We start from the raw sequence: 198,486 nt of genomic DNA on the forward strand, positions 1-198,486 counted from the left end.
TCGGCTTGCCCGGCGATCCGCGGCAGGTTCGGCGCGCCAAAGGCTCCCGACGCGACGATCAGCTTTTGCGCGCGGATCGGCGTTCCTCCTTCGGGCCTCAACACAAATCCATCGGACTCGCGGGCGACCGACGATATTCGCGTTCCCAATTTCACGGGAAAGGCGAAATGGTCGCGATATTGTTGCAGGTAATCGACGACATCGTCGCGCGTCGGATAGGCAAAGGGCGCTCCCTGCATGCCAAACTCCGGCAATGACGAGTAGCGCACCGGCGAAAACAGCTCGAGGCTGTCGTAATAGTGGCGCCACGAACCGCCGACCGTCCATTCGGCATCAACGATCAGGAAGTCGGCGCCCGCGCGTTGCAAAAGACGCGCCGCCGCCAGCCCCGCCTGTCCGGCCCCGATCACCACAAACTGATGATCGGTCATGCGTTGGCTTCTTGGGCAAAGCCATGCCGCAACCGGTCGTCGCCGTCGGCAAATTCGGGGACATTCAGCCACAGCCGCAACAGGTGCCGCTTTTCCTCGGCGGAATCCCAATCCTCATAATCGGTGCGCGCATGCAGCACGACCGAGTTTTTCAGGAACTGCATGTCGCCCTCCTGAAAATTCATGTCCAGCGCAATGCCCGGTTCGAAGGGAAGCCATTCGAGCAGGTCGAGCAGGCTCTGCTCGCTGTCGTTCAGGGCGGCGATTTCGGGGAAATCCTCGGCTGCATTGCGGATATACCAGGTCAGCAGCATCATCCGGAAAATCCCGCCTTCGCGGCTGACGATCGGATAGCGGAAGGTCTTCGGACCGTCCGGCCCCAATTGCCCATGCGCGTGGTGGTGGAATTGCTGTTCCATCAGCGGAGCCAGTTCGGGGCGCCGCGCGACTACCTGACTATAGACCTCGACCGACGAACAGATGCGGCTGACACCGCCCGATTTTGCACCGCGCAGGCACAGCAGGCCGATGATGTCGGCACCGTCGGTGTGAAAGGCCAGCTCGGCCCGCGTCTTGTACAGTCGCACATTATGGTCTCTCGGCGGCGCACCCGTGTCGCGAATATCGACCAGCAATTCGCCCGCCGGATTCTGGGCGGTTGGCTGCCCCAGCTGCAACCCGATCAACCAATAGGCCGCAGCGGCGACTTGACGGCCAATGCTGCGGACTGGCAGTCCGCGGATCAGCACCATGCCATGCCCGCGGTCGATCCGGTCGCGCCAGTCGGTCAGCGCTGCATCCAACCCGGTCATCGGAAAATCGTCGCGCGCCAGCTCGCTGAGCGGGCAGCCTCGCTCGACTGCCGATTGCGCCGCGGTGACAATCGTGACGATTTCGGCGTCGCTCAACTGGTAAAGCCACTGCTCGGGCTGCGCCTGCAATGTCTCGCCGCGCCAGGGCGCTGGTGATTCAACCATTGATGTCATTGGGCAGTCCTTTCCTCGAATGCGGCGCAGATGACGACCGGGCAAATTTGCGTCGGATCTTTTGATTCGATATTCGTCGAAATATCGAATTGATTTATCGGGTCAACCTATATTTCGACTACAATCGAAACAACGGAAATGGACAGGCTCAAATTGCGGGCTAGCCTGATCAAACGACGCTGCTAGGTTTCCCGCCGCATGCGCCCCTTTCACCACCTCCTCGTCAACAATCTGATCGCCAACATCACCAATTTCACGGTATGGTTCGCGATCACCTTCTGGATTTTCCTCGAAACCCGGTCGGTGTTTGCGACGGGGATGATCGCGGGCATCTACCTGGTGCTCACCGGGGCGCTCGGCATCTGGTTCGGCAGCCTGGTCGATCATCACCGCAAGCGCAGCATGATGCTCGTCTCCAGCGTCGTGTCGCTGGCGATCTATGCCGCTGCGCTCGGCGCCTATGCGCTCGATCCCGGCATCCGCGTCGCCACGACCACCAGCGTCACCCTGTGGCTGTTCGTCCTGCTGACGATGCTGGGCGTGATTGTCGGCAATATCCGCATGATCGCGCTGCCGATTCTCGTCACCCTGCTGGTGCCAGCGGATCGGCGCGACAAGGCGAACGGGCTGGTCGGGATGGTCACCGGCATCGGCTTCCTCACCACTTCGGCGATCAGCGGCTTCCTCGTCGCGTGGGGCGGAATGTCGCGACGCTGGCCTTCGCTATCGCCTTCTCACTGCTCGCTGCACTCCACCTCCTTTTCGTTCCTGTCGACGAGCCGCGCGAAACGGACACGCATGATATGCCCCGACAGATCGACCTCGCCGGCACCTTCCGCGTGGTGCGCGCCATTCCGGGACTGTTCGCGCTGATCCTGTTCGCGGCGTTCAACAATCTGCTCGGCGGCGTCTTCATGGCGTTGATGGACGCTTACGGCCTGTCGTTGATGAAGGTCGAACAATGGGGGCTGCTCTGGGCCTTCGTTTCCTGCGCCTTCATCCTCAGCGGCGCGTTGATCGCGCGTACCGGCCTCGGTGCCAATCCGGTGCGGACGCTGCTCCTCGTCAACCTGATCGTCTGGGCCGTCGCGGCGCTGTTCACCGTCCAGTCGTCGGTCCTGTTGCTCACCATCGGCTGCTTCATCTGGCTGTTCCTCGGTCCCTATGCCGAGGCGGCCGAGCAGACCACGCTGCAAAAGGTCGTGCCGTTCGAGCGGCAGGGGCGCGTTTTTGGCTTTGCCCAGTCGGTCGAACAGGCCGCTTCGCCGCTCACCGCCTTCCTGATCGCCCCGCTGACCCAGTTCATCTTTGTGCCGCTGATGACCAGCGGTGCGGGCGCCGAGCTGATCGGCGATTGGTACGGCCGCGGCGCCGAACGCGGCATTGCGATCGTGTTCACGATAACTGGTGTGCTCGGCGTGCTGGCGACAATCGCTGCCTTCCGCTCGCAATCCTACCGGAAAATCTCGGGCGCCTATGCGACGGGTACGTCGCTGGATGAAAAGACAGCCCCGACATAGGGATGCCTGATTGCGTTTTCGGTTTCCTTCTGCAACCATTCCTGAAGAGAAGCGGAATGGAGAGGCAGACGATGGCGCTCAAATCGAACCGGCGAGAGCGGGCCGCATGACCATGCTCAACGGCATCCGCATCATTGATCTGACGACGGTGATCTTTGGCCCCTATGCCACGCAGATGCTCGCCGATCTTGGCGCCGAGGTGATCAAGGTCGAAACCCCCGGCCTTGGTGACATTTCGCGCTATCTGGGCAGCGGGGTTCCCGATCCCACGATGGGGTCGATCCACCTCACCGTGAACCGCGGCAAACGCTCGATAGCGCTCGATCTCAAGAAGCCCGACGACGCGGCAGTACTGCGCGACCTTGTCGCGACCGCCGACGTGTTTTTTCACAATGTCCGCGGCAAGGCGATGGCCAAGCTCGGGTTCGACTATGGGGGTTGCAAGGCGATCAAGAACGACATCATCTTTGTCCACGGCACCGGCTTCGGACAGGATGGCCCATATGCCGATTTGCAAGCCTATGACGACGTCATTCAGGCTGCGACGGGCACCACCAGCCTGCTCCCCCGCGTCGATGGCGACCCGCGCCCGCGCTATTTTCCCTCGCTGATCGCCGACAAGATCGCGGGCCAGTTCGGAGCGCAGGCGATCCTCGCGGCGCTGATCCACAAGCTGCGCACCGGCGAAGGGCAAGCGGTCGAGGTGCCGATGTTCGAATGTTTCGCCTCGTTCATGCTCACCGAACATCTGCGCGACGCGGCGCTCGACCCGCCGCTCGGCCCAGCGGGCTATCCGCGCCAGCTCGACCCGACGCGCCAGCCCTTCCCGACGAGCGACGGTTATCTGGCGATCGTCCCCTATACCGCCGAATCGACCGCGCGGTTGATGGCGCTGCTCGGCAGCGAGGGACTGACCCAAACCCCCGAATTCGAGGCGGCAAAGGCGAAGGGCCAGCATATGCCGATCGTTTACCGCGAGATCGCCCGCAAGACCCCGGCGAAAACCACCGCCGAATGGCTCGCGCTGTTCGCCGCCAACGACATTCCTGCAATGGCGGCGCGCGACCTGCAGGACGTCAAAGAGGATCCGCATTTCGTCGCGACCGGTTTCTTCCGCCACCGCACCCACCCCGACGTCGGCGCATTCCACGAAATGCAGCCGCCGGTGAAATATGGCGCCGCCCCCGCGCGCGACTTGGGTTTTGCACCAAAGGTCGATGGCGACGGCGCCGTAATCCGCGCCGAACTCGCAGAGAGGCATGGCTGAACATCGAAGATTGCATTGTTGGTCGCGCGGCCTAGCATGCCGCGCCAATATAGAGGGGGAATGAGATGCCTGAAAATCTACTGGCGCCAGGCGCGGTCCTCGCGTTGTGGACGCTAGTCATGCTCGGCTGGCTGGCGGTGAGCCGCGGCGCCGCTGTAAAGAAGGCTGGCATCGACATCAGCAAGGCGCAACCCGGTGGCCGCGGTGCGGACCTAGAGCCAGCCCTGCCGCCCAGCGCCAACTGGAAGTCGCACAATTACACCCATTTGCTCGAACAGCCGACGCTATTCTATGCCGTCATCGTCTTTCTGCATCTGTCTGGGGGCAGCACCGACCTGACGCGCGGTCTGGCATGGGCTTATGTTATTTTGCGGATCGTGCACAGCATATGGCAAGCCACCGTCAACCGGCTACCGGTTCGCTTCGCCATCTTCATGGCATCGACAGTCTGCTTGATCGTGCTCGCAGTGCTGGCGGTGATCGCCACTTTGGGTTGAGGGGGAAATATCATGGACACCAATGCAATTTTGGGGCCGGTCGCGACGCTCGCGCTCTGGTCGATGATCATCTGGGTGTGGATGTACGCAACGCGCATCCCGGCGATGCAACGCGCCAAGATCGACGCGAAAAATCTGGTCGGCACGACCGGCAGGGGACTCGACGAAGTCTTGCCGCCGGAAGTGCAGTGGAAGGCGCATAACTATAATCACCTGATGGAACAGCCGACGGTCTTTTACGCCGTCGCGCTCGCGCTCGCGGTGGGCGGTATGGGCGGCGGACTGAATGCCCAGCTCGCCTGGGCCTATGTGGCTCTGCGCATCGTTCACAGCCTGATCCAGGTGACGGTCAACCGCGTGCTGTGGCGCTTTGCGGTGTTCGCGCTCGCCAGCATCGCGCTGCTCGCGCTGTGCGTGCATGCGTTCATGGGGTTTGTGCTGTATTGAGTTAATATCGTCGCCCCCGCGAAGGCGGGGGCCGCCGTGGTTTTACGCTGCGTCGTGGGGAAAACCCTCCAGCGGCCCCCGCCTTCGCGGGGGCGACGACTATTTCCGGCTGAACCGCCCCGCCAGCTCGACATGCGTCGACCAGCGGAACTGGCCAACCGGCTGCACCCAATCGAGTGTATAACCGCCCTCGACCAGCAGCTTCGCGTCACGCGCGAAGCTTGCGGGATTGCAACTGACATAGGCGATCACCGGCGTATCCGACGCCGCCAATTGCACCACCTGCTCCTCGGCCCCCGCACGCGGCGGATCGAGGATCACCGCGCCAAAGCGATTCAGCTCGGCGGGGATCAACGGCCGTCGGAACAGGTCGCGATGCTCGGTCGCGACCAGCGCCCCGACGCGGTTCGCCGACGCTTTCAGCGCCGCAATCGCATCGCGCGCGCCTTCGGCGGCATAAACCTTGCGCCCTTTTTGCAGCGACAGCGCAAACGTCCCGACCCCCGCGAACAGATCGGCAATCGCCCCGGCATCACCGATCGCCTTTGCCACCGCATCGACCAGCGCCGCCTGCCCCGCGGTCGTCGGCTGCAGAAATGAAAACGCCGGAACTTCGACCGTGACATCGCCAAAGCAGACCGTCGGCGGTTCGGGCTGCCACAAGGTTTCCAGTCCATGCCCCTGATCGACGGCAAAGCGGGCCAGCTTATGCGTCCCCGCAAAATCTTGCAGCGCCATCGCGGCGTCGAGACCCTCGGCCTTGACGCCTTCCAGCACCACCTCGACCCCCTGGTCGAGCATCTGGAGCTTGACCTTCACCGGCCGCTTCTGCTGCGCAATTGTCGTCAGCAGCGCGCGCAGCGGTGCGATCAGCGCGAAGAGTTCGGGAAGCAGCAGTGGGCATTGCCGCATGTCGACGATCTGGTTGCTTTGCGCCGCGTTGAAACCGATCGCGACCTGCTTGCCGGTGCGCAGCGCGGTCAGCGCCGCCCGGCGGCGGCTTTGCGGCGGCGACAGCAGCGCGGGCAGGACTTCGTCGACCGGCACATCCTGTCCGGCCAGCGCGCCGACCACCCGGTCGCGCACAAAATCGGCGAGCGCCGGTTCGGCGACATGCTGCAACTCGCATCCGCCGCATTTGCCGAAATGCCGGCACGGCGGTTCGGCGCGATTTGGACCAGGGATGATGATGCCGTCGTCGCGCACCCGATCGCCCGGAACACCGCCAGCGACATGACGACCATCGCCGGTCACGCCATCGCCGCGCGCGGCAATGCGCTCGATCAGCGCAGTTTCGCTCATTTCATTCCCTAACCAGATCGTCGGCGACAAGGCCGCGGCCTATACGCGCGGCCTGCGCCATATGCCACCCCACCGCCGCGACCGCCGCATCGAACGCATCGCCGCCACGTGCCAGCATCGCCCCGCACGCGCCCGCCAGTACATCGCCGGTCCCAGCGGTCGCCAGCCAGGGACTGCCCGGCCAGGCCGCCACAACGCGGCCGTCGGGCGCGGCGACGATGGTATCGGCGCCCTTATAGACGACCACCGCCCCCGTGCGCACCGCCGCCGCCTTCGCGCGATCGATCTTGCTGCCGTATAATTCGGGAAAGGAGCGCACAAACTCGCCCTCATGCGGAGTCAGGATCGCACGGCATGGCGTTTCGCACAGGCGCGGCAAGGCCGCCGCAATAGCCGCCGCGTCGAGCACCAGCGGCTTGCCCGAATCAAGCGCGACCTCGACATCGAACAGCAATTCATCGCCGGCCGGAAAGCCCGGCCCGATCACGACCGCCCCGACGCGCGGATCGCTCAGCCGCTCGCCAAAGCGCGCATCGCTCTCGGTGATGATCGCGGACAGCGGCGCGCGTTCGCTGCCCTCCAGCACGACATACCCCGCCCCCGCGCGCAGCGCCGCCGCCGACGCCAGCCCCGCCGCCCCCGGCATCGGCCCGGCAAACACCAGCACCATTCCGCGGTTGAACTTGTGGGCGGTCGCCGCGGGTGTAGCTAGCTTCAATGACGGCAAGGTCCGCATCGCGCCACGCGAGCCAATCCCGATAGGCGCCAGCAACACGCGGCCGCAGGCAGGCGCTGTGGGCAGCAAAACATGCGCAGGTTTCAGCCCGCCGAGCGCCAATGTGACATCGGCAGCAAGTGGCGGCAACCAATCGGCGTTGCCGTCGCTCTCGACACCGCTCGGTACATCAACTGCCAGCACACGGCGTCCGGCGAAGCGCTTCAACAGCAGGGCCAGGTCGTCAGCCAGCGGCCGCGACAGGCCAACGCCGAACAGCGAGTCGACGATCAACGGCGAAGGCGCCAATGCGGCGTCGATTGCCTCGACTGGCCCACGCCACCCCGCGCGCGCCGCCTTGGCCAGATCCGTCGCAGGTTCCGCCAAAGCCGCCACCCGCACCGCTGCACCGCGCTCGGCCAGCAACCGCGCCGCGACATAGCCGTCGCCGCCGTTGTTGCCGGGTCCGCACAGGATCAGAATCGGCGATCCCGCCGCCATCCGCCACGCGGTGTCGGCGACCGCTGCCCCGGCAAGCTCCATCAATTCGGACAGCAGCGTGCCTCGCGCCGCGCAAGCAGCTTCGGCCTCGCGCATCGCGGCGCTGGTCAGGATCGGGGCGTCTGCGGGAACGGACATGGTGCTAGACTAGCACGCCAAACCAAAAAGTCGCGGGGGAAGCGCTCGCTCCCCTCACCCGTCATTGCGAGCGCAGCGAAGCAATCCAGAGCGGTTTACGCAACGCTGGATTGCTTCGCTGCGCTCGCAATGACGAAAATATTCAGGTCGCGCCACCCGTATTCGCCGGCAACCGATAGCGGTCGCTCCCAATTGCAACCTCGATCATGCCGTCACCGACAATCGTGACTTTCGCAGGTTCAGCCCCGTCCGCCGACACCACCCCGCGCCCATCGGTCGTGATCTGCAACCGACGATAGCCGACGTTGGGCCGCCCGACGACCAGCACCGTCCCGTCCACACCGCTCATCTCCTCGACGGTGCAGGTGCGGTCGAACAGCTTGGCGCCTTCCAGGGCGCATTCGATACGCCCGTTCGCCGCCGCGTCGCGCGACCCCCGCGCTTCGGCTTCGGCCAGATCGCCATTGTCGGGCGCGCCGCCGCATGCCGCCAGAAGCAGGAACCCAACAAAGGCCCCCAGTTTCCGCATTACTTGCCCTTCAATTGCGACAAGTCGCGCACGGCGCCTCTCGCCGCGCTCGTCGTCATCGCGGCATAGGCCTGCAGCGCGACCGAAACCTTGCGCGGGCGCGGCTTGGCGGGTTGCCAGGCGGCGTCGCCTTTCGCCTCCATCGCCGCCCGTCGCCGGGCGAGCTCGGCGTCCGGCACGGCAAGGTGGATCGTGCGATTGGGAATATCGATTTCGATCAAATCGCCATCTTCGACCAGCCCGATCAGGCCGCCCTCAGCGGCTTCGGGCGAGGCATGGCCAATCGACAGCCCCGACGTGCCGCCTGAGAAACGCCCGTCGGTGACCAGCGCACAAGCCGCGCCCAGCCCCTTCGATTTCAGATAGCTCGTCGGATACAGCATTTCCTGCATCCCCGGTCCGCCCTTCGGGCCCTCGTAGCGGATGACCACCACGTCTCCCGCGACGACCTGACCGGTCAGGATGCCCGCAACCGACGCATCCTGGCTTTCAAACACCTTCGCCGGCCCCGAAAATTTCAGGATCGATTCGTCGACCCCCGCGGTTTTCACGATGCAGCCATCGACCGCCAGATTGCCCGACAGCACCGCCAGCCCGCCGTCTTGGCTGAACGCATGCGACGCCGACCGGATCACGCCGTTCTCGCGGTCCAGATCGAGCGAGTCCCAGCGTCGCTCCTGACTGAACGCCACCTGCGTCGGCACCCCGCCCGGCGCCGCCATGAAGAATTTCTGCACCTCGGGATCATTCGTCCTCGAAATGTCCCATTTATTCAGCGCATCGCCCAGCGTCGCGCTGTGCACCGTCGGCAGATGCGCGTGGAGCAGGCCGGCACGTTCCAGTTGGCCGAGGATCGCCATGATCCCTCCCGCGCGGTGGACATCCTCCATATGGACGTCCGACTTGGCGGGCGCGACCTTTGACAGGCACGGCACCCGGCGCGACAGGCGGTCGATGTCGGTCATCGTGAAATCGACCCCGGCCTCGAACGCCGCCGCCAGCAAATGCAGCACGGTGTTCGTCGACCCGCCCATCGCAATATCAAGGCTCATCGCATTCTCGAACGCCTCGAACGTCGCGATATTGCGCGGCAGGACGCTGTCGTCATCTTCCTCATAATGCCGCTTGCACATCTCGACGACGATCCGCCCGGCGCGCAGGAACAATTCCTTGCGGTCGGCGTGGGTTGCGAGCTGCGAACCATTGCCCGGCAGCGACAGCCCGAGGGCTTCGGTCAGGCAGTTCATCGAGTTGGCGGTGAACATCCCCGAGCATGAACCGCAGGTCGGGCAGGCCGCCTGCTCGATCGCCAGCACCTCTTCATCGCTGTATTTCTCATCCGCCGCGGCGACCATCGCATCGACCAGATCGAGCGCCACCGTCTTGCCGTTCAGGACGACCTTACCGGCCTCCATCGGCCCGCCCGACACGAAGACGACGGGGATGTTGATGCGCAGCGCCGCCATCAACATCCCCGGGGTGATCTTGTCGCAGTTCGAGATGCACACCATCGCGTCGGCGCAATGCGCGTTGACCATATACTCCACGCTATCGGCGATCAGGTCGCGGCTGGGCAGCGAATAGAGCATGCCGTCATGCCCCATCGCGATCCCGTCATCGACCGCGATCGTATTGAATTCCTTGGCGACCCCGCCGACCGCCTCGATCTCGCGCGCGACCATCTGGCCCAGGTCTTTCAGATGGACATGGCCGGGGACGAACTGAGTGAAGCTGTTGACCACCGCGATGATCGGCTTGCCGAAATCGCCATCCTTCATCCCCGTCGCGCGCCACAGCCCGCGGGCGCCCGCCTGATTGCGGCCATGCGTGGTGGTGCGCGAACGATAAGAAGGCATTTTTCGATATCCTAGAAACATTATTACAAATTTTGGCGACTGAAAGCGCCTCTACACGCCTATCCCGCGATGTTCAACGCCACTTTCTGGCACATGCGCGCCAGCCGCGCCGCAAACAGCGCCTGCCCCGCCGCATCGCCAACCAGGTCCTGCCGCATCTCGATCCCGACATAGGGAATAGCATTGCCCTCGGCATGGCGGTTCATCGTCGCGTTGAGGAGCTTGCCCGAATAGGGCAGCTGATCGCCGACATTCAGCTCTTCGGCCTCCAGCGCCGCAATTGCCGTCGAAGCGAGCCGGTCGTCCTCATTGTACAGCACCCCCACATGCCAGGGCCGCTCCTGCTCGGGATGCGCCGCCAGTGACGGGGTAAAGCTGTGCAGCGACAGGATCATCGCCGGGCGATGCGCCGCAATCGTCGCAGCAATATGGTCGTGATAGGGCCGGAAGAACCGCGCCAGCCGCGCCTCGCGCGCCGCGTCGTCCAGCGCATTGCCCGGCACCGCATGCCCGTCGCTGGCGATCGGTAGCACCCCCGGCGCGTCCTCCTCGCGGTTGCAATCGACGACCAGCCGCGACACACCGCCCAAGATCGCTGCATCGACCGCGCCCTCCGCAACCAGCAGCGTAGCGACCTCGGCCACCCCTATATCAATCGCGATATGGTTGGTCAGCAGCGGGGAATCGATGCCAAGGTCGATGTCATCCGGGACATGGTTCGACGCATGATCGGCAATCAGCAGGATGCCGCCCGCGCGCGGAGTGCCAAGCTGGCGCCACGCCTCGCTCATCGCAGCGCACCCGCCAGCTGCCACCAGTGCGGATGACTCTGCGCCAGCGACTCCGCCGCCGCATCGCGCTCGGCCGCTGCATCGAACAAGGCAAAACAGGTCGCCCCGGATCCCGACATGCGCGCGAGCCAAGGCCGCAGCGCCCCGAGTTCGAGCAGCACATCGGCAATCGCCGTACACTGCGCGATCGCCGGACGCTGCAAGTCATTGCGCGCCGCCAGCAACTGCGCCCGCCCCGCCGGATCGCCGAACAATTCCCCGCGATCGATCCCGTCCCACGCCGCAAACACTGGCCCGGTCGCAACCGGCTGGCGCGGGTTGACCAGCAGCACCGGCGTCCCCGCCAGCTGCAATTCGGGAACCGGGCTCAATTCCTCGCCAACCCCGACCCCCAGACAGGTCGCGCTCGCGACGCACGCGGCAATATCGGCGCCGAGCGGGCTGATGACCCGCGCTAGCACCGCATCGCCCAGCTCGGGCAGGAAATGCGTCCGCACCAGCCGCGCCATCGCCGCCGCATCCGCCGACCCGCCACCGATCCCCGCCGCAACCGGCAACCGCTTGGTCAGCGTCATCGCCAGCGGCGGCACCCGGTCGGCGCCGTAGCGCGCGCGCAGCAGCGCCAGAACCTTCATCACCAGATTATCCGCGCCGTCGCTCAACCCCTCGGCAAATTCGCCGACGATGGTCAGCCGATCCGCATCCGCCACCTCGGCAACGATCCCGTCGCCGCCATCGACGAACGCGAACAGTGTCTCTATCTCGTGATAACCGTCACTCCGCCGCGCCCGCACATGCAGCGCCAGGTTGATCTTCGCCCACCCCGTCTCGATCATCGCCCTGCTCATGGCGCGGTCGTCGCCGCGGTCAGCCCGTCGCGCAGCTTTGCCGCCAGCCGCGTCGCCATCTCCGCCTCCGCCAGCAGTGCCGCCGCGCGCCATTTATATCGCGCCTCGAACCTGCGCCCCGCCTGCCAATAGGCATCGCCCAGATGCTCGACGATCACGGCGTTGGCCGGCTCGCCGCGCTGCGCCTTTTCGAGCAGTTCGACCGCATCGTCGGTGCGCCCGGTCAGGAAAAAGGCCCAGCCGAGCGAATCGGTGATGCTGGCATTCTGCGGCTCCTGCGCCCACGCCGTCTCGATCCGGGCCAGCGACTGCTTGACATCCTTGCGTCGTTCGAGCGCCGAATAGCCCGCGAAATTCAGCACCGCGGCATCGTTCGGACGCAGCGCTACCGCGCGTTCCATCAATGGCGCCGCGGCGTCCCATTCGTCTGCCCGCAACAACAACTCCGCGCGCGCGATCAGTAACGAGCCGCGCAGCATCTGGTCGCCCTCGTCCTCGCCCAGCGCCGCCTCCAGCCGTTTATAAGCGCGCGCGGCGGCTTTCGGATCCTCCGAGCGCCGCGCAATATCGGCCAGCCGCACCAGCAGGCTGCGCGGCGCATCACCCGCCGCTGCGGTTTCGGCCAGCTTCGTCGCCTCCGCCAAGTCGCCGCCATCGGCCAGCAATTCGGCGCGCCGCATCGCCAGCACTGGCGGCCAATCGGCGCGCCCGCCGTCGATCAACGCCGCCGCCGCATCGCGCTGGCCATTGCGGTCGAGTGTTTCGACCAGAGTCGCACGCACCGCCCAATCCGCATCGTTAAGCCAAAAGGCGGCGCGCGAGAACAGCAGCGGCAGTTTGGTGTTGCCGTTCGGCACCCGCGCCAGCCCGTCGGCAAGCAATCCCAGCCATTGCGCCACCCCGGCCCGCGGCGTCGTCACCGCCTGATCGGGCAGCAGCAGCATCGGATCCTCGCGCTGCTCCGCCGCCAGCGCGATCCGCCCGCGCAGCCGCTCGGCCGCATCATCCTGCCCCGCCTTGTCGAGCGTCGCCGCCAGCCGCAGCCCGACCAACTGGCTCGTACGGTCGGTCAAAACAATCGCGTCGGTCAGCGCCGCCGCCTCATCGGCGCGCTTGGTTGCCAGCTGCACCAGCGCCACCTGCAAGGTGAGCGCCGGTTCGGGCCGCGTCCGACCGCTGACGTCGAGCAAATGCCGTTCGGGCTGTTTTTCGCGCGCACCGACGTCGATCCACGCATTGACCGTCGGCAGGATCAGCCGCGCGATCGTGTCGGCGCCCGTCTTGTCGCCGCGGCCCGACATAAAATCGCGCGCCGCTTTCCAGTCCGACCGCCGCATCGCATCGACCATCAGCACGAGCTGCGCATCGAACCGGCGATCGCCCGCGGTCCAAAGCTGCAACGCCGCGGTGCGCGCCGCGGCGAGGTCGCCGGCTTCGATCGCCTGTTCCAATATCCGCCCGCGCACCCCGGGCAGGCCCGGCGCCAGGCTCGATACATCGGTCAGCGCCGCCAGCGCCGCAGCGGGCTCACCCCCCGCCTCAGCCAGCCGCGCCCGCACCAGCGCGTTCAGCGCCGCGCCGCCATCGTCGGCGGCCCGCACCGGCGCCGCCGCGGCGAGCCCACCAACGGCCAGAAACGCCCGCGCGAACTTACATATTCGGGTAATTGGGGCCTCCGCCGCCTTCGGGGGTAACCCAGTTGATATTCTGGGTCGGATCCTTGATGTCGCACGTCTTGCAATGGACGCAATTCTGCGCGTTGATCACGAATTTGGGATCGCCCGTTTCCTCGCCGACAATCTCGTAAACCCCCGCCGGACAATAGCGCTGCGCGGGCTCGTCATACAGCGGCAAGTTATAGGCCACCGGGATCGACGGGTCTTTGAGCTGCAAATGGACCGGCTGGTCCTCTTCATGATTGGTGTTCGACACAAACACCGAGGACAAGCGGTCGAACGTAAGCACCCCGTCGGGCTTGGGATAATCGGGCTTCGGCATCATGTCGGCGCGGTACAGGCTCTCATTGTCCGGATGATGCTTCATCGTGAACGGGACTTTGATCTTGAGCGTTTCCAGCCACATCGTGATCCCCGACAGGATCGTCCCGCCCAGATCGCCCCATTTTTCGACGAGCGGCAACACGTTGCGCACCACGCTCAGTTCTTTCTTGACCCAGCTGTCGTCATACGCCGCCTGATAGGCGTCGAGCGTGTCGCTGCCGCGCCCTGCGGCGACCGCGGCAAACGCCGCCTCGGCCGCCATCATCCCCGATTTCATTGCGGTGTGGGTGCCCTTGATCCGCGGCACGTTCAGGAAACCGGCGCTGTCACCGATCAGCGCGCCGCCCGGAAACGCCAGCTTCGGCACCGACTGATACCCACCATCGCTGATCGCACGCGCGCCATAGGAAACGCGCTTGCCGCCCTTCAAAATCTTCGCGATCTCGGGATGCGTTTTCCACTTCTGCATCTCCTGGAAAGGGGAGATGTGCGGATTGCGGTAATTGAGCCAGGTCACGAAACCCAGCGCAACCTGCCCGTTCGCCTGATGATAGAGGAACCCGCCGCCATTGGCATGTTCGTCGAGCGGCCAGCCCTGCGTGTGAATCACCCGGCCCGGCGCATGATTTTCGGGATCGATGTCCCACAATTCCTTGACGCCCAGCCCATAGACCTGCGGCTCGCAGTCGGCGTCGAGGGCGAATTGCGGTTTCAGCATCTTGGTCAGATGCCCGCGCACGCCTTCGCCAAAAAAGGTATATTTCGCGTGGAGCTCAAGGCCGGGCGCATAGTCTGCCTTGTGGCTGCCATCGCGCGCCACGCCCATGTCGCCGGTGGCGACGCCCTTGACCGAACCGTCGTCGTTATAGAGGATTTCGGCCGCCGGAAAGCCGGGGAAGATTTCGACCCCCAGTCCTTCGGCCTGCTCGGCCAGCCAGCGGCACAGATTCCCCAGACTGCCGGTGTACGTGCCCTTGTTGTGCATGAAACCGGGCGTGATGAAGTGCGGCACCCCGATCTTCTTGGTCTTGGTCAGCACCCAATGCTGGTTGTCGTTGACCGGAACCTCGGCCATCGGACAGCCCATGTCGCGCCATTCGGGCAGCAGTTCGTCGAGCGATTTGGGATCGATCACCGCGCCCGACAGGATATGCGCGCCGACCTCGGACCCTTTTTCCAAGATACAGACCGACAGCTCGCTGCCCGCGTCATTCGCCAATTGTTTGAGGCGGATCGCCGCCGAAAGTCCTGCCGGCCCAGCACCGACGATGACCACGTCATAGGGCATCGATTCCCGTTCGCTCACTTGGCTAACCCTTTCTGCCGTCCCGGCGCCGATCGTTCATCGTAAGCGGCGCTCATTCTGTCACGAAATGCGATGCCCGCCAATTGACGTGTCCGTCAACAGGCTGTTTGGATAAATCACATGGGTGGGTCACAATCAGCCTTGCTGGCGGAAAGCATAAGCGACTGGTGGTCGCTGGCGGGCGTCGATGCGCTGGTGGGCGAGGAACCGGCGGGCTGGCTCGTCCTTCCGCCGGCGAATGACGCTGCGTCACCGCGGCCCAAACCGACCATAGCCCCCGAACCCGAAGCGGCGCCCCTGCCCGCCATTTTGCAGCGTCAGGAATCGCCGCAACCTGTCGAAACTAAGGGACCGGTCGTCTTTCCCGATGCTTGGGACGGATTTCAGCACTGGCTCGCGACCAGCGACGATGTGCCGGGCAGTCAGTGGGACGCGCGCCGCATTTTGCCCGTCGGCCAGACCGAAGCGCCGCTGATGCTGCTCACTGCATGGCCCGAAATCGACGACCAGCGCGACGGCGCCTTGTTCACCGGTGCCGCGGGCCAGCTACTCGACGCCATGCTCCGCGCTATCGGGACGACGCGCGACGCTTGTTATGTTGCCAGCCTCGCGGTCACCCGCCCCGCGGGGGGCCGCTGCGACGGCGCCGAGGCCGCCGAGCTCGACCGGCTGCTCTGGCATCATCTGCGGCTCGCGAAGCCTGAGCGCCTTCTGCTGATCGGCAGCGACATCGTCCGGATGGCCGCAGCGAGCGAATTACCCGAAACCCGCGGAAAGTTACTCGATATTAACCAAGATGGCGGCAAGGTGGAGACGGTGGCTGTGGCGCATCCCGCGATGCTCCTGGCCCGGCCCGCGCAAAAGGCGGCGGCCTGGGACAGCCTGAAACTGCTCAACCGGGGACGTTGACAGATGAAGATGATGACCAGAAGTTTGATTTCCAGCGTTATTTTTTCAGCAGCCGTGGCGGCGACGCCCGCTTTGGCCGCCGATGCCAGCAGCCGCGACATTATCGCGGCCCCGCAAACGGTACCCGACATTTTGTCGTCGAAACAGAAACAGCTTTATACGCAGGTGCTCACCGCGATCCGCGGCCAGCGCTGGGCCGATGCCAAGGCATTGCTCGACGGGTCGGAGGGTGGCCCGCTCACCGATTTCCTGCGCGCCGAACTGCTCACTGCACCCAACAGCCCGCGCGCCGAAGTCGCCGACATCCTGCCGATCCTGTTGCGCTCGCCCTATCTGCCGCAGGCCGAACAACTCGGCCGCCTCGCCACCAAGCGCGGCGCAACCGACCTGCCGTCGCTCCCCTCACAAGCGCGCCTCGCCTGGGCCGGCAGCGCCCCGCGCCGTCTGGGCGCCGACGCGATCAGCAGCGACCCCGTGGCCGCCGCGCTGACCCGCACCATCCCCGATCGGATCAAGAATGACGACCCCGCGGGCGCCGAGGCTTTGCTCAACGCGGTCGCCGACCGGCTAACCTCCGAAGCCCGCGACGAATGGCGCCAAAAGGTCGCCTGGTCCTATTATATCGAAAATGACGATGCGAACGCATTGCGCCTCGCCGCTGAATGTTCGGGCGGGCGCAGCGCCTGGTCGACGCAGGGCGCGTGGGTTCAGGGGCTCGCCGCTTGGCGCACCCGTGACTATCCCACCGCACTCACCGCCTTCGATCGCGTATCGCGCGAAGCCCCCGACAGCGAACTGCGCGCCGCGGCCTATTATTGGGCCGCCCGCGCCGCCATCGCCGCCGGTCAACCCGCTGCCGTGCAATCGCGCCTGCGCGCCGCCGCCGCCAATGAAGAAACCTTTTACGGGATGCTCGCGGTCGAAACGCTTGGCGTCGCGACCAACAGCCAGCGCGAACTGGTCCGCGCCGATCGCTCCGCCTGGCGCGCGCTTGAAAACCTGCCCAACGTCCGTGCCGCGATGGCACTGTCGGAAATCGGCGAGGATAAATATGCCGATGCGGTCCTCCGCCATCAAGCGCGGATCGGCGATATGCGCCAGCACGAGCAGTTGCTTGCCATGGCGGGCGCGCTCAGCCTGCCTGAAACGCAGCTTTATCTCGCCCACAACACGCCGCAGGGCCGCAAACCCGCCGCGCACGCCCGCTATCCGCAGCCGAAATGGGAACCCAATGGCGGGTGGAAGGTCGACCCGGCGCTGGTCTTTGCCCACACCCTGCAGGAATCGCGGTTCCAGCGTGCCGTCGTCAGCCCCGCGGGTGCCAAGGGATTGATGCAGGTCCGGCCCGGCACCGCGCGCGACGTCGCGCGCTGGCGCGGCGACACGATCGACACCCGCGACCTTTCGATCCCCGCCGTCAACATGGACATGGGGCAAAGCTATCTGCAATATCTGGCGCGCGACGCCTCCACCGGCGGCCAGCTGCCCAAGGTGATCGCCGCCTATAACGCCGGCCCCGCCCCGATCGCGCGCTGGCAGTCCGAAATCCGCGACAATGGCGACCCGCTGCTCTATATGGAATCGATCCCCTATTGGGAAACGCGCGGCTATGTCGGAATCGTGCTTCGCAACTACTGGATGTACGAAGCGCAGCAGGGCAAACCCTCGGTCAGCCGCGCCGCGCTAGCGCAGGGCAAATGGCCGCGCTTCCCCGATAGCAAGGACCGCACCCGGCTGACATACGCCGGTGGCTTGGCCAATGCCGATTGACGAAAGCCTGACCTTCAAACCCGTCCGGATCGCGCTCCTGACGATTTCGGACAGCCGCAGCGCGGCCGAAGACCGCTCGGGCGACAAGCTGGAGGAATTGCTGACCGCCGCGGGTCACATCCTCGCCGCGCGCGCGATTATCAAGGACGAAACCGACCTTATCGTCTCGCGCCTCCACAACTGGATCGACGACCCCGACGTCGATGTCGTCATCACCACCGGCGGCACCGGCCTGACCGGCCGCGACGTGACGCCCGAAGCGCTGCACCGGCTCGACGGCAAGGATATTCCCGGCTTCGGCGAACTGTTCCGCTGGCTCAGCTACCAGACGATCGGCACCTCGACGATCCAATCACGCGCCTGTGCGGTGGTCGCGCGCGGCACCTATATTTTCGCGCTCCCGGGTTCGACCGGTGCGGTGACCGACGCGTGGGAAGGCATTTTGGCGACCCAGCTCGACAGCCGGCACAAGCCGTGCAATTTCGTGGATTTGATGCCGCGGTTGATGGAGTAACTCCCACTCCGTCATCCCGGCGAAGGCCGAGATCTCTCCCTATCGTCACCCATCACCGGTGAGATCCCGGCCTTCGCCGGGATGACGATGCAACAATGTTCTTTCTTTGTTCCTATTGCCGCGATATCCTCTCTCGGTGGAATCCACCAAACCTCTCCCCCCGATCTCCGGCCGCGGCGCTCCCGCCAACCCGCGCCCAACCCGCACCGGATCGCTCGACCGCGAACCCGACGGCGACTGGCTAGACGCCGCGGAGCTCATCGACGGCACCCCGCCGCCGCTGCGCACCACCGTCACCGTCGAACATCCCAAAACGATCATCGCGCGCAACACCTCCCCCGACATCGGCTTCGACCGTTCGATCAACCCCTATCGCGGCTGCGAGCATGGCTGCATCTATTGCTACGCGCGCCCGACCCACGCCTTTCACGACCTCTCCCCCGGGCTCGATTTCGAAAGCCGCCTGTTCGCCAAGCCCGATGCCGCAAAGCTGCTGCGCGCTGAGCTGGCGAAGCGCGGCTACATCCCCGCCCCGCTCGCGATCGGCACCAATACCGACGGTTACCAGCCGATCGAGCGCGACTGGGGCATAACCCGCTCGGTGATCGAGGTGCTCGCCGAAACGCGCCACCCGCTGCTGATCACCACCAAATCCGACCGGCTGCTCCGCGATATCGACCTGCTCGCCGATATGGCGCGCGACAATCTGATCGGCGTCGCGATCTCGGTCACGACGCTCGACCCCGCTCTCGCGCGCACCCTTGAACCGCGCGCCCCGCACCCCAAACGCCGTCTCGCCGCAATCCGCCAGCTGATCGACGCCGGGGTACCGACGCAGGTCAATATCTCCCCCATCATCCCTGCGATCACCGATCACGAGATCGAAGCGATCATGGCCGCCGCGGCGCAGGCCGGCGCGATCCGCGCTTCGTACATCCTCATGCGCCTGCCTTATGAGGTCGCGCCTTTGTTCCGCGCCTGGCTCGCCGCCCACTACCCCGACCGCGCCGACAAGGTGATGCACATGGTGCAGGACATCCGCGGCGGCCGCGACAATGACGCCGGGTTCTTCACGCGGATGAAGGGCAAAGGGGTGTGGGCGCAGTTGATCCGCACCCGCGTCAAGCGCGCGGCGCGCGAGCATGGCATGGATAGGCGGTTTCCGTCATTGCGCAGCGACCTGTTCAGGCCGCCCGAGCGCGACGGGCAGATGGAGTTGTTCTAGTCCCCGTCATTGCGAGCGAAGCGAAGCAATCCAGAGCGGTTTACGCGGGCTCTGGATTGCTTGGCTTCGCTCGCAATGACGAAGTGGTTTACACCCCCGCCAGCGACTTAAGCCTATAATCCTTATAATCATCCCGGATCTGCCGCTTCAAAATTTTCCCCGTCGCCGTATGCGGCAGCTCGTCGACGAACACGACCTCGTCGGGCAGCCACCATTTGGCGATCTTGTCCTGCAGATATTCGACGATGCTCGCCTCGCTCACCTCGGCGCCCGGTTTCTTCACGATCAGCAGGATCGGCCGCTCGTCCCACTTCGGGTGATAGACGCCCACGGCTGCCGCTTCCTGCACCCCCGGCGCACCCACCGCGGCATTTTCCAGTTCGATCGACGAAATCCATTCGCCGCCCGACTTGATCACATCCTTCGCCCGGTCAGTGATCTGCATGACGCCATCGGGATGGATCACCGATACGTCGCCCGTATCGAACCAGCCGTCGGCATCGGCCGCATCGGCATCGGCCTTGAAATAGCGCTGGATGATCCACGGCCCGCGGCATTGCAGCCGCCCGCTCGTCACCCCGTCGCGCGGCAGTTCCTTATCTTCGTCGTCGACGATGCGCAGCTCGACCCCGAACGGCGGGCAGCCCTGCCGCGCGACCACATCGACGCGCTCGTCAAAACTCATCTCGTCCCAGTTCCACGGCCGCTTGCCCATCGTCCCGATCGGGCTGGTTTCGGTCATCCCCCATGCGTGGCCGACATCGATTCCGGCGCGCATAAACCGTTCGATCATCGCGCGCGGGCACGCCGAGCCGCCGATGATCACGCGGTGCAGCTTGCCATAGTCGATCCCGGTCGCGTCCATATGCGCGAACATCGCGATCCACACCGTCGGCACCCCGGCGCTGTGCGTAACGCCCTCACTATGCATCAGATCGCACAGCACCGCGGCATCATTGGTCGCCGAAAAGACGAGCTTGGCGCCCACGGTCGCCGCGGCAAAGGGAATGCCCCAGCTGTTGGCATGAAACATCGGCACGATCGGCAGGATCACGCTGCGGTTCGACATGTCGAACACATCGGGCTGGATCTCGGTGATCGCGTGGATGACGTTCGAGCGATGCTCGTAGAGAACGCCCTTCGGGTTGCCCGTCGTACCGCTGGTGTAGCACAGCCCGACCGGATCGCGCTCGTCGAGATCGACCCACTCAAAGCTGCCATCCTCGGCGTCGATGAGGTCGCGGTACGACTTGTAATCCCCCTGCGCCGGCGCATCGAACAGGATGAAATGCTCGACCGTCGGCAATTGTCCGCGCAGCCGCTCGACGATAGGCAGGAACATCACGTCGAACAGCAGCACGCGATCCTCGGCATGGTTGATGATATAGACCAGCTGTTCGTCGAACAGCCGCGGGTTGACCGTGTGCAGCACCCCGCCGATCCCCGCGCTGCCGTACCAGCTGACCAGATGATGGCCATGGTTCATCGCCAGCGTCGCGATGCGGTCACCTTTCTTCATACCCAGCCGGGTCATCGCCGCGGCAAAGCGCCGCGCATCCTGCCCGACCTCGCCCCAGTTCGATCGCGTCAAACTGCCATCGGCCCAGCGCGATATGATTTCGCGCCCCGCATGTTCGCGCGCGGCATGGTCGATCAGGCTGGTGACCAGCAGCGGCTGGCTCTGCATTCCGGACATTCAAGCATTCCTCTCTCGTTTCCCCAAGGAATAAGGCGAGGACGGTCCATGTGGCAAGGGGCATCGAAAACTGGCGATCCTCCCTGTGGCGCAGCCATGGGGAGGGGGACCGCCGCGAAGCGGTGGTGGAGCGGCCGCGACGGTAGTGTGAAAGCCCCTCCGTCAGCGCTTCGCGCTGCCACCTCCCCATCGCTACGCGACAGGGAGGATCAACGGTGCCTATCCGCGCACCCGAAAATCGCGCGGCGTCACCAGCGACAGCGCGGTTTCGCTTATCCCGGCGACGGTTTCGAGCCGCCCCACGACATCGGGGCCAAGCGCGAAGCGGCGCCCCAGGCATATCCTGATCTCGCCGCCGGTGTCGGGATCGTCGGCCACGACGATCACCTTGCCGCGCGCATCGTCGCGCTTTTCCAGCAGTCGCGCCATGTCGGCGATCGCCTCGGGCAGTGCGACGCGGCACGTCAGCTCCAGCGCCGCGGTCGCCGCGATCTCGGCCAGCGGCTGCGCTCCGCGCACCGTCACGCGCGGCGTTTCTTCGCCTTCGAGCAGGTCGAGCTCGACCGACAGGATCGCACAGCCGCCATCGACCGCCAGCGTCTCGAGCAGCTTGCACGTCTGTTCGTCGAAACAGCTCGACTGGAATTGTCCGCTGCGATCGGACAGCGTCAAATTCAGGAACCGGTTGCCGCGCTGCGACACCCGCGCCTTGGCGTTTTCGACCATGCCCGCCATCATCATCGGAATGCGCGTTCCCGGCGTCATTTCGACCTGCGAGCAGATGTCGCCATAGGTCCGCGCGCCGCGCGCCGCGACGATCGCCTCATATTGTTCGACCGGGTGCGACGAGAAATAAAAGCCGAACGCCTCCTTCTCGCGCGTCATCCGCTCGGCGAGCGTCCATGGTTCGGCGGTCGGCAGTTGCAACACCGGCGCGACGTCAATGTCGCCGCCGAACAATCCGCCCTGCCCGGTCGACCGCTCGTGCGCCGAGCTGTTGGCGCAGGCGAGCAGGCTTTCGGCCCCGGCATAGGCGCGCGGGCGATTGGGCTCGATACTGTCGAACGCCCCCGCCCCCGCCAGCGCCTCGATCTGACGCCGGTTGAGCTGCTTGGGGTCGATCCGCGCCGCAAAATCGTCGAGGCTGACAAAATCGCCCTTCGCGCGCCGCTCGGCGACTAGTGCCTCCATCGCCTTCTCGCCGACCCCCTTCAGTGCACCCAGCGCGAACCGCACCGTCAGTTCGTCGCCGCTCTGCCCGACCGAAAAATCGGCCTCGCTTTCGTTGATCGACGGCGGCGCCACCGCGATGCCCGACCGGCGCATGTCATCGATAAAGATCGACAATTTGTCGGTCTGATGGCTGTCGAACGACATCGACGCGGCAAAAAATTCGTGCGGATAATGCGCCTTCAACCACGCCGTCTGGTACGACAGCAGGGCGTAAGCGGCCGCATGGCTCTTGTTGAAACCATAGCCCGCAAATTTGTCGATCAAGTCGAACAGCTCGTTCGCCGCCTTGGGCGCAATCTGGTTATGCTCGCCGCACCCTTTGACAAAGGTGTCGCGCTGCGCATCCATCTCCGCCTGCACCTTCTTGCCCATCGCGCGGCGCAGCAGGTCGGCGCCGCCCAGGCTGTAGCCGGCCAGGATCTGCGCCGCCTGCATCACCTGTTCCTGATAGACAAAGATGCCATAGGTTTCGGACAGGATCTCTTCGAGCAACGGATGCGGATAGGCAATCGGCTCGCGCCCGTTCTTGCGCGCGCCGAACAGCGGGATGTTGTCCATCGGTCCCGGACGGTAAAGCGCGACGAGCGCGATGATGTCGCCAAAATTGGTCGGCTTCACCGCCGACAGCGTGCGCCGCATCCCCTCGGATTCCAGCTGGAACACACCGACCGTCTCGCCGCGCTGGAGCAGCTCGTACACCGCCGGATCGTCCCAACTCAGCGTGTCGAGATCGACGTCGATGCCGCGCAGCGCCAGCAACCGCCGCGCTTCTTTCAGCACCGACAGCGTCTTCAAACCGAGAAAGTCGAACTTCACCAGTCCCGCGCTCTCGACATATTTCATGTCGAACTGCGTCACCGGCATGTCCGAACGCGGGTCGCGATAGAGCGGCACCAGCTGGTCGAGCGGGCGGTCGCCGATCACCACGCCGGCGGCGTGGGTCGAGCTGTGCCGCGGCAGCCCTTCCAGCTGGCGCGCCATGTCGAACAGGCGCCGCACCCCGTCGTCCTGCTTATACTCGGTCATCAGCTCGCTGACGCCGTTCAATGCGCGTTCAAGCGTCCACGGATCGGTCGGATGGTTCGGCACCAGCTTCGCCAGCCGATCGACCTGGCCATAGCTCATCTGGAGCACGCGGCCGGTGTCCTTGAGCACCGCGCGCGCTTTCAGCTTACCAAAGGTGATGATCTGCGCGACGGTGTCGCGGCCATATTTTTCCTGCACATAGCGAATGACTTCGCCGCGCCGCGTTTCGCAAAAATCGATGTCGAAGTCGGGCATCGACACGCGCTCGGGGTTGAGGAAGCGTTCGAACAGCAGGCCGAGTTTCAGCGGATCAAGATCGGTAATCGTCAGCGCCCAGGCGACGACGCTGCCCGCGCCCGACCCGCGACCCGGCCCCACCGGAATATCCTGCGCCTTCGCCCATTTGATGAAGTCGGCCACGATCAGGAAGTAGCCGGGGAACCCCATCTGGGTGATCACCCCGACCTCGAAATCGAGCCGGTCGATATAGGTTTGCCGCTCCTCGTCCGACAGCTCGGCATAAAGCGCCAGCCGCGCTTCGAGCCCGTCGCGGGCATCGCGCGCCAACTGCGCCGCCTCCGCCTCACGGTCACCGGCCAGGCTCGGCAGGATCGGGGCGCGGTTGGGCGCCATGAACGCGCAGCGCTGCGCGACGACCAAGCTGTTGCGCATTGCCTCGGGCAGGTCCGAAAATGCGTCCTCCATCGCCTCGGCGGGCTTGAGCCACGCCTCGGGGCTGCTCATCCGCCGGTCGGTGCTTTCGACATAAGCCGACTGCGCGATACAGAGCATCGCGTCGTGCGCGGGGTGGAATTGCGGTTCGACAAAGCTCGCCGGATTGGTCGCCACCAGCGGCAACGCGCGCGCATAGGCCAGATCGATCAGCGCCTTTTCGGCAGCGATCTCGGCGGCATCGTCGCGCCGCGACAATTCGATGTAGAGCCGCCCCGCAAACAGCGCCTCCAGCTGCTCGATATAATCATACGCCGCAACCGCCTGCTCGCCCGCCAGCAAGCGCGTCAGCGCGCCCTCGCCGCCCGCGGTCAGGCAGATCAGCCCGTCGGTCCGCCCCGCCATGTCGGCCAGCGTGACATGCGGGTCCATCTCGACGGGGCGGCCCAGATGGGCGTGCGACACCAGCGCACATAGATTGCCATATCCCGCCGCATCCTGCGCATAAAGCGCCAGCCAGTCGATCTGCGGCGCGCCATTCGCCAGCCGCTGCCCCGGCCGCGCGACACTGAGCAGCGCCCCGACGATCGGCTGCACCCCCGCCGCCTTGCACGCATCGCCAAACGCCATCGCGCCGTACAGCCCGTTGCGGTCGCAGATCGCGATCGCCGGAAACCCGCGCTCGCGGGCGGCTTTCGCGATCGCCTTCGGCTCGATCGCCCCTTCGAGCATCGTGTAACTGGAAAAGACGCGCAGGGGGACAAAGGGGCTGTAGGCCATGGCGGGGACGCTAACGTGACGGAGATGATTCGACCATCATCTCAATTCACAAAAACGTCATTGCGAGCGAAGCGAAGCAATCTCCAGCTATCGTGGCCAATGAACGATGGCTGGAGATTGCTTCGCTTCGCTCGCAATGACACGCTTGGGGACGTTACCCCAACAATGCCTCAATCTCTTTCCGCAGTTGCTCAGGCTTCGTCGTCGGCGCATGCCGCGAAACCACCTTGCCGTCGCGCCCGACCAGGAACTTGGTGAAATTCCACTTGATCCCGCTGCCCAGCAGCCCGGTCTGTTCCTTTTTCAGATGCTTGAATATCGGGTCGGCGCCGTCGCCATTGACCTCGATCTTCGCCATCACCGGAAAGCTGACGTCATAGGTCAGCGAACAGAAATTCTTGATCTCGTCGGCATCGCCCGGTTCCTGCGCCCCGAACTGGTTGCACGGAAAGGCCAGCACCTCGAACCCGCGATCCTTATACTCGCGGTACAGCTCCTCCAGCCCCTCATATTGCGGGGTAAAGCCGCATTTGGACGCCGTGTTGACGATCAGCAGCACCTTGCCGGCATAGGACGACAGATCGCCCATCGTTCCATCGGCCAGTCGAACGGGAAAGTCGGTGAGCTTGGTCATTTTTCTACTCCTTGTATCGCGCCAGTCGATCGTCGAGATTGGCACGAACGCCGGGCCATTCGGAAGCGATGATCGAATAGACCACCGAATCGCGGATATGGCCATCCGCCATCACCAGATGTCCGCGCAGGACGCCGTCGAGCTTGGCGCCAAGCCGCTCGATCGCGACGCGCGAACGATGGTTCAGCCAGTCGGTGCGCAACTGAACGACATGGCAGCCAAGCGTGTCGAAAGCATGGGCCAGCAGCATCCGCTTTGCTTCGGTGTTGAGGCCGGTGCGTTGGACATGCGGCGCATAGATTGTCCCGCCAATCTCCACCCGGCGATGGGCTTTGGCCATGCGCATGAAGCGCGTCGTGCCCGCAATGGCGCCTTCGCTGTCGAGTACCGCGAATGCCATGGTGCGATACGCGGCAGTTTCCGCCCAAATGCGCGCAAACCAGTCATCGTCGGGCGATGTGGGGACGCCGGTGGTGAATTGACCGGCTAGCGGAGTCAGCACCTTTACCAGTGCCGACGCGTCGTCGTGTTCCAGCGGGCGAAGCGTGACATGCTTGCCGCGCAGCGTCGGCGGGTCGGTCCACGCGCTCATGCCTACGTCTCGATCCGCCCATCGTGCAAGCGCAGCACACGGTCCATCCGCGCCGCCAGCCGTTCGTTGTGCGTCGCGACCAGCGCCGCCGAGCCATGGTCGCGCACCAGCGACACGAACTGGTCGAACACCCGGTCGGCGGTCGCCTCGTCCAGATTGCCGGTCGGCTCGTCCGCCAGCACCAGCATCGGCCGGTTCGCCAGTGCGCGCGCGACCGCGACGCGCTGCTGCTCGCCACCCGACAGCTTGCTCGGCTTATGCTGCAACCGCTCGCCCAGCCCCAGCCGCCCGAGCAGCTCCGCCGCGCGTTCCTCGGCGTCGGCCTGCGCCGTCCCGCGGATCAGCTGCGGCAGCACGACATTCTCTATCGCGTTGAAATCGGGCAGCAGATGGTGGAACTGATACACAAAGCCGATCTTCTCGCGCCGCGTCTTGGTCCGCTCGCCCTGGTCATATTGGGTGACATCGGCGCCATCGATCCGGATCGTCCCGTCGAACCCGCCTTCGAGCAGCCCGACCGCCTGCAACATGGTCGACTTGCCCGACCCCGACGGGCCGAGCAGCGCCACGATCTCGCCGCGCCTCAGATGCGCGTCGACCCCGCGCAACACGTCGATCGTCACATCGCCCTGCGTGAAACTGCGCTTGAGCGCGACCAGCTCGAGGATCATGTCACTCATAACGCAGCACCTGCACCGGATCGGTATTTGCCGCCTTGAACGCGGGATAGAGCGTCGCGAGGAAGCTGAACACCACCGCCATCAGCGCAATCCCGGCAATCTCGAACGGGTCGGGCTTCGACGGCAATTCGGTCAGGAAGCGGATCGACGGATCCCAGAGCGGCTGGCCGGTCAGAAACTCGACCCCGCGCAGCACGCCCTGGCGGAAATAGAGCAGCCCGAACCCGAGCGCCATGCCCATCAGCGTCCCGGCAATGCCGATCGACAGGCCGATCGCCATGAAGATGCGCAGCACCGCATCGCGCGGCGCCCCCATCGTACGCAGGATCGCCATGTCGCGCGTCTTGGCGCGCACCAGCATGATCAGTGACGACACGATGTTGAAGGCGGCGACCAGCACGATCAGCGACAGGATGACGAACATCGCAACCCGCTCGATCGAAAGCGCTTCGAACAGACTGCTGTTCATCTGCCGCCAGTCCGAAACCACCGCCTGCGCCGCGACCTTTTCTTTCAGCGGCGCCAATATCTCGCCGACCTTGTCGGGGTCGGTCACCTTGACCTCGATCATCCCGACCTGATCGCCGGTCAGCAGCAGCAATTGCGCATCCTCCATCGGCATCACGACGTACATTTTGTCGAAGTCATAGACCCCGATCTCGAACACCGCGGTCACCCGGTAACTGATCTCGCGCGGTACCGTTCCGAACGGCGTCGACCGTCCCGCAGGATTGATGATCGTCAGGTTCGATCCGACCGTCGCGCCGATATTGCGCGCCAGTTCGCTGCCGATCGCGATGTTGCCCGAATTGGCGGTCAGGGTGTCCAGATTGCCCTGCAGCACTTTGCCGCCCAGCGTCTGGTTACTCCTAATATCTGGGACGGTCATGCCGCGCACCAAAATGCCCTCGACCCGGCCGTTGAAGGTCGTGAGCAGGGGCTGTTCGATCAGCGGCGTCGCCGACACCACATCGGGGGTCGCCCGCGCCTGTTTCAGCACATCGCGCCAGTCGTCGAGCCGCCCGCCAAAGCCCTGCACCACCGCATGACCGTTGAGCCCGACAATCTTGTCGAACAGGTCGGCGCGCACCCCGTTCATCACGCTCATCACGATCACCAGCGCCGCCACGCCCAGCGTGACCGCAACAAAGCTGAACGCCGCAGCGACAAAGATGAACCCTTCGCCGCGCTGCGGAAGCATATAACGTTTGAAGATGGTGCGTTCGTATGGACGCAGGATCATGGAGCAATCGGCCTTTGCGGCGCATGTGGGATGACACGCATCCCGCCGCTTTACGCAGCACCGGCAACGCTGGCAATGGGCGCCCGCATGACGTCATCTTGCGAGCGAGTCGCAGAATATGTTGCCCATCAGCCACAGCGGCAGTCAAAAGTGCCGCCCAACGGCTTCCACAGGGTGACAAACGGGGCCCGTGCGCCTAGCCCAATGACTTCTGGATCAAGCGGCCCCAAGGCCCGGTTCCAGGGAGTGCAGGCCTTTCGCCGGGCTTGCAACAAAAGGGGATGGCGAGTGTTCGTCAACACGCGCCCGGGTCTTGCAAGAGGCCCGGGCGTTGTGATTCCGACCCTAAGCGTCTCTCCCGCGAAAGCGGGGGTCGTCGTCCGCCTTACTCTACATCGTTGTGTATACCGCGCGCGGCCCCCGCCTTCGCGGGGGCGACGGCTAATTTCACCCCTCGCTCTCGCTGATATCCTCCAGCATGGCGGTATCGAGCACCCTTACCCGCCCCTGCTCCAGCGAAATCACCCCCGATTCCTCCCAGCTTTTCAGCTGGCGGTTGATATGCTCGCGGCTCATCCCGGCAAAATTGCCCAGCTCGGTCTGGCTGAGTTCAACGCGGTGTGACGCCTCGACATCCTTGTGGATCAGGCGTTTCAGATAGCGCGCCAGCCGCGGCCCCGACGCATAGGCGCGGTCGCTTTCGATCGTCTGGTCGGCGGTGCGCAGCCGCCGCGCCAGCTGTTGCATCAGCGACCAGGCAAATTCGGGGTGGCTCGCGGCAAAATCCTTGAGCGCGTTGCGGCCCAGCTGCAAGGCGCTGCCCGCGCTCGTCGCGGTCACCGATGCGGTGCGTTCGCCGCCATCGAGCAGAGCGATCTCGCCCAGCACCGCGCCGGGTTCGGCATAGGCCAGCACGATCTCGCGCCCGCCGCCGGTCAGCATCGACACACGCGCCGTCCCTTGGGTCAGGATCAGCATCATGTCGCCCGGGTCGCCCTGGACCAGCAATTCCTTGCCCTTGACGAAATTGACCTGGACCGCGCGGCTGGTGATATCGGCCCAATCTTCGGCCGACAGGCCGGCAAAGATACTCTCGGGGCCTTGCAACTCGGCGAGTTTAGCGTGATCCATGCCCCTGATACCCCTTTATCCGAACGGTCAGACCAGCCGACTCTGCTTCACCGCCGCTTCGATAAAGCCCGCGAACAACGGGTGCGGGTCGAACGGCTTCGATTTGAGCTCAGGATGGAACTGGACCCCGATAAACCACGGATGGTCGGGCCGCTCAACGATTTCCGGCAACATGCCGTCGGGCGACATGCCCGAAAAGACCAGCCCGCCCTTTTCCAGCCGTTCGCGATAGGCGCCATTGACCTCGTAGCGATGGCGGTGGCGTTCGCTGATGTCATTGGCGCCATAGACGGCCGCGACATGGCTGTTCGGCGACAGCTTCGCGTCATAGGCGCCCAGCCGCATCGTGCCGCCCATGTCGGTGTTGGCACCACGCTTTTGCAGGCCTTCGGCGCTCATCCATTCGGTGATCAGGCCGACCACCGGCTCGCCGGTTTTGCCGAATTCGGTGCTCGACGCGTCGGCAATGCCGCTGGTGTTCCGCGCGCCTTCGATGCACGCCATTTGCATGCCCAGGCAGATTCCAAAAAAAGGGACGTTGCGCTCGCGCGCGAACTGGACGCTCGCGATCTTACCCTCGGACCCGCGCTCACCGAATCCGCCGGGGACAAGAATGCCGTGCATCGGTTCCAGATTGGCGGCCAGGTCACCGTCCTGTTCGAACATTTCGGCGTCGAGCCAGCGGATATTGACCTTGACCCGGTTCGCCATGCCGCCGTGGACGAGCGCTTCATTGAGCGACTTATAGGCATCGGGCAGCGACACATATTTGCCGACGACGCCGATCGTGACCTCGCCCTCTGGATGCTGCTTGCGGTCCATGATGTCGTACCAGCGCGACAAGTCGGGCGCGGGCGCGTCGTGGATGCCGAAATGCCGCAGCACCTCATTGTCCAGCCCCTCGCCATGATACTGCACCGGCACCGAATAGATGCTGTCGGCGTCGAGCGCCGGGATCACCGCCTCTTTGCGCACGTTGCAAAATTGCGCGATCTTCGCGCGCTCGCCATCGGGCAGCGGCCGTTCGCAGCGGCAGAGCAGGATTTCGGGCTGCACGCCCAGCGACGCGAGTTCACGAACACTATGCTGCGTCGGCTTGGTCTTCAGCTCACCCGCCGCGGCAATATACGGCACCAGCGTAACATGGACCGACAGCGTCTTGTCGCGCCCCTCTTCGTTGCGCAGCTGGCGGATCGCCTCGATGAACGGCAGCGATTCGATGTCGCCCACGGTGCCGCCGATTTCGCACAGCACGAAATCCAGGTCGTCGAGCTCGGCGCGCGCGAACGCCTTGATCGCATCGGTCACATGCGGGACGACCTGCACCGTCGCGCCCAGGTAATCGCCGCGGCGTTCCTTGGTGATGATCTGCTGATAGATGCGGCCCGAGGTGATATTGTCGCTCTGCCGCGCCGCGACGCCGGTGAAACGCTCGTAATGGCCAAGGTCGAGGTCGGTCTCGGCGCCGTCGTCGGTCACATAGACCTCGCCATGCTGGTACGGGGACATCGTCCCGGGATCGACGTTCAGATAGGGATCGAACTTGCGAATCCGGACGCGATAGCCGCGCGCTTGCAACAAAGCCGCGAGGCTAGCCGCCATCAAACCTTTGCCAAGCGAGGAGACCACGCCGCCGGTGATAAAAATGAACCGCGCCATGGGAGGAAAGACTTACTCAACGGGAGGGGGACGGCGCAAGCCGTCGAATCGCTTGCCGCGGAATTTATTTCCGCGGTGCGGGCTAAATCAAAAGCCGAAGCTGTCAGTTATTGCTTGGCGGGTGCCTGTGCGGGAGCCTGCGCCGGTGCCGGAGCGCTTTCCTGCGTCGCGGCCGCGGCCGCTGCGGCCAGCGGATCGTCGCTCACGGGAGCGGGAGCGGCCGTCGCGGGTGCAGAAGGTGCCGGCTGCGCCGGACCGGTCAGCGACGACGTCGGCGCCGCGCCGCTCGTCTGCGCCGATTTCGACAGCGAGGTGTCGATCGTCGAACCGCCGCGACCGACCGAGGCCATCGCCGCCAGGACGATCGACAGGCCGACGAACAGGCACGCGAGAATGGTCGTCGCGCGGGTCATGAAATCCGCCGCGCCGCGCGCCGACAACATCCCGCCGGGGCTGCCACCGACGCCCAAACCGCCACCTTCCGACTTCTGCATCAAAATGACGCCGATCATCGCCGCGGCAACGAGCGCCTGCAGGACGAGAATGAAGGTGAAAAGGCTGGACATCATATTTTCCTGAACTTGCACGCCCTCAAACGAACCGCGCTCGCGGCGCACATAGAGACGAAGCGGCTTGGCTTCAAGCATATCGTCGTCGCCCGACGATCCTCCCTGTGGCGCAGCGATGGGGAGGTGGCAGCNNGCGCGAAGCGCTGACGGAGGGGCCATGGCGCAACGCCGCAGCCCCTCCACCATCGCCTGCTGCGACGGTCCCCCTCCCCATGGCTTCGCCACAGGGAGGATCAGGCTATTCACCCCAGCGCCGCAGTCGCCGCCACAATCGGCACAAACTTCGCCGCGGTCAGGCTCGCCCCGCCGACCAGCGCACCATCGACATCGCCAGCCCCCAGCAGCTCGGCAGCATTGTCGCCATTTACCGAACCGCCATACAACAGCCGCATATCATCCGCCTTGCCGCCAAAGCGCGCCGTCAGCGCGCCGCGGATCGCACCGTGCATTGCCGCGACATCGGCTACCGTCGGCACCAGCCCGGTCCCGATCGCCCAGATCGGCTCATAGGCGATGGAAAGCCGCGTGGCGTCAAAATCATCGGGGACCGATTGGGCGACCTGCGCGAGCACATAATCGATCGCGCCGCCCGATTCGCGCACTTCGCGCGGCTCGCCGACGCACAGGATCACCGACAGTCCCGCCGCCAGCCCGGCCTCAGCCTTGGCGCGGATATCAGCGTCGCTTTCACCGCAGCCTTCGCGCCGCTCGCTATGCCCGACGATCACCAGCGTCGCCCCGGCGTCGGCCAGCATCAGTGCCGAAACCGATCCGGTAAAGGCGCCCGATGCGGCGCTGTGACAATCCTGCCCGCCGACGGCGGCGCCCGGTGCCGCGGCGACCATCCCACCGATCAGCGTGAACGGCGGGCATAACGCCACATCGACGCCGGGATGATCTTTGGCCGCCGCAAAAATCGCCTGCGCATCGGCAATCGCCGCCGATAGCCCGTTCATTTTCCAGTTGCCGACTACATATTTGCGCCGTGCCATTGCCGCGTCTCTCCCACCGTTCGAATGATCCAATGGCCCTAGCGGCGGGCGGGGCCGATAGGCAAGCGGTGTCGCGCCGCCACGAAAAGCCCGTTTCGCGCCTTGATGCCGTGCCGCCGCGCCTCTAAAGCATCGCCGAGCCGCGCATCCCCGCGCCCCGCCGAAAGACTGACCGCTTCATGATTACCGCAATTCGCCGCATGTTTTCCTCGACGCTCGGCAAGTTCCTCGCGCTCGGCTTTGTCGCCTTTATCGGCGTGGCTTTTGCGCTCAGCGACGTCACCGGCAATTCGACCTTTGGCGGCATCGGCGGCGCCAATGTCGCGAAAGTCGGCAGCGAAGAAATCGGCGTCGGCGAGCTGCGCGATCGCGTGCGTCTCGCCTATAATCAGGCGCGCCAGGACCAGCCGGGCATGACGATGGCGGCGTTTGTCGAATCGGGCGGCCTCGACCAGGTCCTCAATCAGATGATCGAAGGCATGGCTTTCGACCAGTTTGCGACCGAAATGGGCTTTGGCGTCAGCAAGCGGCTCATCGACGGCCGTATCGCCGACATCCCCGCCTTCGCCGGCGTGTCGGGCAGCTTCGACCAGACCGCGTTCGAAACCTTCCTGCGCCAGAACGGCATGACCGAAGCGCAGCTGCGCCGCGACCTGCGCCAGCAGCTGCTGATTGAACAGATCGCCGCCCCGATTGCCAGTATGCCGCGGCTCGCCCCCGGCATGGCGCAGCCCTATGCCGCGCTGCTGCTCGAACAGCGCCGCGGTCAGGCGACCTTCATTCCCGCCAGCGCCTTCGCGCCGACCGCCGACCCGGGCGACGCCGCGCTCAAAACCTACCTGATGCAGAACGCCGCCAAATTCACTGTGCCCGAACGCCGCGTGATCCAATATGCGCTGTTCGATGCCGCCAGCGTACCGGTTCCCGCAGTCACCGACGCCGAGATCGCCAAAGTCTACAAGGACAATGCCGCGCAATATGCCGCGAGCGAAACGCGCCGCTTTGCGCAGGTGATCGCGCCCGATCAGGCGACCGCCAACGCGCTCGCCGCCAAGGTGCGCAGCGGTACGTCGCTCGCCGCCGCGGCGCAGGCCGCGGGCCTTTCGGCCTCGACCACCGGCGACCTCACCCAATCGTCCTATGCCGCCACCAGCACCGCCGCCGCCGCCAAGACGGCGTTCGCCGCCAAACAGGGCGATTTGATCGGTCCGATCCAGACCGGCCTCGGCTGGAGCGTCGCGCGCGTCGAGGACGTCACCGCGCGTCCGGCGCGCAGCCTCGCCGACGCCAGCGCCGACATCCGCACCGAACTGGCCAAGAACAAGGCGAACGAGGCGATCGTCGATTATTACAATGCGATCCAGGACGCCGTGAACAGCGGCGCGTCGATCGACGAAATCGCCGCCGACCGCAAACTCACCCTCGCCACCACCCCGGCGCTGCTCCCCAGCGGCCGCGTTCCCGGCCAGCCCGCTTACACCCTGCCCCCCGAACTCGCCCCGCTGGTCAGTCAGGCGTTCCAGGGCGCTTCGGAAGGCGAAGGCCAGCTCGCCACGCTGGTCGAAAACCAGAAATTCGCCGTCTATGCGGTGAAATCGATCATCGCCGCCGCGCCGCCGCCCTTCGCGCAGATTCGCGCCGACCTGCTCACCGACTGGCGTTTCGCGCAGGGGCAAAAGGTCGCTCGTGACAAGGCGCGCGCGATCGTCAAGGCGGTCGAAGGCGGCCAGACGCTGGCCGCCGCGGTCACCGCCGCGGGGCCGAACATCGGCAGCGTCCAGACGATCGGCGGTCGCCGCGGTGAACTCGGCCAGAACGGCCAGCCGGTGCCGCCCGAACTCGCCCTGCTGTTCTCGATGGCCAAAAACAGCGTCAAGACGCTCGAAATCCCCGGCAATCGCGGCTGGATGGTGATCGCGCTCGCCGACGTCCAGCGCCCCGATCCCAAGTCGATCGAGCCCGCCCGCGTCGCCGCGATCGCGCAGCCGCTCGCGCCCGCCTTTGGCAACGAGCTGATCGAACAGCTCGCTGGCGAAGCCAAGCGCCGCGTCGGGGTAACGATCAACAAGGAACTGGTCGAGCAACTGCGCCAGGAACTCACCGGCACCGCGCCGGTCGCCGAATAACCGACCGGTGGCGCTGGAGGGAAAAGCCGCGGCGCTCGAAGCCCTGGCGGGTGGCCGCGGCGCGGTCGTCTGGCAGCGGCTGATCGCCGATATCGAAACCCCCGTGTCGGCGGCGCTCAAGCTGATCGAGCCGGGACGCGGCGACTGGGTACTTGAATCAGTCGAAAGTGGCGAAACGCGCGGGCGTTACAGCCTGCTCGGCCTCGATCCCGACCTGATGTTCGAAGTCACCGGCGACGCGGCGCGGATCAACCGCGACTGGCGCCATGACCGCGACGCCTTCGCACCGCTAGCTGCCCCCGCGCTGCAAGCGCTGCGCGATCTGGTCGCCGAATGCCGCTTCGACGTCCCCGACGGCTTGCCCAAGGCGCTCGCGACGCTCGTCGGCTTTTTCGCCTACGAAACCATCGGCCTCGTCGAGCGCATCCCACGCGCACCCGGCGCCGGGCTCGGCCTGCCCGACATGGTGTTCGTCCGCCCGACGACGATCCTCGTCTTCGACCGCCTCGCTGACGAACTGTTCCTCATCGCGCCGATCTGGCCCGACGCCGACGGCGCGCTCGACCGGATGATCGAGGCGGCACAGGACCGGCTCGACAGCGTCGCCGCGCGGCTGTCGACCGCCAGCGTGTCCGCTGATCGCGCCCTGACCGATGCGCTCCCCACCAACATCGCCGCCAACCCCGCCACCCCGCCCGCGCAATTCGCCGCGATGGTCGCCAAGGCGAAGGACTATATCGCCGCGGGCGACATTTTTCAGGTCGTGCTGTCGCAGCGTTTCTCAACTCCCTTCGACCTGCCCCCCTTCGACCTCTACCGCGCGCTCCGCCGCATCAATCCCTCGCCCTTCCTCTATTTCCTCGATCTGCCGGGCTTTGCGCTGATCGGCTCGTCGCCCGAGATATTGGTGCGCGTCCGCGATGGCGAGATCACGATCCGCCCGATCGCGGGAACTCGCCCGCGCGGCAAGACCAGCGCGGAGGACGTCGAGAACCGCGAAAGCCTGCTCGCCGATCCCAAGGAACGCGCCGAACATCTAATGCTGCTCGACCTCGGCCGCAACGATGTCGGCCGCGCCGCGGTCGGCGGCAGCGTCACCGTCACCGACAGCTATACGGTCGAATTCTACAGCCACGTCATGCACATCGTCTCGAACGTGATCGGCCGCATCGCCCCCGACAAGGACGCCATCGACGCGCTGTTCGCCGGCTTCCCCGCGGGGACCGTCAGCGGCGCCCCCAAGGTCCGCGCCTGCCAGATAATCGCCGAATTGGAAGCCGACGCGCGCGGGCCTTACGCGGGCGGCGTCGGCTATTTCGCGCCCGACGGCAACATGGACAGCTGCATCGTGCTGCGCACCGCGATCGTCAAGGACGGCGAGATGCATGTGCAGGCGGGCGCCGGCATCGTCGCCGACAGCGACCCCGCCTATGAACAGCGCGAGTGCGAGGCCAAGGCCGGCGCGCTCTTCGCCGCGGCGCGCGAAGCGGTGCGGTTGGCTGGAACGCCGGGATATGGGCAATAGCTTGACCTGATCGGGACGTACGCTAGCGTCCCGCGATGCACAAACTCCTCGCCCCGCTCGCCCTGCTGCTCGCCAGCGTTCCCGCCCACGCCCAAACCCCTGCGGGTGCCGTCGAGGGCGACGCGATCCTCAACGATTTCGCCTTCGCATCCGGCGAAAAGCTGCCCGAACTCAAAATGCACTACACCACGCTCGGCACCCCGCAGCGCGACAAAAACGGCCATGTCACCAACGCGGTGATGATCCTCCACGGCACCGGCGGCAGCGGCAAGCAATTCTTTCAGCCGCAATTTGCCAGCGAGCTGTTCGGCCCCGGCCAGCTGCTCGACACCGCGAAATATTACATCATCCTGCCCGACAATATCGGCCATGGCGCCTCATCGAAGCCCAGCGACGGGATGCGGATGAAATTCCCGAAATATGACTATGACGACATGGTCAGCGCCCAGCATCGGATGCTCACCGAAAAGCTCGGCGTGCACAAACTCAAGCTGATCCTCGGCACCTCGATGGGCTGCATGCACGCCTTTGTCTGGGGCACCACCCGCCCCGGCTTTGCCGAAAAGCTCGCCCCCTTCGCCTGCCTGCCGGTCGAGATCGCGGGCCAGAACCGCATGTGGCGCACCTTGACAATCGACGCGATCAAGGCCGATCCGCTGTGGCAGGGCGGCAATTACACCACCCCGCCCGCGGCAGGACTGCGCACCGCCGCATCGCTCAGCATGATCGCGGGCGCCAACCCCTATGCGCTCCAGGTCCAATATCCGACCCGCGAAGCAGCGGAGAAGTTCAAGGACGAAGCATTCGCGCGAATGTTCGGCCGCAACGATGCGAATGACACCATTTATCAGCTTGATAGCTCGCGCACTTACAACCCGTGGCCCGGTCTCGAAAAGATCAATGTCCCGACCCTATGGATCAACTCCGCCGACGACTTCATCAACCCGCCCGCCTACGGCATCACCGAAAAGGCCGGGGCGCGGATGAAAACGACGCGGTTCATCCTGATCCCCGCCAGTCCCGAAACCAAGGGCCACAGCACCCATACCTGGGCCAAATTCTGGAAAGACGATCTGGCAAAGCTGATGGCGGAGTAGCCACCCCTCGTTCGTCATCCCGGCGCAGGCCGGGATCTCTCCGGCGAAGTCGAACGCGACGGCGAGATCCCGGCCTGCGCCGGGATGACGAAGGTAAGTTTGCGCGCCGAAAAGCTTCTATCCCTTCCCCCGCCACCCCAAAATCGTTACGGCCCACCCCCATGATCCTCGTCATCGACAATTACGACAGCTTCACCTTCAACCTCGTTCATTACCTGATCGAGCTGGGCGCCGACGTCCGCGTCGAACGTAACGACGCGCTCACCGCTGCCGAAGCCCTCGCGACCGGTGCCGAAGCGATCCTCATCTCCCCCGGCCCCTGCACCCCCAATGAAGCCGGGATCAGCCTCGACCTCGTCGCCGCCTGCGCGGACGCCCAGCGGCCGCTGCTCGGCGTCTGCCTTGGCCATCAGGCGATCGGCCAGCATTTCGGAGGCACCGTCCAGCGCGGCCATCTGATGCACGGCAAGACCTCGCCGGTGTGCCACGATGGCAGCGGCCTCTACGCCGGCCTGCCCTCGCCGTTTCAGGCGACGCGCTATCACAGTCTCGAAGTCGTCGATATTCCGGACTGCCTGATCATCAACGCGACCAGCGACGACGGCGCCGTGATGGGCTTCCGCCACACCGAGCTGCCGATCCACGGGGTGCAATTCCACCCCGAAAGCATCGCGACCGAACATGGCCACGCGATGCTCGCCAATTTCATGGAGCTGGCCGGACTGCCCGTATTCGCGCGGCAAGCCGCATGAGCCGCTTCGGCCCGCTTCCCGATCCGGCGCATCTGCTGGATCATGACGAGGCCGCACAGGCCTTCGCCGACATCCTCGACGCGCGCACCAGCGAGGACGAGATCGCCGAATTCCTCACCGCCCTGTCCGATCGCGGCGAAACGATGGTCGAAATCGCCGCCGCGGCGCAGGCGCTGCGCGACCGGCTGATCCCCATCAATGCTCCCAAGGGCGCGATCGACGTGTGCGGCACCGGCGGCGACGGTCATCACACGCTCAACGTCTCGACCGCGGTCGCGATCGTAGTCGCGGCGTGCGAAGTCCCCGTCGCAAAGCACGGAAATCGCGCCGCTTCGTCGAAATCAGGCGCCGCCGACACCCTCGAAGTCCTCGGCCTCGACATGGAGCGCGCCGGGCGTCTCGCCGAAGCGACCCTCGCCGACCTCGGGATCTGCTTCCTGTTCGCCGCCAACCACCATCCGGCGATGAAGCGCATCCAGCCGATCCGCCAGAAGCTCGCCCGTCGCACGATCTTCAACCTGATGGGACCGCTCGCCAATCCGGCGCGCGTCACCCGCCAGCTCATCGGCATCGCGCGCCCCGGCTACGTCCCCGTTTATGCCGAGGCGCTGCACCGGCTCGGCACCGACCATTCGCGTGTCGTCTCGGGCGACGAAGGCATCGACGAACTCTCGCTCGCGGGCGGCAACGAAGTCGCGGTGGTCAATGCCGAAGGCGTATTCATGCAGCGCAGCCATGCTGCCGATGCCGGTCTGCCGTCCCACCCGATCGAGGCGATCCGCGGCGGTGACGCGGCGGACAATGCCAAGGCGCTGCGCGAAATGCTGCAAGGCGCACCCGGGGCATACCGCGACGCCGTGCTCTACAACGCCGCCGAAGCGCTCGTCATCGCGGGTGCGGTCGACACGCTGACCGATGGCGTCGAGGAAGCCGCCGAAGCGATCGACAAGGGGCTCGCCAACGCGCTGCTCAACTGCTGGATCGCGTATAAATGAACAAGCTGACCCAGATCCTCGCCACCAAGGCCGAAGAAGTGACCGCGCGCCGCGCGCTGCGCTCGCTCACCGACCTCGACGCCATCGACGCCGGCCCAGTGCGCGGCTTCCACGCGGCGTTGCAGGCCAAGATCGACGCGGGCGCCTTCGCCCTCATCGCAGAAATCAAGAAAGCCTCGCCCTCCAAGGGATTGATTCGGGACGATTTCAACTCCGCCGACCACGCCCGCGCCTATGCCGCGGGGGGCGCCGCCTGCCTCTCGGTACTGACCGACGCGCCTTATTTTCAGGGCCACGAAGATTATCTGGTCGCCGCGCGCGCCGCCTGCGCCCTGCCCGCGCTGCGCAAGGATTTCATGATCGACCCCTGGCAGGTCGCCGAAGCCCGCGCGATCGGCGCCGACGCCATCCTGATCATCGTTGCCGCGCTGGAGGACGGCACAATGCAGGACATCGAGGCCGCCGCGATTGAGCGCAGTATGGACGTCCTCGTCGAAGTCCATGACGAAGCCGAACTAGACCGCGCGCTGACCCGGCTGCATTCGCGCCTGATCGGCGTCAACAACCGCGACCTGCGCACCTTCGAAACCGACCTCGGCGTCACCGAACGCCTCGCCAAACTGGTTCCCGCGGGCACGCTGCTCGTCGGCGAAAGCGGCATTGCCACCCACGCCGACTGCCAGCGCCTTGCCGCCAGCGGCGTACGAACCTTCCTCGTCGGCGAAAGCCTGATGCGCCAGGATGACGTCACGGCGGCAACGAGGGCGTTGCTGGAGGGTTGAGTTTCGCTTTCCGGTAGATAGCGGACTGTCGGGGCACTGACGGCCTTTGGCAGTTTAGCTGCCCATTCATGATCGTTTTGATGGCCTGTCGCTCCGCTATCCTTGCTGAGCGAAGCGCCTAAGGTTGCTGCCCGGAACGTGGTGGATCGATTCCCTCTCGTTCGCGCGACCTTGGAAGCAACAGCAGGATCAGGCCAGCAACAGTCAGCAGGGCAAGCGTAAACACGCTCCCTTCCGGTCCTTCCCCGGCACCATTGAGCCAGGCCGGCCCGACAGGCACCAATTTCACGACCAGTGCGGGCAAACCGGTGTCCAAACCTGTAATTGGCACATCAAAGCCGGCGCCGGCAAACCAGTTCCAGCCGACGTGCCAGCCCATCACGCCCCAGATCGAATTCGAATACCGCACCCAGGCGCAGGCGAAAATCGCGAAGATGAAGGTCATGACCAACGCCGACACCGTTGCTCTGGGCGAAAGGTGAACAAAGGTGAAAGCGGCGGACGACAGTATGAAGGCGGCGGTCATGTTCCAACGCCGCATGACGGCCGAGAACAGCCAGCCGCGAAAAACGAACTCCTCTACGCTTGCTTGCACGACAAAGCCGGCGAGCAACAGGGCGATCCAGCCAAGCGCTGCAGGGGTGGCAAAGGCGGGGGCCAGATCAGCGACACGGTATCCGCCAGAATGGGCTATCGCCGTCACGATCGCGCCCATCATCCCTATCCCAACGGCCAGTCCGGTCAGGAACTTTTTGAGCCCCCCTTCGCCGCAAAGTCCGGCACTTGCGAGGCTTCTCTTTTCAACCCAGCGAACCCAGCCAGCGACCGCAAGCCCCAATGCGCTGAACGAAACTAGCATCAGGAAAAAGCCCAACGGCCCGCGCGGGGGGCCCATCGGCTCCGTAAAGCCGAGATATGCGAGCCCGAGATCGCCCGGCAACATACTGATGACAAGAATGAATATGCAGATAAAGGGCGCGGCGATACTCGGCGGTATCCAGCCCTTGGCCGGCTCGTCGGAAAAGATCATCTGTGTCATACTACCGCAGCTACCCGCTGGCAGCGGACGGCTATAGAACGATCGTGCGGAACAAGTCCGAACGAAGCCATTGCTTCGGCGTGAGGCCAACGGTCTTGCGAAATGTTCGGCCAAAATGGCTCTGATCGGCGAACCCGGCGCCATGCGCGGCATCGGCCAGCGTCGCGCCGTCGCGCAAGAGCTGTTTTGCAAGATCGACCCGTCGGTACTGCAGATAGCGATAGGGGCTGGTGCCGAGCACTGCCCGGAAGTCACGCGAAAGCTGCCACCGGTCAAAGCCAGTCACTTGCTCCAATTGATCGAGCCGTGCACCGAAAACGACGGCGGTTTCGAGAAATTCGCGCGCCCGCATCACAGCTGTTCGGTTGGCGATTCTCACCGTTTCCGCCCCGCCAGAAGCTTTGTTCATGGCATGGGCCAGATCGTAAAGCGCGTCTTCATAAGCACCGGGATCCGCGACGCCAGCGCAGTCGACGACCATGTTGAAGGCTGCCGCGATCAAGGCGGGATCCGTCGATACGCCATCAACGACAAACGGCAGCTCGGCGCCTCCAAGCACCGCCTGGAGATGCGTTGGCGGAACATAGGCTGCCCTATAGCTGAATCCCGCCTCATCGCTGCAATGTCCATCGTGCATTTCGTCAGGATGGAGGATTAGCACCTGCCCAGGGAGCGAATGTCGCATCGACCCGCGATAGTTGAACGCTTGCACCCCAGCCATCGTCAAAGCGACCGTGTAAGTATCGTGCCGATGCGGCGAAAACGCTGCCCCGACCAGCCGGTTTGCAACTCGCTCGATCAGTTCGAACGAGCCGTCCGAATGCCATCGGTCTGAAGAGTGCGCTGCAGAACTCATCGACAATATATCGGGCGTAAGCAGCAAGAAGGCAAATCTTGCGAATTCAAATAGGAACCTAAGATCGCTTGCGTGACTTTCGGGCCGAAACTGTCTTCCTCAGCAAAAATGGCCTCACGTGAACCTTGGAGGGTCAGTGGTCTTGGCCTCTTCGAGGTCTGCAAGCCACAACAAGTCTTCCGTCGGCATTTCACCTGAAAGGACGGCAGCTTTCACCGGCCTTGGCGTCGGCGACGAGCGACCGAAATCGCTTGTTTCCAGCCGTTACAACGCCTCTTCCAACTCCACACCCCCATCGCCCCTTGCCTTTCCCACCCGAGCTTGCTTCGCTCCTGCGATGACGCTCAAACCGACTCATCTCGACGACACCGGCGCCGCGCATATGGTCGATGTCGGCGCCAAGCCCGCAACCCAGCGCCGCGCCGTCGCCAGCGGCCGCATCACCATGTCCGCGGACGCGTTGGCAGCCATCCGCAGCGGCAACGCGCCCAAGGGCGACGTCCTTTCGACCGCGCGGATCGCCGGGATCATGGCCGCCAAGCGCACCGCTGACCTCATCCCGCTCTGCCATCCGCTCGCCCTCACCAAGGTCGGCGTCGATTTTGCGTGGGAAGACAATGGTATCGCGGTCACCGCGACCGCCGCGACCAATGGCCCGACCGGGGTCGAGATGGAGGCGCTCACCGCCGCCTCGGTCGCCCTCCTCACGCTTTACGACATGGCCAAGGCGCTCGACCGCGCGATGGTGATTGGCGACATCTGCCTGCGCGAAAAAAGCGGTGGCCGCTCGGGCGACTGGCGCGCCGAATGAGCGGCTTGCTGCCGGTCGAGGAGGCGCAGGCGCGGCTGCTGGCGCTGCGCGGCCCGCTGCTGCCCGAGAAAATATCTTTTTCCGAAGGCTTTGGCCGCTACACTTCGAATGACATCCTGGCCCGCCGCGACCAGCCCGCCGCGCCCTTATCGGCGATGGACGGCTATGCGATCCGCTTCGCCGACCTCCCCGGCCCGTGGGCCGTCATCGGTGAAAGCGCCGCAGGGGCCGCGCCGGGTCGCACTGTGAACGCAGGCGAAGCGATGCGCATCTTCACCGGCGCGATCGTCCCCGAAGGCGCCGACACCGTCATCGTCCAGGAGGATGTCGCCGCCGACGGCAGCACACTGACCCTGACCGGCGACGGCCCCGCCACACGCGGCAGCCATGTCCGCCCCCGCGCCAGCGATTTTGCCGTTGGCGATTGCCTGCTGCCCGCGAGCACCCGCCTCACCCCCGGCGCGATCGCCGCCGCGGCGATGAGCGGCGCGGAGCAACTCATGGTCGGTAGCCGCCCGCGCGTCGCGATCCTCACCACTGGCGACGAACTTGTGCAGGCGGGGCGCACTCTGACTGCAGGCCAGATCCCCGACAGCAACAGCCCAATGCTCTCCGCAATGCTCGCCGGCGAGCCCGCCGTTGTCAGCCTACCCCACCATGTCCGCGACGACCGCGCGATACTGGCCAAAGTTCTGAAGGATTTGGCGCGACGTCACGACGTCATCGTCACCGTCGGCGGCGCCTCCGTCGGCGACCACGACCATGTCCGCGGCGCGCTGCAGGACGCGGGCGGCCAGATCGATTTCTGGAAGATCGCGATGCGCCCGGGCAAGCCGCTGATCGCCGGAACGATCGGCGACGCCGTCCTGCTCGGCCTGCCCGGCAACCCGTCGTCGGCGTTCGTCACCGCGACATTGTTCCTGCTTCCACTTGTCCGCCACCTTGCGGGATCGCGCGATCCCTTGCCTGCCATCCATCAAGCTCGGCTTGCCAAGGCCTTGGACGGCGGCGGCGGTCGCCGCGATTATCTGCGCGCGCGCCTCGAAAGCGGCCGCTTGACCCCGCTCACCGGGCAGGACAGCGGCATGACGCTCCCGCTTGCCACCGCGAACGCGCTGCTGATCCGCGACATCGCCGCGCCGCCGCGCGATGCGGGCGCAATGGCGGACTATATCGTCATCGCTTGACAAGTCCCGCTCTGTTCCACTATCGTTCTCATTATGTCCGGTTCTGGTCCTGACGGAGAATGACAATGTTGACTGCCAAGCAGCATGAACTGCTTCACTTCATACAGCAAAAGCTCGACGCAAGCGGCATTTCGCCATCGTTCGAAGAGATGAAGGAAGCGCTGGGACTCAAGTCCAAGTCCGGAATTCACCGCCTTATCAGCGCCTTGGAAGAACGCGGCTTCCTCCGCCGCCTCCCCAACCGCGCCCGCGCCCTCGAAGTGATCAAGCTCCCCGAAGCGGCCAAATCGCCCGTGCGTGAGCGTAGCGACAATGTCGTCCCGCTCCGCAAGCCCGCCCCCGCGATGCGCCCGATCGCCGCCAACGACATCGTCGAAGTGCCGCTGCACGGCAAGATCGCCGCGGGCGTCCCGATCGAGGCGTTCGAGGATCACAATCACCTCTCCGTCCCCGCCGCGCTGCTCGGATCGGGCGAACATTATGCGCTCGAAGTGTCGGGCGACTCGATGGTCGAGGCGGGGATCTTCGACGGCGATTATGCGCTGATTCAGAAAGCCAGCACCGCGCGCGAGGGTGACATCGTCGTCGCGCTGGTCGACGGTCAGGACGCGACGCTCAAATATTTCCGCCGCGAAGGCCCGATGATCCGGCTCGATCCCGCTAACAGCGCCTACGAACCGCAACGCTACCCCGCCGACCGCGTCATCGTGCAAGGGCGGCTGTCGGGACTGCTTCGTCGTTACCACTAAGCTGCTGCGGCTGCCGCCACGGATGCGCGTCCCCGGCGCGCAGCGTGGTGACGGCCGCGGGCTGCTCGCCCAGATAGAGGGCCAGCCCGCCGGTTTCGAGCAAGCTGTCGCGATCGATCGTCAGCCAGCGCCCGACGCATTCCCGCGGTAGCCAGCGGTCACTGATGACGACATCGGCAGCCGCGCAGGCCGCCGCCCTATCGCTCCCCTCGATCCGGTCGCGCCCGCGCGACGCCAGGATGATGCGCCGGTCAGCCCCCTCGCCTTGGCTCCAGCGACAGAAATCGCGGTTGCATTCGACATGCTCAAGCTCGGCGAGCGCCGCCAGCGGCGTATCGATCCCCGCTGCTTCGGACAGTGTATCACGGACATACTCGCCCGCACGGTCGCGCAGCAACGCGTAGCCGCCATCGGGCAGCGCTGCGGCGATATGCTTGCCGTCGCCGGTCACCAATATGTCCGGCCGCGGCTGAACCAGCAGCGTCACCATGCCGATGGTGAGCGGGACCAGTCCCGCACGGCGCCACCGCGTTTGCCAGAGCAGAAACCACAGCCCGCCGAACACTGCGATCGCGAAGCCCCACGGCGGAAACACAGGCAGTGTTGCGACCGCGCCGGGTGCCGCCGCAACCCAATGCGCTAAACCAATGAGGGCGTTGATCGCCGCTTCGGCGACCCACCAGAACGGCGCGCCGAGGCCGATGCTGTCGAACAGCAGCGCAAAGGCTTCGGCGGGCATGATGACAAAGGTTGTCAGCGGGATAGCGATCACATTGGCGAGCGCGCCATAGAGGCCCGCCTTGTGAAAATGGAACAGCGCGATCGGTGCCAGCGCCGCCTCGACGACCAGCCCGGTCAGGACCAGCCCGCCGATGCCGCGGCCGAACCGGAAAACCCATGGCTCTTCGCGCCGGGCGACGAAGGCGCGCATCCAGCGGCTTTCGTGGAGCGCCACGATCGCGGTAACCGCGGCAAAGCTGAGCTGAAAGCTCGGCCCCGCCAACGCCTCCGGCCGCCATAGCATGACCAGCAACGCCCCTGCCGCAACCAGCCGCAACGTCAGCGCCTCGCGCCCCATCAGAAACGCGATCAGCACCAACAACGAGGCGATGAACGACCGCAAAGTCGGCACCTCGGCACCCGCAAGCAGCGTGTAGCCACCGCCCACCAACGCCGCGGCGGCGGCCGCGAGCGGCAGTACCCATCCACGCAGCGCCAGCCGCCGACTGAGCGCCAGCAGCCGCATCGCGATGAGCATCGTGAACCCCACCACGGCGGTGACATGCAGCCCGCTGATCGACAGCAAATGCGCCAGCCCGCTGCGCCGCATGGCTTCGTCATCGGCTTCGCTGATCGCCCCGCGGTCGCCGGTGACCAGCGCCGCCGCGACCCCGCCCGCCGATCCATCGATTTGGCCGTGAATATACCGCGTCAGGCGCGCGCGAAGCGGCGGTTGCCCTCGCCCCACTCCCGGCGCCCGGCTGATGTCACCAATCACTGTCCCGACGGCACCCAGCCGGTCGAACCATGCGCGCTGGGCAAAATCATAACCGCCCGGCAGGCTGGCGGTCGGTGGTGGCATCAACCGCGCGCGCAGGCCGATCCGTTCGCCCGGTAGCACGCCCGCAGCCTGATCCTCGCTCGCCGTCACGCGCAACCGCGGCGGCAGGTCGGCACGCGCGTGGGGCCGGACGATCAAGCGCACCTGCCCCCGCGCGGGCTGCGCATCAACGCGCTCGACCTCCGCCGAGAAGCTCGTGGTCACCGGCGCCGCCAGGACCGGTGCCTCGACCCACAGCGCGCGGCCCCAGATGAGCAGCATTCCCGCTGCGACGACGCCGCAACCGATGACAATCGAGCGCCCAAACCGCCGCTGCCAGCCTACCAGCAGCCCCGCCAACGCCACCGCGCTCAGTGCCAGCAGCGCACCGATCCAGTGCATCGCGGTCGGCAGCGCCAGCCACAGAGCAATCCCCGCGCCCAACGCCACCGGAAGCCACAGCGCAATCCGCTCGCGCTCCTCCTCCAACCGCGCCTCGATCCCATCGCCCAGCGCCCGCCAGCGACTTCCCCAGCGCGCGGCAATGGGCGTTTGAAGCTGCCTTGTCGCCATGCTAGGGGCTCCCCGATCGCCGCCGCGATGTGCGGCAAATTGTGTGAAAGAGGCCTTGGTGGCAACCGATATTGAAACCGATATGACCGCGAAAACCCCGGAAGCAACCGGCGCTGATGTCGTAACCCGTTTTGCCCCTTCACCGACCGGTTTCCTGCACATCGGCGGCGCGCGCACCGCGTTGTTCAACTGGCTGTTCGCGCGCCATCATGGCGGCAAATTCCTGCTGCGGATCGAAGATACCGACCGCGCGCGATCGACCGACGCGGCGATCGACGCGATCATCGACGGGATGCAGTGGCTTGATCTCGACTGGGATGGCGAGACGGTATTCCAGTTCGCCCGCGCCGACCGCCACGCCGCGGTCGCCGCCGAGCTGCTGGCCAAGGGTGAGGCCTATCGCTGTTACCTCAGCCAGGACGAACTCGCGGCGATGCGCGCCGAAGCGCAGGAAAAGCGCCTGCCCTTCCGAGTCCGCAGCCCCTGGCGCAACCGCACCGACGGCGACCCCGCCGTCCCGCACGTCGTGCGCCTGCGCGCGCCGCAGGACGGCGCCGCCACGATCGCCGACAAGGTGCAGGGCGAGGTTACCGTCCAGAACGCCGAACTCGACGATTTTGTCCTGCTGCGCAGCGACGGTACGCCGACCTATATGCTCAGCGTCGTCGTCGACGATAATGACATGGGCGTCACCCACGTTATCCGCGGCGACGATCATCTCAACAACGCCTTTCGCCAGCTGGCATTGATCCGGTCGATGAACTGGCGCGAGCCCGTCTATGCCCATGTGCCGCTGATCCACGGTGCCGACGGCGCGAAACTGTCGAAGCGCCACGGCGCGCTCGGGGTCGACGCCTATCGCGACGAAATGGGCTACCTCCCCGAAGCGGTGAACAATTATCTGCTTCGCCTCGGCTGGGGACATGGCGACGATGAAATCATCAGCCGCGAACAGGCGACCGAATGGTTCGACCTCGCGCATGTCGGGCGCTCGCCGTCGCGTTTCGACTTCAAAAAGCTGGAGAATCTTAACGGCCATTATCTGCGCGAGGCCGACGATGCCCGGCTGGCCACACTGGTCGCCCCGCGCGTCGAAACGCTCGTCGGTCGCACACTGAGCGATGTCGAACGCGACACGCTGACCCGCGCGATGGAATCGCTCAAACCGCGCGCCAAGACGCTCGACGAAATCGCCGACGGCGCGCTATTCCTGTTCCAGGCCGATCCGTTGCCGGTGGACGAAAAGGCTGCCGAGGTGCTAAAGGGCGCCCCGGAAGGCTTGCTGGCTGCCGTGACGCAGCGGCTGCGCGGGCTGAACCAATGGACGATAGAAGAGCTGGACGCCGCCGTGCGGGCCGAGGCCGAAGCCGCCGAACTGGGGCTCGGCAAATTGGCTGGGCCATTACGCGCGGCGCTAACCGGCCGAACCGTTTCCCCAGGGATTTTCGACGTGCTGTTGTTGCTTGGGCGTGATGTCAGTCTGGCCCGACTTGACGCAGCGCAACATTATCCGGCAGGGGCTTAGCCACGCTCTCTCCTCGCCGTCATAACAGGGAAAAATATATGACCGATCAACCCGCAAAAATCACCCTGGGCGACAAGACTGTCGAAAGCCCCGTCTTGTCGGGCACCATCGGTCCCGACGTCGTCGACATCCGCAAATTCTATGCCCAGACAGGCGCCTTCACCTACGACCCCGGCTTCACCTCGACCGCGAGCTGCGAATCGCAGATCACCTATATCGACGGCGACGAAGGCGTGCTGCTCCACCGAGGCTATGCGATCGGCGACCTCGCCGAACATTCCAGCTTCATGGAAACCTGTTACCTGCTGCTCAACGGCGAACTGCCGAACGCGCAGGAACTGGCCGATTTCGACAACACGATCACCCGCCACACGATGCTGCATGAGCAGCTTGCGACCTTTTACCGTGGCTTCCGCCGCGACGCGCATCCGATGGCGATCATGTGCGGGGTCGTCGGGGCGCTCAGCGCTTTCTATCATGATTCGACCGAGATTCACGATCCGCACCAGCGGATGATCGCGAGCCACCGCCTGATCGCCAAGATGCCGACGATTGCTGCGATGGCGTATAAATATTCGGTCGGCCAGCCCTTCGTCTATCCCGACAACAAGCTGAGTTACACCGGCAATTTCCTGCGCATGACCTTTGGCGTTCCGGCCGAGGAATATGAGGTCAATCCGGTCGTCGAACGCGCGCTCGACCGCATCTTCATCCTCCACGCCGATCACGAGCAGAACGCTTCGACCTCGACCGTCCGCCTTGCGGGATCGTCGGGCGCCAATCCGTTCGCGTGCATCGCAGCGGGCATCGCGTGTCTGTGGGGTCCGGCGCATGGCGGCGCGAACGAGGCCGCGCTCAACATGCTGCGCGAAATCGGCCGCCCCGAGCGCATCCCCGAATATATCGCGCGCGCCAAGGACAAGGACGATCCGTTCCGCCTGATGGGCTTTGGTCACCGCGTCTATAAAAACTACGATCCGCGCGCGACGGTGATGCAGAAGACCGTCCGCGAAGTGTTCGAAGCGCTCAAGGTCAACGACCCGGTGTTCGAAGTCGCTCTGCAGCTCGAGGAAATGGCGCTCAGCGATCCCTATTTTGTCGAGAAAAAGCTGTTCCCGAACGTCGATTTCTATTCGGGTGTCATCCTGTCGGCGATCGGTTTCCCGACGACGATGTTCACCGCCCTCTTCGCGCTCGCCCGCACCGTCGGCTGGGTCGCGCAGTGGAACGAGATGATCTCCGACCCCGCCCAGAAAATCGGCCGCCCGCGCCAGCTCTATACGGGTCCGGCGCCGCGCGATTATGTGCCGGTGGGTCAGCGCTAAGACGATTTTCGCGCTGAGGCGCAGAGAATGCAGAGAAAAGGATGGGGGCCGCGATTGCGGCCCCTTTTCGTTGGCGGCTAGGTCAAACTGGATGGCGACTTTGTGGTGGTTAGCTGCCCTTCGTTTCTTCGTCACCCCGGACTTGATCCGGGGTCCATGAGGCCATACGCCGCCCGCTGCTGAGAGGGCGCATGGATCCCGGATCAAGTCCGGGATGACGAAAGTTTATGGCCGCAAGTGGTCGAAACCAGACGTCATGAACCTCTGCGCTCTCTGCGTCTCTGCGCGAATTGAAAAAGCGCTACCCCACATCCCGCGCCGGCAGGCTCAGCGTAAACCGTGCCCCCTGCCCCGGCGCGCTATCGACCGTCAAATCGCCGTCCATCGCCCGCGCCAGTCGCCGCGCGATGTATAGCCCCAGCCCCGAACCACCGCTATCAGTGCGGCCCAGCCGCTCGAATTTCTCGAACACCACCGCCTGCTGCTCGGCGTCGATCCCCTGCCCCTGATCGGCGACGGTCACGGTCGCGCGGTCTCCGTCGCGGTTGACGCGGATCCAGATCAGCGAATTGTCGGGCGAATAGCGGATCGCATTGCCCAGCAGGTTGAGCAGCACCTGCAACACGCGGCGGAATTCGCCGGTTGCAGGCGCCTTGTCGTCGGTGCGCGGGGCGTCGATGCGGATGCCTTTTTCCTCGGCCTTCATGCCGAGCAGCCCGACCGCGCGGCGCGCAAGATCGCCCAAGTCGATTTCGTCGGCCGCCGCCTTGAATCCAGGCCGCTCGATATTCTGCAAATCGGCCAGATCGTCGACCAGCCCCAACAAATGCCGCCCGGCATGCGCAATATCGCCCGCGTAGCGTGCATAATCAGCGCGGATCGGGCCATCGAACTGGCCCGAAATCGTCTCGGCGGTCGCAATGATGCGGCTGAGCGGACCGCGCAACGCGCCGTCGATGCGCCGCCCGAATTGCGGATCGGACAGCGGCAGCGACCCGAACGCCGGATCGACGAGCATCGCGGCGGGCACCGGATCGGCGGTGTCCTCTGCGACGACGGCCGATCCGCGAAACCCGGTAAATCCACCGACCGCGTCGAACAGCGCGTCGCCCGACAGCGTCATCGCCATCCGCCCGGTCGGCGCGTCAGCCTGCACATGCTGGCCGTCGAAGCGCGATTGCCGCGCGAGCGCGCGCAAGACGGGAAAGCGCCCGTCACCATCGGGTTGCAGCTCGAACAATTCGGACAGCGAGCGCCCTTCCCAATCACTGGGGACCGGCGGGGCATCGGGCGCGGCGCGGAGCGCCACCACCCGCAATTGCTGGTCGCACTCCCAAGTCCAGCCGTGCGGTACGACGACATTCTCGCCGATCGCCGGGATCTGCGGCTGCGTCACCGGCCGCGTGCGCCAGTCGCTGATCTCCAGGCTCGCCCCCTCGGCGTCGGGGATGATCCGCACCAGCGCGTGGATATCGCTATGATCGTCGGCGGTGTGCAAAGGTCGGCTGATGTCACGGTGCAGTCGCTGCGCCAGCGCCACCAGCCGCGCCAGATGCGGCAGCGCCAGCGGCTTGCCCAGCCCCGCCCCCGCGCGCTGTTGCAGTCGCAGCAGCGGCGCATCGGCGCTGACCAGCGCGCCCGACCGGTCGATCCGGCCGCGGACGATCCGCTCGCTCATCGCTTGCCCTGCTCCGCCGCCAGCATGTCGCCGAAATCGCGCGCGCCGTCATCGGTCACCGCCCGCGACGGCAGCATCGCCAGCGACGCTTCGAGCGGCGCCAGCGCGGTGCGATCGAGCTGCAGCGGCGCGAGCAGCGACGGCAGCGCCCCCGTTTCGGCCGTCAGCAACGCCAGCGCCATATCGTCATAGCGGCGGCGGTGCGCCGCGGCGGCGAGTGCGATCAGCGTCGGCCAATCGTGCCGCGCGATCGCCTGTCCGGCAGCCTCGGACAAACCCGCACCCAAAATCTTTTGATAGGCCGCGCCCGCGTCGGCCATGCCGCGCTCGGCGGCGTGACGCTCGGTAGCAACCCGCACCGCGTCGCCCAATTGGGCCGCGCGGGCCTGATACTGGCTGACCTCGGCCAGACGCCACGCTGCGACGTCGCGCAACAACCCGCGAAACACCTCCCCGTCGAGGTCGGCAAGCGCCAGCGCAGGATGGCCCAGCGCGTCGAACCGGCGACGATCGGCAATCTGCAAATCCAGATAGGCGCGGTCGATGTCGGACAGTGGCGAGCCCACCGCGGCGTCGCTGCTCGCCTCGCCGGTATCGGCCAGGATCGGCGGCGGCGGCGTGCGCTGCGCCGATTGTTCGCGCCAGCGATGCTCCTCGGCGCGGGCGAAGCAGATCGGCGCCAGTCGCTCGGCGCCCGGCACCCCCTTGCGCAGCCATTCTTGCCACAATCCGTCGGTGTCGATCGCCGGGTCCAGCCACGCCGCGACATCGGCGACCAGCCGCCGTGCGATCCCGAGCGACAAGGCGCGCTGTTCCTCGGTCAGTCGCCCGGCGGCGGGCGCCGACAGATAGTCCGCGAGTTCGCGCAGGCGCGCGGACAGCGGATCGATGCCGGACGAGGAGACGGAGTCAGTCATGCACGATTGCGGATAGCAGGATGGCGTTAATACGCGCTAAACCTTGAACTGCTTTGTTTTAGGACGCTTCGGGGCGCCGCGCCAAGCGCAGCCACAGCAGGATTTGCAGCAACGCAAGCAGCGGCAGGATGGCGAACATCAGCGAGGCGAAGTCGAACAGCAGCGCCGGAGCGAGCATGATCCACGCCTGATCGGCATCGGGCAGCAGCCAGTGGAACCGCCGCCGCTCACCCGAATCCTCGTAGAGCGACCGGGCGAGCAGGATCGTCGCGGCGAGGCACGGCGCCAGCGCGGCCTCGGAAAACAGCGGCATGTCATGCCCCGGCCCCGCCAGCGAGACGATCCATGGAAAAACCGCGAGCAAGACCCAGGCAAAGGTGCGAATGACGTCGCGCACCCGGTCCTGCGCTGCGCTTTCGGCGCGAAATGCCGACAGAAAGCGCATCGCGGTCAGCCCCAGTCCGCCCAGGATCGCGACCAGCGCTCCCGCCGCCGCCAGCCCGCTCGCCGTCAGCCCCGCAACCGCCAACCACAGAAAGGCGGTCAAATAGGGGAGGTAGCGCGCTGTCGTCGGCGATTTGACCAGCAACGGCCCGGCAAGCCGGATCAGCGGCATCATGATCGCCGACCGCCCAAACCCCATCCCGCCATATTCAACCTGTTGCAGGCTCGATTGCTCGATCAGCGCCGCGGTCGGGCGGTCGGTAACGATCGCAATCTCGCCCTGCTCGAACAGCGCTGGTTCGCAATAGAGTCGCCGCGCGCCCGATTGCACCGCCAGCCGCAGCAGCGTGAGCATCATGTCCCATTCGCCCGGCATGGCCGCCAGCTCGGCGACCATCGGCTGGGAAATGCTCGCCAGCCCGCCCCAGCGCCGCGTTGCATCGATCCGCTCGAACCCCTGCGTCAGCGGGGTGTCGCCGGTGACGAGGATCGCGGGCGCCCCCGGCTTGGCGATCGCGGCATAATGCGTCCCTCCGGCGCGCAGCCCGTCGGCAACCAGGATGATCCGGTCATCCTCCTGCACCAACCCCATCAGGTCGGCGGCGGCGCGGACCGGGGTCACCTTCAACCCGCGGCGCCGGATGCGGTCGCACGTCGCCAACAGGTCGGCGGGTACTGCGGCGACCGCGACCGCGATATGCGTCACCCCGACATCGGCCAGCCGCGCCGCTTGCCGCTCGATAAGCGTTTCGCCCGCCACGGTGACGAGCGCGCGCAGCCCGCCGTCGGGCAAGACTTCGCTCGCGCCGATCAGCGCGATCAGGGCCATCGGCGGGCGCGATGATATTGAGGAACCACGGGTCAACGTCATATGACGCCGAACCGGTTTGGCAAGCATCGCTTGTTGCAGGGTGGCGGTGCATGATACGCCGCCGCGGTGGCAGAGCATGGATCGGCAATCATCATCGGGGCTTCGGGCGGGATCGGCGCCGCGCTCGCTGACGCTTTGCAGGCGGATGGACGCCATGACGTCATCCACCGTTTCGCCCGTTCTTTCCCGGACCCGCACCGTATCGACATCACCGACGAAGCCTCGGTTGCCGCCGCCGCGGCCCTCGTACGCGACAGCGGTCCGCCGCCGCGGCTGGTCATCGTCGCCACCGGCCTGCTCCACGCCGAGGGGCAACAGCCCGAACGAAAGCTCGCCGACATCGACCCCGCCTGGATGGCGCGCAATTTTGCGGTCAACACGATCGGCCCTGCCCTGATCGCCAAATATTTCCTGCCCCTGCTGCCGCGCCGCGAGCTTACCGTCTTCGCCATGCTGTCGGCGCGCGTCGGCAGCATCGGCGATAATCGCAGTGGCGGCTGGTACAGCTATCGCGCCTCGAAAGCCGCGCTCAATCAGTTGGTGCGCGGCTTCGCGATTGCCGAGGCGCGGCGCAATCCCGACGCGCTCGTTGTGGCGCTGCATCCCGGCACCGTCGACACCGGTCTGTCGGCGCCGTTCCAGCGCGGCGTGCCGCCCGAAAAGCTGACCAGCGCGCCCACCGCTGCCGCGAATCTGCTGCGCACCATCGATGCGCTGACGCCCGCCGAAACCGGGCGGATTTTTGCGTGGGACGGCAGCGAAATCATTCCCTGACAACCGACCGAATCGCTGGCATTTCCCGCCGCCGTCGGCTAGGTAAAAACCACCTCCCGAAAAGCAGAAAAAAGGCCGGGTCTTGACCGAAGAAAATACGCCGACGCCGCCGTCCGAAGACGGTATTTCGCCGATCAACATCGTCGACGAAATGAAGACAAGCTACCTCGATTACGCGATGAGCGTGATCGTCAGCCGCGCGCTGCCCGATGTGCGCGACGGGCTGAAGCCAGTGCACCGGCGCATCCTCTATTCGGCGTTCGAAAGCGGCTATGTCGCGGGCCGCCCCTATCGCAAATCGGCGCGTATCGTCGGTGACGTCATGGGTAAATATCACCCGCACGGCGACAGCTCGATCTACGACGCGCTCGCGCGCATGACGCAGGACTGGTCGATGAGCGTCCCGCTCGTCGACGGTCAGGGCAATTTCGGCTCGATGGACCCCGATCCGCCGGCGGCGATGCGCTACACCGAATCGCGCCTCGCCAAGGTCGCGAACACCCTGCTCGGCGATCTCGACAAGGACACGGTCGATTTCCAGCCCAACTATGACGGCTCCGAATCCGAACCCACCGTCCTGCCCGCGCGCTATCCCAATCTGCTCGTCAACGGAGCGGGCGGCATCGCGGTCGGCATGGCGACCAACATCCCGCCGCATAATCTGGGCGAAGTGATCAACGCGACGCTGGCGACGATCGACAATCCCGAAATCACCCTCGACGAATTGATGGCGATCATCCCCGGTCCCGATTTCCCGACCGGCGCGCTGATGCTGGGTCAGGGCGGCGCGCGCAATGCCTATGCCACCGGCCGCGGGTCGGTGATGATGCGCGCGACGCACATCATCGAAGAAGGCAGGAACGACCGCCAATCGATTGTTTTGACGTCGATTCCGTTTCAGGTCGGCAAGTCGGGACTGGTCGAGAAAATCGCCGAAGCGGCGCGCGATAAGCGCATCGAGGGCGTCTCCGACATCCGCGACGAATCGAACCGCGAGGGCGTTCGCGTCGTCATCGAACTGAAGCGCGACGCGACCGCCGAGGTCGTGCTTAACCAGCTGTGGCGCCACACCCCGGCGCAGTCGAGCTTCCCCGCCAACATGCTCGCGATCCGCGGCGGGCGCCCCGAAATGATGGGGCTGAAAACGATCCTGTCGGCGTTCATCGACTTCCGCGAGGAAGTGATCACCCGCCGTTGCAAGTTCGAGCTGAACAAGGCGCGCGACCGCGCCCACATCTTGCTCGGCCTCGTCGTTGCGGTCAGCAATCTTGACGAAGTCGTCCGCATCATCCGCGGCTCGTCCAGCCCGGCGGCGGCGCGCGACGCGTTGCTGACGCGCGAATGGCCGATCGACGACATCGCGCCTTATATCCGCCTCGTCGAAGCGATCGACGGCGAGCTCGACGCCAGTTCGAGTTATCGCCTGTCCGAAGTGCAGGTGAAGGCGATCCTCGACCTCCGCCTCCACCGCCTGACCGCGCTTGGCCGCGATGAAATCGGCAAGGAACTCAAGGAACTGGCGGACGAGATTGAGGAGCTGCTGAGCATCCTCGCCAACCGCGACAAGTTGATCGCGGTGATGCGCGACGAGCTGATCGCGGTGCGCGACGAATTCGCCAAGCCCCGCCGCACTTTGCTCGCGCCCGCCGCCGACGGGATCGACGACGAAGATCTGATCGAGCGCGAAGAGATGGTCGTGACCGTCACCATGGACGGCTATATCAAGCGCACCACCCTCGACAGCTTCCGCGCCCAGCGCCGCGGCGGCAAGGGCCGCGCCGGCATGGCGACGAAGGACGAGGATGTCGTCACCGAAATGTTCGTTACCTCGACGCACACCCCGGTGCTGTTCTTCTCGACCCTCGGCAAAGTGTACCGCATGAAAGTGTGGCGCCTGCCCGAAGGTGGCCCCGCGACGCGCGGCCGCCCGATGGTCAATCTGCTGCCGCTCGGCAAGGACGAGACGATCTCGACCGTCCTCCCCCTGCCCGAGGACGAGACCGAATGGGGCAAGCTCCACGTCATGTTCGCCACCGCGAAGGGCAGCGTGCGCCGCAACAGCATGGACGCCTTCACCAACGTTCCGTCGAACGGCAAGATCGCGATGAAGTTCGAGGGTGAGGATGAGGACGACCGGCTGATCGGCGTCGCCCTGCTCGACGAAAGCGACGATGTCCTGCTCGCTACCCGGCAGGGCAAGGCGATCCGCTTTGCCGGCGACGATGTCCGCGAATTCCAGAGCCGCAATTCGACCGGGGTGCGCGGCATGCGCCTTGCCGCAGGCGACGAAGTCATCTCGCTGTCGATCCTCCACCGCGTCGGCACAACCGGTGACGAACGCGAAGCCTATCTGCGCGCCGCGCCGTGGAAGGACAATGAAAACGCACCGACGCTGGACGAAGCTCGCATGGCCGAGCTCGCGGCGCGCGAGCAGTTCATCCTGACGGTCTGCGCCAACGGCTATGGCAAGCTGTCGTCGGCCTATGAATATCGCCGCACCGGCCGCGGCGGTCAGGGGATCACCAACATCGACAATATCGCGCGCAACGGCCTGGTCGTCGCGAGCTTCCCTGCGACCAAGGCGCATCAGCTGATGCTGGTCACCGATCAGGCAAAGCTGATCCGCATGGGGCTCGATTCGATGCGCGTAATCGGCCGCGGCTCGGCGGGTGTGCGCCTGTTCGACGTCGCGACGGACGAGCATGTCGTATCGGCGGCGTTGATTGAGGAAGGCGACGAGGAATCGGTCGAGAACGACGTCACCGAAGCCGCAGCCCCCGAAACGGAAGCGCCGACGGAATGATGGCGTCCACCGCCTTCAAGATACTGACCCAGCAGCAATGGGCCGATTTCGAACGCGAGCGCGTATTCCGGGGCGCCCCGGTGGATATCGCCGACGGCTATATCCACCTGTCGACCGACGAGCAGCTTGACGGCACGATCGCAAAACATTTTGCGGGTCAAACGCCTCTGATGATCGCCGAGGTGGACCTGCTCCTCCTTGGCGACGCGATCCGCTGGGAGGCGGCGCGCGGCGGAGCGCTGTTCCCACACCTTTATGCAGAATTGCCCATGCACGCCGTTATCGGACTGCAAAGGCGCGACTGAAATAGTGTCGCCTTAGCATAAGGCGGCCAATTTGGCGTGCGGGGGCCGCACGCCGCCGCGGCGGCGGGCATATCATTGGGATATTCGTGCCGCCGCCGACTGACCGCTTGCGCAATTGCGCCGCGCTCGACAAACAGCGGCATGGCCATTCTTTCCGATCGCTGGATTCGCGAAGCCGCCCAGACGCAGGGCATGATCGAACCGTTTGTCGAGGCGCAGCGCCGCGACGGGTGTATCAGTTATGGCCTGTCCTCCTACGGTTATGACGCGCGCGTCGCGCCCGAATTCAAGATCTTCACCAACGTCGATTCAACGATCGTCGATCCGAAGGATTTTGATCCGAAGAATTTCGTCGATCGCGAAACCGACGTGTGCATCATCCCGCCGAACAGCTTTGCGCTTGCCCGCACGGTTGAGTATTTCCGCATTCCGCGCGACGTGCTGGTGATCTGTCTGGGCAAATCGACTTATGCGCGCTGCGGCATCATCGTGAACGTCACCCCGCTTGAACCCGGCTGGGAAGGCCATGTGACGTTGGAGTTTTCCAACACTACCCCGCTGCCCGCCAAGATCTACGCCAATGAGGGCGCGTGTCAGTTCCTGTTCTTGCAAGGCAACGAACCGTGCGAGATCAGCTACGCCGACCGCGCCGGCAAATATATGGGGCAAAAGGGCGTCACCCTGCCAAAGCTCTGACGGTTCGACCGGAAAACGGAACCTCCTCCCGCGCCGCGCGTCGTGAAAGCACAAGCGGCGGGGGCATCGTTTGGAGGACCGACGCATGTCCATGATCGCTGTCTTTATCGGACGTCTATTTATCTCGCTGATTTTCATCGTGTCGGGGATCAACAAGCTGATCCATGTCAACGACACCAATGCGATGATCACCGCCGCGGGCCTGCCCGCTGGCCTAGCCATTCCAACCGGGCTGTTCGAACTGATTGCCGGGGTTTGTATCGCGCTCGGTATCGCGGTCCGCCTGTGGTCGACCCTGCTCGCGGGCTTTGTCCTGGCGACGATCCTATTCTTTCACCGCGAATTCACCGATCCGATGCAGGCGATGGCGGCGATGAAGAATCTCGCGATTGCGGGCGGGCTGCTGAGCCTGTTCGGCTATGGGCATACCCGCTGGAGCTACGATGCGCTACGCCAGCGTCGCCGCGACGAAATCGCCGCCCGGTACGCACAGCTCCGCGCCACGGAAGCCGAAGTCCGCGCGGCACGCGCCGAGGGCCGCGCCGGAGCGGCGGTTAGCGAGCCGGTCGTGGTCCAGAAACGGCCCTTCTGGCGCCGCTGACGCTTCGCACTTGGCATCGGCCTTTTGCTGCGCTAGCCTCTCTTTACGTTTACGTAAGGGGAGGCTTTCATGGCCAGCCGGGAATTTGACATCATCGTCTATGGCGCGACCGGGTTCACCGGTCGGCTGGTTGCCGAATATCTGATGCAGCATTATGCGGGCCGAAAGGATGCGCCGAAATGGGCGATGGCGGGGCGCAGCGCCGCCAAGCTGGCCGAGGTGCGCGACCTGATCGGCGCACCCAAAGGCACCCCGCTGGTCGTCGCCGACGCCGGCGATCCTGCAACGCTCGACGCCATGGCCGCGCGGGCGACCGTCATTCTGACCACCGTCGGACCCTACCAGCTTTACGGTAACGAGCTGGTCGCCGCCTGCGTGAAGGCGGGGACCGCCTATGCCGATTTGTGCGGCGAACCCGGCTGGATGCGCGCGATGATCGACGAGCATGAAGCTGCGGCCAAGGCCTCTGGCGCGCGCATCACCTTCAGTTGCGGCTTCGACTCGATCCCCTTCGACCTCGGCGTCCTTTTCCTGCAAGCCGAGGCGGTGAAGCGCCACGGCAAGCCCGCGCCGCGCGTGAAGGGCCGCGTCCGCAAAATGGCGGGCGGCGCATCGGGTGGCACCATCGCCAGCCTGACCGAGACGCTGAAGGCGGTTGCCAAAAAGCCCTCGCTCGCGCTGCTGCTCAAATCCAGCTTCGCCCTGACCCCCGGTTTCGAAGGACCGTCGCAGCCGACCGGGCTGTTCCCAGAATATGACAGCGCCACCGGCACCTGGACCGCGCCCTTCGTCATGGCGCCGATCAACACCAAAAATGTCCACCGTACCAACTTCCTGCTCGGCCACGCCTGGGGTGCCGATCTGGTGTATGACGAGATGGTGATGACCACGATTGGCGACGCCGGAAAAGCGATGGCCGAAGCGATGGCGAAGGCCAATCCGTTTGGCGAATCGAAGCTCAAGCCCGGTGAAGGCCCCAGCAAGGAAGAACGCGAGAACGGCTTTTACGACATCCTCTTCATCGGCGAATATCCCGACGGCACGACAGTCCGCGCCAGCGTACAGGGCGACCGCGACCCCGGCTATGGCTCGACGTCCAAGATGCTGGCGGAAACCGGCATCGCCTTGCTCACCAACAAAGGCAAAGGTGGGGTGTGGACTCCGGGCGCGCTGCTCGGCGACGCGCTGATCGCCCGGCTGACCGAGCACGCCGGACTGACTTTCCAGATCGAGGGATAACCCCTCCTCCGTTCGTGCTGAGCTTGTCGAAGCACTGTTCTTCCCTTCTCCCCCGGAAGAAGAAAGGACGGCCCTTCGACAAGCTCAGGGCGAACGGTTTTGTTGGATCGAATGAAGAGAACAAAACCCAAATGACCGCTCAAACCTCTCCCAGCGCGCTCGACGCGCTGCTTTCGACGCTACGCACCGAAGAGGGCGTAGCCAAGGCGCATATCGACGATGGCTGGATGCAGGGCCGCACCGCTTATGGCGGGATCAGCTCGGCGGTCGCGCTCGCGGGCACTATGGCGCTCCATCCGACCGACACGCCGCTACGTTATGCCCAGATCAGCTTTGTCGGTCCCGTCGGCGGAGATTGCACCGTGACCACGCGCGTGCTGCGCCAGTCGAAATCCTCGCTGTTCGTCGATGCCGGGGTGTCCAGCGACTCGGGTTTTGGCACCGCGGCGGTGTTCGCCTTTTCGCCCGACCGCAAAAGCCATCTCGACCATAACCGGCTGACGATGCCCGACTGCCCGGCGCCAGAGACGCTCGAACCCGTGCCCGACCATCATGCGCGGCCATCGTTCGTGCGCCATTTCGACATGCGCCCGACCACCGGCCCGCGCTTCGCGTGGAAAAGCGAGGTCGGCGAATATCTGACCTGGGTGCGCTTCGTCGAGGAACCGGCGTGTCACCCGGCGGTCGCGCTGCTTGCCATGGGTGATGCCCTGCCCCCCGCCGCGATGGCGCTGTTTAGCGAATTCGGCCCGATCAGCTCGATGAACTGGACCGTCAACATGCTGACCGGCGATCCAAAAACCGACGACGGCTGGTGGCTGCTATCGGCAAAGACCGGCTTTGCCCGCCATGGGCTGTCGGTGCAGGATATGATGCTGTGGAACCGCGCCGGTGAGCCGGTGCTGAGCGGCAGTCAGGCGATCGCGATTTACGCCTAATCACCCGTCGCCCCCGCAAAGGCGGCGGCCGCTGTTGGCCTATTCCAGCGCTTCCGCGTAAACCGCTAGCGGCCCCCGCCTTCGCGGGGGCGACGGACTACGCCGTCGGCAACGCCACCACCGCATCCAACCCGCCGCCGTCGCGATTGCGCAGCGTCAACGTTCCACCCTCGCCCTCGGCAATGTCGCGCGCGATCGACAGCCCCAGCCCCGACCCGCCGGTCGCCCGGTTGCGCGATTGTTCGCCGCGTGCAAAGGGTTCGACCAGCGTCCGGATTTGCTCATCGGTCAAACCGGGTCCGTCATCCGAAACGATGATCCGCACCTCACCCTGCCCCCGTTCGACCGACAGGCGCGCACGTTGCCCATAGGCCGCGGCATTGTCGATCAGGTTTCGCAGCGCGCGGCGGAGCAGCAACGGCCGCGCCATCACCGCGGCATCGACAGCGGCGGCGACCGACACATCCTTGCCGCGTTCGCGATAATCCGCGGCGAGTTCTTCAATCAGCCCGCGCAAAGCCACCGGCTCGCGCCCCTCGGTCCCGGCCCCCGATCGCGCCAGCGCCAATATGTCGGTCAACATCGCTGCCATTTCCTCGATTGACGCGATCATCTTGTCGCGCAGGGCATCGTCCTCGACCTGTTCGACGCGCACCCGCAAGCTGGCGAGCGGCGTGCGTAGATCGTGGCCGACTGCGCCAAGCATCCGGTCCTTGTCCGACAACATCGTCGCGATCCTGCCGCGATAGGCATTGAAGGCGATGATCAGGTCGCGAACGTCCGACGGCCCCTCTTCCTCCAGCGGCGTGGCATCGCGCAATGCGGGATTGGACCGCGCCGCGCGCGTCAGGTCGCGCAGCGGCGCCGCAGCGCGCCAGGCGATGACCATGATCGGAATGAGCAACAGCAGGTAGAGCGACAGCGTTTGCCAGACGAGAAAGCCCTGCAACCGGTTGCCGCCCGTCGGGATCCGGCTCCGCACCGCAAAGTAGCGGCGGTCGATCTGCGCCGAGACGATCACTGTCCGACCGGGGAAGTTCGCTCGCAGCCGTGGCCGCTGCGGTAGCGCCCAGGCATCGACCGATTGCGCCGATACATCGGCCTCGTTGAGAAGGTCGGCGACATAATCGGCAAGCTCAGGCATACGCACCGCGCCGGTGGGTACCGGGACCGGCGCATCGGAAATGACCAGCTTCTGCGCGCGCTCGCGCTCTTGCGGCTCATCCCGGCGATCACGCGAACCGGCGCGCGCTTCGCGCGGGTCGCCCCGGAAATCGCCGCGCCGGTCGCGATCGACTGCATCGATAATCCGCGCCACCGCCATGCCCCCGCCATGCGCCAACGTCTGCTGTTTCTGCCCGCGCACGAGCAGGGCAAAATTGACCGCCTGCGCGACGAACAGCATCACCGCCACCGCAAACACAAGCTGCCCGATCAGGCTGCGCGGCCACAGGCGCAGTTTCACGCCGCCGGTCCCATGCGTTTGACTTCGCAAGCCAGCGTATAACCGCCGCCCCACACCGTCTTGACGATCTGCGGATGCGCAGCATCGACCTCGATCTTCTTGCGCAAACGACTGACCAGATTATCGATCGCACGGTCGAAAATTTCGGCCTCGCGCCCGCGAACCAGATCGAGCAGCCGGTCACGGCTCATCACTTGCCGCGGATGGCGAACCAGTGCGTGGAGCAGATGATATTCGCCCGACGACAGCGCGACCTCTTTACCGTCACTATCAACCAAAACGCGCTCGACCTCGCGGAGCACCCAGTCGGCGAAAGCATAGCTGGTGCCGCCGGGATCGAGCGCCCGGCCACCCTGCTGGGTGCGGCGCAGCACGGTACGGATGCGAGCCACCAGTTCGCGGGGGTTGAAAGGTTTGACGACATAGTCATCGGCGCCGATCTCCAATCCGATGATCCGTTCGGTATCCTCGGCGCGCGCGGTCAGCAGGATGACCGGGATCGCACTCGACTCACGCAAATGGCGGGTTAGCGACAGGCCATCCTCGCCAGGCATCATGATGTCACTGACGACCAGATCGACCGATTGCGCACGCAGCACCGACCGCGCCTCCGCAGCGCTCGCCGCGGCGGTGACGGCAAAGCCTTGCGCGATCAGATATTCGCTCAGCGGTTCGCGGATCGACGGTTCGTCGTCGATCAGCAGGATGCGCGGAGAATTGCTGTCGGTCATTGTCGATCCGATTAATGAAGCTAGTTCGCCCACCGGTCGGGGGACCGATGGGCGATAGCTGGCAGGGACCAGCGGCAAAGGCAATGCCGGGAGGGGGAAGAAAGCCTGCCCGTCGCCGCCGATCCCTGCCAAATGCTTAGCTGGCCGGAGCAGCCGGCGCCGCACGCTTCGCGCGCCATTCGCCGCGCTGGGCCTTGCGTTCCTCGGCGGTCACCTGACCATCCTTGTTGGCATCGGCCGCATCGAAGCGCGCGAGTGCCGCGGTCTGGAACTCGGCCTGACTGATCGCCTTGTCACTATTGGTGTCAGCCTTGCCCATCATGCCGCCGTGCATCGCATGTCGCGCACCGCGTTTTCCGTGACCGCGCATGCCGGGACGCTTGCCTTCACCGGCCTCGCCCGCCTCGGCGCGCTTGGCAACGCGCTCCGCACGCTTGGCGGCACGTTCAGCGCCCTGATTGTTCCACTCCGCCTGGCTGATGCTGCCATTGCCGTCGGTATCAAGGGCCGTAAACTTCTTGGCCTGCATCTCGGCCCGCTTCGCGGTGCGGTCGGCGGCGTCGATCTTGCCGTCCTTGTTGAAGTCCATCTTGGCGAACCGCTGCGTGGCATGCGCCTGTGCTTCGGCGCGGGTCAGCGTGCCGTTGCCGTCGGTATCGGCTTTGGCGCCGCCAGGAGCGGCAAGGACGGGAACGGCGATCAACGCGGGGCTCAAAGCGAAAAGCGAGATTTTCTTTGTCATGGTACGAGTTCCTTCATGGAATGATCCCGGGAAAGCCCGGATCCCGATGAAGTTGTTTTAGGCACGATTTGTCCCAACCGCTTGCCGGATTGGTGCAAAAGTGTCGCAAATTGTCGCAGATGTTGGTCGCCGTTCATCTTGCTGCAAAACAGTACCCGCCGTGACCTCGCCACGATCTTCACGCGGTTCGGGAGCGCATGTAGCTCGACACACGCTCCCTATAACATTTGCTCGGCGCGGATTTACGGGCTGACCGGCGAATCTTCATCGTCTTCCGAAATCAACACGATCGCGGTGATCCCGGCAAGAAGGCCGACAAGTCCGATAATCCATCCCGAATTGCCCGCCAGTTCGCTCTCGCCGCTGATCGCCGAGCCGGCGCGCGCTCCGCTGGCGGCGGATGTCGCCGAAGCCGCGACCGGCGCTAGCACCGCGGACGATGCTGCCAGAGCGATCAAGATTTTTTTTGCCATGCGCATGTCATTCTCCATCAAGTCAACAGGATGTCGGAATCCAGTCAACGATCCTGAGGCACTGGATGATCCCATGCACCACGGCGTTCATCGCATAAATCGGACGGGTTGGCGGGGTTAGCACCCAACAAGAAGACCGAAGCTGGGTTATCGACGAGACATTTGGCGCTCATTGCGCGTCCACGCGGTCAAGGCGACTGCCGCTCACCGCCTTTGCCCATGCTTGCGATCCTGCTTGTCGATCGCGTGCTTTCTCGCCTCCCGGGCTATACTGGCGGCGCTCGTCAATCGCTTGAGATGGAGTTCGGCCGCTAACGCCTCAACCATTGCGGTGTGCCGGCTGGTCCTGACGCGCATCCTTTCGATGCTGTTGCCCGTCATCATCAACCGAGCAGTTCCGGTCGGCGAGGTCGCTGATCGCCCGCACGACATGACGCACAATCAGTCCAATGACAGCGGGCCATGGTCCAGTCGAGGCAAAACGTGCCGTGCGAAAAGATCGCATTCGGCGGCATGCGGGTAACCGGACAGGATGAAGGCATCGATCCCCTCGGCCTGATAAGCGCGCAGCTTGGCAAGAACCTGATCCGGATCGCCGACGATCGCTGCACCGCAACCTGAGCGAGCGCGACCGATGCCTGTCCACAGATTATCCTCGACAAACCCGTCGTCGCCCGCCGACGCGCGCAGTTCGGTCTGACGAGCGACTCCCGCGGTTGCTGTGTCGAGCGATTTCTGGCGGATCGCCTCGCCTACCCCGACATCGAGTTTGGACAGCAGGCGAGCCGCATAAGCGCGGGCCTCGGCCTCGGTTTCGCGCACGATGACATGGGCTCGATAACCGAACTTGAGCTTGCGGCCCTTTGCCGCAGCGCGCGCGGTCAGATCGCCGACAACATCGCGCACCTTGTCCATCGTGTCGGGCCACATCAGATAGACGTCGGCCGCCTCCGCCGCGGCCTCGCGCGCGGCGGGGCTGAGGCCGCCGAAATAGAGCGGCGGGCATTGGCCCGAGACCGTCGTCATGCGCGGCGGATCAAGCTCCAGATCATAGAATTCGCCATGATGCGACAGATGTTGGCCAGACAGCATCGTCTTGAGAATATTCATTACCTCGACCGTCCGCGCATAGCGTGGTTCGCTGTCGAGCGACTGGCCTGGCAGGTCCGATGAAATGATGTTGACGGTGAGGCGTCCACCCAGAATGCGGTCGAGCGTCGCGATCCGCCGCGCCAGTTGCGGCGGCCAGTCCTCACCGATCCGCACCGCCATCAACAGGCGCATCCGGTCGAGGAATGGCGCAATAGCGGCGGCGAACACCGTAGTGTCCAGGCCGAGCTGATAACCCGACGGCAGCAAGATATTGTCGAAACCGCCTTTTTCGGCCGTCAGCACGATATTGCGGCAATGCTCCCAGCTGGATTGCAGCATCGGATCCGGTTGGCCCAGAAATTCATAGTCGTCGTCGCACAGCGCCGAAAACCAGCTTACCTCGCACGGACGATGCGCTTCATCCTGTGTCATGGCAGTTTCTCCCCGCGCGCTGCAACAAACACCTCATACCAACTGGTTCGCGTCCAGCGAACCGCAAAGGCGTCGGCCGCCTCGGCGATCCGCACGACATTCTGCGTCCCGACGATCGGGATCGGCCGCGCCGGATGCGCCATCAGCCAACTATATGCCGCCGCGGTCCGGCCAACACCATGCGCCGCGGCGACGGCATCGAGCGCCGCGACGACCGCACGCTCGCGCTCGTCCGTCGGATCCGCCAGCCGACCGCCGCCCAGCGGCGACCAGGCGAGCACCGCCATGTCCATCTGCATCGCTTGGTCCAGTTCACCATTTTCAAACGGCGCGATGCGGAGCGGAGACAGCTCGGGCTGGGTGCTGGCCAGCGGAACGTCGAGAAAATGCTGGAGCGCGGCGATTTGCGCGGGGGTGCAATTCGACACGCCGACGGCGCGGATTTTGCCGGCGGCCAGCGCCTTTTGCACCGCACCCGCGACCTCCTGCGGGTGAGTCAGAATGTCGGGGCGGTGAATCTGCCACAGGTCGATGACATCAGTCCGCAGCCGCTGAAGCGACGCATCGATCGCCTGCGCCAGATAGGCCGCGCTGCTGTCATAGGGTAGCGGCGGCATGATACCGCCTTTGCTGGCGAGCACCATGCGTCCGCGCAGGCCGGGATCGGCGGCGAACAGTTCGCCGAGCAGGCTCTCCGCATCGCCAAAGCCGTCGCGGCCGTCAAAGCCATAGATGTCGGCGGTATCGAACAGCGTGATCCCGATATCGAGTGCTGCATCGACCAGTTGACGCGCAGTGTCGGCGGGTCCGGCAAAGCGCCACATACCCCACGCGAGGGACGATATGGTGATTCCGCTTTGGCCCAAAGCGCGGGTGGTGGGAATGGCGGGGAGGTCGCTCATATGCCGATCAATTCCTTATTGTGGCGCGGGGTCGCGTGCGAGCACCGAATCGCGCTCGACGAGATCATGTTGCAGGCGTCGATGGACAAGATTCTGTCCGGTGAGCAGCAGGTCGGTTGCAGTGTGCGCCAGATCGAACACCGGCTGGCGAATCGTGGTCAGCGCGGGCCAGACCATTCGCGCCAGCATCGTGTCGTCGAACCCCGCCACCGACAGGTCGCCTGGCAGATCGAACCCGGCACGGTGTGCCGCGGCCAGCACTCCCGCCGCCATATCGTCGTTGGCGGCGAAGATCGCGGTTGGCCGGTGCGGCATAGACAGGAACTGCTGGCAAGCGGCAAAACCGCTGGCAAAATCGAACAGGCCGTCTGCGATCAACTGCGGTTCGAACGGCAGACCGGCACGGTCGAGCGCGCGGCGATAACCGAACAAGCGCTCGTCGGACGCCATATGGTTGGGATGACCCTTGATGAATCCGATACGGCGATGGCCCAGATTGATCAGGTGGGTGGTCATGTCATCCGCAGCTTGCGCGTCGTCCATGAACACGGACGATGTCATCGAATGATTGGTGCCCGGCGAAATGCGGACAAAGGGGACGCCCAGTTGCTCCAATGTCCGCAGCACCGGGTCGCAATCGGTGACCGGCGACGACAGGATGATGCCGTCGACGTGGGTATCGCTGACCAACCCGCGCACCTGCTCACCGACATCGGGATCATCGACCTCGACCGGCTGGCCGAGCAGGCGAATGCCGTCCTGATGGCAGCGCGCCCAGCATCCGGATTGGATCTGGTTGATATAATAGGGACTGTGATTGTCATAGATCAGCGCAATCTGCGCCGATTTGGTCCCGGCCAGGATGCGCGCCGCGACGCTGGGCCGAAACTCCAGATCGCGGATCGCGGCTTCGACCTTTTCGCGGGTATCCTGACTCACATAGGGATGATCGTTAAGGACCCGGCTGACGGTTTTGACTGAAACCCCGGCGCGTGCCGACACGTCGCGAATGTTGCTGCGCTGGCTCATCCAACAAGCCCCCGGTGCTCAGACAACGCCTGGAACAGCGGCGCAAAAGCGCTGCCGGCCCGGTAAAATACCGGCGGTGCGCCAAAAGGCCCCGATACCTTGCACCGTCCGGCCGCCATCATATCGCCGGTCCACACATGCACCCATTCATCGTCCGCGGGAATCAGCACCTCGCGGTCGATGCCGCCTTCGTGAATGATCGGTGCCACCAGCAAATCGCCTCCGAGCAGATATTGATCTTCGCATGCGTAGCACGCGTCAGTCGGATAATGCAGGAACAACGGCCGTTGCAAAGGCAGCCCACGCTCGACCGCTTCGTCGCAAAGCGACCGCAGATAGGGCGCGAGCGCCGCGTGGACGCGCGTCATCGCCGCGAAATGATGCAAGATGTCGGGAGTGCTGTCGATTTGCAGATTGTCGTCGGGGCGGTTGCCCTCATGCGTTCGCATCACAGGCGAAAACGCACCAAGTTCAGCCCAGCGCTTGAGCAAGTCGGTCGTGCGGACAAACCCGTGGAGCGAGGTGTAACCGCCGACATCGCTATGGCTATAGGCGTTGCCGACCAGCCCCGCCGACAGCGCTGCGGTGATCACTGTACCGATGCCGTCGTGGCGCGAAAAATCGACGCACTGGTCGCCCGCCCACAGCAATGGGCAATGCGCCTGCACACCGCTATGCCCGGCGCGCATGAAGAACAGCGCGTCGCCGGTCATGCCTTTCGCCGCGATCGCCCGCGCATTCACCTCGGCCCACAGCACCGGCCAGCGGTTATGCGCCAGCATCGGATCGCTGCCATCGTGGAGCCGCAGGTCGGTCGGCAGATATTCGCCGAAATCGGCCATCCAGCCTGCGATGCCGATGTCCAGCATTTCGCGCCCGATCACGCGGTCGGCGAACCAGGCGGCGGCGGCAGGATTGGTAAAATCGACGATTCCGCAATCGAACTCGCCGAAATCGACGATATAGGGTTCGTCGCTGTCGAGCCGCAGCGCCAGAAACCCCTGCTCGCGCGCTTCGGTAAACATGCCGCCATCTATCGCAAGATATGGGTTCACATAGCCCAGAAACCGGATGCCATCGGCGCGCAGCCGGGCGACATGGCCAGGCAGATCGGGGTAGCGTGCCGCGCTCCAACGCCAGTCCCAGAACAGGCGGCGGCCAAAGCTGGTTTCACGAATGCCGACCCAATCCTCGCACCACAGGCCGGACACAACCGCTCCCGCCTCCCGAATTTTGTGCAATCGGTCGAAGCTCGCCATCCCCTGCTTCAGGCCGACAATCGCGCCGCCGATGGCCCAATCGGGCAATTTCGGTTGCCGCCCAAAGCGGCTCGACAAGGCTTCCACCAACGTCGGCAGATCATCGGCAAAGGTGAATTCGATGCGCCCGCACCCCTCCCACCACGCGATCCGGTTCGCCGCTGGATCGCTGAAGTCGAGTACCGCATAGGCCGTGCTCGTCAGATGACAGGCGTAGCGGTGCGACGACAGAAAGGTCGGTTGCGGATAGTTGGTTGTCCAATAATCGCCGCCGGCCATGCCCTCGCGGTCCATGATCTGCGTCAGTTCGCGGTCCTTGTCGCGCCCCACGCCGGGCTCGCTGGTCCAGATCGGAAAGCGACGACCGTTCAGGCGCAGATAGCTCATCTGCTCGCCGCCGCCCCAGACATGCTCGTGCGGCTGCGCCACCAGTTCGACGGCCAGGCGATTGCAATCCCCGATATGGCTTTCCACATTGAGCGCGAAGCCGCCATCGAGTGGCACAAGGGAGAGCGTCAATGCGGATGGCGCACCCGCATGGCTCCGCATTTCGACCCGATCGGGCATAACATCAATGATCGGCAAAGGCGCCAGATCACGGCGGCGATCCTCCATCCGGAAATTGCCGCGGATCATCACAACATCCGGGTCGCCGACGGCGGCGGTAATGGCCGGGCTCGCGCCGCGGTGGCGCAGCAGCGTCAGCGCACCCGCCACCAGGTCGAAACCGTCATCCTGTGCTCGAAACTCCGCGTTCACGGTCGCTTCCCACCCCCATCACCATGTTGCCATCGCGCCACAGGTCCCGAACAAAAGGCCATATCGCATCGATCCGACGACTATTGTCTATATGACACCGCTTGACATATCAATCGTCATATTTCATTTCAGCAGCGGTTAAAGGCCAACAGGCCGCCGCCCGCGACTTTTGCCGCGGCGCCGATATTGGGAGGGATAAGAGATGAATCGCAAGTCCGCAATTACGACCCGTGCGCGCACAATCTGCCTCGCCGGCTCGGCGTCGCTGCTCGCTATCGGGGTTGCCACCCCAGCCGCGGCGCAAGTCGAAGAAATCATCGTAACCGCACAGAAAGTCGAAGAAAATGTGCAGGATGTACCGATTTCGATTACCGCGGTCACCGGCGATCGGTTGATCCAGAGCGGCACCACCAGCCTCGAGAATATCGGCGATCTTGTCCCCTCCGTCACCTTCCGCAAGGGGACTACCAGCGCCAATAGCGCCATCATCATGCGCGGCGTTGGCACAATCACCTTCTCGGTCGCAGCCGAACCGAGTGTGTCCACCGTTGTCGACGGAGTCGTCCTCAGTCGGTCGGGACAAGCGTTCAGCGACCTGCTCGATATCGACCGGATCGAGGTTCTGCGTGGCCCGCAGGGAACTTTGTTCGGCAAAAACGCGTCGGCCGGCCTGGTCAATATCGTATCAAAAGGCGGTACCGAAACGCTTGAGGCCGATTTGCGCGGCGAGTATTATGAAGGCAATGAGTATCGGGTCAAAGCGTCGGTATCAGGTCCGCTCGCACCCGACCTGTCGGCACGGGTCACTGGCTTTTACGGCAGCTATGACGGCAATATCCGCAACGTCTTTTTCGATACCGACGTCAACGGTTACGAACATTATGGCGCGCGCGGCATCCTCGATTACGACGGCGACGGCGCGCGCATCCGCCTCATCGCCGACTATTTCCGGGCCAATGACGATTGCTGCGCCGACGTCACCGGGGTCAGCCGCGGCGCCGTCCTTGACGCCGAATTGGGCTTTCCAGTCGCACTCGGCACCGACCAGCGCACCGTCAATCACAATCTGATCACCCGCACCCGCGACAAACAGTGGAGCCTCACCGGCAATCTCGATCTCGACATCCCTGGCGAGCATGTGCTGAGCGTCATCCTGGGCTATCGCAACTGGCAGAATACCGAAGTTCGCGAGGGCGATTTCCTGCCCCGCGCGATCGTCGGAACCAACGAACTGCACGACAATGGCTTTGTCAAAACTGACCAGATGTCGGCGGAAATCCGCCTGTCATCGGATCAGGCGATGCCGTTTTTCTATCAGGTCGGCACCTTCATCTGGCATTCGAACAACCAGCAGGATTTCACCCGCCGCGACATCGTGTGCGCGTCGTCAACGCTGCCACTCGCGGCCAGCGGTGCACGTCCTTGCAACCTGAATGACCCGGTCAATACGACCTATCCCACCGCAACGTCGTTCAGCGACGTCAACAGCAACAATTTCGCGGTGTTCGGCCAGGCGACCTATCGCCTGACCGACCAGCTCAGCCTGACCGGTGGCCTCCGCTGGACGCGCGACACGCTGAGCTACACCCACACCCGCGCCCCGGGCATCAACGCCGCGACCGGCCTGCCGCTCGCCGGTCCCGGCGTTTCGGGCAGTCCTGCTGGCGGGACGATCGCTGGCGGTGGCACCGGCCTCAACACTTCCAGCGGCAGCACCCAGAACAACAATATCTCGGGCAAGGCCTCGATCCAGTTCGAACCGACCGACGATCTGCTGTTTTACGGCAGCTTTACCCGTGGCTATAAAGGCCCGGCGTTCAATATCTTCTTCAACTACACGGCGCCGACCAATGCCGTGCCGATCGATGAGGAAGTATCTGACGCCTATGAAGTGGGCCTGAAATCGCAGTTCTGGGACCGCCGTATCCAGTTCAACGCGGCTTTGTTTCAAGCGACTTATGACGGGTTCCAGGCGAACAATTTCGTCCTCCTGAACGGTCAGATCATCACCAACCTGACCAACGCCGGAACGGTGCGAACCAAGGGGTTCGAAGTCGATACGATCATCGCCCCGGTCGATGGGCTGACCCTGCGTGGCAGCGTGGCCTATGCCGATGCCAAGGTTCGCCGCTTCAATCCCAATCCGCTGACCAATGCGCCCGACGCGCGCGACGGGACCCGCTTGCCGCTCGCCCCGAAATGGAGCTGGAATGTCGGCGCCGATTATGAAACGCCCATCGGCAGCGCGCTGAAGTTCTTTGCTGGAACAAGCTACAGCTATACCGGCAAGCAGTTCTCCGATCTTGGGGAGGGCGGTCCGCTGGACAGCTATGGCATCTGGAACGCCAGTGTCGGCTTCAGCGACGCCGAAGACCTGTACCGTCTGACCTTCCATGCCCGCAACATCGGCGACAAGAGCTATGCCTTGCTCAATGTCGGAAACGGTCAGCGTTATCAAATCCCGCGCGACGCAGACCGCTATTTCGGCGTCACCCTGAGCGCCAAGATCCGCTAATCGCACGCCCGGATCGGCTAACAACAAAAGGGGCGCTACGGTCGAAAGCCGCAGCGCCCCTTTTTTGTGTGCGATGGCCAAGCCACATTCGCGATCACGGTGCCGGGTAAGGTTCGTTCATCTTTTAATCCGGCTGTATCGACCGAACCGGATGCCTTAAGCCTCCTCGCTGTTCACCACGACCAGCCGCGGCTGCATCAGATGGATCCAACCGAGCGCCAGCAGATAGGCGCTTGCCGACATCAGGAACATCGGCGCATAGCCAAGGCCGGTGACCAGCGCCCAACCGGCAAATTCCAGCATTGCGGCGCCCGACAGATTTCCGGCCAGCGCGCCCATTGCAATGACACTGCCGACCTGGCGCGCCGGAACGATATCGGCGGTCATCCCAAAGATATTGGTCGAAAAGCCCTGATGCGCGAACAGGCCGAGGCCGATCACGAGCGCGGCGACCCACTGGTTAGGCGCCACCAATGCCAGCGGCAGCGGCAGAATGAGCAGCGCATAAAACAACATCGACGATTTGCGCGCGCGATTTTCGGTCATCCCGCGGCTCAGCAGTGCCGGAAACAGGAACCCGCTCGACAATGCGCCCGCCGCCGCCATCACATAGACGATGGCAGTCGGATAACCGATTTCGCCCTGCCCCAGCGAGAATTGCCGGGCAAAGAAATCGGGCGCCCAGAACAGGATGAACCACCAGACCAGATCGGTCAGTGTCTTGGCCCCGATCACCGCCAGCGTCCGCCGGTCTTTGATCAACTTGCGCCAAGGGTCGGCGCGCTCTTGCGGCGCGGCGATCACCGCGGGCGTTCCCACGGGCTTCAGCTTGGCGGTGCCGAGCCACCAGAAAAACAGCCAGACAAAGCCCAGCGCACCGGTGATCACGAATGCCGCCTGCCACCCCAGCGCCAGTGCCAGCGCCGGGACGGCGAGCGGCGCAACGATCGCCCCGATATTCGACGCACTGTTGATCACGCCCAGCCCGACGGAACGCTCCTTGACCGGAAGGTAGGTCGCCGCGGCCTTGATCGCAGCGGGTGTGTTCACCGATTCGGCAACCGCGAGGGCCACGCGCGCCGCCACAAATTGCTGGACACTGGATGCAAGTGCATGGGCCATGCCGGCGAGGCTCCAGATGCCGACGGCAAGGCCATAGCCCCACCGGACGCCAACCCGATCAATGAACCAACCAACGCCAAGCAAGGAAAATGCCGCCGCGATCTGAAACGACGAACCGAAATGCGCAAAATCCTGATCGCTCCATCCGAAGTCGGCCTGTAACATCGGCTTGAGCAGCGCCAGCACCTGGCGGTCGAGGTAATTGAGCGCAGTACCGAAAAAAATCAGCGCGATCAGGCCGATACGAATGGCGCGTTGCGCGGTATCGGTCGCAGTAGTATCAGCCATGTCGGCCCTCCCTCACAGGGCCGCACGCTACGTTTCGAGCGTCGACCATTCCAGCCCAATTAGGGCTTGCGTTGCGCCGTTTCAAAGGCCTACAGAATCGTATGACACCGCGAGACATAAGGCAAGCCGCTTTGCCGTCCTCACCCCGCCGCGGACGTCGAACAAAGGAGCCACGCTCATGAGGTCCATCGTCGCGCTCGGCGGCACGCCCCGTTCCGGATCATCGACCGAAAAAATCCTCGAAATATGCTGCCGCGCCGCGGCCGCCGAAGGAGCGGTCATTACCCGTTTCGGCGGGGCTTATATGAGCGCGCTGCCCTATTACCGCGGGCCGGGACACAGCGATCAGGCGGGAGCGGAAATGGTCGCCGCGGTGCGCGACGCCGACGGATTAATCATCGCCTCACCCGGCTATCACGGCAGCATTTCGGGGCTGGTCAAAAATGCCCTCGATTATTTCGAGGATTTGTCGACCGACGTCCGGCCCTATTTCCATGGTCGACCGGTCGGGCTGATCGCTACCGCCTTTGGCCACCAGGCCGCCATGAGCACCCTGTTGACCCTGCGCAGCATCACCCATGCGCTGCGCGGGTGGCCGACGCCGATCGGGGCCGCAATCCGCACCACCCCCGAAACCTTTGACGATCTGGGAGAAATCATCGACGTTGGGGCACGGATGCAGTTGGAACTGGTCGGCAAACAGGTCGTCGGAGCGGCGGGTATTCTGTCATGACAGCGCCCGATGACGGCGGTTTGGAGGCCATCGGCCAGCATCTGGCCGACGGCGGGCTGGTCATTCTGGCAGGCGACGCGCTGCGCCATGGCGATCTCGACTTTGCAATGGCGGCCAGCCGGGTGACGCCGCAAGCGATCAATTTCATGGCCCGTCATGGCCGCGGCCTGATTTGTCTCGGCCTCACCCAGTCGCGGGCGTGGAAACTGGGCATCACACCGCAGCATAGCGGCGACGGCGCCGACAGCGGGCGCCCGTTCGGCGTCTCGATTGAGGCCAGGCACGGGGTCGAAACCGGTATTTCGGCGCATGATCGTGCGCATACCATTGCCGTCGCCATGGCACCCGACGCGCGCGCCCATGATCTGGTCAAGCCCGGCCATGTCTTTCCGCTGATCGCCGACCCCGGCGGCCTCGCTGCGCGGCGATCGACCTTGGAGGCGGGGATCGCACTCTGCAATCGGTTCGATCTGGGCGAGGGCGTGGTCTTGTGCGCAATCATGCGCGACGACGGCACGATGGCCCGCCGCGCAGATATGACCGGCTTTGCCGCGGAACACGGGACGCCAATCGTCGATATCGACGCATTGGATTTTGGATAGCGGCGGGGTATCGGCCGCGCTGGCCATATATGGGCTGAGCGGGCGCAACAGGCTGGATCATCACCGCTTTACCTTGACGCTGGTAGATATTTCGCTCGCCAGCGCGATCGTCATGTCCTTCCATCTGCTGCTCGCCACCCGCTTTCGGTTTGGTGACGTTCAGGCGGGTTTCTGATTTCGGCGGCGCTTTGCGGTGGTGACCGAAACCCTGGCGTCACGCGCCGCCGCGTTCGTATTTGCACACTATTTTCTGTGACGGCCGTATACAACGGTTGATGCCGTCCAACGGCAGGGGTGAAAGTCGGCTCTGTGTGCCGGGCAATCGCGCCGACGCGGTTGAAGGTCGATTTCCGGATCCGATGAGATGTGGTAAAGCCGTCTGCGCTGCCAGTCCGTCACGCAAATCAAGGAGCAGGAATGATAAGATTCCGGCGTCGTTTTTTCGAATTGGCCATCCCCGGCTTGGCGGCAATCCTTTTGGCGACGGTCGCTCCCGCTGCGGCGCAGCAGAGCGAATATCCGACCGACGAAGAGACTGAGCGAGCGCGCGACGCAGCGCAAATCACGGCCTATGTGTGGCTGGCAGGGTTTGGCGGCGATATTCGACCCGGCGCGGGAGCCCCTACGTTGCGCGTCGACAAAAGTTTTGGCGATTTGCTTGAAACAAGCGACGGCGCTTTCTGGATTTCCGGCTTCGTGCGGCGCAATCGGGCGGTCTTCATGGCCGACATCAGCCGCACGAAATCGTCCGAGGAAGGACAGGTGCCCACCGGGTTGCCGACGCCGTTCCCGCCGACCGTTCCGGCCAACGGCGGGCTGACCATGACATCGCTAACCGGCGCCGCCGGTTACCGGGTGGCGCAGGATGACAATGCCACCCTCGATCTTCTTGTCGGAGCGCGCGCCTGGTGGGTCCGCCCGCGCCTGGAGGTTCCTGCGCTGGCTGTCGATCTCCGCCCCAAAGCGAATTTTGTCGATCCCATCGTTGCGGTGCGCGCCAATTTCTCTCTCGCCCCGCGGCTGTCAGCGCTCGTCTATGGCGACATCGGGGGACTGGGTGTCGGATCAGAAGTCACTGGACAATTGTCGACCACGCTGAACTATCGCGTCAGTCGGTCGGTCGTCCTTTCGGGCGGTTACCGTTACCTTGCCGTCGATTACGAGAAGAACGGCATATTGGTCGATGCCCGGCTCGCCGGCCCGCTGATTGGGGCAACCATCACCTTTTAGAACATTGTGCCGCGGCTATTGGCCCTTGTAAATTTTGCCGTCCTTCATGATGACAGCAAAATTGCGCTCCGGATCGGCAACCAGATCGATGTTGGCGAGCGGATCGCCATTGACCAGGATCAAATCCGCCAACGCGCCCTTGCGCACCACGCCTAGCTCCCCCCGATAAGGTGAACGCAAGCCCGACAGCGCCAGCAGCTGCGCATTGTCATGGGTCACCAGCTTGAGAATTTCGGCCGAAGAAAACCAGGTCTTCAGCCGCAGGATATAGGCATTTTGCTGCGCATTCTGCTGCGGATCGAACAGGAAGTCGGTGCCCCAGGCCAGCTTGACCCCAAGTTTTTTTGCCAGCGGCCAGACGCGTTCCTGTCCTTCGATCAGCGGCTCGCGCTTTTCACGGCGCTGCGCTGTCATGTCCGGCGTGCTGTCCTGAAGCCGCTGGAGAGAGAGCCATATCCCGCGCTGCGCCATAAGCTTCAACGTATCCTCGTCCAGAAGTTGGCCATGCTCGATGACCAAGACGCCAGCCTCAATAGCCCGGCGGACGGCCCGCGGCGTATACGCATGCACCGCCACATACGTCCCCCAATCTTCCGCGGCCTCTACGGCGGCTTTCATCTCGTCGAGCGTATATTGGGTGACATCGAGCGGGTCATAGGCCGAACTGGTACCGCCACCTGCCATCAGCTTGATTTGACTGGCCCCGCCGCGCAGCGCCTCCCGCGTTGCTGCGAGCACCTCTGGCCGGCCATCGGCAATATAACCCGCGCCCAGCAACTCGGCCTGTGAAGCTTTGCCGGTCCAGCGGCGAGGGCCTTCCCCGGGTGTCCGATAGTCGCCATGGCCCGACGTCTGCGATATCGTCGGCCCCGACGGCCAAATCCGTGGTCCGGCAACCCGGCCCGTATCGATCAACTTTTTCACTTCAAAGATCGGCCCGCCCACGTCGCGGACGGTCGTAAAGCCGCGCATCAAAGTCTGGGTCGCGTTTGCCGCCGCCGCTTCGCCGGCTTTTGCCGGGGTCAGATCGGGCGAAGCAAGCTCTGCCATCGTGAGCGCCCCGAATGCAAGATGCACATGCGCATCAATGAGCCCCGGCATCAGCGTCCGGCCGCTTCCCTGAATGACTTTCGTCGATGCGGTGGGACGAGCCTCGCCCCCAATTGCAGCGATCAGGTTGCCGCGCACCAGCACATTCGTCGGTTCGGACAATCTGGGACTGGTGCCGTCGAAGATCCGGACGTTCTGAAACAGCGTTTCGTTTGTTTCGGACGTCGCAGCTTGCCCATCCTGCGCGACGACTGGCGCCGCTGCCATCAACAGAGCAACCGCGACCACACCATACATGGCCGTTAATTTAGCTCCCATGGATCCCTCCCCGTTCAATTGGCCAGTGTGTCTTAGCGGCCTCTGATGTTCGCCCGCATCGCCCATAAGGCTGTGAAGTGTGCTTGGCCTGCGACATAGCACAGTCCGGCTGATGAAGCGCTATCCTGCGAAAGCTTGGATAATTGTTATGGATCGACCGAGTTGATCGGGTGTTGGTGAGACCCGCGAACACATGCGCATCGTGAAAAGCGACGCAGCAGTTGTAAATCTGCTCATTCGTCCGTTGTCCTGACGATGAGTGGCTTCAGCCAGCATCGTGTTGCAAAGCAACAAATGAGAAGGAGCTAAGCGCTGCCCGGCTAAGCGACGGAGCTTGTAGGCTTCTGCCTATAATGCTATAAAACTAGGGCATCACGCGGGGGCGGGGGCATGACCATGATACTATCGACCAAAAGGGTTGATTCGATCCCGAAGCCGATCGTCGGATCCGCCGCGCCTTGGTTCAAGGCGCATGTTCTGGATGTAAATCCGCAATATACTTTTCACACTGTCGCCGGACGACCCGTTCTGCTGTTTTTTATGGGTCACGCGTCAAATGACGATGTAGAGACGGCGCACGCTCGACTGCTGGCGGACCCCGATCGTTTCGACGATAGCCGATGTTGCTTTTTCGGCGTCACGGTCGATCCGACCGATGAAGCCGCCGGACGGGTCAAGACGCGAACGCCGGGTATCCGTTATATCCTCGACAGCGACCGATCGGTGAGCGACGCTTATGGGGCGTGCGGAAACGACGGCGATCATTATGAATCCTATATCGTCGTCCTTGACCGTCAGCTGCGCGTCGCGGGGCGCTATCATTTGACCGACGCCGACAAGGCCCTCGCGCTGATCGATCGACTCATCGAAGAGGGCGCGCCGGAAGATTGGGCGCCGGTCTTGTCGGTTCCGCGGGTTTTCGATCAGGCTACTTGTCAGAAACTGATTGCGCTTTACGATGATGAGGGCGGCGCGGATTCGGGTTTCATGCGCGAGGTCGACGGCAAAACAGTGTCGGTGATCGACCATGGCCATAAACGCCGGTCGGATGTTACCATCAAGGATCAGGCGTTGTGCCGCGGCCTCAGTGCGCGGGTGAACCATTGCCTGCGGCCCGTGATCCAGCGCGCGTTCAATTTCGACGCGACCCGCATGGAACGCTACATCGTCGCCTGTTACGATGCGTCGGTCGCCGGCCATTTTCGCGCCCACCGCGACAACACGACTATGGGTACCGCGCACCGCCGTTTTGCGGTGACGATCAACCTCAATGACGATTTCGACGGCGGAGAGCTGCGGTTCCCCGAATTCGGTTCCCGAACATATCGACCCGCGCCGGGCGGCGCGATCGTCTTTGGCTGCGGCCTGCTCCACGAGGCGACCCCGGTCACCCGCGGGCGTCGCTATGCGTTTCTGCCCTTTCTTTATGACGATGCGGCGGCGGCGCAGCGCGAAGCAAACAATCAGTATCTGGGCGACGGCGTCGGCGCGTATCGGCAATAATCACGGCGGCATGCTTCAAAGCTCGATAGAGATTTTGACGTTCTGCGCCTTGATCCCGGCCAACGCCGCGATGCTGAGTTTAGCCGCATAGATCATGATGCTCAGCCGCTGCGGATTGGCAAGGCCGGCCGGTATGTCGCCATGGTCCCAGCCAATCGCCATCATATCACCGACCTCATCGTCGGGAACAGCCACCTCCAGGCCGCCAACGAGTTCGAGCTGCGAAATGCCGAGCACGCTGGCAAGCATCTGCAGATTGCGAAGCCGCGGCTGCGTCTTGCCCGACTCCCACGCCCAGATCGTAGGCCTGCTCAGACCGGTTCGTACTGCCAGCTCCGAACGGCTGATGCCGCATTGCTCGCGATAACGGCGAAGCCGCGATGGCAGAGGCTCGGCGATGTCATATTCGATCGGGCGCGCCGAGGCGCTCATGACCGCGGCCATTCCCGAAGGATACCGTCATCAGCGCGACGCAGCAAACCGCAGCCTGACCCGGCTTCGATGCGGATCGACACACGGTCGTTCCAGCTGATGATGTTCCTAACCATTGACGCCCCCCTCAAGTCCCGCGCCACGATGGACATGAAAATGTCAGAAATCTCACATTGCCGTTATTCCCCGATGGGGACATCCGATAACGGGCCTGCCCCGCGATCGTAGAGAAATCGGCGGTTTGCGCGCCCGCAACCAGGCGTTAGAAAGCCGTTCCCAGCGAGATCGAGAATTTCTTCGAACGATCACCTTCCTGCCGCACCACGGGCTGGGCAATGTTGAAGCGCAGCTTGCCGGGCCCCGCATTGAATGCCAGCGCAACGCCGACCGCCACGCGCGGCTTTGCCGAGTTGCCGATCAGCCGCTCGCCTGCGATCAATTCGCTTTTCGGCGCGCCGAACACCGATCCCGCATCGACGAAGACGCTGGGTGTGGCGCCGACTTTTTGCATTGCGCCTTCCAGCCGAAACGCCACTTCCAGCCGCCCGACATAATAAGCGCGGCCGCCGATCGCCGTCGGGGGAGCAACCGGCGCCTTCAGCGGAACGACCTTGGGCCCGATTCCGCGCAGGTCGAACCCGCGCATGCTGTTGCCGCCGATATAGAAGCGGTCGAAAAGCGGGATCGTCCGTCCCCCGATCGACTCCATCATTCCGCCTTCGATGCCGAGAGACACGTCGAGCATGTCGCCGATGCGATGGTGAAAATTGCCCGCAACGCGCAGCCTGGCATAGCGCGAAGTGCCACCTGGACCGGCAATCTCCGGGGTCAGGCGAAGCTGAAATCCGCGCGTCGGATCGACCGTCCTGTCGCGCCGATCCAGCGTGAGCCCAACGCTCAAGACCGAACTGGTCGATCGGCCGAGCGCATTGCAGAACGGACTTCCGTGCAGCCCGACGTCGCATTGCGCATTCTTCTGGCGGATCAGGAAATCCTCATCCGAATAGCGGTAATTTGCCGCAATGCGCAGGCCGCGTCGGATCGGTTTGCTTGCGTAGAAATTGACGCCACGCGCGGTCTGACGAAAGACCGACGATTTGCTTTGCGCATCGAAGCCCACCGCCGTCGAGCGCGAGCAAAAGAAGGTTGGCGCCACCAACAATTTGCTGCCGATGAAATTGGCATCGGCGACCCCGAATTCGAACAACCGCTGAATTTTCGAATAGCGCGCGGAAGCGGTGATGTCGCGGCCGGGTGCGCCGATGTTGGTGCGGGCAATTTTGACGGTTCCGACCGGGCCCTCCAGCGAAGAATAGCCGGCGGAAAAGGCCAAGCCGCCGCGCGGCAGCGTCTCGATTGACAACAGGTCGGTTTCGCTGGCCTGGCCGTCGGCACCGTCAATGCCGGTCACGACATCGGACGCCGTTCGGGCTGTGCCTTCTTCTGTCTCTTCACGCGGGTCGGACGCCAAGCCCAGTTCAGACGGATCGGGTCGCCCGCCCGAGAACGCGCGGCGCGAGCCGGCATCGCCCAGCCAAGGCGCCGTCGAGACATCGGCATCGAACGCCGGAAACCTGCGCATTGTCGCCGCGGCCTTGCGGGCAATCGGTTTCGTACCGTCAATGGCAAAACACGGCGGCCCCATCCGGTTTTGCGCCGCAACGACACACGCCAGATTGACCATATCCGGAGGCAGCGCGGGCAAATCGAACGCCGTGATCGGTGCGGAAGGACCGAAGCGAACGGCGATGCTTGGCTTCAAGCCTGTCGGAACCGCCTTGGCCGCTACGCGCAAAGGACGACTGCGCGTCGTCGCCTTCGCGGCGCGCGTGAAACCGCTCGATGGCAAAACGGATACCACGCGCTTGCCCGCGACCTTAACGGCTTTTCGATGACGACAGTCGTCGCAGTCAGCCTGCCCCCCCTCCATCGCACTCCGAGTCCGGGCGATCAGCGCTTGCCGCCGCATCCCCGCATCGCCCAGCCAGGATGGTCGCTGTGATCCTATATCCAAGTCGGCGAATGCGTCATTGACAGCCACGGCGGCAACTGGCGCAGCATCGTCGCCGCCGAACGCCTCGTCCTCGCCAATCGAAGGGACCGCCGCTGCTGTCGATGGCGCAATCGGCGCATTCCAGTCGATGACCAGCGGCGGCCGCCGCGGGGTATGCGGGTCCGCATCGGCCAACAAGGTCGGCGCGCTTGCATCCGCCAGATCGGCGGCGATTGATGCCTTCAGCACAAAAACGTCGGAGCTATCCGCCGCCGGGGAGATGGCATCCCCCGCGTCAAGTTGATCGAGCGGTCGCCCTTCCTGAACCGACAGCACCCGCGCCATCGCGGTCGATTGGCGAAGAGGAACATAGGGCGGCGTCTGAACGATTTCGCGCTCACGCGCATGGAGCGATCCGGTTTCGCCGACGCAGAATATCACCGCAACGCCCAGCGCAGTGCCTTGCACCGCCTGGTGAACGCCCCGGAACAATAGTCCGTATCCGGCCAACCTCTTACCCCTGTTGTGCCGACCCACCCCGGCCTTCGTCTTCGCCCAATTCGCGTCGGGTTACCCCTCGCGGAAGGACCGATTGAAACTGTCGATCATCGGCTGGAAAAGATATTGCAGCAAAGAACTCGACCCGAGATCGATATAGACTTCGGCTGGCATCCCCGACATCAGCTGGACGTCGGGATATTTCTTGAGCTGCGCCGCCGATATCTCGACGATCACCTTGTAATAGATTTGCTGCGCGTCCTTGTCATAGATCGCATCCGGGCTGACGTCCTTCACGGTCCCGAGCAGATTGGGAATGACGCGCGCCTTGTACGGCGTCAGCTTGATCTCCGCCTTCAGCCCCTTGTGCACCACATCGATATCGATCGGTCGCAGCCGCGCCGAAACCACGATCTTTTCCGACGTCGGAACGATGTCGAGGATCGGTTGTCCGGCGCCGATGACCCCGCCTGACGTGATCAGTCGCAAATTGGCGACCCGGCCCGCGATTGGTGCAATCACCTGCTGGCGGGCGCGAATGTCGCCGCTGACTTTCAGCTTTTCCCGCGCTTCGGCGATTTGTAACTGGACCTGCCGCTGCTGCCCCGTTGCCTCCAGTACCATCTGCCCGCGAAGTGACACCATTTGGGCACGCGTTTCACCGATCGTGTCGCGCAGGCGATCCAGATTATTGGTCAGCTTGCCGCGCTCGCCATCGACCAGCGCCTTTTGGCGCTGCAACGCCAGCAGGCGCGATTTGCGCTCTAGCCCCTCATCGACCAGCATATCGACGCTCATCTGTTCGTCGTCGAGCAGCTTCGCCTGATCGGTCAGCGCCGCGATCTGCGCTCCCGAACTCCGAATATCGGCGTTCGACTGGCCGATCCGTTGTGACAGGATCTGCGCCTGTTCGGACAGGCCGCGTCGCCGAGATGCAAATTCCGCGTTGGAGGCGGCGATGATCTCCTTGACCTCGGGGTCGTTGGCCGCGGCCAGCAACTCGGCCGGATAACGTACCGTTGGCAGGCCGAGCCGTTCGGCGGTCAGCCGCGCGTCCTGCGCCAGCAGGCCATAGAAGCTTGTGCGCAAGGCAGCGTCCGACGCATCATTCTGGGTCGCATCAAACAGTATAAGCGGCTGGCCAGCGCGCACCTCCTGCCCTTCTTTAACCAGAAACTGGCGGACGATCCCGCCCTCCAAATGCTGAACCGTGCGCCGCCCACCGCCCTCGGCCTCCAGAAAGCCGCTCGCGATTGCTGCGCTATTGAGCGGCGCTGCCCAGCTCCAGATGGCAAAGGCCAAAACGAACAGGCCAATCGATACCAACGCCAGCCGCATCGACCCTTTCACCTGCGGCCCGGCCGCTTCTGAACCGGGTGACGGCAGCGCCAAGCGCACCGGGTCCCCGTCGGCGCCTATGCGGAAGGGGATGTTCATGCTTCCATTCCCCCTTGCTTGAACATCGCAGGATTGGACTTGGCCGGATTGCCCGGCGGCGGCGCGTCACCTGTCGGGATCGCGCGTTTTCGCCCAGCCATTTCATCGACGACGGTGCGGGCGTCACCGAATTTGGCGACCTGGCCATCCATCAGAAGCAGAATCTTGTCAGCAAGTTCGAGAAGGTTGGCGCGATGTGAGACGATAATCGTCGTCATATGCAAAGCTTTGAGCTTCTTGATCGTCGCAAGCAGCGCCGCGTCGCCGCGCGCATCCAGGCTGGCGTTGGGTTCATCGAGGACGACCAGCGGGGGCAGCCCGAACAGGGCGCGCGCCAGCCCGATTCGCTGGCGCTGACCACCCGACAGCTGATGTCCGCCGTCCGTGAGCACACAATCATAGCCACCATCCAGGTGCAGGATCATCTCGTGGCAATCGGCCAGCTTGGCCGCCGCAATGACGTCGGCATCGCGCGCGTCGGGACGAAAGCGACCGATATTCTCGCGGATCGATCCAGGTAGCAGCTCGACGTCTTGGGGCAGATAGCCAACGTTGGGCCCGAAATCGCTGCGCATCCAATCGAACGTGTCGGCACCGTCGAGACGCACATGGCCCGAGATTGGCTTGAGTACGCCGACCAGCAAGCGCGACAGGGTCGTCTTGCCCGACGCCGACGGGCCAACGATCGCCAGCGACGTCCCAGGCGCGATCGCAAAGCTGACATTCTTTAAGATCGCGCCCTTCATGCCCGGCGCGGCATAGGTCAGATTTTCGACCGCCATCGCGCCGGATGGTTTAGGCAGCGCCATCTGCGAAGGGCGCGGTGTTGGCAGGTCGCAAAAGCGCGACAGACGTTGCAGGCTTTCGCGCGCCAGGACAAATTGTTTCCAATAGCTCATCGCTGCCTCGATCGGCGCAAGCAGCCGCGCGATCAGGATCGACCCGGCAATCATCGCGCCGCCGGTCAGCTGCTGGTCAAGCACCAGCAACGCGCCGACGCCCAGCACCGCGACCTGCACCAGATTGCGGACGAATTTCATCCACGCCAGAATCTTGCTTGACTGGAACTGCGTCGCATCGACCGCTTCGGTTTCGGCGACATAGCGGTCCCGCCAGTGCGCAACCGTGTCTTTACCCATGCCCATCGCGTCGATGACTTCGCTGTTGCGGACCAGCGATTCGGCATATTGCATGTTGCTGGCGGCAAGCGACTGCGTCTCGGTGATCGCGTTGCGCGTGATCCGCTCGTTATACCAGGTCAACCCGAACAGCATCGCCGCGCCTCCCGCTGCGATGAACCCGAAAACGGGATGCAACATGAAAACGATCAGCAGGTAGAGCGGCACCCACAACATATCGACGACGCTGAACACCGTCGGGGTGGATATGAAATTTTTGACCTGCGTCATCTCACGCAAGGCCTCAAGCCGCACATTGGGGGCAATCAGCCGTTGTTCGAGTGAGCGGATGAGCAGCGACGGCCCCAGTTGCTGCGCCAGCCATGTGCCAACGCGGTTCGCCACCTGTTGGCGGATGCCGTCAAGCATCGAACCAAGCGCGATCACCAGCGTGATCGCCAGCGCCAGGAAGAACAAAGTGTCTTTGCTCTGACTGGTCAGGACGCGGTCGAAAACCTGCATCATGTACAGCGACATGGCGAGCGCCGCCATGTTGGTAATGGCTGAAAACAGGATCAGTCGCGTTGCAATGTTGCGCTGCGGCCGCAGCAGGTTGCGCAACAAATTATCGGGATGGGCGGGCGCGCGCCGAGCCGCTATCGCGTTCCAGGCCACGCCTAGCGCTCCCAGATTCCCGGACTGTCCGCGGCGTGCAGCGGCAGCACGAGCCCCGAGATCAGTCCGGCAAGCTCCATCTGGCGATGGACTCCCAGCTTCGCGCGCACCCGCTTCAGATATGTCCGCGCGGTTTCTTCTGACAGGCCGCACCCCTCCGCCGCATTGCCCAGACTGCTCGATTTCAGGAAGTGGCCCAGAAAACGCTGCTCGGACGGCAGCAAGCCAAGCGCTTCGAGGAGCGAACTTGGCGCATCGACTTTGCCCGGCCCCATGATGATCACCATGGCGCATCGCGTCATGCCGCCGCCGGTGCGCGACTTAGCGGACATAACATAGGCCAGCCGCCATTCGCCATCGCGGCAATCGAGGCGAAAAACATCCTCGACCGGTGCATCGGGCGCCGCTGTGGCAGCACGGCGGATGCTTTCCCGCAATTGTTTGGCCTGCCCCGGGTTGGCGGCGACGATCGCACCATCGGCGGCACGCAGCAGCCACTTGCGTTGTTCAACCAGCCCCGTAGCCGCGCTGTTCAAGAACAAAGGCTGCCCGTCGGCCGACAGCAAAGCCATGGCTATCGACACCCGGTCGAACATTCCTTCGAGCATCGCCGAACGCTGCGACTGGCGCGCGAGCTGTGCCACGCCCGTTGCGGATTCAGCGAGCAGCGGTGCGATCAATTGCAGTGATGCGGCGTCACGATCGCAGAACGGCGTGGAACTGTCGGGCCGGAAGAACAGCGCGCGGATGGCTTTGCCTTCGCGCTTCATTTGGACTGCGACGCCGGCGTGGAGCGAAGGCGGCACGTCGCTTTCGCTCGCGTCGTCTGCAACCGCTCCGGCGCCAAACAGTCCGCCAGAAAACTGAAAATGGTGCACCGACTGCTCGCCGATCCGCGCCCACACATCGTCCATCATTGCCAGTAGGCGCCGCGTTGCCGCGCGGTCGCCGCGCACTTGATCAAAACCGATCAGAAAGGCATGCCTTTGATGCCCTGCGCCCGGCAGGGCAACGGTCAGGATCGCCGACGAAACTTGGAACTGGGCAAGATAGTCATGCCAAAGGCGCCGCGTTTCGGCCGCAACATCGACCGACGACGAGTGGGGGTCCGCAACGTCATGGGCGTCATAATCGGACAGTCCCTCGAATGGAGCGGCATAGCCTTGAGTCGCTTCTGCGTAATGCGTTGAAAATTCCATGGTCGCAGACATTATCGCCCCCAAAAAACACTAATCCCAAAGCGATGCAAAGCTCGCCGCAGGCGTCTCATGTGCGACCATGATGTCTGGCGCGAAGATCTGAGTACGGTCCAGAACGCACGCGCCGACCGGGGTTGCCTGAAGCATCTTCTACCCGGCGTTGGCTGTCGATTGATGCGAATCTCTCGATAGCGTCGCCTGCCGTGACGGCTGCAAGCGACTGTCAGTGTCTATTTCGATTCGGCGGATCGAGTCTATTATCCCCTCGGACATATCCGTTAGGGTAGTTTCGCCATTCACCACCGCGCATTACTCTTTACTAACTATGAAAAGAGGGGGTCTGCACTGAAATCTGCGATGGTTCAGGAGGGGTGACGTGCGGAAATCATGGACTTTTTTGGCGAGCGCGTTGACCGCACCCGCCGCTGTAGCGACGTTCGGTATCGCCGCGACTCCGCTACTGGCGCAATCGGTTTCGCCCACAGTCGCACCGTCGAGCACGATGGCCGCGCTCGCCCGCCAAGTCGTCATCTCCAACCCCGATATTGCGGCGCAGCGCCATCAGGTCCGCATTGCCGCAGCGCGGTTGGAGTCGGCGGAGGCCGGCTATCTGCCCACAATCGAGGCAAACGGCACCGTGCAGCGGCGTGAGATAGACATCAAGAATGGCAGTAACGCCAACGACGCACGTTATACCGCGGGACAGGCAGGGATCGAGGCGCGGTTGCGCTTCTACGACGGCGACCGGACATATAATGCCGTGCGCATCGCCAAGGCCGAGTTGGAAGCAACCAGCGCGGGACTCGATGCCACGACATCGGACACCTTACTGGAACTTCTGACCAGCGCCGCGGACGTGCATCTCAATCGCAAGATCCTGCAATATTCCGAAGCGCAGAGCGAGGCGATAGGCGAACAGCTGCGCGCGACATCGCGTCGGCTCGAATTCGGCGAGGCGACGCGCACCGATGAGGAGTTGGCACGCGCGCGGCTGGCGACCGCACAGGCGGGCGTGCTTGCCGCGACCGAACAGGTCAGCGTCGACGGATTCCGGTTCCGCAACGTCAGTGGCCCATCGGGAACGATGGTCCCGCCGCTGCCGCCTCTGGCCCCCGTTCCCTCCTCGCTTGCCGCGGCCCAGAAACTGGCGCTCGATGCGGCGCCGCGACTGCGCGCCGCACGGCTCAACGCTCAGGCAGGAAAGTCGGGGGTCAAGTTCGCTACCGGCGCTTTGCTTCCCCAGCTGGATGCGGTCAGCGGCTACGACTATCTGACCGGCGGTGCGACCAATACCTTCACGGGCAAATATCCGGACGATCGCTCGTCGCTTTATTATGGGCTGGAGCTGCGAGTACCGATCTTCCTCCCGCGCGATCATGCCGAAGTCCGCCGGGCGCGCGCCGTCCGCGATCAACGATTGTCGCAAACCGACATCGCGATGCGCAACGTAGCTGAAGATGTGGCAGGTGCCTGGACCCGGTGGCAGTCGGCAAAGAGCACGATCGCCGCCGCCGAGACGGCTGTCGCGGCGACCGAGGAAGCAGCCGAGGGCATCAAGAAGGAAGCCATCGGCGGCAACCGCACGCTCACCGACGTGCTGAACGCTCAGAACGAATTGCTGAACGCACGCGTCACGCTGGAACGCGCGCTAAGAAACGAATTCGTCGCGCGGGCCAGCCTGCTGGCGACGACGGGCCAGCTTGATACGAAGGCGATTCTCGACGGACGGTGTTGCGACGCGGATACGAACGAGCGTCCCGCCATGTCCGCGCTCGGCAGGCCCGTCTTGAACAGTACCGGAAAAGTGATTGCGAACCCTGCGACATCGCCCCGTCCCCAGATGTCATCGCTGGGGCAGGGTTCCGATCACGCCACCGATGATGCGGTCACTGCACCCGGAAATCCGGCGCGCCCCGCGACCTCTGCGCTGGGCCGCAAACTTAACTAGCCAGCAAGTTTTCTTTCCAGACCGTTCTATTTCGGATTTATCCGAAACGTCGGAAATCCGGGTGATTTCACGAGATCGCGCACTGTTGCCGCTGTCAACCTGACCCAAAATGAACCACATCACAAAATTATCGGTCATGTCCCCAAGCAGGAATGTCCGGTCCCCCTGCCCCGCCATATCCCATCGTCATGGCCCTGAACTGTCGGGGTCATTGGGGGGATGAGCAAGCCGAGTCGGCGACCACGCATCCCTTGCGACCCATGAAAGAAGAGGATAGCGAAATGCCTACAGTTGGACCTTCTAGCGCACCAAACAGCGCAAAGCTGCCTACCTCGCGCGGGCAAGTACTTGGAACCAATGCGGTCGATTTCATCGACCTGAATGCGATCACGTCGACCGCCGCCCTGCCGTATAACGCGCGCGGCAATGGCGGTAACGACACCGTCTATGGCAACAATTTCGACAACGATTTGTATGGCGATGCAGGCGACGACAATGTCATCGGCCGCAGCGGCAATGATCGCGTCGATGGTGGCACCGGAAACGACACGCTGATCGGTGACCAGGCGTCATTCGTCGTCGTCGGCCCCGGCAACGTCGTCTATACCGGCGATGACAATGGCGGCGCGGACGGCAACGACACGCTGCTTGGCGGCGCCGGCAACGACACGGCCTGGGGTGGCGGCGGAAACGATTATATCCGCGGCGACGCCGGCAACGACACGCTCAACGGCCAATCGGGCGATGACCGGATCGAGGGCAATGCGGGCGACGACGTCATCGACGGTGGCACCGGTAACGACAATCTGTTTGGTGGCACCGAAACCGACGCGATTACTGGTGGCGACGGCGACGACTATATCGAAGGCGGCACCAACTCCAACGGCGTCGATCAGATCAACGGCGGTGACGGCAACGATGTGATCTTCGGCGACAATGGCGTGGGTCGCAAGGCCGACGGCGATTTTGCTTATAACCAGAGCAACTATAATCGCGGGAATGGCCATGCCGACAACATCTTTGCCGGAGCGGGCGACGACCAGGTCTTTGGCCAGGGCGGTAACGACTTCATCGACGGCTGGGAAGGCGACGACCTTCTGTGGGGTGACGACGGCGACGACGTCATTCTGGGCTGGACCGGCAGCGACGCACTTGACGGCGGCGAAGGGAATGACACCCTCGTCGGCGAGCAAGGCGACGACGAACTGAGCGGCGACGCTGGCAACGACATCATTCGTGGCGGCGCTGGCTTTGATTTCGTTCAGGGCGGTGCCGACGACGATGACATTGCTGGCGGCGATGACGACGACACGCTGAACGGCAACGACGGTAACGATCTGGTCCACGGCGATGCCGGCAACGACCTGATCTGGGGCCAGAGCGGCGATGACGCGCTGTATGGTGACGACGGCGACGACGTGATCCGCGGCAACGGGGACCCCTTCTTCGATCCGCTCGATCCGACGAACACCGATGCCGACTTCATCTCGGGCGGCAACGGCAACGACACCATCAATGGTGACGAAGGCAACGACGTTCTCGAAGGCAATGACGGCGACGACCTGATTGCTGGCGACGCTGGCAATGACAACATTGATGGCGGTGACGGCGACGACAATCTGTCGGGTAACGACGGAGCAGACGTCGTCGCGGGCGGCGCCGGCGATGACGTCATTCAGGGCAACAACGGCGCCGACAATCTGTCGGGCAACGACGGTGATGACCTGATCTATGGTGGCGCCGGCAACGACACCGTCAACGGCAATGACGGCGATGACCAGCTTGCTGGCGACGCTGGCAACGACACCATGTTTGGTGGCGCCGGTGACGACATCATGTATGGTGACACCCTGTACGAAAACCTGGGCAACCCGGGTGGCGGCAACGACACCATGTCGGGTGGCGACGGCAACGACTATATGTCGGGTGGCTTCGGCAACGACGTGATGAACGGCGATGACGGCGATGACACCATCCGGGGCGACACCGGCAATGACACCATTGATGGTGGCCTTGGCGATGACAATCTGGAAGGCGAACAGGGCAACGATAAGATCACTGGCGGCGAAGGCGACGACCATATGTCGGGCGGCGCGGGCAAGGATCTGTTCTTGTTCGACTCGACCGATGCGTCGCCGGGCTTTGGCAACGACGTCATCGGTGCGCCGTTCAGCTTGGGGTCGGGCCGCGACTTCAACCTCGCGAACCGCGACACCTTGGTGTTCGACGTCGATGCCGGATTTGATCCCGCGAACGACGCCTTCGTCATCACCGGCGACTGGGACGGCCAAGGCGATGCGCTCGACGTGTTCGTCTTCACCGCGGCCGGTTCGGTCCTGATCGAAGACTTCTGGGAAGGCGCTTCGGCTCCGATCGCGGCGCTCGCTGCACTTGGTGCCTATGACTCGGTTGCTGCGCTCAATTCGTACAGCCAGGGCAACGCGTCCTACGACATGATCACGTTCGTCTGAGGACAAGGCTTCGTACGGGGAGCCACTCCTCGACGGACCTCTGCTAACTGGAGGGCAGGCCGCGGCCTGCCCTCCTTTTTGTTGTTCGGGCGGGCGAAATTTTCGTCGTTGTCACAACGAAATAGGATCGCGCCAACCGCAATTTTCATAATGTCCCCATCAGGGAATGGTAGGAAACTGCGCTTTCCGCCAATTTTGACACAAGGATGACAGGGCAAGAATCATCCGGACGATGCCTGCTTTAGCCGAGCAGGTCTGCAGAGATTGGGTGTAAGAAAAGTAAGAGTTCTGCCGACGACCCGGTGGCAATTTCGCGCTCCGGCACTTGGCAGATCTTCAAGTTCGGTCAGCTCCCGCTGGCTAGCCGTGTCCGCCGCCACGCCCCCCGGGCGGCGGCCGGCATCGAAGTTTCAGCAACGTTCATGTGACGCAACGAGCCTGTCGACCATATCGAGAGCCCGACCATGATCCATGCGTTCCTAATCGCCTACTCATTGGCCATGGCAGCGGTTCAGGCTCCGGCTGCGAAAGCGGTGCCAGCCTTTGCCTTCCCGGTCGAATGCACCATTGGCAAAACCTGCCTGATCCAGAAGCTGGTCGATCACGATCCCGGGCCAGGTCGTCGCGACTATCGCTGCGGCCTTTTGACAACCAACGGCCATGACGGCACGGACATCCGCCTGCGCACGATGGCCGACATGCGAACCGGTTTCGCCGTCGTCGCCGCGGCGGACGGAACGGTACTGCGTACCCGCGATGGCGAACCCGACGTCAGCGTCGATAAACGGGCCGTCTCGGACGGCAGGGATGCAGGCAATGCCGTCGTTCTTGATCATGGCGGCGGCTGGCAGACGCAGTATAGCCACCTGCGCCAAGGCGCTGTCGCCGTTATTCCGGGACAGCGCGTCATGGCTGGGGAAAGGCTCGGGATGGTTGGCATGTCGGGCAACAGCGAATTTCCCCACCTCCACTTTACCATTCGCTACAATGGCGAGGCTTTGGATCCTTTTGTGGGCACCGCCCCGTTGCCGCCTTGCGGCGTTGCGGCACCTGCCGCAGGGCTTTGGACGTCGGCCACGGCGCAGATGCTGCATTACCAACCCGCTGCCGTGATTACAGGCGGTCTGGCATCGGCGATACCGGCCAAGGCGGTCGCCGAGCGCGACCCACCTCCGGGACTGGAAGGGCGGGAGGAACCGCTGATCCTGTGGGTCGATGCGATCGGCGCCCGTCCGGGCGACAGTCAGACATTCTCAATCACGGGGCCGAACGGACAGATTGTCCATACCCAGCAAACGGTCGTTGCCGACGGCGGGCTCAGCTGGTTCGCGTACAGCGGCAAACGCGCCCCGGCGACGGGCTGGCCCGGCGGTCATTATTCCGGTCGCTATGATCTCAAACGCGACGACGTCATGATTGCGCAATTTGAAACACGAGGATTGATAAAATAGATTTCAAAAATTTCTATCACCTTCCGGCCGAACTACAGAAATCTTTATCAGAACGCAGATGATATTATTTCACAAATAACAAGAACATATTAAAAAATGAGACCAAAAATTATATGTCCCCTAAATTATATTCAAAATGCGACAACCATATACAAAATTGTTACGCAATTTACATGTAAATTAACGGAACATTAACCCATAAGATATTGTTTTTATACAAAAGTATAGGCAGCCATACCGGAAATTGCCATTGCAGAATCACCCCCCGGGGTTTGTATTTCGGGGGTCAGTGACAAGGCACGGGCACAGGTCGCCAAAGAGAACCCAGCACGATCACAGGAGCTTGCATTGCTGCTCTGCGCGACATCCGGCGCGGAAATGCGATGCTGTTCGCCCGTTTCCGCAGCGACCCCGTACAGGTCGCTACCGCACAACTGGCGAACATCGAGGTGCAGGGGGCATTAGGCGATGGAATTGAAGCGGAATGAACAGCTTGGCGAAATCGCCACGATAGCACGCGCCATTCCGCCCGGTGCGACCACGATATTGCCTGTCGATGGCGTCATCCAGCTACCACCCGGAACCCGACTCGACGCGATCAAGCTTTCCGGGAACGATCTGGTCGTCACCATGCCCGACGGGCAAGTGCTGGTCATCGTCGATGGCGCGCTGCGTATTCCGCAAATCAAGGTCGGTCCGATCAACATCCCGGCACCGACGGTCGCCGCTCTGATCGCGGGTCAAGAACCCGAGCCCGCCGCAGGGCGACCGCAAAGTTCTGGCGGCAATTTTGCCCAGACGCCGGGCGACATCGGCGACGCCTTTGGCCTTGGGGATCTGCTGCCCCCAACCGAATTCGGCTTCGCCCAAATCTCGAACGTAGAGGTCATTCCTGACGCAATAGACGACGAACCCAAAATCCTGATCACCACCCCGGACCAGACCGTCGGGGTCACCGCCGCGACTGCGTTGGTATCCGAGGCCGCGCTGGCCGCGCGCGGCACCGAACCCGCCGGGACGGATCCTGCCTCGCCGCGAGAATCCACCAGCGGCACGATCCAGATCGCCGCCCTCGACCAGCCGGTCGTGGTAGCCGTCAACGGCACACCCGTGACCACGGTCGGACAAGTCATCACGACCCCGCTGGGCCAAGTGACGATCACCAGCATCACGCCGGGTCTGATCGGCTACAGTTATACGCTGATCGATAATAGCTCCGACCCCGCCGCCACCGACGTCGTGACGATTACCGTTACGGATGACGACGGCGATGTCGGTACCGCGACGCTTACGCTCACTATTGAAGATGATGCCCCGATCGCGCGCGCCGATATCGACGACACCGCCCTCGGCAGCAACGCTCCGCAGAGCGGCAACGTCATCACCGGCGCGGGCACTGCCACCGGGGCGGCGGGCGCCGACTCTCCCGGTGCAGACGGCGCGTTGATCACCGGTGTGCGCGGCGCATCCGCTACTGACTTCAGCCCGACGGGAACGCCGGTGCAGGGCCAATATGGCCGCCTGGTAATCGCACCGGACGGTACCTATGCCTATGTCCGGTCGGCGGGAACGCCGGGCGGCGTTGAGGACGTCTTTACCTATCGGCTGACCGATGGCGACGGCGACGTATCGACCGCCACGCTGACGATCCGGATCGGCGACAGCACGCCCAGCCTGATTGTACCCGCTGCGGGCAACGATGGCACCTTTGTCGACGAGGCCGGCCTGCCCGAACGCGACGGCAAGAGCCCTGGCTCGCGCGAAGGCGACGGTTCCGACTTCACCTCCGGCGTCATCCAATTTGCGGCAGGTGACGGGCCCGCCGCGATCACGATCAACGGCGTGACTGTGACCGAAGAGGGTCAAGAGATCGCGCTGGCGACCGGCACCTTCTACATCATTGCGATCAATCCGGATTCGATCGAGTATTTCTTCTGGCTCACCGACAACACGCTCGGCGACAATGCGTCGCAATTGATCACCGTTGGCATCACTGACCTGGACGGCGATACTGTATCGGCGAGTTTCGAGATCGACATCATCGACGATGTTCCCGAAGCTGTTGCCGATTTCGACAGTGTTGCTGCGGGCAGCTTCGGCCCCGTGACCGGTAATGTGATCACCGATGCCGAAAATGACGGCGGACGCGATTTTCCCGGAGCGGACGGCGCCAGCGTATCATCGGTGTCGGGCAGCGGCGATCCCGTCGGCGCGGGAACACCCGTCGCGGGATTATATGGCGTCCTGACGCTGAACAGCGATGGCAGCTATAGCTATGCCCGCAATCCCGGCACCCCGGGCGGCGTGTTCGATACCTTTACCTATCGGCTGACCGACGGCGATGGTGACACGGCCACCGCCACGCTGCGGATCGCGATCGGCGATGGCGGCGTCACCGTTCAGCTGCCTGATGGCGGCGACGACGGTCAGCTGGTGTCCGAAGCTGGGCTGCCAAATGGATCCGCGCCCGACAGTGACTCTGCAACGACCGAAGGCTCGATAACCTTTGCCGCGACCGATGGCGTGGACGCCGTTCGCATCAATGGCGAAACGGTGACGGCGGTCGGCCAGATTATTGCGGGCCAATATGGTACGCTGACCGTCACCAGCATCACGGCGACGTCGATCGGCTACAGCTACATTCTGGCCGACGCGACCAGCGGCGACGATGTGGTTGAGACCTTCGGCGTCGTCGTGACCGATTCGGACGGCGATAGCGCCAGCGGTACGCTCAGCATCGTCGTCGAGGATGATGTCCCGACCGCGATCGACGATCTCGACTCGCTGGAATCGGGCAGTGCATCGACGGCCGACGGCAACGTCTTGGCCGGCATCGGCGGCAGCGATGACAACGCCACCGATGGCGAGGCCGACATTTCAGGCGCTGATGGCGCGAGCGTCACCGCCATTTCGTTTGGCGGTGAAGGGGGCGACATCAACGGCCTGACCTTTGGCGCCTATGGCACGCTGCAGATCGCGGCGGACGGAAGCTACATTTACACGATCGACCCCGAAAATGCCGACGTGGCGGGACTCGACGGCGACGATGAGCTGACCGAAGTCTTCGAATATGTGATCACCGATGGCGATGGGGACGAGGCCACCGCCACCCTGACCGTGGTCATCCGCGGCCGCGACGACATCGTGACGATCGCTGGGCTCAATCCCGAGGGCGCGGAAGCAATTGTTTCCGAGGCTAACCTCGCCGACGGTTCAAACCCCGATAACGCTGCTCTGACCCAGACCGGCGACTTCAGCTTCAATGCCGTCGACGGGATCGCGACGATCACAATTGCTGGCGAAACCTTGTTCGACGGCGCAATTGCCGCCGGGCTGATTATCACGACCGAGTTGGGCATTCTGACGATCACCGATTTCGCGCCCATATTCGACACCGCCGGCGATATCATCGGCGGCACGATCAGCTACAGCTACGAACTGACCGAAAACAGCGTCTTGCACAGTGGCCCAACCAACGGCGCGCTGAACGAGGCTTTTGCAATAGAAATCACCGACAGCGACGGGTCGATCGCGACCGCAACCCTCGACGTTCAGGTGGTCGACGATGTCCCCGTCGCACGGTCGGCCCCCTCGATCACTGTCGCCGAAGACGCCGCCGCGATTTCGGGCAATCTGCTGACCAACGACACGCAGGGTGCCGACGGTGCAACGGTAACATCGGTGACGATCGGCGGCGCGGTCGTCGCAGTCGCCGCCACCGGCACCACGACCTTCAGCAACACCCACGGCACCTATACCTTTCAGGCGAATGGCGCCTGGAGCTTTGACCCGGTCCCGCAAATCAGCGTTTTCCCGATCCACGCCAATTTCACCTACACCATCACCGATGGCGACGGCGACCAATCGTCTGCGGTCCAGCTGATCCGCCTGGCCGACGGAACGGAACCGACTGCCAGCGACCCGATCCAGCTGACGGTCGATGACCAGCATCTGGAAAGTGGCTCGACCCCGTCGCCGACGCAGCCGGTAACAACCAGCGGCAATATCGTCTTCACCCCCGGCTCCGACGCCATCACGTCGATCGGCTTTGGCGACATTTCGACGCTTGACGGCGGACTCAGCTGGACGCTCGAATCCGACAACCAGATCATCGGCTGGGACGCCGACGAAAATCCGGTTGTCGTGATCGACCTGAGCGTGTCGGGCAATGTCGCCACGGTGACCGTCACGCTGCAATCCAATTATGCGCTGCACCCGGACACCACGCTGGACGATCTCGTCGCGCTAGGATCGCTGGAAGTGATCGCGACGGACGCGGACGGCGACGTGGTGGCAGGCACGGTGGGAATTTCGGTTTCCGACGATGTCCCGTCGATCAGCGCGCTGTCATCGCCCGCGGGCCTGCTGACGGTCGATGAAAGCAATTTGGCCGAACATGCGACAGCAAACTTCGCCAGCCTGTTCAACATCGTAACCGGCGCGGATCAGGAAGGCAGCAGCGTCAGCTATACCTTCGAAGTGACAACAGCGACCGGGCTGGTCGATGTCGCCACGGGGTCAAAGATCATCCTGCAGGCGACCGGCAATGTCGTCGAAGGCCGGTTGCAGGATTCGCCATCGACCGTCGCCTTCCGCCTAACCGTCGCCGCCGATGGTCAGGCGACGCTCGATCAGATCCGTGCCGTCCGCCACCCCGACGCCACCAACCCCGACGATCCGGTGACGTTGTCGCCGACGATCATCCGGCTGACCGCAACCGTCACCGACGGCGACGGCGATCAGGCGTCGGCGCTAGTCGCCGTCGGCAATACGCTGCTGTTCAAGGATGACGGCCCGTCGATCGACGCGACCAATGTCGATACCAACAGCATTACCCTGACGACGCAGGACGCCGGCACGCGCGGCAGCGCGTTCGACGTGGCATCCGCGAACTTCTCCGCGGCGTTCTCGACCGCACTGGTCAATTTCGGCGCCGACGGTCCCGCAGATGCGGGCGTTGTCAACTGGACCTATTCTCTTGTGCTGGGCTCGGCGGCCGCGACCTCCGCCCTGACCAGCAACGGCGTGCCGGTCACGCTGGCCCTTGTCTCCGGCGAGATCGTCGGCAGCGCGGCCGGCACGCCCATTTTCTCTATCGCAGTGAACCCCGCGACCGGCGTCGTCACGCTGACCCAATTTGCCGAGATCGACCATCCGTTGCCGGGGTCGGACAGCAACTATGCCGCGCAGCTCGTCGAGCTGGCGGCCAATCTGGTCGAACTGCGCGGCACCGCGACGATCGTCGATCGCGACGGTGACAGCATTTCGGATACCGTTGCCGTCGATCTGGGCGGGAACATCCGCTTTGCCGACGACGGCCCCTCGATCACCGCCGGTGGAACGGCGGCGACGCTGACCGTCGACGAAAGCGACTTTGCGACCGATGCGACAGTCGACCTGTCGGGCCTGTTTACGGCGACGACCGACTTCGGCGCAGACGGCCCGGGCAATATCGAATATGAACTGGGCGTCACTGCCGGGGCGAGCGGCCTGATCGACTCGGTAACCGGCGAAGCGGTGATCCTGTCTCTCGAGGGCGGCGTCGTCTTCGGGCGCACCTCGACGCATGAGGTGTTTCGCATTTCGGTGGCGCCCGGCGGCCTCGTCACCTTTGACCAGTCGCGCGCCGTTCTCCATTTGCCCGACAACGGTCCCGACCAAAGCCTGTTCCTGTCAGGCAGCAACTTGATCACGCTGACCGCCGTTGCAGCCGACGGCGACGGCGACACGGCACGGACCACCGCCGATATCACCAGCCGTTTCGCAATCCGCGACGACGCGCCGCTAGCGGTGCATGACGAGGATAATGTCTCGCGCGACGGACAGAATTTTGCCGACGGCAATGTGCTGACCGGGATCGGCGGCGCAGACGACAATGGGATGGACGGATCGCCCGACAGTGCGGGCACCGATGGCGGCTTGCTGGTCGTCGGTGTCGCTTTTGGGTCGACCACGGGAACACCGGGTACGGCGCTGACGGGGGACTATGGCACGATAACGATCGCCGCCGACGGGAGCTATCGTTACGATCTCGATCCCAACGACCCCGCGGTCATCGCGCTGAACGCCAACGAAACGCTGACCGAAACTTTCCATTATACGGTTCAGGACGCCGACGGCGACGCCTCGACGGCCACGATCACCATTTCGATCACCGGCGCCAATGATTTCCCGATCGCGCGCGCCGATACCAATTGGGTGCTCGACGGCGTCAGCGGCTCGGACCCGAGCGCATCGGGCAATGTGCTTCAGGACATCGCGCATCCCGGCGCGCCGTTTGGCAGCTTTGCCGACGTGGCCGACAACGACCCCGATCTGGAGGCGATCACCGTTACCTCGGCTGGCACCTTTGTCGGTCTTTACGGCACACTCGTGATCAACGCCGACGGCAGCTACACCTATACGCTCGACGAGGACAAGCCGGTCGTCAACGCGCTGGATAGCGGCCAGACACTGACCGAAAGCTTTGCTTATACGATCAGCGACGGATCGCTGTCGGTCGGCTCGACCCTGACGATCACCATATTCGGCACCAACGACGCCCCGACGATCGGCACGGCAATCGCGCGCGTGTCGGAAGAAGGTCTGCCGAACGGGCTGCCCGATACGGCGCCCAACGCCACGCTCGACACCACCAACAGCGCGACCTTTAGCGGCGCGCTTGCGATCGGCGACGCCGACGCAGGCGAGACGTTGACAGCGACGCTCGGCGACCCCGGTGCAGTGCTGACCGCAGGTGGCATTCCGGTTGCCTGGACCGGGATCGGCACCGGCACCCTGATCGGTTCGGTCGGCGGATCGGAAGTCATCCGCGTCACGCTCGCATCGAACGGTGCCTACACCGTAACGCTGTCGCGCGCCGTCGACCATCCGACCGTTGCGATCGAAGACCTCAAGGACTTCTTCGTCCCCGTCTCGGTCTCCGATGGTACCACGACCACGACCAATGCCTCCGCAATCCAGATCGTGATCGAGGATGATGCGCCGACCGCCACCGGCGAGACCGGAGCGACATCGCAGCCGACGCAGGATGTTAACACCCTTTTCATCCTCGACTTTAGCGACAGCATCGACAACAGCGAACTGAACATCATGCTGGAAGCAGTCCAGGGCGCGCTTGCGCAGTTGGACAGCGCGGCATCGGGCGTCCTGACCATCAAGTTCGTGATCTTCTCGTCGGGCTCATTCGCCTCGGAGGCGTTCTCAACCGCAGCCGACGCAAACGCCTACCTCGACTCGCTCAACCCAGCGGCCGGCGGCGAGCGACCGTCGCAGGACGATATCGGGTTCAACACCAATTACACCGGCGCGATTCAGACCGCGCTCGCCAATTTCAACACCATCCCCGGCGCGAGCAATCAGGTGTTTTTCCTGAGCGACGGAAACCCGAACCAGCAAACGCAGTTCGGGGGCATCCCGCCAATGGTCATTGATTCGCTGACTGCCGCCACCGCGACGGCGTGGAACAATTTCGTGGACAACAACAATGTCAACGTCACCGCGATTGGTATCGACAACAACCCACTGCAACCGCTGAATATCCAGCGGCTGCGCGATGTCGACCTGAACGCGGCGCCGAACAATGAACCGATCTTGGTCGATGATTTCGAGGATCTGGTCGCGACCTTGCTGTCGGTGATCGTGCCGTCGGCAGTGTCGGGTGATCTCGACGCCAATGATTTCTTCGGCGCCGACGGCGGCCGGTTGCTGTCGATCACCATCGGAACGACGACGTACACCTGGGACGGCGCATCAAGCATCGCGGTGTCGAGCGGCGGCAGCATCGCCGGAAACAGCCTCAATACAATCACCACCCCGATGGGCGGCACGCTGACGCTGAACTTTGCTACGGGTCAGTATAATTACCAGCCACCCAGCCCGATCACGGTCACCGCGACCGAGGTGTTCAACTATGTCGTAACCGACCGTGATGGCGACACCGCGGCCACCAACCTGTCGGTCACCATCACGGCGCTGGCACCGCCGATCGCGGTCGATCTGGATGGCGACGGCGTCGAATTCGTGTCAAACGCGGCGGGGGTCAGCTTCGACTATAATGGCGACGGCATCGCCGAGACCACCGCATGGGTCGGCGCCGACGACGGTCTGCTCGCGATCGACAAGAATGGCGATGGCAAGGTCAACAACGGCGCCGAACTGGTGTTCGGCGGCGCGGGCCTGTCCGATCTGCAAGGTCTGGCCGCGACCTATGACAGCAATGGCGACGGCAAGCTCGACGCGACCGACGCCGAGTTCACGAAATTCGGCATCTGGCAGGACGCGAACAGCAATGGCGTGACCGACGCGGGTGAATTCCGCTCGCTGATTAGCGAAGGCATCATCAGCATCGCGCTGACATCCGACGGGCGCGCTTACACCGCCGCCAATGGTCAGGTGCAGGTGAAGGGCGAAGCGCTCTACACCCGTGCCGACGGCAGCACCGGCAAGCTCGCCGACGCGGCCTTTGCCACCAATTTCGCCGACCAGCAGCGGGTAGCCGCAACCAACGGAACCGCAGGCGTTTCGACCGCGATGCTGGTGGCCGGACTTGCCGCGGCGACTCCGCTGGCGGCGCGCCCGCCCGCCACGCCCGATGGCGACGCAGCGGCTTCGGCGCAGCAGTCCGGCCTACCGAGCGAAACCCCCGAACCGACATCGACGCTTCCCGCCGCCAAGGCCGAAGGGCTCGTCCACGAGTATTTCTCTGGTCCGGAAACGGCAAAAATCGAAGCCGATCCTACCCAGCGCCAGATGGACGAGGATAAACGGCGCGAGCCACAAAGCGACGAGCTCGACACCTCAGCGCCCGATCCGACCTACGCCCAGCTGCTTGCGGGAACCGATGTCGAGCTGCCCCCCGAACCGGCAGCGGCAGCCGCATCGGGCGACCAGATGCAAATGGCGCTGCCGCCCGCAGCGATGCCTGACTCGGCCGCCGCACAGATCGACACGATCGTCGCAGCCGCGCTGGAGGGGCCACAGGTCGAACTCGACGCGCTGCTCGGTCCCGCGGCACCAGCGGAGCCCGTGCTCGCGCGCATCATGCTGGGTGATGGCGGTGGGGTCGGCCTGCTCAGCGACGGCGCATCAGGTCAATCATTCATTGCCGATCTCGCGCAGCAGCATGTCGTGGTGCAGCTCGAACAAATGGCCTCGGCGGGTCACGCATAGGCCGACCGGCAGGGATGCCGGACATTATGAAACGTCGGCGCAGGCGAAGGATCACGCAGAAGGATCTTCGACTTCGAGCGGATAGATGCAGGGGACAAAAGATGCCGAAAATTCGAACCGCAGCATTGTTGCTCACCGCGGTCGCGCTCGTCGCGACGCACGAAGCTGGCTGGACCCAGCGAATCGAGCTGAAGACCGCGGTGGAAACTGCCGTCCAAACCAACCCCGAAATCAACCAGGCGGTCGAGAACAAGACCGCGATCGAATTCGAGCGCGAACAGGCGCAGCGCCTGTTCGCGCCGCGGGTCTCGGTCGAAGGGTCGATCGGAATTCGCCGCCTCGAAAACAGCACCCGCCGAGCGCTGGGCATTGCCGATAATGAGCTTTACCCGATGGAGGGTGGGCTCAGCGTCGAACAGACATTGTTTGACGGCGGGGTTCGCCGCAATGAAGTCCGACGTCAGGCAGCGCGCACCGATGGCGCGGCGTTCCGCGTCGAAGAACGTTCGCAGTTCATCGCGCTCCAGGTCACGCGCCAGTATCTCGACTATCTGTTGCAGCAACGGATCGTTGCGGCGTCTGAGGACAATATCGATTTCCACAGCAAGCTGGTGACCGACCTGCGCGAAGGCGTGGCGAAGGGATCGCTGAGCATTGCTGATCAGCAGCAGGCCGAAGAACGCCAGCAGGCCGCCCGCGCCCGTGTGACCGAGGCGAATCTCGACCTCGTCAACACCGCGGCATCATTCCGTACCCTGACCGGGCTCGATCTGGTCGACGGCGCCGCATTGCCGCCGTCGCTGGCAGGCAATATTCCGGGGACGCTGGAGGATGCGCTGGCGCGGGCGCGCGAACGCAACCCGCGGGTGCGCGAAGCGCAGGCCGATCTCGATGCCGCCCATTCGCTGGTCCGTAAGTCGAAAGCCGAAATGTCGCCGACGCTCGCGCTGGAAGGCAACGCCCGGATTGGCGACGACATCGACGGTTTCCGCGGCGAGACCAATGATCTGCGCGCCGGGCTGGTGCTGCGCTGGGATATTTTCAACGGCGGCCTCAAGCGGTCAAAGGTGCAGGAAATGTACCGCCGCGAAAAGGAAGCGCGCTTCCGAATGGACCAGATGATCCGCGAGGCCGAAGAGGATGTGCGGGTCGCGTGGAACACTTGGGACGCGCAGGGCAAGCTGGTGAAGGAGCTGGAAGAACAGAGCCGGGTTTCGGATGAATTGCTGCGCTCCTACCGCGCCCAGTTCAACGTCGGCCGCCGCTCGCTGCTCGACGTGCTCGACGCACAAAACACCCGCTACAACGTCCAGGTTCGCACCGAGACGGCGAAATTTGCGCAATTCTACTCGGAATTCAAACTGCTTGCGGCGCTCAACGACCTGCTCGCGGCGATGGACGTCCAGCCTCCTGCCGCGGCAGCTTCGACCGCGCGCGAGCGCTTCAAGGTGCAGCCGACGCCCGAAATGAATCCGGAAGCGATGCGGGATCCCACATGAATTATCCGGCCGATGCCCGCGGGGCGCGGCGGTCGCGCCAGCCCTCCCCCGCCACGGGTTTTGAAGCATGGCACAGCACCCCGGCGCAGGGCGACGAACTGCTCGATGCCGTGGCGGCGATCGCGGCGCTGTTCGAGCGTCCCTTCTCTGACCTCCGCGTCAAAAAGGGGCTCGCGCTCGACGATGACGGCCTGGTGCCGCTTGATCAGCTCGATCAAGCCCTCGACGCCGTTGGCCTCCGCTGCCACCTGGTGCGGCGGCCACTCGCGGCGTGGAATGCGCAGGACGTTCCCGCCATCCTGCTGCTGGACGAAGAACGACCGCTAGTCCTGACCGCGATGGACGATGACAGCTGCTGGGTGCGCTTGCCGGGTGCGCGCAGCGACCTACAAATCGATCGCCGCCTGCTCGACGCCGCCTATTCGGGACAGGGCGTCATCGTCCGCCACGACCCCGCCAGCGAAACGGCGCGCGAACGTCCGTGGGATCAAGCCACGAAACAGCATTGGTTCTGGAGCGAGGTGTGGAAGGAGCGCAGCCAATATGGCTATGTGATGTTCGCGTCGCTGCTGATCAATCTGCTCGCCTTTGCGATGCCATTGTTCACGATGAATGTGTACGACCGCATCATTCCCAACAAGGCGGCGGCCAGCCTGTGGATGCTGGCATTGGGCGCGCTGTTTGCCATCGCGGTCGAATATGGGCTGCGGCTGGCGCGCACCGGGCTGATCGACGAGGTCGGGCGCGGCATTGACGCGCGGCTGTCGCAGCGGCTGCTCGACAAGGTGCTCAACCTGCCGATGGCGACCCAGCGCGGCAGCACAGGCGCGCTCGCACGGCGGGTGACCGACTATGAACAGGTCCGCGACTTCTTTGCCTCGACCACCGTCGTACTGATCACCGACATCCTGTTTCTTGCCGTGTTCGTGGCGCTGATCGCGGTGCTCGGCGGATGGCTCGCGGTCATTCCGATCGTCGCGATGGCTGTGATGCTGGCAATGGGCTGGGTCTTGCAGCGCCGGATGAGCGCTGCGGTGGCCGACGCACAAGTCGACGCCAGCATGTTGCAGACGACGCTCGTCGAAACGATCGGCAGCCTCGAAACCGTCAAGGCGTGCCGTGCCGAGGGCCGGATGCTCGGCAAATGGCGGCGGCTGTCGGCGTCGAACGCTTATACGCAGGAGGAAATGCGCAAGCTGACCGCGACCGCGGTCAACCTGGCGACCCTGTGCCAACAGGCGACGGGCATCGCGCTGATCATCGGCGGCTTTTATCTGTTCAACGCCGGCAGCATCTCGATGGGCGCAATCATCGCAATCGTCATGCTTGCCAGCCGCTCGTTGGCACCGGTCGGCCAGCTCGCTTTCCTGATGACGCGCGGACGACAGGCGTTCGTCACCCTGAACAGCCTGCAACAGCTGATGGATCAGGATGACGAGCGCGACAAGGGCAGCCGCTCGATCACCCCCGAGGTGCGCGACGGGCGGTTGCAGCTCGATCATGTCAGCTTTCGCTATCCCGATACCGACCGGGAATCGCTGGCGGGCGTCAGCCTGATCATCGAACCCGGCGAACGCGTTGGTCTGATCGGCCGCGTCGCATCGGGGAAATCGACGCTGGGGCGGGTGCTGTGCGGTCTCTATGATCCGACCAGCGGCAGCTACCGGATCGATGGTCTGGAAAGTCGCCAATATGATCCGCACGATCTGCGCTCGACGTTGCGCTTTGTCGGCCAGGATGCCGAACTGTTCAGCGGGACAGTGCGCGAGAACCTGTTGGTCGGCGCCGCCGACGCCGACGACGCCAGCATCATCGACGCCGTTCGCCGATCGGGCGCGGATGAATTCCTCGGCCGCGACACCGCGGGTTTCGATTTTCATATCGGCGAGCGCGGCGCGCGCCTGTCAGGCGGACAGCGCAGCTTTCTGGTCCTCGCGCGCGCCCTGATGACCCCGGCGCATCTGCTGTTCCTCGACGAGCCGACGGGCGCCATGGACAGCCAGACCGAAAAGCATTTCGTCGACCGCCTGCATGCCGCGATCCCGGCCAGCCAGACGCTGATCATCGCGACGCACCGGATGACGGTGCTCGGGCTGGTCGACCGGCTGATCGTGATGGACAACGGCCGCATCGTCGCCGACGGCCCGCGCGACGAGATCCTTGCCCAGCGAGCCACGTCATGACCGTCACGACCGCCCGCCGATACGGCACCGTCGCTCGCGATGACAACCGCCGCACGATCCTCTGGCTGGTCGCGATGGCGGTGGTGGTGACGCTGCTCACCTCCCGGACAATGTGGGCGTACGTCACCGATTTTGTCGGCGGCGATACCGCCGACACCGCATATAGCAGTCCCGAAGCACCGGTAATCACCGACCCCGAAATGGTGCGGCTGATCAAGCTGACCGAAGACCCCGGCGCGACGCCCATTCAGGCGCCCGAAACCGCGATGACGCGCAACGAGGCGATCCCCTTCTCCACCGGCCCGGTTGCCTCGGCTCGACCTTTCCACCCGGTGACCGCCGATCAAAAAGCCGTCATGACCGCGCTGCGCTGTCTGACCCAGGCGGTCTATTTCGAGGCGGCGTACGAACCCCTCCCCGGGCGGCGCGCGGTGGCCCAGGTCGTCATCAACCGCGCCCTGCACCCCGCCTTTCCGAAATCGATCTGCGGCGTCGTCTATCAGGGCGTCAACCGCCCGGTGTGCCAGTTCAGCTTCACCTGCGACGGCTCGCTTAATCGGCGGCCCAATCCGGCCAAGTGGCAGGAGGCCGAGGATATCGCGCGCGCCGCGCTCGCGGGCTATGTCGAACCGTCGGTCGGCCACGCGACCCATTACCACGCCAATTATGTGTCACCTTACTGGGCGCCCAAACTGGTCAAGATCGCACAGCTCGGCGCGCATATTTTTTATCGCTGGCCCGGCAAATGGGGCACGCCGGGGGCGTTTTCGGGGCGTTACAGCGGCGTGGAAGCGATCCCGACGATCCTGGCGCGTAGCGCAGTCGTGCGAGGGCGCGACGGCGGCGAGGGCCAAGGTCTGATCCAGGCCTCGTCCGGCAATACGCTCGACGCGCTGCAAGACCGCCGCGCCGAAAATGATGCGGGCGGACGTCTCGACACATCGCTCGGCTGGGAACTCGCGATCCCCGAACCCGAGGAAACCAGCCGTGCCGCGCGGATGATGGCACGGCAGCAGGGCGGCGAATTTGACGTCGCCACAAAGGAGAATGGAACATGATCAGATCGCGGCCCTATGTCGGCACGCGCCGGATCATCCTGGCGTCCGGCGTCGGCATGTTCATCTTCGTCAGCTGGGCCAGCTTTGCCCAGGTCGATGAAGTCACGCGCGGCCAAGGGCGCGTCATCCCGTCGAGCAAAGCGCAGATCGTCCAGTCCGCCGAACCGGCAACGATATTGGACATTGTCGTGCGGTCGGGCCAGGCGGTGCGCAAGGGCCAGTTGCTGGTCCGCCTTGATGACACCGAATCCTCGTCGCAGCTGGGCCAAATCGAAGCCGAGAACCGCTCGCTGGCGGCGCGCGCGGCGCGACTTGGCCGCGAAGGCAATGGCGGAGCGGCCGCCGATTGTGCCCCCAACGCCAACGGTATCAGACCCGCGGAGTGCAGCCAGGAAGCGGACCTGCAATCGGTACGCGCCGCGACCCAGCGCAGCCGCCGCATGGCGCTCAACGCCGCGGTCGAGCAGCGTCGGCGCGACTATGGCGAGGCGCAGGCGACGATTGCTTCGCTGCGATCGAGCCTGTCGCTCGCGCAGAGCCAAGTCGATCTGCTGGCGCCGCTCGCCGCCAAGTCGATCGTCCCGCAAACCGAGTTGCTGAACGCCCAGCGCGAGGTGAGCGAGGTACGCGGCAAGCTGGCCGCAGCCGAACAGGCCGCATCGCGTGCCGCCGCCGCGATCAGCGAGGCGCAGGCGCAGGCGGCCTCCGCCGGGCTGGAATTTCGCCAAGAGGCACTCGACGAACGCAACCAGATCGTGGCCAAGATGGCGGTCAATTCGGAATCGCTGCGCGGGGCCGCCGGACGCCAGCAGCGCAGCGAAATCCGCTCGCCCGCCAACGGCATCGTCAACGATGTTCAGGTCACCACGGTGGGCGGCTTCGTGCAGGCCGGGCAAAAGATCATGCAAGTCGTGCCGGTCGGCGACAAATTGCTGGTTGAGGCGCGCGTCGCACCGCGCGACATCGCCTTTATCAAGGTCAACGACCGCGCCAATGTCAAAGTCACTGCCTATGACTTTGCCGTCTATGGCGGCTTGTCAGGGCGCGTCGTCCAGATTTCGCCCGACAGTCTGTATGATGAAGCAACCAAGGAGGCCTATTTTACCGTCGTCGTCGAAACCGACGTTGCCTATCTGCAAAACGGTCGGCGCCAATTGCCAATCACGCCCGGCATGATTTGCGATGTCGAGGTGCTGACCGGCAAGAAGAGTGTGCTCAGCTACTTGTTCAAGCCATTTCTGCGCGCGCGCTCCGAAGCATTTACCGAACGCTGAGGGCCAAGACAAAGCGTCAATAGAGAGAGGCGCCACGGTTGCAGCCGCAGCGCCTCTTATTACTATGTAACGATGATCGAAGTCAGGCCGCCCTGCCTGAATAGGGCGGCGGCCTAACGTCGGCGCGAACCGGTCTTACCTCGCGGAGCGTCAACTGCACCGGCTCCCCCAGGCCATTCTTGACCCCCCAGGTCGCCGCTTGCGTGCGGTTTTCGACGCCGAGCTTGCGCAGGATCGCCTTCACATGCACTTTGACCGTGGCTTCACAGATGCCGAATTGCCGCGCGATGACCTTGTTTGCCATCCCGGCCATAATGCTCTCCAGGATTTCAATTTCGCGATCGGACAACCCGACCGATGCGGCGCTGCTCTTCCAATCGCCGCCAAGCGCGGCCGGAACCCAGCTGGTCAGATTGTTGACGAGTTGCGACGGAAAAACCTTTTCGCCCAACGCGACCAATTTGATAGATTCCACCAGCGGCGCGCACAGAATCTCTTTGACGATGACCGCATCGACCCCGATTTGAAATGCCTCGACGACATCCTCGAACACATAGTGATCGAACAGCAACGCCAAGCGCGCCCGCTCCTTCTTCGCGGCGAGCCGACGGCAGGCGTCAAGGCCAAAGCCCGTATCGCCGCCATCGACGACGATCACGTGACGATCGACATCGTCCGCGATCATCCCCTGCGGATCGAACAGCGCCGACGCATCGGAAACCGATGCGCAAATTTGAAAGCTTTCGCCGGAAAGGATGTTGCGTAACCCCTCCCTCGCGATTTCATATTTCGCCAAGAGCGAAATTTTGATCAACTGCGACATATCCGCCTCCCCTGAATTCTCAGTCAAGGCGACCCCACTTGTCTGGACTTCGGTCTAAACCAAAAGTTTCCTTTGATGTTCATCGCGGCGGACCCCTCCCCACGTTGACACTGTTAATTTTATTGTTTGGTTATCTAATTGCTACCCATGAAGTTATACAACTAAATGACAGAATCTACGAGGATTTTGTCACATACCCACAAAGAGGTAGGCCGCAGGTCGGTTCGGCGGGTGAGAGAGCGACTGTTCGGGGCAATGCAGCGATTCTAAACTTTTACAATGCCGAGGTTTAATTTTACACGATTCCAGAGGGTATTTCCTAGCCTTTCGGATAAGCGCCGGTAGGCACTGCGGCCCAGACGGCGCCATGATGGCTAACAATTGTGGTTAATGCTCCATATTTAGCTGATAAAGTCTTGTCCCGAAACACAGCAAGTCGGACGAGTCGCGACAGAGTCGATGCCGCCAATCTGGTTGCATTTTCGTGGGCCGACGAGAACCGCCTTAGAACAGCGATTTGGATGCTGAAGTTATCGCCGGTCCTTTGGCCGCTACGAACTATCTGGTTCCGTGCGACCGCAACCGCGCCGACGTTCTCGGCAATGCGTTGCTGATCGACAGATGGGCAAGGGCCAGTTTGCCCGTTGTCCGCCAGACAACCGCAGTCTTCGACAAAGGCCGCGCGTTCGCGATTGGCGCAGCACTGGCAAACCCCACAGTCGACGTCTTTTCCGACGCCGCCATCGTCGTCGATATCCGTTCGTCGCGATAGCCATGAACCCAACGTCGATCGCCGCTGAACGACAGGATCGGCCGCAGCACATCCGAAGCCCGGCCATCATAGATTCGGTCAGTCATATTATCGAGCACGACCCACCCGGCCTTCGACCGCACGAGCAGAAACGCATGGTCGGCGTTGATCGCCAGGTCGCGCAGCAAGACGAGTTTCAAACGGGCGTCGTCGATGCCGGCCGCTTTCAGCAAGTGCATTTTCAGGATCGCATAATCCTCGCAATCACCGCTGCCACGCGACATGGTTTCGTCAGCCGTCGCCCAATAGTCGCGCTGCCGATAATTGCTTTCGTCGGCGATATACGCAATCTGGCGGTTGACCCATTGATTGATCCGTTCAAGCTTCACCGCCTCGCCAAGCCCGTCGGTCACTGCCGCACGCGCCAGCTGCGCCCGCATTAGCGGAAGCGCCGGGGCGCGGCGCGCCCGCGCCCAGCGATCGTCAAAGCGCGTCGTGTCAACGGGGATCGCGAGCGTTCCAAGCTCGCTGTCAGGGTCTGGAGCAGCCGTCGCCATCGCCGCAACCGGCGCGGTGCAATCGACCCGCACCGACACGGCAGCCGGGCGATCGGCTTTGAACAGGCGGTCGGCGCCCCGCGATATTGCGTGGACGACCACAGGATTGGCGCGCGCTGGAGCGGCGTTGACCGTCGGCGCCGGTTGTTCCTGGTTCAGCCGGATCCGGTCGAGCGCGCTTGGCGCTTCCGGTTCGAACGGCGCGACGGCGGCGAAGGTCGGTGTCGGCGACGACGGGACAACAGCGGCCTGGCAGCTATCGCCGATCGCAAATGACTTGGCATTGGCCATCTTCATGGCGGACGTGTCGGTCGCCGCATGTGCCGTCGCGGGTGTCATCGCAGCAAGCGAGAGCGCTGCAACGCTGGCGATGGTTGACGGGTGGGGCCGCGCGAACATAGCGCGAGGCATGCCGAAGCGACGTGAGAATATGCTTCAGCAACATGGTTAACGACGCGTTTAGGAAAGAGGCGCCGCTATGCGGTTACGCCCGATCGATCAGCGGGCCTGCTGCGCGGCCAGCACGCGCAGCACATTGCCGCTCCACATTTTTTCGATGTCGATGTCCGAATAACCCGCGGCTTTCAACCGCTCGGTCACCTTGGGCAGCGCCGAGATATCCTCGATGCCTTTGAGCCCGCCGCCGCCGTCCCAGTCGGCGCCGAAGCAGATATGGTCCACGCCGCCGACCTCGATCGCGCGCAAGACCATCGCCATATATTGTTCGAAATCGGCCGCCCACAGCGGCTCGGTCTTGTCGAGCTCGCGCCATTTGCGGTTGAGCTCGGCCTGCTCGGGGGGCGACAAACTGGCGATGCGTTCATATTGCCCGAACAATTCGCCGCGCGCCGGGGTCATGTTCATGTCCGACATGAAAATCGTCGAGATGCACATTGCGCCGCCCTTTGCGGCCAATGCTTTCAGACGGCCCTCGTCCAGATTGCGCGGATGGTTGTTGGTCGAGCGCAGGCTCGAATGCGACAGGATGACCGGATATTTCGACAGCGCCAGCAACTGGTCGAATGCCGCGTCCGATGCATGGCTCGCGTCGATTATGATGCCAAGCCGGTTCATCTCCGCCACCCACCGCCTGCCGAGCGGGCTGAGCCCCTTCCAGCGCGCCTCGCCGGTCGCGCTGTCGGCGAACTGGTTGGTCTTCGAATGCACCGGCCCCGCCATGCGGACGCCCTTTTGATGGAACTCGGCGAGCAGCGCGACATCCTCGCCAAGCGGATAGCTGTTCTCCATCGACTTGAAGGCGATCAGCTTGCCCGCTTTGGTCAGCGCCCGCGCGTCGGCGGCGGTCCGCGCAGCACCGATCGCATCGCCATGCTTGGTGATCGTCGCGTCGATCAGCTCCGAACGGGCGCGCGCAAAGGCCAGGGCATCGGCGTAGCCCTTGGCATCAAGCGCGCCCTGTTCGGTGTAGATAACGAAAAAGCCGCCATCGAGGTTGCCGTCTTTCATCCGCGGAATGTCGAGCTGGACCATGTCCTCGGTGCGCCCATGGCGGTCAGCGAAACTCCACCCCTGCCGTTCGAAATGCAGCGGGGTGTCGAGGTGGGTGTCGAGCACGAGCATCCGGCTGTGTAGCGGCGCTTCCGGTGTCTTAACCGCCTGTTCGCCAGTCGAGCACGCCGATAGCGCGGTGACGGCCAGCAGGGTCGTCAGGTGCTTCACCGCTTGTCCTCCACCGGTTTCAGGTCAAGATCGTGATAATCCCAGCTGAAGTCGGCAATCTTGCTCACCGCCTTCATCGTCACGCCGGTGATCTTGCCGTCGGCATCGAGCGCGAAGGTGACATAGGTAGGCTCGATCGCCGGGTCGTCAAAATCGGTGACGAAGCTGTCATATTGCCAATGTTTCAGGCGTCCCGCCATCCGCGGCGTCGAGGTGAAGTCGATCGTCAGCCCGGTCGTCGCCGACCCGATGACCACATCGCCATACCAGGGATCGCGGTAGCGCCCGGCATAGCCCGCCAGCGAAAGCGAGGGACCGCTTTTCGCTGGCGATGCCTGCGTCTGTTTCAGATATTCCACCCCGCCCGCGAGCCGTGATTGATACCAATCCTCCCATTTTTCGATCCAGCCATAATCGGGTTGATCGAGATAATGGTCGAGCAGATCGAAATAGAGGCCGAGGAGCATCCCGCTGTCTTCGCTGTTCATCATGATCGCAAAGCCGACATTCTTGTCGGGGATCATCACGACGCGGGTGATCGATCCGAACACCCCGCCGCTGTGCTGGATGATGCGGTGGCCGCGATAGTCCTGCACCTGCCAGCCGAGCGCATAGGCTTGCTGGTTCGGCTGCGCCGGTTTCAGGCTGTCGGGCAGCGGGGTGATCGGCATCGGCGTGACCGGCGCCCACATTTCCCTCGCCTGTTTTTCGCTGAACAGCCGCTTGCCGTTGGGCAGCGCGCCATAAGCGAGCTGGATCTTGAGCCATGCGGCCATATCGTCGGCGCTGAGCGCCAGCCCGCCCGCGGGCGCACCATTGCGGCCCAGCTCGTCGCGTTCGTTCAGCGCCTGCTGCGGGCCGAGACCGCGCAGCGCGCCGGACAGCCGCGCGTGCGGCCATGACCGATTGGGGATGCGGAAGCGGTCCTCGCTGTCGGTCGTCCCGTCGCGCATCCCGCCGGGGCGCAGAAGGCGATCGCGCATGAACACTTCCCACGTCTTGCCGGTGACCTCTTCGATCAGCTGACCCGCCACCGCATAGAGGATATTGTCATAGGCGTAAGCCGAGCGGAAACTGGTCTGCGGCTTGAGGTAAGCGACCCGCTCGACCGTCTGTTTGCGGGTCAAGTTGGTGCGCGGCACGAACATGAGATCGCCCTGCCCCAGCCCCAGCCCGCTGCGGTGGACGAGCAGGTCGCGGATCGTAATCTCACGCGTCACCCACGCGTCGTACATGCGGAACCACGGCATATGTTTGATGACCGGATCGTCCCACGCAATCTTGCCCTCGTCGACCAGGATCGCGAGCGCCGCCGCGGTCATCGCCTTGCCGGTCGATCCGGTCTGGAACAGCGTTTGTTTATCGACCGGCGCACGTTCGCCGAGCTTGCGAACACCCCAACCGCGCGACAGCGTCGTCTTGCCATTCTCGACGATCGCGATCGACACGCCAGGCGCGCCGACCTTCTGGCGCAAGGTCTCGACCGTTTCCACGATGTCCTTCGGCGGTTCGGCCCAGGCGGGCGCCGCGACCGACAGCATCAATGACAGAGCAAGCAGGCGGACGGCTTTCATGGGACGGTCTCCATTCGAACGGGAGCGGGGCGCAGCAGGCGCCAGACGCCGATGGTAAGCAGCGGCGCGACAAAGACGATCAGGAACAGCCAAGCGAGGAAGCGGTAGCCGCTGGCGATCAGGTCGACGAGACCGATGCGCGCTGCAACGAACATGCAGCCGATTAGAATGACCCCGCCGATCGCGGCGCGCGCGCCAGTGCCGAGCGGCGGGCGACCGCGCGCCTCGACGACCCCCGACACGCGTTCGTTGATGGCATGGATCGCGCCGACGCCGCTTTCGAGCAGCGCGGCAAAGATCATCAGCTGAAACAGGATGTGGAACCCCGGCACCGCCATCTGGCGGAGCAGAAAGTCCGAGGGCAAGGTCTCCGCGCCGATCGCCGGGTAAAAGGCCATCATCGCGACGAAAAACAGGATCGCGGGCAGCATCGTCAGCGGCCCGGCGATGATTCCCGCGACGACCGCATCGCGCTGGCTGGTCAAGTGGCGCAGCACCGGCAGGATGATCACCGCGCCGACGATATTGTAACTGGCGTAGGTCAGCCCGCCCGCGACCCAATTGCCCGACGGCGGCGGGGCATTGGCGAACCCTTCTGCGATCAAGCCGCCGAAGCTGGTCAGCGCAAAGATCAGGAACAGCGCATAAACCGCGTAGATCAGCATCGAGGCATATTTGAACAGCGTCTCGACAGTGTCGGTCCCGAAGGCGGTGAAGGCAACGATACTGGTGGCAAGTAGGATGGAACCGGCAAGTTCGGGCCAGCCAAAGGTCGCGGCGCCGATCGCACCCGCCGCGGCACCGAATACCGCAAGGATCAGGATGACAAAAATCAGATAGGCCAGCTCGAAGGCGACCCAGCCTGGCCCAAGCAGCCGCTGAAAAAACGCACGATAGTCATAGGCGCCCATCTTGCGCGCCAGCGCGAAAGTGATCGCCGCAACGACGCTCCAGATCAAGGTCGCGAGCAGCATGGCCGACAGCCCGCCCCACGGCCCCGACGGCACAAAATACTCGGCCAGTTCGCGGCCGGTAGCATAACCACCGCCGATGATGACCGCTTTCAGCGCCAGCCCGGGCAGCAGGAAGCGCTGGAACCAGCTAGAATTGGACGGCATCGGTTAATTCCTCGCTTGCGCCCCTGCGAAGGCAGGGGCCCATCACCTGCTCCATCATTCTCAACAGCCGCTCGCCGGATTTCGCAAAGGCCGGAGATGGGCCCCTGCCTTGGCAGGGGCACAAAAACGGGCCATCATGCGAGAATATTTTCGACGAGCGCGTCGAAGGAGGCGCCGCCACGGATCGGGTCGGTGACGGGCAATCCAAACCGCTGGCGCTCCGCCGCCATGAGCGCTTCGGCGGCGTCGGCGTCATAACTCGATGTATTGAGGCTGACCCCGCCGCAGCGGATCGCCGGATTGGTCCGGCCGCCGAGGCGGATCGTCAGGTCGATAACCTCCTCGATCGACGGCAGCGCAAAGCTCTCCATGCCCAGGATCACCTTGCGCGTCGGATCGTGACAGACGACGAACACATCGGGCTGGCTGCCGTGGAGCAGCCCGAGCGACACGGCGGCATAGGCGGGATTGAAGATCGACCCCTGACCTTCGATCAAGTCCCAATGATCAGCGGGCGCATCGGGGCTGAGAATCTCTGCCGCCCCCGCCTCGAAATCGGAGACCACGGCGTCCATCGGCATGCCACCGCCCGCAATCATGATCCCCGTCTGGCCGGTGGCGCGAAAGTCCGCATCGATGCCGCGTTCGACGAACGCGCGGTGCAGCGCCAGCGCGGTATATTTCTTGCCGAGCGCGCAGTCGGTGCCGACCGTCAGCAAGCGCTTGCCGCTGCGTTTGCGGCCCGTTCCAATAGGGATCGCGGGCGGCGGGGTGCGCACGTCGATGAGACGCTGCCCGGTGCGCTTCGCCGCCTCGGCCAGCGCGGGCAGGCTCGCCAGCCGGACGTGCAGCCCGCTGACGATGTCCAGCCCCGCCTCCATCGCCTCGACCAGCGCGGCGATCCAGCTGTCGCCGATCACCCCGCCCTGGTTGGCGACGCCAATCACCAGCGACCGCGCCCCCGCCGCCCGCGCTTCAGCAGGCGACATCGGCGGCAGGCCGGTGGTGACGGTGCAGCCGCCGATCGCCAGCTCACCGACGCAGCGATCCGCCGCCCAATCGGCCAGACCAAAGGCGGTCTTGGCATAGCCCGCCTCGGTCGTGTCGCCGAGGAACAGCAGATAGGGCTGCGGCAGGGTCAGGCTGCTCTCCAGCCTGCCGGTGGGCGCGTTCATCGTTTCCAACTCCAATCCGCTCAATAAGCCAGGTCGAGCGCAACACCGACGGTTCGCGGCTGGAGCGGCGAAATGCCAAGGAAGCTGGGTTGATTGAGCCCATTGGCAAAAGTCGAGCGCGCCATCTCACCCTGATTGTCGAGCAGGTTGCGGGCATAGGCACGCAAAGTCCAATGATCGTTGAAGGTGATCGAGGCGTTGAGATCGACCGACGTATAGGGCTTGGCCGTCGCGACCAGCGGATCGCTTTCGACCAGCGACAGGCGGCTGCTGGCGTGGCGGATGCCGGCCCCGAAGCTACCCTTGTTGCCACCGCCTAGTTCGAATTCATAGTCGGCGCGCAGCGCGCCGCTGAATTTCGGTACCGCGGGCAGACGGTCGCCATCGGCGCCGCTGATGTCGGGCACATCCTCGCTGAGCGTGGCGTCGGTGTAGCTGCCGGTGGCGCTGATCGTCAGCCCGGGGGTCGGGCGCAGCGCAAAGCTGCCCTCAATCCCCTTGCTGCGCGCCTTGCCGCCGTTCGCACCGCCCGACACGCCGCCGAACGAACGCACGACCTGGATGTCGGTCCAGTCCATCAGGAACAGCGCGACATCGACCGACACCAAACGATCGGCAAAGTCGGCTTTCAGCCCGATTTCATAGTTCTTCATGCGGTCGGCATCGACCGTCGGCGGCACGTTGGGAACGATGACGTTCGGCCCGCCGGGACGATAGCCGGTCGCGAGGCGCGCATAGAGCATCGCGTCGTCATTGATGTGGAACTGCGGGCTGATCGAATAGGTGAAGACGCTTTCCGCCGATGTGCCGGGATCATCGGCCTGCGGAACGATCGCCCCCGAGCTGATCTGGCGGAACGTCTGCTTGTTGCGCGCCCAGCGCAGACCGCCGGTGATTTCGAACTGGTCGCTGAGCTTGAAGGTGCCGTTCCCGAAGATCGCATATTCCTTGTATGTCGCGGGCAGCCCGACGATCGCCAGCGGATCGAGCCCGGGGATCGGATTGCCAGCCATGTCGAACGAGCGAACCAGCTGTGCATTGCTGGTGGTTTCATCGGTGAAGAAGCCGCCAATCAGCCATTCGAACCGTCCGCCGCTCGGCGAGGCAAGGCGCAGCTCCTGCGTCCATTTCTTGAGGCCGAGATCGAGCGAGAACGGTGTGATGCCCGGCGGCACCGCGCCGCCGGTCAGCAGCGGAAACAGCACGCCAAAGGCATAGCTGGCATCTTGCAGCTGCGCGCTCTGCGTTTTGCTGTACGTTGTCGCCGACGTCAGTGTCGCGGCGCCAAAATCGTAATCGAGCGTTGCCGAATAATAGTCGAGATCGACGTCGAACGATTCGGGGACGAAATTGTTGAACGACCGACCATCACCCAGCCGCTGTCCGGTCAGGTCGGCGGCGTAGAGGGCGTTGCCCTCGGAATCGAGCGACTGCCAGATCCCGGCCAGCTTCACGCTGAATTCGGGCGTCGGCGTCCACAGCAGCGCCGCGCGGCCGCCGCGCTGTTCATAATCATTCTGGTCCTTCAGCGCGGCATTGTTGACGCTGTCGACCCAGCCCGGGGTGCTGCGCCAGGCGAAGCTGCCGCTCACCGCCAGCTTGTCCTGCACGATCGGCACATTGACCATCACCTGCGCGCCCCAGCCGAGCCCATCGCCGCCCTTGATCGCGAAACCTTCAACCCCCGCCTTGACGCTGAAGGCATTGGTGTTCGGCTGGACCGTGACATATTTTACCAGGCCGCCGATCGAACTAGCGCCATAAAGCGTACCCTGCGGCCCTTTCAGCACCTCGATCCGCTCCAGATCATAGGGCATCAGGTCGATCGTGAACGCCCCGGCCCGGTTGTAGATCGCGCTCGATCCCACCGGTGCGTCATCCAGATAGATGCCGACGGTCTGGCTCGAGTTCAGCGGCGCAACGCCGCGCAGCGTGATCGTCGTCTGACCGGGCGTACCGCCGTTGCTGACATTCATGCCGGGGACGTAACCCGCATAGTCAACGAGCGATGCCGAGCCTTGTTGCTGAAGCGCCTCGCCGTTCACCACGGCGATGGCGATCGGCACGTCCTGCACGTTCTGAACGCGCTTTTGCGCGGTCACGACGATTTCGCCTGCCGCCTCAACCGCGCCGGCTTCCTGCGCCTGCACCGGCATTGCGGCGATCAATGCGGTGATACTCGCCGCGAAATATAGTCCCTTGTTCATTGTCTTACCCCCAGACTTGCGCCAGCAGGCGGCGGAAATTGCCCCCTAACACGGCGGTGATGTTGTCGTTTGAATATCCTCGGCGGATCAGTTCATCGGTCAGGTCGAAGACCTTCAAAGGATGATCGAACCCGTCGATGTCGATCTTGTCGCGAAAGGCGTAGCTGCCCTTGTAGGCGCCCTTGAGCAGCGCATATTCGTCGGGCTTCATGTCGTCATAGCCGTGCAGGTCGGCGTCCGATCCGATCCCGACATGATCGATCCCGACCAGCTTGGCGACATGGTCGATATGGTCGGCCATATGTCCGACATTGGTCGGATCGGAGGTGCGAACAAACATCCGGACCCCGGTGATGCCCATCACCCCGCCTTTGGCCGCCAGCGCCTTGATCGCCGCGTCGGTCTTGACCCGCGGATGATCGACCAGCGCACGCGCATTGCTGTGGGTGATCGCGATCGGCCCCTTGGCGATGGCGATGGCATCGAGCGTCGTCTGGTCGCCGCAATGCGACACATCCACAAGCATATGCTGCTTTTCCATCTCGGCGATGATCGCGGCGCCATAATCGCTGACCCCACCGTCGACCCGTTCGGTGCTTCCCGAACCGATCAGATTCTGGCTGTTATAGGTCAGCTGCGCACAGCGCAGGCCAAGGCGGCGGAACAGCGCGACATCCTCGATCTTCTCAAAATGCTCGGCATTCTGGATGCCCATGATGACGGCGCATTTCTTATCGGCCTTCGCACGATCGAGATCGGCAACGCCATCGACCAGGGTGAAGACATGGCTGTTGCGCCCGGCAAAACCCTGCCAGCCCGCGAGAAATGTCAGCGCCTGTTCTTTTGCATCCGGACCGCCCAGACCATAGGCATTGTGAAAGCCCGTGATACCGCTGGCCTTGAACTCTACCGCCTCGGCATCGGTCAAACGGTGGGTGATATAGTCGGTCGACAGGGTGATCTTGAGCGGCGCCAGCATGTCGATGACGAGCGACGAGGCCACCAGGTCGACCGCGCGGCGCGAGTAGCGGCGCCCCGGCGCCGCCGCAAAGGCAAACGCTCCGCGGTTGATCATCGGCGCAGACACAGCAGCCCCCACCACGCCCGCCACCATGGCGCGGCGCGTCAGCGGGAATGATCGACTCATTCCACCCTCCACTCTCGAAATTTACACTTTCACGACTATTGTCCTAATCAGAAAATAGTCAACCCATTTAGGACATCAAACTGTCGTTATCCCCAAATTTCTGCCGGGCAATGGATCATCCCATCGCGATATTCGACGCCCGGCGCTCGATCACGCGCGAGGAAGGTCGGCCCATCGAGATCGACGATGTCGCACAGCTGGCCCAGCACGAACGACGGGGCCATCGACAGGCTGGTCCCCATCATGTTGCCGACCATGACGTCGAGCCCCAGTTTTCGCGCCTGCCGCGCGATCGCCAGCCCCTCGGTCAGCCCGCCGCACTTATCGAGCTTGATGTTCACGACATCGAAGCGGCCGACCAGCGTCGCGGTATCGGCAAGTGTCACCGCGCTTTCGTCGGCGACGAACGGCAGCGGCCGTTTCAACCCGTCGAGATCGGCCTCGCGCCCGCGCTTCAGCGGCTGTTCGAGCTGCGCGATGCGGGTCTGAACCAGCACTGGCAGCAGTTCGGCGAGGGTCGCGACATCATAGCCCTGATTGGCATCGACCCCGATCCACGCATGCGGGCGCGCGGTGCGGATCGCGACGACTCGAGCGATGTCGTCGCTCAGATCCCCGGTCAGCTTGACCTTTATCGGCGCGTCGGGATCGATCGCCAACGCGGCTTTCGCCATATTGCCTGCGCTATCAGCGCCGAGCGTCAGCGTCGAGGGCAGTGCGCGGGGTGGTTTCAATCCCGCCAGTTCCCATACCGGCCGCCCCGTTTGCTTCGCTTCCAGATCCCAAAAGGCGCAGTCGAGCGCATTGCGCGCCCCGCCCGGCGGCAGCAGTTGCTGCAAATCCGCCCGCGTCGCACCAGCCTCGATCGCATCGCGGACGCGCGTCGCTTCGGCCAGCATATGGTCGATATCGTCGTCCAGATAATAGACCCCCGCCCCCTCGCCGCGCCCGACATGCCTGCCGTCGGACAGTTCGGCGACGAGCAGCGCGGTTTCGGTGAAGACATGCCCCGAAATGCGGAACGGCTGGTGGTAGGGAAACCGCTCGACCCGAAGGTCGAGCGTCAGTTCCTGCGTCATTTGCAGCGCCATCAATAAACCATTCCAAAGCCATAGAGGTTGAAGACGAGCGTCACCCACACCAGCACCAGTGCCGCGAGCGCCAGCAGCACGGCACCGAGCTTCATCGTCCAGCGACGCTTGTCCTTGATCGTCAGCCACAGGTGCCAGCCCGCGGTTGCCAGCAGGCCGAAGCTTGCCACCGGGGTCAGGATGCGCAGCAGGTGGATCAGCCAGTCGAGCGGACCGCCCAGGCTGCCGATGTCGGCCGAGAAGGCCGCAATGAGCCCAAGCCAACCGGCGAGCGCCGCCAGCACCAGCCACGCGAAGATGCGCGACAGCCGGTACGCGCGCCGCGACTTGCCTTCGAGCGCAAAATCGGCCTTGAAGCTGCGCCGGACGAGCGCGCGCACCGGCCACGCCAGCGCGGCGAGCAGCACGATGCCCAGCGCGGCGATCAGCGCCGGGTTGAGCCACGCCGCATTGACGCTCGCCGGGGCGGGTTCGAACACCATGAACGGCGAACCGGCATCGACGCTGAAGCGCACCACGCGGCCGTCCTTGACCTCGGCGGCCAGCCGCTCGCCGGTACCACGGTCACGCCACACGAAGGGTTCGACCTCCACCCAGTCGCGCGCTCCGGCGCCGAGCCCGTCGAGCGCCGGGAATGTGATCTTGCCATCTTCGGTGAGCGAGATGGTCGCCTGCCCCAACAGCCCGAGCAGGCTCAGGAAATTGGTGAACGACCCGCGGCTGCTGACATAATTGCCGACCATCATCTGCGCGTGCTCGGCGGCGGTCTTGGCGTCGACGGCTCCTCCCTTGTCCTCGCCGGGAAGATAACGATCGGCAAATTTGTGGAACAGCGCGCTGCGGATCGCGCCCGCGTCGCCCTGGGTTCCGGCGCTGTTCATCGACACATAAACGCCGATGTCATCCTCGGGGAACAGCCACAGATAGGAGTGGAACCAGACCGTGTCGCCGCCATGCGCGATCGCGCGCCGACCGTTGACCCATTGCTCGTAGAAACCGAGCGCCATGCTGTTGAGCGGGCCGACACCGGGCGCCTTGAAATCATGCATCTGTTTCGCGGTTTCAGGCTTCAGCAGTCCAGCGCCGTCGTTCAGGTGCGCGATCATGAATTTCGCCATATCGGCACCGCTCGCCGACAGGCTGCCCGCAGGACCGGGAATGACGATCTCGAACGGTTTTGCCTTTTGCGTGATGTCGGGATAGCCTTTGGCCATATGCGGCGCGAGGCGCGCGGGCAGCGGCTGGCGGAACGTCGAGTGCGTCATGCCGAGGGGCTTGAAAATCCGGTTTTCGATATAGGTATCGAACGGCTCGCCGCTGACTCGTTCGACGATATAGCCAGCAAGCGCAGTGGCATAGTTGGAATAAGCCGGGGTGGTTCCCGGCGCAAAGACGCGCGCTGGCAGCGCCAGCGGCATCTGTTCTTTTAGCGTCATCACCGCCTTCGGATCGCTGCTAATCAGGTGACGCACCGACTCCTCGAATCCAGCGGTATGCGTCATGATGTTGCGCATCGTGACGGGCTTGCCCTCAAAGGGCGGAATCTTGAAATCGAGATAGGCGTTGACGTCCTTGTCGAGGTCGATCTTGCCCGCTTCGACCTGCTGCATCACCGCGGTCCACGTCAGCAGTTTCGACACCGAGCCGGGACGGAACATCGTGGTGTCAGGCAGCACCGGGGCGCGCTTGGCAACGTCGGCAAAGCCATAGCCTTTTTGCAGCACGACCTGATCGCCGCGGACGACGACGACAACCGCACCGGGGATCCGCGCGCGTTCAAGCGCATAAGGCAGATAACCGTCCATCCACGCTTCAAGATCGGCGGCGTTGAGCGCGACGGGCGCTTTCTGCGCCTTCGGGGCAGGTGCCGCCACTGTCTCGACTTTCTTCGCCGTTGGCGCGGGCAGCGGCCCCTGCGCCGCCAGCGGCAGCGCGGCGAGCGCCGCCAGTCCTATCATCGCCTTGCGGATGAAACGCATCACTTTCCCCTTTTGTCCGGCACGCCCTGTCTGACCTTGCAGCAAGCCGCGCGACCCCTTACCAAGGGTCAACAACTGTTAACCCGATAGGGACATAATGATCCTGATTAGAAAATTGTCAAATATGGAATGGAAATTTTGATGGCGGCTCGTGTGGCCCCACCCACGCTCGGCACCGTAATGAAGAGCATTCGCTCGCGAAACGGCTGGACGCTCAAGGAGATGAGCGCCAAATCGGGCATCCCGGTTTCGACCTTGTCAAAGGTCGAACATGACCGGCTGACGCTGAGTTATGACAAATTGCAACAGCTTAGCCAGCGACTCAGCATCCGCATGGCGGACCTGTTCGCGGAGGAGGAGAGCGATAGCGCTCCGCGTGTCACCGGTCGCCGCAGCGTCGGAACGATCGAACAGGCGGTGCGCGTCACCACCGACAATTACGATTATCATTACCTTTGCACCGACCTGCGCCAGAAACGGATGATCCCGATCATCACCCGCATCCGCGCCCACAGCGCACGCGAATTTGGCGAGCTCGTCCGCCATCAGGGCGAGGAATTCATCTATGTGCTGGAGGGCGAGATCGAGATTCACACGGAATTCTATGACCCCGTGGCGCTGAAGACAGGTCAGGGCATCTATCTCGATTCGTCGATGGGCCACGCTTATGTGGTTGCCGAGGGCTTTGACGAGGCGCTGGTGCTGGGCGTCTGTTCGAGCGCCGACGAAGGGTTGATGGATTCGCTGATGAGCCTGCACGGCTGATTGCATTCGGAGAAAATTGATGGCCTGTTCGCGGCCCTTTATCCCATCCGCCTTGCTGCTGTGCAGTTCGATGCTGCTGTCGGCGTCAGTTGCCGCGCAGGCGCCCGCCTATGACCTGATCATTCGCGGCGGCACGCTTTACGACGGGTCGGGCCAGCTCCCCGTCGTCGGCGATGTCGCGATCAAGGACGACCGGATCGTCGCGGTGGGCATAGTGGCGGGAACCGCAAAAAGCGAGGTGCAGGCCAAGGGCATGGCGGTGGCGCCTGGCTTTATCAACATGCTGAGCTGGGCAACCGAATCGCTGATCGTCGATCCCAAAAGCCAGAGCGACATCCGGCAGGGGGTCACGCTGGAGGTGATGGGCGAAGGCTGGTCGATGGGACCGCTCAGCCCCGAAATGAAGCGCCAGGAAACCGAGCGGCAGGGCGACCTTAAATTCCCGATCGAATGGACCAGCCTCGGTGACTATCTCAGCTATCTGGAAAAACGCGGCGTTTCGACCAATGTCGCGAGCTTCGTCGGCGCCGCGACGGTGCGCGTCCACGAACTCGGCGAAGGTGACGTCGATCCCACCCCGGCGCAGCTCGACAAGATGCGCGCGCTGGTGCGGGAAGCGATGAACGACGGCGCGATGGGGGTCGGCAGCTCGCTGATCTACGCGCCCGGCTCCTACGCCGAAACCGATGAACTCGTCGCGCTGACCAGCGAAGCCGCGAAATGCGGCGGCATGTACATCAGCCATATGCGCTCCGAAGGCGATCGCATCGAACAGGCGGTCGACGAACTGATCGACATTTCGCGGCGATCGGGCGCGCCCGCCGAAATCTATCATCTCAAGCTGGCAGGGCGCAGCAACTGGGACAAGCTCGATACCATCGTGAAAAAGATCGAGGATGCGCGCGCCGAAGGGCTCCGGATCACCACCGATATGTACACCTACACCGCTGGCGCGACCGGGCTCGACGCCGCGATGCCGACATGGGTTCAGGCGGGCGGACTGGAGGCATGGATCGAACGGCTGAAAGATCCTGCCACCCGCGCGCGCGTCGCCGCCGAAATGAAACAGCCCGGCAGCGACTGGGAGAATCTCTACTATGGCGCAGGCGCCGACAAGATGATCCTCTCGGGCTTCAAGAACGAGAAGCTCAAACCGCTCACCGGCAAGACGCTGGCCGAGGTCGCGGCGATGCGCGGCAAATCGGCCGAAGAAACCGCGATGGACCTGGTGGTCGAGGACGGATCGCGCGTCGGAACCGTCTATTTCCTGATGTCGGAGGACAATGTCCGCAAACAGATTCAGCTGCCGTGGATGAGCTTCGGATCCGATGCGTCGTCACAGGCGCCCGAGGGTCATTTCCTGAAATCGGGCGCGCACCCGCGCACCTACGGCAATTTCGCGCGCCTGCTCGGTCGCTATGTCCGCGATGAAAAACTGATCTCGCTGGAACAGGCGGTGTACCGGCTGACCGCCCTCCCCGCCGCCAATCTGGGGATCAAGGATCGCGGCGCGCTCAAACCCGGCTATTATGCCGACGTCGTGGTGTTTGATCCGGCGACCGTCGCCGACCTGTCGACGTTTGAGAAACCGCACCAGTATTCGATCGGTATGCGTGATGTGTTCGTCAACGGCATCCCGGTGCTGCGCGGCGGCGAACATAGCGGGGCCACACCGGGGCGCGTGGTCCGCGGCCCCGGATGGAATCGTTGCCCTTAGCGATCTTGCTTAAACGCCTGATTTGGCATCGCTTTGCCCGCACTAGTACATCATCGGCGTTTTTCTGCGGGAAAAACCTGCTGACGCGGACTTAAAGCCGCAGTGCGCAGCCCGTTAATTGTCGCATGACCACCAAAGCAACACCATCGAACGAGCCGGTAGGACGGCTCCTGGATTGGCTGGGGCTCCGCAGCGCGCGAAGCTCCCCTCCGACCGGACGGCACGCGCCGCCCGATGGTGGCGGCGGCGCTCGCGATCTTGCCCAACTCGCCCGGCATCAGCTGATCGGCACGATCATGGCGTTTCTGGTCGATAATGACCTTGATGTGTCACCGGCGAATTTGTTGCTGGCACATGCCGCCTTCTCGGGCATGAACCCGCATCTGGCGCGCCAGATTACGTCGCGGTCGCAATCGCCCGATGGGATCACCCAGCAATGGCTGAACGAACTCGGCGAGCACAACAGTGCTCCCGCCGACCATGCCGATCTCGACCGCCTGATGACGCGGCTCGAAACCAACCTCGAATCCTTCCACACCCATGCCAAGGAAGCGCGGACGGTCACGAGCGACTATGGCTCCGAACTCGAACAGCATGTCGATGATCTGGAACAGCTGCAGAAAACCGGCCGCATCGTCTCCAGCCTCGCCGATCTTGCCAAGGTGATGCTCGAACGTACGCGCAAGGCCGAGGATCATATGCGCAAAAGCGAGGACGAAGCGAAATCGCTGCGCCGCAGCCTCGAACGCGCCAAACGCGATGCCGAACTCGATTTCCTGACCGGCCTGCCCAACCGCCGCGCTTTCGAAATCCTGCTCGATCGCCACTACAAGGAAGCACGCGCCGCGTGCGAGCCGCTGAGCGTTGCCTTTTGCGACATCGACGAATTCAAGAAGGTCAACGACATCCACGGCCATGAGGCTGGCGATCGGGTGATCAAGGCGATCGCCGACACGCTGTCGCGAATTTCGGACGACCGCTGCCATGTTGCGCGCCACGGCGGTGAGGAATTTGTCATGCTGTTCCGCGGCCTGACCCCCACGCAAGCCGCCGAGCGGCTGGACGAAGCCCGCGAACAGCTCGCCGAACGCAGGCTGATCAATCGCAAGACGGACGAACCGTTCGGACAGATCACCTTTTCCGGCGGCGTCGCTGACGTCTTTGGTTATGGCGAAACGCGCGGGGCACTCAAGGCCGCTGACGATGCGCTGTACAAAGCGAAAGCGGGCGGTCGTAATCGCATCGAGCTCGCTGACCCCAGCTGAACCGAGCTTCCCGCCAGGGGACGTGACGCAGCGAACCAGCGCCCCGCAAAGTGCGCCGGTTCGCGGCACACAGGCCCGATCAGCGGCTCCAGCGCGCGAAAATTGCCGTGGGAAGCAGCAATCCCCGGGTCTCTTCGCGCACCGCCAGCTCGCCGCATTCAACCTGACCGGGCAGGTCAGCAAACAGCTGCGCCAGCAACTCTCCGATCGCCAGCGCCGACATACGCACCGCATAGACGGTGAGGAATAGCGCGCGGCTGTCGGCATCGAGCAACCGGCGGCAATCGGTCAGCAGCGGCGCCAGCCCCTCCTCCAGCTGCCAGCGTTCACCGCCGGGACCGCGCCCGAATTTGGGCGGGTCGAGCAGGATCGCGTCATAGCGTTTCTCGCGCCGCACTTCGCGCGCGGTGAATTTGCCGGCGTCGTCGAGGATCCAGCGTAGCGGCCTGTCGGCCATCCCCGCCAGCGCCGCATTTTCGCGCGCCTGTCCCACCGATTTCTTCGACGCATCAACGTGGGTCACGGTCGCCCCAGCAGCGGCGAGCGCCTGACTCCCGACGCCGGTATAGCCGAACAGGTTCAGGAACGCCGGATCGGGCTTGTCGGCGACCTGCGCGCGCAGCCAATCCCATACCGGGGCCATGTCAGGGAAAAAACCCAAATGGCGAAAGGGGGTGCATTGCGCGGTGAAGCGCGTCTCGCGCCATGCCAGCGGCCAACCTTCGGCTGGAACGGGCTTGTTATAGTACCAGCGTCCGCCGCCATCATCGTCCGACGCCGGGATGAATTCGCCGTCGGCGGCTTCCCATTCGCTGGTGGGCAGCGCGGGCGCCCACATCGCCTGCGGTTCGGGGCGAATGAAGCGGTAGCGGCCATAACGTTCGAGCTTGCGGCCATGGCCACTGTCAACCAGCCCATAATCGTCCCACGCCTCACCGACGAGGGTGACAAGCGGCAACAGCTCAGCCACGCGCGGCTTCGGCCAGCACATAGGCCTTCACGGCGTCATAGTCGCCCGGAAGGCGCTCGTAACGCTCTTCCCGCTCGAACAGATTGCCCATCCTTGGCGGCAAGGCGGGACGCACGCCGGTTGCACGCTCGACAGCGTCACGGAACTTCGCCGGATGCGCGGTCGCCAGCGTGACGACGGGAATATCGGAATCAATCTCCAGCGCGCGCGCCGCGGCCAGCCCGACGGCGCTGTGTGGATCGATAATCTGCCCGCCATGCTCCTGCGCCCAGCGCAGCGCGAGCGACATCGCGTCGCCGTCGATGCTGGCGCTCGAAAACAGCCCACGTGCGCTGGTCAGCATGTCGGCAGGGATGGTCATCGCGCGATGGCGGTCGAACTCGCCCATCATCGCGGTAATAGCAGCACCGTCGCGGCCCGACAGGTCGAAGAGCAGGCGCTCGAAATTGCTGCTGACCTGAATGTCCATGCTGGGGGTCGCCGTCGCGGTGACGGTTCCCGCGCTATAGTCGCCTTTGGTGAGAGCACGGTGGAGGATGTCGTTGACGTTGGTGGCGACGACCAGTCGCGCGATCGGCAGTCCCATCTGCGCCGCGACATAACCCGCAAACACGTCGCCGAAATTGCCCGTTGGCACAGAAAAAGCAACCGAACGGTCGGGACCACCGAGGCGGACGGCGGCGTAGAAATAATAGACAACCTGCGCCATCAGCCGCGCCCAGTTGATGCTGTTTACCGCTGACAGGGTCAGCTGGCCGCGCGCTTCTTCGTCGCCGAACAACCGCTTCACCATCGCCTGCGCATCGTCGAAACTGCCGTCGATCGCGATGTTGTGCACATTCGGCGCCAGCACCGTTGTCATCTGGCGCCGCTGCACGTCGCTGACCCGGCCTTCGGGATGCAGCATGAAAATCTGGATATGCTCGCGCCCCGCAACCGCCTCGATCGCCGCCGATCCGGTGTCGCCCGAGGTCGCTCCGACGATGGTGATATTCGTGTCGCCGCCGCTCAGGAATTTTTCGAACAGCTGGCCCAGCAATTGCAGCGCAACGTCCTTGAACGCCAGCGTCGGGCCGTGGAACAGTTCGAGCAGCCAGTGGCGGTGGTCCAGCTGGACGAGCGGGGTCACCGCGTCATGGCTGAAACTGCCATAGGCCGCGCGGCACAAATCTCGCAGCTCGTCCTCCGACAACACGCCTGCGACGAACGGACGCATGACGCGCACCGCGGTTTCGGCATAGCTGAGCCCCGCCAGCGCACGAATATCCTCAACCGCCATCTGCGGCCAGCGCGCGGGCAGATAGAGGCCGCCATCGCTGGCAAGCCCCGCGAGCGTGGCGGCACGAAAGTCGAGGGTCGGCGCAGTGCCGCGGGTGCTGATATAGTCCATGACGCCAAAGCGCCTAGCGGCGCGGGCTCAAGGCCGCAAGCGGCGACGGACGGCGAGGAAATAGATGAGCAACGCCGCGGCAGCGAAGAGGAACCATTGGACCGCATAGGCGAGATGATTATTTGGCGTATTGTCGGCCGACGGCACTGCACTTGGGCGCAACCCGGCGGCTGGCGTGTCGGCGATCAACATCGCCCGCGCGGGAGAGGCCTTGCCCGCGGCGCGCTCCATCACCGTCGGTTGGTCAGGGCCCGGAACGATCGTCCCCTGTACGATCCCGCCGGTCCATTTCGGCGGGGTGAAATCATCCGAAATACCGACGTCGACCAACACCCCAGGCCCTTCGGCGCCGGTGCGGCAATCGGCGATCATGCGAAAGCCAGCCTTGCCCTTCTGGTCCGTGCCGCTGCGCGGATCCCAGCGCACGGGTTCGAGGCACACCACGCTGCTTTTGCGGAACAGGAAGGCTTCGGCGACCGGCGGCAGTTCGGGGTATGTGACCAGCGACGACATCGCCATGTTGCGCTGGTAGAGCACGACCAGCGCTTCCTTCTCGTTCTTGCGCTGGAGCTGCCACACCCCGAGGGCGACCATCACCAGCACCGCAATGATCACAATGATCGTCGGGACCAGCGGCCAGCGTCGCGGCGGTGAGGCGACAGGATCAGTCATGCGGTGCGTCGTCCACTTGACGACCCTCGGCCGCCTGCCGCTGATGCTCGCTCGCGATCAGCGCACCCTTGGCAACGCGCAGGCCATAAACTACCGCAGCGGCGGTCAGCGGTACCCACAAGAGCACATGCACCCACAAGGGCGGCTGCACCGCCGCATCGAGCCCCAGCGCCGCGGCAACCAGCAAGGCACCAATGATAAGGGTCAGGAACGCGGCGGGACCGTCGCCGACATTGTAGCGACCATAATCGAGCCCGCAGGCGTCACATTTCGCATGGAATTGCACCGGCCCGTTAAACAAGGTTTTGGCGCCGCATTCGGGACAGAGGCCAAAAAGGGCAGCGCGCCAGACCGGCGGCTGCCCCTTTGGAATGATTGTGCCGTCAGGCAATTTAGTGCGCGGCGACCGGCGCGCCCCAGCCGCCCCAGACGTAGATGATGATGAACAGGAATAGCCACACCACATCGACGAAATGCCAATACCAGGCAGCCGCTTCAAAGCCGAAATGCTGTTTGGGCGTGAAGTGTCCCTTGTACGTGCGCGCCAGGCAGACGATCAGGAAGATCGTGCCGACCAGCACGTGGAACCCGTGGAAGCCGGTCGCCATGTAGAACGCCGAGCTGTAATTGCTCTGGCCAAAGGCGAAGGGGGCTGCGGCATATTCATAGGCCTGAATTGCCGAGAAGATCGCGCCCAGAATGATCGTCGCCCACAGGCCCTTTTTCAGGCCGTCGCGGTCGCCGTGGATCAGCGAGTGATGCGCCCAAGTGATCGTCGTCCCCGAGCACAGCAGGATCAACGTGTTGAGCAGCGGCAGCGAGAAGGCGTCAATAACTTCGATGCCCTTGGGCGGCCACTGGGTGATCGCCTCGGCGCCTTCCTGGCCGAACAGCGAGGTAACCGCGCCATCAACATATTCGATCGGCACCGGGAACAGGGTGAAATCGAACCACGCCCAGAACCAACCGACGAAAAACATCACTTCCGACGCGATAAACAGGATCATCCCGTACCGCAGGTGAAGCTGAACGACCGGGGTGTGATCGCCGGCATGGGCTTCGTTGATGACGTCCGACCACCAGCTGAAAAAGGTTGCGATCACGCCCATGAAGCCCAGACCAAGCACCCACTTGCCCGCGCCGCCGAAATAATCGTCGTGCATGAACATCACGAGGCCAAAGAACATCACCATCGCGGCGAACGACCCAATCAGCGGCCAGACGCTGGGATTTACGAGGTGGTAGTCATGATGTTTCGCACCGGACATGGCGTGTTTCCCGTTTTTGGCAGTCCCGGCATCGCGATTCCCCATCGCCCGCCGGTCTTGTTAGACTCTTGATCGCGGCCTTAGCTCGCCTTTTTACCCTCGTCTACAGGGTGGAAGGTATAGCTGAGGGTGATTTCCTGGATGTCGCGCGCGTCGGGATCATCCATGATCTTGGGATCGACGAAGAACAGCACCGGCATCCGCATCTGCTGCCCCGGCTCCAGCCGTTGTTCGGTGAAGCAGAAGCACTGGATCTTGGTGAAATATTTGCCCGCCTGCGTCGGCGTGACATTGAACCCCGCGGTGCCGACGACCGGCACCGACGAGCTATTTTCGGCAATAAAGATCGCCATGTCGCGCGCGCCGATGCTGACCGTGTCGGTCGGATGCTCGGGATAGAATTTCCACGGCAGCCCCGGCGAGACATTGGCGTCGAAACGGACCGAAATGGTTTTCGACAGGATCACCGGATCCGCCGCCGCAGCAACCGGGTCATAGCGCTGGGTTGTGCCGCCGAAACCGGTGACGCGGCAGAACAAGTCGTACAGCGGCACCGCCGCAAATCCTAATCCGACCATCGCGAGTGCCAAGGCCGATGCCAAACTCGCGGTCTTTGCTTTCGGGGACAGGCGCCCAATTACCGGAAAAGATGTCATGCGAAAACCTGGATCTTGGCGATGGTGATGAAGAAAAACAGGATCGCGAGGCCACCGAGCATCCAGGCCATCATATTGGCGCGGCTGCGCTGGCGGCGGCGATATTCGACCTCATCAAAGGGTTCGAGATTCGGCTTTTCGGTCATAAATGCCACCAATGATCGGCAACAACGGCGCCGAAGAGAATGAAAAGATAGGCGATCGAATAAGCGAATAACCGCTTTTCGGGCTGCATCAAATCGGCATCGCCGGTCGTGCGCGTGCCGACCTGAACCGACAGCGCCACGAACAGCGCCGAAAGGAGGACCGCGGTCCACCCATAGAGTGCGCCCGTGTATCCCAGCGGCCACGGTGCAATCGCCGCTACCGCCATGATCAGCGCGTAGAAAAGAATCTGGCGCCGGGTCGATTTCTCCCCCGCGACGACCGGCATCATCGGGATGCCCGCGGCGGCATAGTCCGAGCGCATGAACAGCGCGAGTGCCCAGAAATGCGGCGGCGTCCACAGAAAGATCAGCAAGAACAGCATGACCGGCAAAGGCGCGATGCTGCCGGTCGCAGCGACCCAACCGATCAGCGGCGGAAACGCGCCCGCCGCACCGCCGATGACGATATTCTGCGGCGTCCGCGGCTTCAGCCACATCGTGTAGACAAAGACGTAGAAGAGGATCGAGACCGCGAGGAGCAGCGTCGCCTGCCAGTTCGACGCAAACAGCATCAGGAACAGCGAGAATGCCGCCAGCCCGATGCCGAATTGCAGCGCCGTCTGCGGGTCGAGCCGTCCTGCGGGCAGCGGCCGTCCGGCGGTGCGCTTCATCTTGGCGTCGAGGCTCGCCTCATACCATTGGTTGAGAGCGCCCGACGCCCCTGCCCCCAAAGCGATCGCCAGGATCGACGAAAAGGCAAGGACCGGCGGCACGCTGACCGGCGCCGCTAGGAGCCCGCACAGCGCGGTGAACACCACCAGCGACATGACGCGCGGCTTAGTCAGCGCGAACAGGTCGCGCCAGTCGGCCGGAAGGGCCGTTTCGCCATGGGTCAGGCTCTGCGCCATGTTAACTCCAGCCCGGGATGCGAACGCCCCCTGCCGAAACTAGCAGGGGGCGCGCACAATCAGGCGATACGCGGCAGTTCGTTGAACTGGTGGAACGGCGGCGGGCTCGACAACGTCCATTCGAGCGTCGTCGCGCCTTCGCCCCACGGATTGTCGGCGGCCTTCTTGCCCGCGACCAGTGACCACAGAATGTTCACGAAGAAGATCAGGACACCGACCGCCATGATGACATAGCCGTAGGACGAGATCAGGTGCCAGAAGGCATAGGCTTCGGGATAATCGGGGTAACGGCGCGGCATGCCCTGCTGTCCCAGAAAGTGCTGGGGGAAGAACAGGACGTTGACGCCGATGAAGAAGATCCAGAAGTGCAGCTGGCCCAGGAACTCGTTGTACATCCGCCCCGACATCTTCGGGAACCAGTAATAGAAACCGGCGAACAGCGAGAACACGGCGCCGAGCGACAGCACATAGTGGAAGTGGGCGACGACATAATAAGTGTCGTGCAGGTTGGTGTCGACGCCGCCATTGGCCAGCACGACGCCGGTCACGCCGCCAACGGTGAACATGAAGATAAAGCCGAGCGACCAGACCATCGGAGTCTTGAAGCTCATCGACCCGCCCCACATCGTGGCGATCCAGCTGAAGATCTTGATGCCGGTCGGGACCGCGATGACCATCGTCGCCGCCGTGAAGTACATCTTCAGGTTCACGCTCATGCCGACGGTGAACATGTGGTGCGCCCACACGATGAAACCAACGACGCCGATCGCGACCATGGCATAGGCCATGCCGAGATAACCGAACACCGGCTTGCGGCTGAAGGTCGAGATGATCTGGCTGACGATGCCGAAGCCCGGCAGGATCATGATGTACACTTCGGGGTGACCGAAGAACCAGAAGAGATGCTGGTAGAGGACGGGATCGCCGCCGCCTGCCGCATCATAGAAGGTCGTGCCGAAGTTGCGATCCGTCAGCAGCATGGTGATCGCCGCCGCCAGAACCGGCAGCGCGAGCAGCAGCAGGAAGGCGGTGACGAGCACCGACCACACGAACAGCGGCATCTTGTGGATCGTCATCCCCGGTGCGCGCATGTTGAAAATGGTGGTGATGAAGTTTATCGCGCCCAAGATCGACGCCGCACCCGCAAGGTGGAGCGAGAAGATCGCCATATCGACCGCCGGCCCCGCCGACCCACTGGTCGACAGCGGCGCGTAAACGGTCCAGCCCGTACCGGCGCCAAGCCCGCTGCCGCCCGGGACGAACATCGACCCGACCAGCATGACAAAGGCGACGAAGGTCAGCCAGAAGCTGACATTGTTCATGCGCGGGAACGCCATGTCGGGCGCGCCGATCATCAGCGGGACGAACCAGTTGCCGAAGCCGCCGATCATGGCGGGCATGACCATGAAGAACACCATGATCAGACCGTGCGCCGTGATCATCACGTTCCAGAAATGCTTGCCCTGAACGTCGCCAGCGGCGCCGTCGAAAAATTGCGCCCAGCCGGTCAGATACTGGATGCCGGGTTCGGCGAGTTCGAGGCGCATCATGCCCGAAATCACCCCGCCGACGATCCCGGCGACGATCGCAAAGATCAGATAGAGGGTGCCGATATCCTTGTGGTTCGTCGACATGAACCAGCGGACGAAAAAGCCCGGGGTATCGTGATCATGGTCGTCATGCGCGTGATCGGCGTGACCATGGGCGGGTGCAGTTGCGGCGATATCGGTCATCTGTCGGACCCCTTATTAATTCTTGGCGACCGGGGCGGCGGCGGGCGCCGCTGCCGGGGCAGCTTCGGTCGTGGTGGCGGCCGGCGTCGCGGCAGGCGCGGCAGCGGCGGGCGTTGGTGCAGCGGCAGCGGGCGCGGCGGCTGCGGCAACCGGACCAGCCGGATTGCCGCCCTTCGAACGCACCCACGCTTCCCATTTATCGACCGGCAGCACTTCGACGGCGATCGGCATAAAGCCATGATCGACTCCGCAGAGCTCCGAACATTGGCCGTAATAGACGCCGACTTTGTTGGCGGTGAAGGTGGTTTCGTTGGCGCGGCCGGGGACCGCATCCATCTTGGTCCAGAAGGCCGGGACCGCGAAGCTGTGGATCACGTCGGCACCGGTGATGATCAGTTTGACCTGACGGCCAACGGGAACGACCATCCGGTTGTCGACCGCAAGCTGGTACGGCTCGCCCGATGCCTTGGCCTGATCGACGGTCAGCATCTTCGACACATATTCGCCAATACCCTGGTCGGGATAGGCATAGCCCCAATACCATTGATATCCGGTCACCTTGATCGTCAGCGCTTCCTTCTTCGGCGGCTCATATTGCTGCGCGAGCAGGCGGATCGACGGCACCGCGATCACCGCAAGGATGAGCACCGGAATGGCGGTCCAGATGATTTCGATGAAGGTGTTGTGCGTCGTCTTTGACGGCACCGGGTTGGCTTTGGCGCGGTAACGGAACACGACCCAGAGCAGCAGGCCAAGCACGAACAGCGTGATGATCGTGATCACCGGCAGCAGGATGACATGGTTGAACCAATAGGCCTGCTCACCAACCGGGCTGACCTGCGGCTGGAAATCGATCCCGGCGTCGATAGGCTGACCCACACCGGGAGTGGGTTTCATCGGCGTATAGGTTGCATCGCCAGCCGGAACCGCCGCTTCGGTCGCCGCGGGTGCCGCCGTCTGCGTCGCCGCATCGGCAGCGGTCGGCGCAGGATTCGCAACCGGCGCCGCAACAGGCGCTTCGACCGGCGCCGCCGCAGGTGCTTGCGCATGGCCGACGCCCGCCGCGCCAAGCGACAAAGCCGCCGCAATTACAAGGGTTTTCAAGCTCTTCATAAGACTGGTGCCGCCCGTTGCCTGTTGTTCTTTATCATATTTCGTCCTGCCTCGCAGCGTGTCGGACAAGCGACGCGACAGCCGAAAGGCAGGCTGAATCTCGCGGGCGCTATAGACCCGCTTGCCGCTTGCCTCAAGCATCTCTAACACTATTTTACGGCTGGCAAATCTTCACCGCCAAAACCCGGTCGCCCGCAAAGGGCGACGCTCTGGATAAAAGAACAAGTCTCCCATGACCGATGATGAAATTCTGGCCGAATTCCGCGCCGCCGAAGCCCTGCTCCAAGGCCATTTCCTGCTCTCGTCGGGGCGCCACAGCGAATATTATCTGCAATGCGCGCGCGTGCTGATGGATACCGAGCGCGCCGGGCGGCTCGCGGTCGCCCTCGCCGCGAAACTCCCTCGCGACCTCAAGCAGGCGATCGACGTCGTGGTGTCCCCGGCGATGGGCGGCGTCATCATCGGCCATGAAATGGGCCGCGCGCTCGGCAAGCCTGCGATTTTCGTCGAGCGACCGACCGGCACCTTTGAACTCCGCCGCGGCTTCACCATCGAACCCGGCGCGAAAGTGCTGATGGTCGAGGATGTCGTGACCACCGGCCTGTCGTCGCGCGAAGCGATGGCGTGCGTCGCGGCGGCCGGCGGCGACGTGATTGCCGAGGCGGCACTGGTCGATCGCTCGGCGGGCAGCAATGTCGACCTCGGCGTCCCCTTCTATCCGCTCGTCGCGATCAATTTCCCGACCTACGCCGCCGACGAACTGCCTGACCATCTGGCGGGCTCCGAAGCGATCAAGCCCGGGAGCCGCGCGAATTGAGCGCCAATCATTCCTCTGGTCGCCTCCGCCTGGGGGTCAACATCGACCATGTCGCGACGATCCGTAACGCGCGCGGCGGCGAGCATCCCGACCCGGTGCGTGCGGCCGAAATCGTCGCATCGGTCGGCGGGGACGGCATCACGGCGCATTTGCGAGAGGACCGGCGCCATATCCGCGACGACGACCTGGCGCGCATCCAGGCGGCGACCGACCTGCCGCTGAACCTGGAGATGGCGGCAACCGACGAGATGGTCGCGATCGCGCTGCGCCACAGCCCCCACGCCGCATGCATCGTCCCCGAAAAGCGCGAGGAGCGCACGACCGAGGGCGGGCTCGACGCCGCAGGCCAGCATAACCACCTCGCCCCGATCGTCGCGCGACTATCCGATGCGGGGATTCGCGTCAGCCTGTTCATCGAGCCTGACCCGCGCCAGATCGAGGCGGCGATGATGCTGCGCGCGCCGGTCGTCGAATTTCACACCGGCCGCTACGCCCATTGCGAAGGCGAAGAACGCGCCGTGGAACTGCGGCGCCTCGCCGACGCCGCGGCGCTGGCGTGGAAAAATGGCATCGAACCGCATGCCGGGCATGGCCTGACCTATGAGAATGTCGTCCCGGTTGCGGCGATCCCGCAGCTCGCCGAGCTCAACATCGGCCATTATCTGATCGGCGAAGCGATCTTTACCGGGCTGGAAGATGCAGTGCGCCGGATGCGCGACCTGATGGACGAGGCGCGCGGATGAACGCGCCCCAAAATACCCTCCTGCTTGTGTCCGGGCTTCTGAAGGTCGGTGCAACGCTGCTGATCCTGCTGATGTTCGCGAAGCTCGGATGGGATCTGGCAAGCGATCGCCACGTGGAAATTCCCCCGATCTTGATCATCGCGATCGGTGCGACGCTCGCCGCGCAGCTGGCCACTTGGGCCGGCTGGCGCTTCGCCTCGGGCCGCGAAACCGAGGACCGCAGCAGGTGATCATCGGCCTCGGCTCCGACCTCTGCAATATCGAGCGCATCCAAAACTCGCTCGACCGCTTCGGCGAGCGCTTCGAGAATCGCGTCTTCACCGATGTCGAGCGCGCCAAGGCCGCGCGCCGCCCCTACACCCGCGCCGGCACCTACGCCAAGCGCTTCGCCGCCAAGGAAGCCTTCTCGAAAGCCGTCGGCACCGGTTTCAAGCGCGGCGTGTTCATGAAGGACATCGGCGTCGTCAACGCGCCCTCTGGCGCCCCGACGCTGGCACTGACCGGCGGCGCCGCCGAACGGCTCGCTGCGATGATCCCGGCGGGCTACACCGCGCACATCCACCTGACCCTGACCGACGACCATCCGTGGGCGCAGGCGTTCGTCATCATCGAAGCAATCAAGGACTGACGGGACAATGGCGAAGAACAAGGCGCAGGACGACGGCAGCTGGGGCAAATTGATCCGCGACATCGTGGTGATCCTGCTGCTTGTGCTGGGCATCCACAGCTGCGTCGCCAAGCCTTTCTATATCCCGTCCGATTCGATGATGCCAGTGCTGCGCAACGGCGACCGGCTGATCGTCAGCAAATATCCCTATGGCTGGTCCTATGCCTCGGTCAGTTTTCATCTCGCGCCCAAAACCGAAGGCCGGATCTTCGGCAAACTGCCCGAACGCGGCGACATCGTCGTGCTCGAACATCCGGTGACGCGGATCGACTATATCAAGCGCGTTATCGGCCTGCCCGGCGACACGATCCAGCTGACCAACGGCGAACTCAGCATTAACGGCAAACCGGTGAAGCGCGAAGTCCAGCCGCTGCTGGCGCTCCCCGTCGATCCGAACCTGCCGATCATGGGCAGCAGCCTTGACCGCTTTATCACCCGTGGGGCCGACGGGCGCGAAATGCTCGAACTACCGATTGTGCGCGAAACGCTGCCAGGCGGCGCGACCTTTGACACCATCGACATGGGACCGGGATACACCACCGACGATTACGGCCCGATCAAAGTCCCCGCCGATCATCTGTTCCTGATGGGCGACAACCGCGACGGCAGCGCCGACAGCCGGGTGGACACATCGCAAAAGGGGCTCGGTGGCCCCGTCCCGTTCGATGTCATCGCGGGGCGGGCCGAGATCATCAGCTTCTCCACCGATGGCACCGCGATATGGTACAACCCGCTCAGCTGGTTCAACGCGCTGCGCTCTGGCCGCGCGGGAACCGACTTGCGCCCCGAACGTAGCAGCACAGCAAAATAGGGAGCGAGGACATGGTGGAGCGGGTCGAGCGGAAAGAGCGCGCTCAGGCGCGCGCCAAGGCGACCGCCAACGCCCCCGGCCCGACCGAGATCCGCAGCCACCTCGTCCGCACCGAATTGCTCAAGGCCAGCGTCTGGCTTGGCCTCGCCCTGCTCATTGCCGCCTGCATTGTGCTGATCCAGCCGATCCTGCTGATTTTTGCGGCGATCGTCATGGCCGCGATCCTCGACGGCGGCACCCGCCTGCTTGGCCGCATCCTGCCAATCGGGCGCGGCTGGCGTCTTTTGATCGTTTGCCTGTCGGTGCTGCTCTTCATGGTCTGGACCGCGATGTTCGCGGGATCGCAGATCGCGGCGCAGGCGCTGAGCCTGCAAAGCGTTGTGATGGCGCAGATCGAACGGCTGGCGGCGTGGGCAAGCGATCATGGCATGGGCAGCTTCCAGCTCGACACCAAGACGATCTCGGACAATTTTGCCGGCACCTTTGGTCGCGTCACCGCCGCGGTCGGCTCGGTCGTCGGCGCATTCACCAGTCTGGTGATGATCCTCGTGCTCGGCGTGTTCATTGCGATCGAACCGCGGCTATATGAACGCGGCGTCGCGTGGATGCTGCCGATGAAGAACCGCGAAAATTTCTACATCACCACCGCGCGGATGGGGTTCACCCTGCGCCGGTTGATGGCGGGCCGCCTGCTCGGCATGTTCGTCGAGGGGGTCGGCACCTGGCTCGCATGCATGGCGGTCGGCATCCCGATGGCGGCGTTGCTCGGCCTGCTGACCGGCCTGCTCGCCTTCATTCCCAACATCGGCGCGATCGTGTCGGGCGTATTGCTGGTGCTCGTCGGCTTTTCGGCCGGAGTCGACGCTGGGCTGTGGGCGATCGTCATCTATCTGGTCGTCCAGACGGTCGACGGCTATCTGATCGTGCCGATGGTCGCCAAAAAGACCGTCGACCTCGCCCCCGCGCTGGTGCTCGGCGCGCAGATCCTGCTCGGCGCGCTCCTCGGCATCATGGGGCTGTTCCTCGCCGACCCGATCGTCGCGATGATCAAGGTCGCGCTGGAACGCGAGGCTGAGAGGAATGCCGGAGCGCCGCCGACGGATACGAAGGCGGTCGCAGTCTGAAAACCATCGTCCCTCTTTTCAGTTCGTCATCCCGGCGAAGGCCGGGATGACGGGAACAATCGGGATAACGGAAATCAGGGTCAGGGCTGCGGCGCACCCGGCGGCGGTCCCGCCGGGCCAGCGCCGTCCGGCGCGCCCTGCATCATCTGTTGCTGCTGCATCATCTGCTGTTGTTGCTGCATCTGCTGCTGCATGGCGCGCACCTCGGCTTCCGACCGGTAATCGAGCAGGGTTACGGTAAAGTGCAGCGTGCTGTTCGCGGGGATCGGCCCGGTGGCGCGGTCGCCATAGCCCAGCTGCGGCGGGATGGTGATTTTATACTCGCCGCCCTTCTTCATCCGGGTCAATGCTTCGGCAAATCCCGGAACGACGCCCGCGACCTGCATCGGCGCCTGTTCATTGGCGTCGAACACGGTGCCGTCGTCCAGCTTGCCTTCATATTTCACCAGCACCACGTCGGCCTTGGTCGGGCTGTTGCCGGTGCCTTCCTTGACAACCTCGAACCCGATGCGCGGGGTGACATGAAAGGCAAAGGCGGTGGCCGCACCGAGCAGCGCAATCACGCCGATCCAGATCAGCCACAGGCCTTTTTTGCTTACCGGGCGCAGGGGAACCGTCGTTACGCTCATTGTCGCTGATCCTTAACGCTGCCCTGACGGGCCATATTGTTGGGCACGCCTATAGTCGGAGCGGTGCAGGGCGGTCCAGCGTGAATTGAGTGCTGGCGGTGACGCACTTTGCGAGAGGCAGTGACCGTGCTGATCCTCCCTGTCGCGCAGCGATGGGGAGGTGGCAGCGCGAAGCGCTGATGGGGGGGCGCTAACGCAACGTCGTCGCCCCTCCACCACTTGCTGCGCAAGCGGTTCCCCTCCCCATGGCTTCGCCACAGGGAGGATTTTACCGCCGCAACTGCGCGAAATCCGAAAAAACGAAAAAGGCGCCGCGGTTGCCCGCAGCGCCATTTTCACGATCCGAATCCTTACCGGGAAGGTCGGGTCTTACTTGATCCCGTCGCGTTCCATCCGCTTGCGCTCCATCTTGCGGGCGCGGCGGACGGCGGCGGCGTGCTCACGCGCGCGCTTTTCGCTGGGCTTCTCGTAATGACGGCGCAGCTTCATTTCGCGATACACGCCCTCACGCTGCAACTTCTTCTTGAGCGCGCGAAGGGCCTGGTCGACATTATTGTCGCGAACGATGATCTGCATGTGCCGTGTCGTCTCCGGTTCGTCCAACGATCAAAGTGGCCCGATGTCCGGTCCGCCAAAAATCGCCGATATAAGGGCAATAAAAGAAGCGCCGCGAACCCGCGACGTTCCGATGGCTGGGCCGATAAGAGGATTCGCGGCGAAATGCAAGCCCCTGCGCGGCAAAAACCCCTGCCCCGCTGACGAGCGGCAGGGCCTGCTTGCGGGATTGTGCCGCCCCCTTGCCTTATGGCATAGGTAGCAGGACGAAACTAACAAGACAAAGGGACAGGCCATGGCGACCCAGCTGAAGCGCAACAGCAAATATAGTGAAGCCGAGTGGACGGCACGGCAGGAACTGGCCGCCTGTTACCGGATTTTCGCGATGATGGGCTGGGACGAGATGATCTTCAACCACATCACGGTGAAGGTGCCGGATGAGGAAGGATCGTTCCTGATCAACCCCTATGGCATGCATTTCGGCGAGGTGAATGCGTCGAGCCTGGTCAAGATCGACATCGACGGCAACAAGGTTGACGAGGATAACCCCTGGCATGTGAACAAGGCGGGTTTTGTGCAGCACAGCCTGTTCCACCGCGTACTGCCGGACGCCCACGCGATCATTCATACGCATACGACCGCCACCGTCGCGGTCTGCTCGCTTGAAGGCGGGCTGCAACCGGTCAACTTTTATGCCTGCAATTTTCAGGGCCAACTCGCCTATCATGACTTCGAAGGCGTCACCGTCCGCGAAGAAGAGGGCGAGCGGCTGGTCAAGAATCTGGGTGACAAGCGCATCCTGATGCTGAAAAATCATGGCCCCGTTGTGATGGGCAAGAGCCTGCCCGAAGCGTTCATCAAATACTGGTCGCTGCAACGCGCGTGCGAGCATCAGATGGCGACGCTCAGCATGGGAACACCGATCAAGGTCAGTCCCGAGGTGATCGCCGTCCACCAGCGCGACCTGTATATGGCGTCGCCCCCTGGCGGCGCCGGTCGCATGGAATTCGATGCGATGGTCCGCAAGGTCGACAAAATCGATTCAAGCTGGCGTGACTAATCACGCGGCGGCGCTAAACGAGCCGGCATGACACGATTCTCGGTCAACGACCGTCCGGTCGAATATCGGATGGAGCCCGACACGCCCCTGCTGTGGGCGCTGCGCGACGCTTCGAACCTGACCGGCACCAAATATGGTTGCGGCACCGGCGAATGCGGCGCCTGCACCGTGGACATCGACGGCGAGGCGATCCCCAGCTGCATGGTGACGATTGCCGAGTGCGAGGGCCGGTTTGTCACGACGATCGAAGGTCTGTCGCGCGACCGCAGCCATCCGGTGCAGCAGGCGTGGGTCGCCGAACAGGTGCCGCAATGCGGCTTCTGCCAGTCGGGGATGATCATGGCGGCCGCCGCGCTGCTGCGGACCAACAGCAACCCCAGCGATGCCGAGATCGACGCCGCAATCACCAACATCTGCCGCTGCGGTACCTATCCGCGCATCCGCACCGCGATCCGCCGCGCCGGGCGCGTCTTGCGCGGCGAGGATCGGATTGCCGCGGCGCCGCCCCCCGGCATCCGCCCCGAAGACGCCGCGCGCGCCGTCCCCGCGCTGCGCCTGCCCCCCGGCACCTGAACCCATTTCGTTCATGTAGCTGAACCCCAGGCAACAGCGTGGTTCAGCCGCCGATCATCTTGCCGCCGGTAACACACAATTCATCATCCCGGCTGGCCTCTCCAGCAATCGGGACATGAGTTGGAGAATGGCGAGATGAAAAAGATGTTCGGAGGGTTGCTGATCGCTGCGACGATCCTGACCCCCATTGCCCCGGCCGCCGCGCAGGCGTCAGGCGAGCGCATACAATTGGCGCAGCGCGGCGACGGCAATCGCGGCGACCGTGGACCGCGCGGTCCCGAAGTACGCCGCGGCAATAGCGGCGGCGAAGCGCGCGTCCAGCGGCAGCAGGCGCAGCCACGTGCCGAGCGTGTGCAACGCAGCGAGGTGCGCCAGCAGCGCAGCGAAGCGCGTCAACAACAGCGCGCCAATGACCCCCAGCGCCAGGCGCAACGCCAGCAGCGCGGCGATGACGCACAACGCCAGGCCCAACGCCAGCAGTGGCAGCAACAGCGCGCGGACGGACAGCGCGAGGTGCGCCAGGGCGGCGCCTATGACCGGAACAACGACGGGCGCCTTGACCGCCGTTGGGATCGCAATCGCAACGGTCAGGTCGATCAGCGTTACGATCGCAACGACAACAATCGTGTCGATCGCCGTTACGACCGCAATCGCGACGGCGACCTTGATCGCCGCTGGGATCGTAACAACAACAACCGCATCGACCAGCGCGACCGACGCTATGACCGCAATCGCGACGGTCAGATCGATCGGCGCTACGACCGCAACAATAACGACCGCGTCGATCGCCGCTACAGCGACCGCCGGGGCAATTGGAACCGGTCATGGCGCGACGACCGCCGCTACAACTGGCGCGACTATCGCCAGCAGTACAGCAGTCGCTATCGCCTGCCCGCCTATTACTCGCCGTACCGCAACCATCGCTACACGCGATTCAGCATCGGCTTCAGCCTGGGATCGCTGTTCTATAGCAGCCGCTACTGGATCAACGATCCGTGGCAGTATCGCCTGCCCCCGGCCTATGACGGCTATCGCTGGGTCCGCTATTATAACGACGCGATCCTCGTCGATACCTACAGCGGCCAGGTCGTCGACGTGATCCACGATTTCTTCTGGTAAGTCCTTTCGATTACCCGAAGACAAACTTGAGGGGTCGGCTTGTCCGGCCCCTCTTTTTATGGGCTTGCCTCCCTTTGCACGGAGCGCCACGGTGGCGCATCAGTCAGGGGAAACAGGATGCGCAAAATCGGACTCGCCGCCGCCGCAACGTTGGCGCTGCTCGGCAACACCGCGAACGCCAAAACCACGGTCATCTATGCCGGCCGCGTGATCACCGACGCCGACAAGCCCGCCCAGGGGCCATCGACGATCGTCATCACCGACGATCGCATCACATCGATCACGGCGGGCCGCACCGCCGCTCCCGCTGACGCCGAAATCGTCGATCTGGGTGACAAGACCCTGCTCCCCGGCCTTATCGACCTTCATGTCCATCTGACCGGCGACGCTGGCGGCGATTTCCGCAGCGCGGCGGTCGATCCCGACGAGTGGGGCGTCGTCGTTGGAACGAAAAATGCCGGTATCACGCTGCGTGCCGGGTTCACCACGGTGCGGGAGGCGGGATCGGCGCAATACACCGCTTACTCGCTGCGCCGTGGCACCGCGGCGGGGTTCATCAGTGGGCCGCGGATCATCGCCGCCGGGCCGGCACTATCGATCATCGGCGGGCATGGCGACGTCACGGGCTTTCGCGAAGACGTCCATGACGTGCTCGATGAAGGTTACACCTGCACCGGCGCGCTCGAATGCGCCGAAAAGGTGCGCAAGGCCTCGCGCGCCGGGGCCGACATCATCAAGATCACCGCGACCGGCGGCGTGTTGTCGCAGCAGGGCCGCGGGCTGGAGGGGCACTTCACCAGCCCCGAACTGCAAAGCATCGCCGATACCGCGCATTCGCTGGGGCTGAAGGTGATGGCGCACGCCCACGGCGCTCGCGGCATCGAGGCTGCGGCGGCGGCGGGGATCGACACGATCGACCATGGCACCTTCGCCGACGATGCGGCGCTGAAGGTGATGAAGGCGAAGGGCACCTATCTGGTCCCAACGTTGATGGCGTTCGAGGGCATCCGCGAGCGGCTCGGCAAGGGCATCTATACCCCGACGGTCGAGGAAAAGGTCCGCATGACGCTGGGCAGCGTCGGCAAGGCGGTGACCCGCGCCAAGGCGCTGGGCGTGCCGGTCGCCTTTGGCACCGACGCCGGGGTGTTCGACCATGGCCGCAACGGCGGCGAGTTTGCGCTGCTGGTCAAGGCCGGCCTGACCCCACGCGAGGCGCTGGCGAGCGCGACGACCGTTGCGGCTAAGGCGCTGTCAATGGAAAGCGAGATCGGCCGCATTGCTCCCGGCATGTCGGCGGACATGATCGCGGTTTCGGGCGATCCGCTGGCCGATGTGAGCGTGCTGGAAAAGGTCGATTGGGTCATGGTGCGCGGGCGGGTGGCGGATTGACGTAAAGAACCGCCGTGTCCCCGTTAAGGCGGGGACCCATCACCGGTGGCTTCAAGATGGCACTGGTAGGTGATGGGCGCCCGCCTTCGCGGGGGAGCACGGGGTTTGATTCTTGAAGGTCGTGCGCCCTAAGCAGCCCGCCGTACCCGCCCTCTAGCGGGCGACACCGTCTTCGGTCCCAGCAACGCATCCATATCAACCGCCTTGGCAAATTTCACCCCGACGCGATTGCCCGCCGACCAGCGCGCCTCGGCGCTGAGCATCTGATCACTGCCGAACTCCAGCGTCAGCGCCGTTCCCGGCGGGACATTCCAAAGCCCTTCAACCAGCGCCCCGCGCGGCGACATATTACGCACGATGGCGTCATATTGGTACCCGCCGCTCGCCACCTGAATCCTACGGAAAATCGTCAGCCGCGGCTGTCGGGCGCTTTTGAACCCGCGCGCCTCGACCCGCCCGCCACCGTCGCGCAGCAGCGCCTGTACCTCGGCCAACTCCATCGGACGTCCATAAATGAATCCTTGGACATGGCTGCATCCCAGCCCGCGGATCAGCGCGAGATCGTCGTGCGTCTCGACCCCTTCGGCGGTCGTTTCCATGTTAAGCGCGCTCGCCAGCCCGACGATCGACGAGATGATCGCGGCGTTCATGCTGTTGGGATCGGCAGCACCGAGGACAAAGCTCTGGTCGATCTTGATCTTGTCGAACGGCGCCTTCTTCAAATAGCCAAGCGCCGAATAGCCAGTGCCGAAGTCGTCGAGCGCCAGCCGCACCCCGGTGCGCTTCAATTTCTGGAACATCGCCAGATTTTCGGGGCTTTCGTCAAGAAACACCCCCTCGGTAATCTCCAGCTCCAACTGTTCGGGGCGGATGCCCGCCGCCGACACGGCGCTCAGGATCGTCGCGGGCAGTTTTTCGTTGGCAAACTGGCGCGGTGAGACATTGACCGCGACACGGTAATCGGGGCCAAGCTGCGCGATCGTCGCGCAGGCGGTGCGGATGATCCATTCACCGATCGGGACGATCAGGTTCGATTCCTCGGCAATCGGAATGAATTTTGACGGGCTGATCAACCCTGCGGTTGCGTGGTGCCAGCGGATCAGCGCCTCGAACCCGGTGATCCTTTCGCTGCGCACATCGACGATCGGTTGATAGAGTAATCGCAGCTCGTCCTTCGCCAGCGCATCACGCAGCGCGTCCTCGATCGCTTTGCGCTCGCTCGCCTGGTTGTGCATCGCATCGGCATAGAAACGATAGACGCCGCGGCCAGCGTCCTTGGCGGCATAGAGCGCGAGATCGGCGTTGCGGACCAACGCCGATGCCGACACCCCCGGCCCGTCCGACACGGCAATGCCAATCGACGATCCGACGCGGACCTGCTCGCCCTCGATCGAAAAGGGTTTTGCCAGGCTCAGGATGATCGCATTGGCAATTCCCGCCAGCTTTTCGGGCTGGTTCAGTTGCGGCACCACAATCTGGAACTCGTCACCGCCCAATCGTCCAACCTGTCCCTTGTCGCCGACGATCTGGGTCAGCCGCCCCGCGACCTGTTGGAGCAACTGGTCCCCGACCGGATGCCCCAGCGTGTCGTTGACCGCCTTGAATCGATCGAGATCCATCAGGAGCAGCGCGCACGGCTGCGGTTGGCCGATATGATTTTTGAGCGCCCGTTCGAGCAAGTCGGTAATGTGCGACCGGTTCGCGAGCCCGGTGAGTGTGTCATACCGCGCCAGCTGGTTGATTTCGCGATCCGACCGTTTTTTGTCGGTCAGGTCGGTGCCGCTGCCGCGGAATCCCTGAAAATTGCCGAGCTCATTGCTGATCGGGTGGCCCGAAATCGACCACCAGCGTTCCTCGCCCACCACCGCGGCCCGCACCGTCAACTCCTTGAACGGCGTGCGCGACGACAGGCTGAAGCCCAAGGTACGCTCTTCATTTTCGTCATTGCCGATGCGTTTGCGGATGATGTCGGTAAACGGCCTGCCAAGCAGGTCGGACGCCGGACGGCCCAGCCGCGCCGCCACCGTTGGCGAGATATAGACAAGTTGGCCATGCCGGTCGGTTTCCCAGAACCAGCCGCGCCCGGCGCGTTCGAAATCGCGCATCAGGTTGAGCGCGCGCTGCTGATCGCTGACCAACCGCCGCTCCGCCCGCGTCGCGCGGCGCTGGTAACGAATATCCTCGCGCATCATCACAATCAGCAGGCCCAGAAACACAAAACCGGCGATCGCAAAGGGCCAGGACGCGATGCCAATCGCGCCGCCAAATGCGGTTGCCCCGGCAAAGGCGAAGAACGCGGGACGCACAATCGCCGCGGCCGACGCCGCGACCAGCAGCGATCCGATCTGGATCGCGGTAAAGGCGTCGAAATGGGTGCTGCCATCGGGAAACGCGATCGCGGCGAACATCGCCGCGGCGTTGAGCAGGGTGCCAAGCGCAATCAAAATCATGCACAGCATCGCGACGGGGCGCAGCCGTCGGCTCGACACCGCGCGCGGTCGTCGCATCGACTGGCCGATAACACTCAACATGACATCGCACGGCAACCCGGCCGCCATCACCAGCCATTGCGACGGATGATCCAGAAAACCGGCGATCCCCGGCACAAAGGCAAAGGTCAGAAACGCCAGCACACGACCGATCAGCACATAATGCCACAGCTGTGCCACGCGCATCAGGCTGGTGAGAAACGCGGGCGAATCGAACAACAATTCATCCGTCGATTGTTCGACGCCCGTCGGCCGGATAATGCTGCGCCGAACGCCCAATTTCCCGCTTGTCCTGCTCGTCTGGTCCACCCGGTTCAGTGGCCAAATAGAGGTTGCCAAATCCTTACCGCGGCGCGGGCGTTAACCCCGTTCTTGTGCCATTATGGACGCTATTCCGTTTCGCATCGCAACTTGATATAGCAGTTTATGCCCGCCGTCCGCCTCCTCCCGCCCGACCGCTTTTTCGACCGCAGCCAATGGGCGGCGATCACCAGCGCGTCGCGCTGGCGCGGCATCTGGCTCGTCGCCCATGCGTGGGTCGTCAGCATCGCGCTGGTGGGTGTCGCAGCATGGTCACAGAACCCGCTCGCGTGGCTGGTGGCAGTGATCTTTGTCGGCGGGCGCCAGCTCGGCCTCGCGATCCTGATGCACGACGCGGCGCACGGCCTGCTGCATCCGGTGCGCAAGACCAATAATTTCCTCGGCCAGTGGCTGACCGGGGCCGCGGTCGGCTCCGACCTCATCGCCTATCGCACCTATCATCTGCAGCATCACAAATTCACCCAGCAGGCCGAAGACCCCGACCTGGCACTGTCGAAGCCCTTTCCCACCACCCGTGCCAGCCTGGGCCGCAAGATACTGCGCGATCTGACCGGGCAGACCTTTTTCAAGCAGCGGATGGCGCAGTTCGGCTTCGCCCTCGTCGGGCTGAAAGCGATGCTGCACGGCGAAACCGCCGAAAAGGGCCGCGCCAGCACCACGGCGGGGACGCCGTTCAACAAACAATCCGACGACGGCATGACATCACCGACCGCTGATGTGGCAGGCGCAATGGCGGTGGCGCGCGCGGTCGGGCGGTTTCTGCTGGTGCAGGCGGTGCTGCTCGCCGCCTCGCTCGCGCTCTATGGCTGGACGCCATACCTGCTTTGGCTCGCCGGGCTGGCCACAACGTTCCAGCTATACTTGCGCATCCGCAACATCGCCGAACATGCATGTACCACGACCGGCAGCGACGATCCCTTCACCCACGCGCGCACCACGCACGCAGGTTGGCTCGCCCGCGCCACGGTTGCGCCATATTGGGTGAATTATCATGCCGAACATCATCTGTTCATGGGGGTGCCCTGTTACCGGCTGGCGGAAGTCCATGCGATGCTGGGCCGCGCCGGACGCCACGAATCGATGACGATCGCACCGGGTTACGCCGCGGTGCTGCGGCAAGTGACGTTAAAGGGCTGAGCCGCGCTACTGCGCAACGAAACGCGCGCCGGCGCGGTCCTTCTCGGTCGTCGCCGGATCAAAGATCATTCCGTTAATCGCGATATAGACCCCGGGCGGCAAGATCTGCGCTGCCGCCAGCGCAAAGCCGACGTTAAATTCTGCATCGCTGGCGCGCACCGACGCCGGTTGCATCGCCCCCGTCATCACGATTGTTTTGCCAGCGATCCCCGCCAGCATCCGCCCGGTGACGACCATCGTGTCGGTGCCATGGGTGACCAGGATGTGCGCAGCCTCGCTGCCCTCGACCGCCGCGCGGATCGCGGCGCGGTCGGCATCGTCCAGTTCGAGGCTGTCCTTGCGCATCAGCTGCGTCACCCGGTGGGGAACATGGACATTATTTTCGCGGAGCAGGTCGGGGATCGCCGCGGGCCCGATCTGAAATTCGCTCAAGGCGTCGAAATAGACTTTGTCGATCGTCCCGCCGGTGGTGAAAATCTCGATCATGCGCATTTGTCCTGCACCGGTTGCGCCGGCGTGCCATCGGGCGCAGCAAACGGCTGTTTGAAGGAGAAAGCGGTTGCCGTCGGACCGTTGGCGGCGAGACTGTCGATCCGCGCGATGCCCTCGGCCACGGTCGGCTGATGCCCGGCCGGAACCCACCACAGCGCCTGGAACACTTCAATGTGATCGAACCACTCCTTGCGCCGCCGCATGATCGCCAGATGTTCGGGTGCGCGATAAACGAACGCAGCGAGCGCATCGACGTCGCGCCATACCGACATATTGGCGATGATTTGCGGATCGTCGGTCACGGCGACGTCGGTCGCGTCATTGCCCTCGCCGACCAGCCGCCAGACAAAGCCCTCGCTCGCCTCGGCAATCGCGTTCACCGCATCGAGCGCGTCCATGAAATCGCGGTTGGCGACATGGTCGGCGGGCAAGCGAAACCGCGCGATATTGATCTGCGCCAGTTCATACTCCGCCATGTCATCCCCCCAACAATTCCCGTTCGCATCGAGCGAAGTCGAGATGCCCATCGGTTGTACAGTCTTCAGCGTGCCTCGACTTCGCTCGACACAATCGGATGGAAAAAGCTTACGCCAGTGCCTCGGCGATCAACCGCCGCGTGTTGTCGATCCCGAACAACGCAATAAAGCTGCCCATCCGCGGCCCGGCGCTCGACCCGAGCAGCGTTTCGTACAGCGCCTTGAACCAATCGCGCAGATTTTCAAAGCCATAGGCCTCGTTCTTGCCGATCTCGTACACAATGTTCTGGATGTCGTCGGCGCGCGCGTCGGCGGGCAGCGCTGCGAGCTTCGCGTCGAGTTCGGTCAGCGCCGCAACTTCGCCGCCCGCCGGCTTGCGGCGGTTCAGCGTGGGCGCAACATAGTCGCGGTTATACGCCATCGCATTGTCGATCAGCCGGTCGAGCTCGGGATAGCTCGCGGCATCGGCGCCGTCCACATATTGACCAAGATAGCGCCAGATCTGGTCCTTCGACGCATCGGCGCCCATCACCCCGACCAGGTTGAGCAGCAACCCGAAGGTCACCGGTAATTCGGTCGTCGGCACCTCCTGCCCGCGCGCGACATGGACGTGATGCACCGGATTGCCGAGCTTCTTGTCGGCATCCTGCGCCGGGTAATTGCCGCGCATCTGCAGATATTCGTCGACCGCCTTCGGGATCACGCCGATATGCAGCTGCTTTGCCGCCTTCGGTTCGCGATAGGCAAAGAAAGCCAGACTCTCTTCGCTGCCATAGTCGAGCCATTGCTCAAGGCTGAGACCATTGCCCTTCGACTTCGAGATCTTCTCGCCCTTTTCGTCGAGGAACATCTCGTAAATCAGCCCCTCGGGCTTGCGTCCGCCGAGCGCCTTGGCGATCTTGCCCGACTGGACGCCGCTGTCGGTCAGGTCCTTGCCGTACATCTCGTAATCGACGCCCAATGCGACCCAGCGCATCGCCCAGTCGACCTTCCACTGCAGCTTGGCGCCGCCACTCAGGATGGAATGCGTGATCGTCTCGCCCTGATCCTTGAACGACACCAGCCCGGCATCGGCGTCGACGACGGTCACCGGCACCTGCAATACGACACCCGAGGTCGGGCTGACCGGCAGGATCGGCGAATAGGTAGCGGCGCGCTCGGCGCGCAGCGTCGGCAGCATGATGTCGAGAATGTCTTGATTGTGGCGCAGGACGTTCTTTAGGGCGTCGTCGAACACGCCCGACTTGTACCGCTCGGTCGAGCTGACGAATTCATATTCAAAGCCAAACCGATCCAGAAACTCGCGCAGCATCGCATTGTTATGATGCGCGAAACTTTCAAACTTCTCGAACGGATCGGGGACGTCGGTCAGTGGCTTGCCGAGATGTTCGGTGAGCATTGCGTGGTTCGGCACATTGTCCGGAACCTTGCGGAGGCCATCCATGTCATCGCTGAACGCCACAAGCCGGGTCGGCGCGCCGGTCATTTCCTCATAAGCGCGGCGGACCATCGTCGTGCGTAGCACTTCATTGAAGGTACCGATATGCGGCAGACCCGACGGGCCGTAACCCGTCTCGAACAACACCGGTTCGCCGTCCGGCTTGCCATCCGGATAGCGTTTGACCAGCTTGCGCGCTTCCTCAAAGGGCCAGGCCTTGGATGCGAGGGCGGCTGCACGAAATTCGGTCACGACAATCTTCCGGTACACGGGTGATAGGGGCTTCGCCCTTTCCCGCTTTTGCGTGTTTTTGCAAGCGTGCGATGTCCGGCAACGGGCGCTAGCTCTGCGCTGTCGGGTCAATCAGGATCGCCACCGATCCCCGTTTGCGACCGGTATCGACATAGGCGTGCGCCGCGGCGATGTCGTCAAAGGCATAAGTGCAATCGACCACCGGCCGCAGCACGCCGCCTTCGACCAAGGCGGCCAATTGCCCGACATGCTCGGGCCGCTCGGTGGCCGGACCGGCGACGATCCGCCGCCCCTGTCGCCCCGGCGCCCCGATCGTCGCCAGCATGTCGGGCAATCCCGCCGCAATCGCGACAAACCAGCCACGCGGCCGCAGCAGCGGCAGCGCCTGACGCGTCACCATGCTGCCCGTCGTTTCGAAAATGACGTCATAGGCGCCCGGCTCGCCGCGGAAATCGGTGGTTCTGTGGTCGATCACCGCCCCCGCCCCCAGCCCGCGCACCAGATCGGCGTTGCGTCCGCTGCACACCGCGGTCACAGCTGCGCCGCGGTGGTGCGCCAGTTGGACCAGCGCCGATCCGACCGCGCCCGATGCACCGACCACCAGCACCCGATCGCCGACGGACACCGCCGCGACATCCAGGAAATGCAGCGCGGTGCTGCCCCCGAAGCACAAGGTCGCCGCATCGACAAAGCTGAGGCCATCGGGCTTGCGCGCCATCGCTCCGGTTTCGGCAACGCAGCGATATTCAGCATGGCACCCCATTTTTCCGCCCGGAAACGCCATCACCGCGTCGCCGGGGCGGTAGCGCGTCACCGCCGTTCCGACGGCATCGATAATCCCCGCGATCTCGGTTCCCAAAATCGGCTGGCGCGGCCCCCGAAAGCCCAAAAACGGCCGTGCGATCAATCCCAGGCCGGTTGGAAAGCGCGCCGCGCGCATTCGGCTGTCGCCCGATGTCACCGACGTGGCGATCACCCGGACCCGGACCTCGTCCGCCGCCGGATGCGGCATCGGCACGTCCCGAAATTCCAGCACCTCGGGACCACCGTAGCGCGGGCAGACAACGGCTCTCATCGGCGAATCCTGATTTGGAGAGTGGGGAGGCGCCCTTGTCCATATTTCGGTGCGGCGTACCAGCCGCCGCCATGTACCGGGGCATCGCGGCGGCCATGTATCGTTACCGGAAAATTTACCATCCGGGGTCTAGCATCGCGCCATGGACCATATCCGCATCCCGCAGCCCCGTCGCCAGCCCCGTACCGCCGTCGCGCTCGACGTCACGGTCAACGGCGTCCTCAACCTTGTTGACGGCCAGATCACCGATTTGTCCGAAGGCGGGGCGCGGATCGACGGGGCCAGCATGCCGGCGCGCTCGCGCTGCGAAATTCATTATGGCGGCGAGATTGTTTATGCGGTGGTGATGTGGTCCGAAGTCGACCGGATGGGGGTGCGTTTCCCCTATGAACTGACCCACGGCCCGCTCTACAACGCCCTGACCCGCGCGCGGAATGCCGTGATAATCGATCCCGCACAGATTTTCCTGAGCAACCGTGCGTCAGTATTCGGTCGCCGTGGATTGAGCTAATCCACTTCGATCCGTTTCAGGACGACGGCGCCGCAAAGCGCACGACAAGTGGCCTCGGTTCGGCTGAACTCTTTGCCGTGTCACCAGATCGATACGATTTTATCCGCGAACCAAAGCCAGGCTGGCGTTTGGCGGCCCACAAAGTCCATCGCGTGCCCCACCAGGAACAATGCAATGATGGGCGGATACGGGCCGCGCCACACCGGCTGCCGCAGACCGATCTTAGCATGTAACAAAAAACTGAGCAGCGTCGCATAGATCAACGCCACCACGAGCAATATCCCCGGAAGCCCCCCGACAACATAGAGGCCTAGCCTCGCCAGTCCCGGCGTAGCGGTCGCTAGCGCCGCCGCGACCATGTAGGCGACGTGTCGATATATGTTTCGGCGGTTCTTCAACGCCAAGAAAAAGAACAGGACGAACAGCGTCAGACCCGTAAAAGATTGGGCCAGTGCGGAAAGAACCGCGTCTCTCGGGAACGTCTCAATGGCCGTCGTGTAGAAATGCTTCATGACCAGCAGCGATGTCACGAAAAGCATCGCGGCGATTACGACCGAAGATTTGCCGATTGCCCGATGAAGATCGCGACGGTTCGCCCGGATCAAGAACGCCTGAAGGGCCAGCAAAGCAAACCACGTCAGCGCCGCCACTGCGTGTGCGTGGATGACCGCCGGTACCCGCCCCGCATTTGCGATCTGGCCAAAATACCCGAAAAAAGGTGTCCCGGCGATGCGCGGCGTAAAACCCGCGACGACAAGCAGCATTAGGAAGACGAAGAAAAATCCTACATTCCTGTACGGGATATTTGACATCGGATCCTCGCAATCACGGAGGCGAAATTCGACGGCGACTAGATCGCATCTCCCTGACGCGGCGTGATTATTAGCTTTGATCCGAATATGGGGTAAAGGAAATAATTGCGGAATGAGAAACCAGCGTCTCGGTTCGGACTTGTTTGCAGGCTTGCACAACTGCCGCCATCAAGCGTTGCATATCGAGGTGGCTTCGCTTTCCATACGCCGATAGCGCATCCTGCAATGGAGCAGTCACCAACCTTGCCGCGTTCGCCTTTTGTCCCTACCCTTCACCAATGCCCCCCGCGTCTCCCCCCCTGCCTGCGATCCACGCCAGCCACGTCGGCATCTGGATTGCCGATGCGCAGGGGCGCGTGCAGCGCGTTGGGCGCGGTGAGGCGATTGCGGCGGTTGCGGCGACCCCGCATCTGCTGCTCAATGCCACGCTGACCGGCGACCGGCTCGGCTATCCCGAGCTGTCGGGGCTCGATCTGCTCGAACTCTTCGCCTTCCTTTATCCCGCGCGCTTCGCCGTGCCGACTCCGGCGGGAATCGCCGCGACGATCGGCGTCACCCCACCAAAGGCCGAGGAAGACATCGCCGCCTTTCTGCCGCAAGCGACCGCGGCGATGCTCGCGGGGATGGACGATCCCGCCTGGCCCGAACGCGAGGGCGCCTGGCACGGGCTTCAGGCGCTCGCGCGGCAGCGCTGGCCTTGGGCGCCGCTGGTCCAGCCGCGGCTGACGACCCCCGATGCCAATGAACGCTGGCTGTTCGCGCGCCTGCCCGAATGGGAAGAAGCGCCGCCGCGCCCCGCGCCGCGCCAGGTGCGCATCAACCCCGACGACGTCACCGCGCGGCTCGACCGCCTGACCGGCGACGGCGCAGAACGGCGGCCGGGACAGCAGGAATATGCCAAGGCGACCGCCGCAATCTTCGAACCGCGCGAACGCAAGGATGCGCCGCAGATGCTGGTCGCAGAGGCGGGAACGGGGATCGGCAAGACGCTCGGCTACCTTGCCCCCGCCAAGCAGTGGATCGACCAGTCGGCGGGCAGCGTGTGCATCTCGACCTTTACCAAGGCGCTGCAACGCCAGCTGTCGCGCGAGACCGAGCGGCTGTATCCCGACGCCGCGACGCACCGCGAAAAGGTCGTGGTGCGCAAGGGGCGCGAAAATTACCTGTGCCTGCTCAATCTGGAGGACGCCTTGCAAGGCGGCTTTTCGGGCCGCGCCGCGATCCTCGCGCAACTCGTTGCGCGCTGGGCGGCCTATACCCGCGACGGCGACATGGTCGGCGGCGACCTGCCCGGCTGGCTGCCGGCGCTGTTCCGCCGCAACGGCACCACCGCGCTGACCGACCGGCGCGGCGAGTGCATCTATGCCGGCTGCCCGCATTTCCGCAAATGCTTCATCGAACGCTCGGCGCGCGCCGCGACGCAGGCCGACATCGTCATCGCCAACCATGCGCTGACGATGGTGCAGGCCGCCCGCCCGCGCGACGGCGGCGCGCCCGCGACGCGGCTGATCTTCGACGAAGGCCATCATCTGTGGGACGCCGCCGACAGCATGTTCGCCGCGGCGCTCACCGGGCAGGAAGCGGTCGAAATCCGCCGCTGGGTGCTGGGGCCAGAGGGCAAGTCGCGCGGGCGGCGGCGCGGGCTGGCGGCGCGCCTCGCCGATGTCGCGAGCTATGACGAAGCGGGCGAGCGCGCGATTCAGGCGGCGATTGCCGCCGCCGCCGAACTGCCCGGCGACGGCTGGCTCGGACGATTGTCCGAGAATGATCCGTGGGGCGCGATCGAGCGGCTGCTCGCCGCGGTGCGCGGACAGGTTTATGCGCGCGCGGTCGATACCCGCACCGCCGACGCGGGCTATGGCCTCGAAACCGAGCTGGCCGATCCCGATGCGGCGCTGGTCGCCGCGGCCGCCGCGGCGAGCGACGCGGTCGAGGCGCTGCTGCGCCCACTGCTGGCGCTCGGCAAGCGGCTCGATGCGCTGGTCGACGATCCGCCCGACTGGCTCGACGGACAGGCGCGGGCGCGGGTCGATGGCGCGCGGCATAGTTTGGGTACCCGGGTCGACACGCTCGGCGGCTGGCTGTCGCTGCTCGGGCGCGTTGGCGGGCCGGCCAATCCCGATTTCGTCGACTGGCTGGCGATCGATCGCTACGACGGGCGCGAATTCGACACCGGCCTGCACCGCCACTGGCTCGATCCCGCGCGGCCGATCGCTGACATCGTCTATCGTCCGGCGCAGGGCGTCCTCGTCACCTCGGCGACCTTGCGCAGTGGTCACGGTGCAAGCGGGTGGACCGAGGCCGACATCCGCACCGGCGCGCGCCACATGGACGGCGGGGTCCAGCATTTCGCGGTCCCCAGCCCGTTCGACTATGCCCGCCAGTCGGAGGTGCTGATCGTCACCGACATCGCGCGCGGCGACCTGCCCGCGCTCGCCGGGGCGTATAGCCGGTTGATCGAGGCATCGGGTGGCGGCGCGCTGGGGCTGTTCAGCGCGATCCGGCGGCTGCGCATCGTCCACGCCCGGATCGCCGACCGCCTCGCGCGCGCGGGCCTCCCGCTCTATGCCCAGCATGTCGATCCGCTTGACACCGGGACGCTCGTCGACATCTTCCGCGCCGACCCGCACGCCTCGCTGCTCGGCACCGATGCGCTGCGCGACGGGGTCGATGTCCCCGGCGAATCGCTGCGACAGGTGATCATGGAGGGCGTGCCTTGGCCGCGACCGACGATTCTCCACGCGGCGCGGCGCGCGGCGCAGGGCGGCAGCGCTTATGACGATATGGTCATTCGCGGCCGCATCGGGCAGGCGTTCGGGCGCCTGATCCGCCGCGCCGATGATTTCGGCCAGTTCGTGATGCTCTCGCCCAGCTTTCCCTCGCGTTTGCTCAGCGCCTTTCCCGAAGGCACCCCGATCCGCCGCCTGCCGCTCGACGAGGCAGTCAATCATGTCGCCGCGGCCAACGTCGAAAGGCGAAAAACCGCCTTTCCAGCCTTTTCACCGTCATAAGTTTGCGGCACAAGGCTGGCGAACGACGGCATAAGCGCGAACGCGCGGGGGAAGATTTTGAAGAGTTTGACGATCCTACGCCACGCCAAATCGGGTTGGGATGTCCAGGTCGAACGCGATTTCGACCGCCCGATCAACAAGCGCGGCGCGCGCGGCGCCGAAATCATCGGCCAGTGGCTGAAGCGTCAAAAGCTGCCCGTCGACCGCATCATCGCCTCGCCCGCGGTGCGCGTCACCGAAACGCTCGACATCTTCCAGCCCGCCGCCGATCTCGACAACCTCGAACCGCATTGGGACCGCCGCATCTATCTGGCTTCGGCCGCGACGCTGATCGACGTGATCCGCGACACCGGCCGTGACGCCGATCATCTTCTGATTTCGGGGCATAATCCGGGGCTGGAGGATCTGATCCTGATGCTCGTGCCGGAAACGAGCGGCGACGAGCTGCGCGGCGAGGTCGAGGAAAAGCTGCCGACATCGGCGCTGGCGCGGCTCGAACTCGATATCGCCGACTGGCACGACCTCGACACCGGCATGGCGCGCTTCGCCGCCTTCATTCGTCCCCGCGACCTGGACCCGACGCTGGCACCTGCGATGGACCACGACTGACAGGTCATCCTCCCTGTCGGGCTGCGATGGGGAGGTGGCAGCGCGAAGCGCTGACGGAGGGGCCGCGACGTGGCCTTTCGAAGCGATCGTTGCAAAGCGCACGCGGAGACGCGGAGACGCGGAGGGAGATCTCCAAAACCGTTTGCCCTGAGCTTGTCGAAGGGCCGTCCTTTCTTTTCGACGCCTCAGAAAGAACAATGCTTCGACAAGCCCAGCACGAACGGAGATGAAACCGTCTCTCCGCGTCTCCGCGTGAATCAAGGAAATCTCCGTTTCCTTCGTGTCTCTGCGCGATCCTCGTCATCAAGGCTGGCGATGACCGCCACGCCCGCTAAACCCACCCTATGAACCTTCTCATCCTCGCCGCCCTCCCCGAAGAAGCCGACGCGCTGTTTCCCAACACTGGCACCCGCGAAACCGATCGCGTCCCCCTCCGCCGCCTCACCACCCACGGCCACGCCATCACCATCGCCACCTGCGGCCTCGGCAAGGTCAACGCCGCGCTCGCCGTCGGCTTGCTCGGCCCAGTTGCCGATCTCATCCTGATGACCGGTACCTGCGGCGCGCTCAGCGCAGCGCCGGGCGCCTATTGGATCGTCGAGGCACTCCAGCATGACTATGGCGCGGCGCACCCTGGCACCTTCCGCCGCTACCGCGCCGGCGACTGGCCGATGGGCGAGCCGGGAGAAGCCCATTTCACCGCGATGCCCGACCCCGGCGTGGGCCTGCCGCACGCGCGGATCGCCACCGGCGACAGCTTTATCGCCTGCCCAGCTGCCGCCGCCGACCTCGCATCGCTCGGCGCGACGCTCGTCGATATGGAGGTCGGCGCGGTGGCGCAGGCCGCGGCACGGCTAGGCAAGCCTTGGGGGGCGATCAAGGCGGTGACCGACGAGGCCAATGACGCCAGCGGCGGCGATTTTGAGGCAAATTTGCGGCGCGCGGCGCGGACGGCGGGCCAAGCGGTCGAGCGGCTGGTGGCGACGCTGTGAGGCGCTGGCTCGTTGCCGCGTTCTTGTTTGCGATTGCGGGGGGTGCGGCGTTCATCTTGCTGACTAGGTCGCTCGTGCCGATCGCTCGTGTCGAGGGTGAGCGCGACGCCGATCTGTTTACAGCTTGGCGCACAGGCGCCGTCGAAGCGGATGTCGCCGCGATTGAGACCTTTTTCCGGCGCGAAGGCGTTGGCGACGTGTTGCCGCTCGCCGATATTTTGCGCAGCGACGCGCGCTGGCGCAGCTGCAAGGCGGGCCAGCCCTTTGCTGTTCCGCCGCGTCGGCTGTGGTCGGCGATGGTCCCGACCTTGCGCTATATTCGCGACGAGCTGGTGCCTGCAACCGGACCGGTGCGGGTCGTATCGGGCTATCGCGATCCCGTCGCCAACACTTGCTTCAAAGGCGCGAAGGCCAGCCGCCATCTGCGGTTCGCGGCGCTCGACCTGATGCCGATGCGCCCATTGTCGCGCAAAGAGCTGATCGCCAAGCTTTGCCCGCTCCACGCCCGCACCGGCGCGCGTTTCGGCGTCGGCCTCGGGATTTACGGTATCACGCGCTTCCACATCGACACGGCGGGCTATCGCCGCTGGGGTGCCGATTACAGCGGCGCGTCGTCGCCGTGCCTCACTCGTAGCTGAGGTGCGTCGCCTTACCCCGAAAGATCCAGTGCGCCAGCACCGAATACCCCAAAATTACCGGCAGCACGAACAACGCCCCGATCAGGATGATGCTCAGCGCCTCGGGCGACGCCGCGGCCTGCCAGATGTCGAGCCGGTCGGCGATCAGATAGGGGTAGAAGCTGTAGGCGATGCCCACGAAGCCCAGCGCGAACAAGATGCCCGCCACCGCCAGCGGCACCCATGACAGTTCATCCTTCGCCCGCAGGGGGCGACGCAGAAAGATTGCGAGGCCGATGAACAAGGTCGCGGCGGCGATCGGGATCGGCAGCAGCGCGATGATTTCGGGCAGGCGGAACCAGCGGTCGAAGATGCGTTCCGAGAGCAAGGGCGTCGCGATCGAGATGATCGCCATCGCCAGCGCGGTTGCCCACAGGCTGATTTCGGCCCAGCGCACCGCGCGCTTCTGCAAATCGCCCTCGACCTTGTAGATCAGCCAGCAGGCGCCGACGAAGACATAGCCCGCGACCAGCCCGAGCGCCGCGAGCAGGCAGAACAGTACCGCCGCGAAGCTCTGGTCGAACCCCAGAACATAGGCGCCGAGCATATACCCCTGACACAGCGCGGTGAGCAGCGACCCGGCAAAGAAGGCATGGTCCCAGCGCTGCTTGTGCTCGGGGGCCGCCTTGGCGCGGAACTCGAACGACACCCCGCGCAGGATCAGCGCGACCAGCATCAGCGCCACCGGCAGATACAATTGGGTCAGGATCAGCCCGTGCGCGACCGGAAAGGCGACCAGCAGAAGCCCGATACCCAGCACCAGCCAGGTTTCATTGGCGTCCCAGAACGGCCCGATCGACGCGACCATCAAATCGCGGTTCTCGTCCTTCTCCAGCCGCGTCAGCATCCCGACGCCCAGATCATAGCCGTCGAGGATGACATAGAGCAGGATCGACAGTCCCATCAGCCCGGCAAAAATGACCGGCAGCCACCAGGGATCGATAAACGGGGTCATGCCGGTTCCTCCTGCGGGGCGGCGGGGCCGGGGGCGATGGTGGGCACCGGGAACATCGGCTTGTCGTTCGGCGCCGCCTTGCCCAGCCGCGCGAGGCGATAGAGCACCGCGATATAGGCGGTGAGCAGCACCGCATACACGACCAGATACAGCGTCAGCGAACTCGCGACCATCGCGCTGCCGACCGGGCCGACCGCGTCGGCGGTCTTGAGCACCCCGGTGACCAGCCACGGCTGGCGGCCGATTTCGGTGACATACCAGCCCGCGAGCGTCGCAACCCAGCCGCTGAAGGTCATTGCGACCAGCCCGTGCGCCAGCCAGCGCGGCATCGCGTCGACCCCGCGGCGGCAGATCGTCCACGCCGCGAACCAAGACAGCGCCAGCATCGCGACCCCGATCCCGACCATGATCCGGAAGCCCCAGAACAAAGGTCCGACCGGCGGGTGATTGCCTTCATAATCGTTGAGGCCGGGTACGACGCCTGCCGCTTCATGCTTCAGGATCAGGCTGGCGCCCGAGGGAATGGCCACTTCCAGATGGTTGGTGCGCGCGTCTTCGTCGGGGATCGCAAACAACACCAGCGGGACGTGGCTGCGCGTCTCCCAATTCGCTTCCATCGCGGCGACCTTTTGCGGCTGGTGCTCCAGCGTGTTGAGCCCGTGCAGGTCGCCGACGAAAATCTGCACCGGGATGAGCAGCGCGGCGGCATAGATTGCGGCTTTCAACGTGCGCCGCACGCCTTCGCCGCCGCCATCTTTCAGCCAGCGCCACGCCGACATCCCCGCGATCAGGAACGCGACGGTCAGCGCCGAGGCGATCAGCATATGGATCAGTCGGTACGGCATCGACGGGTTGAAGATGATTGCCCACCAGTCGGTGGCATGGACGACGCCATCGCGGATTTCATATCCGACCGGGGTCTGCATCCAGCTGTTGAGCACGATGATCCAGAACGCCGACAAGGTCGTGCCGCCCGCGACCAGCAGCGTCGCCATCGTGTGGACCCAATTCGGCACCCGGCTGAACCCGAACAGCATGATCCCCAGGAACACCGCCTCCAGGAAGAAAGCGGTGAGCACTTCGTATGCGAGCAGCGGTCCGGCGATATTGCCGACCTTTTCCATATAACCCGGCCAGTTGGTGCCGAACTGGAAACTCATCGTGATGCCGGAGACGACCCCCATCGCGAAGCTCAGCGCAAACACCTTCACCCACAGGCGATAGGCGTCCATCCACGCTTCATCTTTGGTCCGGTTGTACGCGAGCTTGAAGCCGAGCAGCGCCCAGCCAAGCGCGATGGTGATCGTCGGGAACAGGATGTGGAAACTGATGTTCGCGGCAAACTGGATGCGCGCGAGGATCAGCGGATCAAGTGCGTCCATGGTCAGCGTCCTTCCTCATCATCCGTTCGTGTCGAGCGTAGTCGAGACACCTTTTCCCCGCCCCAGCATGCGGTCCTTGAATTCGAGCGCCTTCACGACGCGCTCGCCGAGGCGTAGCAGCTGGAGCAGGCGTTCATTGTCGAGCCGCCGCATTTCGGCATACCAGTCGGTGAGCAGCTCGATCTGTTCGTGCATCGCGCCGATGCGCTCCTGCGCAAAGCGATCCGACGCGTCGGTCGCGGGCTCCATCAGCAACGTCCGCAACGTCGTCAGCGTCGGGTCGATCTCGCGCTTCTTGCGTTCCTCGACCAGGGTGCGGAAGATCGCCCACACGTCGCGCGGGGTCTCATAATAATCGCGCCGGTCGCCGGGGACATGGCGGAGCTGGACGAGGTTCCAGCTTGCCAGCTCCTTCAGGCCCATCGACACGCTGCCCCGCGACAGGCTCAGCGCCTCGCTGATCTCCTCGGCATGGCGCGGCGCATCGGCCAGGAACAGCATCGCATAAATCTGTCCGACCGTGCGGTTGATCCCCCAGCGGCTCCCCATCTCGCCGAAATGCAGGACAAACGCCTGCGCAAGCGGGGAGAGCCGGAACGGCGGGGATGGGGCGGCCGCTGGAGAAACCGGGCGCGAATCGGGGGCGGGGGACAAATCCATGCCGGCGCTATATCCGGTAATTTCTAAAGTTTCAATAATTATTGAAACTTTGCACCACCGGGATCACGCTACGTGGCACCTTCGTCCACTTCGGCAATCATGTTGCGCCGCAGCACCCATTCTGTTAGGGGCGCGGCGTTTCGCGGCGCTTCCGGCGCAGCCCCCTTCCATCAAGGCCCGTTCCCGCATGTCTCTGCGCAATATCGCCATAATCGCCCACGTCGATCATGGAAAAACCACTCTCGTCGATCAGCTGTTCCGCCAGTCGGGTACCTTCCGCGACAACCAGCGCGTCGAAGAACGCGCGATGGATTCCAATGACCTGGAAAAGGAACGCGGGATCACCATCCTGGCGAAGTGCACCAGCGTTGAGTGGGGCGAGGGCGCCGACCTGACGCGGATCAACATCGTCGACACCCCAGGCCACGCCGATTTCGGCGGCGAAGTCGAGCGCATTTTGAGCATGGTCGATGGCGTCATCCTGCTCGTCGATGCCGCCGAAGGCCCGATGCCGCAGACCAAGTTCGTGACCGGCAAGGCGCTCGCGCTGGGCCTCAAGCCGATTGTCGTCGTCAACAAGATCGACCGCAGCGACGCGCGCGCCGCCGAAGTGCTCGACGAAGTGTTCGAACTGTTCCTGACCCTCGAAGCCAATGACGAACAGCTCGATTTCCCGATCCTTTATGCCTCGGGCCGCGGCGGTTACGCGTCGGAAGATCCCGAAGCGCGCGAAGGCACGCTGGAGCCGCTGTTCAAGACGATCGTATCGCATGTGCCGACCCCCGGACTGCCCGAAGATGGTCCGTTCACCTTCCTCGCCACCCTGCTCGACCGCGACAATTTCATCGGCCGCATCCTGACCGGCCGCGTCCAGTCGGGGACGATCAAGGTCAACCAGCCGATCCACGCGATCGACATGGACGGCAAGGTGATCGAGACCGGCCGCGCGTCGAAGCTGCTGGCGTTCCGCGGGCTCGAGCGCGTTCCCGTCGAGGAGGCGCGCGCGGGTGACATCGTCGCGATCGCCGGCCTGGCGCTGGCGACCGTCGCCAACACCATCGCCGACACCAGCGTGAGTGAACCGATCGCCGCGCAGCCGATCGACCCACCGACGCTGTCGATGCGCTTTGCCGTCAATGATTCGCCGATGGCGGGCCGCGAGGGCACCAAGGTGACCAGCCGCATGATCCGCGACCGCCTGTTCCGTGAAAGCGAAACCAATGTCGCGATCCGCGTTACCGAAAGCGCCGACAAGGACAGTTTCGAAGTCGCAGGCCGCGGCGAGCTTCAGCTGGGCGTGCTCATCGAAACGATGCGCCGCGAAGGCTTCGAACTCGGCATCAGCCGCCCTCGCGTGCTGTATGGCGAGGACGAGAATGGCAAGCGCACCGAACCCTATGAAACCGTCGTCATCGACGTCGACGACGAACATAGCGGCACGGTGGTCGAGAAGATGCAGGTCCGCAAGGCCGACCTGACCGACATGCGCCCGTCGGGCGGCGGCAAGACGCGCATCACCTTCAGCGGCCCGTCGCGCGGCCTGATCGGCTATCATGGCGAATTCCTGTCCGACACGCGCGGCACCGGGATCATGAACCGCCTGTTCGAAAAATATGGCCCGTACAAAGGCAATATCGCGGGGCGCCAGAATGGCGTTCTGATCAGCAACGGCAATGGCGAAGCCGTCGCCTACGCGCTTGGCCCGCTCGAAGAACGCGGCATCCTGTTCGTGTCGCCGGGTGAGGCGCTGTACGAGGGCATGATCATCGGCGAAAATGCCAAGCCCGACGATCTGGAAGTCAACCCGATGAAGTCGAAGCAGCTGACGAACTTCCGTTCGACCGGCAAGGACGACGCGATCCGCCTGACCCCGCCGCGCCGCATGACGCTGGAACAGGCGATTGCGTACATCGACGACGACGAAATGGTCGAAGTGACCCCGAAAAATATCCGCATCCGCAAAGCGCTGCTCGATCCGCATGAGCGCAAGAAGGCGTCGCGCAAGAAAGAAGCGGCATAAGCCGTTCTTCAAGCGCCCGCCAGCGCGCTTGAATTCCGCGCCCGCAAGCAGCACGATCTGATCGCGCCAGCGGCGGGCATCCGTCCGCCGCTTGGTCCGATGCACGTCGGTCCTCCGCAGCGAATGGCCCGCGGTCTTTGGCGCCAAAAGTCCTGGGTGACCTAGTATATTGCGGCGGCGCCGCACTTCACAATTCGGCCGCAATTTCGCACGACCACCCGGCCGAACGGAGGGTCGATCGATGAACATATATAAGCTGCCTGCGGTACTCGCCTTATTGTCGTGCGCTGCACCGCTACATGCCCAAACAATTGGCGGCGCGGCATCGCCAGTCGGCCTTGCCAATCCGATCGCCATGGGCGGCTTTGTCGGCACACGGATCCGGATCCCGCTAGGCGGCGCCAAAGACAGCGACAAGCGCGTCCGCGCCAGCTTGACAGTGGCGCCGATCCAGTATCGCGAAGGCGACCAGCTGAGATCGCCGGCATGGCGGATCGGCGAGGGGCTCGAGTTCGGGTTTACCAGCGATCGGGCCGCGCCGCATGTTTCGCTGGCGGGCCGAAGCGTGACCCCTGCGCGCTATGCGCCCAGCCGCGATGCCGCGCACGCGGGCCGCTCCAATCTATCGGACGGCGGGACCGCCGCTGCCGTGGTCGTCGGCCTGGTCGTCTTGGTCGGCGGCGGCCTGTTGCTTGCATTGGCCGAAGCTGGCGATCCCGATTCCTGCACGCCGGGCGGATGCGACAATAATTAGGATGCCGATGCGCGGCGTTGACCTGCGCAGCGATAGCTAACGCGCGTTTACCGTCTTTTCATAACGGACCCATAAGAGAGCGTTGAAGGGACCGGTTTAAGAGAGGCGATCCATGCCCATTGGTCCCGAAATGCGCCGCCTGCGCGCCGAACATGCGGCGCTGGCGACATTGTCGCGGCTTTTGCTGGACCTGGTCCGCGCCCCCGAGGCGCCGCGCCCGACCGAGCTGGCGTCGGTGCGCGGGATGCTGCGCGACACGTTGCTGCGCCATTTGAAGTGCGAGGACTGGATCCTGTATCCGCGATTGAAATCGAGCGGCAATGCCGAGGTCGTCGCTATGGCGGGCGAGTTCGTGCGCGAAATGGGGCATATCGCGCAGGACTTTGCGGCCTATGACGCGAAATGGACGGCCGAGCGGATCGCCGACGACTGGTCGGGCTTCTGCAGCGAGACCGAGGCCGTTCTGCATGTCCTGGGAATGCGGATCGAGCGCGAGAATTGCGATCTGTATCCCGCCGCCGAGCAGCTAGATTTCATGTGACCGCAAAGCTTCTTTTTATCGTCATCGCTGCGTCATGCCTTCGCCGCAGCGCAGCAATATCGCCTCCCTAAAGCCCCCGCGACCACCGCGCCATTTCGGCGACGGGACAAGGGGGATAAACGATGACGAGCAAGTTCAGGAACCACCTGCGCGCCGGGGCCGCCGTGATGGTGGCGCTGGCGGCGACGCCGACCTTTGCGGCCGAAGCCGCGGTGGAAGCGGCCGCCGATGCGGGCGATGTCGCGGAGATCGTTGTGCTCGGGCAGGGGCAGGCGCGGCAGGTGCAGGAATTGGGCGCCGCCGACATCGCGCTCGAAGTGGCGGGGATCAGCCCGCTGAAAGCCATCGACAAATTGCCTGGGGTGAATTTCCAGTCGGCCGATCCGTTCGGCACCTATGAATGGTCGTCGCGCATTTCGATCCGTGGTTTTTCGCAGCAGCAGCTGGGCTTTACCCTCGATGGCGTGCCGCTGGGCGACATGAGCTATGGCAATCACAACGGCCTGCACATCAGCCGCGCGATCATCAGCGAAAATGTCGGGCGGGTCGAAGTGGCGCAGGGCGCAGGGTCGCTGTCGGCGGCGTCGAGCAGCAATCTGGGCGGGACAATCGAATTTTCTTCGCGCGAACCCGCCGAGACGTTCGGGATCGACGCGTCGGGCACCTATGGCAGCGAAGATACCAAACGCGCGTTTGTGCGGATCGACAGCGGCGCGATCGGCGCGAACGGCCCGCGCCTGTCGCTGAGCTACGCCTGGCAGGATGCCGACAAGTGGAAGGGCGACGGGGTCCAGCGCCAGCACCAGGTCAATGCGCGCATCGTCCAGCCGGTCGGCGACGGGCAATTCTTTGGCTTCGTCAACTATTCGGACCGCGCCGAGAATGACTATCAGGATCTGAGCCGGGGCATGATTGACCGGCTGGGATATGACTGGGACAATTTCGCCAAGGACTGGGATTTGGCGGTGCGCGTTGCGCATATCGCGCATAATCGCGGCGACACCGGCGTTGCGCCGACCAATCCGGCGGCAGGGACGGTCTATCCGACCCCGATCCAGACCGCCGACGACGCCTATTATGACGCTGCCGGTCTGCGCAAGGACTGGCTGGCCGGGGTCGGGGTCGAGGCGCCGTTGAACGCGTTCTGGACGCTGAACGCGATGGGATATTATCATGGCAACGAGGGGCGCGGCCTGTGGTTCACCCCCTATGTCGCCACGCCGGGCGGCGCGCCGCTGGCGCTGCGCACGACCGAATATGAAATCGAACGATACGGCATCGTTGCGAACAGCGTGTTCACGCTGGGTGCCAACAGCATCGAACTTGGCCTGTGGTACGAAGACAATGATTTCAATCAGGCGCGCCGCTTCTACGGGCTGGGCAACACCACCGGCGCGCCCGATCGCAGCAGCCTGAAATTCCCGACCGATCCGCTGCTCACCCAATGGGAGTTCGATTTCAACACCCAGACGCTGCAATATCATGTGCAGGACACGCTCGACCTGGGGCGGGTGCAGATCAATGCCGGGTGGAAGGGGCTGCGCGTCACCAACCTGGCAACCCCGGTCGTGCGCGGCAGCCTGGCGGCGGGGCGAACCGAGGCGAAGGACTGGTTCCTGCCGCAGGCGGGGCTGCTGTTTCGCCTGAGCGACGATAATGAGGCGTTCGCGAGCTATACCCAGAATATGCGCGCGTTCGAAAGCTCGGCCACCGGCGGGCCGTTCGCGACGACGCAGGCCGGGTTCGACGCGCTCGACCTGAAACCCGAAACCTCGACCACTTACGAGCTGGGCTTCCGCACCAAGTCGCCGCGCTTCCAAGGGGTGATCGCGGGCTATTATGTCGATTTCAAGGATCGCATCATCGCCTTTGCCAACGGGTCGGGGATTCAGGGCAATCCGGCGATCCTGCAGAATGTCGGCGACGTGCGGTCGTGGGGCGTCGAGGCGGCGGGGACGTTCCGCGCGACCCCCGAACTGTCGCTGTTCGCCTCTTACGCCTACAACGACTCCGAGTATCAGGACGATGTCGTGAATGCAGCCGGGGCGATTGTCGCGGCGACCGCCGGCAAGACGGTGGTCAATTCGCCGCGCCATCTGGCGAAGGGCGAGATCACCTGGGACACCGGCAGCTTTTTCGCCCGGGTCGGCGCCAACTACACCGGCAAACGCTATTATTCGTTCGAAAATGACGCCGCGGTCGGCGGCTTTGTGATCGTCGATGCCAGCATCGGCTATCGGTTCAACGAACGGATTTCGGTGCAGGCCAATGCGACGAACTTGTTCGACAAGGACTATGTGTCGACGATCGGTACCAACGGTTTTGCCAACCGCGGTGACAGTCAGACCTTGCTCGCGGGGGCGCCGCAGCAGTTCTTTGTGACAATGAAGGCGGGGTTCTGAAAATTCCCTTTCCATTGACGATGGTGGCGCGGTCCCGCTAGGGCCGCGCCATCATTTTTTTGGAAGTAACACCATGACCGATACGCCTCCCGACCATATGTCGACCAACCCGCGCTCGCCCTATTTCGACATGGAGGTGCTCCAGCGCGGCATCGGCATCCGCTTCAAAGGCAAGGAGCGCACCGACGTCGAGGAATACTCGATTTCCGAAGGCTGGATTCGCGTCGCCGCCGGCAAGTCGAAAGACCGTTTTGGCCAGCCGATGACGATCAAGCTGTCGGGCGAGGTCGAGGCGTGGTTCGAGGATACGGCAGCCGCCGNNGCAATCCAGAGCGGTTTACGCAACTCTGGATTGCTTCGCTGCGCTCGCAATGACGCAATTTTAAGAAGGTTGACTTAGCCCTTACTGGCCGAGCGACGCGACGACGACTTCCAGACCGTTGCCGGGCTTCCAGTCGTTCTGCGCCCACACCGGCGCCTTGAAGCTGGGCGCCTTGTTCGGCGTGCCGCCAGCATAGATGAAGCCCTGCACCGGATTGGCGCGCAGGCCAAGGTCGCCGATCGGGGCGTACCACACGCGGACCATGCTCCAGTCGCCAGCATCGCTGACGTCGACGACGCGAACATTGCGTTCGATCTGGCCGCGGCGACCGTTGATCGGCGACCAGTTGGCATGGTCGATGCGGATTTCACGGTCGCTGACGATTTTTTTGACCACGGCAACATGGCCCATCGGCATGCCGCGGGTCCCGGCGAACGCCATCACTGCGCCCTCGCGCGGTTCGTTGCCGCGGGCATAATCATCGGCGGCTTGCGCCCACCAAGTCTTGGCATTGCCGCGAATATCGACGCCCGATTCGGCGCGGGCAAAGGGAACGCATTGGAGATAGGCCTGCGCTGCGGCGGGGGTGCTGACGAGCAGACCGGTGAGCGTCATTACGGACGCGATGGCGGCAGCCAGCAAGCGACGATAGAGCATGAAATGCGACCCCCAAGGCTTGTGTTCAAGCGTTGCAGCGTCCTTGCCATGCTTCGGGCGCGCCACCACCCGCCGCGCGACGAGATGCGCCGCGGTTGCGGTGAGCGGCGGAACCTTTTGTTAAGACCGTCAATTCGTCGCGTGAGGGGTTCGACTGGTCGTCGTCAGATCGCCGTCAGGCGGCGGCGCTGGCCGCCGAATCGGTCGAGCGGAACAGCGTGAGCACGTCGGCAGCGGGCATCGGGCGGCCATAATAATAGCCCTGAATGTTGCTGCATCCCATGTTGCGCAGCGTTTCGACCTCCAGCTCGGTTTCGGCGCCCTCGGCGGTGGTCGACATGCCAAGGCTGTCGGCGAGTGCGACGACGGCGCGGATGATGGCGATCGATTCGATACTGCCCTTGGCGGCGCCAACGACAAAGCTGCGGTCGACCTTGATCGTTGAAAACTGCGTCTTGCGCAGATAGCCGAGCGACGAATAGCCGGTGCCGAAATCGTCGAGCGACAGTCGGATGCCTAGCCCGATCAGCTGATCGAGCAGTTGCGCCGCGCCGCCGCCGTCGCGCAGAAAGACGCTTTCGGTGACTTCGATCTCCAGCCGCTGCGGCGGCAGTCCGCTTTGTGCCAGCGCCGACACGACCACAGAGGCAAAGTTTGGATCGGTGAGCTGGTCAGCCGACACGTTGATCGCGACCTTCAGGTTCGACGGCCATTTCATCGCTTCGTGACACGCCGTGCGCAGCACCCATTCGCCGATCGGCGAAATCAGCCGCGCATCCTCGGCGAGCGGAATGAAACGTCCGGGCGATACATTACCCAGTTTTTTGTTGTTCCAGCGGATCAGTCCTTCGAAGCCGTTCAAGGTGCCGTCGATGGCGGTCACCACGGGCTGGTAATACATCTCAAACTCGCCGCGTTCGAGGGCGCCGCGCAGTTCCTGTTCCATCACCCGCCGCTCTTCCGCCTGGGCGTGCAGCGACGCAACATAGCCCGCGACGACATTGCCGCCCTTGTCCTTCGACTTATAGAGCGCGAGGTCGGCATTGCGGGTCAGCGTTTCGACCGTCGCGCCGTCCTGCGGCCCGATCGCATAACCGATGCTGGCGCCAACGAATAATTGATGGTTATCGACCACATAGGGGCGGCTGATCGTCGTGATGAGGCGCTTCGCCAGATCCTCCGCTGCGTCGGCCGAGGGGACATTGTGCAGCACCACGGCAAATTCGTCGCCGCCGAGCCGTCCGCAGGTCATGCCGCGCTCCATCAACCCTTTCAGCCGTGCCGCGACCTGTGCGAGCAGCTTGTCGCCGACCGGATGGCCGAGCGTATCATTGACTGCCTTGAAGCGATCGAGATCGATGATCAGCAGCGCGCAGCGCGCCTTGGCATCGATCGCGGTTGTCATCGCGCGCGCTAGGTCTTCGTTCAGGCTGAGGCGATTGGGCAGGCCGGTGAGATTGTCGAAGCGCGCCATCTTGGCGATTTGTTCGGCCGTGGCGCGCTGTTCGGTGACGTCCGAGCCGACGCCGCGGAAACCCAGGAATTTGCCCGCTTCGTCGAGGCGCGGCGAGGCCGACAATTCCCACCAGCGCGGCGCCCCGCCGATCGTGACCGGCACGATCAGGTTCGAAAAGCTCTCGCGCCGCTTCATGCGTTCGGCCATCTCGTGCAGGCTTTTGGGGAATAGTCCGGTATCCCACGCATCGCCCGACAGCGCCTGGAGCAACGGGACGCCCTCCAGCGCGTCGGCGGGGGCGCCGAGCGCGAAGGCGAGACGCGGCGAAACATGGACCAGGCGGCGGCTGTTGTCGGTCTGCCACAGCCAGTCGGCCGAGGTTTCTTCGAACTCGCGCAGCAGAAGGCTGACCGTTTCGGTCTTTTCGTGCAGCGTTTCTTCGGCGCGGCGATAGCGAATGTGGCTTTGCGCAAAGCGCACGCAGAAATTGCAGAGCAAAAGACCGGCGACGACCGCGACCGCCGCGAGTTGCGGCGCGCCGGCGCGGACGAGCGCCGCCGCCGCCGACAGGGTCACCGGCGCGATGAACAGAATGCACGCCATCGGGATGCTGTGCGCGACGATCGCCAGCGTGACCATCATCAGCACCGCGATGGTCCACATCGACAGGACATGATCGACCGGCGGCGACAGCCCGTGCAGCCAGAATGGCGTGCTCCAGAACAGCGCCGAATAGAGGGCGTGGCGATTGCACATCCGATATTCGGCGATGCCCGACAATTTGGGATCGCCGAGCGGCAGATTGCGAAACTGGCTGTACGACCACAGGCTGAAAATCAGGCCGATGCCGAGCCAGCCGCCAGCGACCGCGATCGGGACGCCGAGGATCATGGTGAAGGCGGCGACGAGCGCCATTCCGAGCCCCATGAACAGACGCAACGATCCCTGCCCGCGCAGCGGCGCAAGCTGAAGCTGGCGGAGATTGCCGATATCCGCATCGCGCGGTCCCAGCCCCAACAGGCTCCGCACAGGAATCTCTTCGGCTGCTATCTGGTCGGTCAACAGGCTTTTCACAGCGCCTGTCTAACGTCGGGGTGTTACCCGAAGGTAACCAGCACGTTCATTTGCCTCGTTTTTTGTCCAGCAGTGGGACAAAATTTGCGGCCACAGTCAGTGCTTTGCCTCAGGCGGCCATGGCAAAGGGCTGAATTTCGCCGGCCAGATATTGCGCGCGCGCTTTCGAGCGGCTGAGTTTGCCCGAACTGGTGCGCGGCAGGGTGCGCGGGGGGATCAGCTCGATCAGGCAATTCATGCCGGTGATGGCGCGGACGCGGTCGCGAATCGTCTCGCGCAGCGCGAGGCGTTCGGCTTCGTCGCTGGTGCGGCACTGGACGAGCACCGCGGGGGTTTCTTCGCCCCCTGGCGCAGTAATCGCGAACGCTGCGATATCGCCCGATTTGAACCCCGGCAATTGTTCAACCGCCCATTCGATATCCTGCGGCCAGTGATTCTTGCCGTTGATGATGATCATGTCCTTGGCGCGTCCGACGATGTAGATGTAACCGTCTGACAGATAACCCATATCGCCGGTGTCGAGCCAGCCATCGACCAGGCAGGCGGCGGTCGACTCGGGATCGCGGTAATAGCCGGTCATCAGCGACGGACCGGTGCACCAAACCTTGCCGACGGTTTGGTCGGGCAGGGCATTGCCCTGCTCGTCGCGGACCTCGATCACCATGTCGCGCGCGGCGCGGCCGCAATTGACGATAGCGCGATAGCGTGTCGGGCGCCCCGCATCATTGGCGGCGCCCGACAGCTCGGTTTCCTCGACCAGTTCAACGACAATGCCTTCGCCCGGCGGCATAATGCTAACCGCCAGCGTCGCTTCGGCCAGGCCGTAGCTTGGCAGGAAGGCGCTCGCCTTGAATCCGGCGTCGGCAAAAGCATCGACGAAGCTTTGCATCACGTCCGGGCGGATCATGTCGGCGCCATTGCCGGCGACGCGCCAGCGCGACAAGTCGAAGCGGTCGGCGACATGCGTCTGGCTCGATACGCGGCGGGCGCAGATGTCGTAACCAAAGGTCGGCGAATAGCTGAGCGTGGTCCCTTCGTTGCGGCTGATCAGGTCGAGCCAGGCGAGCGGGCGGCGCGCAAAATCCTCGGTCTTCAGATAATCGACCGACACCTGGTTGGCGACGGGCGAGAGCAGGCAGCCGACGAGGCCCATGTCGTGATACCAGGGCAGCCACGAGACGCAGCGATCACTGTCGCGCACTTCCATGCCATGACTGTGCGCGGCGAGGTTGTTGAGCAGCGCGGCGTGGGTGACCGCAACGCCGTGCGGGAAGCGCGTCGAGCCGCTGCTGTACTGCAGATAGCAGGTTTCGTTCGATTGCTGCGCGGGCAGGTCGGTCACTGGCGCGGGCTTGGCGGCGAATTCGCTCCAGTCGACTGGCAAGACGCTCTGCGCTTCGGCCGCCTCGATCGCCATCGCGGCGATTTCGGGCGGAAAGAACAGCATCGTCGGGTCGCAGCTGGTGAGCTGCACGCCGAGCTGGCCGACATAGCTGTCGCGGCCGCCAAAGCTGGTCGGCAGCGGCAACGGCACCGGCCAGGCCCCGGCATAGATGGTGCCGAAAAACAGCGCGGCGAATTCGGGGCCGGTCTCGGCGATCAGCGCGACGCGATCGCCCGGCTTCACCCCGGCATCGATCAACCGGTAGGCGGTCAGGAGCGCGTCGTCACGCAGTTCGCGATACGGATAGGGGCGCACCAGCTTGCCGCGCGGATCGTGGAAATTGAGTCCCCGGGTGCCGTTGGCGGCATAGTCGAGCGCTTCGCCGACAGTGGCAAAGTCCGAAAAGCGGCGCGGCTGGGCGCAGAAGGTCGGCGTCGGCTGAAGCGCGTCCGCCGCTGGGGTGTTGGTATCGGTCATAGGGGGTGCGACATCCCGCGATACGGGCCGCGCGGCAACAAGCATGTCATCTTTCTGAGCCATGGTGTCCGTGCGCGAGCCCTGTGTTGAGTAAACAATCGCCCATTTCCGGGCTTTAATGCCCGATATGGCGGTGTTGATCGTTCTCAATCAGGCCCGACTGTGGCACAAACATGGCATATGGCCAATCGCCGCGCTCCTCCTGACCGCTCAAAAAGGCCGCTTGGCGCAGCGCGGCTCGACGAGTTGGCCTTGGCCTATGTAGCGCGATTCGCCACCAGCCGCGCCAAGCTGACGCGCTATCTGTCTCGAAAAATTCGCGAATCGGAATGGACCGACGCGGTTAACGCGGTGGCGGCGTGCGAGGCAGTCGCCGACCGCATGGAGCGGCTACAATTCCTCGACGATCGCCAATATGCCGTGATGCGCGCGGGGGCGATGACGCGGCGCGGGCTGGGGGTACGGCGGGTCAAGGCGCAGCTGTATGTCGATGGCATCGCGAGCGAGGATAGCGGTGAGGCGATCGAGAGCGCTGAGGCGTCGGCGCTGGCGTCGGCGGTCGGCTTCGCGCGGCGGCGGCGCTTCGGGCCGTTTGCGACGCGTCCTGCCGACGATCCGAAACTGCGCGAGCGGCAGATTGCGGCGTTTTTGCGCGCGGGGCACAGCATGGCGCTGGCGCGTCGGATATTGGCGATCGCGCCGGGGGACGAGGCGGCGCTGGCGGCGCTGGACGATGGGGCGGGGCTCGATTAGGCATCAACCCTTCCATCAATCGAGATCCCGGCCCTTGCCGGGATAACGAAGAGAGGTATCAGTCGCCGATGCGTTCCATTTTTGTCGCTCTTGCTTTGACATTGGCCGTGCCGATGGCGGGGTGCAGCCAGAATGCCAGCGAGGCGGAAAGCTCCCACACGATCGCGGTGACGATCACCGCCAAGGACCAGGCGCACCGGTTCAACGTCGAAGTTGCGCGGACCGATGCCGAGCAGGACAAGGGGTTGATGTTCCGCACCAGCCTGCCCGCCGATGGGGGCATGTTGTTTCCGTTTGAAAAACCGCGGATCGGCAGCTTCTGGATGAAGAATACGCTGATCCCGCTCGACATGATCTTCATCCGCGCCGACGGCAGCATCGACCGGATCGCCGAAAACACGATCCCCGAATCGCTGGAGCCCGTGGTCAGCGGGGGTGAAGTCAGCGCGGTGCTGGAACTGGCAGGCGGGACCGCGGCGAAGCTCGGCATCGACGAGACGGCGAAGGTGACGTGGAAAGACCCGAAATAGCGTTGCGGCGCACGGTTTGCGGCTTGCGGACCGCATGGGCTTGGCTGTAAACGCCTCGCCATGAGCATCCTCGGCAAGATTTTCACCTGGTGGGACGGTGCGACCGTCGGCACGCTGCTGAACAGCTGGAAAACCGGCGAAAAGGTCGGCGAGGACAGCTTTGGCAACACCTATCATCGCGCGCGCAAGGGCGACCGCCGCTGGGTGATCTACAAGGGATCGAATGATGCCAGCCGGGTGCCGCCCGAATGGCACGGCTGGCTGCACCGCACCTTTGACGAATTGCCGACCGACATGCTGCCTGCGCCGCGCGCGTGGGAAAAGGAACCGACCGCCAACCTGACCGGCAGCACCGGCGCCTATCGCCCTGCGGGGGCGCTCGAACGTGGCGGCCAGCGGGCTGCCGCGACCGGCGATTATGAGGCCTGGCGGCCCAGCGAATAATGTCGCGTCGGACCACGACTGCGCTGCTCGCGCTGCTGGCCGCGACCGCGCTGGGCGCCTGCGACCGGACGCCGTCCAAGGGCAATGGCAGCGCGACCGTTTCGACGGTGGCCAAGTCCGAACGCGTTCCGCAGGAGGTCGGCGGCATTGAGGGTGCGACCCCGATGGCCGAGCGCGTTGCCGTCGTTGGCTTGCTCAACAAACGCAACGGGCTGGTGCGCGAGCTGGCGATGAAGCCCGGCGAATCGGCGCGCGTCGGACGCGCCATCGTGCGCCTGCGCGCGTGCGAGCAGACCGCGCCGTGGGAAGACCCGCCCGAAACCGGCGCGTTCGTCCAGCTGACGGTGCAGGATCAGCGCGATGACCGATGGCGCCGGGTCTTTTCGGGCTGGATTTTCCGCGAACGGCCCGATCGCAACGTCATCCAGCATCCGATTTACGACGTGTTTGTCAAAAGCTGTGCGATGACATATCCCGGCGGCGAGCCGGTCGCGCCCGCGGCGACGAAATCGGGCGCAGCGGCGGCGCCCAAGGCGTCGAGCGCGCCCCAGTCGCCCGCAACGAACGGCGGCGAGGGCGGTGAAACGCCCGCGGCGCCTGCTCCGACGCTGCCAGCCGCGCCGTCGCCGCCCGCCAACACCGAATAGAGCCGCGCCAGATAGTCGGCCTGGCGGATTTCGATCGCACCGAGGCTGGCGAGGTGCGGGGTGATGAACTGGCAATCGAGCAATTTCCAGCCGCCCGCGGTAAGCCGCGCGACAAGATGCGCCAGCGCGACCTTTGAGGCATCGCGCGTGCGGCTGACCATCGATTCGCCGAAAAAGGCACGGCCGAGCGACACGCCGTAGAGGCCGCCGACCAGCTCGTCCTCCTGCCAGCATTCGACGCTGTGCGCATGGCCGATCTGGAACAGGCGGTCGTAACTCGCCTTGATGACGGGGTTGATCCACGTCGTCGGGCGGTCTCCCGCAGGCTCGGCGCACAGCGCGACCATGTCGGCAAAGGCGGCGTCGGTGGTGACGCGAAAACGATCGGCGACGATCGTCTTTTTCAAACTGCGCGACAGCCGGAAGCCATCCAGCGGCAGGATCGCGCGCAGCCGCGGTTCGACCCAATGGACCGACGGGTCATCCGCCCCGTCGGCCATCGGGAAAATACCCTGCGCATAAGCACTCAGCAGCAGCGCAGGGTCGATGGATTCAAAATGCTTCAGGACGCGGGCTTCACGAACTTCAGCGTCATGCGGTCCGATTCGCCGATCGCGACATATTTGGCGCGGTCGGTTTCACCTTCGGCCAGGCTGGGAGGCAGGGTCCAGACGCCCTTGGGATAATCCTTTGTATCCTTGGGGTTGGCGTTGATCTCGCTCTTGCCAGCCAGCTTGAACCCGGCGGCTTCGGCAAAGGCGATGATCGAGCTTTCCTTCATATAGCCCGATTTTTCTTCCTTTGCCGCATCGTCGCTCTCGTTCAGCCGGTGCTCGACAACGCCCAGCGTGCCGCCGGGTTTGAGCATCGCGAAAATCTGTTTGAAGGCATTGGCGGTGTTGTCGGCGCCGTCGAAGCGCCAGTTGTGGACGTTGCGAAAGGTCAGCACGACGTCGGCGCTGCCGTCGGGGACTTTGGGATTGGTTCCGGCATGCGGAAATTCGGCGAGTTTCACCGCGCCATAAACATCGGCGTTTTCGGCTTGCTTGGCCTTGAAACGATTGAGCCCGCGTTCCCACGGCGCCGCGACATACAGCGTCCCGCCGCCCGCCTTGGCCAACGGGGCGAGGATTTCGCTGTACCAGCCGCCGCCGGGCCACAGCTCGACCACCGTGTCGCCGGGCTTCACGCCGAAGAAGGCGAGCGTTTCGGCAGGGTGGCGAAACGGATCGCGTGCGGTGTTGGCGGGGGTGCGGGTTGGCGCGGCAACCGCGGCGGCGATCGCGTCGTTCGGCTTGGCGGCATGGGCGCCGCCGCCATGGTGATCGGCCGATACGGCAGCGGGGATGGTGAGGGCGAGCGCGGTACTTGCAAGAATCAATAACGGACGCATATGGGCAACCTCTCTCTTGGGGGGGACTGGTCCCTGTTTGCGAAGGTGCGCGCGTCAATGCAAGGGTCGATGCTGATTGTCAGTGCGGCGGGTGCCGCAATTGCCGTGGCAGCCGAGGTTGCCGACTATCGCCGCCGCAACCGGCGCGACGTCGATGCGGTCGGATTCATGCCGTGGCGGGGGATTATGCTGGCGGGGGTTGGAGTGGCGATTCTGGCGGCGGCGTTGGCGTTGAAGCCCTAATTCTTCTCCCATCGGGAGAAGGATATGGAGTCTTATCGCGAAGCGATTAGGTGGAGTTGGATGAGGGTTCTACCGCAGCTTTTGTGCGCAAAGTCTGAACCCCTCACCCAGCTTCGACTAGCCAGCAAGCTGGCAAGTCTGCGCAACCCTCTCCCACAGGGGGGAGAGGGATAAGGATTACAGACACGCCTCGAGATACGGCTGATCGAAGCCGTACTGGCGCGCTTTTTCCAGCGTATAGGGGCGCAGGCCCATCGCGCGATATTCGCCGACGATCTTGCCGTCCTTGTCCTCGTCGAGATATTCGAACTTGAACAATTCCTGGGTGACGATGACGTCGCCTTCCATGCCGATCACTTCGGTGACGTTGGTGACGCGGCGCGAGCCGTCGCGCAGGCGCTTGATCTGGATGACCATGTCGACCGAGTCGGCGATCTGTTTCGAAATCGCTTCCTTCGGGATCTTCACGTCGCCCATCAGAACCATATTTTCCATACGGCCCAGGCACTCGCGCGGGCTGTTGCTGTGCAGCGTACACATCGACCCATCGTGACCGGTGTTCATCGCGGCGAGTAGGTCGAAACATTCGGCGCCGCGAACCTCACCCATGATGATGCGGTCGGGGCGCATACGCAGCGCGTTCTTGACGAGGTCGCCCATGTGGATCGCGCCATTGCCCTCCAGGTTCGCCGGGCGCGTTTCGAGCGGCAGCCAGTGCGGCTGTTGCAGGCGAAGTTCGGCGGCGTCCTCGATGGTCAGCACGCGCTCGCCGGGGTCGATCATTTTCGACAGCGCGTTGAGCATCGTCGTCTTGCCCGAGCCAGTGCCGCCCGAGATAACGATGTTGAAGCGGCTGGCGCCCGCGATCTTGAGCGCGGTACACATCTTCTGGCTCATCGCGCCCCATTGGCACAGCATGTCGAGCGTGATCGGCTTGGCCGAGAATTTACGAATCGAGATCGCGGTACCGCGCAAGGAGAGCGGCGGCACGATCACGTTAACGCGGCTGCCGTCCTTCAGACGGGCGTCGGCAAGCGGGGTGGTCTGGTCGACGCGGCGGCCGACGAGGTTGCAGATCCGCTGCGCGATCTGGAACAGATGCTGTTCGTCACGGAACTGAATCGGCGCGAGGACCAACTGGCCCTTTTTTTCGATATAGGTCTGATACGGGCCGTTGACCATGATGTCCGAAATATCGGGGTCGGCGAGCAATTCTTCGAGCGGGCCGAAGCCGAGCAGCTCGTCGACGAGCACTTTTTCGAGCGCGAACTGCTCGCGGCGGTTGAGCGTGATGCGCAGCTCGGCGAGCACTTCGAGGATAATCGGGCGGAATTCCTCGGTCAGCTCGTCCTTCGAAAGCGTCGCCGCGGCCTCGGGATCGACACGTTCGAGCAGGCGCGGCAGCACCTGTTCCTTGATCTTGTGAACGCTGGCTTCAAACCCTTGCGCCTTTTCGGGCTCCATCGCCTCGGCGGTAGACCGCAGGTTCAGCCGCTCCATCGCTTCTTCTTCGGGCGACAGGTGCGATGGCATTTGCGGAATTTCGATCGCGGGCGGGGTGTCGAGGGCCGGGAATTGCGCGCCGCCGCCCATGCCGGGTCCACCCTGCATCGGCTTTGCCACGCCAAAGGCGGGGCGGCCAGCGGTTCCGGGTCGGCGTCCGAATGCACTCATTCGCTTTGTCCTGCTTTCCAAATCCTGTCGGAGGCATCGCCGCAAGCGGTAGACGCACCCCCATCCGACACGGTGAATAAAGTGGAAACTTTGACATTATCCTAATGCGCGGGGCGATTGTGGGGCGGACATAAAAAAGCCCGCATCCGATGGGGATGCGGGCTTTGTTTCTGCCGTGGACGGCGGAAAGAATCAGGCGGCGATGCGTTCGGCGAGGACGGTCAGGCCCGACTCGTTAACCTCGGCAAAGCCGCCTTCGACTTCGATCACCTCGGGCGCAGCGCCCTGGGTGGCGTAGATGGTCAGCGGCGCATTGCGCAGCGTTGCCATGAACGGCGCATGGCCTTCGAGCACCGAGAAATCGCCCTCGGCGCCGGGCACGGTGACCATATAGACCTCGATCGACCGCTCAAGGCGGGCCGGGGTGACGAGTTCGAACTTCAGAGCCATGTCTTCATTCCTAAAGCCCCTCCCCTTCAGGGGAGGGGTTGGGGTGGGGCTATCGGCCTAGCACCATGCTTCGATGCCCACCCCGCTGCGACTAGTCAGCAAGCTGACAAGTCTCGCTGCCCCTCCCGTGCGGGGAGGGGTGTAGGTTTGTTACGCGTCTTCGGCGAGCTTCGCGGCCTTGGCGACCGCTTCGTCGATGCCGCCGACCATGTAGAAGGCCGCTTCGGGCAGATGGTCATATTCGCCGTCGACGACCGCCTTGAACGATTTCACCGTGTCTTCGATCGCCACGAACTTGCCGGGGATGTTGGTGAAGACTTCGGCGACGTGGAACGGCTGCGACAGGAAGCGCTGGATCTTGCGCGCGCGGGCGACGACCAGCTTATCTTCTTCCGAAAGCTCGTCCATGCCGAGAATCGCGATGATATCCTGCAGTGACTTGTACTTCTGCAGCGTTTCCTGAACGCGGCGGGCCGTTTCATAATGCTCCTGCCCGACGATCGCGGCAGTCAGCACGCGGCTGGTCGAATCGAGCGGATCGACCGCCGGATAGATGCCGAGTTCCGAAATCGCGCGGTTCAGCGTCGTCGTCGCGTCCAAGTGAGCGAAGGAGGTGGCCGGAGCAGGGTCGGTCAAGTCATCCGCGGGAACGTAAATGGCCTGGACCGAGGTGATCGAACCCTTGTTGGTCGAGGTAATGCGTTCCTGCAGCGCGCCCATGTCGGTCGACAGCGTCGGCTGATAGCCCACCGCCGACGGAATACGGCCGAGCAGCGCCGACACTTCCGAACCCGCCTGAGTAAAGCGGAAGATGTTGTCGACGAAGAACAGCACGTCCTGGCCTTCGACGTCGCGGAAATACTCGGCGATGGTCAGGCCCGACAGCGCAACGCGAGCACGGGCGCCCGGGGGCTCGTTCATCTGGCCGAACACCAGCGCCACCTTCGATCCCTCGGGGGTCGGGTTGCCGTCGGCGTCCTTGGCGATAACCCCGGCGTCGAGGAATTCGTGGTAGAGATCATTGCCTTCGCGGGTGCGTTCGCCGACGCCCGCGAACACCGACGTACCACCATGGCCCTTGGCGATGTTGTTGATCAGTTCCTGAATGAGCACGGTCTTGCCAACGCCCGCGCCGCCGAACAGGCCGATCTTGCCGCCCTTGGCGTAAGGCGCGATCAGGTCGATGACCTTGATGCCGGTCACAAGGATGCTCGACTCGGTCGACTGGTCGACGAATTCCGGCGCCTTGGCGTGGATCGGCGAACGCAGGTCGGTGACGACCGGGCCGCGTTCGTCGATCGGCTCGCCGATGACGTTGAGGATGCGGCCGAGCGTCTGCGGGCCGACCGGCACCGAAATCTGCGCGCCGGTGTCGCGAACTGGCTGGCCGCGGGTCAGGCCGTCGGTCGCGTCCATCGCGATGGTGCGGACAGTGTTTTCACCGAGGTGCTGCGCGACTTCGAGAACGAGGCGGTTGCCGTTGTTGTCGGTTTCGAGCGCGTTCAGAATCGCGGGCAGCTCGCCGGTGAACTGGACGTCGACGACGGCGCCGATGACCTGCGCGATGCGACCGGTGGCGATGCCGGTGCTGGCGGCCTTGGGCGCAGCGGCCTTTTTCGGTGCAGCAGCCTTGGGCGCGGCGGCTTTCTTGGCGGGTGCCTTCTTTTCAGGGGCGGGTGCGGTTGCCATTGTCTTGTTCCTCGGGTTGATCGTTTAGAGCGCTTCGGCGCCAGCGATGATTTCAATCAGTTCAGTGGTAATCGCCGCCTGACGCGTGCGGTTGTAAATGATGGTCAGCTTGTTGATCAGGTCGCCCGCGTTGCGCGTCGCATTGTCCATCGCGGTCATTGACGCGCCCTGTTCGGATGCGGCATTTTCCAGCAGGCCCTTGAAGATCTGGATCGTGATGTTGCGCGGCAAGAGATCGGCGAGGATCGCTTCTTCGTCGGGCTCATATTCGACCGCGGCGCCGCTCGATGCCGGAACATCGACCGGGGCGGGGACGGGGATCAGCTGCTGGCCGGTGGCTTCCTGAAGGAGCGCCGAGCGGAATTTCGAATAGAAAAGATGCGCGACGTCGAAGGCGCCGGCTTCGTACATCTCCATCACCTTGGCGGCGATGTCCTGGGCCTGCTCGAACCCGATGTCGCGGATGCCGGTGGTTTCATACTGCTCGACGATCTGGCCCGCGAACAGGCGCGCGATGACCGGACGGCCCTTGCGGCCGACGAGGAAGAAGAGAACCTTCTTGCCCTGCGCCTGCAATTCGAGCGCCTTGTCGCGCGCGGCGCGGACGATGTTCGAGTTGAACGCGCCGGCAAGGCCGCGGTCGCTGTTGAGGACGACGAGCAGATGCGTGTCGCTCTTGCCGGTGCCGGCGAGCAGCTGCGGCGCCGAATCGGACCCGCCGACCTTCGACGCCAGGCTGGCGACGACGCCTTCGAGCCGTTCAGCATAGGGGCGCGCAGCTTCGGCGGCCGCCTGCGCACGGCGCAGTTTGGCCGCGGCGACCATTTTCTTGGCCTTGGTGATCTTCTGGGTCGATTTGACCGAGCCGATCCGCCCTTTGAGTTCCTTCAGACTGGCCATACGTCCCGTCTTCTACCTTTGCTTCGTCATCCCGGCGAAGGCCGGGATCTCACCGTCGAGACCCCGGCCTTCGCCGGGATGACGAGGTGGGTGGATTAAGCGAAAATCTTGCCGAACGCTTCGAGCGCCGCGACCAGACCCTTTTTGGCGTCGTCGCCCAGATCCTTGGTGTCGCGGATCGCCGCCAGCACCTGCGGGTGGTCGCTGCGCAGATAGGCGAGCATCGCCTGTTCGTAGCGGTTGACGTCGGTCGTCGCGACATTGTCGAGGAAGCCGTTGGTGCCGGCAAAGATCGACGCGGTCTGTTCTTCGAACGGCATCGGCTGGAACTGCGCCTGCTTGAGCAGCTGGGTCAAGCGCGCGCCGCGGTTGAGCAGCTTCTGCGTCGACGCGTCAAGATCCGAACCGAACTGGGCGAAGGCTTCCATTTCGCGATACTGGGCGAGCTCGAGCTTGATCGAGCCCGACACCTTTTTCATCGCCTTGGTCTGCGCGGCCGAGCCGACGCGGCTCACCGACAGGCCGACGTTGATCGCCGGGCGGATACCGGCGTTGAACAGGCCGGTTTCGAGGAAGATCTGGCCGTCGGTGATCGAAATCACGTTGGTCGGGATGTACGCCGAAACGTCGCCCGCCTGCGTTTCGATGATCGGCAGCGCGGTGAGCGAACCCGAACCATTGTCGCTGTTCATCTTGGCAGCGCGCTCGAGCAGGCGGCTGTGCAGATAGAAAACGTCGCCAGGATAGGCTTCGCGGCCCGGCGGGCGGCGCAGCAGCAGCGACATCTGGCGGTAAGCGACGGCCTGCTTCGACAGATCGTCATAGACGATGACGGCGTGCATGCCGTTGTCGCGGAAAAATTCGCCCATCGTGCAGCCGGTGTAGGGCGCGAGGAACTGCAGCGGAGCGGGCTCCGACGCGGTCGCGGCGACGACGATCGAATATTCCATCGCGCCATTTTCTTCGAGCTGGCGGACGATCTGCGCGACGGTCGAGCGCTTCTGGCCGACGGCGACATAGATGCAATAGAGCTTCTTCGACTCGTCGTCGCCCGCGTTGGCGGCCTTCTGGTTGATGAAGGTGTCGATCGCGACCGCGGTCTTGCCGGTCTGGCGATCGCCGATGATCAGTTCGCGCTGGCCGCGGCCGACGGGGACGAGGGCGTCGAGCGCCTTCAGGCCGGTCTGGACGGGTTCGTGAACCGAGGTGCGCGGGATGATTCCCGGTGCCTTCACTTCGACGCGCATGCGCTTGTCGGCCTTGATCGGACCCTTGCCGTCGATCGGATTGCCGAGGCCATCGACGACGCGGCCGAGCAGGCCCTTGCCGACGGGGACGTCGACGATCGTGCCGGTGCGCTTGACCTGGTCGCCTTCCTTGATCTCGGCGTCGCTGCCGAAGATCACGATGCCGACGTTGTCGGCTTCGAGGTTCAGGGCCATGCCCTGTACGCCGTTGGCGAATTCGACCATTTCACCGGCCTGGACATTGTCGAGGCCGTGGACGCGGGCGATGCCGTCGCCGACCGACAGCACCTGACCGATTTCGCTGACCGTGGCGTCGGTGCCGAAATTGGCGATCTGGTCCTTGATGACCTTGCTGATTTCAGCGGCGCGGATTTCCATTGTTTAGCCTTTCATCGGGGCAATTGGGCGTACGGGCTTTTCAGCCCTTCATCGCCTGGGCGAAACTGTTGAGACGGGTACGGATGCTGCCGTCGATCAGCTGGCTGCCCAGCTGGACGACGAGGCCGCCGAGGATGGCGGGATCGACGGTCGTCGCGACGGAAACGTCGCGCCCGACACGGGATTTGAGGTTCGCGGTCAGCGCTTTGAGCTGCTCGGCGGAAAGCGGGTGCGCGCTGGTGACCTTGGCGGTCACTTCGCCGCGATGATCTGCGACGATCGCGTCGAACGCGTCGATCATCTTGGGCAGGTCGGCCAGACGGCGATTCTCGGCGAGCACGCCCAGGAATTTGGCGGTCAGCGAATCGAGTTTCATCGCCTGGGCGACCGCGCCGACCGCGTTGGCGGCGTCGGTGCGACCGACAACCGGGCTGGCGATCAGCGCCGACAGGTCGGCCGATTCGGCCAGACCTGCGCGCAGGTCGCTCAGGCTCTTGGCGACCGCGTCGATCGCGTTCGATTCGCGTGCCAGATCGAACAAAGCGACCGCATAGCGGCCCGCGAGGCCCGCCGTGATGTTGCCTTGAATGCCGCCGGAATTCTCCACGCGTGAAAGTCCTTTGCTACGATCCCGTGGGGGATGGGCCGCGCGGGTTTTAAGCGGATATTCGAGAATATCCCCCGCAGCGAAGTCGCGGCGCGCCTAGCAACGATTTTGCTGCAATGCAAGGCGGGGGTGGGGTGAATCCGAGTCCGTCCGCAAAGCCGTTTGCCCTGAGCTTGTCGAAGGGCCGCTCTTTCTCCAAAAGGCGCCCAAGAAGGACTGCGCTTCGACAAGCTCAGCACGTACGGAAGAGGAGTTAGGTGCATGGGCGAGATGATTCGGATGACGATGGACGATGGCGCCGAGATCGCGGTCTATCACGCCGAGCCGACCGGCGAACGCCGGGGCGGGCTGGTGCTGGTGCAGGAAATTTTCGGGGTCACCGATCATATCCGCGAGCTGTGCGACGAATATGCCATCGACGGGTATGAGGTGCTGTCCCCGGCGCTGTTCGACCGCGAGCATCCGGGGTTCGAGAGCGACTATTCGGGGCCGCAGTTCGAGCGCGCGGTGCAGCTCGCGCGCGAACTGCACCCGTTCGAGCAGAGCCTGAAGGATGCGCAGACGTGCGTCGATGCTTTGAAGGGCAAAGGCCCGGTGTTCATCACCGGCTATTGCTACGGTGGCTCGGTCGCGTGGCGGATGGCGCAGATCAGCCCCGATGTCGCCGCCGCCAGCGCCTATTATGGCAGCCTGGTGCCGACGATGTTCAAGGAAGAGGCGCCCCGCTGCGCAACCATCGCCCATTTCGGCCGGTTCGACGGCGGCATCCCGATGGAAGGGGTCGAGGCGCTGATCGCCAAGGACCACCCGACCGCGCAGATCTTCGTTTACGAAGCGGGGCACGGTTTCAACAGCGACCGGCGCAAGGATTATCACGAACCGAGCGCCGAGCTGGCGCGCGAGCGGACCTTGATGCTGTTCAAGGCGTGCGGGGGGTGAGCCTCGCCAAGCTGGGCCTGTTCTTCCTCGTTTTTGTCGTCGCGGCGACGGCGCTGCTTTACACGCAGCAGCGGCAGCTGATTTTCCCGGCACCAAGCCAATATCCGCAGGGGCCGCCGCCGGGTTTCCGGCTGGTCCACCCGCAGACCGACGACGGGCTGCACCTTTCCGCCTTCTATCGCACTGCGCAGCCGGGTCAGCGCACCATCGTCTTCTTCCACGGCAATGGCGACAATCTGCTCGGCGCGATTGAGGCGACGCGGGGGCTCGCGGCGAACGGCAACGGGCTGATGCTCGTCGAATATCGCGGCTATGGCGGCAATCCCGGATCGCCGGGGGAGGCGGGGCTGTATCGTGACGGCGACGCAGCGATACGCTGGCTGGCGGCCGAAGGGATCGCGGCGCGCGAGGTCATCGTCGTCGGCAATTCGATCGGGTCAGGACCGGCGACCGAAATGGCGCTGCGCCATGACGTTGCCGCGTTGATGCTCGTGTCGGGCTTTTCCAGCCTCCCCGATGTCGTGGGGGAGGCGATGCCTTTCGTCCCACGCTGGCTGGTGCGCGACCGCTTCGACAATGCCGGCAAGCTGGCGCGGGTTAAGGCGCCCGTTTTCCTGATGCACGGCGCCGACGATACGTTGGTGAAGCCCGCCAATCTGGAGCGGCTCCGACGCGCGCGGCCCGATGCGACCGTCGTTTTGGTCGCCGGAGCGGGGCATGAGCTGGCTTATACCCCGGCGGCGCAGGCGATTCTGGTGGATTGGATCAACGGAAACCTGAAAACCCGACCCTAAATGCGGCGCGCCGCGGCCGCATAGGCTTCATTGCGTTCGCGTTTGCCAACCGCGACAACCTGAACCACGATGCGGTCGTCGAAGACGCGATAGACCAGCCGGTATCCGACCTTGCGCAGCTTGATCTTGTAGCAGTCGGGCATGTCGTGCAGCCGCGCCGACGGTACGCGCGGATTGCCCAGCCGTTCGCGCAGTTTTTTCGCAAATTGTGTCTGGACTGTCTTGTCGAGCTTTTTCCATTCCTTCTCCGCGTCGCGAAGGAAGGTTAGCCTATAGGTCGTCAATCGAGACCTCGATTTCCTCTTGCCCTGCCCGCTCGCGCACGATTTCCGCCAGCCTCATATCGTCGAGCGTGTCCATAATCTCCTCCCACGCTTCGGCGGGAACAAGATAGGCTTCGGGTGTGTTGCGGTTGAGGATCGCAACCGGCGCGCCGTCGGCGGCGCGGATGGCAGCCGACGGGTTCTTTTTGAGTTCCGAAATGCTGATGCCGTAGTCGGCGAGAAGAGGTTTTCCCATGACCAGTTAATAGGTCTTTTAACTGGTCATGTCAAGGCGCAGTCGCCGGTTTGACCGCCGCGCCGCCACCCGCCGCGGGCTGGCAGCGATAGACGAGTCGCTCGTTCGGGCTGGCGGGCAGCGCGCTGCGGATCGCGTCCTGTTGCGCGGCGAGGCCGGCGAGCGCGTCGGGGTCTGCGGTGCAGCTCTTGACCGTCGCCCCGGCGCGGATTTCGCGCGCCTTGGTCATCGCCTCGGCATCGAGCAGATAACGGTCGACGCGATAGTCGCGGCCGGTCGCATCGATCGACGCGACGGTAACCGTCGCTTCCTCATTGGGGACCAGGATGCGCTGCCAGCGGTCGTCGGCGCCCTTGGTATATTGGGTACGGTCGTTGACGCAGCCGCCGGCACCGATTTTCACCGGCACGTCGGTGGTCGCCGATACCGTAATGCGGCTGCGGTCGGTGCGGATCGTGCAGAGAAAATTCCCCTCGGCCAGCTTGGGTTCGGTGGTCGTCGTTGGCGGCGCGCTGTCGGCGGCAAGCTCGGCGCGTGCGTCGGGGCGGGTGATAAACAGCACCGCCGCGCCGATCATCAGCACCGCGCCGGCGCCGCCAGCGATCTTGGCGTTGCGCATATTCTGCTGGCTGTAGAAGAGCAGCCCTGCGCCCGCGGCGAGTGCGCCGATCACGAACAGCACGCCAGCCAGTGCAATGCGATTTTCGCGCGATGCCAGCGCTTCTTCCTCGGCGCGAGCCTGCTTGAGCTCGCGGTCGAGTTTTGCGGCGGCGTCCTTGGCGGCATTGGCCTCGGCGCTGGCGCGCGCCTCGGCATCCATCGCGGCGCGGTCACGCGCGTCGGCCTCGGCCAGCGACAGGCACGGCGTGCCAACGCTGGCATAGCTTTGATCGGCGTCGGTCAGAAAGCGGGTCAATTCGCGCGCCGAAATCGCGAAGGCAAAGGGCGAATCGCCGTCATCCGCGCGGGTGATCGCGGTGTTGATGCCGGTGATGCGCCCGCACGCGTCGACGAGCGGGCCGCCCGAATTGCCGCGCGAAATTTTCGCGGTGTGGATCAGCATCGCGACCCCGTCGACGCTCTGGGTGTTCGACAGATTGCCTTCGCTGCGCGTCGGGGTGCGCGGGGTGATATAATCATTGGCGCTGCGCGCGGTCGCGAGATCGACATTGCCCGGATATCCGAGCGCGACGATATCGGCGCCCGATTCGAGCGGGCCGGTATAGATGGCGGCGGCGGGCAGGCGCGCCTCGGTGATTTCGATCAGCGCTAGGTCGCGTGCGGTATCAATCGCGATCAGTTTCGCGGCATAGCTTTTCTTCCCCTCCGATGGGACGACGCCGAGCGCGACATTGTTCGGATATTGGACCGCCGATTCGACGACATGCGCGTTGGTGACAATGCGCGTCGGCGAAATCGCGATGCCGCTGCCATGGCCGAACCCGACCACTTCGCCGTCGACCATCGCGACGGTGACGACCCGCACGACGCTGCGCGATGCGGCGCTGATATCGTCGGCGGCGCGCGCGGGGAGGATGAGGGCAAAGAGGGCGAGCAGCAGGGGCAAGATGCGGGTCATGGCGCGGAACCTAGCCGAGCCAAGTTTGAACGCAAGCATCGGGACGCACCGGTGGGCGTGGTCGTGGGAAGACTGCGGCGACCGAAGAAGAAGGAAAGACCCGATGACCTATTCGATCCAGGGACTCAGCGCCGACCGTTTTGCGCCGCTGTTCGCGCTGAATGACACCGAACTCGCGGCGATCAACGCGCGCCGCGTTACGGCAACCGCCGACATGGGCTTCCCCTGCCGGATAAGCTTGCAGGATGCGCGCGCGGGGGAGGAATTGATCCTGCTCCACCACATCAGCCACGATGTCGCGACGCCCTATCGCAGCGCCTATGCGATTTATGTGCGGTCAGGTGTCGACGCCGCAAGCTATCGCGACGAACTGCCGCCAGTGTTCGCGGGCCGACCCATCGCGCTGCGTGCTTTTGACGCAGCGGGGATGCTGCAAACCGCACGGCTCGCGGGTCCGGGCGAGGCCGATGCGGCGATCCGCGACCTGTTCGCCGACGCGGGCATCGCCTATATCGACGCGCACAACGCCGCGCATGGCTGCTTCGCGGCGCGGATCGAAAGGGATGGGGCATGAGCACCGCCGAGACCATGACCGACGATGCGCGCTGGGCGGCGGTGCTGCGCCGCGACCGCGCGCTCGACGGGCGTTTCGTCACCGGGGTGCTGACCACCGGCATCTATTGCCGGCCGAGCTGCGCGGCGCGCCATCCACTGCGCGACAATGTCCGCTTCTTTGCCGATGGCGCGGCGGCCCGCGCGACCGGGCTGCGCCCATGCAAGCGGTGCCTGCCCGACGATGTCGCGCGCGACGAGGGCGCGGTGATCGCCGCAATCCACGCGATCAAGGCGAGCGAGGAGCCGCTCGCGCTCGCCGATCTGGCGGGCCGCACCGGCTATTCGCCGACGCATTTCCAGCGCGTCTTCACCCGCCACACCGGCCTGTCGCCCGCCGCTTATGCGCGAGCTTTGCGCGACGAGCGCGCGCGGCAGGCGCTGAGCGAGGTCGGGCGGGTCACCGACGCAATTTACGACGCGGGTTTTTCAGGGCCGTCGCGTTTCTATGACAATATGGAGGGACGGATGGGTATGACGGCGTCGGCATGGGTGAACGGCGGCCGGGGGGTGACGATCCACTGGGCGGTGGTGCCGACCAGCCTCGGCGACATGCTCGTCGCTGCGACCGACAAGGGGGTTTGCCGTCTGTCGTTCGCCGAAGGGCGTGCGGCGTTGGAGGAGCGTTTCCCTGCCGCCGATCTCGTCGAGGGCGGTGATGAATTTGCGGCGCTGCTGAAACAGGTCGTCGCTGCGGTCGAAGCCCCGACCGACGGCTTCGACCATATCCCGATCGACGTCAAAGGCACCGCCTTTCAGGAAGCGGTGTGGCGCGAGCTGCGCCGGATCCCGGCGGGCGAGACGCGCAGCTATGCCGACATTGCCGCCGCAGTGGGCAAACCCAAGGCGGTGCGCGCCGCGGGGAGCGCCAATGGCGCGAACAATGTCGCGGTGCTGATCCCCTGCCACCGCGTGGTGCGCAGCGACGGGACGCTCGGCGGCTATGCTTACGGCCTGCCGATCAAGGAAGAATTGCTCAAGCGGGAGAGCTTTTGATGTCCGACAAGATTGCTGAATTTCGCGCGCTGCATGTCCCCGGCGACCCGCTGATCCTCGTCAACATCTGGGATGCGGGGAGCGCGAAGGCGGTGGCCGCGGCGGGGGCGAAGGCGATCGCGACCGGCAGCTTCGGCGTAGCGGGCGCACAGGGCCGCGCCGATGGCGAGGATTTTCCGCTCGAGGACGTGTTCGAAAATCTGGCGCGCATCCTGAGGGTGACCGACCTGCCGGTCACGATCGACATGGAGTCGGGCTATGGCGCCGATCCGGCGGCGGTCGGCATTTCGGTCGCGCGCGCCAAGGCGGCGGGAGCGGCGGGGATCAATATGGAGGACCGGCTGCCGGGCCAGACCGCGCTGCTGGCGATCCCCGATGCGGTGGCACGCTATCGCGCTGCCGCCGACACCGGCATCTTCGTCAACGCGCGCTGCGACACCTTCCGCGGCGCCGACGTCGCCCAGGACGGCGACACGCTGGTTGCCGCGACGCTCGAACGCGCGCGCGCCTATGCCGATGCGGGGGCCGGGTCGTTGTTCGTGCCTTTCCTGCTCGACCCCAAATGCATCGCCGCGATCTGCGACGCCTCGCCGCTGCCGGTCAACATCCTGCGCGGCAAGGGCGGGCCGACGCACAAGGACCTCGCGAGCCTCGGCGTCGCGCGAATCAGCCACGGACACCAGCCCTGGGCGGCGGCGATGGCGTGGCTCACGGGTCAGGCGCGCCAAGTGCTGCGCGGCGCCGAACCCGATTATTGACCAGGCGTCAGTCGCTATCGTCTTCCGGCGTCTGTTGCGGCCCGGTACCGCGATCGCGCATCGTTTCGATCCGTTTCAGCAATGCATCGCCGCGGCCATTGTCGTGCGGGTCGAACGCAACCGTCTTCGCCAGATTGATCGCGGGTTCAAAGCGCCCGAGATGCGCGAGCGACACGGCATAGGCGCTGCGCAAGTTGAGATTTTCAGGGGTCAGGACAAAGGCGCGTTCCAGTCCCTTGATCGCCATGTCGCTCGGCCGCGTCCTCTCGATCAGAAAACTCTGGAAATAGGCGTAGAGCGGGATCGGGTCGTTGGGATCGGCGCGATTGGCGATCTGAATCGGTCGCCGTGCCGTTTTCCACGCGGCCGGATCGGTTTCCCCCTTTTGGCGCAGTTCATAGAGCTGCAACTGCCCCAGCAGGACGTTACCGCGCACATGCTCGGGCTTGGCCGCCAGCAGCTTGTCCAGCGCCGCGCGCATCGCCGCCAAGTCCCGGGTCGCGGGTGCGATATCCCATTCGGCGGCGGCCAGTTCGTACTGGAGATCGGGATTGGTCGGCAGTTTTGTGGCGAGCGCGCGCAGGTCGTCGCGCACCTTGGTCAAACGGGCCTGATCGCCGCGGGCGTTCAGCCGTTCGATGCGCAACATCATCGCGGCATCCTCGTCCGCCGACAGGGGCGTAATCTTGATCGTCGTTGATACCGGCACCGGATCGCGCGTCGTGCGATAGGACAACCGCCCTTGGACATAACGGTTGAGGTCCTTGTCCAGCTGCGCGAGATCGCCAAAGGCGTCGGTCGCGGCCTTGCGCGGTTCAGTGCCGGCGTTGATCGCATTGGTATAGGCGTTCACCTGATTGGCGCGCCCCGGATCGTGGAACAGCATGTGGGTCAGCAACCACGACCGGCCGTAATATACGTCGGTCTGGCCGCGGCTCCGCATCGCGCTGGGTGGTTCCAGCAGGACGCGTTCGGCGGGCATCTTGGGCAGCATCAGCAGGCCATAGGCGCGGCGATAGGCGGGCTGGCCGATCATCGCCCGCCCTTCCTTGTCGAAATCGACCGTCGAATAATATTCGGCGAACCCTTCGATGAACCAGCCCGGAAAGGCGACGCGCAAATGCCGCTTCATGAAATGATGGCTATATTCGTGGAACAGCACCTGCTGCGCGGGTGAGGTGCCGGGCGCGCTGCTGTCGTTCTGACGGTGCGATAGCGCAAAACTGCCGTCACGGTCCTGCCGGTAGAAGCCAGCAACCGGGGCGCTGCGCGAGCCCGTCGCCAGGCGCGCTACATCTTCGCGGCCGGGCAGCAGATAGATTGGCAAGCGGCTTTCCTCGCCCTTAGCGGCGACGTTGAACACCAGCCGCAGCGTCGTGTCGAAGCGTTGCAGGTTGGCAGCAAAATCGCGGAGCTGCTTTTCGTTGCTCTCGCTATAGATGATGAAGCTTTCCGTATCGGCGCGCAGCCATTCGGCGCGCGCCGGGGTCGCGATTACGGCCAATATGGCCGCGCCCATCGTCACGCGAATCCTGATCATCCTGCTGCTCCCGGCTGGCATTTGCATTCGTGCTGCCAGTCCCGACTCCGGCTGTAAAGTCCTCTATACGCCTGACAATCAGCGCGCGTTCTTGCCGTCGCGGGCGTCCTTTGCCTTCTTAAAGATCTCGGCCATCTTGGTGCGCGCTTCGTCCAGATTTTTCGCGTCGATCGCGGCGATGACGGCCTGCAGCGGATTTTCCTCGTCACTGCTGTGCGATCCGAAGGCGATCGGGGCGAGCACGCTGCGCGCGATGTCGCCCTTTTTCTCGTCGAGCAGCTGGCGGCCGAGCAGAAGGCGGTACGTGGGATCATAGGATGCATAGGGGAACACTTCCTCCAGCGCGATGATGGCGGGCTCGGGAACCGCTTCGGCCGCGTCATAGAAGGATTGGTAATAGGCGATGGCAGGACGCGGATCCTTGGGGTCCAGACGCCGTGCTTTCACCAGATGCGGCCGCGCCGCGGCATAGGCCGCCTTGTCATTTTCGCCGCCGCCCATCGCCACCATGCCCTTCCAATAATGCGCGAGCGGCGATTCGGCGTTGATCGCGATCGCGCGGTCGGCGGCGGCGTCGAAATTTTGCGCGTCAATCTCCGCCTCGGCCAGCGCTAACTGGGCAAAGAGGCTGTCAGGATAAGGCGCGGCGTTGCGCCGCAGGTCGCTTGCGACGTCCTTCGCCTGCGACCGCGTCACGCCGCGTATCGAGCGCATATGTGCATGCATCACCGCTTCTTCGGCGGCGGTCATCCGGCGCATCGTGACGACGGGTTCGACATAATTGGCGGGCTTGATATCGTAGCCCAGAAAGGGGCCGCTCTTGTAGCGGCGCACCTCGCGTTGCAGCGCATCGAGGTCGCCGAACGCAGCCTTCGCGGCAGCGAGCGAATCTTCGCCCCGGTTGACCGCCGACAAATAGGTCTGGATCTGCCCCTTCCGCGCCGGGTGGAAATTGAGATAATGGGCGAGCAGCCAGCCAAAGCTGTACGACTGGTAATATTCGAGCCCGCTCAGCTTGACCTTGGTGTCCAGCAGCCGAGTCAGCTTTGTGTCCGACAGCTGTTTGAGCATCTCGCCGCGATGCTGCGGTACGTCGCCGACGTGAAAACTGCCGTCGGGGTTGAACCGGATCGTGCTGTACAGTTCCGCGAACCCCTCGGTGTACCAGTGCGGATAGGCGGTACTGAAATTGGTCAGCATGAAATGATGGGTATATTCGTGGAACAGCGTCGAGCGGATGTCGAGCTGGGGGCCGCTGGTGTCGATGCCGCGCGACAAGGATCGTTTCTCGCGTGCCGGAACGAACGAGCTCGGATTGCCCGCGCGGCCGAAATAGATGCCGCCAATCCCCGCGCCCGATGCGTTCAGGATATAGCCGAGCCGGTCGGTGTCGCCGGTGCAATAGACTTTCAGCCGGTTGGCGTCACCGACATCGGGACCGGGCACGGGCATGTTCTGCATCGATCGCAACGCATTGTCGAAGCGTTCAAGGTCGCGCGCGAAAGTTTCGGCGTCCTCGCGCTTGGTTTCGGAATAGATGACGAAATGGCTGGTGCGCGCCTCCCATCATTCGGCGCGCACCGTCGTGGCGGTTGCCGCCATGGCCAATGTTATCGTTGCGAAAACAATCCGCGCGGCAATTTTCAGCATCACAGTCCCGTTCCTCATTCCCGGTTGATCGACGGCGAGGCCCACCGCCGCTCGCTCAATCCTCGGCCGCCCCGACATCGGCATCGGTCACCGTTCCATCCTTGCCGCGCTGCCGCATGGCTTCGATCTGGTCGAGCAAATTCTGCCCGGTACCACGATCGTGCGGGTTGAAGGCGATCGTTTTGGCCAGGTTCGTCGCCGCGTCGAATTTGCCCGCATTGGCCAGCGCAAAAGCATGGTTCATGCGGATCGTGACATTTTCCGGTTCCAGCGAAAAGGCCTGCGCCAACCCCTGCAACGCGATGGCGGGCGGACGCTGCCCCTGGCTGACGTAGGACTGGAAGAATTCGAACAGCGGCAGCGGATCGTCGGGGTTGGTGCGGTTGGCCAGGGCAATCGGTTTACGCACCGCGCGCCACGCGGCATCGCTATAATCGCCCTTTGCGTCCATCTCTGCGGCCAGCAACCTCCCGAGCAAGACATTGGCCCGGACATGATCGGCCTTCAGCGCCAGCGCCTTGTCCACCGCAGCGCGGGTCGCGGCCAAGTCGCGGTGCTCGTCGCCTTTGTCCCATTCACTGGCGGCCAGTTCGAACCAGACTCCCGCATCGCCGGGATGGAGTGCCGCCAGTTTCTGGAGGTCGGCGGTGATCTTGGCCCGCCGCTCCTGATCGTCGCTCGCGCTCAACCGCGCCAGACGCAGCGGCAGCAGCGCGTCTTCGGCGGCGGACAACGGCGTTATGCTGATCGCGCCCTCAACCACCATCGCCTTGTGGAGCAGCGTATAGTTCAAGCGGCGGTTCATGTAAGCGTTGAGCTCCTTGTCGAGCTTCGCCAGATCACCGAATGCCGCAGGCCCGGCCTTGGCCGGGTCGTCGCCGCGGTTGATCGCCTGCATATAGGTCAGCAATTGCCCGGAGCGCGCCGGGTCCGAATAGAGCATGTGGGTCAGCAGCCAGGCGCGCCCATAATAGGCATCCTGCTGGGCCAAACTCTTCATGGCAGTCGGCCGTTCGGTCAGCAACCGTTCGGCGGGGATTTTCGGCAGCGCGAGCAGGCCATAGGCGCGGCTGTACACCGGCATGCCGACCGCGGGGCGGCCATCCTTCTCGAAATCCACCGTCGACAGATATTCGGCAAAACCCTCAATAAACCAGGCCGGAAACGCGGCCGGCATATAGCGTTTCATGAAATGATGGCTGTATTCGTGAAACAATATCTGCTGCGACGCCGGGGTGCCGCGTCCGGTGCTGTCGTCATTCTCGCGGTTCGACACGGCAAAGCTGCCGTCGGGGGTGACGCTGTAGAATCCGGCGGTTCCCGGCCCCAGTCTCCCGCCTGATAGCCGATTGACGTCCGCCGCCTCGCGCAACAGGTAAATGGTCAGCCGGTTGGGTTCAAACCCGCCCGGCACGTTGAAGCGGTGGCGCAGGGTTGCGTCGAAAAGCTGCAGGTTTTCGGCAAAGCGGCGCAGCGATTTTTCGTCGCCTTCGCTGTAGATGATGAAGTTGTTGGTGTCGGCGCGCAGCCAGCGCGCGGCGGCGGGCTGCGCCGCGCAGCAGAGGAACAGCGCAATCGCCGCGCACAGCCGCCTCATCATGCCCGTTTTCATGCGATCCCCCCGGATTAAGTTTCCCCGCCATGCTGCCAAGCCGTCCGCCGACTGTAAAGTCCTGTGCGGTCAGACGAAACTGTAGGGATCGATGTCGATCGCCAGCCGCGCCTTGCTTGGCCAGTCGATGCTGGCCACCCACACGCGGATCGTGCCTTGCAGGTCGAAACTGCGCGGGGCGTGGAGCAGCAGGCGGAAGCGGTGGCGACCGCGGAGCATCGCGAGCGGAGCGGGGGCAGGGCCATAAACCGCGAGCCCCTCGGCGACCGGCGCCTTCGCCCCCAACCGCTGCGCGACGCCGCGCGCGACTTCGATGTCTTCGGACGAAATGACCAGCGCGGCGAAGCGGCCATAGGGCGGCGCGCCCGCCGCTTTGCGCGATGCGGCCTCGGCGGCGTAGAATCCGTCGCGGTCGTTCGCGACCAGCGCCGCCATCACCGGCGCGTCGGGAACGCGCGTCTGGATCAGCACCTCGCCGGGTTTGACCCCGCGTCCGGCGCGCCCCGCGACCTGCGCGATCTGCTGAAAGGTGCGCTCGGATGCGCGCAGGTCGCCGCCGTCGAGACCCAAGTCAGCATCGACCACCCCGACGAGGGTCAGGTTCGGGAAATGATAGCCCTTGGTGACCAGCTGGGTGCCGATGATGATGTCGACCAACCCGCCCTCGACATTGTCGACGAACTCGGCGGCTTTCGCGGGCGACCACAGGGTGTCGCTGGTGACGATCGCGACGCGCGCCGCGGGAAAGCGCAGCGCGATCTCGTCGGCGACGCGCTCGACCCCGGGGCCGCAGGCGACGAGGCTGTCCTCGTCGTCACATTCCGGGCAGAGGCGCGGCGGCGGCATGACATGGCCGCAATGGTGACAGGCGAGGCGGTGGACGAGGCGGTGCTCGACCATCCATGCGGTACAGTTGGGGCACTGGATGCGATGGCCGCAGGTGCGGCAGAGCGTCAGCGGCGCAAAGCCGCGGCGGTTGAGGAATAGCAGGCTTTGCTCGCCCTTGTTGAGCCGGTCGGCGAGGGCATCGACGAGCGGCGGCGCGAGCCAGCGGCCGCGGTCGGGCGGGTCGCTGCGCATGTCGATCGCCGCGAGATCGGGCAGCGTGGCACCGCCGAAGCGCGCGGGCAGGATGATGTGGCGATAGCGCCCCGCCTCGACCATCGCGAGGCTTTCGAGCGCGGGGGTGGCGCTGGCGAGGATGACGGGCAATCCCTCGAAATGCCCGCGCATCACCGCGACGTCGCGCGCGTGATAGTGGACGCCGTCCTCTTGCTTGAAGCTCGTTTCATGCGCCTCGTCGACGACGATGACCCCGAGGTTGGCATAGGGCAGGAACAGGGCCGAGCGCGCGCCGACGACGATGTTTGCCTCGCCCGCGGCAATCGCATGCCAGGCGCGGCGGCGCTCGGTGGAGCGCAGCCCGCTATGCCAAGCCACCGGTTCGCAGCCGAAGCGTGCAGCGAAGCGCGTCAGCATCGGTTCGGTCAGCGCGATTTCGGGGAGCAGGACGAGTGCCTGCTTGCCCGCAGCGATCGCGGCGGCGATCGCCTCCATATAGACTTCGGTCTTGCCCGACCCGGTGACCCCGTCGAGCAGCAGCGTTTCGAATTTCTCGGCGGTGACGGCGGCGGTCAGCTGCGCGGCGGCGGCAATCTGTTCGGCGGACAGGTCGGGCGGCGCGAAGGCGGGATCGGGGTGGGGGTAGGGCTGGTCCGCCGATACGGTCACAGCTTCGAGCGCGCCGGTATTCACGAGGCCGCGGATCACCGCCTCGCTGACCTCGGCGAGCGCGGCGAGTTCGCGCACCATGCCCTGCCGGTCGCCGATCTTTTCGAGCGCGACGGTGCGTTGCGGGGTCATCCGGGCGGGCAATTCACCAGTGGCGCGATATTCGACGATCGGGCGCTTCGCATCGGCGAACGCGACCCCGGGCAGCACCATCCGCAGCACCGACCCCGGCGGCGCGAGATAATAGTCGCTGGTCCATTCGACCAGACGGCGCAGCGGCGCCGCGATCGGGGGGACGTCAACGACTTCGTAAAGATTGCGCAGGCGATTGTCGCCGACCGCCTCAGGCGCCCCAAAACTCGCCTCCTCCCACACGACGCCGCCCATCCGCCGCGGGCCGAGCGGTGCAATGACGACGCTGCCGAGCGGCGCTTCGCTGCCCTGCGGGACACGATAGTCGAGCGGGCCGAGGGCGGCGGTGAGGAGAAGGACGCGGGCGCGGGTCATGGGAGGGGGAGGATATAGGGCGGCGGGTAAAATAGGAAAGCGCGCTAAACCTCGCCGAGTCGATACCCGATGCCGGGTTCGTTGCGGATCAGGGTCGGCGCTGACGGATCGGCCTCCAGCTTCAGCCGCAAAGCCCGGACGACAACGCGTAGATAATCGCTGTCGCCGACATGCGACGGTCCCCAAACGCGGCGGAGCAGATCGGCGTGGATGACCAGGCGTCCCCCGGCAGCAATCAATACTTCCATCACTAAAAACTCGCGCGGGGTTAGTGTTACCTGCCTGCCATCCAGTCGCAATTCATGGCGCGCGGGGTCGATTTCGAGCGGCCCGTGGCGCAGCACCCCGTCGGCGGCAATCGCGCGCCCGGCGCGGCGCAGCGCCGCGCGCAGCCGCGCAAGCAGCTCGTCGCCGTCGAAGGGCTTGGTGACATAATCGTCGGCGCCCAGGTCGAGCGCCGCGATCTTGTCGCCGGTCGCGTCGCGCGCCGTCAGCACGATCAGCGGCCCGCTCATTCGCTGACGCAACGCAGCGACGAGCTCGACGCCATCCATGTCGGGCAGGCCCAGGTCGACGATCGCCGCGTCGGGAACTGCGCGCTCGAACTCGGCCAGCGCGGCGCGCGCCGTGGCCGCCGGAACAGCGGTGAACCCGCCGCGTTCGAGCACTGCCGATACCAGCCGCAGAATGGCGGCCTCGTCGTCGACGACCAGCACCCGCGTCATGCGATCGTGACCTGACGCAGCGGCAGGGCGAGAGTGAAGCGCGCTCCGCCACCCGGTGCCGCGCCGGCGCCTACGGTCAACGCCATGGCGTCGGCAAATCCCTTGACGATCGCAAGGCCAAGGCCGCTGCCGCCATCGCGGTCGCTCCCTGCGCCGCGCGCGAATCGATCGAATAGCCGGTCTTGCAGGTCATCGGCGATGCCAGCGCCGTCGTCATCAACGTGCAGCTGGATGCTGCCGTCCTCTGGGCTCGCCGAGATCGCGATTCGGGCGCGGGCATGGCGCGCTGCGTTGCCGATCAGATTGACGAGGATATGGGTCAGCAGCACCGGGTCGGCGGCGACCAGCGGCAGGTCGGCGGGCAGCGTCCGTTCGACCTGATGGGCAGCGAGTGCGCTCGCCAGCCGATCGCACGCGGCGTCGATGCAATCGATCAGGTCGACCGCTTCGATCTGCGGGTCGAGTGCGCCGCCTTCGATTCGCGCTGCACCGACCAGATCGTCCATCATCGCACCAAGCCGATGAACCTGGGCGAGGGTGCGATCCTTCGCCGCCGGATCGCCGTCCAGCGCCGCCACTTCCCCCGCCAGCACGGTTAGCGGGGTGCGGAAATCATGCGCCATCGCTGCGAGCAGCGTGCGGCGCAGCGCATCGCGATCCTCCAGCCGCTCGCGGCTCTGGCGTTCGTCCGCCAGCGCGAGCCGGTCGCGCGCCTGCCCGATCAGTCGCGCCAGCGCTTGTAGCTGGGTCATTTCTTCCGCCCTTCGGGTCGTCCCCGACATCGGTCGGGCGACCGCGACCAGCCCGCTGCCGCCCGGATGCCCCGGCGCAAAAGGCAGAAAGCTCCAGCCGCTCGCGGGCATGGTGTCGCTGCCATGCCCTGCCGCTTCGGCTCCCTGCAGCGCCCAGCCCGCAGCCGAGAGGTCAAGGCTCGACAGCGCCGAATCCTCGGAGGGCAGGGCATCGCGGGCGATCAGCCGTGCGGCGCCGTATCGCGCCGCGATCCACGCAAGCGCCCGCGTGAGCACGTCGGGGGTGTCGCCGGAGAGCAGGGCGGCGAATTCGGCCTGTTCGGCGTGCGCCGCGGCGCGGGCATTGGCCTCGGCCTCGCGCGCGCGCAGTTCGGCCGCCAACCGGCTCGTCACCAGTGCGACCGCCAGGAACACGGCGACCGAAACGATATGGTCGAACCCGTCGATGCGAAACGTGAAACGCGGCGGCAGCAATAAAAAGTTGAAGGCGAGCGCGCCGCCGGCCGCCGCGACCAGCGCCGGACCGGTGCCAAAGCGCACCGACGCCGCCAGCACCGGCAGCAGAAACAGCAGCGCTGCCGAGGCGAGGCCAAGGTGGGGCAGCGCCGCATGGGTGACCAGTGCGACCAGCGCGACCCCGGCAAGGGTGATCAGATAACCGGCGGGGCTGGTGCGCATGGCCCGTTATAGCTCGATTTGCGACCCAAGTTCCACCACACGGTTCGTCGGGATACCGAAGAAGGCGGTCGGATCGGCGGCGTTGCGGTGGAGGAAGCGAAAGATCAGCAGCGGGATCAGCGGCATCCCCGGCCGGGTCGCGGCGCGGATCGCGTTGCGACCGACGAAAAAGGATGCGCCGCCCGTTCCCGTGAGCAAGCCCGCAGCGCCAAGGTCGCTCGGCACGTCGATGCGGTCCATATAACCATAGGTCAGCCGGGCCGCGACGAAGCCGCCGACCAGCGGCCGTTGTTCGAGCCGATCGGCGGGGGG

General features: G+C 64.2%; 167 protein-coding genes and 2 pseudogenes (1 of these 169 cut by a window edge). 75 read left to right on the forward strand and 94 right to left on the reverse strand.

Annotated elements, in window-relative coordinates:
* On the reverse strand, window positions 1–431 hold the 5' end (the start) of the coding sequence (locus B4F07_RS15495; protein ID WP_293700797.1) for an NAD(P)-binding domain-containing protein. It extends 601 nt beyond the left edge of the window; only the first 431 of its 1,032 coding nucleotides appear in the window; its start codon is at window positions 429–431; its stop codon lies beyond the left edge, outside the window.
* Window positions 428–1,417, reverse strand: coding sequence for a TauD/TfdA family dioxygenase (locus B4F07_RS15500; protein WP_293700798.1), 990 nt, complete (start codon window positions 1,415–1,417; stop codon window positions 428–430). The genes B4F07_RS15495 and B4F07_RS15500 overlap by 4 nt, the downstream gene beginning before the upstream one ends.
* A gap of 198 nt (window positions 1,418–1,615) precedes the next feature.
* Here B4F07_RS15500 and B4F07_RS15505 point away from each other — a divergent pair.
* The 4 genes and pseudogenes from B4F07_RS15505 to B4F07_RS15520 all read left to right on the forward strand — a co-directional run bounded on the left by B4F07_RS15505 (window position 1,616) and on the right by B4F07_RS15520 (window position 5,148).
* Window positions 1,616–2,937 (forward strand): annotated as a pseudogene (locus B4F07_RS15505) (MFS transporter).
* A gap of 106 nt (window positions 2,938–3,043) precedes the next feature.
* On the forward strand, window positions 3,044–4,204 hold the full coding sequence (locus tag B4F07_RS15510) for a CaiB/BaiF CoA transferase family protein (protein ID WP_293700799.1): 1,161 nt from the start codon (window positions 3,044–3,046) through the stop codon (window positions 4,202–4,204).
* A gap of 65 nt (window positions 4,205–4,269) precedes the next feature.
* Window positions 4,270–4,701, forward strand: coding sequence for an MAPEG family protein (locus tag B4F07_RS15515; RefSeq protein ID WP_293700800.1), 432 nt, complete (start codon window positions 4,270–4,272; stop codon window positions 4,699–4,701).
* A 12-nt stretch (window positions 4,702–4,713) separates the two neighbouring features.
* Window positions 4,714–5,148 carry an MAPEG family protein gene (locus tag B4F07_RS15520; RefSeq protein ID WP_293700801.1) on the forward strand — a complete coding sequence of 145 codons (435 nt, stop codon included), beginning with the start codon at window positions 4,714–4,716 and terminating at the stop codon, window positions 5,146–5,148.
* Between the two features lie 99 nt (window positions 5,149–5,247).
* On the opposite strand, the gene B4F07_RS15525 is transcribed toward B4F07_RS15520, so the two are convergent.
* The 8 genes from B4F07_RS15525 to B4F07_RS15560 form a co-directional block, all read right to left on the reverse strand.
* On the reverse strand, window positions 5,248–6,450 hold the full coding sequence (locus B4F07_RS15525; protein WP_293700802.1) for a class I SAM-dependent RNA methyltransferase: 1,203 nt from the start codon (window positions 6,448–6,450) through the stop codon (window positions 5,248–5,250).
* A 1-nt stretch (window position 6,451) separates the two neighbouring features.
* Window positions 6,452–7,804 (reverse strand): NAD(P)H-hydrate dehydratase, encoded by a 1,353-nt coding sequence (locus B4F07_RS15530; protein WP_293700803.1) that lies wholly within the window; start codon window positions 7,802–7,804, stop codon window positions 6,452–6,454.
* A gap of 142 nt (window positions 7,805–7,946) precedes the next feature.
* Complete coding sequence (locus tag B4F07_RS15535; RefSeq protein WP_293700804.1) at window positions 7,947–8,333, reverse strand: hypothetical protein; 387 nt, start codon at window positions 8,331–8,333, stop codon at window positions 7,947–7,949.
* Window positions 8,333–10,189 (reverse strand): dihydroxy-acid dehydratase, encoded by a 1,857-nt coding sequence (gene ilvD / locus B4F07_RS15540; protein WP_293700805.1) that lies wholly within the window; start codon window positions 10,187–10,189, stop codon window positions 8,333–8,335. Before ilvD ends, B4F07_RS15535 begins: the two co-directional genes overlap by 1 nt.
* 59 nt (window positions 10,190–10,248) lie before the next feature.
* A complete protein-coding gene (locus tag B4F07_RS15545; RefSeq protein ID WP_293700806.1) occupies window positions 10,249–10,980 on the reverse strand; it encodes an N-formylglutamate amidohydrolase in 732 nt (243 codons plus the stop codon).
* Entirely contained in the window at window positions 10,977–11,828 is an 852-nt protein-coding gene (locus tag B4F07_RS15550; RefSeq protein ID WP_293700807.1) for a 4-(cytidine 5'-diphospho)-2-C-methyl-D-erythritol kinase, read from the reverse strand. The genes B4F07_RS15545 and B4F07_RS15550 overlap by 4 nt, the downstream gene beginning before the upstream one ends.
* The gene (locus B4F07_RS15555; RefSeq protein ID WP_293700808.1) at window positions 11,825–13,429 is read right to left on the reverse strand and encodes a hypothetical protein; all 1,605 of its coding nucleotides are present in this window, start codon (window positions 13,427–13,429) and stop codon (window positions 11,825–11,827) included. The genes B4F07_RS15550 and B4F07_RS15555 overlap by 4 nt, the downstream gene beginning before the upstream one ends.
* A 49-nt stretch (window positions 13,430–13,478) precedes the next feature.
* A complete protein-coding gene (locus B4F07_RS15560; RefSeq protein WP_293700809.1) occupies window positions 13,479–15,134 on the reverse strand; it encodes an electron transfer flavoprotein-ubiquinone oxidoreductase in 1,656 nt (551 codons plus the stop codon).
* Window positions 15,135–15,254: 120 nt separating this feature from the next.
* On the opposite strand from B4F07_RS15560, the gene B4F07_RS15565 reads away from it, so the two are divergent.
* The 4 genes from B4F07_RS15565 (at window position 15,255) to B4F07_RS15580 (ending at window position 19,552) form a co-directional block, all read left to right on the forward strand.
* Window positions 15,255–16,043, forward strand: coding sequence for a uracil-DNA glycosylase family protein (locus tag B4F07_RS15565; RefSeq protein ID WP_293700810.1), 789 nt, complete (start codon window positions 15,255–15,257; stop codon window positions 16,041–16,043).
* Window positions 16,044–16,046: 3 nt separating this feature from the next.
* Window positions 16,047–17,813 (forward strand): lytic transglycosylase domain-containing protein, encoded by a 1,767-nt coding sequence (locus tag B4F07_RS15570; RefSeq protein ID WP_293704884.1) that lies wholly within the window; start codon window positions 16,047–16,049, stop codon window positions 17,811–17,813.
* Window positions 17,803–18,327: a molybdenum cofactor biosynthesis protein B gene (gene moaB / locus B4F07_RS15575; protein WP_293700812.1), complete on the forward strand. Its 525-nt coding sequence runs from the start codon at window positions 17,803–17,805 to the stop codon at window positions 18,325–18,327. The genes B4F07_RS15570 and moaB overlap by 11 nt, the downstream gene beginning before the upstream one ends.
* 136 nt (window positions 18,328–18,463) lie before the next feature.
* Window positions 18,464–19,552 (forward strand): PA0069 family radical SAM protein, encoded by a 1,089-nt coding sequence (locus tag B4F07_RS15580; protein ID WP_414711701.1) that lies wholly within the window; start codon window positions 18,464–18,466, stop codon window positions 19,550–19,552.
* Between the two features lie 88 nt (window positions 19,553–19,640).
* Here the strand turns inward: B4F07_RS15580 and B4F07_RS15585 are convergent, their stop codons facing one another.
* From B4F07_RS15585 to tpiA, 10 genes are all read right to left on the reverse strand, one after another.
* Window positions 19,641–21,239 carry a long-chain fatty acid--CoA ligase gene (locus B4F07_RS15585; protein ID WP_293700955.1) on the reverse strand — a complete coding sequence of 533 codons (1,599 nt, stop codon included), beginning with the start codon at window positions 21,237–21,239 and terminating at the stop codon, window positions 19,641–19,643.
* A 228-nt stretch (window positions 21,240–21,467) separates the two neighbouring features.
* The gene (gene dnaE / locus B4F07_RS15590) at window positions 21,468–24,959 is read right to left on the reverse strand and encodes a DNA polymerase III subunit alpha (protein WP_293700813.1); all 3,492 of its coding nucleotides are present in this window, start codon (window positions 24,957–24,959) and stop codon (window positions 21,468–21,470) included.
* Window positions 24,960–25,113: 154 nt separating this feature from the next.
* On the reverse strand, window positions 25,114–25,593 hold the full coding sequence (locus tag B4F07_RS15595; RefSeq protein ID WP_293700814.1) for a glutathione peroxidase: 480 nt from the start codon (window positions 25,591–25,593) through the stop codon (window positions 25,114–25,116).
* 4 nt (window positions 25,594–25,597) lie between these two features.
* The gene (locus tag B4F07_RS15600; protein WP_293700815.1) at window positions 25,598–26,185 is read right to left on the reverse strand and encodes a GNAT family N-acetyltransferase; all 588 of its coding nucleotides are present in this window, start codon (window positions 26,183–26,185) and stop codon (window positions 25,598–25,600) included.
* Window positions 26,186–26,187: 2 nt separating this feature from the next.
* Window positions 26,188–26,865 carry an ABC transporter ATP-binding protein gene (locus B4F07_RS15605; protein ID WP_293700816.1) on the reverse strand — a complete coding sequence of 226 codons (678 nt, stop codon included), beginning with the start codon at window positions 26,863–26,865 and terminating at the stop codon, window positions 26,188–26,190.
* Window positions 26,858–28,108: a lipoprotein-releasing ABC transporter permease subunit gene (locus B4F07_RS15610; protein WP_293700817.1), complete on the reverse strand. Its 1,251-nt coding sequence runs from the start codon at window positions 28,106–28,108 to the stop codon at window positions 26,858–26,860. Before B4F07_RS15610 ends, B4F07_RS15605 begins: the two co-directional genes overlap by 8 nt.
* A 447-nt stretch (window positions 28,109–28,555) precedes the next feature.
* A complete protein-coding gene (locus B4F07_RS15615) occupies window positions 28,556–29,239 on the reverse strand; it encodes a Crp/Fnr family transcriptional regulator (RefSeq protein ID WP_293700818.1) in 684 nt (227 codons plus the stop codon).
* Window positions 29,240–29,266: 27 nt separating this feature from the next.
* On the reverse strand, window positions 29,267–30,898 hold the full coding sequence (locus B4F07_RS15620; RefSeq protein ID WP_293700819.1) for a CTP synthase: 1,632 nt from the start codon (window positions 30,896–30,898) through the stop codon (window positions 29,267–29,269).
* Window positions 30,899–31,005: 107 nt separating this feature from the next.
* Window positions 31,006–31,467, reverse strand: a complete 462-nt coding sequence (gene secG, locus B4F07_RS15625; protein WP_293700820.1) for a preprotein translocase subunit SecG — start codon at window positions 31,465–31,467, stop codon at window positions 31,006–31,008.
* 242 nt (window positions 31,468–31,709) lie between these two features.
* Window positions 31,710–32,459, reverse strand: a complete 750-nt coding sequence (gene tpiA, locus B4F07_RS15630) for a triose-phosphate isomerase (RefSeq protein ID WP_293700821.1) — start codon at window positions 32,457–32,459, stop codon at window positions 31,710–31,712.
* 179 nt (window positions 32,460–32,638) lie between these two features.
* Between tpiA and B4F07_RS15635 the strand changes: the two genes are divergently transcribed.
* The 6 genes from B4F07_RS15635 to trpC all read left to right on the forward strand — a co-directional run bounded on the left by B4F07_RS15635 (window position 32,639) and on the right by trpC (window position 39,736).
* On the forward strand, window positions 32,639–34,585 hold the full coding sequence (locus B4F07_RS15635) for a peptidylprolyl isomerase (RefSeq protein WP_293700822.1): 1,947 nt from the start codon (window positions 32,639–32,641) through the stop codon (window positions 34,583–34,585).
* 7 nt (window positions 34,586–34,592) lie between these two features.
* Window positions 34,593–36,110 (forward strand): anthranilate synthase component I, encoded by a 1,518-nt coding sequence (trpE, locus tag B4F07_RS15640; RefSeq protein WP_293700823.1) that lies wholly within the window; start codon window positions 34,593–34,595, stop codon window positions 36,108–36,110.
* Window positions 36,111–36,145: 35 nt separating this feature from the next.
* Window positions 36,146–37,207: an alpha/beta fold hydrolase gene (locus B4F07_RS15645; protein WP_293700824.1), complete on the forward strand. Its 1,062-nt coding sequence runs from the start codon at window positions 36,146–36,148 to the stop codon at window positions 37,205–37,207.
* A 161-nt stretch (window positions 37,208–37,368) separates the two neighbouring features.
* A complete protein-coding gene (locus B4F07_RS15650) occupies window positions 37,369–37,959 on the forward strand; it encodes an anthranilate synthase component II (protein ID WP_293700825.1) in 591 nt (196 codons plus the stop codon).
* Window positions 37,956–38,954: an anthranilate phosphoribosyltransferase gene (gene trpD / locus B4F07_RS15655; protein WP_293700826.1), complete on the forward strand. Its 999-nt coding sequence runs from the start codon at window positions 37,956–37,958 to the stop codon at window positions 38,952–38,954. Before B4F07_RS15650 ends, trpD begins: the two co-directional genes overlap by 4 nt.
* A complete protein-coding gene (gene trpC / locus B4F07_RS15660; RefSeq protein WP_293700827.1) occupies window positions 38,951–39,736 on the forward strand; it encodes an indole-3-glycerol phosphate synthase TrpC in 786 nt (261 codons plus the stop codon). The genes trpD and trpC overlap by 4 nt, the downstream gene beginning before the upstream one ends.
* A gap of 118 nt (window positions 39,737–39,854) precedes the next feature.
* Here the strand turns inward: trpC and B4F07_RS15665 are convergent, their stop codons facing one another.
* A complete protein-coding gene (locus tag B4F07_RS15665; protein ID WP_293700828.1) occupies window positions 39,855–40,775 on the reverse strand; it encodes a CPBP family intramembrane glutamic endopeptidase in 921 nt (306 codons plus the stop codon).
* A 31-nt stretch (window positions 40,776–40,806) separates the two neighbouring features.
* Window positions 40,807–41,658: an AraC family transcriptional regulator gene (locus B4F07_RS15670; protein ID WP_293704886.1), complete on the reverse strand. Its 852-nt coding sequence runs from the start codon at window positions 41,656–41,658 to the stop codon at window positions 40,807–40,809.
* A 310-nt stretch (window positions 41,659–41,968) separates the two neighbouring features.
* On the opposite strand from B4F07_RS15670, the gene moaC reads away from it, so the two are divergent.
* The 3 genes from moaC (at window position 41,969) to lexA (ending at window position 44,378) form a co-directional block, all read left to right on the forward strand.
* The gene (gene moaC, locus B4F07_RS15675; RefSeq protein WP_293700830.1) at window positions 41,969–42,442 is read left to right on the forward strand and encodes a cyclic pyranopterin monophosphate synthase MoaC; all 474 of its coding nucleotides are present in this window, start codon (window positions 41,969–41,971) and stop codon (window positions 42,440–42,442) included.
* Window positions 42,439–43,629, forward strand: coding sequence for a gephyrin-like molybdotransferase Glp (gene glp / locus B4F07_RS15680; RefSeq protein WP_293700831.1), 1,191 nt, complete (start codon window positions 42,439–42,441; stop codon window positions 43,627–43,629). The genes moaC and glp overlap by 4 nt, the downstream gene beginning before the upstream one ends.
* Before the next feature lie 65 nt (window positions 43,630–43,694).
* The gene (lexA, locus tag B4F07_RS15685; protein ID WP_293700832.1) at window positions 43,695–44,378 is read left to right on the forward strand and encodes a transcriptional repressor LexA; all 684 of its coding nucleotides are present in this window, start codon (window positions 43,695–43,697) and stop codon (window positions 44,376–44,378) included.
* Here lexA and B4F07_RS15690 read toward each other — a convergent pair.
* Window positions 44,332–46,491, reverse strand: coding sequence for a ComEC/Rec2 family competence protein (locus B4F07_RS15690; RefSeq protein WP_293700833.1), 2,160 nt, complete (start codon window positions 46,489–46,491; stop codon window positions 44,332–44,334). The genes lexA and B4F07_RS15690 overlap by 47 nt on opposite strands.
* A gap of 82 nt (window positions 46,492–46,573) precedes the next feature.
* Here B4F07_RS15690 and gltX point away from each other — a divergent pair, with 82 nt between their 5' ends.
* Together gltX and B4F07_RS15700 are read left to right on the forward strand one after the other, a co-directional pair.
* Window positions 46,574–48,016, forward strand: a complete 1,443-nt coding sequence (gene gltX, locus B4F07_RS15695; RefSeq protein ID WP_293700956.1) for a glutamate--tRNA ligase — start codon at window positions 46,574–46,576, stop codon at window positions 48,014–48,016.
* A 38-nt stretch (window positions 48,017–48,054) separates the two neighbouring features.
* On the forward strand, window positions 48,055–49,341 hold the full coding sequence (locus tag B4F07_RS15700; RefSeq protein WP_293700834.1) for a citrate synthase: 1,287 nt from the start codon (window positions 48,055–48,057) through the stop codon (window positions 49,339–49,341).
* 301 nt (window positions 49,342–49,642) lie between these two features.
* Here the strand turns inward: B4F07_RS15700 and B4F07_RS15705 are convergent, their stop codons facing one another.
* Genes B4F07_RS15705 through B4F07_RS15715 form a run of 3 tightly spaced genes read right to left on the reverse strand, consistent with a single transcriptional unit; the run spans window position 49,643 to window position 53,209 of the window.
* On the reverse strand, window positions 49,643–51,019 hold the full coding sequence (locus B4F07_RS15705) for a sensor histidine kinase (RefSeq protein ID WP_293700835.1): 1,377 nt from the start codon (window positions 51,017–51,019) through the stop codon (window positions 49,643–49,645).
* Entirely contained in the window at window positions 51,016–51,936 is a 921-nt protein-coding gene (locus B4F07_RS15710; RefSeq protein ID WP_293700836.1) for a hypothetical protein, read from the reverse strand. The genes B4F07_RS15705 and B4F07_RS15710 overlap by 4 nt, the downstream gene beginning before the upstream one ends.
* Before the next feature lie 58 nt (window positions 51,937–51,994).
* Window positions 51,995–53,209, reverse strand: a complete 1,215-nt coding sequence (locus tag B4F07_RS15715; protein WP_293700837.1) for a hypothetical protein — start codon at window positions 53,207–53,209, stop codon at window positions 51,995–51,997.
* 108 nt (window positions 53,210–53,317) lie between these two features.
* On the opposite strand from B4F07_RS15715, the gene B4F07_RS15720 reads away from it, so the two are divergent.
* From B4F07_RS15720 to B4F07_RS15750, 7 genes are all read left to right on the forward strand, one after another.
* On the forward strand, window positions 53,318–54,025 hold the full coding sequence (locus B4F07_RS15720; RefSeq protein WP_293700838.1) for an SDR family NAD(P)-dependent oxidoreductase: 708 nt from the start codon (window positions 53,318–53,320) through the stop codon (window positions 54,023–54,025).
* 82 nt (window positions 54,026–54,107) lie between these two features.
* Complete coding sequence (gene gyrA, locus B4F07_RS15725; protein WP_293700839.1) at window positions 54,108–56,828, forward strand: DNA gyrase subunit A; 2,721 nt, start codon at window positions 54,108–54,110, stop codon at window positions 56,826–56,828.
* Complete coding sequence (locus tag B4F07_RS15730) at window positions 56,825–57,133, forward strand: DUF952 domain-containing protein (protein ID WP_293700840.1); 309 nt, start codon at window positions 56,825–56,827, stop codon at window positions 57,131–57,133. Before gyrA ends, B4F07_RS15730 begins: the two co-directional genes overlap by 4 nt.
* Window positions 57,134–57,274: 141 nt before the next feature.
* Window positions 57,275–57,829 (forward strand): dCTP deaminase, encoded by a 555-nt coding sequence (gene dcd / locus B4F07_RS15735; RefSeq protein WP_056350559.1) that lies wholly within the window; start codon window positions 57,275–57,277, stop codon window positions 57,827–57,829.
* An 85-nt stretch (window positions 57,830–57,914) separates the two neighbouring features.
* On the forward strand, window positions 57,915–58,430 hold the full coding sequence (locus tag B4F07_RS15740; protein WP_293700841.1) for a DoxX family protein: 516 nt from the start codon (window positions 57,915–57,917) through the stop codon (window positions 58,428–58,430).
* Window positions 58,431–58,499: 69 nt separating this feature from the next.
* A complete protein-coding gene (locus B4F07_RS15745) occupies window positions 58,500–59,669 on the forward strand; it encodes a saccharopine dehydrogenase family protein (RefSeq protein ID WP_293700842.1) in 1,170 nt (389 codons plus the stop codon).
* 131 nt (window positions 59,670–59,800) lie between these two features.
* Complete coding sequence (locus B4F07_RS15750; protein ID WP_293700843.1) at window positions 59,801–60,607, forward strand: acyl-CoA thioesterase; 807 nt, start codon at window positions 59,801–59,803, stop codon at window positions 60,605–60,607.
* Window positions 60,608–60,704: 97 nt separating this feature from the next.
* Here B4F07_RS15750 and B4F07_RS15755 read toward each other — a convergent pair whose 3' ends face one another.
* The 8 genes from B4F07_RS15755 to B4F07_RS15790 form a co-directional block, all read right to left on the reverse strand.
* Window positions 60,705–62,072, reverse strand: a complete 1,368-nt coding sequence (locus B4F07_RS15755; RefSeq protein ID WP_293700844.1) for a sensor histidine kinase — start codon at window positions 62,070–62,072, stop codon at window positions 60,705–60,707.
* Window positions 62,069–62,803 (reverse strand): response regulator, encoded by a 735-nt coding sequence (locus B4F07_RS15760; RefSeq protein WP_293700845.1) that lies wholly within the window; start codon window positions 62,801–62,803, stop codon window positions 62,069–62,071. The genes B4F07_RS15755 and B4F07_RS15760 overlap by 4 nt, the downstream gene beginning before the upstream one ends.
* A 136-nt stretch (window positions 62,804–62,939) precedes the next feature.
* Complete coding sequence (locus B4F07_RS15765; RefSeq protein ID WP_293700846.1) at window positions 62,940–63,545, reverse strand: EF-hand domain-containing protein; 606 nt, start codon at window positions 63,543–63,545, stop codon at window positions 62,940–62,942.
* 242 nt (window positions 63,546–63,787) lie between these two features.
* Window positions 63,788–64,018: a hypothetical protein gene (locus B4F07_RS15770; RefSeq protein ID WP_293700847.1), complete on the reverse strand. Its 231-nt coding sequence runs from the start codon at window positions 64,016–64,018 to the stop codon at window positions 63,788–63,790.
* A gap of 441 nt (window positions 64,019–64,459) precedes the next feature.
* On the reverse strand, window positions 64,460–65,542 hold the full coding sequence (locus tag B4F07_RS15775) for an LLM class flavin-dependent oxidoreductase (protein WP_293700848.1): 1,083 nt from the start codon (window positions 65,540–65,542) through the stop codon (window positions 64,460–64,462).
* On the reverse strand, window positions 65,539–66,444 hold the full coding sequence (locus tag B4F07_RS15780; RefSeq protein WP_293700849.1) for an aldo/keto reductase: 906 nt from the start codon (window positions 66,442–66,444) through the stop codon (window positions 65,539–65,541). The genes B4F07_RS15775 and B4F07_RS15780 overlap by 4 nt, the downstream gene beginning before the upstream one ends.
* Window positions 66,445–66,459: 15 nt before the next feature.
* Window positions 66,460–67,473, reverse strand: coding sequence for a LacI family DNA-binding transcriptional regulator (locus B4F07_RS15785; RefSeq protein WP_293700850.1), 1,014 nt, complete (start codon window positions 67,471–67,473; stop codon window positions 66,460–66,462).
* Window positions 67,470–69,491, reverse strand: a complete 2,022-nt coding sequence (locus tag B4F07_RS15790) for an alpha-glucosidase (RefSeq protein ID WP_293700851.1) — start codon at window positions 69,489–69,491, stop codon at window positions 67,470–67,472. Before B4F07_RS15790 ends, B4F07_RS15785 begins: the two co-directional genes overlap by 4 nt.
* A gap of 202 nt (window positions 69,492–69,693) precedes the next feature.
* Here B4F07_RS15790 and B4F07_RS15795 point away from each other — a divergent pair, with 202 nt between their 5' ends.
* Window positions 69,694–72,006, forward strand: a complete 2,313-nt coding sequence (locus tag B4F07_RS15795; protein WP_293700852.1) for a TonB-dependent receptor — start codon at window positions 69,694–69,696, stop codon at window positions 72,004–72,006.
* 156 nt (window positions 72,007–72,162) lie between these two features.
* Here B4F07_RS15795 and B4F07_RS15800 read toward each other — a convergent pair whose 3' ends face one another.
* Complete coding sequence (locus tag B4F07_RS15800; RefSeq protein WP_293700853.1) at window positions 72,163–73,416, reverse strand: MFS transporter; 1,254 nt, start codon at window positions 73,414–73,416, stop codon at window positions 72,163–72,165.
* A gap of 178 nt (window positions 73,417–73,594) precedes the next feature.
* On the opposite strand from B4F07_RS15800, the gene B4F07_RS15805 reads away from it, so the two are divergent.
* From B4F07_RS15805 to B4F07_RS15820, 4 genes are all read left to right on the forward strand, one after another.
* Window positions 73,595–74,149: an NADPH-dependent FMN reductase gene (locus B4F07_RS15805; RefSeq protein WP_293700854.1), complete on the forward strand. Its 555-nt coding sequence runs from the start codon at window positions 73,595–73,597 to the stop codon at window positions 74,147–74,149.
* Complete coding sequence (locus B4F07_RS15810) at window positions 74,146–74,751, forward strand: 3,4-dihydroxy-2-butanone-4-phosphate synthase (RefSeq protein WP_293700855.1); 606 nt, start codon at window positions 74,146–74,148, stop codon at window positions 74,749–74,751. Before B4F07_RS15805 ends, B4F07_RS15810 begins: the two co-directional genes overlap by 4 nt.
* Window positions 74,744–74,926 carry a hypothetical protein gene (locus B4F07_RS15815; protein WP_293700856.1) on the forward strand — a complete coding sequence of 61 codons (183 nt, stop codon included), beginning with the start codon at window positions 74,744–74,746 and terminating at the stop codon, window positions 74,924–74,926. Before B4F07_RS15810 ends, B4F07_RS15815 begins: the two co-directional genes overlap by 8 nt.
* Window positions 74,927–75,168: 242 nt before the next feature.
* Window positions 75,169–75,981, forward strand: a complete 813-nt coding sequence (locus tag B4F07_RS15820) for a hypothetical protein (protein ID WP_293700857.1) — start codon at window positions 75,169–75,171, stop codon at window positions 75,979–75,981.
* 15 nt (window positions 75,982–75,996) lie between these two features.
* Here the strand turns inward: B4F07_RS15820 and B4F07_RS15825 are convergent, their stop codons facing one another.
* A complete protein-coding gene (locus B4F07_RS15825) occupies window positions 75,997–77,367 on the reverse strand; it encodes a metal-dependent hydrolase family protein (RefSeq protein ID WP_293704889.1) in 1,371 nt (456 codons plus the stop codon).
* Between the two features lie 372 nt (window positions 77,368–77,739).
* On the opposite strand from B4F07_RS15825, the gene B4F07_RS15830 reads away from it, so the two are divergent.
* On the forward strand, window positions 77,740–78,852 hold the full coding sequence (locus tag B4F07_RS15830; RefSeq protein WP_293704891.1) for a 2OG-Fe(II) oxygenase: 1,113 nt from the start codon (window positions 77,740–77,742) through the stop codon (window positions 78,850–78,852).
* A 15-nt stretch (window positions 78,853–78,867) separates the two neighbouring features.
* Here B4F07_RS15830 and B4F07_RS15835 read toward each other — a convergent pair whose 3' ends face one another.
* The 5 genes from B4F07_RS15835 to B4F07_RS15855 all read right to left on the reverse strand — a co-directional run bounded on the left by B4F07_RS15835 (window position 78,868) and on the right by B4F07_RS15855 (window position 86,204).
* Window positions 78,868–79,296, reverse strand: a complete 429-nt coding sequence (locus B4F07_RS15835; protein WP_293700859.1) for a helix-turn-helix domain-containing protein — start codon at window positions 79,294–79,296, stop codon at window positions 78,868–78,870.
* Window positions 79,297–79,546: 250 nt separating this feature from the next.
* Entirely contained in the window at window positions 79,547–81,769 is a 2,223-nt protein-coding gene (locus tag B4F07_RS15840; RefSeq protein WP_293704893.1) for a BamA/TamA family outer membrane protein, read from the reverse strand.
* A 78-nt stretch (window positions 81,770–81,847) separates the two neighbouring features.
* Complete coding sequence (locus B4F07_RS15845; RefSeq protein WP_293700861.1) at window positions 81,848–83,212, reverse strand: HlyD family type I secretion periplasmic adaptor subunit; 1,365 nt, start codon at window positions 83,210–83,212, stop codon at window positions 81,848–81,850.
* The gene (locus B4F07_RS15850; RefSeq protein WP_293704895.1) at window positions 83,209–85,005 is read right to left on the reverse strand and encodes a type I secretion system permease/ATPase; all 1,797 of its coding nucleotides are present in this window, start codon (window positions 85,003–85,005) and stop codon (window positions 83,209–83,211) included. Before B4F07_RS15850 ends, B4F07_RS15845 begins: the two co-directional genes overlap by 4 nt.
* 2 nt (window positions 85,006–85,007) lie before the next feature.
* Window positions 85,008–86,204: a helix-turn-helix transcriptional regulator gene (locus tag B4F07_RS15855; protein ID WP_293704897.1), complete on the reverse strand. Its 1,197-nt coding sequence runs from the start codon at window positions 86,202–86,204 to the stop codon at window positions 85,008–85,010.
* A 376-nt stretch (window positions 86,205–86,580) separates the two neighbouring features.
* Here B4F07_RS15855 and B4F07_RS15860 point away from each other — a divergent pair, with 376 nt between their 5' ends.
* The 8 genes from B4F07_RS15860 (at window position 86,581) to B4F07_RS15895 (ending at window position 107,259) form a co-directional block, all read left to right on the forward strand.
* Window positions 86,581–88,152 (forward strand): TolC family protein, encoded by a 1,572-nt coding sequence (locus tag B4F07_RS15860; protein ID WP_293700864.1) that lies wholly within the window; start codon window positions 86,581–86,583, stop codon window positions 88,150–88,152.
* A gap of 281 nt (window positions 88,153–88,433) precedes the next feature.
* Window positions 88,434–90,623 (forward strand): calcium-binding protein, encoded by a 2,190-nt coding sequence (locus B4F07_RS15865; RefSeq protein WP_293700865.1) that lies wholly within the window; start codon window positions 88,434–88,436, stop codon window positions 90,621–90,623.
* Window positions 90,624–91,087: 464 nt separating this feature from the next.
* Complete coding sequence (locus B4F07_RS15870) at window positions 91,088–92,074, forward strand: M23 family metallopeptidase (RefSeq protein WP_293704899.1); 987 nt, start codon at window positions 91,088–91,090, stop codon at window positions 92,072–92,074.
* A gap of 468 nt (window positions 92,075–92,542) precedes the next feature.
* Window positions 92,543–101,245, forward strand: coding sequence for a DUF5801 repeats-in-toxin domain-containing protein (locus B4F07_RS15875; protein ID WP_293700867.1), 8,703 nt, complete (start codon window positions 92,543–92,545; stop codon window positions 101,243–101,245).
* Between the two features lie 101 nt (window positions 101,246–101,346).
* Window positions 101,347–102,744: a TolC family outer membrane protein gene (locus B4F07_RS15880; protein ID WP_293700868.1), complete on the forward strand. Its 1,398-nt coding sequence runs from the start codon at window positions 101,347–101,349 to the stop codon at window positions 102,742–102,744.
* On the forward strand, window positions 102,741–104,927 hold the full coding sequence (locus tag B4F07_RS15885; protein WP_293700869.1) for a type I secretion system permease/ATPase: 2,187 nt from the start codon (window positions 102,741–102,743) through the stop codon (window positions 104,925–104,927). Before B4F07_RS15880 ends, B4F07_RS15885 begins: the two co-directional genes overlap by 4 nt.
* On the forward strand, window positions 104,924–105,985 hold the full coding sequence (locus tag B4F07_RS15890; RefSeq protein WP_293700870.1) for a cell wall hydrolase: 1,062 nt from the start codon (window positions 104,924–104,926) through the stop codon (window positions 105,983–105,985). The genes B4F07_RS15885 and B4F07_RS15890 overlap by 4 nt, the downstream gene beginning before the upstream one ends.
* The gene (locus B4F07_RS15895; RefSeq protein WP_293700871.1) at window positions 105,982–107,259 is read left to right on the forward strand and encodes an HlyD family type I secretion periplasmic adaptor subunit; all 1,278 of its coding nucleotides are present in this window, start codon (window positions 105,982–105,984) and stop codon (window positions 107,257–107,259) included. Before B4F07_RS15890 ends, B4F07_RS15895 begins: the two co-directional genes overlap by 4 nt.
* An 82-nt stretch (window positions 107,260–107,341) precedes the next feature.
* Here B4F07_RS15895 and B4F07_RS15900 read toward each other — a convergent pair whose 3' ends face one another.
* From B4F07_RS15900 to B4F07_RS15945, 10 genes are all read right to left on the reverse strand, one after another.
* Entirely contained in the window at window positions 107,342–108,082 is a 741-nt protein-coding gene (locus B4F07_RS15900; protein WP_293700872.1) for a LuxR C-terminal-related transcriptional regulator, read from the reverse strand.
* 558 nt (window positions 108,083–108,640) lie between these two features.
* Window positions 108,641–109,789, reverse strand: a complete 1,149-nt coding sequence (locus B4F07_RS15905; protein WP_293704901.1) for a transglutaminase-like cysteine peptidase — start codon at window positions 109,787–109,789, stop codon at window positions 108,641–108,643.
* Between the two features lie 99 nt (window positions 109,790–109,888).
* Window positions 109,889–111,070: a dipeptidase gene (locus tag B4F07_RS15910; RefSeq protein ID WP_293700874.1), complete on the reverse strand. Its 1,182-nt coding sequence runs from the start codon at window positions 111,068–111,070 to the stop codon at window positions 109,889–109,891.
* Complete coding sequence (locus tag B4F07_RS15915; RefSeq protein ID WP_293700875.1) at window positions 111,067–112,644, reverse strand: serine hydrolase; 1,578 nt, start codon at window positions 112,642–112,644, stop codon at window positions 111,067–111,069. Before B4F07_RS15915 ends, B4F07_RS15910 begins: the two co-directional genes overlap by 4 nt.
* Window positions 112,641–113,762: a hypothetical protein gene (locus tag B4F07_RS15920; protein ID WP_293700876.1), complete on the reverse strand. Its 1,122-nt coding sequence runs from the start codon at window positions 113,760–113,762 to the stop codon at window positions 112,641–112,643. The genes B4F07_RS15915 and B4F07_RS15920 overlap by 4 nt, the downstream gene beginning before the upstream one ends.
* A gap of 134 nt (window positions 113,763–113,896) precedes the next feature.
* The gene (locus tag B4F07_RS15925; RefSeq protein ID WP_293700877.1) at window positions 113,897–114,937 is read right to left on the reverse strand and encodes a DUF1611 domain-containing protein; all 1,041 of its coding nucleotides are present in this window, start codon (window positions 114,935–114,937) and stop codon (window positions 113,897–113,899) included.
* 20 nt (window positions 114,938–114,957) lie between these two features.
* Window positions 114,958–117,144, reverse strand: a complete 2,187-nt coding sequence (locus B4F07_RS15930) for a TonB-dependent receptor (protein ID WP_293700878.1) — start codon at window positions 117,142–117,144, stop codon at window positions 114,958–114,960.
* A 4-nt stretch (window positions 117,145–117,148) separates the two neighbouring features.
* Window positions 117,149–118,291: a dipeptidase gene (locus B4F07_RS15935; RefSeq protein WP_293700879.1), complete on the reverse strand. Its 1,143-nt coding sequence runs from the start codon at window positions 118,289–118,291 to the stop codon at window positions 117,149–117,151.
* A gap of 86 nt (window positions 118,292–118,377) precedes the next feature.
* Window positions 118,378–119,370: a dipeptide epimerase gene (locus B4F07_RS15940; protein WP_293700880.1), complete on the reverse strand. Its 993-nt coding sequence runs from the start codon at window positions 119,368–119,370 to the stop codon at window positions 118,378–118,380.
* An 11-nt stretch (window positions 119,371–119,381) separates the two neighbouring features.
* A complete protein-coding gene (locus tag B4F07_RS15945) occupies window positions 119,382–121,361 on the reverse strand; it encodes a serine hydrolase domain-containing protein (protein ID WP_293700881.1) in 1,980 nt (659 codons plus the stop codon).
* Window positions 121,362–121,502: 141 nt separating this feature from the next.
* Here B4F07_RS15945 and B4F07_RS15950 point away from each other — a divergent pair, with 141 nt between their 5' ends.
* From B4F07_RS15950 to B4F07_RS15960, 3 genes are all read left to right on the forward strand, one after another.
* A complete protein-coding gene (locus tag B4F07_RS15950; RefSeq protein WP_293700882.1) occupies window positions 121,503–122,126 on the forward strand; it encodes a helix-turn-helix domain-containing protein in 624 nt (207 codons plus the stop codon).
* Between the two features lie 19 nt (window positions 122,127–122,145).
* Window positions 122,146–123,843 (forward strand): N-acyl-D-amino-acid deacylase family protein, encoded by a 1,698-nt coding sequence (locus B4F07_RS15955; RefSeq protein ID WP_293700883.1) that lies wholly within the window; start codon window positions 122,146–122,148, stop codon window positions 123,841–123,843.
* Window positions 123,844–123,968: 125 nt separating this feature from the next.
* Window positions 123,969–125,108, forward strand: coding sequence for a sensor domain-containing diguanylate cyclase (locus B4F07_RS15960; RefSeq protein WP_293700884.1), 1,140 nt, complete (start codon window positions 123,969–123,971; stop codon window positions 125,106–125,108).
* A 79-nt stretch (window positions 125,109–125,187) separates the two neighbouring features.
* Here B4F07_RS15960 and B4F07_RS15965 read toward each other — a convergent pair whose 3' ends face one another.
* The 10 genes from B4F07_RS15965 to coxB form a co-directional block, all read right to left on the reverse strand.
* The gene (locus B4F07_RS15965; RefSeq protein WP_293700958.1) at window positions 125,188–126,066 is read right to left on the reverse strand and encodes a class I SAM-dependent methyltransferase; all 879 of its coding nucleotides are present in this window, start codon (window positions 126,064–126,066) and stop codon (window positions 125,188–125,190) included.
* Window positions 126,067–126,070: 4 nt separating this feature from the next.
* Window positions 126,071–127,468: a threonine synthase gene (gene thrC / locus B4F07_RS15970; protein WP_293700885.1), complete on the reverse strand. Its 1,398-nt coding sequence runs from the start codon at window positions 127,466–127,468 to the stop codon at window positions 126,071–126,073.
* A 27-nt stretch (window positions 127,469–127,495) separates the two neighbouring features.
* On the reverse strand, window positions 127,496–128,140 hold the full coding sequence (locus tag B4F07_RS15975) for an SURF1 family protein (RefSeq protein WP_293700886.1): 645 nt from the start codon (window positions 128,138–128,140) through the stop codon (window positions 127,496–127,498).
* Window positions 128,133–128,531, reverse strand: a complete 399-nt coding sequence (locus tag B4F07_RS15980; protein ID WP_293700887.1) for a DUF983 domain-containing protein — start codon at window positions 128,529–128,531, stop codon at window positions 128,133–128,135. The genes B4F07_RS15975 and B4F07_RS15980 overlap by 8 nt, the downstream gene beginning before the upstream one ends.
* A gap of 1 nt (window position 128,532) precedes the next feature.
* Window positions 128,533–129,408, reverse strand: coding sequence for a cytochrome c oxidase subunit 3 (locus B4F07_RS15985; RefSeq protein WP_293700888.1), 876 nt, complete (start codon window positions 129,406–129,408; stop codon window positions 128,533–128,535).
* Window positions 129,409–129,488: 80 nt separating this feature from the next.
* Window positions 129,489–130,064 (reverse strand): cytochrome c oxidase assembly protein, encoded by a 576-nt coding sequence (locus tag B4F07_RS15990; protein ID WP_293700889.1) that lies wholly within the window; start codon window positions 130,062–130,064, stop codon window positions 129,489–129,491.
* The gene (locus B4F07_RS15995) at window positions 130,061–130,210 is read right to left on the reverse strand and encodes a hypothetical protein (protein WP_293700890.1); all 150 of its coding nucleotides are present in this window, start codon (window positions 130,208–130,210) and stop codon (window positions 130,061–130,063) included. The genes B4F07_RS15990 and B4F07_RS15995 overlap by 4 nt, the downstream gene beginning before the upstream one ends.
* Window positions 130,207–131,118 carry a heme o synthase gene (locus tag B4F07_RS16000; RefSeq protein WP_293700891.1) on the reverse strand — a complete coding sequence of 304 codons (912 nt, stop codon included), beginning with the start codon at window positions 131,116–131,118 and terminating at the stop codon, window positions 130,207–130,209. The genes B4F07_RS15995 and B4F07_RS16000 overlap by 4 nt, the downstream gene beginning before the upstream one ends.
* Window positions 131,119–131,177: 59 nt before the next feature.
* Window positions 131,178–132,851, reverse strand: coding sequence for a cytochrome c oxidase subunit I (ctaD, locus tag B4F07_RS16005; protein ID WP_088439461.1), 1,674 nt, complete (start codon window positions 132,849–132,851; stop codon window positions 131,178–131,180).
* Window positions 132,852–132,866: 15 nt separating this feature from the next.
* Window positions 132,867–133,964 (reverse strand): cytochrome c oxidase subunit II, encoded by a 1,098-nt coding sequence (gene coxB, locus B4F07_RS16010; protein ID WP_293700892.1) that lies wholly within the window; start codon window positions 133,962–133,964, stop codon window positions 132,867–132,869.
* A 232-nt stretch (window positions 133,965–134,196) separates the two neighbouring features.
* Here coxB and pyrE point away from each other — a divergent pair, with 232 nt between their 5' ends.
* The 6 genes from pyrE to B4F07_RS16040 are packed head-to-tail and all read left to right on the forward strand — an operon-like array spanning window position 134,197 to window position 138,126.
* Entirely contained in the window at window positions 134,197–134,781 is a 585-nt protein-coding gene (pyrE, locus tag B4F07_RS16015; RefSeq protein ID WP_293700893.1) for an orotate phosphoribosyltransferase, read from the forward strand.
* Window positions 134,778–135,524: a pyridoxine 5'-phosphate synthase gene (locus B4F07_RS16020; RefSeq protein WP_293700894.1), complete on the forward strand. Its 747-nt coding sequence runs from the start codon at window positions 134,778–134,780 to the stop codon at window positions 135,522–135,524. Before pyrE ends, B4F07_RS16020 begins: the two co-directional genes overlap by 4 nt.
* A complete protein-coding gene (locus B4F07_RS16025) occupies window positions 135,521–135,754 on the forward strand; it encodes a hypothetical protein (protein ID WP_293700895.1) in 234 nt (77 codons plus the stop codon). Before B4F07_RS16020 ends, B4F07_RS16025 begins: the two co-directional genes overlap by 4 nt.
* Window positions 135,751–136,152, forward strand: coding sequence for a holo-ACP synthase (acpS, locus tag B4F07_RS16030; protein WP_293700896.1), 402 nt, complete (start codon window positions 135,751–135,753; stop codon window positions 136,150–136,152). Before B4F07_RS16025 ends, acpS begins: the two co-directional genes overlap by 4 nt.
* Before the next feature lie 7 nt (window positions 136,153–136,159).
* A complete protein-coding gene (lepB, locus tag B4F07_RS16035) occupies window positions 136,160–137,002 on the forward strand; it encodes a signal peptidase I (protein ID WP_293700897.1) in 843 nt (280 codons plus the stop codon).
* A gap of 11 nt (window positions 137,003–137,013) precedes the next feature.
* Window positions 137,014–138,126, forward strand: coding sequence for an AI-2E family transporter (locus tag B4F07_RS16040; protein ID WP_293700898.1), 1,113 nt, complete (start codon window positions 137,014–137,016; stop codon window positions 138,124–138,126).
* Window positions 138,127–138,206: 80 nt separating this feature from the next.
* Here B4F07_RS16040 and B4F07_RS16045 read toward each other — a convergent pair whose 3' ends face one another.
* Window positions 138,207–138,755 (reverse strand): FKBP-type peptidyl-prolyl cis-trans isomerase, encoded by a 549-nt coding sequence (locus B4F07_RS16045; RefSeq protein WP_293700899.1) that lies wholly within the window; start codon window positions 138,753–138,755, stop codon window positions 138,207–138,209.
* A 369-nt stretch (window positions 138,756–139,124) separates the two neighbouring features.
* Complete coding sequence (gene rpsU / locus B4F07_RS16050) at window positions 139,125–139,331, reverse strand: 30S ribosomal protein S21 (RefSeq protein WP_037510267.1); 207 nt, start codon at window positions 139,329–139,331, stop codon at window positions 139,125–139,127.
* Window positions 139,332–139,605: 274 nt separating this feature from the next.
* On the opposite strand from rpsU, the gene B4F07_RS16055 reads away from it, so the two are divergent.
* Together B4F07_RS16055 and B4F07_RS16060 are read left to right on the forward strand one after the other, a co-directional pair.
* Window positions 139,606–140,370, forward strand: coding sequence for a class II aldolase/adducin family protein (locus tag B4F07_RS16055; protein WP_293700900.1), 765 nt, complete (start codon window positions 139,606–139,608; stop codon window positions 140,368–140,370).
* 27 nt (window positions 140,371–140,397) lie between these two features.
* Window positions 140,398–140,943: a (2Fe-2S)-binding protein gene (locus B4F07_RS16060; RefSeq protein WP_293700901.1), complete on the forward strand. Its 546-nt coding sequence runs from the start codon at window positions 140,398–140,400 to the stop codon at window positions 140,941–140,943.
* Window positions 140,944–141,153: 210 nt separating this feature from the next.
* Here the strand turns inward: B4F07_RS16060 and B4F07_RS16065 are convergent, their stop codons facing one another.
* Window positions 141,154–141,432: a hypothetical protein gene (locus B4F07_RS16065; RefSeq protein ID WP_293700902.1), complete on the reverse strand. Its 279-nt coding sequence runs from the start codon at window positions 141,430–141,432 to the stop codon at window positions 141,154–141,156.
* 24 nt (window positions 141,433–141,456) lie between these two features.
* On the opposite strand from B4F07_RS16065, the gene B4F07_RS16070 reads away from it, so the two are divergent.
* Window positions 141,457–142,062 carry an RcnB family protein gene (locus tag B4F07_RS16070; protein WP_293700903.1) on the forward strand — a complete coding sequence of 202 codons (606 nt, stop codon included), beginning with the start codon at window positions 141,457–141,459 and terminating at the stop codon, window positions 142,060–142,062.
* A 117-nt stretch (window positions 142,063–142,179) separates the two neighbouring features.
* Window positions 142,180–143,451, forward strand: a complete 1,272-nt coding sequence (locus B4F07_RS16075; RefSeq protein ID WP_293700904.1) for a metal-dependent hydrolase family protein — start codon at window positions 142,180–142,182, stop codon at window positions 143,449–143,451.
* 128 nt (window positions 143,452–143,579) lie between these two features.
* Here B4F07_RS16075 and B4F07_RS16080 read toward each other — a convergent pair whose 3' ends face one another.
* Window positions 143,580–146,159: a putative bifunctional diguanylate cyclase/phosphodiesterase gene (locus B4F07_RS16080; protein WP_293700905.1), complete on the reverse strand. Its 2,580-nt coding sequence runs from the start codon at window positions 146,157–146,159 to the stop codon at window positions 143,580–143,582.
* A gap of 207 nt (window positions 146,160–146,366) precedes the next feature.
* Between B4F07_RS16080 and B4F07_RS16085 the strand changes: the two genes are divergently transcribed.
* Complete coding sequence (locus tag B4F07_RS16085) at window positions 146,367–147,398, forward strand: fatty acid desaturase family protein (RefSeq protein ID WP_293700906.1); 1,032 nt, start codon at window positions 146,367–146,369, stop codon at window positions 147,396–147,398.
* Window positions 147,399–147,404: 6 nt separating this feature from the next.
* On the opposite strand, the gene B4F07_RS16090 is transcribed toward B4F07_RS16085, so the two are convergent.
* The 4 genes from B4F07_RS16090 to B4F07_RS16105 form a co-directional block, all read right to left on the reverse strand.
* Window positions 147,405–147,884: an asparaginase domain-containing protein gene (locus B4F07_RS16090; RefSeq protein WP_293700907.1), complete on the reverse strand. Its 480-nt coding sequence runs from the start codon at window positions 147,882–147,884 to the stop codon at window positions 147,405–147,407.
* Window positions 147,881–148,366 carry a DUF3291 domain-containing protein gene (locus tag B4F07_RS16095; RefSeq protein ID WP_293700908.1) on the reverse strand — a complete coding sequence of 162 codons (486 nt, stop codon included), beginning with the start codon at window positions 148,364–148,366 and terminating at the stop codon, window positions 147,881–147,883. The genes B4F07_RS16090 and B4F07_RS16095 overlap by 4 nt, the downstream gene beginning before the upstream one ends.
* Window positions 148,367–148,475: 109 nt before the next feature.
* Window positions 148,476–150,056: a lysine--tRNA ligase gene (locus B4F07_RS16100; protein WP_414711702.1), complete on the reverse strand. Its 1,581-nt coding sequence runs from the start codon at window positions 150,054–150,056 to the stop codon at window positions 148,476–148,478.
* 88 nt (window positions 150,057–150,144) lie between these two features.
* Window positions 150,145–151,131, reverse strand: a complete 987-nt coding sequence (locus B4F07_RS16105) for an NAD(P)-dependent alcohol dehydrogenase (protein WP_293700909.1) — start codon at window positions 151,129–151,131, stop codon at window positions 150,145–150,147.
* A 142-nt stretch (window positions 151,132–151,273) separates the two neighbouring features.
* On the opposite strand from B4F07_RS16105, the gene B4F07_RS16110 reads away from it, so the two are divergent.
* Entirely contained in the window at window positions 151,274–151,642 is a 369-nt protein-coding gene (locus B4F07_RS16110; protein WP_293700910.1) for a PilZ domain-containing protein, read from the forward strand.
* An 80-nt stretch (window positions 151,643–151,722) separates the two neighbouring features.
* On the opposite strand, the gene B4F07_RS16115 is transcribed toward B4F07_RS16110, so the two are convergent.
* On the reverse strand, window positions 151,723–152,454 hold the full coding sequence (locus tag B4F07_RS16115; RefSeq protein ID WP_293700911.1) for a hypothetical protein: 732 nt from the start codon (window positions 152,452–152,454) through the stop codon (window positions 151,723–151,725).
* A 278-nt stretch (window positions 152,455–152,732) separates the two neighbouring features.
* Here B4F07_RS16115 and B4F07_RS16120 point away from each other — a divergent pair, with 278 nt between their 5' ends.
* From B4F07_RS16120 to B4F07_RS16135, 4 genes are all read left to right on the forward strand, one after another.
* Complete coding sequence (locus tag B4F07_RS16120; protein WP_293700912.1) at window positions 152,733–155,465, forward strand: ATP-dependent DNA helicase; 2,733 nt, start codon at window positions 152,733–152,735, stop codon at window positions 155,463–155,465.
* A gap of 57 nt (window positions 155,466–155,522) precedes the next feature.
* On the forward strand, window positions 155,523–156,074 hold the full coding sequence (locus tag B4F07_RS16125; protein ID WP_293700913.1) for a SixA phosphatase family protein: 552 nt from the start codon (window positions 155,523–155,525) through the stop codon (window positions 156,072–156,074).
* Window positions 156,075–156,418: 344 nt separating this feature from the next.
* Window positions 156,419–157,066 (forward strand): 5'-methylthioadenosine/S-adenosylhomocysteine nucleosidase, encoded by a 648-nt coding sequence (locus B4F07_RS16130; protein WP_293699118.1) that lies wholly within the window; start codon window positions 156,419–156,421, stop codon window positions 157,064–157,066.
* Window positions 157,063–157,704, forward strand: a complete 642-nt coding sequence (locus B4F07_RS16135) for a D-Ala-D-Ala carboxypeptidase family metallohydrolase (protein ID WP_293704904.1) — start codon at window positions 157,063–157,065, stop codon at window positions 157,702–157,704. The genes B4F07_RS16130 and B4F07_RS16135 overlap by 4 nt, the downstream gene beginning before the upstream one ends.
* On the opposite strand, the gene B4F07_RS16140 is transcribed toward B4F07_RS16135, so the two are convergent.
* Genes B4F07_RS16140 through B4F07_RS16150 form a run of 3 tightly spaced genes read right to left on the reverse strand, consistent with a single transcriptional unit; the run spans window position 157,691 to window position 160,740 of the window.
* Window positions 157,691–158,698 (reverse strand): cytochrome d ubiquinol oxidase subunit II, encoded by a 1,008-nt coding sequence (locus tag B4F07_RS16140; RefSeq protein ID WP_293699113.1) that lies wholly within the window; start codon window positions 158,696–158,698, stop codon window positions 157,691–157,693. The two genes, B4F07_RS16135 and B4F07_RS16140, sit on opposite strands and share 14 nt — an antisense overlap.
* A complete protein-coding gene (locus tag B4F07_RS16145; RefSeq protein WP_293699110.1) occupies window positions 158,695–160,080 on the reverse strand; it encodes a cytochrome ubiquinol oxidase subunit I in 1,386 nt (461 codons plus the stop codon). Before B4F07_RS16145 ends, B4F07_RS16140 begins: the two co-directional genes overlap by 4 nt.
* Window positions 160,081–160,098: 18 nt before the next feature.
* Window positions 160,099–160,740 (reverse strand): GbsR/MarR family transcriptional regulator, encoded by a 642-nt coding sequence (locus B4F07_RS16150; protein WP_293699107.1) that lies wholly within the window; start codon window positions 160,738–160,740, stop codon window positions 160,099–160,101.
* A gap of 187 nt (window positions 160,741–160,927) precedes the next feature.
* On the opposite strand from B4F07_RS16150, the gene typA reads away from it, so the two are divergent.
* The 5 genes from typA to B4F07_RS16175 all read left to right on the forward strand — a co-directional run bounded on the left by typA (window position 160,928) and on the right by B4F07_RS16175 (window position 166,857).
* The gene (gene typA, locus B4F07_RS16155) at window positions 160,928–162,760 is read left to right on the forward strand and encodes a translational GTPase TypA (RefSeq protein WP_293699104.1); all 1,833 of its coding nucleotides are present in this window, start codon (window positions 160,928–160,930) and stop codon (window positions 162,758–162,760) included.
* A gap of 241 nt (window positions 162,761–163,001) precedes the next feature.
* Complete coding sequence (locus B4F07_RS16160) at window positions 163,002–163,514, forward strand: hypothetical protein (RefSeq protein ID WP_293699101.1); 513 nt, start codon at window positions 163,002–163,004, stop codon at window positions 163,512–163,514.
* Window positions 163,515–163,626: 112 nt separating this feature from the next.
* Window positions 163,627–164,055 (forward strand): hemerythrin domain-containing protein, encoded by a 429-nt coding sequence (locus B4F07_RS16165; protein WP_293699098.1) that lies wholly within the window; start codon window positions 163,627–163,629, stop codon window positions 164,053–164,055.
* A gap of 122 nt (window positions 164,056–164,177) precedes the next feature.
* Window positions 164,178–166,457: a TonB-dependent receptor gene (locus B4F07_RS16170; protein WP_293699095.1), complete on the forward strand. Its 2,280-nt coding sequence runs from the start codon at window positions 164,178–164,180 to the stop codon at window positions 166,455–166,457.
* Between the two features lie 73 nt (window positions 166,458–166,530).
* Window positions 166,531–166,857, forward strand: coding sequence for a DUF3297 family protein (locus B4F07_RS16175; RefSeq protein WP_293704906.1), 327 nt, complete (start codon window positions 166,531–166,533; stop codon window positions 166,855–166,857).
* Window positions 166,858–166,860: 3 nt separating this feature from the next.
* Here the strand turns inward: B4F07_RS16175 and B4F07_RS16180 are convergent, their stop codons facing one another.
* From B4F07_RS16180 to B4F07_RS16190, 3 genes are all read right to left on the reverse strand, one after another.
* On the reverse strand, window positions 166,861–167,436 hold the full coding sequence (locus B4F07_RS16180) for a CHAP domain-containing protein (protein ID WP_293699089.1): 576 nt from the start codon (window positions 167,434–167,436) through the stop codon (window positions 166,861–166,863).
* 175 nt (window positions 167,437–167,611) lie between these two features.
* Window positions 167,612–169,966 (reverse strand): putative bifunctional diguanylate cyclase/phosphodiesterase, encoded by a 2,355-nt coding sequence (locus B4F07_RS16185; protein WP_293699087.1) that lies wholly within the window; start codon window positions 169,964–169,966, stop codon window positions 167,612–167,614.
* A 109-nt stretch (window positions 169,967–170,075) separates the two neighbouring features.
* Window positions 170,076–171,827 (reverse strand): fatty acyl-AMP ligase, encoded by a 1,752-nt coding sequence (locus B4F07_RS16190; protein WP_293699084.1) that lies wholly within the window; start codon window positions 171,825–171,827, stop codon window positions 170,076–170,078.
* Window positions 171,828–172,007: 180 nt separating this feature from the next.
* Here B4F07_RS16190 and B4F07_RS16195 point away from each other — a divergent pair, with 180 nt between their 5' ends.
* The 4 genes and pseudogenes from B4F07_RS16195 to B4F07_RS17460 form a co-directional block, all read left to right on the forward strand.
* A complete protein-coding gene (locus B4F07_RS16195; protein WP_293699081.1) occupies window positions 172,008–172,580 on the forward strand; it encodes a regulatory protein RecX in 573 nt (190 codons plus the stop codon).
* Window positions 172,581–172,648: 68 nt separating this feature from the next.
* Window positions 172,649–173,110 carry a DUF192 domain-containing protein gene (locus B4F07_RS16200; protein WP_293699078.1) on the forward strand — a complete coding sequence of 154 codons (462 nt, stop codon included), beginning with the start codon at window positions 172,649–172,651 and terminating at the stop codon, window positions 173,108–173,110.
* Between the two features lie 60 nt (window positions 173,111–173,170).
* Complete coding sequence (locus tag B4F07_RS16205) at window positions 173,171–173,554, forward strand: NADH:ubiquinone oxidoreductase subunit NDUFA12 (RefSeq protein WP_293699075.1); 384 nt, start codon at window positions 173,171–173,173, stop codon at window positions 173,552–173,554.
* Window positions 173,555–173,784: 230 nt separating this feature from the next.
* Window positions 173,785–173,955: pseudogene (locus tag B4F07_RS17460) on the forward strand (DUF2155 domain-containing protein); the annotation flags it as partial.
* A gap of 35 nt (window positions 173,956–173,990) precedes the next feature.
* Here the strand turns inward: B4F07_RS17460 and aat are convergent.
* Complete coding sequence (gene aat, locus B4F07_RS16215; RefSeq protein WP_293699394.1) at window positions 173,991–174,767, reverse strand: leucyl/phenylalanyl-tRNA--protein transferase; 777 nt, start codon at window positions 174,765–174,767, stop codon at window positions 173,991–173,993.
* Window positions 174,764–175,594: a class I SAM-dependent methyltransferase gene (locus B4F07_RS16220; RefSeq protein WP_293699072.1), complete on the reverse strand. Its 831-nt coding sequence runs from the start codon at window positions 175,592–175,594 to the stop codon at window positions 174,764–174,766. The genes aat and B4F07_RS16220 overlap by 4 nt, the downstream gene beginning before the upstream one ends.
* Before the next feature lie 69 nt (window positions 175,595–175,663).
* On the opposite strand from B4F07_RS16220, the gene B4F07_RS16225 reads away from it, so the two are divergent.
* Entirely contained in the window at window positions 175,664–175,837 is a 174-nt protein-coding gene (locus B4F07_RS16225; RefSeq protein WP_293699069.1) for a hypothetical protein, read from the forward strand.
* Between the two features lie 177 nt (window positions 175,838–176,014).
* Here B4F07_RS16225 and B4F07_RS16230 read toward each other — a convergent pair whose 3' ends face one another.
* The 6 genes from B4F07_RS16230 to B4F07_RS16255 all read right to left on the reverse strand — a co-directional run bounded on the left by B4F07_RS16230 (window position 176,015) and on the right by B4F07_RS16255 (window position 182,782).
* A complete protein-coding gene (locus B4F07_RS16230) occupies window positions 176,015–177,511 on the reverse strand; it encodes a CpaF family protein (RefSeq protein WP_293699066.1) in 1,497 nt (498 codons plus the stop codon).
* A 192-nt stretch (window positions 177,512–177,703) separates the two neighbouring features.
* Window positions 177,704–177,961, reverse strand: a complete 258-nt coding sequence (locus B4F07_RS16235; RefSeq protein ID WP_293699063.1) for an ATP synthase F1 subunit epsilon — start codon at window positions 177,959–177,961, stop codon at window positions 177,704–177,706.
* Between the two features lie 150 nt (window positions 177,962–178,111).
* Entirely contained in the window at window positions 178,112–179,650 is a 1,539-nt protein-coding gene (atpD, locus tag B4F07_RS16240; protein ID WP_293699061.1) for a F0F1 ATP synthase subunit beta, read from the reverse strand.
* A gap of 24 nt (window positions 179,651–179,674) precedes the next feature.
* Entirely contained in the window at window positions 179,675–180,550 is an 876-nt protein-coding gene (locus B4F07_RS16245) for a F0F1 ATP synthase subunit gamma (protein WP_293699058.1), read from the reverse strand.
* A gap of 95 nt (window positions 180,551–180,645) precedes the next feature.
* Window positions 180,646–182,175 carry a F0F1 ATP synthase subunit alpha gene (gene atpA / locus B4F07_RS16250; RefSeq protein ID WP_293699056.1) on the reverse strand — a complete coding sequence of 510 codons (1,530 nt, stop codon included), beginning with the start codon at window positions 182,173–182,175 and terminating at the stop codon, window positions 180,646–180,648.
* 40 nt (window positions 182,176–182,215) lie between these two features.
* Window positions 182,216–182,782 carry a F0F1 ATP synthase subunit delta gene (locus tag B4F07_RS16255; RefSeq protein WP_293699053.1) on the reverse strand — a complete coding sequence of 189 codons (567 nt, stop codon included), beginning with the start codon at window positions 182,780–182,782 and terminating at the stop codon, window positions 182,216–182,218.
* Window positions 182,783–183,043: 261 nt separating this feature from the next.
* Between B4F07_RS16255 and B4F07_RS16260 the strand changes: the two genes are divergently transcribed.
* Both B4F07_RS16260 and B4F07_RS16265 read left to right on the forward strand, forming a co-directional pair.
* On the forward strand, window positions 183,044–183,721 hold the full coding sequence (locus B4F07_RS16260) for a dienelactone hydrolase family protein (protein ID WP_293699051.1): 678 nt from the start codon (window positions 183,044–183,046) through the stop codon (window positions 183,719–183,721).
* The gene (locus B4F07_RS16265) at window positions 183,718–184,515 is read left to right on the forward strand and encodes an alpha/beta hydrolase (RefSeq protein ID WP_293699048.1); all 798 of its coding nucleotides are present in this window, start codon (window positions 183,718–183,720) and stop codon (window positions 184,513–184,515) included. The genes B4F07_RS16260 and B4F07_RS16265 overlap by 4 nt, the downstream gene beginning before the upstream one ends.
* On the opposite strand, the gene B4F07_RS16270 is transcribed toward B4F07_RS16265, so the two are convergent.
* The 3 genes from B4F07_RS16270 to B4F07_RS16280 are packed head-to-tail and all read right to left on the reverse strand — an operon-like array spanning window position 184,512 to window position 186,613.
* Complete coding sequence (locus B4F07_RS16270) at window positions 184,512–184,799, reverse strand: type II toxin-antitoxin system RelE family toxin (protein WP_293699044.1); 288 nt, start codon at window positions 184,797–184,799, stop codon at window positions 184,512–184,514. The genes B4F07_RS16265 and B4F07_RS16270 overlap by 4 nt on opposite strands.
* A complete protein-coding gene (locus tag B4F07_RS16275) occupies window positions 184,786–185,034 on the reverse strand; it encodes a type II toxin-antitoxin system Phd/YefM family antitoxin (protein ID WP_293699041.1) in 249 nt (82 codons plus the stop codon). The genes B4F07_RS16270 and B4F07_RS16275 overlap by 14 nt, the downstream gene beginning before the upstream one ends.
* 31 nt (window positions 185,035–185,065) lie before the next feature.
* The gene (locus B4F07_RS16280; RefSeq protein WP_293699038.1) at window positions 185,066–186,613 is read right to left on the reverse strand and encodes a S1C family serine protease; all 1,548 of its coding nucleotides are present in this window, start codon (window positions 186,611–186,613) and stop codon (window positions 185,066–185,068) included.
* 103 nt (window positions 186,614–186,716) lie between these two features.
* Between B4F07_RS16280 and B4F07_RS16285 the strand changes: the two genes are divergently transcribed.
* From B4F07_RS16285 to B4F07_RS16295, 3 genes are read left to right on the forward strand one after another with little or no spacing between them, the layout of a single operon-like run.
* On the forward strand, window positions 186,717–187,187 hold the full coding sequence (locus B4F07_RS16285; protein WP_293699035.1) for a DUF1203 domain-containing protein: 471 nt from the start codon (window positions 186,717–186,719) through the stop codon (window positions 187,185–187,187).
* On the forward strand, window positions 187,184–188,221 hold the full coding sequence (gene ada / locus B4F07_RS16290) for a bifunctional DNA-binding transcriptional regulator/O6-methylguanine-DNA methyltransferase Ada (RefSeq protein ID WP_293699033.1): 1,038 nt from the start codon (window positions 187,184–187,186) through the stop codon (window positions 188,219–188,221). Before B4F07_RS16285 ends, ada begins: the two co-directional genes overlap by 4 nt.
* A complete protein-coding gene (locus B4F07_RS16295; RefSeq protein ID WP_293699030.1) occupies window positions 188,221–188,979 on the forward strand; it encodes an isocitrate lyase/PEP mutase family protein in 759 nt (252 codons plus the stop codon). Before ada ends, B4F07_RS16295 begins: the two co-directional genes overlap by 1 nt.
* A gap of 7 nt (window positions 188,980–188,986) precedes the next feature.
* Here B4F07_RS16295 and B4F07_RS16300 read toward each other — a convergent pair whose 3' ends face one another.
* Window positions 188,987–190,519 carry a tetratricopeptide repeat protein gene (locus B4F07_RS16300; RefSeq protein ID WP_293699027.1) on the reverse strand — a complete coding sequence of 511 codons (1,533 nt, stop codon included), beginning with the start codon at window positions 190,517–190,519 and terminating at the stop codon, window positions 188,987–188,989.
* A gap of 78 nt (window positions 190,520–190,597) precedes the next feature.
* Window positions 190,598–191,980: a hypothetical protein gene (locus B4F07_RS16305; RefSeq protein ID WP_293699024.1), complete on the reverse strand. Its 1,383-nt coding sequence runs from the start codon at window positions 191,978–191,980 to the stop codon at window positions 190,598–190,600.
* 76 nt (window positions 191,981–192,056) lie between these two features.
* Between B4F07_RS16305 and B4F07_RS16310 the strand changes: the two genes are divergently transcribed.
* On the forward strand, window positions 192,057–192,197 hold the full coding sequence (locus B4F07_RS16310; RefSeq protein WP_293699022.1) for a hypothetical protein: 141 nt from the start codon (window positions 192,057–192,059) through the stop codon (window positions 192,195–192,197).
* A 27-nt stretch (window positions 192,198–192,224) separates the two neighbouring features.
* Here B4F07_RS16310 and B4F07_RS16315 read toward each other — a convergent pair whose 3' ends face one another.
* From B4F07_RS16315 to B4F07_RS16335, 5 genes are all read right to left on the reverse strand, one after another.
* Window positions 192,225–193,769, reverse strand: a complete 1,545-nt coding sequence (locus B4F07_RS16315) for a tetratricopeptide repeat protein (protein WP_293704910.1) — start codon at window positions 193,767–193,769, stop codon at window positions 192,225–192,227.
* A gap of 81 nt (window positions 193,770–193,850) precedes the next feature.
* Entirely contained in the window at window positions 193,851–196,019 is a 2,169-nt protein-coding gene (locus B4F07_RS16320) for a primosomal protein N' (RefSeq protein ID WP_293699016.1), read from the reverse strand.
* A 44-nt stretch (window positions 196,020–196,063) separates the two neighbouring features.
* A complete protein-coding gene (locus tag B4F07_RS16325; RefSeq protein WP_293699014.1) occupies window positions 196,064–196,744 on the reverse strand; it encodes a response regulator in 681 nt (226 codons plus the stop codon).
* Complete coding sequence (locus B4F07_RS16330; protein WP_293699012.1) at window positions 196,741–198,174, reverse strand: DUF4118 domain-containing protein; 1,434 nt, start codon at window positions 198,172–198,174, stop codon at window positions 196,741–196,743. The genes B4F07_RS16325 and B4F07_RS16330 overlap by 4 nt, the downstream gene beginning before the upstream one ends.
* 6 nt (window positions 198,175–198,180) lie before the next feature.
* Window positions 198,181–198,486, reverse strand: a 306-nt coding sequence (locus tag B4F07_RS16335; protein ID WP_414711760.1) for a KUP/HAK/KT family potassium transporter, incomplete at its 5' end; no start/stop codon positions are given.

Source organism: Sphingopyxis sp. UBA6723, from assembly GCF_002454115.1.
Taxonomy (GTDB): Bacteria; Pseudomonadota; Alphaproteobacteria; order Sphingomonadales; family Sphingomonadaceae; genus Sphingopyxis.

Excerpts from the sequence above, each read along its gene's own strand:
- B4F07_RS15500 (WP_293700798.1), bottom strand. The coding sequence starts at position 1,417 with ATGACATCAATGGTTGAATCACCAGCGCCCTGGCGCGGCGAGACATTG.
- B4F07_RS15510 (WP_293700799.1), top strand. The coding sequence starts at position 3,044 with ATGACCATGCTCAACGGCATCCGCATCATTGATCTGACGACGGTGATC.
- B4F07_RS15515 (WP_293700800.1), top strand. The coding sequence starts at position 4,270 with ATGCCTGAAAATCTACTGGCGCCAGGCGCGGTCCTCGCGTTGTGGACG.
- B4F07_RS15520 (WP_293700801.1), top strand. The coding sequence starts at position 4,714 with ATGGACACCAATGCAATTTTGGGGCCGGTCGCGACGCTCGCGCTCTGG.
- B4F07_RS15525 (WP_293700802.1), bottom strand. The coding sequence starts at position 6,450 with ATGAGCGAAACTGCGCTGATCGAGCGCATTGCCGCGCGCGGCGATGGC.
- B4F07_RS15530 (WP_293700803.1), bottom strand. The coding sequence starts at position 7,804 with ATGTCCGTTCCCGCAGACGCCCCGATCCTGACCAGCGCCGCGATGCGC.
- B4F07_RS15535 (WP_293700804.1), bottom strand. The coding sequence starts at position 8,333 with ATGCGGAAACTGGGGGCCTTTGTTGGGTTCCTGCTTCTGGCGGCATGC.
- ilvD (WP_293700805.1), bottom strand. The coding sequence starts at position 10,189 with ATGCCTTCTTATCGTTCGCGCACCACCACGCATGGCCGCAATCAGGCG.
- B4F07_RS15545 (WP_293700806.1), bottom strand. The coding sequence starts at position 10,980 with ATGAGCGAGGCGTGGCGCCAGCTTGGCACTCCGCGCGCGGGCGGCATC.
- B4F07_RS15550 (WP_293700807.1), bottom strand. The coding sequence starts at position 11,828 with ATGAGCAGGGCGATGATCGAGACGGGGTGGGCGAAGATCAACCTGGCG.
- B4F07_RS15565 (WP_293700810.1), top strand. The coding sequence starts at position 15,255 with ATGGGTGGGTCACAATCAGCCTTGCTGGCGGAAAGCATAAGCGACTGG.
- B4F07_RS15570 (WP_293704884.1), top strand. The coding sequence starts at position 16,047 with ATGAAGATGATGACCAGAAGTTTGATTTCCAGCGTTATTTTTTCAGCA.
- moaB (WP_293700812.1), top strand. The coding sequence starts at position 17,803 with ATGCCGATTGACGAAAGCCTGACCTTCAAACCCGTCCGGATCGCGCTC.
- B4F07_RS15585 (WP_293700955.1), bottom strand. The coding sequence starts at position 21,239 with ATGCAGAGCCAGCCGCTGCTGGTCACCAGCCTGATCGACCATGCCGCG.
- dnaE (WP_293700813.1), bottom strand. The coding sequence starts at position 24,959 with ATGGCCTACAGCCCCTTTGTCCCCCTGCGCGTCTTTTCCAGTTACACG.
- B4F07_RS15595 (WP_293700814.1), bottom strand. The coding sequence starts at position 25,593 with ATGACCAAGCTCACCGACTTTCCCGTTCGACTGGCCGATGGAACGATG.
- B4F07_RS15600 (WP_293700815.1), bottom strand. The coding sequence starts at position 26,185 with ATGAGCGCGTGGACCGACCCGCCGACGCTGCGCGGCAAGCATGTCACG.
- B4F07_RS15605 (WP_293700816.1), bottom strand. The coding sequence starts at position 26,865 with ATGAGTGACATGATCCTCGAGCTGGTCGCGCTCAAGCGCAGTTTCACG.
- B4F07_RS15610 (WP_293700817.1), bottom strand. The coding sequence starts at position 28,108 with ATGATCCTGCGTCCATACGAACGCACCATCTTCAAACGTTATATGCTT.
- B4F07_RS15615 (WP_293700818.1), bottom strand. The coding sequence starts at position 29,239 with ATGGATCACGCTAAACTCGCCGAGTTGCAAGGCCCCGAGAGTATCTTT.
- B4F07_RS15620 (WP_293700819.1), bottom strand. The coding sequence starts at position 30,898 with ATGGCGCGGTTCATTTTTATCACCGGCGGCGTGGTCTCCTCGCTTGGC.
- secG (WP_293700820.1), bottom strand. The coding sequence starts at position 31,467 with ATGATGTCCAGCCTTTTCACCTTCATTCTCGTCCTGCAGGCGCTCGTT.
- tpiA (WP_293700821.1), bottom strand. The coding sequence starts at position 32,459 with ATGGCACGGCGCAAATATGTAGTCGGCAACTGGAAAATGAACGGGCTA.
- B4F07_RS15635 (WP_293700822.1), top strand. The coding sequence starts at position 32,639 with ATGATTACCGCAATTCGCCGCATGTTTTCCTCGACGCTCGGCAAGTTC.
- B4F07_RS15645 (WP_293700824.1), top strand. The coding sequence starts at position 36,146 with ATGCACAAACTCCTCGCCCCGCTCGCCCTGCTGCTCGCCAGCGTTCCC.
- B4F07_RS15650 (WP_293700825.1), top strand. The coding sequence starts at position 37,369 with ATGATCCTCGTCATCGACAATTACGACAGCTTCACCTTCAACCTCGTT.
- trpD (WP_293700826.1), top strand. The coding sequence starts at position 37,956 with ATGAGCCGCTTCGGCCCGCTTCCCGATCCGGCGCATCTGCTGGATCAT.
- trpC (WP_293700827.1), top strand. The coding sequence starts at position 38,951 with ATGAACAAGCTGACCCAGATCCTCGCCACCAAGGCCGAAGAAGTGACC.
- B4F07_RS15665 (WP_293700828.1), bottom strand. The coding sequence starts at position 40,775 with ATGACACAGATGATCTTTTCCGACGAGCCGGCCAAGGGCTGGATACCG.
- moaC (WP_293700830.1), top strand. The coding sequence starts at position 41,969 with ATGACGCTCAAACCGACTCATCTCGACGACACCGGCGCCGCGCATATG.
- glp (WP_293700831.1), top strand. The coding sequence starts at position 42,439 with ATGAGCGGCTTGCTGCCGGTCGAGGAGGCGCAGGCGCGGCTGCTGGCG.
- lexA (WP_293700832.1), top strand. The coding sequence starts at position 43,695 with ATGTTGACTGCCAAGCAGCATGAACTGCTTCACTTCATACAGCAAAAG.
- B4F07_RS15690 (WP_293700833.1), bottom strand. The coding sequence starts at position 46,491 with ATGGCGACAAGGCAGCTTCAAACGCCCATTGCCGCGCGCTGGGGAAGT.
- gltX (WP_293700956.1), top strand. The coding sequence starts at position 46,574 with ATGACCGCGAAAACCCCGGAAGCAACCGGCGCTGATGTCGTAACCCGT.
- B4F07_RS15700 (WP_293700834.1), top strand. The coding sequence starts at position 48,055 with ATGACCGATCAACCCGCAAAAATCACCCTGGGCGACAAGACTGTCGAA.
- B4F07_RS15705 (WP_293700835.1), bottom strand. The coding sequence starts at position 51,019 with ATGAGCGAGCGGATCGTCCGCGGCCGGATCGACCGGTCGGGCGCGCTG.
- B4F07_RS15710 (WP_293700836.1), bottom strand. The coding sequence starts at position 51,936 with ATGACTGACTCCGTCTCCTCGTCCGGCATCGATCCGCTGTCCGCGCGC.
- B4F07_RS15715 (WP_293700837.1), bottom strand. The coding sequence starts at position 53,209 with ATGGCCCTGATCGCGCTGATCGGCGCGAGCGAAGTCTTGCCCGACGGC.
- B4F07_RS15730 (WP_293700840.1), top strand. The coding sequence starts at position 56,825 with ATGATGGCGTCCACCGCCTTCAAGATACTGACCCAGCAGCAATGGGCC.
- dcd (WP_056350559.1), top strand. The coding sequence starts at position 57,275 with ATGGCCATTCTTTCCGATCGCTGGATTCGCGAAGCCGCCCAGACGCAG.
- B4F07_RS15740 (WP_293700841.1), top strand. The coding sequence starts at position 57,915 with ATGTCCATGATCGCTGTCTTTATCGGACGTCTATTTATCTCGCTGATT.
- B4F07_RS15745 (WP_293700842.1), top strand. The coding sequence starts at position 58,500 with ATGGCCAGCCGGGAATTTGACATCATCGTCTATGGCGCGACCGGGTTC.
- B4F07_RS15750 (WP_293700843.1), top strand. The coding sequence starts at position 59,801 with ATGACCGCTCAAACCTCTCCCAGCGCGCTCGACGCGCTGCTTTCGACG.
- B4F07_RS15760 (WP_293700845.1), bottom strand. The coding sequence starts at position 62,803 with ATGACCGACAGCAATTCTCCGCGCATCCTGCTGATCGACGACGAACCG.
- B4F07_RS15765 (WP_293700846.1), bottom strand. The coding sequence starts at position 63,545 with ATGACAAAGAAAATCTCGCTTTTCGCTTTGAGCCCCGCGTTGATCGCC.
- B4F07_RS15770 (WP_293700847.1), bottom strand. The coding sequence starts at position 64,018 with ATGGCAAAAAAAATCTTGATCGCTCTGGCAGCATCGTCCGCGGTGCTA.
- B4F07_RS15775 (WP_293700848.1), bottom strand. The coding sequence starts at position 65,542 with ATGACACAGGATGAAGCGCATCGTCCGTGCGAGGTAAGCTGGTTTTCG.
- B4F07_RS15780 (WP_293700849.1), bottom strand. The coding sequence starts at position 66,444 with ATGAGCGACCTCCCCGCCATTCCCACCACCCGCGCTTTGGGCCAAAGC.
- B4F07_RS15785 (WP_293700850.1), bottom strand. The coding sequence starts at position 67,473 with ATGAGCCAGCGCAGCAACATTCGCGACGTGTCGGCACGCGCCGGGGTT.
- B4F07_RS15795 (WP_293700852.1), top strand. The coding sequence starts at position 69,694 with ATGAATCGCAAGTCCGCAATTACGACCCGTGCGCGCACAATCTGCCTC.
- B4F07_RS15800 (WP_293700853.1), bottom strand. The coding sequence starts at position 73,416 with ATGGCTGATACTACTGCGACCGATACCGCGCAACGCGCCATTCGTATC.
- B4F07_RS15805 (WP_293700854.1), top strand. The coding sequence starts at position 73,595 with ATGAGGTCCATCGTCGCGCTCGGCGGCACGCCCCGTTCCGGATCATCG.
- B4F07_RS15810 (WP_293700855.1), top strand. The coding sequence starts at position 74,146 with ATGACAGCGCCCGATGACGGCGGTTTGGAGGCCATCGGCCAGCATCTG.
- B4F07_RS15820 (WP_293700857.1), top strand. The coding sequence starts at position 75,169 with ATGATAAGATTCCGGCGTCGTTTTTTCGAATTGGCCATCCCCGGCTTG.
- B4F07_RS15830 (WP_293704891.1), top strand. The coding sequence starts at position 77,740 with ATGACCATGATACTATCGACCAAAAGGGTTGATTCGATCCCGAAGCCG.
- B4F07_RS15835 (WP_293700859.1), bottom strand. The coding sequence starts at position 79,296 with ATGGCCGCGGTCATGAGCGCCTCGGCGCGCCCGATCGAATATGACATC.
- B4F07_RS15845 (WP_293700861.1), bottom strand. The coding sequence starts at position 83,212 with ATGAACATCCCCTTCCGCATAGGCGCCGACGGGGACCCGGTGCGCTTG.
- B4F07_RS15855 (WP_293704897.1), bottom strand. The coding sequence starts at position 86,204 with ATGGAATTTTCAACGCATTACGCAGAAGCGACTCAAGGCTATGCCGCT.
- B4F07_RS15865 (WP_293700865.1), top strand. The coding sequence starts at position 88,434 with ATGCCTACAGTTGGACCTTCTAGCGCACCAAACAGCGCAAAGCTGCCT.
- B4F07_RS15870 (WP_293704899.1), top strand. The coding sequence starts at position 91,088 with ATGATCCATGCGTTCCTAATCGCCTACTCATTGGCCATGGCAGCGGTT.
- B4F07_RS15875 (WP_293700867.1), top strand. The coding sequence starts at position 92,543 with ATGGAATTGAAGCGGAATGAACAGCTTGGCGAAATCGCCACGATAGCA.
- B4F07_RS15880 (WP_293700868.1), top strand. The coding sequence starts at position 101,347 with ATGCCGAAAATTCGAACCGCAGCATTGTTGCTCACCGCGGTCGCGCTC.
- B4F07_RS15885 (WP_293700869.1), top strand. The coding sequence starts at position 102,741 with ATGAATTATCCGGCCGATGCCCGCGGGGCGCGGCGGTCGCGCCAGCCC.
- B4F07_RS15890 (WP_293700870.1), top strand. The coding sequence starts at position 104,924 with ATGACCGTCACGACCGCCCGCCGATACGGCACCGTCGCTCGCGATGAC.
- B4F07_RS15895 (WP_293700871.1), top strand. The coding sequence starts at position 105,982 with ATGATCAGATCGCGGCCCTATGTCGGCACGCGCCGGATCATCCTGGCG.
- B4F07_RS15900 (WP_293700872.1), bottom strand. The coding sequence starts at position 108,082 with ATGTCGCAGTTGATCAAAATTTCGCTCTTGGCGAAATATGAAATCGCG.
- B4F07_RS15905 (WP_293704901.1), bottom strand. The coding sequence starts at position 109,789 with ATGTTCGCGCGGCCCCACCCGTCAACCATCGCCAGCGTTGCAGCGCTC.
- B4F07_RS15915 (WP_293700875.1), bottom strand. The coding sequence starts at position 112,644 with ATGAAAGCCGTCCGCCTGCTTGCTCTGTCATTGATGCTGTCGGTCGCG.
- B4F07_RS15920 (WP_293700876.1), bottom strand. The coding sequence starts at position 113,762 with ATGCCGTCCAATTCTAGCTGGTTCCAGCGCTTCCTGCTGCCCGGGCTG.
- B4F07_RS15925 (WP_293700877.1), bottom strand. The coding sequence starts at position 114,937 with ATGAACGCGCCCACCGGCAGGCTGGAGAGCAGCCTGACCCTGCCGCAG.
- B4F07_RS15930 (WP_293700878.1), bottom strand. The coding sequence starts at position 117,144 with ATGAACAAGGGACTATATTTCGCGGCGAGTATCACCGCATTGATCGCC.
- B4F07_RS15935 (WP_293700879.1), bottom strand. The coding sequence starts at position 118,291 with ATGAGTCGATCATTCCCGCTGACGCGCCGCGCCATGGTGGCGGGCGTG.
- B4F07_RS15940 (WP_293700880.1), bottom strand. The coding sequence starts at position 119,370 with ATGACGCAGGAACTGACGCTCGACCTTCGGGTCGAGCGGTTTCCCTAC.
- B4F07_RS15945 (WP_293700881.1), bottom strand. The coding sequence starts at position 121,361 with ATGCGTTTCATCCGCAAGGCGATGATAGGACTGGCGGCGCTCGCCGCG.
- B4F07_RS15950 (WP_293700882.1), top strand. The coding sequence starts at position 121,503 with ATGGCGGCTCGTGTGGCCCCACCCACGCTCGGCACCGTAATGAAGAGC.
- B4F07_RS15955 (WP_293700883.1), top strand. The coding sequence starts at position 122,146 with ATGGCCTGTTCGCGGCCCTTTATCCCATCCGCCTTGCTGCTGTGCAGT.
- B4F07_RS15960 (WP_293700884.1), top strand. The coding sequence starts at position 123,969 with ATGACCACCAAAGCAACACCATCGAACGAGCCGGTAGGACGGCTCCTG.
- thrC (WP_293700885.1), bottom strand. The coding sequence starts at position 127,468 with ATGGACTATATCAGCACCCGCGGCACTGCGCCGACCCTCGACTTTCGT.
- B4F07_RS15975 (WP_293700886.1), bottom strand. The coding sequence starts at position 128,140 with ATGACTGATCCTGTCGCCTCACCGCCGCGACGCTGGCCGCTGGTCCCG.
- B4F07_RS15985 (WP_293700888.1), bottom strand. The coding sequence starts at position 129,408 with ATGTCCGGTGCGAAACATCATGACTACCACCTCGTAAATCCCAGCGTC.
- B4F07_RS15990 (WP_293700889.1), bottom strand. The coding sequence starts at position 130,064 with ATGACATCTTTTCCGGTAATTGGGCGCCTGTCCCCGAAAGCAAAGACC.
- B4F07_RS15995 (WP_293700890.1), bottom strand. The coding sequence starts at position 130,210 with ATGACCGAAAAGCCGAATCTCGAACCCTTTGATGAGGTCGAATATCGC.
- B4F07_RS16000 (WP_293700891.1), bottom strand. The coding sequence starts at position 131,118 with ATGGCGCAGAGCCTGACCCATGGCGAAACGGCCCTTCCGGCCGACTGG.
- ctaD (WP_088439461.1), bottom strand. The coding sequence starts at position 132,851 with ATGACCGATATCGCCGCAACTGCACCCGCCCATGGTCACGCCGATCAC.
- coxB (WP_293700892.1), bottom strand. The coding sequence starts at position 133,964 with ATGAAGAGCTTGAAAACCCTTGTAATTGCGGCGGCTTTGTCGCTTGGC.
- pyrE (WP_293700893.1), top strand. The coding sequence starts at position 134,197 with ATGACCGATGATGAAATTCTGGCCGAATTCCGCGCCGCCGAAGCCCTG.
- B4F07_RS16025 (WP_293700895.1), top strand. The coding sequence starts at position 135,521 with ATGAACGCGCCCCAAAATACCCTCCTGCTTGTGTCCGGGCTTCTGAAG.
- lepB (WP_293700897.1), top strand. The coding sequence starts at position 136,160 with ATGGCGAAGAACAAGGCGCAGGACGACGGCAGCTGGGGCAAATTGATC.
- B4F07_RS16040 (WP_293700898.1), top strand. The coding sequence starts at position 137,014 with ATGGTGGAGCGGGTCGAGCGGAAAGAGCGCGCTCAGGCGCGCGCCAAG.
- B4F07_RS16045 (WP_293700899.1), bottom strand. The coding sequence starts at position 138,755 with ATGAGCGTAACGACGGTTCCCCTGCGCCCGGTAAGCAAAAAAGGCCTG.
- rpsU (WP_037510267.1), bottom strand. The coding sequence starts at position 139,331 with ATGCAGATCATCGTTCGCGACAATAATGTCGACCAGGCCCTTCGCGCG.
- B4F07_RS16055 (WP_293700900.1), top strand. The coding sequence starts at position 139,606 with ATGGCGACCCAGCTGAAGCGCAACAGCAAATATAGTGAAGCCGAGTGG.
- B4F07_RS16060 (WP_293700901.1), top strand. The coding sequence starts at position 140,398 with ATGACACGATTCTCGGTCAACGACCGTCCGGTCGAATATCGGATGGAG.
- B4F07_RS16075 (WP_293700904.1), top strand. The coding sequence starts at position 142,180 with ATGCGCAAAATCGGACTCGCCGCCGCCGCAACGTTGGCGCTGCTCGGC.
- B4F07_RS16085 (WP_293700906.1), top strand. The coding sequence starts at position 146,367 with ATGCCCGCCGTCCGCCTCCTCCCGCCCGACCGCTTTTTCGACCGCAGC.
- B4F07_RS16090 (WP_293700907.1), bottom strand. The coding sequence starts at position 147,884 with ATGATCGAGATTTTCACCACCGGCGGGACGATCGACAAAGTCTATTTC.
- B4F07_RS16095 (WP_293700908.1), bottom strand. The coding sequence starts at position 148,366 with ATGGCGGAGTATGAACTGGCGCAGATCAATATCGCGCGGTTTCGCTTG.
- B4F07_RS16105 (WP_293700909.1), bottom strand. The coding sequence starts at position 151,131 with ATGAGAGCCGTTGTCTGCCCGCGCTACGGTGGTCCCGAGGTGCTGGAA.
- B4F07_RS16110 (WP_293700910.1), top strand. The coding sequence starts at position 151,274 with ATGGACCATATCCGCATCCCGCAGCCCCGTCGCCAGCCCCGTACCGCC.
- B4F07_RS16115 (WP_293700911.1), bottom strand. The coding sequence starts at position 152,454 with ATGTCAAATATCCCGTACAGGAATGTAGGATTTTTCTTCGTCTTCCTA.
- B4F07_RS16120 (WP_293700912.1), top strand. The coding sequence starts at position 152,733 with ATGCCCCCCGCGTCTCCCCCCCTGCCTGCGATCCACGCCAGCCACGTC.
- B4F07_RS16130 (WP_293699118.1), top strand. The coding sequence starts at position 156,419 with ATGAACCTTCTCATCCTCGCCGCCCTCCCCGAAGAAGCCGACGCGCTG.
- B4F07_RS16140 (WP_293699113.1), bottom strand. The coding sequence starts at position 158,698 with ATGACCCCGTTTATCGATCCCTGGTGGCTGCCGGTCATTTTTGCCGGG.
- B4F07_RS16145 (WP_293699110.1), bottom strand. The coding sequence starts at position 160,080 with ATGGACGCACTTGATCCGCTGATCCTCGCGCGCATCCAGTTTGCCGCG.
- B4F07_RS16150 (WP_293699107.1), bottom strand. The coding sequence starts at position 160,740 with ATGGATTTGTCCCCCGCCCCCGATTCGCGCCCGGTTTCTCCAGCGGCC.
- typA (WP_293699104.1), top strand. The coding sequence starts at position 160,928 with ATGTCTCTGCGCAATATCGCCATAATCGCCCACGTCGATCATGGAAAA.
- B4F07_RS16160 (WP_293699101.1), top strand. The coding sequence starts at position 163,002 with ATGAACATATATAAGCTGCCTGCGGTACTCGCCTTATTGTCGTGCGCT.
- B4F07_RS16165 (WP_293699098.1), top strand. The coding sequence starts at position 163,627 with ATGCCCATTGGTCCCGAAATGCGCCGCCTGCGCGCCGAACATGCGGCG.
- B4F07_RS16170 (WP_293699095.1), top strand. The coding sequence starts at position 164,178 with ATGACGAGCAAGTTCAGGAACCACCTGCGCGCCGGGGCCGCCGTGATG.
- B4F07_RS16180 (WP_293699089.1), bottom strand. The coding sequence starts at position 167,436 with ATGCTCTATCGTCGCTTGCTGGCTGCCGCCATCGCGTCCGTAATGACG.
- B4F07_RS16190 (WP_293699084.1), bottom strand. The coding sequence starts at position 171,827 with ATGACCGATACCAACACCCCAGCGGCGGACGCGCTTCAGCCGACGCCG.
- B4F07_RS16195 (WP_293699081.1), top strand. The coding sequence starts at position 172,008 with ATGGCCAATCGCCGCGCTCCTCCTGACCGCTCAAAAAGGCCGCTTGGC.
- B4F07_RS16200 (WP_293699078.1), top strand. The coding sequence starts at position 172,649 with ATGCGTTCCATTTTTGTCGCTCTTGCTTTGACATTGGCCGTGCCGATG.
- B4F07_RS16205 (WP_293699075.1), top strand. The coding sequence starts at position 173,171 with ATGAGCATCCTCGGCAAGATTTTCACCTGGTGGGACGGTGCGACCGTC.
- B4F07_RS16220 (WP_293699072.1), bottom strand. The coding sequence starts at position 175,594 with ATGCGTCCGTTATTGATTCTTGCAAGTACCGCGCTCGCCCTCACCATC.
- B4F07_RS16225 (WP_293699069.1), top strand. The coding sequence starts at position 175,664 with ATGCTGATTGTCAGTGCGGCGGGTGCCGCAATTGCCGTGGCAGCCGAG.
- B4F07_RS16230 (WP_293699066.1), bottom strand. The coding sequence starts at position 177,511 with ATGAGTGCATTCGGACGCCGACCCGGAACCGCTGGCCGCCCCGCCTTT.
- B4F07_RS16235 (WP_293699063.1), bottom strand. The coding sequence starts at position 177,961 with ATGGCTCTGAAGTTCGAACTCGTCACCCCGGCCCGCCTTGAGCGGTCG.
- atpD (WP_293699061.1), bottom strand. The coding sequence starts at position 179,650 with ATGGCAACCGCACCCGCCCCTGAAAAGAAGGCACCCGCCAAGAAAGCC.
- B4F07_RS16245 (WP_293699058.1), bottom strand. The coding sequence starts at position 180,550 with ATGGCCAGTCTGAAGGAACTCAAAGGGCGGATCGGCTCGGTCAAATCG.
- atpA (WP_293699056.1), bottom strand. The coding sequence starts at position 182,175 with ATGGAAATCCGCGCCGCTGAAATCAGCAAGGTCATCAAGGACCAGATC.
- B4F07_RS16260 (WP_293699051.1), top strand. The coding sequence starts at position 183,044 with ATGGGCGAGATGATTCGGATGACGATGGACGATGGCGCCGAGATCGCG.
- B4F07_RS16275 (WP_293699041.1), bottom strand. The coding sequence starts at position 185,034 with ATGGGAAAACCTCTTCTCGCCGACTACGGCATCAGCATTTCGGAACTC.
- B4F07_RS16280 (WP_293699038.1), bottom strand. The coding sequence starts at position 186,613 with ATGACCCGCATCTTGCCCCTGCTGCTCGCCCTCTTTGCCCTCATCCTC.
- B4F07_RS16285 (WP_293699035.1), top strand. The coding sequence starts at position 186,717 with ATGACCTATTCGATCCAGGGACTCAGCGCCGACCGTTTTGCGCCGCTG.
- ada (WP_293699033.1), top strand. The coding sequence starts at position 187,184 with ATGAGCACCGCCGAGACCATGACCGACGATGCGCGCTGGGCGGCGGTG.
- B4F07_RS16295 (WP_293699030.1), top strand. The coding sequence starts at position 188,221 with ATGTCCGACAAGATTGCTGAATTTCGCGCGCTGCATGTCCCCGGCGAC.
- B4F07_RS16300 (WP_293699027.1), bottom strand. The coding sequence starts at position 190,519 with ATGATCAGGATTCGCGTGACGATGGGCGCGGCCATATTGGCCGTAATC.
- B4F07_RS16305 (WP_293699024.1), bottom strand. The coding sequence starts at position 191,980 with ATGCAGAACATGCCCGTGCCCGGTCCCGATGTCGGTGACGCCAACCGG.
- B4F07_RS16310 (WP_293699022.1), top strand. The coding sequence starts at position 192,057 with ATGACGAAATGGCTGGTGCGCGCCTCCCATCATTCGGCGCGCACCGTC.
- B4F07_RS16315 (WP_293704910.1), bottom strand. The coding sequence starts at position 193,769 with ATGATGAGGCGGCTGTGCGCGGCGATTGCGCTGTTCCTCTGCTGCGCG.
- B4F07_RS16320 (WP_293699016.1), bottom strand. The coding sequence starts at position 196,019 with ATGACCCGCGCCCGCGTCCTTCTCCTCACCGCCGCCCTCGGCCCGCTC.
- B4F07_RS16325 (WP_293699014.1), bottom strand. The coding sequence starts at position 196,744 with ATGACGCGGGTGCTGGTCGTCGACGACGAGGCCGCCATTCTGCGGCTG.
- B4F07_RS16330 (WP_293699012.1), bottom strand. The coding sequence starts at position 198,174 with ATGCGCACCAGCCCCGCCGGTTATCTGATCACCCTTGCCGGGGTCGCG.